This window comes from Pseudomonas sp. HN2-3, assembly GCF_020691745.1.
Lineage (GTDB): Bacteria > Pseudomonadota > Gammaproteobacteria > Pseudomonadales > Pseudomonadaceae > Aquipseudomonas > Aquipseudomonas capeferrum.
Genome location: NZ_CP085704.1, coordinates 1,144,031 through 1,367,388 on the forward strand (window position 1 = coordinate 1,144,031; position 223,358 = coordinate 1,367,388).

Consider the following 223,358-nt stretch of genomic DNA (forward strand, 5'->3'; position numbering starts at 1 on the left):
CTGCCGGCAACGGGAGTGAGCGGCAGCTTGTGGCAGGGGCAGGCGACACAGCTTGGGCCGTTCGGGCCATTGCAGTGGGCCGTGCAGCCTTGGCGTTTGCAGGGCCAAGGGGCATTGGGCTTTCAGGGGAAGGCCTGGCAGGTGCGGGTTGAAGGCTGGCCTTGGCGTTGGCGCCTTGACGTTCAGCCCACAGCGGCGCAGGTGACTGTGCCTGCGGCCTATCGCCTGGTTGGGCAATGGCAGGGTACGCTGCGGGTGCATGGTGCGGGGCGGCGATGCCAGGCTACCGAGGGGCGTATCAGTGTCACGGACCTGGCGCTGAGTGAGCCCTGGTCGTTGGGCTTAGGGCAGGGATGGCTCGAGGTGCAGTGCCGAGGTGGTTGGCATGTGCTGGGGCAGTTGGCGCAGCAGGGGCAGCATCAGTTGCAGGTGGATGCGGACCTGCTGGGGCGACAGGCCCAGGTCACCCTCGCGCTGCAGCCCGATGCAGCCCTGACGCCGCTGCTGCGCGGTGCGCAATGGCTGGGGCCAGAGGCGACAGCGGGGCAGCGGCTGATCAGGTGGTAATCACTTGAGTGAGGTTGCGGCCATTGATAGATCGCTAACTTATTGATTTGTAAGGTTTATCTGTGGGAACGGCCAAGTCACCACGTCATGGGTGGGTTCATGAAAGCGTCGACGGGCAACGGTTACTGCGCCTTGCCTTGCACGCTCGATACCCACTGCTCGCTGCGGTTGTGCCCGCTGGTGCGCAATAGCCCCAGGTCAAGCGCATTCTCCCCGTCTGCAGCGCCCTTGCCCTTGGTGAATTCGGCCACCGCAGTGCCCAGGTCCACCGGCGAGTTGGACGCATCGATCGACACATCGCGGCGGTAGTCGCTGCCATTCAGGGTTTCACGGGTAACGGCATTGGCGTTCAGCTCGACAGCGCCTTTGCCCGATTGCAGCCTGGCGCCCACCAGGCGGGCATCGCCACCGACCTTGAGGTCAAGCCCTTCACTGCCCTTGAGCGTGGCCTGCCTGGTCACGGTGTCGCGCTGTTGGTGTGAGACCTCCAGGCGCAAAGTCGGGGAAAAACCAGGATCGGCTTTGCTCAAGGCAGCGCCGGCTTTTTTGCCGATTTTGTCACTCAGCGGCCCAGCCAGCGCGTTGGCGGCGTTGGTGTAGCCCTGCGGGTTCTTCTCCTGGCTCAGGCGCAGGTCGCCTTTCACGCTCAAGCTGTCGACGCGGTCCTTGCGGCTGGCAACACGCAGGTCGCCGCCAACATCACCGGTAATGCGCCCGGCTTCCAGGCTGGCACCTTCGATGCGCGTGTCGCCACGGCTTTGCCACTGGATTTTTTCGGCGCGCAGTTGGCTGGCATTCCACGTGTGGTTGTCACGCTTGTCCAGCGCTACCTGGGCGCGGCCATGCAGGCCGAGGGTATCGGTAGCGCCCTTGGCCATGTTGAAGCCGGCCCCGGCCGTGATGTCGAGGTTGTCGCGTTGCTCGCGGTCGCTCGAAGCTTCGATCAGCATGCCGCCGCCTGCGGCGTTGAGCTCGATTTGTTCGGCCGAGGCTTGCAGGCCCTCAAGGTGCAAGGCAATGTCCTCCCGGGCACGGGTGCTGAGGGTGAGCTTGCCCGCGCTTTCGAAGCTGGCATTGACGGCCTGGCTGGCGTCTTCGTTCTGCTTGCCATGGTTGAAGTGACCGCCGACAGCGCCACCCTTGGTCGCGCCAGTCTTGACTGCCAGTTCCAGGCCGCCACCCAGGCTGCCGCCCTTGGCCTGCTGGGTATTGCTGGCCGCAGTGATCTGCAAACGGCCACCACTTTCCAGCAAGGTATCGCCGACCTTGGCTTCACGGCTGCCGATACGCGTGCCTTCCAATACAAGGTCTGCCTCACTGCTCAGATGCACAGCGCCCTTGGCATCGATCTGCGCCACCTGCGCCTTGGTCTGCGCGCTGTTCTGCTGGTTGTGATCCAGGTAGCCACGGGTGTCGACGCCGGTGCTGCCGGGGCGGTTGCCGACCTTGGCCCAGGCATTACCGTCAAGCTGCTTTGAGGCCTGGCTGTTACGGTCAGTGGCCTGCGGTAACGACAGCGTGCCGCCGCTACGCATCACCACATCGCCGTCGCCACCGTCGATGCGCGTGCCCTCGTACTTGCCATCGCTGCCCAACTGCACCTGGATACCCTGTTGGCCATAGAGGCTGCCGGGCACGGCGGTACTGGCCAGGTCGTGTTTATCCAGCGAGCCGCCTTTACCGGCAATGCGTACATTGAGATCGTTGCCGGTGCTGGTGTCTACGCGGGCATCGCCGCCATAGGCCAGGCGCTGCACGGTATCGGCCTGGGTGTTTTCGGCGGCGCTCAGGTGGTGCTGCGTGGCATCGATCAAGAGCTTGCCGGCGTTGGCCTTCCACGCGGTGCCCTGGTCATCGATGATATCGGCCTTGACCTCGACTGCAGCCCCCGACAGCTCACTCACCTGGGCAAAGCCGCGGCGTTGGTTTTCCAGGCGCTTGAGGTGGTCTATGGTCATGTCGGCACCGGCGCTTGGCGCCACCATCGCGTCTTCAGGCGAGCCCTGCTGGAAGCGCGCCGCCTCTTCGCCCAGCACCAGCCGTTCGATGGGGCGGGTCAGGTCACGGTATTCGACGCTGGCGCCCAGGCTGCCTGCCCCGTTATTGGTGACGCTTTCACGCGCTAGGGTATTTTGCACGGCACGGTTCTCGATGTGCTTGGCGGTTACGTTCAGTTGCTGGCCGGCTTCGACGCGCGCGGCTTCGGTAAGCAAACGCTCGGCGTCCAGCTTCACGTCCCCACTGGCCTGCAACTCGCTGCGTTGGACGGTGCTGTCGCGTTCGAGCTGGCTTTGGGTGTAGTGATGGCCTGCGAAAGCGCTGCCCAGTCGATCGATACCCCCTGTCACGTTCAAGCTGCCTCCACTCTGGCTGTCGTTGCTGACGGACTCGCGTTCATTGCGGGTTGCGCCAAGGCTGACCTGTTTGGCGGCCACAGTGAGGTCGCCCGCGCTTGCCACGACCTTGGAGCCATTGACCTGCAGGTGGGCATCGCTTTGCAGATCGACCGAAGCGCCTTTCAGTTCGCTGGCGACCTGCGTTGTTTCCTGGACCTTGCCCGTCGTGTTGGCGACCTGGTAGCCCACGCTGGCTTCGTACTGGCGTGATTGCGGTTTGCCGTCCTGTGCCTCCTGGGTCTGCCGGGCGCCGGCACTGAAGCCGCGTTGCTGTTGATCGGTTTGTGTTTCGCTGCGCGACTGCGCGCTGTCGATCGTCAGGTCGCCCTTGGCCTGCACCTGCAGGTGCTTGCCGGCTTCGATTTTTGCCCCGTGGATGCGCAGTTCCTCGGCGCTGGCCAGGCGCAGGTTGCTGCTGGACGAAACGTCGCTGAGCAGTACCTGGTCCTTGCGTGTGGTGTCCTTGCGATCGCTGCCGATCAGGCCGAACAGTTTGCTGTTGCTCTGATGGTCAGTCGACGTGCTGCTGCCGTGGTCGGCCTCGATCGCCAGCAGGCCCTTTTCGCTGTACAGCACCGAATCTTCCTTGCCGTGCACCTTGCTACCTTTGATGGTGACCTGGTCAGCCGTCATGTTCAGCTTGCCGTCTGCCGTCACACTGCTGCCAACCACCGTCTGCCCTTGCGTGTCATTACCCTTGCGATCACCGAAGAAAGTCCCGGAGACCAGGTCGCCGCGGTAGTTGCGCTGTGTGCCGCTGTTCTGCAATGCAGTGGTGCCGATCTCGACTTGCCGCGCCTTGATCTGCATGTCGCTGTTGCTGTGCAGCGTGCTGCCTTGAACCGTGAGGGTATCGGCCGCAGTGAGGGCCATGCGCTCGGCATTCAACGTGCTGCCCTGGGCTGTTTCCCGGGTTTGCTCGGTGTCGCGGTCACCGCGCCACAAGTCTTTGCGGTGACGTACCTGTTCTTTGATGTGCTGGCTGTCGATGCCTGCCACGATGTCCAGTTTGCCGGCACTGTCGACGTTCAATTCGCCGCCCGCCTTCACGTCGGCGGCTACCAGGCGCATGTCAGCGCCCGATTGCAGCGTTACGCTGTCTTGGCCGTGCAACTGCGTGCCGTGCTGCTGGTTTTGGGTGGTGGTGCGCTCGCGGTTGTAGGTTTCGCGGGTGACGAAGAGAAACTTCTTCTTCCAGTTTTCGCGGTCGTGTTCGGTGTTTGCCAGGCTGTCGGCATCCAGGGTGAGTTTCTGGCCGGCCTTGACCACCACCTGTTGCGCCTGCCCTTCGACAGCCCGCAGGGTCAGGTCATGCGCGGCGCTGAGATTCAATGCGCCCCGTTCGCTGTGCAGTTCGCTGGGGTTGTCCGCCTTGCCGCTGACGTGCAGGTCGCCGGCCGAATGGATGTCGATACCGTCGCCGGCATGCACCTTTGCCGGCCCCATGCGCACCCCAGCGCCTTCAGCGGTGCTCAGCACACGGATACGCCCGGCACGCATGGCACCGAACAGCGTGGCATCGACACTGCCCTGTTCGCCGGGCAGGTGTTCGACCACCTGCCCGCTGGTGTGATCGATGCGGTTGCGGCCAACCGTGACGTTCAATTCATTGGCAGCCATGAGCAAGCCTTTGCTGTCTATTCGCGGCGCGATCAGGTCAAGGGCACCGGTGCTGTTGCTCTGGCCGTCGTCGAGTACCTGCAGGGAGCCACTGGCGTTGAGGGTGTCGAGGTATTTGAGTTGCTGGTCCTCGAATTCCGGGGTGCCGACCACGAAGCCTGCGCGGGTGGTGTTGATGAAGCTGCCGCCGTTGAGGGTGATGCCATTGGGGTTGGCCAGGATGTAGTCGGCCGGGCGGCCGAAGATTTCCTGCGGCCCCTCGATCAGCGAAGCGTTGCGGCTGATCACCTCATTGAGGATGGTCGAGGCGGCCTGGCCCTGGAACTGCGGGTTGGCCGCAAGGGCGCCGGCCAGTTGCGACTGGCCCGCCTGCGTGGCGTTGTTCAGCACTACGCCGGGGTTGCCGACGTTGTAATCGAGGAACTGGTTGTGCGACAGGCCGCTAGCGTTGGGTGCAACGATGTCGATGACCGGGACGCCATGGCCGTTGTTGATGAGTGGGGTGCCTGCAGGGCCGCTGGCAGCTTCCAGGCCGCCCGAGGCTTGCGCGGTGCTGGAGCCGAGCAGGGCGAGAAAAATGGCCCAACGCAAGGTATTGGGGTGGGTAGACGTCAGCTGCGAGAGTGTTTGCATGTTCTCGTTCTCTTTGTTGTGGGTGAATCAGATGTTCAGGTGCCACTCCAGTACCCAGAAGCCCGGCTCCAGAAGCGTGCGGGGCCGGTCGCTGGTGTACAGGGCGCGTTGATAATCGAGGCGCAGGCGACTGTCGGGCAGGCTCACTTCGATGCCGGCCGCAGCACCGGCCAGGCGCAGGACGGGGCTGTCGCTGGCGAGCTGGGTCCAGCCAAGGTCGAGGCCGACGTAGGGGCGCACTTGCAACGGTGCCGCCCAGGCGGGGCTCAGCGGGCGGCTCAAGGTGTTGCGCCAGGCCGCGCCAGTGGCGCCGGCGTAGGTGTGCAGGCGGAAGCCGCGTACCGCCGAGTCGTCGGTGGCCAGCAGTTGTTCGACGGCGGGCAGTGGGTCGGGGCTGTACTGCAGCCCGAGTTCGCTTTGCCAGCGCCAGGGCTGAGGCGCTGCGCCTTGGCGAAGGTGCAGGAGGGTGGCGCGGTATTTGACGAAATCGCTGCGCAGCCCGTTGCTGCGCATGGCCGGGTTGTCCTTGGACAGCCCCTCAAGGCCGTGGGCGACCCCCACATACCCGTTCCACAGCCCATTCTCGAGCCAGAGCCACTGCAGGCCGGCCTCGACGCTGGTGAGGGTAGGGCTCTGCAAGTCGACGACAACGCCGCCGGTGCGGTTGACCATCTGCTTGCGGTCCACCCGGGCACTGGCGCTGAGCATGCCCTGCTGATTGCGCCACAGCACACGCTCGGCGCTCACGCCCTGGAAGCGGCTGCGGCCACTGCTGGTCTGTTGCCCGTGCGGGATGGGGGCGTTGTAACGCAGTTGGCTGGCGTTGAAGGCGAATGTCCACGGACCGTAGGGGATGCTGTAGTACACCGTGATGCCCGTGCTGGTGCCCGGCGCATCGAAGACGGTGCTGGCCAGCCACAGGCGCAGGTCGTCGTTTAGGCCCAGCGGGCTGTCCAGGCCGACCCCGAGGTTCAGGCGATGGCGGCCGGTCAGTTCACTGCCGCGGTTGTCCAGGCGGCCGTCCAGATGCCAGCGCGAGGCGACTTTGTGGGGCTGAACGCGCACGCGGGTGCCGCCTTGCAGTTCGCCGGGGAGCAAGTCGGCACTCAAGTCGTAGGCACGCAGGCGGTTCAGCTGGTCGAGCCCTTGCTCCAGGTCCGGGAGGTACAGCGGCTGCCCCAGTACGCCAGGAAAAGCACCGCGCAAGGAAAGGGGCAGGTCGGCGCCCAGCTCGATCGACTCGACAAAACCTTCGCTGATGACGATATCCAGCGGGGCGTCATCTTCGGGGTGCTGGCGCAAGTAGGGGCGGCTGGTCGGGTAGCCGGCCTGGACATAGCGCTGGGTAATGGCCTTGAGCACGCGGTTGATATCGACGATGCCCATGCAAGGTTGCATCAGCGGCACCACGGTCGCCTCCAGTGCTGTCCCCGACACGTGTCGATGGCCGGCCAGGCGTAAGCCGCTCACCGCCCAGCAGTGGCTGTCGGTAGTCTGTGCACTCTGGCTGTGCTGATTACCTTGCGCAGCAGGCTCCCGTTGCCAGCGCTCAAGGCGTTGTTGCTGTTCCAGTTGCCGCAGCGTTTGCTGCTGATCGCGCAACTGTTGGCTGGCCAGGTCGTCGGCCAATGCCTGGGCGCAGGTCATCACCCCGGTCAGGCAGCAGACCAGCAGCCTGCAGGCAATGATGAGAATTCGGTACGGCATTCAAGCACCCCGCAGAGGACGTACGGATGTCGTATTCGTCTGCGTGGATGCTAAGAATTAAGTGATTGGCTTGGATGCAGTACCCTGCCTAAGCGGCTGTCAGGCGGGTTCTCGTTTAGGGTGCGAAAGCTCCTACAGGATGAGTCGGCATGCAGGACGTGTCAGGGACGAATCTCGATCAATGTACCGTCCTTGACCAGCTCCCAGACTTCCTGCATGTCGTGGTTGCGCATGGCGATGCAACCTTCGGTCCAGTCCAGTGTGTGGAAGTACCACTCGGGGTAGTCATCATTGACCGGTGTGCCGTGGATCATGATCATGCTGCCGGCACTCACGCCTTCGCGGGTGGCGCGTGCGGCATCTTTGATGTTGGGGTAGGAGATGTGCATGGCCAGGTTGAAGCGGTCGCTCTGCTTGCGCCAGTCCAGCCAATAGAGGCCCTCGGGAGTCTTGCGGTCACCTTCGCGTTCCTTCGCGCCCTTGGGCTGCTTGCCCAGGGAAATGCGGTAGGTCTTGAGCGGTTCGCCGCGGCTGATCAGTTGCAGGCGGCGCTCGGACTTGATCACCAGCACCTTGTCGATCAGCGGTTGCATGGCCTGCTGCGAGGGTGACGATGTTTGCGCTGCCGGCAGGGGCTTGCGCACGATGGTCTCGGTGAAGGCCGCCTGGGACACCGAGGTAACGCAAAGGCAGAAAAGGGCGAGCAACCAGCGCATGAAACGGTATCCCTGATGACGTTAGGTGGTAGACGTGACATTCATCGGTGGCAGGTACTCATGGCCTATGGGGTAGTGCTGCCCGATGCGGTCGCGATAGTAGCATTCTAGTGTGCGTGTGACGGTGCGGAAAGCCAGCGCGTCCCACGGTATCTCATGCTCCTCGAACAGCCGCACTTCCAGGCTCTCGATACCCACATCGAAGCGTAGGTCGGCCAGTTCGGCGCGGAAAAACACATGCACCTGGTTGATGTGCGGCAGGTCGAACAACTGGTACAGGTTCATGGGCCCGACCTGGGCGCAGGCTTCCTCGACGGTTTCACGACGGGCGGCCTGGTCGAGGGTCTCGCCGTTCTCCATGAACCCGGCCGGTAAGGTCCAGTAGCCACGGCGTGGCTCGATGGCGCGCCGGCACAGCAGCACCTGGCTACCCCAAGTGGGCAGGACCCCCGCCACGATGTTGGGGTTCTGGTAGTGAATGGTCTGGCAATACTCGCAGACATACCGCAGGCGGCTATCGCCCTCGGGTATCCGCTGAATGACCGGCTGGCCGCACGCGCTGCAGAATTTCATGCTTATCTTCCCTTATGACAGGGCTATCTTGGCGTGGCAGCCGGGCGGCCGCAAGCGCACAGGGCTTGGGTGCTTCTCGGCTTTGGTGCATCATGCAAGACAGGCCTTGGATACGAGAGTGCGCAATGCTGGACGAGCTACTTCGCCGAATGAGCAACCATGAACCCGCATCACTGGAAACCGACCGACGGTTTCCCGAAGCGGCGGTACTCTTGCCCATTACCCGCAGCGAAGCGCCCGAACTGGTCTTGACCCTGCGCGCCAAGGGCTTGTCGACCCACGGTGGCGAAGTCGCCTTCCCGGGTGGCCGGCGCGACCCTGAAGACCCGGACCTGGTGTTTACCGCCCTGCGCGAAGCCGAAGAAGAAATCGGCCTGCCCCCTGGGCTGGTGGAAGTGATTGGTCCGCTCAGCCCGCTGATCTCGCTGCACGGCCTGAAAGTGACGCCATTCGTCGGGCTTATTCCCGATTTCGTCGAGTATCGCGCCAACGATGCCGAGATCGCGGCAGTATTCACCGTACCGCTGGAATTCTTCCGCCAGGACCCGCGTGACCATACCCACCGTATCGATTACCAGGGCCGCAGTTGGTATGTGCCCAGTTACCGCTACGGTGAATACAAAATCTGGGGGTTGTCGGCGATCATGATCGTCGAGCTGGTCAACCTGCTGTATGACGCCGGCATCAGCCTGCATCAACCCCCGGAGCGTTACATCGAGATCTGAGCGGGGCCCACCCCGCCGTCTGCTACAAACCGCCGCCGTTTATCCTGAGGAGCGAGCATGAAATATCGCCTGGGCGACCTGCGGGTCGACAGCCACCCCACCAGCTGGATCGCGCCCAACGCCACCGTGATCGGCAATGTGCGCCTGCAGGCCCGTGCCAGCGTGTGGTTTGGCGCTGTATTGCGCGGTGACAACGAGCTGATCGACATCGGCGAGGACAGCAATGTCCAGGACGGCACCGTGATGCATACCGACATGGGTTCGCCGCTGACCCTGGGCAAGGGCGTGACGGTTGGCCATAACGCCATGCTGCATGGCTGCACGGTCGGCGATTACAGCTTGGTCGGCATCAATGCGGTGATCCTCAACGGAGCCCGCATCGGCAAGCACTGCATCATCGGCGCCAATGCGCTCATCCCCGAGGGCAAGGAGATCCCTGACGGTTCGCTGGTGATGGGCTCGCCGGGCAAGGTGGTGCGTGAACTGAGCGAGCAGCAGATGCGCATGATCGAGGCCGGTGCCGCGCACTATGTGCACAATGCCCAACGCTATGCGCGCGAGCTGGTAGCTGACGATGAGTGAGGTCATTGCCGTCGAGCGCCCGGTCGCTTCGCCTTGCGTCAGCATCTGCGCGCTGGACGAGCAGGATATCTGCACCGGCTGCCAGCGTACCGTGGCCGAAATCGGTCGCTGGGGGCGGATGGACAACACCGAGCGTCGCGCCGTACTGAAGCTGTGCCATGAGCGGGCGGTGGCCGCTGGGTTGATCATGGGGCAATGATTCGGCGCTGGCTGCCTCGCAGGTTTACCCGCGAAGCAGCCAGCGGTAATCTGTACGGCTTGCCCACAGATTACCCGCCATGTTCTATCTCATCGCCTATATCAGCAGCGTAGTGCTGATCAACTACGCCTTCTCCAGCGCCCCGCACCTGGACATCATCTGGTCCGCCTGGGGTGGCCTGGTGTTCATCCTGCGCGACATGGTGCAGACCCGCTTCGGGCATGGCGCCCTGGTCGCCATGCTGGTGGCCCTGGTGCTGTCCTACATCACCTCGGAGCCTGCCATCGCCCTGGCCAGCGCCACGGCGTTTTTCGTTTCCGAGCTGATCGACTGGCTGGTGTTCAGCATCACCCGTCGGCCCCTGCGTGACCGCCTGTGGCTGAGCTCGGCGTTGAGCATTCCGGTCGATACCTTCATTTTCTTCGGCATGATCGGCGCGCTGACCCCTGCCGTGATCGGCACGGCCATGGCCTCGAAGTTCGCCGGTGTCACCGCCGTGTGGCTGGCCATGGCATTTCGCGCCCGGCGGGCTGCCGCGGTCGGTTGATGGTGTAGAATACGGGTCCTTTTTCAGCGGGCGGCGCTTAGCCTGGCGCAGCCCCGGACGCCTTCGAGGACCTGAAATGACCCGTATCGGAACCCCATTGTCGCCCACCGCGACCCGTGTACTGCTCTGCGGCTGCGGTGAGCTGGGCAAGGAAGTGGTGATCGAGCTGCAGCGCCTGGGCGTCGAAGTGATCGCCGTGGACCGCTACGCCAACGCGCCGGCCATGCAGGTGGCGCACCGCAGCCATGTGGTCAACATGCTCGATGGCGTCGCCCTGCGCGCGGTGATCGAGGCCGAGAAACCGCACTACATCGTCCCTGAGATCGAAGCCATCGCCACTGCGACCCTGGTCGAACTGGAGAGCGAAGGCTTCACCGTGGTGCCCACCGCCCGTGCCACCCAGCTGACCATGAACCGTGAAGGCATCCGGCGCCTGGCTGCCGAAGAGCTGGACCTGCCGACCTCGCCGTACCACTTTGCCGATACCTACGAAGACTACGCCAAGGCCGTGGCCGATGTCGGCTACCCGTGCGTGGTCAAACCGGTGATGAGCTCATCGGGCAAGGGCCAGAGCCTGCTGCGCAGCGATGCCGACCTGCAGCAGTCCTGGGACTACGCCCAGGAAGGCGGGCGTGCCGGCAAGGGCCGGGTGATCATCGAGGGCTTCATCGACTTCGATTACGAAATTACCCTGCTGACCGTGCGTCATGTCGGCGGCACCACCTTCCTCGAGCCTGTCGGCCATCGTCAGGAGAAAGGTGACTATCAGGAATCGTGGCAGCCCCAAGCCATGAGCCCGAAGGCCCTTGCCGAGTCGCAGCGGGTGGCCAAGGCGGTCACCGATGCACTGGGCGGGCGTGGCCTGTTCGGCGTGGAGCTGTTCGTCAAAGGTGACCAGGTGTGGTTCAGCGAAGTGTCGCCGCGCCCGCACGACACTGGCCTGGTGACCTTGATCTCCCAGGACCTGTCGCAGTTCGCCTTGCACGCCCGCGCCATTCTCGGCCTGCCGATCCCGGTGGTGCGCCAGTTCGGGCCGTCGGCGTCGGCGGTGATTCTGCCGCAGGGGCAATCGCAGCAGACCAGCTTCGCCAACCTTGGTGCTGCGCTGAGCGAGCCGGATACGGCCATTCGCCTGTTCGGCAAGCCGGAAATCAACGGCCAGCGCCGCATGGGCGTGTGCCTGGCGCGTGACGAATCGATCGAAGCGGCGCGGGCCAAGGCGACCCGTGCTTCGCAGGCGGTCAAGGTCGAGTTCTGATCTGACATGGCTGGGGGCGCAAAGCGCCCCCAGCGTCTTCACAGTTCGGTATGCCGGGTCTCTTTAAGGCACAGCACAGCAATCAGACTGATCACCGCCGCCACCGAAACATACCCGCCCACCCAGCTCAAGCCGCCCATGCTCACTAGTTTCTGGGCAAAGAACGGCGCCGCCGAAGCCCCCACGATGCCACCCAGGTTATACGCCGCCGACGCGCCGGTGTAACGCACGTGGGTCGGGAACAGCTCGGGCAGCAGTGCCCCCATTGGCGCGAAGGTCACCCCCATCAGGAACAGCTCGATGGCCAGGAACAGCGCCACACCTGTGGTCGAGCCCGAGGTCAGCAGCGGTTCCATGGTAAAGCCCGAAGCCACCGCCAGCAGGCCACCGACGACCAATACCGGCTTGCGCCCGTAGCGGTCGCTGAGCCAGGCCGACAGCGGCGTGGCCAGGGCCATGAAGACTACCGCAAAGCACAGCAGGCCAAGGAACGTCTCGCGGCTGTAGCCCAGGGTGGTCACGCCATAGCTGAGCGAGAACACCGTCGAGATGTAGAACAGCGCGTAGCACACCACCATCGCCGCAGCACCCAGCAGGGTTGGCACCCAGTGCTTGGCGAACAAGTCGACCACCGGCATCTTCACGCGCTCATGCTGGGCAATGGCTTTGGCGAACACCGGGCTCTCTTCGAGCTTGAGGCGCACATACAGGCCCACCAGTACCAGGGCGGCGCTGAGCAGGAACGGAATGCGCCAGCCCCATTCACGGAATTGCTCGTCACTGAGCACCAGGGCCAGAGTCAGGAACAAGCCGTTGGCAGCCAAAAAGCCGATTGAAGGGCCCAACTGCGGGAACATGCCGAACCAGGCACGCTTGCCCGGTGGTGCGTTTTCGGTCGCCAGCAGCGCCGCGCCGCCCCATTCGCCACCCAGGCCCAGGCCTTGGCCGAAGCGCAGCAGGCAAAGCAGGATCGGCGCCCACACGCCAATGCTGTCATAGCCGGGCAGCACGCCGATGGCGGTGGTGGAGACGCCCATCAACAGCAGCGACGCCACCAGGGTTGATTTGCGGCCGATACGGTCGCCAAAGTGGCCGAACAATGCCGAGCCCAGCGGGCGTGCGAGGAAGGCGATGCCGAAGGTAAGAAAGGCCGCGAGCATCTGCGCGGTGCCCGACCCGGAGGGGAAGAACACCGGGCCGATCACCAGCGCGGCGGCAGTGGCGTAAACGTAGAAGTCGTAGAACTCGATGGCAGTGCCAATGAAGCTGGCGGTGGCCACCCGCGCGGGCGAGTTGACCGGCGCGGCAGGCGCTTGGGCATAGGTGCTGCTGGTGGTCATTAAGTAGGTCCCTAACAGTCTGGTCGTGCGCCACGGGCTTGATCCGCGAGGGTGCGTGCTGCCTCAATGGGCAGGCACCGTTGCACGGACGCCGAAGCGTATTGTTCTTTTGCTCGCTCGACTGACGATAGCCCAGGGGGGGTAGGGGCGGGAGCGGGTACTGTTCGGGGTATTGAAACAGGGCCGCAGGGCGTGTCAGAGGAGCGGACTGGCCGTGGGCCGCCGGGTGCGGGTAGCAGGCGGGACGGCGGGGCTGGGTAAGCGTGACCCGAGTATAGCTAGCGGGTCACGGTCCACACCAGTACCTTGCTGGCGCAATTGTCCTCTGTTTCGAGGATTTCCAGGCGATATCGGCCGATCTTCAGGCAAACCGCACTTTCCGGGATGCTTTCCAGCGCTTCGGTGACCAACCCGTTGAGGGTTTTCGGCCCGCCATCGCAAGGCAGGTGCCAGCCCAGGGTGCGGTTGATCTCGCGCAGCGAGGCGGTGCCTTCGATGACGAAGGTGCCGTCGGCCTGGGGGTGTACATGCGGGTTGTCCAGCCCCTGTTCGTCTTCGAATTCGCCAACGATTTCTTCGAGGATGTCTTCCAGGGTGACGATGCCCAGCACTTCGCCGTATTCGTCCACCACGACGCCCAGGCGGCGTTGCTGCTTGTGAAAGTTCAGCAACTGCATCTGCAGGGGTGTGCTTTCCGGGACGAAGTAGGGTTCGTAGCAGGCGCCGTGCAGCTTCTCCAGGGTCAGCTCTGCCCTGGGCAGCAGGTGGCTGATCAGCTTGGTATTGAGGATCGCTTCAACCTGGTTGATATCGTTGTGATAGACCGGCAGCCGGGTGTGCCGGCTGACGATCAACTGCTCGATGATGCGTTCGATCGGCTCGTCCAGATTGATACCATCGACTTCGTTGCGCGGCACCAGGATGTCGTTGACGGTGACTTTGTCCAGCGACTGCAAACCATCGAGCAGCCCGTGGCGCACTGGCTCGTGCGCTTCGTCTTCGTCGAAGTCGTCATCTTGCTGTGGGTGCAGGGCCACCGCCGTAGGCTGCGCACGGAACGGGCGCAGGATCAGCTTGGCGCAACCATCGAGCAGGCAGGCCAGTGGCTGGAGGATAGCCAAAGGCACCTTCAGCAAGCTGGCACCCAGGCTGACGAACGCCTGTGGGTTACGCCGCGCCAGGCGCCGCGGCAGGAACTCGGCAAACACCAGCAGGGCCAGGGTGGCGCCCAGGCCGGCCAGCCAGAAACCGTGTTCGCCGCTGTAGCGCTGGCCGATCAGGCAGGCCAGGCCCAGTACCAGCAGCTTGCCCAGGCTGGCGCACAGCACCAGCGCCTGAGCGGGCAGGGGGGCTTGCCCGTCGTCGCCATTGCGCAGCGAGCCATTGAGTTGCAGGCGTGCGGCATCCACAGCGCTGAACAGCGCCGACCACAGCAGCGCCAGTGCCAGGGTGCCGAATAGCGGGGCGTACGGCAGGGTGTCCATGGGCGGCCGTCAGATATGCAAGATGAATTCGCGGACCAGCTTGCTGCCGAAATAGGCCAGCATCAGCAGGCAGAAACCGGCCAGCGTCCAGCGGATCGCTTTGTGGCCACGCCAACCCAGGCGGGTGCGGCCCCACAGCAGAACACTGAACACCACCCAGGCGACGCAGGCCAGCAAGGTCTTGTGCACCAGGTGCTGGGCGAACAGGTTGTCGAGGAACAGCCAGCCGGAAATCAGCGACAGCGAGAGCAGACACCAGCCGGCCCAGAGGAAGCCGAACAGCAGGCTTTCCATGGTTTGCAGCGGCGGGAAGTTGCGGATCAGCCCGGACGGGTGCTTGTTTTTCAACTGGCGGTCCTGCAGCAACAGCAGCAGCGACTGGAATACGGCAATGGTGAACAGGCCGTAGGCCAGGATCGACAGCAGGATATGCGCGAGGATGCCGGGCTCTTCGTTGATCAGCGGCACGGTGCCCGGTGGCGCGAACTGGGCCAATAGCGCCGTGACCGCACCCAGCGGGAACAGCAGCACCAGCAGGTTTTCCACCGGGATGCGCAGGCACGCCAGCAGGGTCAGGGTGATGACCGCCACGGCGATCAGGCTGGCGGCGCTGAAGAAGTCGAGGCTCAGGCCCAGCGGGGTGATCAGCTGGAAGAACAGGGCGCCGCTCTGGGCGATCACCGCAAGGGCACCGAGCAAGCCCAGCAGCCGTTTGTCGGACTTGCGGCCCTGGGCCAGGTGCGAACCCTGGTAGAGGGTCGCAGCTATATAAAGGCCGGCGGCGATCAGGTTGGGGATGAGGCTGGGTGAGGAGAACATAAGTCCTGGTTGGCGAGCCTTAAAGAGACGGAGTTTGGCATAGTGAGCTGCAAGCTGGAAGCCGTAAGCTACAAGCAAGGGCTGATGTGCAGGCTGGGCGCTTTTCCTTGTGGCTTGCAGCTTTGAGCTTGCCGCTCGGAAGCCAAGGTGTGCGCCGCCGTTGCACTTCGCTATAATCGCCGCCTTGCTGTGCCCTGGGGGTGTGCATTTCCCCCTCGGCGTCTGACAAACCTCGGCTTTTACTGGGCCAGAAAGGATCACCATGTTCGAAAACCTGACCGACCGCCTGTCACAGACGCTGCGCCATGTCACCGGCAAGGCCAAGCTGACTGAAGACAACATCAAGGACACGCTGCGCGAAGTACGCATGGCGTTGCTCGAGGCCGACGTTGCCTTGCCGGTGGTCAAGGATTTCGTCAACAGCGTCAAGGAGCGTGCGGTCGGTACCGAAGTGTCGCGCAGCCTGACCCCGGGCCAGGCCTTCGTGAAGATTGTCCAGGCCGAGCTGGAAAGCCTGATGGGCGCGGCCAACGAAGACCTCGCGCTGAACGCCGCACCACCGGCCGTGGTGCTGATGGCTGGCTTGCAGGGTGCGGGTAAGACCACCACCGCCGGCAAGCTCGCGCGCTTCCTCAAGGAGCGCAAGAAGAAGAGCGTGATGGTGGTGTCGGCCGACGTCTACCGCCCGGCGGCGATCAAGCAGCTGGAAACCCTGGCCAACGACATCGGCGTGACCTTCTTCCCGTCCGACATCAGCCAGAAGCCTGTCGCCATCGCTGAAGCGGCGATTCGCGAAGCCAAGCTCAAGTTCATCGACGTGGTCATCGTCGACACCGCCGGCCGTCTGCACATCGACGCCGACATGATGGACGAGATCAAGGCGCTGCATGCCGCGGTCAAGCCGGTCGAGACCTTGTTCGTGGTCGACGCCATGACCGGCCAGGACGCCGCCAACACCGCCAAGGCCTTTGGTGAAGCCCTGCCGCTGACCGGCGTGGTGCTGACCAAGGTCGACGGTGATGCCCGTGGCGGTGCCGCACTGTCGGTGCGGGCCATTACCGGCAAGCCGATCAAGTTCATCGGTATGGGTGAGAAGACCGAGGCCCTCGAGCCGTTCCACCCCGACCGCGTCGCGTCGCGCATCCTCGGCATGGGCGATGTACTCAGCCTGATCGAGCAGGCCGAGCAGACCATCGACAAGGCCAAGGCTGACAAGCTGGCCAAGAAGCTGAAGAAGGGCAAGGGCTTCGACCTCGAAGACTTCCGCGACCAGCTGCAGCAGATGAAAAACATGGGCGGCCTGGGCGGCCTGATGGACAAGCTGCCGAGCATTGGCGGGGTCAACCTGTCACAGATGGGCAACGCCCAGGGCGCGGCCGAGAAGCAGTTCAAGCAGATGGAAGCGATCATCAACTCCATGACCCCGGCCGAGCGCCGTGACCCTGAACTGCTCAGCGGTTCGCGCAAGCGCCGCATCGCCATCGGCTCCGGCACCCAGGTGCAGGACGTCGGCCGGCTGATCAAGCAGCACAAGCAGATGCAGAAGATGATGAAGAAATTCTCTGCCAAGGGCGGCATGGCCAAGATGATGCGCGGCTTGGGCGGCATGATGCCTGGTGGCGGCATGCCCAAGCTGTAAAACCGATTCAGGCCAGTGGCGGCAAGCCCGCCGCTGGCCGGAACCCGCTTCGGCGGGAACACTGTCGCCTCATGAGCAGGCGGCTAAATAGCAGATCAGCAGGCTGGCCTTTTTACTTGAAGTAAAAAGGCATTTGCAAATGTCCGGATATTCCTTGAGAATGTGCGGCCTTTCGGGCACCCGTGTGCCCGCTGTGCATCATGATTTGCAGCACCGACTACAGGAACGATGTTCAATGCTTACCATTCGTCTTGCCCGTGGCGGCTCCAAAAAGCGCCCGTTTTACCAACTGACCGTAACCGACTCGCGTAACCCGCGTGACGGCTCCCACATCGAACAGGTTGGCTTCTTCAACCCGATCGCTCGTGGTCAGGAAGTTCGTCTGTCCGTTAAACAAGACCGCGTTGCTCACTGGCTGAGCATCGGCGCACAGCCGTCTGAGCGTGTTGCTCAGCTGCTGAAGGAAGCTGCCAAGGCTGCTGCCTGAACTGTATGAACGCGACGCCAGAAAAGGCTGACGACCTCATCGTCGTTGGCAAGATTTTTTCGGTTCACGGCGTTCGCGGCGAGGTGAAGGTGTATTCCTTTACCGATCCGATTGAAAACCTGTTGGATTACCGTAACTGGACGCTTCGGCGCGAAGGGTCGGTCAAGCAGGTAGAGCTGGTCAGTGGCCGTTCCAATAAAAAGGAGCTGGTCGCCAAGCTCAAAGGGCTCGACGATCGTGACGAAGCGCGTCTTCTGAGCGGTTACGAGATTTGCATCTCGCGCAGCCTTTTGCCCAACCTGACGGACGACGAGTACTACTGGTACCAGTTGGTCGGTCTGAAAGTCATCAACCAGGACGAACAGCTGTTCGGCACGGTTGATCACCTGTTGGAGACCGGCGCGAACGATGTAGTGGTGGTCAAGCCTTGCGCAGGCAGCCTGGATGACCGTGAGCGCTTGTTGCCCTATACGGCGCAATGTGTGCTGGCAGTCGACCTTGAAGCCGGTGTGATGCGGGTCGAATGGGACGCGGATTTCTAACTGATGGGTAACCTTCGCGTAGAAGTCATCACGTTGTTCCCCGAGATGTTCTCGGCCATTACGGAGTACGGCATTACCAGCCGCGCGGTGAAGCAGGGCTTGTTGCAAGTCACTTGCTGGAATCCGCGGGACTACACCAGTGATCGCCACCACACGGTGGATGATCGGCCTTTTGGCGGTGGTCCGGGGATGGTGATGAAGATCAAGCCTCTGGAAGATGCACTGGCCAGTGCCAGGCAAGCGACCGGAGCAGCGGCAAAGGTGATCTACCTTTCGCCACAAGGCCGCAAGCTGGATCAGCAAGCGGTCAAAGGCTTGGCCGAACAGGAATCTCTGATCCTGATCGCCGGCCGTTATGAAGGCATTGACGAGCGTTTTATTGATGCTCATGTCGATGAAGAGTGGTCGATTGGTGACTATGTGCTTTCCGGTGGTGAGCTACCGGCCATGGTACTGATCGATGCGGTTACGCGGCTGCTGCCCGGAGCTTTAGGGCATGTAGGCTCGGCGGAGGAAGATTCCTTCACCGATGGCTTGCTGGATTGCCCGCACTACACCCGACCTGAGGTGTATGCGGATCAGCGTGTACCCGACGTGTTGCTAAGTGGCAACCATGCACATATCCGGCGATGGCGGATGAAGCAGTCCCTTGGTAGGACCTTCGAACGACGCGCCGATCTTCTGGAAAGTCGCTCACTTTCTGGAGAAGAGAAAAAGCTGCTCGAGGAATACCTCCGCGAGCGGAACGATAGTTAACGTATCGATGGTGGATCACGTTTGTCCACCTTAGGAGCACAGCATGACTAACAAAATCATCCAGCAGCTCGAAGCAGAGCAGATGAGCAAGGAAATCCCGACCTTCGCACCAGGCGACACCATTGTCGTCCAGGTTAAAGTGAAGGAAGGTGAGCGTTCCCGTCTGCAGGCGTTCGAAGGCGTTGTTATCGCCAAGCGTAACCGTGGTCTGAACAGCGCCTTCACCGTGCGCAAGATCTCGAGCGGCGTTGGTGTTGAGCGTACCTTCCAGACCTACAGCCCGCAAATCGACAGCCTGGCCGTGAAACGTCGTGGTGACGTGCGTAAAGCCAAGCTGTACTACCTGCGCGACCTGTCCGGCAAAGCCGCTCGCATCAAGGAAAAACTGTCCTGAGTACAGTTTGCCCGGTGGCCATGGCCGCCTAGCGAGAAAAAAAGCAGCCTTCGGGCTGCTTTTTTGCGTTTTGAAACTTAAGAAAGCGATGTGACCAGACATGACTACCCGAGACCAGGAAATCCAGCGCCGCACCGAGCTTTCGGTAACCCGCGTGACCAAGGCGGTATTCCCCAACACTACCAACCATCACAACACCCTGTTTGGCGGCACCGCGCTGGCCTGGATGGACGAAGTGTCGTTCATCGCCGCCACACGCTTCTGCCGCTTGCCATTGGTGACGGTTTCGACCGACCGCATCGACTTCAAGCACCCGATCCCGGCGGGTTCGATCGTCGAGCTGGTGGGCACGGTGATCAAGGTGGGCAACACCAGCTTGCAGGTGCAAGTGGATGTGTTCGTCGAGAACATGTACCTGGATGGCCGCGAACGGGCGATCCATGGTGTGTTCAGCTTTGTCGCCATCGACGAAGACAAGCGGCCGGTGCCGGTGCTGCCCCAGGCCTGACGCTCAACCTGGCGTGGTTGCAGCGTCGGCGACCGGCAGCGGCTCGACCAGGGCGACCAAGGTCCAGCCCGACTGCGGCGTGAGTGGGTTGTCCGGGCTCGCTACATGCACCCAGCCATTGGCGTCACGGGCGAACAGCAGGTGCGCGCGGTCGCCATGCAGTGCCTGATAATTTTCCCAGTCGAAGCCTTCGGTCAGGTGGGTGCTGTACAGCTCGGCGCCGCGGTGCAAGTGATTCGCCAGTTGCTGGTAGGTCATCGCGCTTGAACCGAGCAGGTGGCCGCGGTGCTCCTCGCTGGCCCGGTGCTTGTCACTGCGCTGTTTCTCCAGGCCGCTGGCGAGTACGAACAGGCGGCTGTGGCCGAAGTCATGGCGAAAGCGGGCGCAGGCCAGGGCGTTGATCTCGCCGGCCGGCGACAGCCCCAACAGGTGGCCGAGGCCGACCAGGTCCAAGTGTGCATCGGCATGCTGCGAGGCGGGGTTGCCAAAGTAGGTCGGCAAGCCGTCCATGCGCGCGGCGCGGATGTTTTCCCAGCTCGAATCGGTCAGCAGTACACGGCAACCCAATTGCTGCAGGGATTTGCCGAGGGTGCGCGCAGGCCCGTTGGCGCCGACGATGAGAAAGCCGCTGGGGGCAGGCTCGGCGACCTTGAGCAGGCGCGCCAGCGGCCTTGCCGTGGCGCTCTGCAGCACCACGGTGCCGATGATCACGGCGAAGGTCAGTGGCACCAGCAACAGCGCATCCTGATGGCCGGCCTCGTGCAGGCGGATCGCGAAGATCGCCGATACCGCGGCGGCGACGATGCCGCGCGGGGCGATCCAGGCCAGCAAGGCCCGCTCGCGCCAGTTCAGCGAGGAGCCCAGCGTCGACACGAAGACGTTCAGCGGCCGTGCCAGCAACTGGATCACCAGCAGCAGCGCCAGCACCGCCGGGCCCAGCCCGAGCAAGGCGTGCAGGTCGAGGCGCGCGGCCAGCAAGATGAACAGGCCGGAGATCAGCAGCACGCTGAGGTTCTCCTTGAAGTGCAGGATCTGCCGCACATCCACCCCGCGCATGTTGGCCAGCCACATGCCCATCAGCGTCACCGCCAGCAGCCCTGATTCGTGCACGATCTGGTTGGCGGCGATGAAGATGCCCAGCACCGCTGCCAGCGACGCCAGGTTGTGCAGGTACTCCGGCAGCCACTGTTCGCGCATGACCTGGCCCAGCAACCAGCCGCCGGCAGCGCCCAGTGCAGTGCCGCAGAAGATCACCCCGGCAAAGGTACCCAGGCTCTGGATCAGGCCATTGCCATCGGCACTGGCAATGATGAAGCTGTACACCACCACGGCCAGCAGCGCGCCAATCGGGTCGATGACGATGCCTTCCCAGCGCAGGATATTGGCGATTGTCGCCTTTGGCCGCACTACCCGCAGCATGGGCACGATCACGGTCGGCCCGGTGACCAGGGTCAAGGTGCCGAACAGAATCGCCAACGGCCAGTCGAACCCCAGCAGCCAGTGGGTCGCCAGCGCGATCACCAGCCAGGTCGACAGCGCGCCAACGGTGACCAGGCGGTGCACCACGCTGCCGATATCGCGCCACTGCGACACGTGCAGGGTGAGGCTGCCCTCGAACAGGATCAGCGCCACGGCCAGGGACACCAGCGGCATCAGCAACGGGCCGAACAACGCCTGCGGGTCGAGCCAGCCGAGCAGCGGGCCGACAGTGATGCCGGTCAGCAGCAGAAAGAGGATGGCCGGCAGTTTCAGGCGCCAGGCGAGCCACTGGCAGGCCAGGGCGGCGGCACCGATGCCACCGATGCTGAGAAGGATCTGCTGTTCGTTCATGCGGGCTCCCTATGCTGGCGCTGTTATGAAAGACTAAGCGTCATTTCGTCGTTTGCCACCGAGTTTTCATGCCCGCCCTAGACCACCCCCTGATTGACCAGTTTCTTGATGCCCTGTGGCTGGAAAAAGGCCTGTCGGACAACACCCGGGTCTCCTATCGCAGCGACCTGGCGCTGTTCAACGGCTGGCTCCAGGACCACACCGTGGACTTGCCCGACGCCGGTCGCGAGCTGATCCTCGATCACCTGGCCTGGCGCCTCGACCAAGGCTACAAACCGCGTTCCACCGCACGCTTTCTCTCTGGCCTGCGTGGCTTCTTTCGCTACCTGCTGCGCGAAAAGCTGGTGGCGATCGACCCCACCTTGCAGGTGGAGATGCCGCACTTGGGCCGGCCTTTGCCGAAATCCTTGTCCGAAGCCGACGTAGAAGCACTGCTGCAAGCGCCGGACCTCGGCGAAGCCATCGGCCAGCGCGACCGCGCCATGCTCGAAGTCCTGTATGCCTGCGGCCTGCGGGTTACCGAACTGGTCAGCCTGACCCTCGACCAGGTCAACCTGCGCCAAGGCGTATTGCGGGTAATGGGCAAGGGCAGCAAGGAGCGGCTGGTACCAATGGGTGAAGAGGCAGTGGTGTGGCTGGAGCGCTACCTGCGCGATGGCCGCAGCGAGCTGTTGAACGGCCGTCCCAGTGATGTGCTGTTCCCCAGCCTGCGCGGCGAGCAGATGACCCGCCAGACCTTCTGGCACCGAATCAAGCACCACGCTCGGGTTGCCGGTATCGACAAGGCGTTGTCACCCCACACCTTGCGCCATGCCTTCGCGACCCATCTGCTCAACCACGGTGCCGACCTGCGCGTGGTGCAGATGCTGCTGGGCCATAGCGACCTGTCGACCACGCAGATCTACACCCACGTGGCCAAGGCCCGTTTGCAGCAGCTGCACGCCCAGCATCACCCGCGTGGATGAATGATTTTCATGTTCCGCCGGCCGGTATCCGCAGACCCCTTCAACGGTGGTGTGATGTGGTAGGCTTGAGCGGTTTGCACCAAGGGCCGCACGGTCACCGCGTTTTTTTGCAGGTGACGCCCTCCGGCCCCTGTCCGCCTTCAGGAGTTCCCATGCGTTTGACCCAGATTTTCGCCGCCGCCGCGTTGGCGCTGGCCAGTACCTTTGCCGTTGCCGCGGCAACCGACAGCAATGCCGGTGCCGAGCAGGCCATCCGCAAGTCGTTGCAGAACCTCGAACTGGAAGTGCCCGTAGAAAGCGTTGCCAGCAGCCCGCTCAACGGCCTGTATGAAGTCAAGCTGCAGGGCGGCCGTGTGCTGTACGCCAGCGCTGACGGCCAGTTCGTCATGCAGGGCTACCTGTACCAGATCCAGGACGGCAAGCCGGTCAACCTGACCGAGAAGACCGAGCGTCAAGGTGTCGCCAAGCTCATCAATGGCATTCCAGCCGCCGAGATGGTGGTTTATCCTGCCAAAGGCGAGACCAAGTCGCACATCACCGTGTTCACCGATACCACCTGCCCGTATTGCCACAAGCTGCACGCCGAAGTGCCGGAGCTGAACCGTCGCGGTATCGAAGTGCGCTATGTCGCCTTCCCGCGTCAGGGCCTCGGTTCGCCGGGTGACGAGCAGTTGCAGGCAGTCTGGTGTTCCAGCGACCGCCGCGCGGCGCTGGACAAGATGGTCGATGGCAAGGAAATCAAGGCGGCCAAGTGCGCCAACCCGGTCAGCAAGCAGTTCCAGCTGGGCCAGTCGATCGGCGTCAACGGCACGCCGGCGATCGTCCTTGAAAGCGGCCAGGTGATCCCGGGCTACCAGCCGGCGCCGCAAGTGGCCAAGTTGGCCCTGGCCGGCCAGCAGCAAGCAGCCAAGTAATTTATTCAGTACGCCGTCGTCATGGGGTGACGGCATGTTTCACGGTCGGCGCAGGTGCCGGCCGTTCAATGGGGAGTTCACAGTGAAACCGGTCAAAGTAGGCATCTGTGGGTTGGGGACCGTCGGTGGCGGAACCTTCAATGTACTTCAGCGCAACGCCGAGGAGATTGCCCGCCGTGCCGGGCGCGGTATTGAAGTGGCCCAGATCGCCATGCGCTCGCCGAACCCGAACTGCCAGATTACCGGTACCCCCATTACCGCTGATGTGTTCGACGTTGCGAGCAACCCGGAGATCGACATTGTCATCGAGCTGATCGGTGGCTATACCATCGCCCGTGACCTGGTACTCAAGGCCATCGAAAACGGCAAGCACGTGGTCACCGCCAACAAGGCGCTGATCGCCGTGCACGGCAACGAAATCTTCGCCAAGGCCCGCGAGAAGGGCGTGATCGTCGCCTTCGAAGCGGCGGTTGCCGGCGGCATCCCGGTGATCAAGGCCATCCGTGAAGGCTTGTCGGCCAACCATATCAACTGGCTGGCCGGCATCATCAACGGCACTGGCAACTTCATCCTCACCGAAATGCGCGAGAAGGGCCGTGCCTTCCCGGACGTACTGGCTGAAGCCCAGGCCCTGGGCTATGCCGAAGCCGACCCGACCTTCGACGTCGAAGGCATCGATGCTGCGCACAAGCTGACCATCCTGGCCTCCATTGCCTTTGGTATCCCGCTGCAGTTCGACAAGGCCTACACCGAGGGCATCACCCAGCTGACCACCGCTGACGTGAACTACGCCGAGGCCCTGGGCTATCGCATCAAGCACTTGGGTGTGGCACGCCGCACGGCCGAAGGTATCGAGCTGCGCGTGCACCCGACGCTGATCCCGAGCGACCGCCTGATCGCCAACGTCAATGGCGTGATGAACGCAGTCATGGTCAACGGCGACGCCGCTGGCTCGACCCTGTACTACGGCGCCGGTGCCGGTATGGAGCCGACCGCTTCGTCGGTGGTGGCCGACCTGGTCGACGTGGTCCGCGCCATGACCTCCGACCCGGAAAACCGCGTGCCGCACCTGGCCTTCCAGCCCGATTCGTTGTCGTCGCACCCGATCCTGCCGATCGAGGCCTGCGAAAGTGCCTACTACCTGCGCATCCAGGCCAAGGATCACCCCGGTGTTTTGGCCCAGGTGGCCAGCATCCTGTCGGAGCGTGGCATCAACATCGAATCGATCATGCAGAAGGAAGCCGAAGAGCAGGATGGCCTGGTGCCGATGATCCTGCTGACCCACCGCGTGGTCGAGCAAGGTATCAACGACGCCATCGTCGCTCTGGAAGCCCTGCAGGATGTGGTTGGCAAGGTCGTGCGCATCCGCGTCGAACAGCTTAATTAACGAAGAGTGCCGACGGGCCGCGCCAGCGGCCCCGGCCCCAGTCTCGAAGGTTTGCACCATGCGCTATATCAGCACCCGCGGCCAGGCACCGGCCCTGAACTTTGAAGATGTGCTGCTGGCTGGCCTTGCCAGCGACGGCGGCCTGTACGTCCCTGAAAACCTGCCACGCTTCACCCAGGAAGAGATCGCCTCCTGGGCTGGCCTGCCTTACCACGAACTGGCCTTCCGTGTGATGCGCCCGTTCGTTGCCGGCAGCATCGCTGATGCCGACTTCAAGAAGATCCTCGAAGAAACCTACGGCGCGTTCGCTCACGCGGCCGTGGCGCCGCTGCGCCAGTTGAATTCGAACGAGTGGGTCATGGAGCTGTTCCACGGCCCGACCCTGGCCTTCAAGGACTTTGCCCTGCAGTTGCTCGGCCGCCTGCTCGACCACGTGCTGGTCAAGCGCGGCGAGCGCGTGGTGATCGTTGGCGCCACCAGCGGTGATACCGGTTCTGCCGCCATCGAAGGTTGCCGCCGTTGCGACAACGTCGACATCTTCATCCTGCACCCGCACCAGCGTGTGTCGGAAGTACAGCGTCGGCAGATGACCACGATCTTCGGCGACAACATCCACAACATCGCCATCGAAGGCAACTTCGACGACTGCCAGGAGATGGTAAAGGCCAGCTTCGCCGACCAGTCGTTCCTCAAGGGCACACGCCTGGTGGCAGTCAACTCGATCAACTGGGCGCGGATCATGGCCCAGATCGTCTACTACTTCCACGCAGCCCTGCAGTTGGGCGGGCCAGCCCGCTCGGTGGCGTTCTCGGTGCCTACCGGTAACTTCGGCGACATCTTCGCCGGCTACCTGGCGCGCAACATGGGCCTGCCGATCAGCCAGCTGGTGGTGGCCACCAACCGTAACGACATCCTGCACCGCTTCATGAGCGGCAATCAGTACGTCAAGGAAACCCTGCACGCGACCTTGTCGCCGTCGATGGACATCATGGTGTCGTCCAACTTCGAGCGCCTGCTGTTCGACCTGCATGGCCGCAATGGCGCTGCCATTGCCGAGCTGATGGCGAACTTCAAGCAGGGTGGCGGCTTCAGCGTCGACGAAGACCGCTGGACCGAGGCGCGCAAGCTGTTCGACTCGCTGGCCGTCAGTGACGAGCAAACCTGCGAGACCATCGCCGAGGTGTTCGCCAGCACCGGTGAAGTGCTCGACCCGCATACCGCGATCGGCGTCAAGGCCGCCCGTGAGTGCCGCCGCAGCCTGGACACGCCAATGGTGGTGCTGGGTACTGCGCACCCGGTCAAGTTCCCGGAAGCGGTAGAGAAGGCCGGTGTGGGCAAGGCGCTGGAGTTGCCTGCGCACCTGGTCGACCTGTTCAGCCGCGAAGAGCGCTGCACGGTGCTGGCCAATGACCTGAAGGCCGTTCAGGGCTTTGTCAGCCAGCACGGTAACCGCGGCAAGCCGCTTTAACGCCAGGACCGCCACATAACCCATCGCCGGCAAGCCGGCGATGGGTTGCGCAGCAGCTTCGCTCTGTCGCTGCTTCCTTGCGCTGTTTCAGACTTTTCCTATTTAAACCGCTCGACGTCTTGCCTAGATTTGCGAGTCCTTCCTTCTTCAGGAGCGGCTCATGTCCAGGCCTTACGTGCTGATTCACCAGGCACGCCCTTCCCATCAGATTCTTCTGCATCAGGCCTTCAACGCCCAAGGCATATTCGACGTGCGCATCATCGAGGACGCGGGCGACCTGCGCGCCTGCCTGTCCGCTGGCCGCTGCCCTGACTTGCTGATCCTCGACCACGCGATGCCCACAAAGGCAGGGCATGCCGTATTGAAACGGCTCACCGGCATGCCTGCGTTGCGCGCCTTGATGTTCGTGGGTCAGGCAGCACCCGACCAGCACAATCTTGCCCTGGAGGCCAAGCAACGGGGGCTTTGGGTCATTGCCGAGCTGCCCTGGCCGCTGTCCATGACGCACCTGCAGCGTGCGCTTCAGTGCCTGGGCAGGCGTACTCAAACTGTCACGTCTGCGCCGCATGCTCACTGAAACAGCGCCAGCGTCTCGAACTTTACGCTGCGCTTGTTGGTCAGTTTCTCTATAGCCCACCACGCAGCGAGTGATCCGGATGGAAAGAATCTGCAGACTGCTCAACGAAGCCCTGACCCCTTATCAAACCCACCTGGGCATCGCCGATGCCAATGGCAATCGTCAATTGACCGTGTTTGACAGCCTTGCAGGCATCACCCTGCAGCGCACGGTAAGTCTGCGCCAGTTGCAGGAGCAGCGCCTGCTGATTGACGTGGTGGATGGTCTGCACCGTGATCTGCAGATTGCCGAAGGGCGATTGCAGCCTTGTGTCATTGCTGCGTTGCAACAGCGTCAGCAACCTCAGGGAACCTTTGCCTGACCCGGCTTTCAGACACAGTAAGGGCAGCCAGCCAGCGCTTTGCTCCGGTGTTGGCAGGCTGTTCCGGGAAGTCTCCAAGGACTTTCGATTGGCCCCGGGCGTCCTCCCCAGCGTCCGGGGTTTCTTTTTTTGCGTGATTCACGCCGGCATGGGCAAAGGCCTATTCGCCTTTGAAAAACTGCTTGCTCTGCTCCAGGTAGTCTTCCTGCAACTGCGGGTCCAGCCACCGTGCATACAGCCCCGGCAACGTGTCCCGACGCAGCGTGGGCAGCAGTTGGTCGATGTGCGCAATGGCCTCGCGCCCCAGTGGCGAGTTCGAGCAACCCACATGCAGAAACTGGTAAGGATTCACGCCTTGCACAGGGTGGAAGTGGTAATCCGCCAGTAACCCGCCTTGCTGCTGGATCAGGTAACGCACCTCTGGCCAGTACCCCATCACCATGTGCAGGCGGCCCAGTCGCTGCATCTGCAGTTGGTTGGCGGTGGCATCGTTGCCGTAGTGGCGGCTGAGCGACGCGTCTGGCAGCTGACGCAGAACCTCATCGATCTGCGTGCCATAGCTGCGCTCGGCGACGATACCGAGCTTCAACGAGGTCTGGTTCAACAGCCCGTGCAAATCGACTTCGTGGCCTGTGAGAAACGGCGCAAGCAGTGCCTCGTCTTCCTTGCGGACCACCAGCCCGCCGCTCATTACACCCAGTAACGGCATGGAAAAATGCACGTATCCGGCACGTTCCTGCGTCCACAGCAGGGTCGGGTCGCAGGTGAAGCTGCTGGCGTCCTGAAGCATCTGGATACCCCGCGCGCGGTTGACCCGGACGATGCTGTGATCGTATTCGGGCATCTGCGCGATCAACTGCGGCAGCAGGCGATCAACCACCCCCTGGCCTTTCTCCGGGCCTTCGAAAATGGTGAACGGCGGCAGGTCTCGAACCAGCCACCAGATACGCTCCTTGGCCGCGGCGGGCAGTATGGCCAGTGCGGGCAGTAGCCCGCACAGCAGGAGCAGGGGGCGCAACCAGCGGGCAACTCGCATCGGCGGCGGCAGAGGTCAGACCGCGCCTGCTGCGCGCAGGCCGGCGATGGCGGCTGCGTCGTAGCCCAGGGCAGCGAGCAGTGCTTCGGTGTGTTCGCCCAGCGCCGGCCCGACCCATTCGGTGGAGCCGGGCGTTTCCGAAAGCTTGGGCACGATGCCTGGCATCTTGAAGGGTTTGCCGTCTGGCAGGCGTGCCTGCAGAAACATCTCCCGTGCCAGGTATTGCGGGTCATTGAACATGTCTTCGGCCGAATAGATGCGGCTGGCTGGCACTTCGGCGGTAGTGAGCACCTGCATGAGCTGGTCCAGCGGCTGGCTGTTGGCCCAGCGGTCGATTACCCCGTACAGCTCGTCCCGGCGCAGGTCGCGGCCATCGTTGGTGGCCAGCGTGGGGTCATCGGCCAGGTCGGCGCGGCCGATGGCCTGCATGAAGCGCTTGAAGATCGCATCGCCGTTGGCGCCGATCTGCACATGCTTGCCATCGGCACTGGTATGGATGGAGGAGGGGGTGATGCCCGGCATGATATTGCCGGTGCGCTCACGGATGAAACCAAAGACGTCGAATTCCGGGACCATGCTTTCCATCATGGCGAAGATCGCCTCGTACAGCGCCACGTCCACTACCTGGCCCTGGCCGCCGTTGACTTCCTGGTGACGCAAGGCCATCAACGCGCCGATCACTCCCCACAAGGCGGCAATCGAGTCACCGATGGAAATACCCGTGCGCACCGGCGGGCGGTCATCGAAGCCGGTGATGTAGCGCAGGCCGCCCATGGACTCGCCCACGGCGCCAAAGCCCGGCTGGTCTTTCATCGGCCCGGTCTGGCCGAAACCGGACAGGCGCACCATGACCAGGCGCGGGTTGAGCGCGTGCAGCACGTCCCAGCCCAGGCCGAGTTTTTCCAGCACGCCGGGGCGGAAGTTTTCGATCAGGATGTCGGCGTCGGCCAACAGGCGTTTGAGGATCTCGAGGCCTTCCGGGTGCTTGAGGTTGAGGGTCAGCGACTGTTTGTTGCGCGCCTGCACGAACCACCACAGCGACGTGCCTTCGTACATCTTGCGCCATTTGCGCAGCGGATCGCCGCCATCGGGGGACTCGACCTTGATCACCTCGGCGCCGAACTCGGCACAGATACGCGAGGCGAACGGGCCAGCGATCAGGGTCCCGAGTTCGATGACTTTCAGGCCGGCGAGGGGTTTGCTGGGCGTAGGCATGGGGCATCCGTGGCAACTGGGCAGAGCCGTGGTTTTATCATAGCTCCGAAGCCGCAGATACTGCCGCGGCGCAACGAAGGGCAGGATCGGTTAGACTGTGTCACTTTTCTTTGCGCAAGAAGCCCGTCGACCATGGCCCAGCCGTCCACCACCTACAAATTCGAACTGAATCTGACCGACCTCGATCGCAGCGTGTACGAAAGCGTCAAGCAGACCATTGCTCGTCACCCGTCGGAAACCGAAGAGCGTATGGCGGTGCGTCTGCTGGCTTATGCGCTCTGGTACAACGAGCAGCTGTCGTTTGGTCGCGGCCTGTCGGATGTCGATGAGCCGGCATTGTGGGAAAAGAGCCTGGACGATCGCGTTTTGCACTGGATCGAAGTCGGCCAGCCGGACGCGGACCGCCTGACCTGGTGTTCCCGCCGCACCGAGCGCACCAGCCTGCTGGCCTACGGTAGCCTGCGAGTGTGGGAGACCAAAGTGGTGCCTGCGGTCAAGAACCTGAAGAACCTGAACATTGCCGCTGTGCCGCAAGAGGTGCTGGAGACCCTGGCCACCGACATGCCGCGCAGCATCAAGTGGGACGTAATGATCAGCGAAGGCACAGTGTTCGTCACCGATGACCGTGGCCAGCACGAAGTGCAGCTGCAGTGGCTGCTTGGCGAGCGCGGCTGAGCCGAAGCCCTTATGCGTATCGAACCTCGCCCCCTGCCGTCGACCCTGCCATTTCTGGGTAACCTGCCACCCTTGCTGACCCGCCTGTATGCCGCCCGCGGCGTGCAGAGCGAGGCCGAGCTGGACAAGAGCCTGGCGCGGCTGCTGCCGTACCAGCAGCTCAAAGGCATCGAGGCGGGGGTAGACCTGCTGGTCGAAGCGCTCGACCAGCGCCAGCGCATCCTCATCGTTGGCGACTTCGATGCCGACGGCGCCACCGCCAGTACCGTGGGTGTGCTGGGCCTGCGCTTGCTGGGCGCGGCCCACGTCGACTACCTGGTGCCCAACCGCTTCGAATTCGGCTATGGCCTGACCCCGGAGATCGTTGAGGTCGCGCTGCAGCGCCAACCGCAATTGCTGATCACTGTCGACAACGGTATCTCCAGTGTCGACGGCGTGGCGGCAGCCAAGGCAGCGGGGCTCAAGGTGCTGGTCACCGATCACCACTTGCCGGGCGAGCAGTTGCCCGACGCCGATGCGATCATCAACCCGAACCAGCCGGGCTGCGACTTCCCGAGCAAGTCGTTGGCCGGGGTCGGGGTAATCTTCTATGTGCTCATGGCCTTGCGCGCACGCCTGCGCAGCCTGGGGCGCTACCAGAACCAAGCACAGCCGAACATCGGCGAGCTGCTCGACCTGGTGGCGCTGGGCAGTGTCGCCGACGTGGTGCCGCTGGACGCCAACAACCGCATTCTGGTGCACCAGGGCCTCGAGCGCATTCGTGCCGGCCGCGCACGGCCGGGGCTCAAGGCGATTCTGGAAGTGGCCCGCCGTGACCACCGGCGCATCACTTCGACTGACCTGGGGTTCATCCTTGGCCCGCGTTTGAACGCGGCCGGGCGCCTGGACGACATGAGCCTGGGCATCGAGTGCCTGCTGTGCGAAGACGCGGCCTTGGCCCAGGACATGGCCCAGCAGCTGGACGACCTCAACCAGGACCGCAAGTCCATCGAGCAAGGCATGCAGCGTGAGGCGCTGGCCCAACTGAAGGATTTGCCGGTCGAGTTCATGCCGTATGGCCTGTGCCTGTTCGATGCCGACTGGCACCAGGGCGTGATCGGGATTCTCGCTTCGCGCCTGAAGGAGCGCTATCACCGGCCGACCATCGCCTTTGCCGATGCTGGCGACGGCATGCTCAAGGGTTCGGCGCGCTCGGTACCCGGTTTTCATATTCGCGATGCGCTGGATGCGGTCGCGGCGCGTCATCCGCAACTGATCAGCAAGTTCGGCGGCCATGCCATGGCGGCGGGGTTGTCGCTGCCTGAGGGCAACTTCCCGGCCTTTGCCGAGGCGTTCGACGAAGAAGTGCGGCGCCAGCTGTGCGAAGAGGACCTGACTGGCCGGTTACTGTCAGATGGCAGCCTGGCGGTGGAGGAATTCCACCTCGACCTGGCCAAGGCTTTGCGCCATGCCGGGCCCTGGGGGCAGCACTTCCCGGAGCCCCTGTTCCATGGTGTGTTCCAGCTGGTCGAGCAGCGTGTGGTGGGTGAGCGGCACCTGAAGGTGGTGCTCAAGAGCGAGTGCGGTTCGGTGCGGCTGGATGGCATTGCCTTCGGCGTCGACCGCGAGGTGTGGCCGAACCCGACGGTGCGCTGGGTGGAGCTGGCGTACAAGCTGGATGTGAACGAGTTTCGTGGCAATGAAAGTGTGCAACTGATGATTGCCCACATGGAGCCGCGTTGACGGCAAGGTGCTTGCCCTCCAAAGCCATGCCTCAGTCACCTCACAGCAAATCCCACGGAACCTCCCCCCCACCCAATCTGGTCTAGTCTGAACATAGACCGGACCCGGGCCACGGACGTGTAATTGAGTGCCCGGGCCGGATCACCATTGGAGTCCTTGGGAGGTGCCCTCATGAGCTTGCTGCTCGAGCCTTACACCCTGCGTCAGCTGACGCTGCCCAACCGCATCGCGGTCTCGCCGATGTGCCAGTATTCCGCCGTCGATGGCCTGGCCAACGACTGGCATCTTGTCCACCTGGGCAGCCGCGCCGTCGGTGGCGCCGGCCTGATCATTGCCGAAGCTACAGCGGTTACCCCTGACGGACGTATCACCGCCGAAGACCTCGGCCTGTGGAATGACGAGCAGATTGCCCCGCTGCAGCGCATCACCCGCTTCATCACCGCCCAGGGCGCCGTGCCAGGCCTGCAACTGGCCCACGCCGGGCGCAAGGCCAGCACCCACCGGCCCTGGTTGGGCAAGCATGGCAGCGTAAAGGTCGAAGAGGGCGGCTGGCAGCCGGTCGGGCCGTCGAAGATCGCCTTCGACCCTGAACATGCTGTGCCTCACGAGCTGTCGACAGGGGAGATCGCCGGCATCGTGCAGGCGTTCGCCGACGCCGCCCGGCGCGCCCTGACAGCGGGGTTCAAGGTGGTCGAGGTGCATGCGGCGCATGGCTACCTGCTGCATCAGTTTCTCTCGCCGCTGAGCAACCAGCGGCGTGACGACTATGGCAGTTGCTTTGAAAACCGTATCCGCCTGACCCTCGAAGTCACCCAGGCGGTGAGGGACGTCTGGCCTGCCGAGCTGCCCGTGTTCGTGCGGGTATCAGCGACCGACTGGGTCGAAGACGGCTGGAACCCGGACGAAACCGTAGAGCTGGCCCGTCGTCTGCGGGCGCTGGGGGTGGACCTGATCGATGTCTCCTCCGGCGGCACGTCGGTCAACGCCGAGATCCCCACGGGGCCTGGCTACCAGACCCGCTTTGCCGAGCGTGTGCGCAAGGAGTCGGAGATTGCCACTGGCACGGTGGGCATGATCACCGAACCGGCGCAGGCCGAGCACATCCTGCGCACCGGGCAGGCCGATGTCATCTTCCTGGCGCGCGAATTGTTGCGTGACCCCTATTGGCCGCTGCATGCCGATGATGACCTGGGGGGCAACAAGGCCACCTGGCCGGCGCAGTATCAACGGGCTACCAGCCGGGCCAACCCGATCCATGAGTCGGATTTACGGGACTGATAATGACCCCCGTGGGAGCGGGCTTGCCCCGCGAACACGGGCGAAGCCCGTGCCATCCTTCGCGGTGCTTGCTTCGCGGAGCAAGCCCTCTCCCACAGGCTCCTGCTAACGCCGCAGTGGTCTCAATGCTTGATCATCACATGCCGCACGCAGGTGTAGTCCTCCAGCCCATACACCGACATATCCTTCCCATAACCCGAATGCTTCTGCCCGCCATGGGGCATTTCGCTGACCAGCATGAAATGGGTATTCACCCACGTGCAGCCATACTGCAGCCGCGCCGCCAGGCGATGAGCGCGGCCGGTGTCGCCGGTCCACACCGATGATGCCAGGCCATAGTTGGAGTCATTGGCCCATTCCAGCGCTTGGGCCTCGTCGGTAAAGCGGGTCACCGACACCACTGGGCCGAACACTTCGTTGCGCACGATCTCGTCATCCTGCAGGGCATCGGCCAGTACGGTCGGCTCGAAAAAGAAGCCGTCGCCGTCAATCGCCTTGCCGCCGGTCACCAGGCGGATATGTGGCTGGGCAATGGCACGCTGCACCAGCCCGGCAACCTTGTCGCGGTGTTGCGCGCTGATCAGTGGCCCCAGCTCGGTGTCCTCGGCATCCTGCAAACCGTGCTTGAGGCTTGCGACGGCGTCGCCCAGGCGCTGCACGAACTGCTCGTAGATACCGTCCTGCACATACAGGCGGCAGGCTGCAGTGCAGTCCTGGCCGGCGTTGTAGAAGCCGAACGTGCGGATACCGTCGATGGCGGCGTCGATGTCGGCATCGTCGAACACCAGCACCGGCGCTTTGCCGCCCAGCTCCATGTGCATGCGCTTCACGCTGTCGGCCGTGGCGCTGATGATGTGCGCGCCGGTAGGGATCGAGCCGGTCAGTGACACCATGCGCACTTTCGGGTGGGTAACCAGTGGCGTGCCGACTGTCTGGCCGCGGCCGAAGAGAATGTTGAGCACGCCGGGCGGCAGCAGGCCCTGGGCCAGTTCGCCCAGGCGCAGCGCGGTCAGCGGCGTCAGTTCGGACGGTTTGATCACCACCGTGTTACCGGCGGCCAGTGCCGGTGCGACCTTCCAGGCCAGCATCATCAGCGGGTAGTTCCACGGCGCGATCGAGGCGACCACGCCCAGCGGGTCGCGGCGGATCATCGATGTGTGCCCCGGCAGGTATTCACCGGCCGCCGAGCCGCCCAGGCAGCGCGCTGCGCCGGCAAAAAAACGGAAGACATCGGCGATCGCCGGTATTTCGTCATTCAGTGCCGCGCTGAAAGGCTTGCCGCAATTCTGCGATTCGAGCCGGGCCAGTTCTTCGCCATGCTGCTCGATGGTGTCAGCCAGCGCCAGCAGGGCCAGGGAACGGTCTTTGGGGCTGGCCTGGGACCAGCTGTCGAAGGCCAGGTCGGCGGCACGCACGGCGCTGTCGACCTGGGCCTCGGTGGCCTCGTTGATCTGCGCCAGGGCGCTGCCCAGGGCGGGGTTGAGCACGGTCCAGGCCGGCCCGTCGCCAGCTACCAGGCGACCGTTGATCAGCATGTGCGTTTGCATGAGGGACTCCTCCAGGGTCATTTGCCGCTGCCCGCCACGCTTTCGCCGCTGCGGGTCAGGTAATAGGCGCCAAGTATCGGCAGCATGGTCACCAGCATCACCAGCATGGCGACCACGTTGGTCACCGGCACGTCGCGTGGGCGGCTGAGCTGGTTGAGCAACCAGATCGGCAGCGTGCGTTCGTGCCCGGCGGTGAAGGTGGTAACGATGATTTCGTCGAACGACAACGCGAAGGCCAGCATGCCGCCTGCCAGCAGCGCCGAGCCGAGGTTGGGCAGGATGATGTAGCGGAAGGTTTGCCAGCCGTCTGCGCCAAGGTCCATCGAGGCCTCGATCAAGCTTTGCGAGGTCCGCCGCAGGCGGGCGATGACGTTGTTGTAGACGATCACTACACAGAAGGTGGCGTGGCCGACCACGATGGTGAACAGGCCAGGCTCGATGCCCAGACGCTTGAACGCCGAGAGCAGGGCGATACCGGTGATGATGCCAGGCAGGGCAATCGGCAGGATCAGCATCAGCGAAATACCTTCCTTGCCAAAAAAACTGCGCCGGTACAGCGCTGCCGAGGCCAGGGTGCCGAGCACCAGGGCGATCAACGTGGCCAGGCAGGCGACCTGCAGCGACAGCTTGATGGCTTCGAGCACGTCGGGGCGAGCGAAGGCCACGGTGAACCACTTCAGGGTGAACCCCTTGGGTGGGAAGCTGAACGCTGCGTCTTCGGTGTTGAAGGCGTAGAGGACGATGATCAGGATCGGGAAGTGCAGGAACAGCAACCCGCCCCAGGCCGCCAGGCGCAGACCCATTGATGCATGTTCAGAGTGCATCGAATGCCCCCAGGCGCTTGACGAGGGAGAGGTACAGCGCAATCAGCACGATGGGCACCAGGGTGAACGCGGCGGCCATCGGCATGTTGCCGATCGCCCCTTGCTGGGCGTAGACCATGCTGCCGATGAAGTAGCCGGGCGGGCCGACCAGCTGCGGCACGATGAAGTCGCCCAGGGTCAGCGAGAAGGTGAAGATCGAGCCTGCGGCAATACCGGGGATCGACAGCGGCAGGGTCACCTGCCAGAAGGTTTGCCCGGGCCTTGCCCCCAGGTCTGCCGAGGCCTGCAGCAACGACGGCGGCAGGCGCTCCAGCGAGGCCTGGATCGGCAGGATCATGAACGGCAGCCAGATGTACACGAACACCATGAAACGCCCCAGGTGTGATGTCGACAGGGTGCTGCCGCCAATGCCCGGCACCGTCAACAGCGCCTGCAGCAGGCCATCCAGGTGCAGCAACTGGACGAACCACTGGGCCACGCCGCCCTTGGCCAGCAGCAGGGTCCAGGCATAGGTCTTGACGATGTAGCTGGCCCACATCGGCATCATCACAGCGATGTAGAAGAATGCCTTGGTTTTGCCGCTGGTGTAGCGCGCCATGTAATAGGCAATGGGGAAGGCCAGTACCGCGCTGGCCAGCGACACCGCCACGGCCATGCCCAGGGTGCGCAGGATGATGTCGAAGTTCGACGGGTTGAACAGCGCAGCGAAGTTGCCCAGGGTCAGGTCCGGGGTCACCGCCATGGTGAAGTCGTCGAAGGTATAGAAGCCTTGCCACAGCAGGTTCAGCAACGAGCCCAGGTAGATCGCCCCGAACCAGGTCAACGGCGGGATCAGCAGCAGCGTCAGGTAGAGGTTGGGCCGCCGGTACAGCAGGTTGGCAAAGCGGCGCAACGGGCCTGGGTTGGCAAGGCGCGCGTTCATCTCAGCGGCCCTCGTCGAGCACGGTTTCCAGCAGTGCCGTCATCGCTTCACGGGGCCAGCGCGCCTGCACCCGCTGGCCGGCCTGCCAGGTTTGCGCGTGGGCCTGCCAGCGGTCGTTGGCCTGGCTCACCGTCAACAGCTGGCCGCTGTCCAACTGCAGTTCGAAGCGGGTGGCGCTGCCCTGGTACTGCACATCGTGCAGCAGGCCGCTGACCTGCACCTCATGGCTGTCGGCGGCCTGTTCACCCAGGCGGATATGCTCGGGGCGGATGGAAAACGGCGCAGGGCTGCCGTTGAGCTGCTCGGCCAGCTCGCCACGCACCACATTCGAGGTGCCGACGAATTCGGCGACGAAGGTAGTAGCCGGCTGCATGTACAGGTTGCGCGGGGTGTCGACCTGTTCGATGCGGCCGCGGTTGAACACCGCCACGCGGTCGGACATCGACAGGGCTTCGGTCTGGTCGTGGGTGACGAAGATGAAGGTGATGCCCAGCTGGCGCTGCAGCTTTTTCAGTTCGCCCTGCATCTGTTCGCGCAGCTTCAAGTCCAGCGCCCCCAGCGGTTCGTCGAGCAGCAGCACCCGTGGGCGGTTGACCAGGGCGCGGGCGAGGGCGACGCGCTGGCGCTGGCCGCCGGACAGCTGCGCCGGTTTGCGCGCACCGTAACCGGCCAGCGCCACCATCGCCAGGGCCTCGTCGGCGCGGGCATGCCGTTCGGCCTTGGCCACGCCTTTGACCTTGAGGCCATAGGCGATGTTGTCGCGCACGTTCATGTGCGGGAACAGCGCATAGTCCTGGAACACAGTATTGACGTCGCGTTGGTAGGGCGGCACCCCGGCGGCTTCCACGCCATGGATGCGAATCGAACCGTTGTCGGGTTGCTCGAAGCCTGCGATCAGGCGCAGGCAGGTGGTCTTGCCCGACCCGGAGGGGCCGAGCATGGAGAAGAACTCGCCATCCATGATGTCGATGCTGACCTGATCGACGGCCTTGACCTCGCCGAAGGTGCGGGAAACCTGGGTGAACTGGACTGCTAGGGGCATGGCCGGTACTCAGTTGTTGCTGTGTTGCCTGTACCGGATCTTTCGCGGGGCTGCAGCGCGAATAGGCCGGTACAGGCTCAATCGACCTCAGCGCCCGCCCATGATCGCGATGTAGTCCTGCGTCCAGCGGCTATAAGGCACGAACTTGCCGCCCTGCGCCTGCGGCGTCTTCCAGAAGGCGATCTTGTCGAAGTTGTCGAAACCATTGGTCTTGCAGCCTTCGGCGCCCAGCAGTTCGCTGCCGGTGCAGGCCGCCGGCACCGCTGGCAATGAGCCGAACCAGGCGGCCACATCACCCTGCACCTTCGGTTGCAATGACCAGTCCATCCACTTGTAGGCGCAGTTGGGGTGTTTGGCCTCGCTGTGCAACATGGTGGTGTCGGCCCAGCCCGTGGCGCCCTCCTTGGGTATGGTAGAGGCCACCGGCTGGTTCTCTGCTTTCAGGCCGTTGACCATGTAGCCCCAGGAGCTGGAGGCGGCCACGCCTTCGTTCTTCACATCGCTCATCTGCACCGTGGCGTCATGCCAGTAGCGGTGGATCAGCGGCTGTTGCTGGCGCAACAGTTCGAGCACGGCCTTGTACTGGGTCTCGTTCAGTTCGTAGGGGTCCTGGATACCCAGTTCCGGATTGGCCGACTTCAGGTACAGCGCCGCATCGGCGATGTAGATCGGCCCGTCGTAGGCTTGCACACGGCCTTTGTTCGGCTTGCCATCGGGCAGGTCCTGTGGCTCGAAAACCACCCCCCAGCTGGTTGGCGCCTGCTTGAACACCTGCGTGCTGTACAGCAGCACATTCGGCCCCCACTGGTATGGGGTGCCGTAGGCTTGCTTGTCGACCACGTACCAGCCACCGTTTTGCAGGCGCGGGTCGATGTTCTTCCAGTTGGGGATCAGCGCAGTGTTGATCGGTTGCACCCGCTTGCCGGCGATCAGCCGCAGCGACGCATCGCCCGAGGCCGTGACCAGGTCGTAGCCGCCCTTGGTCATCAGGCTGACCATTTCATCAGAGGTGGCGGCCGTCTTGACGCTGACCTTGCAGCCGGTTTCCTTTTCAAAGCCGGTGACCCAATCGTAGGCCTTGTCGCTTTCACCGCGCTCGATGTAACCGGGCCAGGCGACGATATCCAGGCGCCCCTCGCCGGCCCCCAGCGCCTTGAGCGGTTCGGCGGCCTGCAGGCTGGCGCTGGCCAGCAACGCGCCGGTCAGGGCGCTGAGCAATGCGGTGTTGTGCGCTGACATGGTGTTCCCTCTTATTGGAGATCTTGGTCGGGGCAGTCATCAAGCAAGCCGTGAAACGCTTGTTATAAGCGTAGTGCGATTGTGCGAGGTATTGGCGATATCGAGTCTAGTTGGCTTTTTGCTGGCCAATGCAACATCCGGAAGCAAATCCCCCCGTGGCGATCGCTCGGGCAAGGCTTAATCTGGCTGTCCTTTTGCAACGTCTGGAGGCACTTCAATGAACACCCGCGGACTGCTCGATCAACTGCTCAAGTCTGGCCAGCAACTGCTCGACGGCCAGGCCGGCAAAGCGGGCTCAGGCAAGCCAGGCGCGGGCGCCGGCGGCCTCGGCAGCCTGTTGTCCGGTGTCGGCGGCGGCGCTTTGGGGGCAGGGGCGCTGGGCCTGTTGCTGGGTAACAAGAAGGCCCGCAAATACGGCGGCAAGGCCCTGACGTACGGTGGCCTCGCTGCACTCGGGGTGTTGGCCTACAAGGCCTATGGCAACTGGCAGGCGCGCCAGCAGGGGGCAGGTCAAGCGCCCGAGCCGCAGACCCTCGACCGCCTGCCGCCGGCTCAGGCCGAGCAGCACAGCCAGGCGGTGCTGCGGGCGCTGGTGGCAGCGGCCAAGTCCGATGGCCATATCGACGAGCGCGAGCGGGCCTTGATCGAAGGCGAATTCACCCGCCTGGACACGGACGGTGAACTGCAGCAATGGCTGCACGCCGAGCTGAACAAACCGCTGGACCCGGCCGAGGTGGCGCGTGCCGCGCAAACGCCGGAAATGGCCGCCGAGATGTACCTGGCCAGCGTCATGATGGTCGACCAGGAGCATTTCATGGAACGTGCCTACCTGGACGAACTGGCCCGCCAGTTGCGCCTGGACCCAGCCTTGCGCCAGGAACTGGAGAACCAGGTACGGCTTGGCGCAGGCCAATAGCACACGGCTTGGCTTGTCCATCAGGCAAGGATGCCTGAATACCCCGCATTTCAGCCGCAAAAGCGTAGGATGCCTGGGCTATACTTCGGCGATTTTCCCCGCTCGTTGTGAATTCCTGAGGGCTGAATGTGAAGAACTGGACGTTGCGCCAACGGATCCTGGCAAGTTTCGCCGTGATCATCGCCATCATGCTGCTGATGATCGTCGCCGCCTACTCGCGGTTGGTGGCGATCGAAAGTGCCGAGCAGGCAGTGGGCACCGACAGCATCCCCGGGGTCTACTACAGCTCGATGATTCGCAGTGCCTGGGTCGACAGCTACGTCACCAGCCAGCAGCTGGTGGGTTTGTCCAACCATCGCGAAATCACGTCGGCGGACCTGGAGCTGTTCAAGAGCTTCGAGGATCGCCTCAAGCAACATATGGCCAGCTACCAGGAGACCATTCAGGACCGCGACGACCAGATGCGTTTCGATAGCTTCGTGCAGCTGGAAGAAAACTACATCAAGATCGTCGGCCAGGTGCTGGACACCTACCGCCAGCGCAATTATGTCGAAGCCGAACGGCTGATCAACGAGGTGCTCACCCCGACCTGGGTCGATGGCCGCCAGCACCTGAACGATGTGATCGAGAACAACCGGGCCTCGGCCGAAGCCGCTACCCACGACATCGTCAGCGCCGTAAGCACGGCCAAGGGCAGCATGATGATTTCGCTGCTGCTGGCAATCGTTGCCGCCGGCATCTGCGGGCTGCTGCTGATGCGCGCCATCAGTGCGCCCATGCAGCGCATCGTCCACGCCCTCGACCGGCTGCGCTCGGGTGACCTGAGCATGCGCCTGAGCCTGGACCGCAAGGACGAGTTCGGCGCGATCGAAAGCGGTTTCAACGAAATGGCCGAGGCGCTGGCCAACCTGGTGTCCCAGGCCCAGCGTTCATCGGTGCAGGTGACCACCTCGGTGACCGAGATCGCCGCCACCTCCAAGCAGCAGCAGGCCACCGCGACCGAGACCGCCGCGACCACTACTGAAATCGGCGCCACCTCGCGGGAAATCGCCGCCACCTCGCGTGACCTGGTACGCACCATGACCGAGGTCACCTCTGCCGCCGATCAGGCTTCGAGCCTGGCCGGCTCCGGCCAGCAAGGCTTGGCCCGCATGGAAGAGACCATGCACCAGGTGATGGGCGCCGCCGACCTGGTCAATGCCAAGCTCGGCATCCTCAATGAGAAGGCCAGCAATATCACCCAGATGGTGGTGACCATCGTCAAGGTGGCCGACCAGACCAACCTGTTGTCGCTCAATGCCGCCATCGAGGCTGAAAAAGCCGGCGAGTACGGTCGTGGCTTCGCCGTGGTGGCCACTGAAGTGCGCCGCCTGGCCGACCAGACTGCCGTGGCCACCTACGACATCGAGCAGATGGTGCGCGAGATCCAGTCGGCTGTCTCGGCCGGGGTGATGGGCATGGACAAGTTTTCCGAAGAAGTGCGCCGCGGCATGTTCGAGGTCCAGCAGGTGGGCGAGCAGCTCAGCCAGATCATCCATCAGGTGCAGGCCCTGGCGCCGCGTGTGTTGATGGTCAACGAAGGCATGCAGGCCCAGGCCACCGGCGCCGAGCAGATCAACCAGGCACTGGCCCAGCTCAGCGATGCCAGTACCCAGACGGTCGAGTCGCTGCGCCAGGCCAGTTTTGCCATTGACGAGCTCAGCCAGGTGGCCGCAGGCCTGCGCGGCGGCGTGTCGCGCTTCAAAGTCTGACGGCGATGAACGACTTGCAACCCCACGCTGCTCGGGCGAGCGACGCCAAGGGCACGTTGTACCTGCTGTTTCGTATCGCTGATCAGCGCTTTGCCCTGGACGTGCACGAGGTGGTCGAGGTGCTGCCGCGTCGGCCGCTGAAGCCGATCGCCCAGGCGCCGGCGTGGGTCGCAGGTATTCTCGCGCACCGCGGCGCGCTGGTGCCGGTGGTCGACCTGTCGGCGCTGAGCTTTGGCCAGGCAGCAGCGCAACGTACCAGCACGCGTCTGGTGCTGGTGCGTTACCGGGGCAACCTGCAACTCGGGCTGATCCTTGAGCAGGCGACCGAAACCTTGCGCTGCCGCCGCGAAGAATTCCAGCCGTATGGCCTGGACAATGCCGACGCCCCCTACCTGGGCCCGGTGCGCCAGGACCACCTGGGCCTGTTGCAACTCATCGAAGTCGATGACCTGCTGACGGACGCCGTGCGCGAGCTGGTGTTTGCCGATCACAGCGGTGCACCAGGGCAAGGAGTGCCGACATGACTGAACAGCGTTTCTTCCGCTACCTGCGCGAACGTATCGGCCTGGATGTGGAGTCGGTGGGGGCGTCCATGGTCGAGCGCGCCTTGCGCCAGCGCTGCGTTGCCGTGAACGCGGCAGACCTGGACGATTACTGGCTGCGCCTGCAGCAATCGGCGGACGAGCAACAGGCATTGATCGAGGCGGTCATCGTCCCCGAGACCTGGTTCTTCCGATACCCCGAATCGTTCACGGCCCTGGTCGGGCTTGCCCATAGACGCCTGGCCCAGCTGGCCGGCGCACGCCCGGTGCGGCTGCTCAGTCTGCCGTGCTCGACCGGCGAAGAACCCTATTCACTGGCCATGGCGCTGCTGGATGGCGGCATGAGCCCTGGCTCGTTCATGATCGACGGCATCGATATCAGCCCCATTTCGGTGGCCAAGGGCGAACAGGCGGTTTACGGGCGCAATGCCTTTCGCGGCAGCGACCTGGGTTTTCGCGAGCGCTTTTTCGATGCGCTCGATGACGGCCACCGCTTGCAAGGCCGGGTGCGCCAGCAGGTCAGCCTGCAGGTAGGCAATGTGCTGGATCCGGCACTGGCCAGCCGCGATGGCCTGTACGATTTTGTGTTCTGCCGCAACCTGTTGATCTATTTCGACGTGCCCACGCAGCAGCGCGTGTTCGAGGTGCTCAAGCGCCTGACTCACGCGCAGGGCGTGCTGTTCATCGGGCCTGCCGAAGGCAGCTTGCTGGCGCGGCTGGGGATGCGCCCGTTGGGCATTGCGCAGTCGTTCGCCTACGTGCGCCAGGAGGGCGACAGTGCGCCGGTCGCCACGGCGAGCGCGCCACCCGCCAGGCGCACGCTGCCGCCTTTGGCCATGCCCGTGTACCCGCCGCCGACCCCGTCACTGACGCGGCCGTTGCGGCCCCTTGTGGCCGCTGCCAAGGCGCCACTGCCGCACGACAGCAAGGGCGAGAGCGAGGCCGAACTGCTGGCCAGCATTGCCCGGCATGCCAACGCCGGTGCCAGTGCGCAGGCGCGCGCCGCTTGCCAGCGTTACTTGAGCCAGTTCGCGCCGACCGCGCAGGTTTACTACTGGCTGGGGTTGCTCAGCGATACCGAAGGCGATGCCGGCCAAGCGCTTACCCATTATCGCAAGGCCCTGTACCTCGAACCGCAGCACCCCGAGGCCCTGGTACACCTGGCGGCGTTGCTCGCGGCCCAAGGCGACCTGGCCGGCGCGCAGCGTTTGCAGGCGCGTGCCGCACGGGTCGGTCGGGAGTCTGAACGATGAGGGGGGAATCCGCGATGCAACTGCTTGCCCAGGCCGACGAGCGCATCGACGACTGCTGGAACCGCATCGGCGTGCACGGTGACAAACAGTGCCCGCTGCTGGAGCAGCACATCCATTGCCGCAACTGCGACGTCTATGCCGCTGCCGCCACGCGCCTGCTCGACCGTTACGCCCTGCTGCAGGATGACCAGGCCGTTGCGGCGCAAGCCGCCGAGCAATCTGTCGGCCACTCCCTGCTGTTGTTCAGGCTCGGCGAAGAATGGCTGGCCCTGGCGACCGCCTGCCTGGCAGAGATCGCGCCCTTGCAGGCGGTGCACTCGCTACCGCACCAGCGTTCGCGGGTATTGCAAGGCGTCGCCAACGTGCGGGGCGCGTTGGTGCCGTGCCTTTCGCTGGCTGACCTGCTGGGGGTGCAAGCGACTGCCGGGCAACAGCGCAGCGGCCGCGAGATGCCGCGCATGCTGATCCTGGCCGCCGAAGGTGGGCCGGTGGTGATGGCAGTCGAAGAGATCGACGGCATTCATCGGCTTGACCCGGCGTTGCTGGACAGCGGCCAGGACACCACGCGCTTCACCGCAGCGGTGCTGCAGTGGCGTGGCCGCAGCGTGCGCGTGCTGGACGAACAACAATTACTGTCTGCCGTGCAGCGGAGCCTGTCATGACCCCAGAGCAAATGCGCGACGCATCGTTGCTCGAGCTGTTCAGCCTGGAGGCCGAGGCGCAGACCCAGGTACTCAGCGCCGGCCTGATGGCCCTGGAGCGCAACCCCACCCAGGCCGACCAGCTGGAAGCCTGCATGCGCGCGGCCCACTCCCTGAAGGGGGCCGCGCGCATTGTCGGGGTAGACGCTGGCGTCAGCGTTGCCCATGTAATGGAAGATTGCCTGGTGGCTGCCCAGGAAGGCCGCTTGCGGCTGGGTGCCGAGCATATCGATGCGCTGCTGCAGGGTACCGACCTGTTGATGCGCATCGCCACGCCAGGCGACACCGCCGCGCAAGCGACGCTGCCGGTGTTTCTCGCACAGATGGCCAGCTTGCTGGACCCAGGCGCCGCGCCAGCGCATATGCCAGCGGCCCTGCCGGCAGTGTCTGTACGAGCAACGCCCATCGAGCCCTTGGCGGAGCCCATGGAGGCGGAATTCGAGCTTGAACCCGTGCCACGGCGCAAGGCTGGCAAACGCGCTGGCGAAGGCGCAGAGCGGGTGCTGCGGGTCACCGCCGACCGCCTCAACAGCTTGCTCGACCTGTCCAGCAAGTCGCTGGTGGAAACCCAGCGGCTCAAGCCTTACCTGGCCACCTTGCAGCGCCTCAAGCGCATGCATGGCCAAGGCATGCAGGCCCTCGATGGCTTGCGCATGCAACTGGAAGACAGTGGCCAGAGCAGCGAAGTGCTCGAAGCCCTGGCCCAGACCCAGCGCCTGTTGGCCGAAACCCAGCAGATTTTGCAGCAGCAGGCCGCCGACCTTGACGAATTCGGCTGGCAGGCCAGCCAGCGCGCACAATTGCTCTATGACACCGCCCTGGCCTGCCGGATGCGGCCTTTCGCTGACGTACTGGCCGGGCAGAGCCGCATGGTCCGTGACCTTGGGCGCTCCCTGGGCAAGCCGGTGCGCCTGGTCATCGAAGGCGAAAAGACCCAGGTCGACCGCGATGTGCTGGAAAAACTCGAAGCACCGCTGACCCACCTGCTGCGCAATGCGGTCGACCACGGCATCGAACTGCCCGAGCGGCGCCTGCTGGCAGGCAAGGCGCAGGAGGGCGTGATTCGCCTGCGCGCCTCGCACCAGGCCGGCATGCTCAGCCTAGAGCTGATCGACGATGGCGCCGGTATCGACCTTGAGCGCCTGCGCAGCGCTATCGTCGAGCGTGCCATGTCGCCGGCCGACACGGTGGCCCGGATGAGCGAGGCGGAGCTGATGACGTTCCTGTTCCTGCCCGGTTTCAGCCTGCGCGACACCGTGACCGAGGTGTCGGGGCGCGGGGTTGGCCTGGATGCCGTGCAGCACATGATCCGCGAGCTGCGCGGCTCGATCGAGTTGACGCAATTGGCGGGGCAGGGCTGCCGCTTCCACCTGCAGGTGCCGCTGACCCTGTCGGTGGTGCGCAGCCTGGTGGTGGAGGTGGGCGGCGAAGCGTATGCCTTCCCGCTGGCGCATATCGAACGCACCTTGGAGGTGACCGCCGAACAGATCGTGCAGATCGAAGGGCGTCAGCATTTCTGGCACGAAGGGCGACACATCGGCCTGGTGGCGGCAAGCCAGTTGCTCAACCGCCCGGCAGGGCAGGACGATGAGCGCAGCCTGCGGGTGGTGGTGATCCGCGAGCGCGAGCAACTCTACGGGGTTGCCGTAGAACGCTTGATCGGCGAGCGGGTGCTGGTGGTGATGCCCCTCGACCCGCGCCTGGGCAAGGTCCAGGACATCTCCTCCGGTGCCTTGCTCGACGACGGCTCGGTGGTGTTGATCATCGACGTCGAAGACTTGCTGCGCTCGGTGGAAAAACTGCTCAGTACCGGCAGCCTGGAGCGCATCGAGCGCGGCAGCAGTGGCGCCCGTGGCGCAGCGCGCAAGCGCATTCTGGTGGTCGACGACTCGCTCACCGTGCGCGAGCTGCAGCGCAAGCTGCTGGGCAACCGCGGTTACGACGTGGCGGTGGCGGTAGATGGCATGGACGGCTGGAACGCGTTGCGCGGCGACGACTTCGACTTGTTGATCACCGATATCGACATGCCGCGCATGGATGGCATCGAGCTGGTCACCCTGGTGCGCCGGGACCAGCGCTTGCAATCGCTGCCGGTGATGGTGGTGTCGTACAAGGACCGTGAGGAAGACCGACGGCGTGGCCTGGATGCTGGCGCCGACTACTATTTGGCAAAGGCCAGTTTCCACGACGATGCATTGCTGGATGCTGTGGTGGAGTTGATCGGAGGTGCTCAGGGGTGAAGATCGCCATCGTCAATGACATGCCCATGGCGGTCGAGGTGTTACGCCGGGCGCTGGCCTTCGAGCCTGCGCACCAGGTGATCTGGGTGGCGGGCAACGGCGCCGAGGCGGTGCAGCGCTGCGCCGAGCAGTTGCCTGACCTGATCCTCATGGACCTGATCATGCCGGTGATGGATGGGGTGGAGGCGACGCGGCGGATCATGGGCGAAACCCCCTGTGCCATCGTGATCGTCACGGTCGACCGCAAACAGAACATGCACCGGGTATTCGAGGCCATGGGCCATGGCGCCCTGGATGTGGTCGATACCCCGGCCCTGGGGGCGGGCGATGCCCGAGAGGCGGCGGCGCCGTTGCTGCGCAAGATCCTCAACATCAGTTGGCTGATCGGCCAGCAGCGCAGCCCGGCCGCGCGCCCGGTTGCCACGCCCTTGCGCGAAGCATCACAGCGCCGGGGGCTGGTAGCCATTGGCTCGTCGGCGGGCGGCCCGGCTGCCCTGGAGGTGCTGCTCAAGGGCTTGCCCCCTGCATTTCCGGCGGCCATCGTGCTGGTCCAGCATGTCGACCAGGTGTTTGCCGCCGGCATGGCCGAATGGCTCAGCAGCGCAGCAGGCCTGCCGGTGCGCCTGGCCTGCGAGGGCGAGCCGCCGCAACCGGGGCAGGTGTTGCTGGCGGGCACCAACCACCATATCCGCCTGCTGAAAAACGGCCAGCTGGCCTACACTGCCGAACCGGTCAACGAAATCTACCGGCCCTCGATCGATGTGTTCTTCGAAAGTGTGGCGCGCTACTGGAGCGGCGATGCCGTAGGTGTGCTACTCACGGGCATGGGCCGCGATGGTGCCCAGGGCCTGAAACTGATGCGCCAGCAAGGTTTCCTGACCATCGCCCAGGACCAGGCCAGCAGTGCCGTGTACGGCATGCCCAAGGCCGCCGCAGCGATCGACGCGGCGGTGGAAATCCGCCCGCTGGAGCGAATAGCCGGGCGCTTGATGGAATTCTTTGCAAAATGACGATATGTATTGAATCACGCCGCCTGGCCGGCAGTGATCAGGTGAATAGGGATGAATGATCTACCGATCGAAGGTTTCGCGACCGCCAACGAAAATTCGGCGATGGTCCTGTTGGTCGACGATCAGGCGATGATCGGCGAAGCGGTGCGTCGTGGCCTGGCCCACGAAGACAACATCGACTTCCACTTCTGCGCCGACCCGCACCAGGCCGTGGCACAGGCCATGCGCATCAAGCCGACGGTCATCCTGCAGGACCTGATCATGCCGGGCCTGGATGGGCTGACCCTGGTGCGCGAGTACCGCAACAACCCGGTTACCCAGGATATCCCGATCATCGTGCTGTCGACCAAGGAAGACCCGCTGGTCAAGAGCGCGGCGTTTGCTGCGGGGGCCAACGACTACCTGGTCAAGTTGCCAGACAACATCGAGCTGGTGGCGCGTATTCGCTACCACTCACGCTCCTACCTGACTTTGCTCCAGCGTGACGAAGCCTACCGCGCCCTGCGTGTGAGCCAGCAACAGTTGCTCGATTCCAACCTGATGCTGCAGCGGCTGATGAATTCCGATGGCCTGACCGGGCTTTCCAACCGGCGCCATTTCGACGAGTACCTGGAGCTGGAATGGCGCCGGGCCATGCGCGAGCAGCAGCAGCTGTCGTTGCTGATGATCGACGTCGACTACTTCAAGGCCTACAACGATAACTTCGGCCACCTGGCCGGTGACGAGGCGTTGCGCCAGGTGGCCGAAGCGATTCGCGGCTCGTGTTCGCGGCCGACCGATCTGCCGGCGCGCTATGGGGGCGAGGAGTTTGCCCTGGTGCTGCCCAATACATCCCCGGGTGGCGCGCGGCTGATTGCCGAGAAATTGCGCCAGACCGTGGTGGGGTTGGGTATTGCCCATACGGCGCCAGCGGCTGATGCGCGGTTGACCGTGAGCATTGGCCTGGCGACGCAGACGCCGGCGGTTGGCGGGCATTGCCGGCAGCTGATTTCGGCGGCGGACAAGGGCTTGTACCAGGCCAAGAACAGCGGGCGTAATCAGGTGGGGATTGCCTGATGGCGAGATCGAGCGCCGCCCGCGCGGCGCTCGATCTCCCAGGCGCCGAAAGCCTATAGCCCAACACATCGTAAATCCCCCAAACCTACCGCCCGGCGGGTCTGCCGCCCCGCGTCTGACTCAGTTATACTCGCAGGCTTTTCACCGAATTCGCACGAGAGCCTCCCCCCATGGAAATCCAACCGATCCTGAACACCATCAAGGACCTCACCGAGCGTTCCCAGTCCATTCGGGGGTATCTTTGACTACGATCACAAGCATGACCGCCTGATCGAAGTCAACCGCGAGCTGGAAGACCCCAGCGTCTGGAACAAGCCCGAGTACGCCCAGGAACTGGGCCGTGAGCTTGCGTCGCTGAAAACCATCGTCGGTACACTGGATGAACTCGCCGGTGGCCTGAGCGATTGCCGCGACCTGCTGGACATGGCCGTCGAAGAGAACGACGAAGGCGCCGTCGACGACGTGGTCGCCGAGCTGCAGCGCCTGGAAGAATCCCTCGCTCAGCTGGAATTCCGCCGCATGTTCAGCGGCGAGATGGACATGAACAACGCTTACCTGGACATCCAGGCCGGTTCCGGCGGCACCGAAGCCCAGGACTGGGCCAACATCCTGCTGCGCATGTACCTGCGCTGGGCGGACAAGCGCGGCTTCGATGCCACCATCATGGAACTGTCCGAAGGTGAAGTCGCCGGCATCAAGGGCGCTACCGTGCACATCAAGGGCGAATACGCCTTCGGCTGGCTGCGTACCGAAATCGGCGTACACCGCCTGGTGCGCAAGAGCCCGTTCGACTCCGGCGCTCGTCGCCACACCTCGTTCTCGGCCGTGTTCGTATCGCCTGAAATCGACGACAAGGTCGAGATCGAGATCAACCCGTCCGACCTGCGCATCGACACCTACCGCTCCTCCGGTGCCGGTGGTCAGCACGTCAACACCACTGACTCGGCGGTGCGTATCACCCACGTGCCGACCAACACCGTGGTCAGCTGCCAGAACGAACGCTCCCAGCACGCCAACAAAGACACCGCCATGAAAATGCTGCGGGCCAAGTTGTACGAGCTGGAAATGCAGAAGCGCAGCGCCGCTTCCCAAGCCCTGGAAGACAGCAAGTCGGACATCGGTTGGGGCCACCAGATCCGCTCGTACGTGCTCGACGCGTCGCGGATCAAGGACCTGCGCACCAACGTTGAGCGCAGCGACTGCAACAAGGTGCTCGACGGCGACATCGACGAATACCTCGAAGCCAGCCTGAAACAGGGCCTGTAAGCTTCACTCCTGCTGAGAAGACCCTCGCCTGCGGGCGAGGGCAATGAATTCCCTGATGGAAGATGTGACCACATGAGCGACCTCAATAGCGCACCGCAAGACCTGCAACAGGAAGAAAACGCCCTGATCGCCCTGCGCAAGGAAAAACTTGCCGCAGAGCGCGCCAAGGGCAATGCCTTCCCCAATGACTTCCGTCGCGACAGCTACTGCAACGACCTGCAGAAGCAGTACGCCGACAAGACCAAGGAAGAACTGGAAGCTGCAGCGATTCCGGTCAAGGTTGCCGGGCGCATCATGCTCAACCGTGGCTCGTTCATGGTCATCCAGGACATGACCGGCCGTATCCAGGTCTACGTCAACCGCAAGACCCTGCCAGAAGAAACCCTGGCCGCCGTCAAGACCTGGGACCTGGGCGACATCATCAGCGCCGAAGGCACCCTGGCCCGTTCCGGCAAGGGCGACCTGTACGTCGAGATGACCAACGTGCGCCTGCTGACCAAGTCGCTGCGTCCGCTGCCCGACAAGCACCACGGCCTGACCGACACCGAACAGCGCTACCGTCAGCGTTACGTCGACCTGATGGTCAACGAAGAAACCCGCCACACCTTCCGCGTTCGCTCGCAGGTGATCTCGCACATTCGCAAGTTCCTGATCGAGCGCGACTTCCTCGAAGTCGAAACGCCGATGTTGCAGACCATCCCCGGCGGCGCCGCGGCCAAGCCGTTCGAAACCCACCACAACGCCCTGGACATGGCCATGTTCCTGCGCATCGCGCCGGAGCTGTACCTCAAGCGCCTGGTGGTCGGTGGTTTCGAGAAAGTCTTCGAGATCAATCGCAACTTCCGTAACGAAGGCGTTTCAACCCGGCATAACCCCGAGTTCACCATGCTCGAGTTCTACCAGGCCTACGCCGACTACAACGACAACATGGACCTCACCGAGGAACTGTTCCGCGAGCTGGCGCAGCTGGTGCTGGGCAGCACCGACGTACCGTACGGCGACAAGGTGTTCCACTTTGGCGAGCCGTTCGTGCGCCTGTCGGTGTTCGACTCGATCCTCAAGTACAACCCCGAGCTGACCGCCGCCGACCTGCAGGACGTCGACAAGGCCCGTGACATCGCCAAGAAAGCCGGTGCCAAGGTGCTCGGCCATGAAGGCCTGGGCAAGTTGCAGGTGATGATTTTCGAAGAGCTGGTCGAGCACAAACTGGAGCAGCCGCACTTCATTACCGAATACCCGTTCGAAGTCTCGCCGCTGGCCCGTCGCAACGACGACAACCCGGCCGTGACCGACCGCTTCGAGCTGTTCATCGGTGGCCGCGAGATCGCCAACGCCTACTCCGAGCTCAACGATGCCGAAGACCAGGCCGAGCGCTTCCTGGCCCAGGTGGCCGAGAAAGATGCCGGTGACGACGAAGCCATGCACTACGATGCCGACTTCGTCCGTGCCCTGGAGTACGGCATGCCGCCGACCGCCGGTGAAGGCATCGGCATCGACCGCCTGGTGATGCTGCTGACCAACTCGCCGTCGATTCGCGATGTGATCCTGTTCCCACATATGCGTCCGCAGGCCTGAGTGATCTGAGAAAGCCGCCTCTAGGGGCGGCTTTTTCGTGCCTGAAGCTTTATGTTGTCAGTGCGCGCTTTTTCGCGGGTAAACCTGCGCAAGGGCCGTCGCAGCCAGCACACCGTCCGTGAGGTAACCCCGTGTCCCCCGTAATCGCCCCGCAAGGCGCCGCCGGCATCGCCACCGCCGTCGCCGAAAGCGTGCAATACCAAGGCCGCAAGACTGCCCGCCAAGGCAGCGAGCAGCGCCGCCAACTGATCCTCGACGCCGCCATGCGCATCGTCGTGCGCGATGGTGTACGTGGTGTGCGCCACCGCGCGGTGGCCGCCGAGGCGGGTGTGCCATTGTCGGCCACCACCTATTACTTCAAGGACATCGAGGACCTGCTCACCGATACCTTCGCCCAGTACGTCGAGCGCAGCGCCGCCTACATGGCCAAGCTCTGGGCCAACACTGAGGTAGTGCTGCGCCAGATGCTGGCCCAGGGTGATGGCAGCCCGCAGGCGAGGGCGCGGCTGGCCGACGAAGTGGCGCGCATGACCGCTGACTATGTGTCCCGCCAGTTGCTCAATCGCCGCGACTTCCTCATGGCCGAGCAGGCGTTCCGCCAGGAGGCGCTGCTGTGCCCACGTCTGGCCGAACTGGTGTGCGCCCACGAGCAGATCCTTCTGCACGGTACCCGACAGTTGCTGCAGGTGGTCGGGTCGCGGCAACCGGAACAGGACGCCCAGATGTTGACGGCGATTATCGAGCAGATGGAATATCAGGGCCTGCTCAAGGATGCGAACGCGCAAGCCGATGGGCAGATGCTCGCTATGCTTACCCGTTACCTGCACCTGGTGTTGGCATCGGCCTGAGCACAGACCTGAATTTTCAAGGAGAACCTGATGAAAGCCTGGCGTGTGGTGTTGTTGACTCTGTCATTCCTGCTGCTAGGCGGTTGTCTGGTGACCTTTCACGAGCCGTTGCCGAGCAACCAGGCCGCGCCCAAGGCTCTGCTCGGCAAATGGAGCAGCAAGGACGCCTGGGGCGAGCCGCTGAAACTTGCGATCAGCCGTAGTGGCGGCGATGCCTACAAGGCCGTGGCCACGGCCAAGGGCAAGGCCCCCGAAGCGTATGTGTTCACCGTGTCGCGCCACGGCAATCGCTGGTACCTCTCGGCCGGCGTGCCCAAGCGCCTGGGCGGTAATTTCCTGATTGGCGGTTTCGAAGTCATCGATGGCAAGGAACTGGTGGTGTACAACCTCGATGTCGAGCAGGTGCAGCAGGCTGTCGAGAAGAAAGAACTGACTGGGCGCAGCACCGAGGTGCCGGAAGACAATGGTGAGGGCGTGCTGATCGACAGCCCATCGGCGCGGGTGCTGGCCTATCTGGACGACCCGGCCAACTCCGACCTGTTCGTCGAGGTGGCGCGCTTCCAGCGCAGCGGCAAGTAGTTGCCTGTAGTGCCCTCTAGCAAGGAGTCCTCAGTGGACGAGTACCAACAGACCATCCGTGCACTGTCCGACCGCATCGTCGCGGCGCAGACCCCCATTCGTGTGCTCGATGCAGTGAAGTGGGACGACAACATCCGCCACGGCTTCCTCAAGGCCAAGGGCAAAGAGCCACCTGCCGTAGACCGCGCCTATTACCAGTCGCGCCCGTTGTCGTTCGACTCCAGTGCGGTCAAGGCCGAATTCCAGAGCATCGAGCGCGACATCACCCGCCGGCTGGGCCAGTTCAACCCGGTCGGGCAGATCATGCGGCGCATGTGCAAGGAGTACCGCATGGTGGTGCGCATGCTCGAGGCGCGTGGCACCGAAGACTTCGGGCTGATCTCGCAGGAGCTCTACGGCGCCGCCTCCGACGCCTTCCATGCTGGTGACCCGACCCTGGCCGACCTGGGCCTGATGCTTTCGGACTACCTGAACAATATCGATGGCCGTGGTGACCTCAAGGACGAGCCGAAGAACCTGACCGCCAAGGAGGCCGTGGACATCCTCCAGCGCCGCCTGAACAAGGTGTTCGGCGAGGCCGAAGAAACTATCCGTGTGTTCGAGTCCGACGGCATCGTCGCCGACGCAGCGGCAGGGGCCGACTACATCAAGGTGCGCGCCGACGCCATGTTCAACAGCCGCGACGTGCGTGCGCTGGAGGTGCATGAGGGACTGGTGCATGTCGGCACCACGCTCAACGGCCTCAACCAGCCGATCTGCACCTTCCTGGCCAAAGGGCCACCCTCGTCGACGGTGACCCAGGAAGGGCTGGCGATTCTCATGGAGGTGATTGCCTTCGCCTCTTACCCCAGCCGCCTGCGCAAGCTCACCAACCGCACGCGCGCCATCCACATGGTCGAGGAAGGCGCCGATTTCCTTCAGGTATTCGAGTTTTTCCGCGCCCAGGGCTTTGAAATGGCGCAGAGCTACAGCAACGCCAGCCGGGTGTTCCGCGGCTCGGTGCCCAATGGGCTGCCATTCACCAAGGACTTGTCCTACCTCAAGGGCTTCATCATGGTTTACAACTACATTCAGTTGGCCGTGAAGAAGGGCAAGCTCGAGCAGATCCCGCTGCTGTTCTGTGGCAAGACCACCCTGGAAGACATGCGCACCCTGCGCCAACTGGTCGAGGAAGGGCTGGTGGAACCGCCCAAGTACTTGCCCGAACAGTTCCGTGACCTCAACGCGCTGTCGGCCTGGATGTGCTTCTCCAACTTCCTCAACCACCTGAGCCTGGATCGCATTGAAGCCGACTACGCGAACATTCTCTGAGCGCTGCCGCCTGCTGGTACTCGGTGTGCTCCTGCTGGGCCTGAGCGGGTGCAGCAGCCTGTTGTTCTACCCCGAGCCGGGCCAACCGTTCACGCCGGAAAGGGCCAAGCTGGAATACCGTGACGTTACTCTGACCACCGCCGACGGTTTGCGCCTGCATGGCTGGTGGCTGCCGGCCAAGGCCGGTGTCGAGGTCAAGGGCACGGTGTTGCACCTGCATGGCAACGGCGGCAACCTGGCCGGCCATCTGGGGGGCAGCTACTGGCTGCCGGAGCAGGGTTACCAGGTACTGATGGTCGACTACCGGGGTTATGGGCTGTCTCAGGGCAAACCGGGTTTGCCGGAGGTCTACCAGGACATTGCGGCGGCCATGGGCTGGCTGGACCAGGCGCCCGAGGTCAAGGGCAAGCCGCTGGTGCTACTGGGGCAGAGCCTGGGCGGCGCCATGGCCATCCACTACCTGGCGGCCCACCCCGAACAGCGCCAGCGCTTCAGCGCGCTGGTGTTCGATGGCGTGCCGGCCAGCTACCGTGCGGTCGGGCGGTTTGCCCTGAGTACGTCGTGGATGACCTGGCCGTTGCAGGTGCCGCTGTCGTGGCTGGTGCCCGACAGTGACAGTGCGATCCGTTCGGTCGAGCGCCTGGACGGCCCGCCGAAGCTGTTCTTCCACAGTATCGACGACCACCTGGTGCCGATGGACAACGGCATCCGCCTGTACCAGCACGCGCCACCGCCGCGGGTACTGCAACTGACCCGTGGCGGCCATGTGCAGACCTTCGCCGACCCGGTGTGGCGCCAAGTGATGCTGCGCTTTCTGGACGACCCGAGTCATTTCAACGGCCTGCGGCGGCTTGCCGAAGTGCCCAATTACCCTGACGAGAAGAACAAGCAATGAGTGAAGAACGCAACGCCATCCCGCTGATCCTGACCGGCGTCGGCAGCATCATCGTGACGGTGGGGGCCCTCTGGTACTACGGTTACCTGCATTTCGCCAAGCCTGAAGACGCCCTGTTGCTGCAGGATTTCACCATGTTCAAGACCCTGCCAGGCGAGGATTACAAAGTCTCGCTCGACCCGGCGCCACAGGTGGCCCAGTGCGTGGACGGTGTGCTGGTGCTGTTCGATACCCAACAGAAAGGCCTGACCGGCGTGCTGGTCGACGACCGCAAGCGTGCGGTGCGTTGCATGGGCGAGGACACACCGCAGCAGGTGCAGTGAGCTGCAATCTGCGTTGCTGCACCTGACCTTTCGCGGGCAGACCAATGAAAAACCCCGCCATCAAGGCGGGGTTTTTTCTTTCAACTAGCCAGCCTTACTGCGCCTGGCTCACCGAGCGCGGTGCCACCGGCTGGTTGTCGTTGGAGATGGTCACCTCTACCCGACGGTTCTGTGCACGGCCCGAGTTGCTGCCGTTGTCAGCCACCGGGTACTCCTTGCCGTAGCCCTGAGCGACGATGCGTGCTGGGTCTACGCCTGCACGTACCAGCGCCATGCGCACGGCAGCGGCGCGGCGCTCGGAGAGGGTCTGGTTGTAGTTGGCCGAACCGACGCTGTCGGTGTAGCCCTCTACGATCACCTTGCGCTCCGGGTTTTCCTGAAGGAACTGGGCCAGTTTGGTCACGTTGGGGTAGGCGTTGCTCTTGAGCACGGCCTTGTTGAAGTCGAACAGCACGTCGCCGAAGGTGACCAGCGTACCGCGGTCGGTCTGCTTGGCATTGAGGCTGTCCTGCAGCTTGGCGATCTGCGCATCGCGGGCATCCAGTTTGGCCTGGGCGCGTTGGGCGGAGGCGTTTTTCAGTTCGCCTTCGGCGGTGCGCAGGGCGATGGTCTGCTTGGCGACCTCGACCCGCTGGTTGGTCAGATAGGCGAGTTGGTCGACCTTTTTCTGGTCCTCGCGATCCATGTAGGCCTTGTCGGCCTTGTTCAGCCAGTCCTGGGCATCCTTGGTTTCCAGCGCCGCGACCTTGCTCGACTGCGGGTCGCTCTGCAGCGCGGAGAAGTTGGTGCGGGCCGATTCAAGGTTGGCGTTCGGGTCGTGCGAGCAGGCAGCAAGACCGACGCTCAGGGCCAGCAGGGCGGGAATCATGACGTGTTTGCGCATAGTGTTCATCCTTTGATCGAGTGCGAAGGCTAAGGGAAGTCGGGCAGGGCTCACTGAGCGCTGCGCAGGCCTTCCTCACGTACGTCCTGAACGCCCTGGCGGGCATCCTGCACGGCCTTCTGGGCCTTGGCCGCCTGAGCCTTGCGTTCGGCGAGGCGGGCGTCCCATTCGGCTTGTTCGGCCAGACGCTTGGCGTCGTCGTACTTCTTGTCATGCATGGCGATTTCAGCCTGCTTGAACTTGTCCTGGGCCGCTTTCATTTCAACGGCAGCGAACTCGGTACCGCCGGCGCTGACGGCAGAGTTCACGGCGGACTGGGTAACGGCATACTGCTCGGTGGGCGGGTTGCCCGCACAACCGGCCAGGACCAGGCTACTGCCCAGGGCCAGCGCGGCCAGCTTGAACCCGCGCACATGAGTGGATGAGGGTTTGAAAGTGCGGGTCTTCATGGTGGTCAGCTCCATTGGATCACTCCTGATAACGACGATGTCCGTAGCAGTCCATCGCTTATTCCCTGACAGTTGCCGTGTACTTCAGCTGAACGGTGCACGAGGGCAGTGTGCAGGGTTTTAGCGTGATGGCTATTTGCTCGGACTCGGGCGTTTTTCGAATAGTTCAGAAAAAAGTGCCGTTGACGGATAACTTTTTCTGACTGATTGGTCAGTGAGGTTTGCCCGGAACTTTCAGCGCCATGGGCGGTATTCCGGGCCTTGCAGGCCCGGAACAGGGGGTGGGGTGGTTATGTTTCGCTGTCGTCAGCAGTGCTGCTGAGTTCATGCAGGTGACGGCGAGACAACGACAGAAAACGCGGGGTAGGGCCGATGTCTTCGAACAGTGGGTCACCTTCTTCATCGGTGGCGATAACCTGGCGCCCCTGTACATAAGGGAAGCTGGCTTCCAGTTCCTCAAGGGCTGCCGCCACCAGTTCGCCGAGCAGTTCTTCGGCGGTACGTTTGGGGTACATGTCGATCAGCGCGGCCAGGCGCGCCTCCGACTCCAGGTCCAGATGCAGTACATGGCCGGTACGGCTCAGGGTACCTGCGGCATTCTGTTCCCAGTGCTGGGCGAGTTCACGGATTTTCATGATGACCTCTGTCAACGCCTCGAAAGGCTGCATTGCATCGGAGTGCTCTGCTTGCACTTTAGTTTGCTTTGCCGATCGCGGCTTGGCTGGGGCGCTTGCCATCGACGCTTGGCTGTGGGCACTCTTGGCCCAGTGCTGTTTCCTGAACGAGTGCGCCAAGGCTGCGCCACAGAGAGGGCCAATGACCGATATCGATGTGCGTTTGCGTGAAGATGTCCATGTGTTGGGGGAGTTGCTCGGCGAAACCATTCGTCAGCAGCACGGGGATGCGTTTTTGCAGAAGATCGAAGCCATTCGTCACAGCGCCAAGGCCGACCGCCGGGTGGCTGGCGAGCAATTGAGCTCGACCCTGGCGGACCTGGCCGATGAAGACTTGCTGCCAGTGGCCCGGGCGTTCAACCAGTTTCTCAACCTGGCCAACATGGCCGAGCAGTACCAGTTGATCCGCCGTCGCGATGCCGACCAGTCAGAGCCGTTCGAAGCACGGGTGCTGCCCGAGCTGCTGGCACGCCTGAAGCAGGCCGGGCATGGCAACGACGCCTTGGCCCGGCAGTTGGCCAAGCTGGATATCCAGCTGGTGCTGACGGCCCACCCCACCGAGGTCGCGCGGCGCACCTTGATCCAGAAGTACGATGCCATCGCCGCTCAGTTGGCAGCCCAGGACCATCGCGACCTGACCCCTGGTGAGCGCCAGCAGGTGCGCGAGCGCCTGCGCCGGCTGATCGCCGAAGCCTGGCACACCGAAGAGATCCGCCGTACCCGGCCCACCCCGGTGGACGAGGCCAAGTGGGGCTTCGCGGTGATCGAGCATTCCTTGTGGCAGGCCATCCCCAACCACCTGCGCAAGGTCGACAAGGCGCTGCACGATGCCACCGGCCTGCGCCTGCCGCTGGAGGCCGCACCGATCCGCTTCGCCTCCTGGATGGGCGGCGACCGCGACGGCAACCCCAATGTCACGGCCGCAGTCACCCGCGAAGTGCTGTTGCTGGCGCGCTGGATGGCGGCCGACCTGTTCCTGCGCGATATCGACGCCTTGGCTGCAGAATTGTCCATGCAACACGCCAGCAGCGCGCTGCGTGAGCGGGTCGGCGACAGCGCCGAACCTTACCGCGCCGTGCTCAAGCAATTGCGTGAGCGCCTGCGGGCGACCCGCGCCTGGGCGCATGCCGCCTTGACCAGCAGCCCGCCCGCCGGTGCCGAAGTGCTGGTGGACAACCGCGACCTGATCGCGCCGCTGGAGCTGTGCTATCAATCGCTGCATGAATGCGGCATGGGCGTGATCGCCGAAGGGCCGCTGCTCGACTGCCTGCGCCGTGCCGTGACCTTTGGCCTGTACCTGGGTCGCCTGGACGTGCGCCAGGACGCTGCCCGGCACCGCGATGCCCTGACCGAGATCACCGATTACCTGGGTTTGGGGCGCTACGCCGACTGGGATGAAGAGCAACGTATCGCGTTCCTCCTGGCCGAACTGAAAAACCGCCGGCCGCTGCTGCCGGCGCACTTCCAGCCCCAGGCGGAAACCGCCGAGGTGCTGGCCACCTGCCGGGAAATTGCGGCGGCGCCGGCCGCTTCGTTGGGCTCCTATGTCATCTCCATGGCCGGTGCCGCGTCGGATGTGCTGGCGGTGCAACTGCTGCTCAAGGAAGCCGGGCTGACCCGCCCGATGCGCGTGGTACCGCTGTTCGAGACCTTGGCCGACTTGGACAACGCCGGCCCGGTGATGCAGCGCCTGCTCGGCCTGCCGGGCTATCGCGCCGGCCTGCGCGGCCCGCAGGAAGTGATGATCGGCTATTCCGACTCCGCCAAGGACGCCGGCACCACGGCAGCCGCCTGGGCACAGTACCGGGCCCAGGAAAACCTGGTGCGCATCTGCCGCGAGCATCAAGTCGAGTTGTTGTTGTTCCACGGCCGTGGCGGCACCGTTGGCCGTGGCGGCGGCCCGGCGCACGCGGCGATCCTGTCGCAGCCACCGGGCTCGGTGGCTGGGCGGTTCCGCACCACCGAGCAGGGCGAGATGATCCGCTTCAAGTTCGGTTTGCCCGGCATCGCCGAACAAAACCTCAACCTGTACCTGGCGGCCGTGCTGGAAGCCACCTTGTTACCGCCACCCCCGCCGCAGCCTGCCTGGCGTGAGGTGATGGACCAACTGGCTGCTGACGGGGTGCAGGCGTATCGCAGCGTGGTGCGCGACAACCCCGATTTTGTCGAGTATTTCCGCCAGTCGACGCCGGAGCAGGAGTTGGGGCGCCTGCCTTTGGGCAGCCGCCCGGCCAAGCGCCGCGCAGGCGGCATCGAGAGCCTGCGAGCCATCCCGTGGATCTTCGGCTGGACCCAGACGCGCCTGATGCTGCCAGCCTGGCTGGGCTGGGAAACCGCTTTGAACAATGCCTTGCAACGCGGCCAGGGCGAACTGTTGGCGCAGATGCGCGAACAATGGCCGTTCTTCCGCACCCGCATCGACATGCTGGAGATGGTGCTGGCCAAGGCCGATGCACAAATCGCAGAGGCCTACGACGAACGTCTGGTGCAACCGGAGTTGCTTCCTTTAGGTGTGCGCCTGCGCGACCTATTGTCGCAGTCCTGCCAGGTGGTACTGGGCTTGACCGGGCAGCCGGTGCTACTGGCGCACAGCCCCGAGACCCTGGAATTCATCAGCCTGCGCAACACTTACCTGGACCCGCTGCACCGTCTTCAGGCCGAGCTGCTGGCGCGCTCGCGCAGGCGCGAAGCCGCTCTGGACAGCCCGCTGGAGCAGGCCTTGCTGGTCACCGTGGCGGGCATTGCCGCGGGCCTGCGCAATACCGGCTGAGGCCGCCTCTGGTTTGCCAGGCGCAGGTGTGAGGAGGGAGGCCATCAGGAATGGGGAGGGCGGTTGCGCTGAGCGCAACCGCTTGCCGGGCAGGTCGCAAGTGGCGCATTCCTGCAACTTTGGGACGCTTGTCTGGCTGCCGGGCGCTGTGTATCTTGAGCAGCCTTCTGACCGATTTATGGTCATACCCGATTTTCCGGACTTGGCCCTGGTTGCCGAATCCATTGAATTTCATAAAAAAATTTGAGGAGCACGAGATGCGCGTAATTCTGCTGGGAGCTCCCGGGGCCGGTAAAGGTACTCAGGCAAAGTTCATCACCGAGAAGTTCGGTATTCCACAGATCTCCACCGGTGACATGCTGCGTGCCGCCGTCAAGGCCGGTACCCCGCTGGGCCTGGAACTGAAGAAAGTCATGGATGCCGGCCAACTGGTCTCCGACGATCTGATCATCAGCCTGGTAAAGGAGCGCATCGCCCAGCCGGATTGCGCCAACGGCTGCCTGTTCGACGGCTTCCCACGGACCATTCCGCAGGCTGAAGCCATGGTCGCCGCCGGTGTCGACATCGACGCCGTGGTCGAAATCGCCGTTGACGATGAAGAAATCGTTGGCCGTATGGCCGGTCGCCGTGTGCACCTGGCCTCGGGCCGCACCTACCACATTCAGTACAACCCGCCGAAAGTGGCAGGCAAGGACGACGTGACCGGCGAAGACCTGATCCAGCGCGACGACGACAAGGAAGAAACCGTGCGTCATCGCCTGTCGGTCTACCACACCCAGACCAAGCCGCTGGTCGAGTTCTACCAGAAGCTGTCGGCTGCAAATGCTGGCAAGCCGAAGTACAGCCACATCGAAGGTGTCGGTTCGGTCGACGCCATCACCGCCAAGGTACTGGCAGCCCTGAGCTGATCCATCGCCTTGCATCACAACGGCCCGCTTGCGGGCCGTTGTCGTTTATACTGGCGCTCTTTTCCCTGCACCTGGAAACCCGTTCGATGACCACCCTGCTGGCCCTGGATACCGCCACCGAAGCCTGTTCCGTCGCCTTGTTGCATGACGGCAAGGTAACCAGCCATTACGAGGTGATCCCACGTCAGCACGCGCAGAAGTTGCTGCCGATGATCAAACAGCTGCTGGCTGACTCGGGGGTGGCCTTGAATGCGCTGGATGCCATCGCGTTCGGCCGTGGCCCGGGGGCCTTCACCGGCGTGCGGATCGCCATCGGTGTGGTCCAGGGCCTGGCGTTCGCCCTCGAGCGCCCGGTACTGCCGGTGTCCAACCTGGCCGCGCTGGCGCAAGGTGCGTTGCGCGAGCAGGGTGCGCAGCACGTGGCGGCCGCCATCGATGCGCGCATGGACGAGGTGTACTGGGGCTGCTACCAGGCCAGCGCCGGCGAAATGCGCCTGGTCGGCCAGGAAGCGGTACTGCCGCCCGAGCGCGTGGCGCTGCCCGACGCCAGCACCGCCGAGTGGTTCGGTGCCGGTACCGGTTGGGGCTATGCCGAGCGCCTGGCTGTGCACGTCGCCGCCAGCAATGCGGCGGCGTTGCCCAATGCCCTGGATATCCTCAGCCTGGCCAGCTTTGCCTGGGCGCGCGGCGAGGCGATCGGCGCCGAGCAGGCGCAACCTGTGTACTTGCGCGATAATGTAGCGACACCCAAGAAGCGCTGAGTGTTGTTCGTCGGTTATCGCCGATGACGCTAAAACCTTTCTCGCGAACTGTGGTCCAGTTATCACTCAAGCATTAGCGACGTAACTCTGATGCTGCTAAATTGCCATCATCGGTTCTGAGTGTTCACGCCATGCGTATCGACGGTTTCTCATCGCAGTCCTACCCGATCAAGCGCACACCGCGCAAAGCGTCGGTGCGCGATGAGGCCATCGAAGATGCCGACGTCATCGACAGCGGCGAGCAGGGTGAGCTGGCCCAGGAGGCGGCCATTCGCCGTCGCAGCGGTGGCCTGCCAGCCCGTCAGCAAGACATGATCTTCCCTCGCGCCCGTGACCGGCGTACCGCCACTGCGTTGGCGAGCTACCTGAGCACGGCCGGTTTTACCGATTGGGACATGGAAGTACTGGGGCTCGACCTGTACATTTGAGGGATGATTCCTTCTCTTCTGCCTTATTATCTGGGTTGTCCGTCATGGAGCGAAAACGCCTGGCGCGACTACCTGTACCCCGCCGATGCCCGAGCCGCTGAGTACCTTGGCCTGTACAGCCAGGTGTTCAACGCTGTCGAAGGCAATACCACCTTCTACGCCAGCCCCGCACCCGCCACCGTGGCACGCTGGGCGCAGACGATGCCGGCGCACTTTCGTTTCACCGCCAAATTCCCTCGCGAGGTCAGCCATGGGGGAGACCTGCGCGATCAGCTGGACGCGGCCGCTGCCTTCACCCGTTTGATGGCACCGCTGGGTGAACGGGTATCGCCTTACTGGCTGCAGTTGCCTGCGTTATTCGGGCCTTCGCGCCTGGCAGAGTTGAGCCATTTTCTGGATCAAGTGGGTGTACCGTTGGCCGTCGAAGTGCGCAACGAGGCTTTTTTTGCGCGCGGTGAAGAGGAGCGGCAGCTCAACCGGCTGTTGCTCGAGCGTGGTGTCGAGCGCATCTGCCTCGACCCGCGGGCGTTGTTCAGTTGCACCTCGCGCGAGCCCGCCGTGCTGCATGCCCAGGCCAAGAAACCCAAGGTGCCGCCACGCCCGGCCGCCTTCAGCCAGCATCCGCAGGTACGTTTCATTGGCCATCCGCAGCTTGAAGCCAACGAAGCCTTCCTGACGCCCTGGGTGGCCAAGGTGGCCAGTTGGGTCGAGGAAGGTCGTAGCCCCTACATCTTCCTGCACACCTCGGATAACCGCCTGGCTGCGGCGTTGGCCCAGCGTTTTCATCAACGTCTGATGCAGCGCCTGCCTGGCCTTGCACCTTTGCCGGAATTGCCACGCGCCCCTGAGGTCGAACAACTGGGACTACTCTGACCACTCCTGACTGCCTGAGGTTGAGACCATGGATGTGCAAACCCTGCGAGCCGAAGCCTTCAAGGCACTGCACGAACGCGACAGTGCCTTCGTCATTCCCAACCCGTGGGATGCCGGCTCCGCCAAGCTGCTCGCCAGCCTGGGCTTCGAGGCGCTGGCCACGACCAGCGCGGGCCTGGCGTTCAGCCTGGGCCGAGCGGATGCCGAAGGTGCCTTGAGCCTGGACGAAACCCTGGATAACGCCGGGTCCATTGTCGATGCCACGGCCTTGCCGGTAGCCGCCGACCTGGAGAACGGCTTCGGCGACCTGCCCGAAGACTGCGCACAGACCATCCTGCGGGCCGCCGAGGCGGGTCTTGTAGGGGGTTCCATCGAAGACGCCAGCGGGCGCAGTGAAGCCCCTATCTATGACCATGGCCTGGCTGTGGAACGCGTCCGCGCGGCGGTTCAGGCAGCGCGTAGCCTGCCGTTTCCGTTCACCCTGTGCGCCCGGGCAGAAAACCTGCTGCATGGGCGCCTGGACCTGGATGACACCATCCTGCGCCTGCAAGCATATGCCGAGGCCGGGGCCGATGTGCTCTACGCGCCAGGGCTGCGCACCGTCGAAGAAATTCGCGCGGTGGTGCAGGCGGTGGCGCCCAAGCCGGTCAATGTGCTGATGGGGCTGGCGGGCGTGACCCTGAGCGTCAACCAGTTGCAAGACCTTGGGGTGCGCCGCATCAGTGTCGGCTCGTCGCTGGCCCGTGCGGCGCTGGGGGCTTTCCACCGGGCCGCGTTGGAGATTCGTGACGAGGGCACGTTCGGCTACGGTGAACAGGCGCTGCCCTTTGCCCAGCTCAACGACCTGTTCCGCCGCTGAATCGCCATGCGTGCCTTGCTGGCACTGTTGCTGGGCCTGTCACTGCTGGCAGGCCTGGCCTGGCATTTTGGCTGGCGCCTGCCGGCTGCCTGGAACCCCTGGGCGCCGCTGGACGTGCGCCAGCCGCCGAACCTGCTCACCACCTTCAAGCTGTCGCGCCTGCGCGATGACCCCGCGCTATGCCGTCAGGCACTGGAAACCAGCGATCTGCGGTACCGGGCGCAAGCCGACAGCCCGGCCTCGGCCAATTGCCCGCTGCGCAACGTATGGCGCATCGAGGGCGGTCAGGCGCGGCTCAGCAGCAGCTTCCTGGCCAGTTGCCCGTTGGCGGTGGCTTACGCGTTGTTCGAGCAGCATGGGCTGCAACCGGTGGCGCAGCGGGTATTGGGGCAGCGGGTGACGCAGGTCGACCACCTGGGCAGTTTTGCCTGCCGCAATGTCTATCACCGCAAACAAGGCCGGCTCAGTCAGCACGCCACCGCCAATGCCCTGGACATCAGTGGTTTTCGCTTGCAGGACGGGCAGCGCATCGTACTGGCTCGGGACTGGCAAGCGGGGGGGCAGAAAGCTGATTTCCTACGTCAGGTGCAGCAGGTGGCCTGTGAATGCTTCAGTACCGTGCTGGGGCCAGACTACAACGCCGCGCACCACAATCACTTCCACCTCGATATGGGCCGCTGGCAGATCTGCCGCTGAGCTTGCGCAACCTCAGGCGTGAACGCGAACGTTGTTCAGCACCACCGGGCGCGCCCAGTGGATGTCGAACGCCAGGTCATTCTGCTGCTTGGCCAGCGTGGTTTCGTCGAAGGGTTCGGGGGCCGGGTCCAGCAGGTTCGTCTCGAACTCGGCGATAGGCAGGAACAGCGGGCGCGGGGAGGGGCCTGGGCCGGGCTCGGCAAGCGGGTGACCCTGGCTCATGACCACCGGGCGCAACCAGCTGTTGCTCAGGTCGAGTTCACGCTGCTGTTCGATCAGCTCGATGGCGCTGAACGGCTCGGCGGCGGGCTCCAGCAGGTTGGCTTCCAGTTCGGCCTTGGGCAGGAACAGTGGCTCGGGCGGTGCGATTTCGGTGTCCTGCACCGGCAGCGCTCGCTGGGCATCGATCAGCGCCAGCGCCCTGGCACCGCCGACCGGCTCGCCGCTGTGCTGATCGTACTGGACGAACGACTGGCTGACGCTGTCCGCTTCCTCTGCCTGTTGCTCGGCCATGGCGCGGGCAAAGAAATCCTGCCACAGGTGGCTGACGCCCCCGAGTGTCTGGGTATTCTGTTGACCGTAGTGGCCGACAGGCGACAGGTAGGTCAAACCGATGGGAAGAGTATCTGTCATGGCAGTCGCGCGCGTTGTGCTCTGGCAGAATAGCGGGATATTGCCTGTATCGGCCGTGGTTGCCGATTCATAAGGGCGTGGTTTGATTTTTTAGGTGTGGACGATGGAAGAGCAAGGCACGGGTATCAGGGTCGAAGCGATGTCGGCAGAGTATGCGCAACAGGCTACGGCGTGGGCCGAGCGCCTGGGCCTGCCGCTGCAGGACGATGCCGCGGGTTTCGCCGTGCAGGTGGGCGCTGAAGGCTTGCAGATCCAGCAACTGGGCCCGCAGGCGCCTGGGCCGGTGCGGGTGGACTTCGTCGAAGGCCAGGCCGCGCATCGGCGCCAGTTTGGCGGTGGCAACGGCCAAATGATCGCCAAGGCAGTGGGCATCGCCCAGGGTGTACGACCGCAGGTGCTCGATGCCACGGCAGGGCTGGGCAAGGATGCATTTGTGCTGGCCAGCCTGGGGTGCCAGATGACCCTGATCGAACGCCAGCCGCTGATTGCCGCATTGTTGGAAGACGGCCTGGCGCGGGCGCGGGCGGATGACGAGGTGGGCCCGATCGTTGGGCGCATGTGCCTGCTGACCGGCAACGCCATCGAGCGCATGCGTGCCTGGGAAGGGGAGCCGCCGCAGGTGATCTACCTCGACCCGATGTTCCCGCACCGGGACAAAAGCGCGCTGGTGAAGAAGGAGATGCGCGTATTCCGGCCACTGGTCGGTGATGACCTGGATGCCCCGGCCTTGCTAGAAGCCGCTTTGGCGCTTGCCAGCCACCGGGTGGTGGTGAAACGGCCACGCAAGGCGCCTATCATCGACGGGCCGAAGCCAAGCCACAGCCTGGAGGGCAAGTCGAGCCGGTATGACATTTACCCGAAGAAGGCCCTGAAGGCCTGACCGGAATGCATGCCGATTCGTGTGTTGTCGGCCAATCAGGGGTGGAAGGCGCGTATGAACACCCCCACCACCTCCCGCACATGCGCCTCGGCTTCATCCCCTTCCAGCGGCCCGGCGCAGCCGAGCAGCAACCGATAATCCGGTGCGCCCTTGACCAGGCAGAAGAAGTGCTCCGCCGCGCGCAACGGGTTGTCGATGCGCAGTAACCCGCGCTCATTCGCCCCGTGCAGCAGCGCTTCCATTCCCGCCAGCACGCGCTTGGGCCCAGCTTCGTAGAAGTACTCGCCAAAGCTTGGGTCCAGGCTGCCTTGGGCCATGATCAGGCGGCTGAGCTTAACTGCTTCGTCACTGCTGATCAGCGCCTGGAAGTTACGGGCAATGGTCAGCAGCACCTCGTCCACCGGTGCCCCCTCGGGGTACTCGAACAGCAGGTCCGGTAGCTGGATCTGGCAGGTGGCCATGACCGCCGAGCAGAACAGCGTCTGCTTGTCGGTGAAGTGGCTGTACACCGTGAGTTTTGAAACACCTGCCGCCGCAGCGACCGCATCCATGCTGGTGTTGGCATAGCCAAGGCTGAGGAACAATGTCTTGGCCGCTTCGAGGATCGCCTCGCGTTTGGCCAGGTCCTTGGGCCGGCCTGGTCCGATGGGTGCGTCGTTGGGCATTGGAGTCTGCATCTTGTTGAAGAGTCGCCCATCTTAGCGGGTCGGACGCCTTTCGGTGAAAGTGTCCATGCAATACGTGCTGTCTGTCACTGGACAGTTGTGTTGGGGCGGGAGGTGTTTGGCGGGGGATTTATAGCGCTTTTGAGATCGAGCGCCGCCCGCGCGGCGCTTCGCGGGGCAAGCCCGCTCCCACATCTGTTTTCGGGCCAGTCATACCTGTGACATAGGCGCGCGGCCCTTGGCGGTCGCCTCAATATCGCGTCGTACAAACAAGGGGTCGCGCCAATGCCACAGGCCTCACTGGCCCGAAAACAGATGTGGGAGCGGGCTTGCCCCGCGAAGCGCCGCGCGGGCGGCGCTCGATCTCACAGGCGCCAGAGGCCTCAAGCCCCACCCTGCAAAAACCACCACAGACACCCTTCCCGGCGCCGATTCCCTGATTTAATATACCCGCCAGTATAAATATTCGATGTGCTCTTCGCGAAAGGATTCATCATGTTGCGCCATGCCTTGTCCATCGCTCTGCCCACTGCCGTCGCCCTGCTCCTTGCGGCGTGCGGCCAGGAAGCCGCGCCACCTGCCGCGCCGCGCCCGGCACTGGTGATTCAGCCACAGCCGGCCGAAGCGGCTGCCGACAGCTACCCCGGCGAAGTGCGCGCGCGCTTCGAACCGGAGCTGGCCTTCCGCATTGCCGGCAAAGTCAGCAAACGCCTGGTCGAAGAGGGCCAGCGGGTCAAGGCCGAGCAGCCGCTGGCCGAGCTGGACCCACAGGATGTGCGCCTGCAACTGGAAGCCAATCGTGCCCAGATGGCCGCCGCCGAAGCCAACCTGTCGCTGGTGCGCGCCGAGCGTGATCGCTACCAGAAGCTGCTGGACCGGCAAATGGTCAGCCACTCGCAATACGACAATGCCGAAAACCTGTACCGCGCCGGCATGGCCCGCCTGAAACAAGCCAAGGCCGAGTTCGATGTGGCCGGCAACCAGGCCGAGTACGCAGTGCTGCGTGCGCCGCAGGCCGGTGTCATCGCCAAGCGCCAGGTCGAAGTCGGCCAGGTGGTCGCGGCCGGGCAGACCGTGTTCACCTTGGCCGCAGACGGCGAGCGTGAGGTGGTCATCGGCCTGCCGGAGCAGCAATTTTCCCGTTTTGCCGTGGGCCAAGGCGTCAGCGTGGAGCTGTGGTCGCACCCAGGCGAACGCTTCGACGGGCGTATCCGTGAACTCTCGCCGGCAGCCGACCCACGTTCGCGAACCTTCGCCGCACGCATCGCCTTCACCTCGGCCAAGGCGCCCGCCGAGCTGGGCCAGAGCGCACGTGTTTTCATCGCCCATGAAGGGCTGATCCCACTGTCAGTGCCGTTGTCGGCGGTCACTGCAGAAAACGGCCAGGCCTATGTCTGGCGGGTCGGCCAGGACCGCCGCCTGGAACGCACGGTAGTGCGCCTGGGGCCGTATGGCTCTGACAGTGTACCGGTGCTCGAAGGCTTGAAACCGGGCGACTGGGTGGTCGCCGCCGGGGGCCATGTGTTGCGCGAGGGGCAGGAGGTGCGCCCCGTGGATCGTACCAACCGTGTAGTGAACCTGACGGCCAAGGAGTAAGTCCCGATGGGTTTCAACCTTTCCGCCTGGGCGCTGCGCAATCGCCAGATCGTACTGTTCCTGATGATCCTGCTGGCTGCCATTGGCGCCATGTCCTACACCAAGCTGGGCCAGAGCGAGGACCCGCCGTTCACCTTCAAGGCCATGGTCGTGCGCACCGTGTGGCCCGGCGCCACCGCCGAGGAAGTGTCGCGCCAGGTCACCGAGCGTATCGAGAAGAAGCTGATGGAGACCGGCGAGTACGAGAAGATCGTCTCGTTCTCCCGCCCGGGCGAGTCGCAGGTGACCTTCATGGCCCGCGACTCGCTGCATTCCAAGGATATCCCGGAGCTGTGGTACCAGATCCGCAAGAAAGTCGCGGACATCCGCCACACCTTGCCGCCGGAAATCCAGGGCCCGTTCTTCAATGACGAATTCGGCACCACGTTCGGCAATATCTATGCGCTGACCGGCACGGGCTTCGACTATGCGGTGCTCAAGGACTACGCCGACCGCATCCAGATCCAGCTGCAGCGGGTCAAGGATGTGGGCAAGGTCGAGCTGGTCGGGCTGCAGGACGAGAAAGTCTGGATCGAGCTGTCCAACCTCAAGCTGGCGACCCTCGGCGTGCCACTGGAAGCCGTCCAGCAGGCCCTCCAGGAGCAGAACGCGGTCAGCACGGCGGGCTTCTTCGAGACGCCCAGCGAGCGCCTGCAACTGCGGGTCAGCGGCCGCTTCGACAGTGTCGAGCAGATTCGTCAGTTCCCGATTCGGGTGGGCGATCGCACCTTCCGCATTGGTGACGTAGCCGAGGTGCACCGCGGCTTCAACGACCCGCCCGCGCCGCGCATGCGCTTCATGGGTGAAGACGCCATCGGCCTGGCCGTCTCGATGAAGGACGGCGGCGACATCCTGGTGCTGGGCAAAGCCCTGGAGGGTGAGTTCGAGCGCCTGGCGCGCAACCTGCCGGCCGGTATGGAGCTGCGCAAGGTCTCTGACCAGCCGGCTGCAGTCAAGGCCGGCGTCGGTGAGTTCGTCCAGGTACTGGTCGAGGCGCTGGTCATCGTCCTGCTGGTGAGCTTCTTCTCTTTGGGCTTGCGCACCGGGCTGGTGGTGGCATTGGCCATTCCGTTGGTACTGGCCATGACCTTTGCCGCCATGCACTACTTCGGCATCGGCTTGCACAAGATTTCGCTCGGTGCGCTGGTGTTGGCGCTGGGCTTGCTGGTGGACGACGCGATCATTGCCGTGGAGATGATGGCGATCAAGATGGAGCAGGGCTACGACCGGTTCAAGGCGGCCAGCTACGCCTGGACGAGCACGGCCTTCCCCATGCTGACCGGTACCTTGATTACCGCTGCCGGCTTCTTGCCGATTGCCACGGCGGCGTCGAGCACGGGCGAGTACACCCGTTCGATCTTCCAGGTCGTGACCATCGCGCTGCTGACCTCCTGGGTTGCGGCGGTGGTGTTTGTCCCTTACCTGGGCGAACGCCTGCTGCCGGACCTGGCCAAGCTGCATGCTGCCCGTCATGGCAGCGATGGGCATGCGCCGGACCCTTACGCCACGCCGTTCTATCAGCGCGTACGGCGTGTGGTCGAGTGGTGCGTGCGGCGTCGCAAGACAGTCATTCTGCTGACCCTCGCAGCGTTCGTCGGCAGCATCCTGCTGTTCCGCTTCGTGCCGCAGCAGTTCTTCCCAGCTTCCGGGCGCCCAGAGCTGATGGTCGACCTGAAGCTGGCCGAAGGCGCGTCGTTGTCCAATACCGCCGAGCGGGTCAAACAACTGGAGGTGCTGCTCAAGCAGCAGGATGGCATCGACAACTATGTGGCCTATGTGGGTACCGGGTCGCCGCGCTTTTACCTGCCGCTGGACCAGCAGTTGCCGGCCGCCAGCTTTGCCCAGTTCGTCGTGCTGGCCAAATCGATGGAAGAGCGCGAACGGCTGCGCAGTTGGCTGATCGATACCGTCGACCAGCAGTTCCCCGACTTGCGCGCCCGCGTCACGCGCCTGGAAAACGGCCCACCCGTGGGTTACCCGGTGCAGTTCCGGGTGACCGGCGAGCATATCGAGAAGGTGCGCGCCCTGGCCCGCGAAGTGGCCGACAAGGTGCGCGAGAACCCGCACGTGGTAAACGTGCACCTGGACTGGGAGGAGCCAAGCAAGGCGGTGTTCCTGGCCATCGATCAGGACCGCGCCCGCGCCCTTGGCGTGAGCACCGCGCACCTGTCGAGCTTCTTGCGCAGCTCGCTGACCGGCACCACGGTCAGCCAGTACCGCGAGGACAACGAACTGATCGAGATCCTGCTGCGCGGCACGCAGAAAGAGCGTGGCGACCTGGCTAACCTGGGCAGCCTGGCGCTGCCCACCGACAACGGCCAGAGCGTGGCGCTGTCGCAGGTAGCGACCCTGGAGTACGGCTTCGAAGAAGGCATCATCTGGCACCGCAACCGCCTGCCAACGGTGACCGTGCGTGCCGACATCTACGATAAGGAGCAGCCGGCGACCCTGGTGCGACAGATCGAGCCGACGTTAAGCGACGTCAAGGCCAAACTGCCGGATGGCTACCTGCTCGAGGTGGGCGGTACTGTGGAAGATTCCGAGCGCGGTCAGAAATCGGTGAATGCCGGTATGCCGCTGTTCATCGTGGTGGTGTTGAGCCTGTTGATGATCCAGTTGCGCAGTTTCTCGCGCACGGTGATGGTGTTCCTTACCGCGCCCCTGGGGCTGATTGGCGTGACCTTGTTCCTGCTGGTGTTCCGCCAGCCGTTCGGCTTCGTGGCCATGCTCGGCACCATTGCCCTGGCCGGGATGATCATGCGCAACTCGGTGATCCTGGTGGATCAGATCGAACAGGACATCGCCTCGGGGATGGAGCGTTGGCAGGCGATCATCGAGGCTACGGTACGGCGCTTCCGGCCGATCGTGCTGACGGCACTGGCGGCGGTGCTGGCGATGATCCCGTTGTCGCGTAGCGTGTTCTATGGGCCGATGGCGGTGGCGATCATGGGCGGGTTGATCGTTGCGACGGCGTTGACGTTGCTGTTCTTGCCGGCGTTGTATGCGGCGTGGTTCAGGGTCCGGAAGGGCTGAGGCCGCTGGGAGGGCTTTGCCCTCCTTTCGCGACACAAGGCCGCTCCTGCGCAGGAGCGGCCTTGTCGTCTTGGCATCACAGTGCGCCAAATACCTTTTTGGCCAGGCTGGTAGCGGCCTCGGCCGGGTTCTGGCGAATGCTCTGCTCCTGCTTGGCGATCATTTCAAACAGGCCATCCAGGGCCTTTTCGGTCACGTAGCTCTCGACATTGGCGCTCTTGGCACTGCCCAGCCCCAGGGCTGAAGCTTGACCGGCAAAGTTGTTGTATTGCTGAACCACACCAACCTTGTCGGTCGCTGCCTTGACGATCGGCAGGAACTTGGCGCGGATCTGCTCGCGGCTGCTCTTGTTCAGGTACTGGGTGGCAGAGTCGTCGCCACCGCTGAGGATGCCCTTGGCATCGGTCACGCTCATGTTCTTCACCGCATCCACCAGGATTGCCTGGGCTTGCGGTACCGCCGCCTCTGCGGCCTTGTTCATGCTGTCTTCCAGGGCTGTAACCTGGTCACCCTTGCCGAACATCTTCATGGCCTTGGCGGCCTTGCCGAGGTTGCCCGGCAACTCGATGCGCACGTCCGGGTTGTTGCTGAAGCCGCCGGGGGCACTCAGCTGCTTGACGGCAATCTGCGCGCCCTGGGTCAGGGCGTCTTTCAGGCCACCGCTGGCGTCCTTCTGGGTCAGGTCGCCAAGCGACAGCGCCAGCGCGCTGGCCGACAGCAACAGGCCGGCGCACAGGGCGGTGAAACGCAGGGAGGAGCGAATCATGAAGCTTTCCTTTTGAACAGAAATAGGCGGGTATCAGCGCACGGGGTCGACTTTGACCCGTACTGGCTGCACGTCGCTGCCATCCAGCGTGACGCCGTGATGCTCGGTGTTGATGAACAGCAGCTTGCCGTCCAGTTCGATACGGGCACTCACCGCATAGCGGTGGCCAGGCTTGACCTGGGCCGGGTCGTAGGTGAGATGGAACGGCAGTGGCACGTTGCCTTTGACCGGGCCGGCCTGGCGCGCCAGGGTGACGGCAGGGGCGTCCATCAGCGACACATCCTGCAGCTCCACGCTGAGGGTGGCGGTGGGCGGCAGGGCGATGCGCTGCAGGTAGAAGACTTCACCCTCAAGGCTCGCCTGGGGCGACGGGGTGTGGCTGGAGCAGGCTGCGAGCAGGGATGCACAACACAGCATTACGAGCTTTTTCATGGAATCTCCGTTGTCCGTGGCGTTGGCTTGTGGCCAACGCCAAGGACTTTAACGGATTTGCGCGGTAGATGAAGCCTTAGAGGGCCGAAGTTTCCAGGGCATCGTCGCGATGCAAGGCTACCTGGCGGATCGACAGCCGCAGCTCTGCCGACAGCACACGCTTGGCGACCCCTTCGGCCAGCTCGGCGAGCTTGTCGTGATAGCCCAGCTTGCCTTGCGCGTCCGCTTGCAGCACCCCTTGCTCGATCAACGTCTGGATGAAGTGGCGGAACAGGCTCTTGTCGAAGAACTCCGGGGCATTCAGGCCATGCAGGATCGACAGGCGCTGGGCCATCATCACGCAGAGGTCTTCCAGTGCTTCGGCGCTCAGGCTGTGTTGGCCGCTGTTGAGCAGCAGCGAGGTAGCCATGTAGAAGCGCTGCAGGGTCTGGGTGATGTTGCGGGCCAGCAAGGTCAGCAACACGAACGGGCGCGAGCTGGGGGCCGGGCGCAGGTATACATCGTTTTCCTGGCGCAGCAGCCCTTGCGCGACCAGCGCCGCCAGCCATTGGTCGATCACCTCGTCCAGTTGCTCGGGTGCCCAGCGCAGGAACAGCTCGGCCTGCAGGTATGGGTACAGCGCTTTGACATACTGGCCAAGCAGTTCACGGCTCATCCGCGAGCTGCTGAGGAAGAAGCTCGCCAGCAGCGCCGGCAGGGCGAAGATATGCAGGACGTTGTTGCGGTAATAGGTCATCAGCACCGCATCGGCTTCATCCAGGTACAGGATGCGGCCCAAGGCGTCCTTCTGCTCAGCCAGCAGCTTCATGCCCTTCACGTGTTCGATCAGCGCCATGCCGTCGCCTTCGGGCAAGGTGGTGTGGGGCGAATACGGTACTTGGCGCAACAGCGCCAGGTACAGGTCGAGCACGCGGCACAGGGCGCGTTCGTCGAGGGCGTGACGGCTGGTGGACAGAAGCGCCAGGGCCACCAGGTTGACCGGGTTGATCGCCGCAGCCCCATTGAGGTGGCGGGCTACGGTTTCACCCAGGCGTGTGGTGGTTTCATTCAACCAGGCTGGGCGGAACTGCGGGCCATGCTCTTGCTCGCGCCAGCCGGGTTGCTGTGCATCGAGAAAGCCGGCCAAACGGATCGGCTCGCCAAAGTTGACATAGACCTGGCCAAAACGCTGCTTGAGCGCGCTGAAGACCTTGAAGATGTCGAAGATCGATTCCTTCTTCTTGCTGGCGCCGCGCAACTCGCCCAGGTAGGTGCGGCCTTCGAGCACGCGCTCGTAGCCGATGTACACCGGCACGAAGACGATCGGCGTGCGCGAAGAGCGCAGGAAGCTGCGCAGGGTGATCGCCAGCATGCCGGTGCGCGGCTGCAGCATGCGCCCGGTGCGCGAACGGCCGCCTTCGACGAAGTACTCCACCGGGAAGCCCTTGCTGAACAGCGTGTGCAGGTACTCGTTGAACACAGCGGTATAAAGCGGGTTGCCCTTGAAGGTACGGCGCATGAAAAAGGCCCCGCCACGGCGCAGCAGGCTACCGACCACCGGCATGTTGAGGTTGATGCCGGCCGCCACGTGCGGTGGGGTGAGGCCGTTTTTGAACAGCAGGTAGGACAGCAGCAGGTAGTCGATGTGGCTGCGGTGGCAGGGCACGTAGACGACTTCGTGGCCAGGGGCGATGCCCTGCACCTGCTCGATGTGGTTGACCTTGATGCCGTCGTAGATCTTGTTCCAGAACCAGCTCAGTACCACTTCAAGGAAGCGGATCGCGGTGTAGGTGTAGTCCGAGGCGATCTCGTTGCCATAGCGCAGTGCCTGGGCTTCGGCCTTGGCCAGCGGGATGCCCTCACGCTCGGCCTCATCGCTGATGGCCTGGCGCACCTGCGGGGCATGGACCAGGCCTTTGACCAGGTTGCGTCGGTGCGAGATGTCCGGGCCGATGACTGCCGTCTTGAGGTTGCGAAAGTGCACGCGCATCAGGCGCTGGGCCATGCGCACGGTGCGTTCATGGCCTTTGTTGTGCTGGACCAGTTCGCGCAGGTGGATCGGGGCAGAGAACTGCACGCGGGTCTTGCGCCCCAGTATAAGTACGGTCAGCAGCCGGCGCAGGCGCCCGGTGACCGCCCAGCTGTCGGCGAACAGCAGCTTCCATGGGCTGGACTCACTGGCGGGGGTTTGGCCCCAGAACACGCTCACCGGGATGATCTGCGCATCTTCCTCGGCATGCTGGCTTACCGCTGCGACCAGGCGTTCGAGGGTGGGCGGGGCGCCGCTCTTGTCCTGGCGGCCCAGCCAGTCGGGGTCGGGTGTCAGGTAGAAGAACGCCGCCGGCTCCTGCAACGTGCCCACGGCCACCGGTAGCACCGGGCGTGGCAGCCCCGCTTTGGTGCATTCGCGGTCGAGTACCGCCAGGTCAGTCAGTGAGGGCGAAGGCAGGGCATAGAACACCGGGCGGCTGCGGTCGAGCTTGAGCGTCAGCGACGACTGGTTGATGGTCTCGGAGCGCACCCACAGGTACAACAGGCGACGCAGGGCGCCGAAGATCAGGCGGCGCAGGGGGGAACGGGTCATGGGGTGTGTGCCCTGGGTATGATTTTCAGGTGAGTATCCAGCCATTTAGTCTGCCGTATGTGCGTAAGTTCAGCAAAAATCGGCAAAAAGTGGAGGTGTCATCAATTTTTTTTAATCTGTGTCATATACTCGGCCTGCCACTTGCAGGATATTTCGGCAAGCGGCGTCGGCACGTGGTGATGACTGCGTGCCTACAAGGCGATCTTCACAATAAAAATCCGGAGTAGTTCAGATGTCGTCTCGTGAGACTGGGAATGTAAAGTGGTTCAACGATGCCAAGGGCTATGGCTTCATTCAGCGCGAAGGTGGTGCGGATGTGTTCGTCCACTATCGGGCGATCCGCGGTGAGGGGCATCGTACCCTGGTCGAAGGGCAGCAGGTCGAGTACGCCTGCGTGCAGGGCCAGAAAGGCCTGCAAGCCGAGGACGTAGTAGGGCTCTGAGCCTCAAGCTGTAAGCCTCAAGCTGCAAGTGACCGTGTACTTGCAGCCTGATGCGATCCGTCTTGGCGCTTGCAACTTAAAGCTTGCAGCTCAAGAAGTGCGCCAGGTGATTTCCTCTTCACCGTCGGCGCTGATGCGGACCCAGCGATCGGCATCTTCTTCACCGTCTTCCTCGACCCAGCCACCCGGTGCGCAGCGGACTTCGACGCCGAGTGCGGCGTGCGCCGCGCGGGCGCAGGCGATGTCATCAGCCCACGGGGTCTGGTCGCTTTCCAGGTAGAGGCTGTTCCATTTCCCCACAGCCTTGGGTAACCAGGTGACTGGAATGTTACCGGCCTTGCACTTGAAGGTCTGGCCTTTCTGCTGCCACTCGCTGCACGGGCCCACGGCCTGGGCCAGCCAGTCGGCAATCTGCTTGTGGTCGACGTCGGCGTCCTTCAGGTAAATCTCGATATCAGGTTGGCGCATAAGGGCTCCGGGTGTGCTCAGTCTTGGCGCACGAAATAGTCATAACGCATGGAAACCGTGACCTCGAACGGCTCGGGCTGGTCGATCACCTGTGCCCGTTTTTCGGCGCTGGCGCGCCAGCCGTGCGGGGTCATGGCCAGCAGGTCGGCGCGTGCCTTGGGCGCTGCGAGGCTCAGGCGGAACTCGAGGGTTTCGCTGTGCGCGTGAGCCATGCCCTCCGGCACCAGGGCCAGGTGCTTGTCATCGGCATACGGACGCACTTCATCGTAGAGCACTTCGCGCAGCTCCATCAGGTGGCCGCTGGTCGGGCCGACCCGCATCAAGCCGCCACCGGGGCTGAGCAGGCGTTTGGCTTCGGCCCAGTCCAGCGGGCTGAACACGCTGGCGATGAACTGGCAGCTGGCTTCTGCCAGGGGCACGCGGGCCATGCTGGCGACCATCCAGGTAACCGCTGGATCACGCCGGCAGGCGCGCTTGACCGCCTCGCGCGAGATGTCCAGGGCATAGCCGTCGGCATCGGGCAGGGCGTTGGCGAGCTGCGCGGTGTAATAGCCTTCACCGCAACCGATGTCCAGCCAGGCACCGGGCTGGCGCTCGGCGGCCAGCTCGGCCAGGCGGCTGGCCACCGGGGCATAGTGGCCGGCGTCGAGGAAGTCGCGACGGGCTTCGACCATGGCCTGGTTGTCACCGGGGTCACGGCTGTTCTTGTGCTGCACCGGCAGCAGGTTCAGGTAACCCTGGCGCGCACGGTCGAAGCGGTGGCCCGCAGGGCACACCACGCCGTTGTCGAGCGGTGTCAGGGCTGCCTGGCAGAGGGGGCAGGCGAGCATCAGGCGAGCAACCGGACCAGGGTCTGGTAGTAGATCTCGGTCAGCAAGTCGAGGTCGCTGGCCAGGATCCGCTCATCGACCTGGTGAATGGTGGCGTTGACCGGGCCGAGTTCGACCACCTGGGTGCCCATGGTGGCGATGAACCGGCCGTCCGAGGTGCCGCCACTGGTGGAGGGGTGGGTATCGCGGTCGGTGACGGCCTTGATGCTGGCCGACACTGCATCGAGCAACTCGCCCGGTTCGGTGAGGAACGGCAGGCCAGACAGCGCCCACTCGACGCTCCACTCAAGCTGATGCTTGTCGAGGATCGCCGCTACCCGCTGTTGCAGGCCTTCGACGGTCGACTCGGTGGAGAAGCGGAAGTTGAACAGCGCGGTCAGTTCGCCGGGTACCACGTTGGTGGCGCCAGTGCCGGAGTTGAGGTTGGAGATCTGGAAGCTGGTCGGCGGGAAGAAGGCGTTGCCTTCGTCCCAGTGTTCGGCCGCCAGTTCTGCCAGGGCGGGGGCGGCGAGGTGAATCGGGTTGCGCGCCAGGTGCGGGTAGGCCACATGGCCTTGCTTGCCACGTACGGTCAGCTTCGCGCCCAGCGAGCCGCGGCGGCCGTTCTTGACCACGTCGCCGAGCAGGTTGGTGCTCGAAGGCTCGCCGACGATGCACCAGTCCAGGCGCTCGTTGCGCGCTTTCAGGCGCTCGACCACGGCCTTGGTGCCGTGGTGGGCCGGGCCTTCTTCGTCGCTGGTGATCAGGAAGGCGACCTTGCCGCGGTGGCCCGGGTAGTCACGCACGAAACGCTCGCTGGCCACCACCATCGACGCCAGGCTGCCTTTCATGTCGGCGGCGCCACGGCCGCAGAGCATGCCGTCGGCGTCGATCAGCGCTTCGAACGGCTCATGCTGCCACTGCTGCACCGGGCCGGTCGGCACCACATCGGTGTGGCCGGCGAAGCACAACACCGGACCTTCCTGGTTGCCATGAGTGGCCCAGAAGTTGTCGACGTCCTCGATGCGCATGGGTTCGAGGGTGAAGCCCACGGCGCCCAGGCGATTCATCATTTGTGCCTGGCAGTCGGCATCGACGGGGGTGACCGAGGGGCGACGGATCAGGTCGCAGGCCAGTTGAAGGGTAGGCGAGAGCTCGGCAGGGGCCGTCATGGGGAACTCCGGGGCAAGGCAAGGCGGAAAAACGAGGGGCGTTATCTTATATCAAACAAGCGGGCCGATGGGGCGCAAAGCGCCCCCGGATTTTCAGGCCTGCTGTGGCTGTGCAACCTTGTCCGCAGGCTTTGGCAGCGAAGACAGCAACGCCATCACCAACGCCGCCAGATACGGCAACGACTGCACCAGCAACATCGCCACCCAGAAGCGCATGTCCGAGCTTGGCAGCCCTTGCACCAGGAAGATGCCCAGTGCCGCGCCCCAAAGCAGCAACATGATGAACAGCTCTTCACGTGCTTCGGAGAGGGCCACCAGCACCCCGTGGCTGTCGGCGTTCTTCGGCGTGCGGAAGAACGGCATGCTGCTGGTGAAGAACCCGTACAACACCGCCTTGGCGATGGTGTGCGACAACGCCAGCCCCGCCAGCGCCGCGGCGAAGGCATCCTTGAGGTTGACCCCGACCGCCCGGCGGTACAGGAAGATGATCTTGCCGACCTTGAAGAAGAACAGCGCCAGGGGCGGGATGGCGAAAATCATCAGCGGCGGGTCGACCCGGTGCGGGACGATGATCATCGCCGCCGACCACAGCAATGCGCCGACGGTGAAGAAGATGTTCATGCCGTCGGCCACCCACGGCAGCCAGCCGGCCAGGAAGTGGTAGCGCTGGCCACGAGTCAGCTCGCTGCCCTTGCCGCGCAGCAGGGCGCCGGCGTGGTGCTTGATGATCTGGATGGCGCCATAGGCCCAGCGGAAGCGCTGCTTCTTGAAGTCGATGAAGGTGTCGGGCATCAGGCCCTTGCCGTAGCTGTTGTGGGCGTAGGCGGCCGACAGGCCTTTCTCGAATACCCGCAGGCCCAGTTCGGCATCCTCGCAGATGCACCATTCGGCCCAGCCGAGTTCTTCCAGGACTGTGCGGCGGGTCATGGTCATGGTGCCGTGCTGGATGATCGCGTCACGGTCGTTGCGGGTCACCATGCCGATGTGGAAAAAGCCCTTGTATTCGCTGTAGCACAGCTTCTTGAAGGCACTTTCGTGCTGGTCGCGGTAGTCCTGCGGCGACTGCACCACGGCGATCTTCGGGTCGGCGAAATGCGGCACCATGTGCTTGAGCCAGTTGCGGTCGACGCAGTAGTCCGAGTCGATCACCGCGATCACTTCGGCGTCCTTGGCGGTGTGCGGCAGCAGGTAGTTGAGTGCGCCGCCCTTGAAACCGGCCAACGGCGCGACGTGGAAGAACTTGAAGCGCTCGCCAAGCTTCTCGCAGTGCGCCTTGAGCGGCTCCCACACGGCCGGGTCCTTGGTGTTGTTGTCGATCACCAGCACTTCATAGTCGGGGTAATCCAGCGCGGCCAGGGCGTCGAGGGTCTGCTTGACCATCTCGGGCGGCTCGTTGTAACACGGTACATGCACCGATACCTTGGGCCGGTAGGCGCTGTCGGCCTGCACCGGCAGGAACTCGCGCCGTCGCTTGTGAATCCATACCGCTTCCGCCAGTTCGTGGGCCTCGGTCATCAGCACGATGAACACGCCCAATGCCCCCAGCGCCAGCAGCACGCCGACGGTCAGGCTGAACCAGGTGCTGTATTGCTGGCTGTAGTCGTAGGCGATCCACACCAGCACCGACCCACACAGGAAGGTGATGAAAGTCAGGAAGGTGCGGCCACGCTGGCGCAAGGCCGAACCATCGATCAGCAGCACGGCCAGGGCAATCATCGCCAGTACCACCGACGCCACGGCCAGGGCCCGCCACTGCGGGATGGCGACCACGGGGCCATCGAAGTTGAACTTCTGCTGGCGTTCGGCGTTGAACACGCCCCAGTAGGCGCCAACCGAACCTTCGTCGCTGGCCTTCCAAGGCTGGTCGTAGGCCTCGATGACAAAGTAGTTGTAGCCGCGGCGGTTGAGGGTGTTGACCAAGGTGCGCAGGTAGATGGCCTGGTCGGCCTGGGTGGCATCGGCACCGCCGCGCATACGGCCGTTGCTCGGCCAGCCGACTTCCGACAGCAGCAGTGGCTTGCGTGGGAACTGCTGCTTGAGCTCGCGGGCGCGGTCGAGCACGAATTCCACCGAGTCTTTCATCGGCACAAATTCCCAGTAAGGCAGGATGTGCGCGGCGATCAGGTCGACGTGCTTGGCCAGCTCCGGGTTTTCCTTCCAGATATGCCATTGCTCACTGGTGGTGACCGGCACCTTGACCGCCGCGCGTACCCGGTCCAGGTACTGGATCAAGGCTTGCGGGGTGACTTCTTCGCGGAACAGCGCCTCGTTGCCCACCACTACCCGCACCACACTGCGCGAGGTGTTGGCCAGTTCGATGGCGCTGGCGATTTCACGCTCGTTGCGCTCAAGGTCCGGGCTGATCCAGATGCCCAAGGTCACCCGCAGGCCGAATTCTTCGGCCAGGCGCGGGATATCGGCCTGGGTGCCCTCTACGGTGTAGATGCGGATGCTGTCGGTCAGCTTGCTCATCTGCTCCAGGTCCTGGCGCATCTCGTCGTCGTTGGGGTATTGGCCCTTTTGCGGGCTTTCGCCCAGACGGAACGGCGAATACGAGAAGCCGGAGATCTGTTCCGGCCAGGCAGGCGCGGACACCGGGCGGTTGATCAGCGCCCAGAACCCGGTAAATAGCGCAGCGATGGCCAGGACCACGACCAGGTTGAGGCCGAATTTGCGTGATGACATTGTCGTCCAAGTCTGTCGAATTGAGTGAATATTAAAGCAGGATTGGTAGGCACTTTCCTAACGATGGAGGCTACGGGTGCCATTGGCATATAATGCGCGCCGTTTTTTGGGGTATGAGCTTCGGGGTAGCAAGATGAGCACAGAAGATCCACGCTTTGCCGGCGTTGCCCGGTTGTACGGCGACGATGGCCTGCAACGGCTGAAGTTCGCCCATGTGGCGGTCGTCGGTATCGGCGGGGTCGGCTCCTGGGCGGCCGAGGCATTGGCCCGCAGTGGCGTGGGCGAAATTACCCTGTTCGACCTCGACGATGTCTGCGTGAGCAATACCAACCGCCAGGCCCATGCCCTGGAAGGGCAGGTGGGCAGGCCCAAGGTCGAAGTCATGGCCGAGCGCCTGCGGGCGATCAACCCGGCGTGTACGGTGCATGCGGTAGCTGACTTCGTGACCCGCGAAACCATGGCCGAGTACATCACCGAAGGGCTCGACTGTGTCATCGACTGTATCGACAGTGTCATGGCCAAGGCCGCACTGATCGCCTGGTGCAAGCGCCGCAAGATCGCCATCGTCACCACCGGTGGCGCAGGTGGGCAGATCGACCCGACGCAGATCCAGGTCGGTGACCTCAACAAGACCTTCAACGACCCGCTGGCCTCGCGGGTACGCTCGACCTTGCGCCGCGACTACAACTTCTCGCGCAATGTCAGCCGCAACTACGGTGTGCCGTGTGTGTTTTCCAGCGAGCAGCTGCGCTACCCCAAGGGGGATGGCAGCGTTTGCCTGCAGAAGAGCTTCGTCGGTGAAGGCGTGCGCTTGGACTGCTCGGGCGGGTTTGGCGCGGTGATGATGGTGACTGCGACCTTTGCCATGGTGGCGGCGAGCAAGGCCGTGGAAAAGCTGGTGGCAGGTGCCCGGCGGCCTTCGGAGCGGGTCAAGCCCGAGTAAGGCGCACGATCTGTGCAGCATTTTTCGCGGGGCAAGCCCACTCCCACAGTAGCCCGTTAACTCATTGATGAGCGGGTTCTTGTGGGAGCGGGCTTGCCCCGCGAAGCATCCAACGCCGATTCAACTGACAGAAACCAGCTCGGCCATGCGCTGCAACACCGCATGCAGCCCATTGCTGCGCGAGGGTGACAGCTGCCGTTCTAGCCCTAGCTGGTGGAACCAGGCCCGCAGATCCAGTTCAGCCAGCTCGCTGCTGGCCAAGCCCTGCACCCGCACCAGCAGCAACGCCAGCAGCCCGCGCAACAACCGTGCATCGCTGCTGGCCTTGAACTGCCACTGGCCGTCGTGCTGCTCAGCCACCAGCCATACCAGGCTTTCACAGCCATGCACGCGGTTGCGCTCGCATTTGTCCGCATCGCTCAGCGGCTCAAGCCGATCACCCCACTGCATCAGCAGCCGTGCACGTTGTTCCCAGCCACGGGCCTGTTCAAACTGTTCCAGTGCTTCGCGGGCAGGTGTCGGCACATTCATCGCAACAACTCCAGCCCTTGATCCAGCGCCTCGAAGAAGCGCTGCAGGTCATCGCTGTCGTTATACAGCCCCAGCGACACTCGAATCGCCCCCTCCAGCCCCAGCCCCTTGAGCAGCGGCATAGCGCAATGATGACCGGCACGTACGGCGATGCCTTGTTCGGTCAGCAGGTGGGCGATGTCTGCGTTATGCACCCCCTCGATGACGAAGCTGGCCAACGCCGCCTGCGGTGCACCGAGCACCCGGATGCCATCGCGGTCGGCCAGGCCACGCAGCAAGTGCTGGTGCAAGCTGGACTCATGCCGTTCGACCGCATGGGCATCGAGGCTGGCCAGGTAATCGAGTGTCGCACCCAGGCCGATAACACCTGCGATGGGCGGGGTTCCGGCTTCAAACCCCAGTGGCGCGGGGCGGAAGCTGGCGCTCTGGTACTCGGCCAGTTGCACCATTTCACCGCCAAATTGCCAGTGACGTAGCAACGCCAGCGCCTGGCTGCGGCCGTAGAGCACGCCGACACCTTCCGGGCCGTACAGCTTGTGGCTGGAAAACACGTAGTAATCGCAGGCCAACTGCTGCACATCATGACGGCCGTGCACCACGCCTTGGGCGCCATCGACCACGGTCAGCGCGCCTTGCGCCCGGGCGTGGGCCAGCAAGGCTGGCAGCGGTTGCCAGGTGCCGAGCACGTTGGACAGCTGGCTGACCGCCAGTACCCGCGTGCGTGGCCCGATCAGTTGCAGTGCCTGGTCGAGGTCGATACGTCCCTGCACGTCCAGCGGCAGAATCACCAGGCGCAGGTTGCGTCGCCGGGCCAGCTGTTGCCAGGGTAGCAGGTTGGCATGGTGCTCCAGGGCGCTGACGGCGATTTCGTCGCCGGCTTCGAAGCGGTGTTCCAGGCCGTAGGCCAGCAGGTTCAAGGCCGAGGTGGCGCCGTGGGTGAAGATGATCTGCTGCGAGTCGGCGGCATTGAGCCAGGCGGCAACCTTGTCGCGGCTGGTTTCGAACGCCTGGGTCGCCAGTGCGCCGGGCAAGTGCTGGGCACGGTGCACGTTGGCCGCGCCATGGCCGTAGTAATAGCTCAGGGCATCGAGCAGGGCTTGCGGTTTCTGGCTGGTGGCGGCGCTGTCCAGGTAGGTCTGGTGCTGCCGTTGCAGGGCGTCGATGGCGGGGAAATCGGCACGCCAGGGGGAGGGCTGGAACATGTTCGCGGGGCCTGGAATGAAAAACGGGTCTGGCATTACGCCAGACCCGATCTTATCACTTCAAACCGTGGAAGGTTCTCAGTTATGGGCGTGCAGCGCCTCGTTCAGCTCGATGGCCGACTTGTGGGTCTTGCACTCCACAGCGCCGTTCAGCGAGTTGCGGCGGAACAGCAGGTCGGTCTGGCCGGCCAGGTCGCGGGCCTTGACCACTTTGACCAGCTCGTTGTGCTCGTCCAGCAGGTTCACCTTGGTGCCGGCAGTGATGTACAGGCCGGCTTCGACGGTGTTGCGGTCGCCCAGCGGGATGCCGATACCGGCGTTGGCGCCGATCAGGCAGCCTTCGCCAACTTTGATGACGATGTTGCCGCCGCCGGACAGGGTGCCCATGGTCGAGCAGCCGCCGCCCAGGTCCGAACCCTTGCCGACGAACACGCCTGCCGACACGCGGCCTTCGATCATGCCCGGGCCTTCGGTGCCGGCGTTAAAGTTGACGAAGCCTTCGTGCATGATGGTGGTGCCTTCGCCGATGTAGGCGCCCAGGCGCACACGGGCGGTGTCGGCGATGCGCACGCCGGCCGGGACCACGTAGTCGGTCATTTTCGGGAACTTGTCTACCGAGAACACTTCCAGCAGCTCGCCCTTCAGGCGCGCTTCCAGTTGCAGTTGGGCCAGCTCGGCCAGGTCGACGGCGCCCAGGTTGGTCCAGGCAACGTTCGGCAGCAGCGGGAAGATGCCGGCCAGGCTCACGCCGTGCGGCTTGACCAGGCGGTGCGACAGCAGGTGCAGCTTGAGGTAGGCCTCTGGGGTCGAGGTCAGCGCTGCGTCTTCGGCCAGCAAGGTGGCGACCAGCGGCTTGTGGCTTTCGGCCAGGCGGGTCAGCAGGGCGGCCTGGGTGGCATCGACACCTTTCACGGCTTCGGCCAGTTGCGCTGCTTGCCCGTTGCTGAACGCAATGGCCTGGTTACCGCCTTCGTAGCCCAGGATCGGGGCAACGGCGGCGATCAGGTCGGCGCTTGGGTTGACCAGAGGTTGGGCGTAGAAGACTTCCAGCCAGGTACCCTGGCGGTTCTGGGAGCCGACACCGAAGGCCAGGCTGAACAGAGTATTGGACATGTGATTACCTCGTGCGAAATAGGGTATTGAGCGGTGATGGGCTCAGGCCAGTGCGGCGGCGTACAGGTCCGGCTTGAAGCCGACCAATGTGCGCGTGCCAAGGTCGAGTACCGGACGCTTGATCATCGACGGCTGGGCCAGCATCAGTTCGACGGCCTTGGCTTGGTCGATGTCGGCCTTGCTGGCGTCGTCGAGCTTGCGGAAGGTGGTGCCGGCACGGTTGAGGATGACTTCCCAGCCGTGTTCGTCGCACCAGCGGTTCAGGCTGTCACGGTCGATGCCTTGGGTCTTGTAGTCGTGGAATTCGTAGCCGATGGCTTTGTCTTCGAGCCAGGTGCGCGCCTTTTTCATGGTGTCGCAGGCTTTGATGCCGTAGAGCGTGTAGGTCATTGTGTACATTGAGGCCACAGGCTGCCCCAATCTCTCCATTTTCGAATGTCAGTCGCGGGATTATGCGTGAACGATGTGGTGAGCGCCACGGGGTGTGGGCGAATGGGGGGTATAGGGTAAGGTTCGGGTTTTTTGGCGCCTATGAAATCGAGCGCCGCCCGCGCGGCGCTCGATCTCACAGGCGCCAGAGCTCTGCCGCCATGCCCCCATCGCGCAAACACACGCAGCATTGTGTTACATATTCATGTGCCACTTGCGACTATGGTGCAGCGGTCCAGAATCCCCACTCGCCGCTAACATATTGTTTCAATGGCGATGTTTCACCCCGCTGTAGTTATTGATTCATAAAGGAAGCTTTCACCGATGCAGTCAGCCTATACCGTCCTCATCCTGCTGACGCTGGTAAGCGTGTCAAAACTGGTCGGCCGAATCATTCCGCTGCCGCTGCCCTTGGTGCAGATCGCCGCCGGTGCCTTGTTAGCCTGGCCGACCCTGGGCCTGCACGTGGCCCTTGACCCTGAACTGTTCCTTTTCCTGTTCCTGCCACCGCTGCTGTTTGCCGACGGCTGGCGCATTCCCAAGCGCGAGCTGTGGCGCATTCGTGGCCCAGTGGTGGCGCTGGCCGTGGGCCTGGTGCTGTTCACCGTGGTGGGCGCTGGTTACTTCATTCACTGGCTGCTGCCCAGCATCCCGCTGGCAGTCGCCTTCGCCCTGGCGGCCGTGCTGTCGCCGACCGATGCCGTGGCGGTCTCGGCCATCGCCCAGGACCGCTTGCCGACACCGCTGATGCACATGCTGCAGGGCGAAGCGTTGATGAACGATGCCTCGGGCCTGGTGACGTTCAAGTTTGCCCTGGCCGCAGCGATTACCGGGGTGTTCTCGTTGGCCGATGCCAGCTTCAGTTTCGTCCTGGTTGCCCTCGGCGGCCTGGCGGTCGGCGTTGCGCTGAGCTGGCTGATCGGCCGGCTGCGCATCTGGATGATCGCGCGGGGCTGGGACGACCCGGCTACGCACGTGGTGTTCATGCTGCTGCTGCCCTTTGCCGCTTACGTACTGGCCGAGCGCCTGGGTGTGTCCGGCATCCTCTCGGCGGTAGCTGCCGGCATGATGCAGAGCTGGCTCGACCTGCTGCCACGCCAGACCAGCACCCGCCTGCTCAACCGCAGCGTGTGGTCGTTGCTGGAGTTTGCCTTTAATGGCTTGATCTTCCTGCTGCTCGGCTTGCAGTTGCCGGACATCATCAAGGCCGTGGTGAGCCACGAGCCCACCGTGTGGCCGACCCTGGCCTGGCGCTGCCTGGATGTGCTGGCGATCTTTGCCGCGTTGATCCTGCTGCGGTTCATCTGGGTGCAGAGCATCTGGCGGGCCATCGGGGTGGTGCGCCGTTGGCGCGGCAAGCCGGCGTTGGTGCTGATGCCAACGGCGCGTTCCTGCTGGTTGCTGACCCTTGGTGGCGTACGCGGTGCGGTCACCTTGGCCGGTGTGATGTCGGTGCCGCTGCTGATGGGGGCGGGCAAGGCCTTCCCCGAGCGTGACCTGCTGATTTTCATTGCGGCCGGGGTGATCCTGTTGTCGCTGATCAGTGCCTGTATCGCCTTGCCGATCCTGCTGCGCGGTGTGACCAAAAGCCCCGACGAGCGCCTGCATCAGGAAGTACTGGAAGCCTGGCGACGTACCGCGGAGGCTGCGATTCATGCGCTGGAGGCGGAGGAGGTAATCGACGCCAATGCACCGCAGGATGCGGCCCAGGCGACCTTGGCAACCGAGCTCAAGGCGCGGCTGATGGCGGAGTACCGCGACGAGCTGAACAGTTACAACGACACGGCCGAGGCGCGGGCCCTGGCTGAGCAGATGGACTTGCTTGAGCGGCGTTTGCGCTTGCGTGCGCTGCGGGCGCAGCGTCTGGAATTGTACAACCTGCATCGCCAGCACCTGGTGGGCGATGAGGTGGTGCGGCAGGTGCTGGGGGAGTTGGATATGAGCGAGGCGAACCTGGGGGCCATCAGGTAGGTAGCGAAAGGGGCGCCAAGCGCCCCCTTCAGCTCAATCAGCGATTCTGCAGGAACGCGCGAATTCGCTCAGCCGCCTCGATGCATTCGGCCAACGGCGCAACCAGCGCCATGCGCACCCGGCCAGCGCCTGGGTTGACGCCATCCACTTCACGCGACAGGTACGACCCGGGTACCACGGTCACATGCTCGGCTTCGAACAGGTCGCGGGTGAACGCAGCATCGCAGCCCGGTACCTTGGCCCACAGGTAGAAGCTGCCATCGGGCCGCTGCACATCCATCACCGGCTGCAGGATATCCAGCACGGCAGCGTACTTGGCCCGGTACTGGTCACGGTTGTCGCGCACATGCGCCTCATCCTGCCAGGCCGCGATGCTGGCCAGCTGGGTTTGCACGGGCATGGCGCAGCCGTGGTAGGTGCGGTACAGCAGGAAGGGTTTGATGATTTCGGCATCACCTGCCACGAAGCCCGAGCGCAGGCCAGGCAGGTTGGAACGCTTGGACAGGCTGTGGAACACCACGCAACGCTTGAAGTCGCTGCGACCAAGCTCGGCGCAGGCGCTGAGCAGGCCCGGGGGTGGCGCGTCTTCGTCGAAGTACAGCTCGCTGTAGCACTCGTCGGCGGCAATCACGAAATCGTGCTCGTCGGCCAAAGCGATCAGTTTCTTCAGGGTATCCATCGGCACCAGCGCGCCAGTGGGGTTGCCCGGCGAGCACAGGAACAGGATCTGGCAACGCTGCCAGACATCCGCTGGCACGGCATCGAAGTCCGGGTTGAAACCGTTGTTTTCAAGGCACGGCAGGTAATGCGGGGTGGCACCTGCCAGCAGGGCCGCGCCTTCGTAGATCTGGTAGAACGGGTTCGGGCTGACCACCAGGCCATCATCGGCGCGGTTCACCACGGCCTGGGTGAAGGCGAACAGCGCTTCACGGGTGCCGTTGACCGGCAGGATGTGGCGGTCGGCATCCAGCCAGCCGGCCGGCACGCCGAAACGACGTTCGCACCACTGGCCGATGGCCTGGCGCAAGGCTGGCAGGCCAAGGGTGCTGGGGTACACCGCCAGCTTGTCGAGGTTGTCGGTCATGGCCTGGGCGACGAACGCCGGCGAGGCGTGCTTGGGCTCGCCGATCGACAGGGCGATGGCGCGTTTGTCCGCCGCAGGCTTTACGCTGCCCAGCAGGGCACGGAGTTTCTCGAACGGGTAGGGCTGAAGCTGGGTCAGGGCATGGTTCATCGGCGCAAGGTCTCGTCAATCGTTAAAAGGTCACGCGGGTAGGGCTGGCATCGCTCGCCTGGCCGGCCTGCAGCTGCTGCACGATGGCCTCCTGCAGGCGGCTGCACAGCTGCGGGTCGGACAGCGGCTGGTTGTCGGCGTCGGTGATGAAGAACACGTCTTCCACGCGCTCGCCAAGGGTGGCGATCTTGGCGTTCTGCAGCGACAGATCAAACTCCAGGAAGATGCGCCCGATCCTGGCCAGCAGGCCCGGGCGGTCGGGGGCGGTGATCTCGAGGATGGTCACCGGCCGCTGGGCATCGTTGAGGATGGTGACCTGCGGCGGGAAGTTGAAGTGCTTGAGCTGGCGCGGCACCCGGCGCTGAATGATCGTCGGATAGTCCTCGGGGTTGCGTAGCGCTTCGGTCAGGCCGTCGCGAATCTGTTTGACCCGCTGCGGGTTGTCGCCGATCGAGCCACCGTCGTTGTCGAGCACGATATAGGTGTCGAGGGTGAACTGGCTGCTCGAGGTGATGATCCGCGCGTCATGGATGTTCAGGTTGAGCTGCGACATGGCCGCCACGGTCACGGCGAAGAAGTCGTGTTGGTCGGGGGCATAGATGAAGATCTGCGTGCCGCCCTCGAACTCGCGCGAGGTGGTTTCCTTGATCAGCACCAGTGGCCCACCGTCAGCGGGCTGCTGGAGGATGGCGTCACTGTGCCAGGCCACGTCGGCGGCGGTGTGCTTGAGGAAGTAGTCGTCACCCAGCTGCGACCAGAGTTGCTCCACGTCGTCCGGGTCGGTGCCCTCGCGGATCAGGATGTCCAGTGCCGCGCTCTGGGTCTGGCGAATCTGCTCTTCACGGTCCAGCGGGTTTTCCAACCCACGGCGCAGCGCGCGCTTGGTTTCGGTGTAGAGCTGGCGCAGCAGGCTGGCACGCCAGGAGTTCCACAGGCTCGGGTTGGTGGCGTTGATGTCGGCCACGGTCAGCACGTAGAGGTAGTCCAGGCGGGTTTCGTCACCCACGTGCAAGGCGAAATCGTTGATCACCTGCGGGTCGGACAGGTCCTTGCGCTGGGCGGTGGTGGACATCACCAGGTGGTTCAGCACCAGCCAGACGATCAGGCGGCTGTCCCAGGCGGGCAACTGGTGGCGCTCGCAGAACGCTTGCGCGTCCACCGCGCCCAGCTCCGAATGGTCACCCTGGCGGCCCTTGCCGATGTCGTGGTAAAGCCCGGCCAGGTAGATAAGCTCGGGTTTGGGCAGGCGGCCCATGAGCTTGCTGGCCAGCGGGAATTTTTCGGAAACCGGCGTGTACTGCAGTTTGCGCAGGTGCTTGATAAGGTTGAGCGTGTGCGCATCGACCGTATAAATGTGGAACAGGTCATGCTGCATCTGCCCGACGATCAGGCCGAACTCCGGCAGGTAGCGGCCAAGAATGCCGTAGCGGTTCATCCGCCGCAGGTTGCGGTGGATGCCGATCTCGCACTTGAACAGCTCGATGAACAGGCTGGTGTTGCGGATATCGTGGCGGAACGTTTCGTCGATCAGGTGGCGGTGTTCGCGCAGCAGGCGCACGGTGTCGGCACGTACCCCTTTGATCTCCGGGTGCTGGGCCATCAGCACGAAAATTTCCAGCATGGCGAACGGCGTGCGCTTGAACACGTTCGGCTTGGTCGCTTCTATATAGCCGTCGTGCAGGCGGAAGCGCGCATTCAGCGGCTGAGTAGTGCCACTGTCCTCGTCGGCGAGGATGACTTCCTCGAAGTGCTGGATGATCAGGTCGCACAACTGGCTGATGCTCATCACCACCCGGTAGTACTGCTGCATGAACTGTTCGATCGCGCGCTTGGGGTTTTCGTCGCTGTAGCCCAGCAGCGCGGCGATGCTGCGCTGGTGATCGAACAGCAAGCGGTCTTCGGCGCGCCCGGCCAGCATGTGCAGGGCGTAGCGCACCTTCCACAGGAAGTCCTGGGAGGAGGCCAGCAGTTCGTTCTCGCTTTCCAGCAAGAAGCCTTCGCCTGCCAGTGCGTGCAGGTTCAGGGTGCCGTATTGGCGGCGGGCCACCCACAGCACGGTCTGGATGTCGCGCAGGCCACCGGGTGAACCCTTGACGTTGGGCTCAAGGTTGTACTCGGTGTCGTTGTACTTGTGGTGGCGGGCCTTGAGCTCGGCACGCTTGGCCAGGAAGAACTCCTTGCTCGGCCACATGTGCTCGGTGCTGGTGACTTCGAGCATGCGCTGGCGCAAGGCTTCGGGGCCGGCAATCGTGCGGCTTTCCATCATGTTGGTGATGACCGTGAGGTCCGCACGCGCCTGTTCGGCACATTCGTCGACGGTGCGCACGCTCTGGCCCACTTCCAGGCCGATGTCCCACAGCAGGGTAAGGAAGCGCTCGATGGCCTCGCGGTACTGCTCGTGCTCGGCGGCGCCCAACAGGATCAGCAGGTCGATGTCCGAGTGCGGGTGCAGTTCACCGCGCCCGTAGCCGCCCACTGCGACCAGGGCGATACCGTGCTGGTCGCCCCAGTCGAACTGGTTCCAGGCCTGCTGCAGGATGTTGTCGACGAGCCAGGCGCGGTCCTCGATCAGCCGGCGGATCTCGCGGCCATCGCGAAAACGCTTGTCGAGCACCTCGCCAGCCTGGCGGATGGCTTTCTTGAAGGCGGTGATAGGGCTCGCCTTGAGGGCCAGTTCCGCCTGGAACTGGCCGCGGTCGAACAGCTCGGGATCCACCTGGGGCATTGCGTCGCGTTCCTGTCGTGGGGTGCCTGGCGCGGACTCAGGCCGAGGTGCGCGCGATGGTGTCGTCCTTGCGCAGGGTAAAGATCTCGTAGCCGGTAGCGGTCACCACCAGGGTGTGCTCCCACTGGGCCGAGAGCTTGCGGTCCTTGGTGATGGCGGTCCAGCCGTCGCCCAGCACCTTGGTGTCGGCCTTGCCCTGGTTGATCATGGGCTCGATGGTGAAGGTCATGCCTTCTTTGAGTTCCATGCCGGTGCCGGCGCGGCCGTAGTGAAGAATTTGCGGTTCTTCGTGGAACACCTTGCCGATGCCATGGCCGCAGAATTCGCGCACCACCGAGAAGCCGTTCTTTTCAGCGTGCTTCTGGATCACTTCGCCGATGTCGCCCAGGCGGCAACCAGGCTTGACCAGTTCGATGGCCTTGTACATGCATTCCTGGGTGACCTGGGACAGGCGCTCGGCCCACACGGGTACCTTGCCGACGTGGAACATGCGGCTGGTGTCGCCGTGATAGCCGTCCTTGATCACGGTGACGTCGATGTTCAGCGTGTCACCGTCCTTTAGTGGCTTGTCGTTGGGGATGCCGTGGCAGACCACATGGTTGATCGAGGTGCAGATCGACTTGGGGTAGCCCTTGTAGTTGAGCGGCGCCGGGATGGCCTGCTGGACGTTGACGATGTAGTCGTGGCACAGGCGGTCCAGTTCTTCGGTGGTGACACCGGGTTTGACGTGCGCTTCGATCATTTCCAGCACGTCGGCGGCCAGGCGGCCGGCGATGCGCATCTTCTCGATGTCTTCTGCGGTCTTGATGGTGACGGTCATTACAGGCTCTCTACGGCGCCGTGCACGGCGCGAACAAACGGGAAAGGCCGGATTCTAGCAGAGCAGGGCGGCAATCGGTCGGGATAAAGGCGGCCAAGCTGCTGTCTATAGAGGGCATTCTGGCCTGAAAGCCTGGGTGCTGCAAAAGCCGCTGACGGACGCAACAGTATTCGGGTTCCGTTCGCTCGCGGTCTGTGGTATAAAATGCGCCGCTTTCGGGGTAGACCCCGTTAGCCTTAAACCCACACACGTGTCGACACGATGACCTGGGTGCCCCGAATTGCAGAATTTGCGGGTTGGTCATTGGGATGCGTGGAGGCCCAACCCGACTTACCAAGGAACTATCATGTCCCAAGTCAACATGCGCGATATGCTGAAGGCCGGTGTGCACTTCGGTCACCAGACCCGTTACTGGAACCCGAAAATGGGCAAGTACATTTTCGGCGCGCGTAACAAGATCCACATCATCAACCTGGAAAAAACCCTGCCGATGTTCAACGAGGCTCTGGCCTTCGTAGAGCGCCTGGCCCAGGGCAAGAACAAGATCATGTTCGTCGGCACCAAGCGTTCCGCCGGCAAGATCGTCGCCGAGCAAGCTGCTCGTGCCGGTTCGCCATACGTTGACCACCGCTGGTTGGGCGGCATGCTGACCAACTACAAAACCATCCGTGCTTCGATCAAGCGTCTGCGCGACCTGGAAACTCAGGCCGAAGATGGCACCTTTGCCAAGCTGACCAAGAAAGAAGCCCTGATGCGTTCGCGCGATCTGGAAAAGCTGGACCGCAGCCTGGGTGGTATCAAGGACATGGGCGGCCTGCCTGATGCCCTGTTCGTGATCGACGTTGACCACGAGCGCATTGCTATCACCGAAGCCAACAAGCTGGGCATCCCGGTCATCGGCGTTGTCGATACCAACAGCAGCCCGGAAGGTGTTGACTACATCATCCCAGGTAACGATGACGCCATTCGCGCTATCGAGCTGTACATGACTTCGATGGCTGACGCCATCATCCGCGGCCGCAACAACGTTGCTGGCGGCACCGAAGTCTACGCTGAAGAAGCGGCTGCACCTGCTGCTGAGTAATTGACGCCTGGCGTCTACTTGGCACGCAAAAAGGGGGCTCTGCCCCCTTTTTGCCACCTTGAAATCCTGCTGTCAGCAACGGCCCCGCACTATGGGCCTGCTGAGACGAAAACAGCGGATTTGCAGAATTGAACGCCCGTGACGAGCGGGTGGAATGGTTGAAAAACTTTCCAAGAGGATTTTGAAATGGCAGAGATTACTGCGGCGCTGGTCAAAGAACTGCGCGAGCGTACCGGCGAAGGCATGATGGATTGCAAGAAGGCGCTGACCAAGGCCGGCGGCGACATCGAAAAAGCCATTGACGACATGCGTGCCTCCGGCGCCATCAAGGCTGCCAAAAAGGCTGGCAACGTTGCTGCTGAAGGCGCTATCGCCATCAAGGCCGACGAAAAGTCCGCCGTTCTGCTGGAAGTGAACTCGCAGACCGACTTCCTGGCCCTGCAAGACGACTTCAAGAACTTCGTTGCTGAAAGCGTCGAGCAAGCCTTCGCCGAGAAGCTGACCGATGCCGCTCCGCTGATCGCTTCCCGTGAAGCGGCTCGCGAAGCCCTGGTTGCCAAGGTTGGCGAGAACGTCAACATCCGTCGCCTGGTGCGCGTTGAAGGTGACGTTGTCGGTACCTACCTGCACGGCAACAAGATCGGTGTTGCTGTTGTGCTGAAGGGCGGCGACGTTCAACTGGCCAAAGAAATCGCCATGCACGTGGCTGCCAGCAACCCAGAGTTCCTGCTGCCATCGGAAGTCTCGGCTGAGGCTATCGAGCGTGAGAAGGCGGTCTTCCTGCAACTGAACGAAGACAAGATCAAAGGCAAGCCTGAGAACATCGTCGAGAACATGATCAAAGGCCGTATTTCCAAGTTCCTGGCCGAAGCCAGCCTGGTTGAGCAGGCCTTCGTCATGAACCCGGAAATCAAAGTCGGCGAACTGGCCAAGAAAGCCGGCGCTGAAATCGTTTCCTTCACCTACTTCAAAGTAGGCGAAGGCATCGAGAAGCCGGTCGACAACTTCGCTGAAGAAGTTGCTGCTCAGCTGGCTGCTGCCAAGCAGTAAGACAGACCCGTCTGTCGCCCCAAAGAGGCTGCCCGCTCACGCGCGCAGCCTCTTTGTCAAAGCGGGAGTGGTTTTCAGAACCGTTCCTCGCTGACGCAGTCGCTGCGTCACGTTAGAGTTACACGCAGGCTCAAACAGCCCGCAGAATTTTACAAACGCCGCAGGAGAGATTCGCAATGGCTCAGCAGGGCAGTGGTTATCAGGCTCGCTATAAACGCATTCTACTCAAACTTAGCGGCGAGGCCCTGATGGGCTCGGAAGAGTTCGGGATCGACCCCAAGGTCCTGGATCGCATGGCGCTGGAGGTCGGCCAGCTGGTCGGCATCGGTGTTCAGGTAGGTCTGGTAATCGGCGGTGGCAACCTGTTCCGTGGTGCGGCGCTCAGTGCAGCCGGCATGGACCGCGTCACCGGTGACCACATGGGCATGCTGGCGACCGTGATGAACGCCCTGGCCATGCGCGACGCGCTGGAGCGGGCAAACATTACCGCCATCGTCATGTCGGCCATTTCCATGGTTGGCGTAACCGATCACTATGATCGCCGCAAAGCCATGCGCCACCTCAATGCCAAAGAGGTCGTGATCTTCGCTGCCGGTACCGGCAACCCGTTCTTTACCACCGACTCCGCCGCTTGCCTGCGCGCCATCGAAATCGATGCCGACGTGGTATTGAAGGCAACCAAGGTCGATGGTGTATACACTGCAGATCCATTCAAGGACCCGCATGCCGAGAAGTTCGATCATCTGACCTACGATGAAGTGCTGGATCGCAAGCTGGGTGTGATGGATCTGACGGCAATCTGTCTGTGCCGCGACCACAAGATGCCGTTGCGCGTCTTCAACATGAACAAACCCGGCGCCTTGCTGAACATCGTGCATGGCGGCGCGGAAGGAACTCTGATCGAGGAAGTTCAAAAATGATCAACGCTATCAAGAAAGACGCCCAGGACCGCATGGGCAAGTCCATCGAGGCGCTGGGTCGCCACCTGGCAGCTATCCGCACCGGTCGCGCCCACCCAAGCATCCTGGACAGCGTCAAGGTGACTGCCTGGGGTAGCGAGATGCCGCTGAACCAGGTGGCTGCGATTTCCGTCGAAGACGCCCGCACCCTGAAAATTGTCGCCCACGACAAGAACCTCAGCGCAGCCATTGAAAAAGCCATCCTGACTTCCGACCTGGGCCTGAACCCGTCCAGCGCCGGTACCACCATCCGCGTACCGATGCCGGCCCTGACCGAGGAAACCCGCAAGGGTTACACCAAGCAGGCCAGCGGCGTTGCCGAAGATGCCAAGGTTGCCGTGCGTAACGTGCGCCGCGATGCCCTCGCCGACCTGAAGAAGCTGACCAAGGACAAGGAAATCAGCGAAGACGAAGAACGTCGCGCTGCTGACGAGATCCAGAAGCTCACCGACAAGTTCGTTGCTGACATCGACGCGGCGTTCAAAGCCAAGGAAAAGGACCTGTTGGCCGTTTAAGGCCGAGGTTTTTTAATGGAAAAGACCAAGCCAGCGGCGCCGTCCTCGGTGCCGCGACACGTCGCGATCATCATGGATGGCAACAACCGTTGGGCGAAGAAGCGCCTGTTGCCCGGTGTTGCCGGGCACAAGGCTGGCGTCGATGCCGTTCGCGCGGTCATCGAAGTCTGTGCCGAATCGGGGGTCGAGGTCCTGACCCTGTTCGCCTTCTCCAGCGAGAACTGGCAACGCCCCGCCGAAGAAGTCGGTGCGCTGATGGAGCTGTTCTTCTCGGCCTTGCGCCGTGAGGCTCGCCGCCTCAACGAGAACAACATCTGCTTGCGCATCATCGGCGATCGCTCACGCTTCCATCCCGAGCTGCAGGCTGCCATGCGTGAGGCCGAAGCGCTGACCGCCGGCAACAACCGCTTCATACTGCAGATCGCGGCCAACTACGGTGGCCAGTGGGACATCGCCCAGGCTGCCCAGCGCCTGGCGCGGGAAGTACAGGCCGGCCATCTGCGCCCGGACGACATTACGCCGGGTCTGCTGCAAACCTGCCTGTCCACGGGCGAGTTGCCGCTGCCCGACTTGTGTATCCGTACCGGTGGCGAGCGGCGCATCAGCAATTTCCTGCTGTGGCAGCTGGCCTATGCCGAGCTGTATTTCTCCGACCTGTACTGGCCGGACTTCAAACACGAGGCCATGCGCAATGCCCTGGCCGATTTCGCTTCGCGCCAGCGCCGCTTCGGTAAGACCAGCGAGCAGGTCGAGGCTGGAGCTCGTGCTTAATGCTTAAACAACGCATCATTACCGCGCTGATCCTGTTGCCGGTCGCGCTGGGTGGCTTCTTCCTGCTCAATGGTGGGGATTTCGCCCTGTTCATCGGCTTCGTGGTCACCCTCGGGGCCTGGGAGTGGGCGCGCCTGGCCGGTTTGATGGCCCAGCCGCTGCGCATTGCCTATGCCGCCGTCGTCGGCGGTGCGCTGATGCTGCTGCACCTGATGCCTGACCTGGCGCCCTGGGTGCTCGGTGCGTCGGTGATCTGGTGGGCACTGGCTACCTGGCTGGTGCTGACCTACCCGCGCAGCAGCGAACTGTGGGCCAGTGCGGCCTGTCGCCTGCTGATCGGCCTGCTGGTATTGCTACCGGCGTGGCAGGGCCTGGTGCTGCTCAAGCACTGGCCGCTGGGCAACTGGCTGATCCTGTCGGTGATGGTGCTGGTATGGGCCGCCGACATCGGTGCCTATTTCTCTGGGCGAGCCTTCGGCAAGCGCAAGCTGGCGCCGCAGGTCAGCCCGGGCAAGAGTTGGGAAGGCGTCTATGGCGGCCTGGTCGTCAGCCTGGTCATCACCCTGGCAGTCGGTATCAGCCGCGACTGGGGCATCGGCCAGATTTTGCTGGGCCTGCTGGGCGCGGCGCTGGTGGTCATGGCCTCGGTGATCGGTGACCTGACCGAAAGCATGTTCAAGCGCCGTTCCGGCATCAAGGACAGCAGTAACCTGCTGCCCGGCCATGGTGGCGTACTTGACCGCATCGACAGCCTGACCGCAGCCATCCCGCTGTTTGCGGTGCTGCTGTGGGCTGCCGAATGGGGTGTGATGTGAGTGCGGTGCAACGCATCACCGTGCTTGGCGCCACAGGCTCCATTGGCCTGAGCACGCTGGATGTGATCGCGCGTCATCCCGAGCGTTACTCGGTTTTCGCATTGAGCGGTTACTCGCGCATCGATGAGCTGCTGGCGTTGTGCGTGCGCCATCGTCCCGAGTTTGCGGTGGTGCCAAGTGCCGAGGGGGCTGCACGTTTACGTGACGGCCTGGCGGCAGCAGGTTGTGCCACGCAGGTGCTAGAAGGCGAGGCGGGGCTGTGCCAGGTGGCCGCGGCTGCGGAAGTGGATGCGGTCATGGCGGCCATCGTAGGCGCGGCCGGGCTGCGACCGACCTTGGCGGCCGTCGAGGCGGGCAAGAAGGTGCTGCTGGCCAACAAGGAGGCGCTGGTGATGTCTGGCGCGCTGTTCATGGAGGCGGTGCGGCGCAGTGGTGCCGTGCTGTTGCCGATCGACAGCGAGCACAATGCGATCTTCCAGTGCCTGCCGGGTGACTATGCCCGTGGCCTGAGCCAGGTGGGTGTGCGCCGCATCCTGCTCACCGCGTCGGGCGGCCCGTTCCGCGAAACACCGCATGCGGCGCTCGCCGATGTCACCCCGGAACAGGCCTGCGCCCATCCCAACTGGTCCATGGGGCGCAAGATTTCCGTGGATTCGGCCAGTATGATGAACAAGGGCCTGGAGTTGATCGAGGCGTGCTGGTTGTTCGATGCCTCGCCCGCCAAGGTCGAGGTGGTGGTGCACCCGCAGAGCGTGATCCACTCGCTGGTGGATTACGTGGACGGTTCGGTCCTCGCCCAGTTGGGTAACCCCGACATGCGCACGCCTATCGCCAACGCGCTGGCCTGGCCAGAGCGTATTGATTCCGGGGTTGCCCCGCTGGACTTGTTCGCCATCGCGCGTCTGGATTTCCAGGCCCCTGACGAACAGCGCTTCCCTTGCCTGCGCCTGGCGCGGCAGGCTGCCGAGGCCGGCAACAGCGCGCCCGCAGTGCTCAACGCGGCCAATGAAGTGGCGGTCGAGGCATTTCTGCAGCGGCGTATCCGCTTCCCGGAGATCGCGGGTATGATCGAACAGGTGCTCGATCAGGAGCCCGTAGTGCCACTGGCATCGTTGGACGCGGTATTTGCCGCCGACCAGCGTGCCCGGGAGTTGTCCCGCGAGTGGTTGAGGCGTCACGGTCACTGATGCAGGCCTGCCAGGGCTTGTGCGAAACGTCGTTCTGCTGAACGTCATCTGGAGAAAGATATGACTGCGCTCTACATGATTGTCGGCACCCTGGTGGCGTTGGGTGTTCTGGTCACGTTTCACGAATTCGGCCACTTCTGGGTGGCCCGACGCTGCGGCGTCAAGGTGCTGCGTTTTTCGGTAGGCTTCGGCACGCCGCTGCTGCGCTGGCATGATCGGCAGGGTACCGAGTTCGTGGTGGCAGCGATCCCGCTGGGTGGCTACGTCAAGATGCTCGACGAGCGCGAAGGCGATGTACCGCCTGCGCTGGCCGACCAGTCGTTCAATCGCAAATCCGTGCGTCAGCGCATTGCCATCGTCGCAGCAGGGCCGATTGCCAATTTCCTCTTGGCCATCGTGTTCTTCTGGCTGCTGGCCATGCTCGGCACCCAGCAGATCCGCCCGGTCATCGGTGGGGTCGAGGTAGGCAGCCTGGCAGCCTCGGCAGGCCTGGCCGCTGGTCAGGAAATCGTATCCATCGATGGCAAACCGACCAGCGGTTGGTCAGCGGTCAACCTGCAACTGGTGCGCCGCTTGGGCGAGAGCGGCACCCTGCAGGTGGGCGTGCGCGATGAAGGCGCCAGCGCCGAGCGTCAACTGCAGATCAAGCTGGACCACTGGCTGAAAGGCGCTGACGAACCGGACCCTATCCAGTCCCTGGGCTTGCGCCCCTGGCGCCCGGTGATCGTGCCGGTGCTGGCCGAAATCGAATCGAAAGGGCCGGCCGCAGCGGCGGGCTTGAAGACGGGCGACAAGTTGCTGGCCATCGACGGTGTGGTCGTCACCGAATGGCAGCAGGTGGTCGATGCCGTGCGCGCCCGCCCGCATGCCAAGGTGGTGGTACGTGTGGAGCGCGACGGCGCTGCCCTGGATGTGCCGGTAACCCTGGCGCAGCGGGGCGAGGGTAAGGCCTCGGGCGGCTACCTGGGGGCAGGGGTAAAAGGTGGCGAATGGCCTGCCAACATGCTTCGCGAAGTCAGCTATGGCCCGCTGGAAGCGGTGGGCGAGGGCTTGTCGCGCACCTGGAACATGAGTGTCCTGACCCTCGAGTCGCTGAAGAAAATGCTGTTCGGAGAGCTCTCGGTAAAAAACTTGAGCGGACCGATAACCATTGCTAAAGTGGCGGGCGCTTCAGCCCAGTCCGGCGTGGGGGATTTCCTGAATTTCCTGGCCTACCTGAGCATAAGCCTGGGGGTTCTTAACCTGCTGCCCATTCCAGTACTGGATGGGGGGCATTTGCTGTTTTACCTGGTTGAGTGGGCGCGCGGTCGTCCGCTGTCGGACCGGGTACAAGGTTGGGGGGTCCAGATCGGTATCAGTTTGGTCATAGGGGTGATGTTGCTCGCCCTGATCAACGATCTGGGTCGACTTTAAAAGCTTCGCTCAATTGCGAACCCGCCGTCTATTCGCGGCGGGTTGTTTATTGCCAGTTGGAATAAAAGGACTTCATGAAACGTCTGCTGCTAACTGCGGTCCTCTCCGCACTGATGATCGCTGAAGTTCACGCCGAGTCCTTCACCATCTCCGATATTCGTGTCAACGGCCTGCAGCGGGTATCCGCCGGCAGCGTCTTCGGTGCCTTGCCCCTGAACGTGGGCGACCAGGCCGACGATCGGCGTCTCGTGGACTCGACCCGTTCCCTGTTCAAGACCGGTTTCTTCCAGGACATCCAGCTGAACCGCGATGGCAATGTCCTGATCATCAACGTGGTCGAGCGCCCGTCGGTGTCGAGCATCGAGATCGAAGGCAACAAGGCGATCAGCACCGAAGACCTGATGAAGGGCCTGAAGCAGTCGGGCCTGGCCGAAGGTGAAATCTTCCAGCGCGCCACCCTCGAAGGTGTGCGTAACGAGCTGCAGCGCCAGTACGTGGCCCAGGGCCGCTACTCGGCCGAGGTCGACGCCGAAGTCGTGCCGCAGCCGCGCAACCGCGTCGCGCTGAAAATCAAGATCAACGAAGGCACCGTCGCCGCCATCCAGCACATCAACGTGGTGGGCAACAACGTCTTCGACGACGAAGAGCTGTCGCAGCTGTTCGAGCTGAAAACCACCAACTGGCTGTCGTTCTTCAAGAACGACGACAAGTACGCCCGTGAAAAACTGTCCGGTGACCTGGAGCGTCTGCGTTCCTACTACCTGGACCGCGGCTACATCAACATGGATATCGCCTCTACCCAGGTGTCCATCACGCCAGACAAGAAGCACGTCTACATCACCGTCAACATCAACGAAGGCGAGAAGTACACCGTCCGTGACGTGAAGCTCTCCGGTGACCTCAAGGTCCCTGAAGACCAGGTCAAGTCGCTGCTGCTGGTGCAGCCGGGCCAGGTATTCTCGCGCAAGGTGATGACCACCACGTCCGAGCTGATCACCCGTCGCCTGGGTAACGAAGGCTATACCTTCGCCAACGTCAACGGCGTGCCGCAGCCCAACGATGAAGACCACACCGTCGATATCATGTTCGTGGTCGACCCGGGCAAGCGTGCCTACGTCAACCGCATCAACTATCGCGGCAACACCAAGACCGAAGACGAAGTGCTACGTCGCGAGATGCGCCAGATGGAAGGCGGCTGGGCTTCGACCTACCTGATCGACCAGTCCAAGACCCGTCTTGAGCGTCTGGGCTTCTTCAAGGAAGTCAACGTCGAAACGCCACCGGTGCCTGGCACCGATGACCAGGTCGACGTCAACTACAGCGTCGAAGAACAAGCCTCCGGCTCGATCACCGCCAGCGTCGGTTTTGCCCAGAGCGCCGGCCTGATCCTCGGCGGCTCGATCAGCCAGAGCAACTTCCTGGGTACCGGTAACAAGGTGTCCGTCGGCCTGACCCGTTCCGAGTACCAGACCCGATACAACTTCGGCTTCGTCGACCCCTACTTCACTGCCGACGGCGTCAGCCTGGGCTACAACGCCTTCTACCGCAGCACCGACTACGACGACCTCGATGTCGACGTTGCCAGCTATGCGGTCGACAGCCTTGGCGCCGGCGTCAGCCTGGGTTACCCGATCAGCGAGACCTCGCGCCTGACCTACGGCCTGAGCGTGCAGCAGGACAAGATCAAGACCGGCAAATACACCGTTGACGAGATCTTCAATTTCCTCGAAGAAGAGGGCGATAGCTTCCTCAACTTCAAAGCGTCGATCGGCTGGTCCGAGTCGACCTTGAACAAAGGCGTGTTGGCTACCCGTGGTCACTCCCAAAGTTTGACCCTGGAATCCACCATCCCGGGCAGCGACCTGTCGTTCTACAAGCTCGACTACCGTGGCCAGTTGTTCAAGCCGATCAATAACGACTACACCCTGCGCCTGCACACTGAACTGGGCTATGGTGATGGTTTCGGTGGCACTTCCGGCCTGCCGTTCTACGAGAACTACTACGCGGGTGGCTTCAACTCCGTCCGTGGCTTCAAGGACAGCAGCCTGGGCCCCCGCAGCACGCCGAGTAAGGGTACCAACCCGGGCACTATCGAAGACCCGGATCAGGATCCGCTGCCGTTCGGTGGCAACGTGCTGGTCCAGGGTGGTGTAGAACTGCTGTTCCCGCTGCCGTTCGTCAAAGACCAGCGTTCGCTGCGCACTTCCGTGTTCTGGGACGTGGGTAACGTGTTCGACACCAATTGCGGTTCCAAGCCTGATTGCGCCAAGGTCGGTTTCTCGGACATGGCCAGCTCCGTGGGCCTGGGTGTGACCTGGATTACTGCGCTGGGCCCGTTGAGCTTCAGCCTGGCGATGCCGATCAAGAAACCGGACGACGCCGATACCCAGGTGTTCCAATTCTCTCTGGGCCAGACCTTCTAAGGTCGGCCCTTGCATAACGACAACGGTTTATCCAGGAGTGCATCGTGCGTAAGTTGACTCAACTGGCCATCTTGGCCGCGGCGCTGGTCGCCACCCCGGCTTTCGCCGAAATGAAGGTTGCCGTCCTGAACTATCAGATGGCCCTGCTTGAATCGGATGCCGCCAAGAAGTACGCGGTCGATGCCGAGAAAAAATTCGGCCCGCAACTGACCAAGCTCAAGAGCCTGGAAAGCAGCGCCAAGGGCATCCAGGACCGCCTGATCAAAGGCGGCGACAAGATGCAGCAGCAGGAGCGTGAGCGCCTGGAGCTCGAGTTCAAGCAAAAGGCCCGCGACTTCCAGTTCCAGTCCAAGGAACTGAACGAAGCCAAGGCCGTTGCTGATCGCGACATGCTCAAGCAGCTCAAGCCCAAGCTGGACGGCGCTGTCGAGGAAGTGATCAAGAAGGGCGGTTTCGACCTGGTCCTCGAGCGTGGCGCGGTCATCGATGTCAAACCTCAGTACGACATCACCCGCCAAGTCATCGAGCGCATGAACCAAGCCCGTTGATATGACCTTGACCATGACGCTTGGCCAGCTGGCCGAAGCCCTCGGGGCCACCCTCAAGGGGCCCGAGGCGCTGCAGATTACCGGGCTGGCCACCTTGCAGGAGGCCGGGCCCGGTCAATTGAGCTTCCTCGCCAACCCGCAGTACCGCAAATTCCTGGATAACAGCCAGGCGGCAGCGGTACTGCTAAAGGCTGCGGATGCTGAAGGCTTTGCCGGCAACGCACTGATCGTCGCTGATCCGTACCTGGCCTATGCACGCATTTCCCATCTGTTCGATCCCAAGCCCAAGGCTGTGGCGGGAGTTCATCCCAGCGCCGTGGTAGCAGAAGATGCGCAGGTGGATGCCAGTGCCAGCATCGGCCCGTTCGCGGTCGTCGAGAGCGGTGCGCGGATTGCGGCCAATGTCAGCATCGGTGCTCATTGCGTGGTCGGTGCCCGCTGCGTCATCGGCGAGGGTGGTTGGCTGGCGCCACGGGTCACCCTGTACCATGACGTGACCATCGGCAAGCGTGTCGTCATCCAGTCGGGTGCGGTGATCGGTGGCGAAGGCTTCGGCTTCGCCAACGAGAAGGGCGTGTGGCGCAAGATTGCCCAGATTGGCGGCGTGACCATCGGCGATGATGTGGAAATCGGCGTCAATACGGCCATTGACCGTGGTGCGCTGTCTGACACGCGCATTGCCGACGGGGTCAAACTCGACAACCAGATCCAGATCGCCCATAACGTCCAGATCGGCGAGCACACGGCCATGGCTGCCTGTGTTGGCATTTCCGGCAGCACGCGCATCGGTAAGCACTGCACCATTGCGGGCGGTGTCGGCATGGTGGGCCATATTGACGTCTGTGATAACGTTTTCGTGTCCGGCATGACCATGGTGACCCGATCGATCACCGAACCGGGTGCCTATTCTTCCGGCACTGCCATGCAGCCATTGGCTGACTGGCGCAAGAGCGCCGCGCGTATCCGCCACCTGGACGACATGGCCAAGCGTCTCCAGCAGGTGGAAAAGCGCATCGATACCGTGACCTCAGGTGGCCAGCCGGCATCAGAAGGCTGATACCATTCCCTGAGCAAGAGTGAACAGACGCTAGCTGGCTCCTCTTTGGACTGCAAAAGGAGCGCGTGGTCAGCACCTGCGCTCCCTATTCTTATTACAGGCTTCCCCCCGAAATGATGGACATCAACGAGATTCGCGAATACCTGCCTCACCGTTACCCGTTCCTGCTGGTGGACCGCGTGACGGATCTGGACTTCGAGGCCCAGAGCATTCGTGCCTACAAGAATGTCAGCATCAACGAGCCGTTCTTCAATGGCCATTTCCCGGCCCACCCGATCATGCCGGGCGTTCTGATCATCGAGGCCATGGCCCAGGCGGCCGGTATTCTCGGTTTCAAGATGCTTGATGCCAAGCCGGCTGATGGCACCCTGTACTACTTTGTCGGTTCCGACAAACTGCGTTTCCGTCAGCCGGTATTGCCGGGTGACCAGCTTGTGCTGGAAGCCAAGTTCCTCAGCCGCAAGAGCATGATCTGGAAATTCGAATGCCGCGCCCTGGTGGACGGCAAGCCTGTATGCTCGGCACAGATCACCTGCGCGGAACGCTCCCTATGAATTCGATTGATCCACGGGCCATCATCGACCCATCGGCCAAGCTGGCCGATGGTGTCGAGGTGGGCCCGTGGTCGATCGTAGGCCCCGATGTCGAAATCGGGGAGGGCACCATCATTGGCCCGCATGTGGTGCTCAAAGGGCCGACCCGTATCGGCAAGCACAACCGTATCTACCAGTTTTCCTCGATCGGCGAAGACACCCCTGACCTCAAGTACAAGGGTGAGCCGACCCGTCTGGTGATTGGCGATCACAATGTGATCCGCGAGGGCGTGACCATTCACCGCGGTACCGTTCAGGACCGTGCCGAAACCACCCTGGGCGATCACAACCTGATCATGGCCTATGCGCACATCGGTCACGACAGTGTCATCGGTAATCATTGCATTCTGGTGAACAACACCGCGTTGGCCGGGCATGTGCACGTCGGCGACTGGGCGATTCTGTCCGGGTACACCCTGGTGCACCAGTACTGCCATATCGGTGCTCATGCGTTTTCTGGCATGGGTACGGCGATCGGCAAGGATGTGCCGGCCTTCGTCACGGTGTTCGGCAGCCCGGCCGAAGCCCGAAGCATGAACTTCGAAGGCATGCGCCGCCGGGGTTTCAGCGACGAGGTCATTCATACCCTGCGGCGTTGCTACAAGATTGTCTATCGCCAGGGCCTGACCGTCGAAGATGCAATCAAGGCGCTGGACGAGCCGGCAGCCCAGCACCCCGAGGTCGAGCTGTTCCGTCAGTCGATCCTGAATTCCGCACGCGGCATCACGCGCTGACATGGCCCAGCTTTGCGTAGCCCTGGTCGCGGGTGAGGCCAGCGGCGATATTCTCGGTTCCGGCTTGATGCGCGCCCTCAAGGCCCGCCATCCCGACGTACGGTTCATCGGCGTTGGCGGCCCCTTGATGGAAGCCGAAGGCCTGCAGTCCTACTTCCCCATGGAACGCCTGGCCGTGATGGGCCTGGTCGAAGTGCTGGGGCGCCTGCGCGAGCTGCTCAAGCGCCGTAAACTGCTGATCCAGACGCTGATCGCCGAAAAGCCCGATGTGTTTATCGGTATCGACGCCCCGGATTTCACCCTCAATATCGAATTGAAATTGCGTCAGGCCGGCATCAAGACCGTGCACTACGTCAGCCCTTCCGTGTGGGCCTGGCGGCAGAAGCGCGTGCTGAAGATCCGTGAAGGCTGCGACCTGATGCTGACACTGCTGCCGTTTGAGGCGCGGTTCTACGAAGAGCAGGGTGTGCCGGTGCGCTTTGTCGGCCACCCGCTGGCCGACACCATCCCCCTCGAAGCGGATCGGCAGGCGGCGCGCAGTGAGCTTGGCCTGGGCCATGGCCCGGTGGTTGCATTGATGCCAGGCAGCCGTGGCGGTGAGGTCGGGCGCCTGGGGGCGCTGTTCCTCGATGCGGCCGAGCGCTTGCGCGAGCGGGTGCCAGGTGTGCGCTTCGTGCTGCCGTGTGCCAATGCCGCGCGGCGTGCCCAGGTCGAGCAGATGCTCGAAGGGCGCGAGCTGCCGCTGACCCTGCTCGACGGCCAGTCGCACCAGGCCTTGGCGGCCTGTGATGCGGTGCTGATTGCGTCAGGTACCGCCACCCTGGAGGCCCTGCTGTACAAGCGGCCCATGGTGGTGGCCTACCGCCTGGCGCCGCTGACCTACTGGATTCTCAAGCGCCTGGTGAAAAGCCCCTACGTGTCGTTGCCCAACCTGCTGGCCCAGCGTGCGCTTGTGCCTGAGCTGCTGCAGGATGACGCCACCAGCGAAGCCCTGGCGCAGACCTTGGCCCCCTTGGTGGCCGACGGCAGCCAGCAGACCGAACGTTTCGACGAGATTCACCGCACCCTGCGCCGGGACGCCTCCAACCAGGCGGCCGAGGCGGTGCTGGCTTTGCTCAAGGACCGCTGACATGCAAATAGGACTGGATTTCAACCTGGTCGAAGACCTGGTCGCCGGTGTCGATGAAGTCGGCCGTGGCCCGCTGTGCGGGGCGGTGGTCACCGCTGCCGTGATCCTCGATCCGGCACGGCCGATTCTGGGCCTGAATGATTCGAAGAAGCTCACCGAAGCCAAGCGCGAAGCGTTGTTCGACGAAATCTGCGAAAAGGCACTGAGCTTTTGCATTGCCCGCGCCGAGGTCGACGAAATCGACCGCCTGAACATCCTTCAGGCCACCATGCTGGCGATGCAGCGCGCGGTCGAGGGCCTGCACGTTACGCCCAAGCTGGCACTGATCGACGGCAACCGCTGCCCGAAACTCGCAGTGCCTGCGGCGCCGGTGATCAAGGGCGATAGCCAGGTGCCGGCGATCGCGGCGGCGTCGATCCTGGCCAAGGTGACACGTGACCGGGAGATGAGCGCGTTCGAGCTGATCTACCCCGGTTATGGCATCGGTGGGCACAAGGGCTACCCGACGCCGGTACACCTTGAGGCCCTGGCGCGGCTTGGGCCGACGCCCATTCATCGGCGTTCCTTCGCGCCTGTGCGGGCGGCCTGGGAAGCGCGTGAAGGCGTTGTCGATTCCTTGATTTAGCCTGTCAGTGCCGCTGCGCGGCCCTTCGCGGGGCTGCACAGTAGCCCCAAAATACCCTCGCTTTTACGCTACAATCCCGCCCTTGTCGTTCTGCTACAGGATCATCCATGTCGGTTCCCTTCGTTCACCTTCGCGTGCACTCCGAATTCTCGCTGGTCGACGGTCTGGTGCGGATCAAGCCGCTGGCAAAGGCGCTGGCGGGGATGAACATGCCGGCGGTGGCGATCACCGACCAGAGCAACATGTGCTCGCTGGTGAAGTTCTACAAGACCGCCATGGGCGCCGGGATCAAGCCGATCTGTGGTGCCGACCTGTGGCTGGCCGGGGCCGACCCGGAAGCACCGTTGTCGCGCATCTGCTTCCTGGCGATGAACCCCACGGGCTACCGCAACCTCACCGAGCTGATTTCGCGGGGCTGGGTCGAAGGCCAGCGCAATGGCCTGGTGATTCTGCAGCGTGAATGGATCGCCCCCGCCAGCGAGGGCCTGATCGCTTTGTCCGCCGGCAAGGAAGGTGACATCGGCGCGGCGCTGCTGGGTGGCAGGGTTGAAGAGGCCGAAGCGCTGCTGCGCGATTGGCTGGGCATGTTCCCCGAGCGCTTCTACGTCGAAGTGCAGCGCACCAACCGCGCGCGCGACGAAGAATACGTGCACGCCGCCGTGGCTCTGGCCGACAAGGTTGGCGCACCGCTGGTGGCGACCAACGATGTGCGCTTCATCAAGCAGGCCGACTACGATGCCCACGAAACCCGTGTATGCATCGGTGAGGGCTGGACCCTGGACGACCCGCGTCGCCCGCGTAACTACAGCGACCAGCAGTACCTCAAGAGCTCGGACGAAATGGCCGAGCTGTTCAGCGACCTGCCCGACGCCATCGCCAACACCGTCGAAATCGCCAAGCGTTGCAACATCCAGGTGCAGTTGGGCAAGCACTTCCTGCCCGACTTCCCCACGCCCAACGGCATGGGCATCGACGATTATCTGCGCCATGTCTCCCATGAAGGCCTGGAGGAGCGCCTGGCGGTGCTCTGGCCCAAGGAGACCACGCCAGACTATGAAGAAAAGCGCCAGGTCTACCTGGACCGCCTGAAGTTCGAGCTGGATATCATCATCCAGATGGGCTTCCCGGGCTACTTCCTGATCGTTATGGACTTCATCAAGTGGGCCAAGAACAACGGTGTGCCGGTGGGCCCGGGCCGGGGTTCGGGTGCCGGTTCGCTGGTCGCCTACGTGCTGAAGATCACCGACCTCGACCCGCTGGCCTACGACCTGCTGTTCGAGCGCTTCCTCAACCCTGAACGTGTATCCATGCCCGACTTCGACGTCGACTTCTGCATGGATGGCCGCGACCGGGTCATTGAATATGTGGCCGATGCCTACGGGCGTAACGCGGTCAGCCAGATCATCACCTTCGGTACCATGGCCGCCAAGGCGGTGGTGCGCGACGTGGCGCGGGTGCAGGGCAAGTCCTACGGCCTGGCCGACCGCCTGTCGAAGATGATCCCCTTCGAAGTCGGCATGACCCTGGAGAAGGCCTACGAGCAGGAAGAAATCCTGCGTGACTTCCTCAAGGGCGACGAAGATGCCCGCGAGATCTGGGACATGGCCCTCAAGCTCGAGGGCGTCACCCGTGGTACCGGCAAACACGCCGGTGGCGTGGTAATCGCCCCGACCAAACTCACCGACTTCTCGCCGATCGCCTGTGACGAAGAAGGCGGCGGCCTGGTGACCCAGTTCGACAAGGACGATGTCGAGGCCGCCGGGCTGGTCAAGTTCGACTTCCTCGGCCTGCGCACACTGACCATCATCAAGTGGGCGATGGAGACGATCAACCGTGAGCAGGCCAAGCAGGGCCTGCCGGACCTGAACATCGACTTCATTCCGCTGGATGACCGCAAGACCTACGAGCTGCTGCAAAAAGCCGAGACCACGGCGGTGTTCCAGCTCGAATCGCGCGGCATGAAGGAGCTGATCAAGAAGCTCAAGCCGGACTGCCTGGAAGACCTTATCGCACTGGTGGCGCTGTTCCGCCCGGGCCCGCTGCAGTCGGGCATGGTGGACGACTTCATCAACCGCAAGCACGGCCGCGCCGAGCTGGCCTACCCGCACCCGGATTACCAGTATGACGGCCTGCAGCCGGTACTGGCGCCCACCTACGGCATCATCCTGTATCAAGAGCAGGTGATGCAGATTGCCCAGGTCATGGCCGGCTATACCCTGGGCGGTGCCGACATGCTGCGTCGTGCCATGGGTAAGAAAAAGCCCGAGGAAATGGCCAAGCAGCGCGGCGGTTTCATCGAAGGTTGCGCCAATAACGGTATTGATGGTGACCTGGCAGGTAACATCTTCGACCTGGTAGAGAAGTTCGCCGGTTACGGTTTCAACAAATCTCACTCTGCCGCCTATGGCCTGGTGTCGTACCAGACCGCCTGGCTCAAGACCCACTACCCGGCGCCGTTCATGGCGGCGGTGTTGTCGGCGGATATGCACAACACCGACAAGGTGGTGGTGCTGATCGAGGAAGTGCGCAGCATGAAGCTGCGCCTCGACGCGCCTGATGTGAACACCTCCGACTTCAAGTTCACCGTCAACGACGATGGCCGTATCGTCTATGGCTTGGGCGCGATCAAGGGTGTGGGCGAGGGGCCGGTCGAAGCCATCGTCGAAGTGCGTGCGCAGGGCGGGCCGTTCAAGGACCTGTTCGATTTCTGTGAGCGCGTCGACCTCAAGCGCGTCAACAAGCGCACCCTCGATGCGCTGATCCGCAGTGGTGCACTGGACCGCCTCGGCCCGTACTTCCATGACGAAATCAAGGCCTACCAGGCCAACATCGACCGCAACCGCGCAACCTTGCTGGCGGCGCTGGAAGAGGCGGTCAAGTCTGCCGAGCAGACCGCACGTACCGCCGACAGTGGCCATGTCGATCTGTTCGGCGGGTTGTTCGTGGAGGCCGATTCGGACGTCTATGCCAACCACCGCAAGGTCCGCGAACTCACCCTCAAAGAGCGCCTCAAAGGCGAGAAGGACACGCTTGGCCTGTACCTCACCGGCCACCCGATTGATGAGTACGAAAGCGAGATTCGCCGTTTCGCCCGCCAGCGCATCATCGATCTGAAGCCGTCCCGTGAGTCGCAGACGATCGCCGGCATGATCATTGCCCTGCGGGTAATGAAGAACAAGAAGGGTGACAAGATGGGTTTCGTCACGCTTGATGACCGCTCTGGGCGTATCGAGGCGTCGCTGTTTGCCGACTCCTTCATGGCTGCCCAGTCACTGTTGCAGAACGATGCCATGGTCGTGGTCGAAGGCGAGGTCAGCAACGATGACTTCTCCGGTGGCCTGCGCCTGCGGGTCAAGCAGGTGATGACCATGGAAGATGCCCGCACGCGTCTGGCCGAAAGCCTGCGCCTGAAAGTCGCCCATGACGCCCTCAAGGGCGACCGCCTGAACTGGCTGGGTGAGCTGATCACCCGGCACCGCGGCGGCTGCCCGATCACCCTGGAGTACACCGGCAGTGACGCCAAGGCCATGCTGCAGTTCGCCGATGAATGGTCGATCGACCCGGCCGACGGCCTGATTCAGGCACTGCGTGACCAGTTCGGGCGTGAGAACGTCTTCCTGCAATATCGTTGAATCGACGAATTTTAATCTCGACCTGAATGCGCCCGATCCCTTAAGGTAGGGCGCCAAACGGATCAACCGGCCGGCCGCCTGGCCGTAGACCCAAGACGGATGCCTATGAACCCGAATTTCCTCGATTTCGAACAGCCGATTGCCGACCTGCAAGCCAAGATCGAAGGGCTGCGCCTGGTGGGTAACGACAACTCGCTGAACATCAGCGATGAAATTGCCCGTCTGCAAGACAAGAGCAATACCCTGACCGAAAGCATCTTCGGCAACCTGACCAGCTGGCAGATCGCCCGCCTGGCCCGTCACCCGCGTCGTCCATACACCCTGGACTACCTGCAGCACATCTTCACCGAATTCGAAGAGCTGCACGGTGACCGCCACTTCTCCGACGACGCCGCGATCGTGGGCGGTACCGCGCGCCTGGATGGCCAGGCGGTGATGGTCATCGGCCACCAGAAGGGCCGTGAAGTGCGCGAGAAAGTGCGCCGCAACTTCGGCATGCCACGCCCAGAGGGCTACCGCAAGGCGTGCCGCCTGATGGAAATGGCCGAGCGCTTCAAGATGCCGATCCTGACCTTCATCGACACACCGGGCGCCTACCCGGGCATCGACGCCGAAGAGCGCAACCAGAGCGAAGCGATCGCTTGGAACCTGCGCGTCATGGCACGCCTGAAGACGCCAATCATCGCCACCGTGATCGGTGAGGGTGGTTCTGGCGGTGCGCTGGCCATTGGTGTGTGCGATCAGCTGAACATGCTGCAGTACTCCACCTACTCGGTGATCTCGCCAGAAGGTTGCGCTTCGATCCTGTGGAAGACCGCCGACAAGGCTGCCGATGCCGCCGAGGCCATGGGCATCACGGCCGAGCGCCTGAAGAGCCTGAACATCGTCGACAAGGTGATTCAGGAGCCGCTGGGCGGCGCCCACCGTGACCCGGCGCAGATGGCGGAAAGCATTCGTGCCGACCTTGTGCAGCAGCTGGACATGCTTGGCAAGCTTGATAATGACGCGCTGTTGGCTCGTCGCTACGAGCGTCTGATGAGCTACGGCCTCTGATGCATATTGCTGGGGCCGCTTTGCGGCCCCAGCGATTCCAAGCCGTGTGAGGCCCTCATGCTCAACCTCACCCCCTGGCTTCAAGCCCCCGCCTGGCACATCGCTTTCTCCGGCGGCCTCGACTCCACCGTCCTCCTGCACCTGCTGGCCGATTACGCCCGTACTCACCCAGCGCCTCCTCTGCACGCCATCCATATCCATCATGGCCTACAGCCTGCGGCTGACGCCTGGCCGGCGCACTGCACGCATGTCTGCGCCACGCTAGGCATCCCGCTCAGCGTGATACACGTCCAGGTCGCACCCGGTGCCAGCCTCGAGCAGGCTGCCCGCGATGCCCGTTACGCGGCATTCAAGCAACGGCTCGGCCCCGGTGAAGTGCTATTCACCGGGCAACATCGCGAAGACCAGGCAGAAACCTTGCTCTTTCGTCTGTTGCGCGGCAGCGGCCTGCGCGGTTTGGCCGCGATGCCGGCCCAGCGGGCGCTGGGGCAGGGCACCCTGGCCAGGCCATTGCTGGGGATTGCGCGCCAACAGTTGCAGGCGTATGCCCAAATCCAGGGGTTAAGCTGGATTGAAGACCCCTCTAACAGCGACACCGCCTTTGCCCGCAACTATTTGCGCGGCAAAGTGTTCCCCGTGCTGCAGCAGCGTTGGCCGCAGGCCAGCCAGAACCTGGCCCGTTGCGCCGAGCACCTGGGTGAAGCGCTGGGGCTGCTGGATGAAGTGGCCCAGGCCGATCTGGCCAAGGCCGGGGAGGGCGCTGCTGCGCCCTGGGCGCGGCTGGATTCCCTCGACCTTGCAGTGCTCACGGCGCTGACGCCCGCTCGTCAGCGCAATGCCCTGCAATACTGGCTCAGCGTTCGCACCCGGTTGCCCGACGCGCGTCACTGGGCTGGCTGGGCCGATCTGCGTGATGCCGCAGCCGACGCCCGGCCGGTCTGGCGCCTGGCCGACGGCCGGTTGCTGCGCAGCAACGGCCGTATCTGGTGGTTGAGCGGTGACTGGCTGCAGGCACCGCAAGGCGAGTTCGCCTGGCCCGAGCCCTCTGTGGTGCTGACATTGCCAGGCAACGGCAGTGTGCGGTTGACCGCGCCCCAGCCCCTGGCCGGGCTGTGTATCCGCTATCGCCAGGGCGGTGAAGTGCTTGAACTTGCAGGGCGCGGCCGGCGCGACCTGAAGCGTTTGCTCAACGCGCTGCAGGTGCCGTATTTCGTGCGTGCGCGCCTGCCGTTGCTCTATCAGGGCGAGCGCTTGCTGGCAGTGGCCAATCTGCCCGAACTCGGTCAGGCGGATTGCCAGCTGCATTGGCTGCCTCCGACGAACGCGCAAGGTTTGAGCTGAAGGGTACATTCCGGTAGACTACCCTCCCTTCTTGATACAACTTCTGTGCGTTCCTCGAAAACACAGCAGTTGCCGATTACCACGCAGTTTTTTGCTGGGCTGATTCTGGAAATGACGAGCGAGCTCCATGCCGGGGATACCCTGGTTTGTACAGACGCGGCAGTTTTTCGAGATGCACTGTGATTGACGCAGGTGATCGGGGGCTTCGGCCTTCCTTCGCTTTCTCCGGCGGCGCTGGCCGCCTTAACGCAGACTTCTAGGGTTTTTCATGACGCGCTACATATTCGTCACGGGCGGTGTTGTTTCTTCATTGGGGAAAGGCATTGCCTCGGCTTCCCTGGCGGCCATCCTGGAAGCGCGGGGGCTCAAGGTCACCATGCTCAAGCTGGATCCGTACATCAACGTCGATCCTGGCACCATGAGTCCGTTCCAGCACGGTGAAGTCTTCGTCACCCATGATGGCGCCGAGACTGACCTTGACCTGGGCCACTACGAGCGGTTCATCCGCACGACCATGACCCAGAACAACAACTTCACCACTGGCCGCATCTACGAGCACGTGCTGCGCAAAGAGCGTCGTGGTGACTACCTGGGCGCGACCATCCAGGTCATCCCGCACATCACTGACGAGATCAAGCGTCGCATCATCAAGGGTGCCGGCGATGCCGACGTGGCCCTGGTGGAAATCGGCGGTACCGTCGGCGACATCGAGTCGCAGCCGTTCCTCGAGGCCATCCGCCAGTTGCGTTTCGAAGTCGGCGCCAAGCGCGCGATGCTGATGCACCTGACGCTGGTTCCGTACATCGCCACTGCTGGCGAGACCAAGACCAAGCCTACCCAGCACTCGGTCAAGGAGCTGCGCTCCATCGGCCTGCAGCCTGACGTGCTGGTATGCCGCTCCGATCACCCGATCGACAGCTCGTCGCGTCGCAAGATCGCCCAGTTCACCAACGTTGAAGAGCGTGCGGTGATTGCGCTGGAAGACGCCGATACCATCTACAAGATCCCAGGCATCCTGCATGCTCAGGGCCTGGATGATTTCGTCACCGAGCGCTTCGGCCTGCAGTGCAACAGCGCCGACCTGTCCGAGTGGGACAAAGTGGTCGACGCCAAGCTCAACCCAGAGCACGAAGTGACCATCGCCATGGTCGGCAAGTACATGGAGCTGCTGGATGCGTACAAGTCGCTGATCGAAGCGATGAGCCACGCCGGCATCACCAACCGCACCAAGGTCAACCTGCGCTACATCGACTCCGAAGACATCGAGAACCAGGGCACCAGCCTGCTCGAAGGCGCCGATGCCATCCTGGTACCGGGCGGTTTCGGCCTGCGCGGCGTCGAAGGCAAGATCACTGCGGTGCAATACGCCCGTGAGAACAAGGTGCCGTACCTGGGTATCTGCCTGGGCATGCAGGTTGCCGTGATCGAGTTCGCCCGTAACGTGATGGGCTGGAAAGACGCCAACTCCACCGAGTTCGACCGCAACAGCGGCCACCCGGTCGTCGGCCTGATCACCGAGTGGGCCGATGCCACCGGTGCCGTCGAGACCCGCACCGAAGCGTCCGACCTGGGCGGCACCATGCGCCTGGGCGCACAGGATTGCCAGATCGTCTCGGGTTCCAAGGTTCACGACTGCTACGGCAAGGACGTGATTACCGAGCGTCACCGTCACCGCTACGAAGTGAACAACAACCTGCTGCCACAGCTGCTCGACGCTGGCCTGGTGGTCTCCGGTCGTTCCGAAGACGGCGCGCTGGTGGAAGTGGTCGAGTCCAAGGACCACCCATGGTTCGTCGCCTGCCAGTTCCACCCGGAGTTCACCTCGACCCCGCGTGACGGCCACCCGCTGTTCAGTGGCTTCGTCAAGGCAGCCCTGGCTCAGAAGAACAAGGCCTGATCAATGACCCAGAAGATCATTCGCGTCGGTAACATCGAGATCGCCAACGACAAGCCGTTCGTCCTGTTCGGCGGCATGAACGTTCTGGAGTCCCGTGACCTGGCCCTGAAGGTCTGCGAAGAGTACGTACGGGTGACCGAGAAGCTCGGTATTCCGTACGTGTTCAAGGCCAGCTTCGACAAGGCCAACCGTTCGTCTGTGGCGTCCTACCGTGGCCCGGGCATGGAAGAGGGGCTGAAGATCTTCGAAGAGATCAAACGCACCTTCAACGTGCCGGTAATCACCGACGTGCACGAGCCCTACCAGGCCGAGCCGGTGGCCAAGGTCTGCGACATCATCCAGTTGCCGGCCTTCCTGTCGCGCCAAACCGACCTGGTGGTGGCCATGGCCAAGACCGGCGCGGTGATCAACATCAAGAAGGCCCAGTTTCTCGCACCCCAGGAGATGAAACACATCCTGGCCAAGTGCGAAGAGGCCGGTAACGATCAGTTGATCCTCTGCGAGCGGGGTTCGAGCTTCGGCTACAACAACCTGGTAGTGGACATGCTCGGCTTCGGTGTCATGAAGCAGTTCGAGTACCCGGTATTCTTCGATGTGACCCACGCCCTGCAAATGCCGGGCGGCCGCTCGGACTCTGCCGGTGGCCGCCGCGCCCAGGTCACCGACCTGGCCAAGGCCGGCATGAGCCAGGGCCTGGCTGGTCTGTTCCTCGAGGCCCACCCCGATCCGGACAACGCCAAGTGCGATGGTCCATGCGCCCTGCGCCTGGACAAGCTGGAGCCGTTCCTGGCCCAGCTCAAGCAATTGGACGACCTGGTGAAAAGTTTTCCGACGGTAGAAACCGCGTAAAGCTCATTTCTCGGGTAAAGTACCGCCCGTTCTCTCCCTGACCGTTTGGTCAGGGAGTGCTTTTATCAGGCCTGCCTGCTGCATACCCCGCCTGGTGAAGTGCAAGGATTTCCTAAGCTGCGTTGTTTTCGTCAATTCTGGAGTGCTTACAACAATGGCAAAAATCGTCGACATCAAAGGTCGTGAAGTTCTCGATTCGCGTGGCAACCCCACCGTGGAAGCCGATGTACTGCTCGACAACGGCATCATCGGTAGCGCTTGCGCGCCGTCCGGTGCTTCCACCGGCTCGCGCGAAGCGCTGGAGCTGCGTGATGGCGACAAGAGCCGTTACCTGGGCAAGGGCGTGCTGAAGGCCGTCGCCAACATCAACGGCCCGATCCGCGACCTGCTGCTGGGCAAGGACCCTTCCGACCAGAAGGCTCTGGACCGCGCCATGATCGACCTGGACGGTACCGAGAACAAAGCCAAGCTGGGCGCCAACGCCATCTTGGCTGTTTCCCTGGCTGCCGCCAAGGCCGCTGCCCAGGACCAGGACCTGCCGCTGTACGCGCACATCGCCAACCTGAACGGCACCCCGGGCCAGTACTCGATGCCGGTTCCGATGATGAACATCATCAATGGCGGCGAGCACGCCGACAACAACGTCGATATCCAGGAGTTCATGGTGCAGCCGGTTGGCGCCAAGACCTTCTCCGACGGCCTGCGCATGGGCACCGAAATCTTCCATCACCTCAAGGCGGTACTGAAGGCTCGCGGCCTGAACACTGCCGTTGGTGACGAAGGCGGCTTCGCGCCGAACCTGGCTTCCAACGAAGACGCCCTGGCCGCCATCGCTGAAGCCGTGGAAAAAGCAGGCTACAAGCTGGGCACCGACGTGACCCTGGCCCTGGACTGCGCGGCTTCCGAATTCTACGAAGACGGCAAGTACAACCTGTCCGGCGAAGGCAAGTCGTTCGACGCCGAAGGCTTTGCCGACTACCTGAAAGGCCTGACCGAGCGCTTCCCGATCATCTCGATCGAAGACGGCCTGGACGAGTCCGACTGGGCTGGCTGGAAGATCCTCACCGACAAGATCGGCGAGAAGGTGCAACTGGTCGGTGACGACCTGTTCGTGACCAACACCAAGATCCTCAAGGAAGGCATCGAAAAGGGCATCGGTAACTCGATCCTGATCAAGTTCAACCAGATCGGTTCGCTGACCGAAACCCTGGAAGCCATCCAGATGGCCAAGGCTGCCGGCTACACCGCGGTGATCTCGCACCGTTCCGGTGAAACCGAAGACTCGACCATCGCCGACCTGGCCGTGGGTACTGCTGCTGGCCAGATCAAGACCGGTTCGCTGTGCCGTTCCGACCGCGTTTCGAAGTACAACCAACTGCTGCGCATCGAAGAGCAACTGGGTGCCAAGGCGGTTTACCGTGGTCGTACCGAGTTTCGCGGTTAAGCAAGAGATGGTAAAAAGACAGCAGCCGGAGCTGTAGGAACATTCGTACTGAATGTTCCTACACTTCCAACGGGTTTCTGTCGACGAAGCCTGGCCTCGGCCAGGCTTCGTGCTATTCGAGGCCCCGAAGTGAACAGTACGCGGCGGTCTTTTTAACCTGGATACCTTGATGCGCAGTCCCTATTGGTTGTTCCTCGTTCTGCTTCTGCTGTTGGGTGGCCTGCAGTACCGCCTTTGGGTGGGCAACGGCAGCCTGGCGCAAGTGACCGAGCTCAAGCAGCAGATCGCCGAGCAGCATGCCGAAAACGAGCGTCTGCTTGAACGTAACCGCGTGCTTGACGCAGAAGTCCTGGAGTTGAAGAAAGGTATGGAGACCGTGGAAGAACGGGCTCGTCATGAATTGGGGATGGTCAAAGAGGGCGAAACCCTCTTCCAGTTGCCGCAAAAATGACTGATACATTACCGGCCTTCTGGGCCGTGATTCCTGCTGCGGGCGTTGGTGCCCGCATGGCTGCCGACCGCCCCAAGCAGTACCTGGAGCTGGCCGGGCAGACTATTCTCGAGCACAGCCTCGACTGTTTTCTTGGCCACCCCACGCTCAAGGGCGTAGTAGTCAGCATTGCCGAAGATGACCCGTACTGGCCAGGCCTGCGCTGCGCCAGCGATCCGCGCATCCAGCGCGCGGCGGGTGGCCGCGAGCGCGCCGACTCGGTGCTCAACGCCTTGCTGCTGCTGCATGCGCAAGGGGCTTCGGACAACGACTGGGTGCTGGTGCACGATGCTGCGCGGCCGAACCTTGCGCGTACCGACCTGGACAAACTGTTGTCAGCGTTGGCCAATGACCCTGTTGGCGGCCTGTTGGCAGTACCGGCGCGCGATACATTGAAGCGTGCCGATGCTACGGGCCGGGTCACGGCCACCGTAGACCGCAGCACCATCTGGCAGGCCTATACACCGCAGATGTTCCGCCTCGGCGCCTTGCACCGAGCGCTGGCCGAGTGCCTGGTTTCCGATGTGGTGGTCACTGACGAGGCGTCAGCCATCGAATGGTCCGGCCAGGCGCCGCGGCTGATAGAGGGCCGCAGCGACAACATCAAGGTGACCCGGCCGGAAGATTTGGAGTGGTTGCGCCAGCGCTGGGCTGGGCGGCGCTGAAGTCAGCCCAGTCGGTACTCCGGCAACCCCGCCAGCCCTTCTTTCAGGTAATCCACCAATCGCCGAACCTTCGGCGACAGATGCCGTTGCTGTGGGTACAGCGCCCACACTGCCGTATTCGGTGGCTGATGCGCCTCCAGCAGGGATACCAGCGCACCACTGTTGAGGTGCTCCAGCACGTAATAGTCCGGCAACTGGCACAGGCCCATCCCCAGCAAAGCCGCGTCCAGCACGGCTTGCCCGCTGTTGCAGCGCCAGTTGCCCTGCACCCGCTGGCTGATCTCGCGGCCGTCCTGCAGCAGCGCCCACAGGTCCGAACTGCCAATCAGGCAGTTGTGCCGGGCCAGTTCCGACAGGCTGTGCGGCCGACCGTAGCGCTCCAGATAAGCCGGCGAGGCACACAGGAACATGCGCCGCGGTGCCAGGCGGGCGGCAACCAGCCTGGAGTCGGCCAGCCGGCCGAGGCGAATGGCCAGGTCCATGCCTTCATGCAGCAGGTCCAGCGTGCGGTTGCTCAGTTCCACGTCAACCCGCAGTTGCGGGTACTGCGCCATGAAGCGCGTCACCAGTGGCACGATGAAACGCTCGCCATAGGCCACTGCACAGGTCATGCGCAGCAAGCCCTTGGGTTCGCTGGCCAGGTCGCCCATCGCGCGCAGGGCTTCATCACGGCCATCCTGCAGGCGTTGGCAGTGCTGCAGGAACGTCTGCCCGGCTTCGCTCAAGGTGACGCGTCGGGTGCTGCGGTACAGCAGGCGCGTCTGCAGGCGCTCCTCCAGCCGCGCGATCTGACGGCTGATATGCGAGGACGACACACCCAGTCGCTCAGCTGCGGCGGTGAACTGGCCAGACTCGGCCACCGCAACGAATTCGTCGATGCCTTCCCAGCGGCTGCTCATTGATTATCCCTGCATGGCAATAATGTTTTGTCTTTGCCTGGATTATTCATCAAAAAAGCATGAATTACACTGCGAGACTGAACTGACCTTCTGTCTGGAGACCTTTGATGATCAAGTCCCGTGCTGCCGTAGCCTTCGAAGCCAAGAAACCCCTGGAAATCGTCGAAGTGGACGTGGCCATGCCCAAGGCTGGCGAAGTGCTGCTGCGCGTGGTTGCCAGCGGTGTCTGCCACACCGACGCCTACACCCTGTCCGGTGCTGACCCTGAAGGGATCTTCCCCTCGATCCTTGGCCACGAAGGTGGCGCGATCGTCGAGGCGGTGGGCGAGGGCGTGACCTCGGTGGCCGTGGGCGATCATGTCATTCCGCTCTACACCCCGGAGTGCGGCCAGTGCAAATTCTGCCGTTCGGGCAAGACCAACCTGTGCCAAGCCATTCGCGCCACCCAGGGCAAGGGCCTGATGCCTGACGGCACCACGCGCTTCTCCTACAAAGGCCAGCAGCTGTTCCACTACATGGGCACGTCGACCTTCTCCGAGTACACCGTGCTGCCGGAAATTTCCGTGGCCAAGATCCAGAAGGAAGCCCCGCTGGCGAAGGTCTGCCTGCTCGGTTGCGGCGTCACCACCGGTATCGGTGCCGTGCTCAACACCGCCAAGGTCAAGCCCGGTGATACCGTGGCCATCTTCGGCCTTGGCGGCATCGGCCTGTCGGCGATCATTGGCGCAGTCAAGGCCAAGGCCTCGCGCATCATCGCCATCGACATCAACCCGGCCAAGTTCGAAATCGCCCGCCAGTTGGGTGCCACCGACTGCATCAACCCGAAAGAGTACGACCGCCCGATCCAGGAAGTGATCGTCGACCTCACCGACGGCGGCGTGGACTTCTCCTTCGAGTGCATCGGTAATGTGCAACTGATGCGCGCGGCCCTGGAGTGCTGCCACAAGGGCTGGGGCGAGTCGGTCATTATCGGTGTTGCCGGTGCCGGCCAGGAAATCGCCACCCGTCCGTTCCAACTGGTGACCGGTCGCGTCTGGCGCGGTTCGGCGTTCGGTGGCGTGCGCGGGCGCAGCGAGCTGCCAAGCTACGTCGACATGGCCGAGAAGGGCGAGATCCCGCTGGATACGTTCATCACCCACACCATGGGCCTGGAAGACATCAACAAGGCCTTCGACCTGATGCATGAAGGCAAGAGCATCCGTAGCGTGATCCACTTCTGAGGTCTGCCATGAGCCTGGACAACATCTCTTGCCAGAAGAGCTTCGGCGGCTGGCACAAGCGGTACCGTCATCACTCCAAGGTGCTCGGCTGCGACATGGTGTTTGCCGTGTACCTGCCGCCACAGGCCGAACAGAGCGCGAAGCTGCCGGTGCTGTACTGGCTCAGCGGCCTGACCTGCACCGACGAGAACTTCATGCAGAAGGCCGGCGCCCAGCGCCTGGCTGCAGAGCTTGGGCTGATCATCGTCGCACCCGACACCAGCCCGCGCGGCGAGCAGGTGCCCGGCGACCCCGACGGCGCGTGGGACTTTGGCCTGGGGGCCGGCTTCTACCTCAATGCCACCCAGCAACCCTGGGCGCAGCATTACCGCATGCATGACTACGTGGTGGAGGAGCTGCCAGCCCTGATCGAGGCGCACTTCCCGGCGTCCGACCAGCGCAGCATCAGTGGCCACTCGATGGGGGGGCATGGCGCATTGGTGTGTGCCTTGCGCAACCCGGGGCGCTACCGCTCGGTATCGGCGTTTTCGCCGATCAGCAACCCGATGGATTGCCCGTGGGGCGAAAAGGCCTTCAGCCGCTTCCTGGGTGACGATCGTGCACGCTGGCGCGAGTGGGATGCCAGTGTGCTGCTGGCGGAAACGCCTGCAGGCAGCTGCCCACCGTTGCTGGTGGATCAGGGCGACCGTGACGACTTCCTCGAGAAGCAGCTCAAGCCCGAGGCGCTGGAGCAAGCGGCGCGCAAAGGTGGGCATGAGCTGACCCTGCGTCTGCAGCCTGGCTATGACCACAGCTACTACTTCATCGCCAGCTTCATCGACACGCACTTGCGCCATCACGCGGCGGCACTGGGGCGGGTATAAGCGCAGCCCCAATACGGCACAAAGCAGGTAGAATCACGCCCTGACTCAATCAGGGCGTTTTTCTATGCGTATTGGCCATGGCTACGATGTGCACCGTTTCTGTGACGGTGATTTCATTACCCTGGGCGGGGTCCGTATCCCCCACAAACATGGCCTTCTGGCCCACTCCGACGGTGACGTGCTGCTGCACGCCCTCAGCGATGCCTTGCTCGGTGCCGCTGCGTTGGGTGACATTGGCAAGCACTTCCCCGATACCGACCCACAGTTCAAGGGCGCCGACAGCCGTGCGTTGTTGCGCCATGTGGTCGGCATCGTCCAGGGCAAGGGCTGGAAGGTGGGCAACGTCGACGCCACCATCGTCGCCCAGGCACCGAAAATGGCGCCGCACATCGAGACCATGCGCCAGTTGATCGCCGAGGACCTGCAGGTGGAACTCGACCAAGTCAACGTCAAGGCCACCACCACCGAGAAGCTGGGGTTCACCGGCCGTGAGGAGGGTATCGCCGTGCACGCGGTGGCCCTGCTGCTGCCAGCATGACCGAACTGGAACTGCTGGGCCCGCGCGCATCGGGCGAACCCCTGGGGACTGCGGTACTCAAGGCCGTGGCTGAAGACTTCCAGGTCGACGAGGTGCTGGACATTCCGTTGTCCGGCCAAGGTGAGCACCTGTGGCTGTGGGTTGAAAAACGCGACCTCAACACCGAAGAAGCCGCCCGCCGACTGGCTCGCGCCGCTGGCGTGCCGGCCCGTTCGATCAGCTATGCCGGGCTCAAGGACCGCCAGGCCCTGACCCGCCAGTGGTTCAGCCTGCACCTGCCCGGCAAGGCCGACCCCGACCTGTCGCGTGCCGAGGATGCCAGCCTGCGCGTGCTCAAACAGGTACGCCACCAGCGCAAGCTGCAGCGTGGCGCGCATTCGGCCAACGGCTTCACCCTCCGCCTGACCGGCCTTGCCGCCGATCATCAGGCGCTGGACGCGCGCCTGGAAGCGCTCAAGCAGCACGGTGTGCCGAACTACTTCGGCAGCCAGCGCTTCGGCCATGCTGGTGGCAATGTCCACGACGCGCTCGACTGGGCCGCACGCAAAGCCCTGCCCGAGCAGCGCAACGTGCGTTCGCGCCTGCTCTCGGCGGGGCGCAGCTACCTGTTCAACCAGATCCTCGCCGCCCGTGTTGCCGACGGTAGCTGGGCACGTGCGCAGGTCGGTGACCTCCTGGCATTCACCACTAGCCGTAGTTTCTTTCCTGCTACAGAGCAGGAATGTTCAGATCCGCGGCTGGATATTCTCGATCTGCATCCCACCGGTGCGTTGTGGGGCGAGGGCGAAACGCCCGCCGGGGGTGCCACTGGCGAGTTGGAAGCGGCAATTGCGGCACGGCAGCCGGCACTTTGCCATTGGCTGGCCCAAGCGGGCATGGATCACGAACGGCGCATTCTGCGGCTCCCTATTGGCGGCCTGACGTGGCATTATCCGGAGCCTGATATCCTGCAACTGGAATTCGTCCTTCCGGCCGGATGCTTCGCCACCGTAGTAGTGCGCGAAGTCGTGGATCTGGTGCCGGCAGGGCAGACGGACAGCCCATGCGTATTCTGATTTCGAACGACGACGGTGTTACCGCACCAGGCCTCGCCGCGCTGCATGCTGCGCTGGTGGATTACGCCGAGTGCGTGGTAATTGCCCCGGATCAAGACAAGAGCGGCGCCAGCAGTTCGCTGACGCTGGACCGGCCGCTGCATCCGCAGACCCTGGCCAACGGCTTCATCAGCCTCAACGGCACGCCGACCGACTGCGTGCACCTGGGGCTCAACGGGCTGTTGGCGCAGACGCCGGACATGGTGGTGTCGGGGATCAACCTGGGGGCCAACCTGGGCGACGACGTGCTGTATTCGGGCACGGTCGCCGCCGCGCTGGAAGGCCGCTTCCTGGGCAACACGTCGCTGGCGTTTTCGTTGCTGTCGCGCCAGCCCGACAACCTGCCCACCGCAGCCTACATCGCCCGGCGCCTGGTGGAGGCGCAGTCGCGCCTGCAGTTGCCGCCGCGTACCGTGCTCAACGTCAACATTCCCAACCTGCCGCTGGAGCATATCCGTGGCATCCAGCTCACCCGCCTCGGTCACCGGGCGCGGGCGGCGGCACCGACCAAGGTGGTCAACCCGCGCGGCAAGGAAGGTTACTGGATTGCCGTGGCTGGTGATGCGGAGGACGGTGGCCCTGGCACGGACTTCCACGCGGTGATGCAAGGCTACGTATCGATCACCCCGCTGCAACTCGACCGCACCTTCAACGATGCTTTCGAACAGCTCGACGGTTGGCTGGAGGGCCTGCTCTGATGCGCGAGGACGATATGCTGCGCCGGGGTATCGGCATGACCTCCCAGCGCACCCGGGAGCGGCTGATACAGCGCCTGTGCGAAGAGGGCGTGGCGAACACCAAGGTGCTCGACGCGATCCGCCGTACCCCGCGCCACCTGTTCGTCGACGAGGCATTGGCGCATCGCGCCTACGAAGACACCGCACTGCCTATCGGCCACAACCAGACCATCTCGCAGCCGTTCATGGTGGCGCACATGAGCGAGCTGCTGCTTGAAGCAGGGCCGCTGGACAAGGTGCTGGAGATCGGCACTGGCTCGGGTTACCAGACGGCGATACTTGCCCAACTGGTCGAGCGGGTGTTCTCGGTGGAGCGCATCAAGGTGCTGCAGGATCGCGCCAAGGAGCGCCTGGTGGAGCTGAACCTGCGTAACGTGGTGTTCCGCTGGGGGGATGGTTGCGAGGGCTGGCAGGCGCTGGCACCCTACAATGGCATCATCGTCACCGCAGTGGCGCCCGAAGTGCCACAAGCACTGCTCGACCAGTTGGCGCCAGGCGGGCGCATGGTGATTCCGGTGGGCCCGGCAGGCGAGGCGCAGCAGTTGATGCTGATCGTGCGCGAGGAACACGGGTTCTCCCGGCGTGTCCTCGGGGCCGTGCGCTTCGTGCCGTTGCTCAATGGCCCGCTGGCCTGAACCACGGAATATTTACGGCAGCGACGAATTCTTGCGCCATCGCCCTGTCTATCTGGCGGGGTGATCCGCTATGGCGCTGCCGGTAGCGGGCTTTTGCAGCCGCCCACCTAATGCAGGTGGGCTCGGTTATAATTGCAACAATATTGCATTTCTTATCGTTATTTCGGTATTCGGCACCATGAGGGGAGCGCGGGTGGGGCACACAGGCATTCGGCAGCGCAAGGATTGGGCGGGTTTCAAGCTTCTGGTGCTTGCACTGGCCATGGGCACCTTGCTGGCGGGTTGCTCCAGCACCAGCTCGACGAGTGCGCGGGTGGTCGACCGTAACAATGCAGCGCCCAAGCGGCCGACGGTGACCTCCGGGCAATACATCGTCAAGCCGGGCGATACGCTGTTCTCCATCGCCTTCCGTTACGGCTGGGACTACAAGGAGTTGGCTGCCCGTAACGGCATCCCGGCGCCTTATACCATTCGCCCCGGCCAGCCGATTCGATTCAGCAGCGGTTCCACGGGCAGCACCACGGTGGTGTCCAGCCCGTCGTCCTCGAGCAAGACCACGGTCATCCGTCGGCCTGTTGGCAGCGCCGGCAGCGCACCTGCCAGTACCACCAAGCCGGCAACCACGGCCCCGACAACCCCTGCGCCGGTGGTGGCAACCGTGCCGGCTGCAGAGCGTGCGGTAGGGGGCTGGACCTGGCCGGCCAACGGGGTGCTGATTGGAAAATTTGCTTCAAACGGTAGTTTGAATAAAGGCATTGATATCGCCGGTGATTTGGGACAGCCTGTTTTTGCTGCGTCTGGTGGTGCAGTGGTCTACGCCGGGAGTGGCTTGCGGGGCTACGGCGAGCTGATCATCATCAAGCACAGCGATACCTACGTCAGTGCCTACGGTCACAACCGCAGGCTTTTGGTTCGGGAGGGGCAGCAGGTCAAGGCTGGGCAGTCGATTGCTGAAATGGGGTCCACGGGCACTGATCGGGTGAAGCTGCATTTCGAGATTCGCCGCCAGGGCAAACCCGTCGATCCACTCCAGTTCCTGCCACGCCGTTGATTGTTGTACCCGGCCTGTTCCTGTGATGTAGAGGGGACAGGCTCCAGCGCTGCCAGGGATACAGGTGCCGCTCGAGTCTGAGTTCGAACTCAGCAAAGGACTATAACAATGGCTCTCAATAAAGAAGCGCCGGAGTTTGACATCGACGATGACGTCCTCCTAATGGAGACGGGCATCGTTTTGGAAACGGATGTGGTGTCAGACGAACCTGCTGTACCTTCGGTTCGGACCAGGGCCAAGTCCGGCTCTTCGCTCAAGCAGCACAAGTACATCGATTACACTCGGGCACTTGATGCTACCCAGTTGTACCTCAACGAAATCGGCTTCTCGCCTCTGCTGTCGCCGGAGGAGGAAGTGCATTTTGCGCGCCTGTCGCAAAAAGGCGACCCCGCCGGCCGCAAGCGCATGATCGAAAGCAACCTGCGCCTGGTTGTCAAAATTGCCCGTCGTTACGTGAATCGCGGCCTGTCGTTGCTCGACCTGATCGAGGAAGGCAACCTGGGGCTGATCCGCGCGGTCGAGAAGTTCGACCCGGAGCGTGGTTTCCGTTTCTCGACCTATGCGACCTGGTGGATTCGCCAGACCATCGAGCGGGCGATCATGAACCAGACCCGCACCATTCGCCTGCCGATCCATGTGGTCAAGGAACTCAACGTTTACCTGCGTGCCGCGCGGGAGCTGACCCAGAAGCTCGACCACGAGCCCTCGCCAGAAGAAATCGCCACCTTGCTGGAGAAGCCTGTCGCTGAGGTCAAGCGCATGCTGGGGCTCAATGAGCGGGTTTCTTCGGTGGACGTTTCCCTTGGCCCAGACTCGGACAAGACGCTGCTCGATACCCTCACCGATGACCGCCCGACCGACCCGTGTGAGCTGCTGCAGGATGACGACCTGTCGCAGAGCATCGATCAGTGGTTGGGAGAGCTGACCGACAAGCAGCGCGAGGTGGTAGTGCGTCGCTTTGGTCTGCGCGGGCACGAGAGCAGCACCTTGGAGGATGTTGGCCTGGAGATCGGCCTGACCCGTGAGCGTGTACGGCAGATCCAGGTAGAGGGGCTCAAGCGTCTGCGCGAGATCCTCGAGAAGAACGGTCTGTCCAGCGAGTCGTTGTTCCAGTAATACGCTGTTCGCAAGCACAAGACGCCCCGATAGTTCGGGGCGTTTTTGTATGCGCGTAACAGCACTGCTGCACCGTAGCTGCCAGCCGGCATTGTGTAATGCGCCACCCCAGTAACATTGCGTGTAAGCGATTGCTTACTTGTTGTGTAAGCAATCTATGCAACCATCAGTAAATCATTGTCGTTTTCAGATCCGGTTTAATCCCAACTCATTGAAAAACATGATTTATTTGGATGCGAGGAAATGTGTCCACGGCAATATCCTGTGAGGTTCTGCGGTTGTCTGCCCCCCTGAAATCGCTAGTATTCGAACTGTGCACACGGACATGCACAGGCTTTCAGGGAGAAGGCCAAGGACATCGCAAGAAGCGATTTCATCAGGACGATGTTTGGGACAATCAGGGACTACGGAAAAAAATGTGGGCGGGTCAAACCGCCCCTTTTTTGTGCCTGCTGAAAATGAAAAAAGGCCCGCATGGGCCTTTTTCGTTTCCGGGCGCTATCAGCGCTCCAGGTCTGCAATCTTGCCAGTCTTGCCATCCCACTCTTCAGCGTCGGGCAGGGCGTCCTTACGCTCGGTGATGTTTGGCCAGATTTCCGCCAGTTCGGCGTTCAGCTCGATGAAGTTCTCCATGCCCGATGGCACTTCGTCTTCCGAGAAGATGGCTTGCGCTGGGCATTCCGGCTCGCACAGTGCGCAGTCGATGCACTCGTCCGGGTGGATGACCAGGAAGTTCGGGCCTTCGTAGAAGCAGTCCACCGGACAGACTTCCACGCAGTCGGTGTATTTGCATTTGATGCAGTTGTCGGTGACGACGAAGGTCATTTCTAGTTCTCTCCTCAGGCGACGGCGGCGGCCCTTCCTCTCAGGGCCGCGCGGTTTACGGGTATGTGGCTGCAGGCCAGGCTAATAACCTGCAGCACCAGCAAACCGCGGCGGATTCTACCAGCTTGTAGTGGGCGCCGTTATAACAGGTTCTTTAGTTGATATAGCATTTCGATAGCTTGGCGCGGGGTCATGTCGTCCAGGTCCAGCTTGCCCAGCTTCTCGATGGCCGGGTGTGGCAGGCTGGCGAACAGATCGCTCTGATGCGGGACGTGTAGCGCGTCCTTGGCCTTTGTGCTGTGCGGCTGCTCGTGCGGCAGGCTCGCCGTTTCCAGGCGGCCCAGGTGCTCGCGGGCACGCTGGATCACGGCAGTGGGCACCCCGGCCAGTTGGGCCACGGCCAGGCCATAGCTTTGGCTGGCAGGGCCTGGCAGTACGTGGTGCAGGAAGACGATTCGCTCGTTGTGCTCGGTGGCATTCAAGTGCACGTTGGCCACCAGCGGTTCGCTCTCCGGTAGTACCGTGAGTTCGAAGTAGTGCGTGGCGAACAGCGTGTAGGCGCGCAGCTGGGCCAGACGCTCGGCGGCGGCCCAGGCCAGCGACAGGCCGTCGAAGGTGCTGGTGCCGCGGCCTACTTCGTCCATCAGCACCAGGCTGCGGTCGGTGGCGTTGTGCAGAATATTGGCGGTTTCACTCATCTCGACCATGAAGGTCGAGCGCCCGCCGGCCAGGTCATCACTGGAGCCGATACGGGTGAAGATACGGTCCACCAGCGACAGCTCGCACTGGGCTGCCGGTACGAAGCTTCCGATGTGCGCCATCAGCACGATCAGTGCGGTCTGGCGCATGTAGGTGGACTTACCGCCCATGTTCGGGCCGGTGATGATCAGCATGCGGGTGCTATTGTCCAGGCCCAGGTCGTTGGCCACGAACGGCGTGGTCAACACTTGCTCGACCACCGGATGCCGGCCCTGTTCGATGCGCAGGCACGGCTCGTCGACGAAGCGGGGGCAATTCAGGTCGAGGTTCAGTGCGCGCTCGGCGAGGTTGCTCAGCACGTCCAGCTCGGCCAGGGCGGCGGCGCTGTCCTGCAGCGGTGCCAGGTGGCTGATCAGGGTTTCGAGCAAGGCATCGTAGAGCATCTTCTCGCGGGCCAGGGCGCGGCTCTTGGCCGACAGTGCCTTGTCCTCGAACGCCTTGAGCTCCGGCGTGATGAAGCGCTCTGCGCCCTTGAGGGTCTGGCGGCGAATGTAGTCGCCCGGGGCCTGTTCGGCCTGCTTGGTCGGCAGTTCGATGAAGTAGCCGTGCACGCGGTTGTAGCCGACCTTTAGGTTGGCAAGGCCGGTACGGGCCTTCTCGCGGGCTTCCAGGTCGATCAGGAACTGGCCAGCGTTCTCGCTGATCGCCAGCAGCTCGTCCAGCTCATTGTCGTAGCCGGCCTTGAGCACGCCGCCGTCACGGATCACCGCCGGCGGGTTGTCGACCACTGCCCGCTCCAGCAGGCTGGCCAGCTCCGGGTAGGTGCCGGTGATGGCCGCCAGGCGCGCCAGGTGCGGGGCTTCCAGTTCGGCCATGGCGTTCTGCAGCTCGGGCAGGGCGCCGAGGGCATCACGCAGGCGGGCGAGGTCGCGTGGGCGGGCATTGCGCAGGCCGATACGGGCGAGGATCCGCTCGATATCGCCGATTTCCTTGAGCTGCGGCTGCAGCTTTTCGAAGCGGTAGCCGTCGAGCAGGCAGCGGATAGAGTCCTGGCGCGCCTGCAGCACCTTGAGGTCACGCAGTGGGCGGTTCAGCCAGCGGCTCAGCAAGCGGCTGGCCATGGCGGTTTGGCAGCGGTCGATCACCGACTGCAGGGTGTTGTCGCGTCCGCCCGCCAGGTTGATGTCCAGCTCCAGGTTGCGGCGGCTGGCGCCGTCGAGGATCACCGTGTCGTCCAGGCGTTCGTGGCGCAGGCTGCGCAGGTGCGGCAGGGCAGTACGCTGGGTTTCCTTGGCGTAGGTCAGCAGGCAGCCGGCAGCGCCAATGGCCAGGGTCAGCTTGTCGCAGCCAAAGCCCTTGAGGTCTTTGGTTGCGAACTGCTGGCACAGCGCCTTGCGTGCCGAGTCGCGGTCGAAGTCCCAAGGCGCACGGCGGCGCGCGCCGGGGCGCTTCTCGGCGGGCAGGTCGCGCGGCCAGTCGTCGGGGATCAGCAGCTCGACCGGGTTGATGCGTTCGAGCTCGGCCAGCAGGTTTTCCCAGCCCTTGATCTCCTGCACGCTGAAGTTGCCACTGGTGATATCCAGCACCGCCAGGCCAAACAGGCGCTCATCGCCCAGCAGGGCGGCGATCAGGTTGTCGCGGCGCTCGTCGAGCAGCGCTTCGTCGCTGACCGTGCCGGGGGTGATGATGCGCACCACCTGGCGTTCCACCGGGCCCTTGCTGGTGGCAGGGTCGCCAATCTGCTCGCAGATCACCACCGATTCGCCGAGCTTGACCAGTTTGGCCAGGTAACCTTCGAGCGAATGGAAGGGAATGCCGCACATGGGGATGGACTGGCCCGCCGACTGACCGCGCGCGGTCAGCGTGATATCCAGCAGTTTCGCGGCTTTCTTCGCATCTTCGTAGAAGATCTCGTAAAAGTCGCCCATGCGGTAGAACATCAGCTGGTCCGGGTGCTGGTGCTTCAGCTTCCAGTACTGCTGCATCATCGGGGTGTGTGCGGAGAGATCAGACATTCAGGGCCTTACAGCGGGTGATCTGGTTGGCGATGGTAAACCGGCAATGGTACAGGCTTTTTCATCCAGATGCAGGCGGCTGCGGTAGGGCATGTGCGCGCAGTTCGGCGGGCAGTGATGGAGCTTCGCCGATTACTCCACTAGAATGCTCGGCCTTTTTGCCTGCCCCAGCCGTGACGTAGATGAACCTGTCCAGCAGTGTCCCTTATGTAAAGCAACAGCTGATCTACCTCCTTTATGGTGAGCGCCGGATTTATCAGCTGGAGGCCAAGTTCAGCATCCTCACAGCCCTGGCTCGCTGCAAGCCGGCCGAGCTGCCGGTGATCCGTGTGCTGACCGACCAGCCGCAGGCCTTCGCAGGGTGGCCCGTCGAGGTGATCGCGCTGGATGAGCAGACGCTGCACGCCTGGACCGGGGACGGTGGCTACACGCATCGGCGCAAGGCCTGCGCCATTGCCTATGCCGGGCAATGGGCGGACAAGACGGTGTTCATCGATACCGACACGGTCTTCCTGCAAACGCCGCAGAAGCTGTTCAGCCAAGTAGATGTCGGGCAGTACCTGGTGGACGAAATCGAGATGAGCTGGGCCGAGGCGTCACGCAGTGACTACTACCGGGGCTTCACCACAGGGCTTGCCCGTGATGGCGCTGCGCCGGCCGCCGAGCTGCAGCTGTGCAACAGCGGCGTCATGGGCTTTACCCGTGACAACGCCGGTATCGCCGAGCGTGCGATCCAGCGTATCGATGCATGGACGCCCTACGCGCAAGCGTTGCACACCATCGAGCAGATCGCTTTCTCGTTCGAGTTGCACGGGGCGCAGATCAACCAGGCGCGTGGCGTGATCAGCCACTACTTTGCAATGAAGCAATACATCCACGCCATCCTCGAGATCTTCTTCGCCCGTCACGGTGAACACTTTGCTGCCAAGATGCCTGGCCTGGCCTTGAAGGTGCCGGCGCATCGCCCGGTGCCGTCCTGGCTCAACCGGCTATCGGTCAAGTGGAGCCTCAAGCGCGTGCCACCAGAGCTGCGCGGTATCGGCCGCAAGCTTCTTTATGGCAGTGTCATCGGCAGTGACGATTACCAGCGTGCTTGCAAGGTGATCTGGTGGCGTTCGGCGATCGAGGACATGCGCAAGCTGGGCGGCCTGGATTGGACCCAGGAGTGGCCAGCCGGGCTGCCTCGTCTTGGGCCGCGCGACGAGCTTGCGTTCAGTGCGATTGCCCGGGACAGCCTGAAGGTTTCCTGAGGCTGTACTGGTCATGGGGTGGTAGGGTAGTGCCCAGTCTTCAAGGAGCCTGACATGGACCCGATCACCACGCTTGCCGCCCGCCTGGGCGAACACCTGCGCCGCTTCAACGCCCAGGTGACCACCGCCGAATCCTGCACCGGCGGCGGCATCGCCGAGGCCATCACCCGCATTCCCGGCAGTTCGGCCTGGTTCGAAGCCGGCTACGTGACCTACTCCAATGCCCAGAAAACCCGCCAGCTGCGGGTGCCCGAGGCGCTGTTCGGCCAGGTGGGTGCGGTCAGCCAGGAAGTGGTCGAAGCCATGGCCCGGGGGGCGCAAGCTGCCAGCGGCGCACGGTTTGCGGTGGCGGTGAGCGGGGTGGCTGGGCCAGACGGTGGCTCGCCGGCCAAACCGGTGGGCACCGTGTGGCTGGCCTGGGCCGATGGCAGCCATGTCTTCAGCGAACGCCGCCAGTTTGACGGCGACCGCGATGCGGTGCGCCGACAAACGGTGATCGCCGCGCTAGACGGCTTGTTACAGCTTGGTGCCGAGTAAATCGACGACAGGGGTTTGCTCGCGCGCTTCGCTGTGGAATAATACTGGCTACTTATACAGGTATTCCGGCCATCAGGGCCAAGTCGAACACGTGAGGATTTCAATGGACGACAACAAGAAACGCGCCTTGGCTGCGGCCCTGGGTCAGATCGAACGCCAATTCGGCAAGGGCGCGGTCATGCGCATGGGCGACCACGAGCGCACTGGCATCCCGGCCATCTCCACCGGTTCCCTGGGCCTGGACATCGCCCTCGGTATCGGCGGCCTGCCAAAAGGCCGTATCGTCGAAATCTACGGCCCGGAGTCCTCGGGTAAAACCACCCTGACCCTGTCGGTCATTGCCGAAGCCCAGAAGAACGGCGCCACCTGCGCCTTCGTCGACGCCGAGCACGCCCTCGACCCGGAATACGCCGGCAAGCTGGGTGTCAACGTCGACGACCTGCTGGTTTCGCAGCCGGACACCGGCGAGCAGGCCCTGGAAATCACCGACATGCTGGTGCGTTCCAACGCGGTTGACGTGATCATCGTCGACTCCGTGGCTGCTCTGGTCCCCAAGGCCGAGATCGAAGGCGAGATGGGTGACATGCACGTGGGTCTGCAGGCCCGTCTGATGTCGCAGGCGCTGCGCAAGATCACCGGTAACATCAAGAACGCCAACTGCCTGGTCATCTTCATCAACCAGATCCGTATGAAGATCGGCGTGATGTTCGGCAGCCCGGAAACCACCACCGGTGGTAACGCCCTGAAGTTCTACGCCTCCGTGCGCCTGGACATCCGCCGTACCGGCGCGGTCAAGGAAGGCGACGAAGTGGTCGGCAGCGAAACCCGCGTCAAGATCGTCAAGAACAAGGTCTCGCCGCCGTTCCGTCAGGCCGAGTTCCAGATCCTCTACGGCAAGGGCATCTACCGCAACGGCGAGATCATCGACCTGGGTGTTTCTCAGGGGCTGGTGGAGAAATCCGGTGCCTGGTACGCCTACCAGGGCAACAAGATCGGCCAAGGTAAAGCCAACGCCGCCAAGTACCTGGCTGAGAACCCGGCCATTGGCGCCGAGATCGAGAAGCAGATCCGCGAGAAGCTGCTCAAGGCTGGTGCTGCCGCCGAAGCAGGCAAGGCTGCCGCAGTCGAGGCCAAGGCCGACGACGTGGCTGATGCCGAAGCCGGTTATTGATAGCGGTTGTAGATAGCCGATTATGTCCGCCGTACTCGACACCCCCGTCGCCATTCGGCGGACAGCCATGGACCTGCTCGCGCGACGTGAGCATGGTCGCGTCGAGCTGACGCGCAAGTTGCGTCAGCGCGGCGCTTCGGATGAGTTGATCGAGCCTGAGCTCGACCGGCTCGCCGAAGAAGGGCTGCTCAGCGAAGCCCGCTACCTCGAAAGCTTCATCCGGTATCGCTCCAATTCCGGCTATGGCCCTGCGCGTATACGCGAAGAGCTTGGCCAGCGCGGCCTGGCGCGTGGCGATATCGATCAGGCATTGCGTGAAAGCGGTGTGGACTGGGCGCAGCGGCTGATGGATGTCTGGCAGCGCAAGTTTGACGGCCAGCGCCCCCATGACCCCCGCAGCCGTGGCCAGCAGACCCGCTTTCTGGCCTACCGTGGTTTCTCCATGGAGATGATCAGCCGGTTGCTTAGTGGTCGCGACCTCGACGATTACTGAAACCTCGCGGTTCCTTGTAGGAGCGGCCTTGCGTCGCGAAAGGGGCGCGTAGCGGCCCCAGGTTCTGTGTCGTTGCAGAGGGGCCGCTGCGCAGCCCTTTCGCGACGCAAGGCCGCTCCTACAGAGGCCGCGATATTCGCAGAGGCCGATTTACCCCCACCCGGCAGTGGGTGGTTCAATTGACCTTCAACGCCTCCCTGGCCCGCTGGGTCGTGTGCATGGGCTGCGGCTTGGCCCAGTTCTCCGGCAGGTTGATGAAGTCCACCAGTTCGCGCAGCCGGCCCTGGTCGCGGCCGTTGAAGGCGAACGACAGCCGGGTCAGGTGGCTGAAGTTACCTACCTCATGCTCCGCGCCACTGTCGGCGTGCTGGTGGTACTTGCCACTCAGGCGCAAATCGGCGAAACCTTCCTGAATGTCGTACAGCGCAGCCTCGCTGAGCGGGTGATGCATGCGGATCACGAACTGGTTCTTCAGCCAGCGGCTGGAGTGGTAGTTGCTGTAGAACTGGTTGATTTCCTCCACCGCCTCATCGGCGCTGTGCACCAGGCGCACCAGCTTGAGGTCGCTGGGCAGGATGTAGCGGTTCTCTTCGAGCTGGCGGCTGATGAAGGCCAGGCAATCGCGCCAGAAGCTGCCACCGGGTGAGTCGAGCAACACCACCGGCACCAAAGGGCTCTTGCCGGTCTGGATCAGGGTGAGCACTTCGAGTGCTTCATCCAGCGTGCCGAACCCGCCCGGGCAGAGGACCAGGCCATCGGCTTCCTTGACGAAAAACAGCTTGCGAATGAAGAAGAAGTGGAAGGGCAACAGCTTGTCGGTGCCGTCCACCGTGGGGTTGGCATGCTGCTCGAAGGGCAGGGTGATGTTGAAGCCCAGGCTGTGTTCGCTGCCGGCCCCTTCGTGGGCTGCAGCCATGATGCCACCACCGGCGCCAGTAATGACCATCAGGTCGGAGCGGGCCAGGGTGGCGCCCAGCTCGCGGGCCAGGGCGTACATCGGGTGTTCCAGTGGCGTTCGGGCCGAGCCGAATACCGTCACCTTGCGTCGGCCCTTGTAGCGTTCCAGGGCGCGGAACGAGTGGTCCAGCTCGCGCAGCGCCTGCAGGGTGATCTTGGCACTCCAGCGATCAGTGTCGTCGTGGGCCATGCGCAGGATGGTCAGCATCATGTCGCGGTACAGGGGCAGGTTGGGGCTGTTCGGTGCAACCAGTTGCAGTTGTTCGTCGATCTTGCTCAGGTCGATGTTGTTGTCCCTGAAATGATTGAACAACAGCTCATTGGGTTGGTAAGGCATTCAACGTCTCCTTCTGCAGCAAAACCTCTGACCGGGTCGATGGGGTGTCCCGGCCGCGACACTGCATGCGTCGCTGGCTGCTGATGCTCGAGTGTGCAGTTCGAGCGTTGCAGTAGGCCTTCAAGGCCAGGGTGCAGTAGCAATCAATCCATCTCGTCGATTCGGGTGTACTCGATATCAATCTAGACCCTCGCGCCTGATCGTGCCGCAGTCATTGCAGCCGCCGCTGGTCGGCGCGCACCCAATGGCGCTGAGGGTTTGGTTAACTGGGGAAGCGAAACGTATCGATGCAGGAGGTGGCGGTATGCATCGCTTGATCATCGAGGTGGACCAGCAGCTCTATCAGCAGCTGGAAAATGCGGCGCAGGTGCACCACCTGAGCCTTGAGGCAGAGTGTCGTCGCAGGCTTTCGGAGCTGGAGTGCCAGTCACGCTACCTACAGGCGCTTCTGGCAGAATTGCGCGCCGATGCCGAAGAAGAGCAGTGGCGCGCGCCTGATGACCAGCGGGTGGTCTAGGTCATCGGTTTACTTCTTTTTGTTGCCCGCAACGCAGCTGGCGGCATCGAATGCCTGGTCCATGACTGGTTGGTTGGTCTTGTACACCGTGAAGCGATAGACCATCACAGCGCCCTTGGACATCAGGTTACGGTAACCGCTGTTACGGCAAACGCTGTCTCCCAGCTGGCTGCGGACTTGTTCCGGGTTGCCCTGCATGCGCTCGGCATGGCTGTGGCGCACGCTCAGGTGGTTGACCAGGGCCTTGCCTTCGACGGTGTAGCCTTGGTCGAGGATGTCTTCGTTGACGGCGCGGGGCGTGCCGACGCTGCTCTCTTTGGCGACCTTCTGCAGCATCTTGTTCAGATCGTAGTCCTGCTTGGACGCCGCCTGGGCCGCCAGGGGCAGGGTGAGCAAAAGGCTCAAGGTCGGGACGATAAGGCGCAGCATGTATCTCTCCTGGTTCATTGACTGGCGGTTTGACATGCGCCGGCAGGTGGCGTTCCCTGAGGGGCGCTTGACGGCTGGTCGGGTACGCCAAAGTGTCGATTATAAGGGCCCGGGCAGTCCCGCTGCACGGCAAATGACGCCCGCTCTGGTAGACTTGCGTTTTGAGTTTCCGAGCCCTCGCAGTGTCCCTCTTCAACCTTTCCAAAGGCCTGCCAGCATGAGCCACGCGGTAGCGCGCCTGCGCGCCGAACGCCTGGCCCGCAGCAACAAGCCGTTCATTGCCCGGGGTTCTCGGGCCGTCCGTTGCCCGCAGTGCCGGGTCATTGCCAGCCATTGCCTGTGTGCCTGGAGGCCCCGGGTGCCGGCGGAGTCGGGTGTGTGCCTGCTGATGCACGACACCGAGCCACTCAAGCCGACCAACACCGGTTGGCTGATTGCCGACCTGGTCGAGGACACCTCGGCCTTCGGCTGGCAGCGCACTGCAGTCGATGACAACCTGCTGGCGCTGCTCGAACAGCCTCAATGGCAGCCCTATATCGTCTTCCCCGGCGAGTTCGTTGCCCAAGAGCGGGTAGTCAACCAGGTGGTGCGCGAGCCCGGTAAACGGCCGTTGTTCATACTGCTCGACGCCACTTGGACCGAGGCGCGCAAGATGTTTCGCAAGAGCCCGTACCTGGACCGTTTCCCGGTGCTGAGCCTTGAAGCCGAACAGATGTCGCGCTACCGCTTGCGCCGTTCCAAGCGTGACGACCACTTCTGCACGGCGGAAGTGGCCGCCATGTGCCTGGAGCTGGCTGGCGATCAGCGTGCCTCGCAGGCCCTGGACGCCTACCTGGACGTGTTCAGCCTGCACTACCTGAGCGCCAAGCGGCATTTGCCGCTGGACGAGCAGGACGATGCGCATCAGCGTTTGCATACCTTCCTATAGTCCAAGGGGCAGTGACGCCGGATTGGTTCATAATGACGGGGCTGGCAGCCAGGGTGGGCGAGGACGGCAGGGCAATTGTCTTGACCACCCCGACCGTGCTCGGCATCCTTGGCGCCGATTCGGGCACGCCGAAAATGCTGTTACCCCGGACTTTGCCGTGCCTTTCCGCCAAGCGCCCTGACTACCCCGCACGCGCCTGGCACAGAACAGGATCCTTAGATCGATGGCCACTTACGAAATCCTGATTGCCGATGACCACCCGCTGTTTCGTGGCGCCCTGCGCCAGGCTGTTACCCTGGGCCTTGGCGCCGATGTACGCCTGGTTGAAGTTGCGAGCATTGCCGAACTGGAAACCCGCCTGAGCGAGAAAGCCGACTGGGATTTGGTGCTGTTGGACCTCAACATGCCGGGCGCCTATGGCTTCTCCGGGCTGGTCCTGTTGCGTGGGCAATACCCGCAGATCCCCGTGGTGATGGTATCGGCGCAGGAAGAAGCAGCGGTTGTGGTCAAGTCGCGCGAATTTGGCGCCAGTGGCTTCATCCCCAAGTCCAGCCCGCTGGAAGTGATTCAGGACGCCGTGCGCAAGGTGCTGGACGGCGAGGTCTGGTGGCCACCGCAGGCGTTCGAGAAAGTCGACGTTTCGGCCGAGGCCAAGGCTGCCAGCGAAGGGCTGGCCAGCCTCACGCCGCAGCAGTTCCGCGTACTGACCATGGTTTGTGAAGGTTTGCTGAACAAGCAGATCGCCTACGAGCTCAGCGTCTCGGAGGCCACCATCAAGGCCCACGTGACGGCGATCTTCCGCAAGCTGGGCGTGCGTACTCGCACCCAGGCGGCCTTGTTGCTGCAACAACTTGAATCGGTTGCCAGCCACTAACTGGCTGCTTCTTCACGCTTTTTTGACCCACGCTGGATTAGTCTGCCGGCCTTTTATCGGTGAAGTGACGCACATGTCGCCATTCAAAGGCCAGACCGGCCTCAAACGCATCTTCAACGCCGCCGGCTATTCGCTGGACGGCTTGCGCGCCGCCTTCAAGGGCGAGGCCGCATTCCGCCAGCTGGTCCTGCTCAACGTACTGCTGATCCCGACGGCCTTCTGGCTGCCGGTCAGCCGCGCAGAGCGGGCGATCATGATCGCGGTGTGCCTGCTGGGCCTGATCGTCGAGCTGTTCAACTCGGCGGTGGAAGCCGCCATCGACCGTATTTCGCTTGAGCGCCACCCCTTGTCGAAAAACGCCAAGGACATGGGCAGCGCCGCGCAACTGGTGGCGCTGACCATGGTTGCCCTGGTCTGGGGTGTGATTCTGCTCTAGGCGATTGGTGGCAGCACGATCTCGTCACTGCGGGTAAAGCCCGCGGTGAAGTTGCGGCACAACTCAAGAAACTCGCGCATGGCCGACGTCTGGTACTTCTGCTTGTGCCAGATGAAATAGAACTGGCGCATCAAGTCCAGCTCCGGCGTTTCCACCGGTACCAGGCTGCCGCGGCGGAACGCATCGCGCAGGGCCAGGCGCGAGATGCAGCCGATGCCCAGGCCTGATTCCACCGCGCGCTTGATGGCCTCGGTATGTTCCAGCTCCAGGCGGATGTTGAGGTTGGCGCGATGATGGCGCATGGCCTGGTCAAAGGTCAGGCGTGTACCGGAGCCTTGCTCGCGAAGAATCCAGGCTTCCTGGGACAATGTCTGGATATCCGCGTGGCCTAGCGTCGCCAAGGGGTGTTGTGGCGCGCAGAACACTACCAGCTCGTCCTCGACCCAAGGCTGAACTTCAAGGTCAGGGTGGTTGCAATCGCCTTCGATCAGACCCAGATCAATTTCGTAGTGGGCGACCTGGTGCACGATATGCGCAGTGTTCTGCACGTGCAGCTTGACCTGGCTTTCCGGGTGCACCTGCATGAAGCTGCCGATCAGCAGGGTCGCCAGGTAGTTGCCGATGGTCAGTGTGGCGCCGACCGCCAGCGAACCGAAGGCGGACTTGCCATTGAGCAGGTCTTCGATTTCCTTGGCCTGGTCGAGCAGGGCCACGGCCTGCGGCAGCAGTTGATGGCCCAGGGCGTTGAGGCTCAGGCGTTTGCCGGCGCGATCGAACAGCTGACAGCTGGATTGGCGCTCAAGCTCGGTGATGGAGGTACTGGCAGCCGACTGCGACAGCGACAGCAGGCCGGCGGCTCGAGAGACGCTTTGATGCTGGGCCACGGCGACGAAGACTTGAAGCTGACGGAGTGTGAATCGCATATCTATATAACCGATAACACATATCTTGATAATTCAGTTAACAGATATTGTCGCTGCCCCTAAACTATCGCGCAACTGCGCGTTTTGCGCGCGCTGCGTCTTTCTTCAGGAGCCCCATCGATGAGCAACATGAACCACGAACGTGTCCTCAGTGTGCACCACTGGAACGACACTCTGTTCAGCTTCAAGTGCACCCGTGACCCGGGCCTGCGCTTCGAGAACGGTCAGTTCGTGATGATCGGCCTGCAGCAGGAAACCGGTCGCCCGCTCATGCGCGCCTATTCCATCGCCTCGCCGAACTGGGAAGAGCACCTGGAGTTCTTCAGCATCAAGGTGCCGGACGGCCCGCTGACTTCCCAGTTGCAGCACTTGAAGGAAGGCGACGAGATCATCATCAGCAAGAAGCCTACCGGTACCTTGGTCCTCGACGACCTGAACCCGGGCAAGCACCTCTACCTGCTGAGCACCGGCACTGGCCTGGCCCCTTTCATGAGCGTCATCCAGGACCCGGAAACCTACGAGCGCTTCGAGAAGGTGATCCTGGTTCACGGCGTGCGTTACGTGAACGAGGTGGCCTACCGCGAGTTCATCACCGAGCACCTGCCGCAGAACGAGTTCTTCGGTGAGTCGGTACGCGACAAGCTGATCTACTACCCGACCGTGACCCGCGAGCCGTTCGAGAACCAGGGCCGCCTGACCGACCTGATGCGCAGCGGCAAACTGTTCAGCGACATCGGCCTGCCGCCGATCAACCCGCAGGACGACCGCGCGATGATCTGCGGCAGCCCAAGCATGCTGGATGAGACCAGCGAAGTGCTGGACAGCTTCGGCCTGAAAGTCTCCGCCCGCATGCGCGAGCCGGGTGACTACCTGATCGAGCGTGCCTTCGTCGAGAAGTAAGGCGCAGGCTGGTACGAAAAAGGCGACCCTCGGGTCGCCTTTTTTATTGCTGCTGAGGGATGTGCTGTTTGTGGGGGGGAAGGTCGCTGTGGCTATTCGACGCGCGTCTCGCCGCTGTACACCAGAGTCTCCCGGCACCGCTTGCACAGGTACCGTCGCCCCTGGCGCACCAGCTTGTGCCGCTGTGCGGTAAACGGGAAATCACCTTGCGGGCACGGGCAGCGATAGATGTAGCGGGTTACCACGCGCCGTTGCACTTCATAGTTGTGGCAACGGTTGGGTGGCAGCTCATACACCCCACGCATGATCAGTTGCCACTCTTCGCCATGGGCCTGGATGCGCTCGCCAAACAGCTGGTGAGCCACAAGGTGCGCCACCTCGTGGGCAACAGTCTGGCGCAGGAAGTCTTCGTGGTTTTCGCGGTACAGCTGCAGGTTGAAGCGCAGCAGGTTCTCGTGCAGGTGGGCAACGCCGGCCTTCTGGCCGCGCAGTTTGAAGCTGACTTCCGGGCGCGGGAAGGGGCGTTTGAAGAAGGTTTCGGCTTGCTGGTAACAGGTTTCGACGCGTTGTCTGAGCAGCTCTGGCATGGCGGGGTAATTCTCCTTGCCCGGCATTATGCCGCAAGCCTTGGCGGCTTGCCGAGCCACCGGTCAGCGCACAGCCAGAGGCCGCCTTGCGGCGGCCTCTGGTTGATGCCCCAGTGTTGGTTGGATCTCGTTGGGTTGCTCTAGTTGGTGTAGACGGGCCCCACGCCCAGTCCCCAGATGATCACGGTCGCGGCCATGATCGCCACCAGTACCACAAGGCCTACCGCCAGCACCGAGCTGGAAAACAGGAAGCCTTCATCGGATGGAATGTTCATGAACGTCGGCAAGCCGACATACAACAGGTACACGGTGTAGCAGATGGCTGCAGTGCCGAGCAGCATGCCCAGCCACAGGTGCGGGTAGAGCGCCGCCAGGCCGCCGAGGAACAACGGCGTGGCGGTGTAGGTGGCGAAGGCAATGCACTGCGCCATGGACGGGTTGGCATCGTAGGTGCGCGCCATCCAGTGGATGAACGCGCCCATTACCGCCACCCCGGCGAGCATCGCCAGGTAGGACATGATGCTCATCCAGATGGCGCTTTCCATGGTCAGCATCACTGCCGGCCGGTCGCCAATCACCCAGCCGACCTGGGTGGTACCGATGAATGCGGAAACGGCAGGGATCGCCGCCAGGATCAAGGTGTGCGTCAGGTACATGTGGCTGATGGATTCTTCTTCGCCACGAATTTCCCGCCATTCCTGATCGGGATGGGTAAACAGCCCCACAACGTGATGAATCATGCCGATCACTCCTCTCAATGTTGCCAAACGCCCCCCAGATGGAGCGCAAGCGGCCCGAGGCCCGAACACCAATGCAAGCGGTAATGTGGCCTTATGTCGCAGTATAGGAAGCCGTTACCTGCACAAACCGCGCTTTTTAGAGCAAATTGCGCTGTAAGACCGCCTGCTGATTACCTTGAAGTCTTTATCGGAATGCCTACAGCGCCGCGCGGTTTGTGCGTAAAATAGCCGGCTTTTGTCACACCTCGCGGATCCAAGCGCTATGGGCACCCTCTCGGTCAACCAGAACAAACTGCAAAAACGCCTGCGTCGTCTCGCTGGCGAAGCCATCACCGACTACAACATGATCGAGGATGGCGACAAGGTCATGGTCTGCCTGTCCGGCGGCAAGGACAGCTACACCATGCTCGACGTTCTGTTGCACCTGCAAAAGGTGGCGCCGATCTCGTTCGAGATCGTGGCGGTGAACATGGACCAGAAGCAGCCCGGCTTCCCCGAGCATGTGCTGCCGGCCTACCTCAAGACCCTGGGCGTCGAGTACCACATCGTCGAGAAAGACACCTACTCGGTGGTCAAGGAACTGATCCCCGAAGGCAAGACCACCTGCTCGCTGTGCTCGCGCCTGCGCCGTGGCACCTTGTACACCTTCGCCGACGAAATCGGCGCGACCAAGATGGCGCTGGGGCACCACCGCGACGACATGGTCGAGACGTTCTTCCTCAACATGTTCTTCAATGGCTCGCTCAAGGGCATGCCACCCAAGCTGCGTGCCGACGATGGCCGTAACGTGGTGATCCGCCCGCTGGCCTACTGCAGCGAGAAGGACATCCAGGCCTACTCGGACATGCGCGAATTCCCGATCATCCCGTGCAACCTGTGCGGCTCGCAGGAAAATCTGCAACGCCAAGTGGTCAAGGACATGCTGGTGGAGTGGGAGCGTAAGCACCCGGGCCGTACCGAGAGCATCTTCCGCGCCATGCAGAACGTCGCGCCGTCGCAGTTGGCGGACCGCAATCTGTTCGACTTCACCAGCCTGAAGATCGACGAAAGCGCCACGCCGCGTTTTCTCGACGTGCTGAACATCTGACCCCATGCGCGATTACCAGTGGCTGCATGAGTACTGCCTGAACCGCTTCGGCTCGGCCCAGGCCCTTGAGGCCTTTCTGCCGCAGCCACGCACGCCTGCGCAACTGCGTGACATCAGTGACGATCGCTACCTGTCGACCTTGGCCCTGCGCGTGTTCCGCGCCGGGCTCAAGCACAGCCTCGTAGATGCCAAGTGGCCGGCATTCGAGCAAGTGTTCTTTGGCTTCGATCCGCACAAGGTGGTGCTGATGGGCGCCGAGCACCTGGAGCGGTTGATGCAGGACGAGCGCATCATCCGCCACCTGGGCAAGCTCAAGAGCGTGCCGCGCAATGCGCAGATGGTGCTTGATGTGGCAAAGGAGAAGGGCAGTTTCGGCGCGTTCATCGCCGACTGGCCGGTGACCGACATCGTCGGCTTGTGGAAGTACCTGGCCAAGCAGGGCAACCAGTTGGGCGGCTTGTCGGCACCGCGGTTCTTGCGCATGGTCGGCAAGGATACGTTTATCCCGACCGACGACATGGCCGCCGCGCTGATTGCGCAGAAGGTGATTGACAAGCAACCGACCAGCCAGCGAGACCTGGTCTTGGTGCAGCAGGCGTTCAACCAGTGGCACGAAGAGAGCGGGCGGCCGTTGTGCCAGTTGTCGGTGATGCTGGCGCATACCGTCAACCATTGAGATTAGCGTTGCCCCGCGAATGGGCTGCAAAGCAGCCCTGAACTCAAGCCCCTTCGCCCGCCAGGCGCCGCTCATGCTGGAACTTCCAGCGCACGAACAGCAGCGCGCTGACGAACAGCCCCAGGCTCACGATCACCTCAATCCAGCCAAACACCGCCCGCGCCGGGTCGAACGCCGCCAGCACCCCCTTGATGAAGTAGATGTTCACCACAAAGCAGGTCCAGGCATGCGCCCGGGCACTGCCCGTGAGCATACCCGGCAGCAGCAACAGCAGCGGCACCAGCTCGACGGCCAGAATCACCTCGACCCGTGCCCCGTGCAAGTTGGCGAACCACAGGTTGTTCGCCACCAGCAACGCCATCAGCCCAAAAAAGCAGGCCAGGCTCAACGTTCGCGTCAGGCGTAGGCGCGGTGCCAGCCAGTCCAGCGGCGGCAACACCTTGGGCTTTCTAGCCACGCGCGGCCTCCAGGGCCTTGGCCGTGGTTGCCAGGCGTTGGCCGAGGGCGCGGCACAGGGTGATTTCGTGCTGATCGAGCTCACGCTTGCCGTCGGCACCGGCATGGTGGCTGGCGCCGTACGGTGTACCGCCGCCACGCGTCTCGAGCAATGCCGACTCGCTGTAGGGCAGGCCCATCACCAGCATGCCGTGGTGCATCAGCGGCAGCATCATCGACAGCAAGGTGGTTTCCTGGCCACCGTGCAGGCTGGCGGTGGAGGTGAACACCCCAGCCGGCTTGCCGACTAGCTCACCGCCCAGCCACAGGCTGCTGGTGCCGTCGAGGAAGTACTTCAGCGGCGCGGCCATGTTGCCGAAGCGGGTCGGGCTGCCCAGCACCAGGCCGGCGCAATGGCGCAGGTCGTCGAGGGTGGCGTACAGCGCGCCGCTGGCCGGGATGTCCGGGGCCACGGCTTCGCATTCGGTAGAAATCGCCGGCACCGTGCGCAGGCGTGCCTCCATACCGGCCATTTCGATACCGCGGGCGATGTGCCGGGCCATCTCGCTGGTGGAACCATGGCGGCTGTAATACAACACCAGGATGAAGGGCTGGCTCACGGCAGGATCTCCAGCACCTTCTCCGGCGGGCGGCCGATCACGGCGCGGTCGCCGGCCACCAGGATCGGCCGCTCGATCAGCTTGGGGTGCTGGGCCATGGCGTCGATCAGTTGCGCGTCGGTCAGGGCCGGGTTGGCCAGGTTCAGGTCCTTGTATTCGTCTTCGCCAGTGCGCAGCAGCTGGCGCGGGGCGATCCCCAGCTTGCCGAGCAGGGCCGCCAGGGTGGCGGTGTCCGGCGGTGTCTCGAGGTAGCGCACGATGGTTGGCGTCAGGCCACGGGCTTCGAGCAGTTCCAGCGCGCCGCGGGATTTAGAGCAGCGCGGGTTATGATAGAGCGTCAGGTCAGTCATGTCGGGTCGCATCCAGCTGGGTGTGGCGGCTATTCTAACCGCAGCGACTGAACCATTTGCTTGAAACTTCGAGAAGGATTGACCCATGGCAAGGCGTTTGGCAGCAGTACTGGCCATCACCGCGAGCCTATTGCTCGGTGGTTGCGGTGCCGACTACGGCGTGGACCAACACGGCAACACGGTAAAGGCCGAGCAGATCGAGGGGCACTGGCTGGTGCTCAACTACTGGGCCGAATGGTGCGGCCCGTGCCGTACCGAAATCCCTGAACTGAACGCGGCGGCCAAGCAATGGGCAGCGGACGGTATCAAGGTGGTTGGGGTGAACTTCGATGGCTTGCAGGGCCAAGACCTGAAGCAGGCTGCCGACACCTTGGGCATCGGCTTTACCGTGCTGGCGCAGGACCCGGCCGAGCGTTATGAACTGCCACGCAGCGAGGCGCTGCCGGTGACCTACATCATCGACGACAAGGGCAAGGTGCGTGAGCAACTGATGGGTGAGCAGACCCTGGAAGGGCTGCAGGCCAAGATCAAGGCGCTGAAGGGCGCTTGATGTAAATGGGGCTGCACAGCAGCCCCATTACCTTCAGCCTTCCTCAGGCCAGAACCGCAATGGCTTGCCCTCGGCCGGCCAGAAGCGCATCTGCTCCACAGGCGACACATCCCAGCGCTGTACGGTCTCCAGCGCCTGCAGGAAGCGTTTTTCCTGCTCCATCAGCGCCGGTGCGCACAGTTTGCGGGTTTTGCCGACCTTGCCGAAGCTCAGCTGCTCGCCGTCCAGCGTATAAGGTGCAAACCAGTGGTTGCAGCCACCATTGCCATACGCGCGACCATCACTGGCCAGGGTCAGGGTGAGGTGGCTGTAGTCGATCAGCGGGCGCTCGCCGATCCACTCCAGCACATAGCTGCGCTCCTGCTGCAGCTTCGACGGTTGCGCGGCGCAGCCGAGCAGGCCGGTGGCAATCAGCACGCCGGTCAGCAGATTTTTCACGCAGCGCTCTCCTGGCAACGCGGGCACAGGTGCTTTTCGCCACGGCTGGCCCAGCCCAGCTCAGCGATACGTGCGCTGGCAGCCGGTTGGCGGGCTTTCTTGCCCAGCTTGGCGTCCACCGCGAACTCGAAATCCAGCAGTGCGTCGCACTGGTCGCACGCGACCTGCCAGTTGAGGATTTCCAGTTCGTTGAACACCGGGCCGCTGGCCACGGCGACCCACTGGCCGCGCGGGTTGATCAGGTGTCGCACGCTTTCCACGGACAGGCGCATGGACAAGTCCTTGCTGCCCTTGAGGGTGACCAGCAAAGTGTCGCCCTTGTGCATCGAACCGCCGTTGCCGGTCACCTGATAGCGGCCGGGTACCAGGGCGCGGCACTCGATCAGGGTGTGTTGCGGGTTGAATAGGGTGTAGCGGAAATCGTGCTCGACCATGGGTCCTCCAGAAATGCCGCGTATCCTAGCATTAACCCAATACCAGATTCTGTGGATTGCCTGCCATCCAGCAGTTGATGTTGTCCAGCGTGGTGGTGGCGATGGCGTCCAGGGCTTCGCGGGTCAGGAAGGCCTGGTGGGCGGTGACGATCACGTTGGGGAAGGTCAGCAGCCGGGCCAGCACGTCGTCTTGCAGTGGCAGGTCGGAGCGGTCTTCGAAAAACAGCTGGGCCTCTTCCTCGTACACATCCAGGCCAAGGTAGCCGAGCTGGCCGCGCTTGAGCGCGTCGATCAGGGCCGGGGTGTCGACCAGGGCTCCTCGGCCGGTGTTGATCAGCATTGCCCCGGGTTGCAACTGCGCGAGGCTCTGCGCGTTGATCAGGTGCCGGGTGTGCTCGGTCAGCGGGCAATGCAGGCTGATGATGCGCGCTTCGCGCAGCAACTCGGGCAGTGCCAGGTAGCGGGCGCCGAGGGCCAGCAGCTCCGGGTTGGGGTAGGGGTCGTAGGCCAGCAACTGGCAGCCGAAGCCGGCCATGATGCGGGCGAAGGCAGCGCCGATCTGGCCGGTGCCGACCACCCCGACGGTCTTGCCGTGCAGGTCGAAGCCGGTCAGGCCGTGCAAGGTGAAGTCGCCTTCGCGGGTGCGGTTGTAGGCCCGGTGCAGCCGCCGGTTGAGGGCGAGGATCAGGGCCACGGCGTGCTCGGCCACGGCGTGTGGCGAGTAGGCCGGTACCCGCACCACGGCCAGACCCAGGCGTTGGGCGGCGTTCAGGTCGACATGGTTGTAGCCCGCCGAGCGCAGGGCGATCAGGCGCGTGCCGCCCGCAGCCAGGCGCGCCAGCACCTGGGCGTCGAGTTCATCGTTGATGAAGGCGCAGACCACCTCGTAGCCATCGGCGAGGGGCGCGGTGTCCAGGGTCAGGCGGGCAGGCTGGAAGTGCAGGTCCAATAAAGTGCCGGCGGCGGCCTGGGTAAAACTCTCCTGGTCGTAGTGCTGGCTGCTGAACAACAGGGCGCGCATGGTCGGGCTTCCTTTACGAGGGGCTGGGTATTTTAGCCGCCTGGCCTGTCAGGCATTCAGGTGAGCCTGACAGGCCAGCCGGTTGATCGCGCTGTCCAGCTCATCCAGTGCCTGCTGTGCAAGCGGATGCTCCTGTTTGAGCAAGGTCTCGCTGCGCTGGCATGCCGCCCGTAGTTGCGGCACGCCGCAATAACGCGAAGCGCCGTTGAGGCGGTGTACCTGCTCGATCAGCGTGGTGTGATCGTGCGCTTCACGCGCAGCGCGTATCGCCTCGCGATCGGATTCCAGCGACGCCAGCAGCATGGCCAGCATGTCGGCCGCCAAGTCGGGCTTGCCGGCTGCCAGGCGCAAGCCCTCCTCGGGGTCCAGCACCTTCAGTTCGTCACTGTTGGCCAGTTGTTCTGCCAGGCGTTCCTGCTGTGGCATGCCAAGGCTCAGGCCGGTCCACTTCATCACCACCTGGGCCAGCTGCCGCTCGCTGATCGGCTTGGTCAGGTAGTCATCCATGCCAGCATGCAGCAGGGCGCGTTTCTCGTTGGCCATGGCATGCGCGGTGAGGGCGACGATCGGCAGCGGGCTGCCGTTCTGGGCGTTTTCCCACAGGCGGATCTGCTCGGTACAGGCGCGGCCATCCATGCCGGGCATCTGCACGTCCATCAGCACCAGGTCGAACGGCTCGTCCTGTACTGCCTGCACCGCCGCGTAGCCATTGTCCACCGCCAGTACCTCGGCACCGAGGTCTTCGAGCAGGGTCTGCACCAGCAGCAAGTTGGCCGCATTGTCATCAACGCAGAGGATCTTCGGCTGACGCTGGCCGCTGTGGACGTTTGGCTCGCCGAGCGGGCGACGTGGCTGCACCAGCTCCAGCAACAGCCGACGCAGCTTGCGCGTACAGGTCGGTTTGGACAGCAACTGGCCATGCCCATTGGGCAGGTAGGGGTGATACAGCGCCTGCTCGGTGGTCGGGCACAACACCACGCATTGGCATTGGTAGCGCTCAAGGTGCAGGTGATATTCCCCGAGCTGCTCTGGTGTGAGGTTGCCCAGGTTGGCGCCGAGCACCGCGAAGTCGAACGGGTGGCCAGCCTGGTGGGCGGCCTGCACGGCATGCAGCAACTGATCGAAAGAAGCGAACAGGCTGACGCTCAGGCCGCAGTCCTCAAGCTGATGCTCCAGTGCCTGGCGCGCCAGCTCATGGCTGTCGACGATGGCCGCGCGCCGCCCCAGCAGCGGTTGCAGCGGCAGGTCTTCGGCATCGTCGTGGGCCTTGGGCAGGTTGAGGCTGATCCAGAACTGCGAGCCTTCACCCGGCGTGCTGTCGACGCCGATCTCGCCGCCCATCTGCTCGATCAGGCGCTTGGAAATCACCAGGCCCAGGCCGGTGCCACCGGGCTGGCGAGCCAGCGAGTTGTCGGCCTGGCTGAAGGCCTGGAACAGGGTGCGCACATCCTGCGGAGACAAGCCGATACCGGTGTCCTGCACGCTGATGCGAAGCTGTGCGCTGTCTTCGCGTTCGTCCTCGAGCATGGCGCGCACGACGATCGTGCCTTCGCGGGTGAACTTGATGGCGTTGCTCACCAGGTTGGTGAGGATCTGCTTGAGGCGCAGTGGGTCGCCGACCAGTGAAGACGGGGTGTCACGGTAGATCAGGCTGAGCAGTTCGAGCTGCTTGGCGTGGGCGGCAGGGGCGAGGATGGTGAGGGTGTCCTGGACCAGGTCGCGCAGGTTGAACGGAATGCTGTCGAGCACCAGCTTGCCGGCCTCGATCTTGGAGAAGTCGAGGATCTCGTTGATGATCCCCAGCAGGTTGTCGGCGGACTTCTCGATGGTGCTCAGGTAATCCAGCTGGCGCGGCGTCAGTTCGCTTTTCTGCAGCAGGTGGGTGAAACCGAGGATGCCGTTGAGCGGGGTGCGGATCTCGTGGCTCATGTTGGCCAGGAACTCCGACTTGATCCGGCTGGCCTCCAGGGCTTCCTTGCGGGCCATGTCCAGCTCGATGTTCTGGATCTCGATGGTTTCCAGGTTCTGGCGCACGTCCTCGGTGGCCTGGTCAATGCTGTGCTGCAACTCTTCATGGGCGCTGTGCAGGGTCTCGGCCATGCGGTTGATGCCGCGGGCCAGCTCGTCCAGCTCATGGCTGCCCATGGCCGGCAGGCGTTCGTCGAGGTGGCCGTCCTTGAGCTGATTGACCGTGTGCTTGATGCGTTTGATCGGGTCGTTGATGGTGCGGCTCATGCGCAGGGCCAGCAGGCCGCTGAGGGCCAGGCAGGCGAGGATCAGCAACAGGCTGGTGAACAGGTTGCGGTAGCCCCGCAGCAGGGTGCCGTCATGCGACAGTTCGATTTCGACCCAGCCCAGCAGGCGTTCGGCCTCGGCTGGCACCGCATCGGTGGCCAGGTCGCGGTGGTGGCCGAAGACCGGCATCAGGTAGCGGGTGGCATCATTGCCGGTGCGTTGCAGCAACTGGGTGCCGGTGCCGCCGCTTGGCGGCTGGTTGAGCATGCTCGGGCCGGCATGGGCCAGGCGCGTGCGGTCCGGGGCAAGGAAGGCAACGGCGCGCACATCGGCTTGCTCCAGGGTCTGTGCGGCAATCCGCTCCAGTTGCGCGGGCGCCAGGCGGGCCATGGCGGGCGCAGCCAGTGGCGCCAGTTGCTCGGCGATCATCTTGCCGCGTTGCAGCAGCTGGGTGCGCAAATCGCTTTGCTGCAACCAGGTGAAATAACTGCCCAGTACCAGCGCCATCAGGCCGGCAGGCAGCAGGGCCAACAACAGGACCCGGCTTCTGATTCCCAAACGATCGAGCACACTTGCCTCCTGTCATGTGCCTGGACGCCGTCAACCGCGTGACGGACCAAGCCGGGAAGTTACTCCGCCTGTTCCGGTATTGCACTCATTTGTCTGTCTTTTCGTGGCCTTGGCAAGGCATTGGTCGCAGGGCGGTTGCTTACAGCCGAGCGGATGCTCAATAATTGCGCAATTGAGAATGCATGGCAGTTGCTAATGAATCCCGTAGCTATTCACGCCTCCAACATCCTCGCGATCGAGGATGACCCGGTACTGGGCGCCTATCTGCACGAAGAGCTGCAGCGGGGCGGTTTCCAGGTGACCTGGTGCCGCAATGGTCTCGAAGGACTTGAAACGGCAGGCCGTCAGGCCTTCGATGTGGTGCTCATGGACATCCTGCTGCCCGGGCTCAACGGCCTGGATGCACTGGCCCAGTTGCGCCTGCGCAGCGCCACGCCGGTAATTCTGATGTCGGCGCTGGGCGCCGAGGCCGATCGTATCAGCGGTTTTCAGCGGGGCGCCGACGACTACCTGCCCAAGCCCTTCAGCATGGCCGAACTGCAGGTGCGCATCGAGGCGATCCTGCGGCGTGTGGCCCTGGAGCGGCGTCATCAGCCGCAGCAGGAAGCCGTTTCAGGCGGTTTGCAGTTTGACGAAGTGCTCAGCGATGTACGGCTCGAAGGGCGCCTGGCCGGCCTCACCCCGAGCGAATACCGGCTGCTCGAGATCCTCAACCGCAACCTGGATGAGGTGCTGAGCAAACCCTTCCTTTATCAGCAGGTTCTGCAGCGTGGTTACTCGCGGCATGATCGCAGCCTCGACATGCACGTCAGCCAGATCCGCCGCAAGCTCAAGGGCATCGGCTACCAGGAGCGGCAGATCCGCACCGTCTGGGGCAAGGGCTACGTGCTCAGCGCCAGCGAAATGGAGTAAGCCATGCTCGACCGCCATTCACTGTTCTGGAAGCTGGCCATTCTGTTGGTGGGCTTCTGCCTGCTGATGATCGGCCTGAGCTACACCTGGGGCCGGCACATGGAAACCCAGAACGCCTTCCTTTCCGAGCCGGCGCGGCAGTTGCTGCGCGGCTACGCGGCCGAGGCCGAACGGGCCTGGCGCAGCGGCGGGCGAGCAGGGCTGGACCAGTGGGTGGGCGAGATGCACCAGCGCGAGCGCGGCTGGGTCGGCGTGCTCGACAGCAACCTGCGGCCGCTCGACAGCGCCACCCTGCGCCCCGATATCATGCAAAGGCTGACGCGCCTGCGCAGCGTCGACTGGCCCATGAGCCGGCGCAGTGTCGACCAACCTTGGCTGCGCATTCCATTCCCGGGGGCGCCGGAGCAGGGCATGCTGGTGATCGAGCTGCCTGAGCGCCTCAACCCCGGCCAGTACCGTGTGCTGTGGCGGGTGGTGACCAACGGCATCATCCCTGGTCTGTTCACCCTGCTGCTGTGCGTGGGCCTGTACCGCATGCTGATCGTGCCACTCAACCAGTTGCGTGAGCAGGCCAATGCCTGGCGCGCCGACCAACTGTCGGCGCGCCTCGACCCGCGCACCATTGCCCGGCATGACGAGCTTGGCGAACTGGCCCGGGCGTTCGACCAGATGGCCGACCGGCTGCAGGGCACGGTGGCCCTGCAGCAGCAGATGTTGCGCGACCTGTCCCACGAAATGCGCACGCCGCTTAGCCGGCTGCGTGTGGCCTGTGATGGCGAAACCGACCTGCAGGGCCTGCGCGAGCGGCTGGCGCGTGAGGTGGACTGCATGCAGCAATTGGTCGAGGGCACCTTGCAACTGGCCTGGCAAGACGCCGAGCGCGCGCCGATGAACCTGGAGCCGATCCAGGTCCAGGCGCTGTGGGAGCTGCTCGCCGAAGATGCCAGTTACGAAAGCGGCTGGTCACCCGCGCGGCTGCGCTGTGAACTGCCCGCCAGTTGCTGGGTGCAGGGCAATCTCAATTACCTGGCCCAGGCGCTGGAAAACCTGCTGCGCAATGCCATCCGTCACTCGCCGGCCGACGGCCTGGTACGCCTCGGCGGGCAGCGCGAGGGCAACCACTGGTGGCTGTGGCTGGAGGATGAAGGCCGGGGCGTGGCCGAGGAGGACCTGGAACGGATCTTCGCGCCGTTTTCCCGGCTGGATGGTTCGCGCCCCGGCGACGGCGGGTTCGGCTTGGGCTTGAGCATTGCCCGCAGCGCCATCCAGCGCCAGGGCGGGACCTTGTGGGCGGAGAATGGCAAGCGGGGCCTGCGCTTGTGGATGCGCCTGCCCGTGCATGAACCCGCAGCCCGCGAACAGGGCGACAAGCGGCCGCAGCGCCCCGCTTATAGCGTGTAGCTATATGCATCGCAGATTGCGTGATATGGCCGGGAAAGGTTTGCCGGTATGATAGGCGCCCCTGCCGTCCGGATTGTGAAATACGCCATGACCTTGCAGTACCCAACCATCGCCGATTGCGTCGGCAATACGCCCCTGGTTCGCCTGCAGCGCATTGCCGGAGAGACCAGCAACACGCTTCTGCTCAAGCTCGAAGGCAACAATCCCGCCGGCTCGGTCAAGGACCGCCCGGCGCTGTCGATGATCACCCGCGCCGAACTGCGCGGCCAGATCAAACCTGGCGACACGCTGATCGAGGCCACCTCGGGCAACACCGGCATCGCCCTGGCGATGGCGGCAGCGATCAAGGGTTACAAGATGATCCTGATCATGCCGGACAACTCCACCGCCGAACGCAAGGCCGCCATGACGGCCTACGGCGCCGAGTTGATCCTGGTGACCAAGGAGGAGGGCATGGAAGGTGCCCGTGACCTCGCCGAGAAGCTGCAGGCCGAAGGCCGCGGCCTGGTGCTCGACCAGTTCGCCAATGGCGACAACCCGATCGCCCACTACAACAGCACCGGCCCGGAGATCTGGCAGCAGACCCAGGGCAACATCACCCATTTCGTCAGTTCCATGGGTACCACCGGCACCATCATGGGCTGCTCGCAGTACCTCAAGGAGCAGAACCCGGCGGTGCAGATCATCGGCCTGCAGCCGATGGAAGGCTCGGCTATCCCGGGCATCCGTCGGTGGCCGGAGCAATACCTGCCGAAAATCTTCGACGCCAGCCGCGTGGACCGCGTGGTCGACATGTCGCAGCAGGAAGCCGAAGACATCACCCGCCGCCTTGCCCGTGAAGAGGGCATTTTCTGCGGCGTGTCTTCCGGCGGTGCGGTCGCGGCGATGCTGCGCCTGTCTCGCGAGGTGGAAAACGCGGTAATGGTCGCAATCATCTGCGACCGTGGTGACCGATACCTGTCCACTGGCCTGTTTGACCCGAGCTAAATGTCCAAGAAGAAAAGCAACAGCGGCCTGCGCTTCCAGCCAGCCGGTGGCAACCGTAGCCCTCAGGTTCCCGTGGGCAAGAAACAGCGCCTGGATATCGAGCGCCTGGCCGGTGACGGCCGTGGCATCGCCTTCCATGAAGGGCGTACCTGGTTCGTCAGCGGCGCGTTGGCCGGTGAGGCCGTCGAGGCCCGCGTGCTCAATGCCCGCGGCAAGGTGGTGGAGGCGCGCCTGGAACGCGTGCTGCAGGCCAGCCCCGAACGGCGCGAGGCGCCGTGCCGGCACTATGCGCGCTGTGGTGGCTGCAACCTGCAGCATTTGCCCCACGAAGGGCAACTGGCGCTCAAGCAGCGCACGCTGGCCGAGCAACTGCAGCGGGTTGCCGGCATACAACCCGACGCATGGGCCGCCCCGCTGAGCGGGCCGGAATTCGGCTACCGACGCCGGGCGCGGGTAGCCGTGCGCTGGGACATCAAGGCGCGTCAGCTGGAAGTCGGCTTCCGTGCCGAAGCCAGTCAGGAGATCATTTCCATCGACGAATGCGCGGTGCTGGTACAGCCCTTGCAGTCGATTCTGCGTCACTTGCCGACCGCCTTGCGTGCGTTGAGCAAACCGCAGGTAATCGGCCATGTCGAGCTGTTCAGCGGCACTGCCGAAGCCGTGCTGGTACGCCATGTCGCGCCGCTGGCGGAAGATGACCTGGCACGCCTGCAGGCATTTTGCAGCGAGGCCGGGGCGCAGCTCTGGCTGCAGGGTGAAGGTGAGCCGGCGCCCGTGGATACGGCCGCGAAACTGGGCTTTGCCCTTGAGCCCTGGCAGTTGGAACTGGCCTGGCGCCCCGGCGACTTCGTGCAGGTCAACGCGCAGGTCAACACGGCGATGATCGAGCAGGCCCTGGCCTGGCTCGCACCCACGGCCGACGAGCGTGTGCTGGACCTGTTCTGCGGCCTGGGCAACTTTGCCCTGCCGCTGGCCCGCCAGGCCCGTGAAGTGGTGGCGGTGGAAGGTGTACAGGCCATGGTCGATCGGGCTGCGGCCAATGCCCGAAACAACAATGTGCATAACGCACGGTTTTTTCAGGCCGATTTATCGCAGCCTTTGGCAGGTGCCGAATGGGCCGCCGAAGGCTTTTCTGCGGTACTCTTGGATCCACCGCGCGACGGTGCTTTCGAGGTGGTGCGAGATATCGCCCGCCTCAAGGCCAAGCGGCTGGTCTACGTATCGTGCAACCCGGCCACGCTGGCGCGAGACGCCCAGGTGCTGGTCGGTCAGGGGTACCGGTTAAAAAGGGCCGGGATTCTCGACATGTTTCCTCAGACGGCGCATGTCGAGGCCATGGCGTTATTCGAGGCGGGCTAGCAGACTGGCCCGTTGGTGGGGTTGCCAGGGAATGGCGGCCACACAGTGGAAGCCTGCGTACCCGCGTGGTGCGCTGTATGGAAAGGTAAAACAAAGATGGTACAGGTGAGAGTGCACCAGCCGGTCAACACCGACGGCAGTATCAATCTCGAAGCATGGCTGGATCATGTGGTAAGCGTCGATTCGGCCCTGAATCGCGCGGAACTCAAAGAAGCCTGCGAGTTCGCTCACGAAGTCGAGAGAAAGGGTAACCCTGCCAAGCATTCCTGGGCCGACGGTACGTCCAGCTTCCAGGCGGGCCTGGAGATCGCCGAAATTCTCGCCGACCTCAAGCTCGACCAGGATTCGCTGGTAGCGGCCGTCATCTACCGCTCGGTGCGCGAAGGCAAAGTGACCTTGGCCGAAGTCAGTCAGCGCTTTGGGCCGGTGGTGTCCAAATTGATCGACGGCGTGCTGCGCATGGCGGCCATCAGTGCCAGTCTCAGCCCGCGCCAATCGTTGGTGCTGGGCTCCCAGGCGCAGGTCGAGAACCTGCGCAAGATGCTCGTGGCCATGGTCGACGATGTGCGCGTGGCGCTGATCAAGCTGGCCGAGCGCACCTGTGCAATCCGCGCGGTCAAGGCTGCCGACGACGATAAACGCCTGCGTGTCGCGCGCGAAGTGTTCGACATCTATGCACCACTGGCTCACCGCCTGGGTATCGGTCACATCAAGTGGGAGCTGGAAGACCTGTCTTTCCGTTACCTCGAACCCGACCAGTACAAACAGATCGCCAAGCTCCTGCACGAGCGCCGGCTGGACCGCGAGCGCTTCATCAGCGACGTGATGAACCAGTTGCAGAACGAACTGCTGGCCACCGGCGTGAATGCCGATATCAGTGGCCGGGCAAAACACATCTATTCGATCTGGCGCAAGATGCAGCGCAAAGGCCTGGAATTCAGCCAGATCTACGATGTGCGCGCAGTGCGCGTGCTGGTGCCGGAGATCCGCGACTGCTACACCGCATTGGGCATCGTTCATACGCTGTGGCGGCACATCCCCAAGGAGTTCGACGACTACATCGCCAACCCCAAGGAGAACGGCTACCGCTCGTTGCACACGGCGGTGATCGGCCCCGAGGGCAAGGTGCTGGAGGTGCAGATCCGTACCCATGGCATGCACGAGGAAGCCGAACTGGGCGTGTGCGCGCACTGGCGCTACAAGGGTACCGACGTCAAGCCCAGCTCCAATCATTACGAAGAGAAGATTTCCTGGCTGCGCCAGGTGCTCGAGTGGCATGAAGAGCTGGGTGACATCGGCGGCCTGGCCGAACAGCTGCGGGTCGACATCGAGCCTGACCGGGTCTATGTGTTCACCCCCGACGGCCATGCCATCGACCTGCCCAAGGGCGCTACACCGCTGGACTTCGCCTACCGCGTGCACACCGAAATCGGTCACAACTGCCGCGGCGCCAAGATCAACGGGCGTATCGTGCCGCTCAACTACAGCCTGCAGACGGGCGAGCAGGTCGAGATCATCACCAGCAAACACGGCAACCCCAGCCGTGACTGGTTGAACTCCAACTTGGGTTACGTCACCACCTCGCGGGCACGGGCGAAGATTGTCCATTGGTTCAAGCTGCAGGCACGCGACCAGAACGTGGCGGCCGGCAAGACCTTGCTCGAACGTGAACTCAGCCGCCTGGGCCTGCCCCAGGTGGACTTCGAGCGCCTGGCCGAGAAGACCAACGTCAAGACCGCCGAAGACATGTTCGCCTCGCTGGGTGCGGGTGATCTGCGCCTGGCGCACCTGGTCAACGCCGCCCAGCAATTGCTCGAGCCCGAGCGCATCGAGCAGATCGAGCTGGTGCAACGCAAGCCCACCGGGCCGCGTACCGGCAAGCGCGGCGATATCCAGATCCAGGGTGTCGGCAACCTGCTGACGCAGATGGCCGGCTGCTGCCAGCCGCTGCCAGGCGATGCCATCGTCGGCTATATCACCCAGGGCCGGGGTGTGAGCATCCACCGCCAGGACTGCGCTTCGGTGCTGCAACTGGCAGGCAAGGAGCCAGAGCGGATGATCCAGGTCAGTTGGGGGCCGATCCCGGTGCAGACCTACCCGGTCGACATCGTCATCCGTGCCTACGACCGCCCAGGCTTGCTGCGTGACGTGTCGCAGGTACTGCTCAACGAGAAGATCAACGTGCTGGCGGTCAACACCCGCTCGAACAAGGAAGACAACACGGCGTTGATGTCGCTGACCATCGAGATTCCAGGCCTGGATGCGCTTGGGCGCTTGCTGGGGCGGATCTCGCAGTTGCCGAACATCATCGAGACGCGGCGTAATCGTACGCCTTGAGACTGGGGTGGCAGCTTCGCGGGTTCACCCGCGAGCAGCCACCACCGGAGGACCTTGCTTAATGACCTACACCCTCGAAGACCTGCTGCACCTCATGGCCCGCCTGCGTGACCCGCAACATGGCTGCCCGTGGGATTTGCAGCAGGACTACGCCAGCATCGTCCCGCACACCCTCGAAGAAGCCTACGAGGTCGCCGACACCATCGAGCGCGGCGATTTCGAGCACTTGCAGGGCGAGCTCGGCGACCTGTTGTTCCAGGTGGTCTACTACAGCCAACTGGCCCGGGAAGAGGGGCGTTTCGCCTTTGACGGGGTGGTCGACAGCATCACCCGCAAGCTGATCCGCCGCCACCCGCACGTATTCCCCACCGGCGAGCTGTACGCACCGGTGGGCACGCCCAGCCTGAGCGAGGCCGAGGTCAAGTTGCGCTGGGAACAGATCAAGGCCGAAGAGCGCGCCGAAAAGAGCGAGCCTGAACAGCTGTCGCTGCTCGATGATGTGCCTGCGGCATTGCCGGCGCTGTCGCGGGCAGCCAAACTGCAGAAGCGTGCGGCCACGGTCGGTTTCGACTGGCCTGACGCATTGCCGGTGCTGGACAAGGTCCGCGAGGAGCTGGATGAAGTCCTGCAGGCCATGGCCGACGGTGATGCCGATGCCCTACAAGACGAGGTCGGCGATCTGCTGTTCGCCACCGTCAACCTGGCCCGCCACCTCAAGCAAGACCCGGAGCATGCCCTGCGCCGCGCCAACCGCAAGTTCGAGCGACGTTTCCGCTTTATCGAACAGGCATTGCGCGACAGCGGTCGGCCCATCGAAGATTGTAGCCTTGACGCGCTGGATGCCCTTTGGGGTGAAGCCAAACGTCAGGAAAAGAACCTGCCCAGCTGCGGCTGAGCTGTTGCATAAGTGAGTGAATTCATGAGCCTTTCCCTTCGCGACCAATTGCTCAAAGCCGGTCTGGTCAACCAGAAACAGGTCTCGCAGACCAACAAAGCCGAAAAGAAACAAAAGCGCCTGGAGCACAAAGGCCAGGTCGAGGTGGATGACACCCAGCAGCGCCTCGCCAAGGAAGCCATGGCTGACAAGGCCAAGCGTGACCAGGAGCTTAACCGCCAGCAGCAGGAAAAGGCCGAGCAAAAGGCCCGTGCCGCGCAGGTCAAGCAGTTGATCGAAGCGACTCGCCTGCCCAAGCTCAACAGCGAGGACTACTACAACTTCGTCGACGACAAGAAGGTCAAGCGCATTGCCGTCAATGCCCTGATGCGCAGCAAGCTGAGCAATGGCTCGCTGGCGGTGGTCTCTTTCGCTGGCGGCTACGAGGTGATTCCGCGTGAGGCGGCGGTGAAGATCCAGGAGCGCGACCCGCATCGCGTGCTGCTGCTCAACACCCACGTCGAAGAGGCCAACGAGGATGACCCTTATGCGGCTTACAAGATCCCTGACGACCTGATGTGGTAAGCATGAAAAACCCCGCCTAGGCGGGGTTTTCTTTTGAAGGCGGTGTCATTGCGTGGCGCGCAGGTTTTCCAGGTCTTCGAGCTCTACCCGATACTGGTGGGCTTCATGTTCGTTGTGAAACATTCCGACCAGTTGGCCCTGCTGGTGCACATCCCAGATCCGCACGCCAGCGGCCAGGCCTTCGTGGGACATTTTCGATTCGTCGCGTTCGGTTACTTGGACTGTCATCGGTAAACTCCACTTTTCAGTTGGCTGCGGCACTGTGTCGCAGGTCTTCTTTATAGAGTTTGTTAGCAGCCTAAGTAAATAAAACGGGCATGAAACAAGTTTCATGTAAGGGCGGCCAGGCAAAAAGAAGCCCCGCACAAGGCGGGGCTGCAGGTGCTTCAGGCTGCGGTTGATCAGTTACCCTTCACCGCCTTGCCATCGACCGTGCCATCCTGCAGCACGATCACATACTCCTTGCCATCGGTTTCGACCTGGCGCAGTTGCACCAGCAGGTAGTCCCAGTTCTTGGCGAACCACAGCTCGGTGATGCGCTTGCTTTGGCTCGGGTCGCGCACGCGCTCGACCTTGACCGCATCGACCTGGCCGGTCTTGGTGGTGACCTTCTCGGTGCCCAGTACGCGGAAGTCGTAGGTGTCGATCTCGTCACCGTCGACCACCTGGTAGGTCATGCTCTTCTTGCCGGCGGCCACGTCATGCTGCAGCGCCAGCTGGTAGGACGACTTGTCGAGCACGCCGCGGTTGAGCGGCAGGCTGACGGCATCGCCGCGGTCGCTACCGGTGACTTTCTTGCTGTTCCAGTCGAAGTTCAGGTCGACCTTCTTCGCCTTGCCCAGGCCGCCACGTTCGAAGTGATACTTCTGCGGCAGCAGGGTGTCGTTTTCCAGGCGCAGGGTGCTTTGCTCGGTCAGGCTGGCGATCATCATGGAAGCCCGGAAATTGAGGTCCCAGGTACCATTGGCATTCTTGACCAGGCTGCGTTCGGCGGTGCCGCTCATGGGCAGCTGCTTCCAGTCGGCGGTGTAACTGGCCGAGAAAGGCTTCAGATCAGCTGCCTGGAGGGGCAGGGCGAGCACGGCGAGAGCCAAAAGCAGGGCGCGACGCATATATTCTCCTAGGGTCGAATCAAGTGACCGCTGGCCGCCAGAGGCTGGCCATCCAGTAACGCACCGTGTTCACCCAGACGCAAGCGTCCTTCGGCGAACCAGTGCACCGCCAGCGGGTAGATCTGGTGTTCCTGGTGGTGAACCCGCTGGGCCAGGCTTTCAGCGGTGTCGTCCGACGTCACCGGTACCACAGCCTGTACGACCAGTGGGCCGCCATCGAGTTCCTCGGTGACGAAGTGTACGCTGCAGCCATGCTCGGCGTCGCCTGCCTCCAGAGCCCGGCGATGGGTATGCAAGCCCTTGTACTTGGGCAGCAGCGACGGGTGGATATTGAGCAGGCGGCCCTGATAGTGGCGCACGAAACCGCCACTGAGGATGCGCATGAAACCGGCCAGCACCACCAGGTCGGGCGCAAAGCCGTCGATGCGTGCCATCAGCGCCGCATCGAAAGCTTCGCGGCCGTCGAAGCCGGTGTGGTCCAGCACGGCGGTATCGATGCCAGCGGCTGCAGCGCGCTGCAGGCCGTAGGCATCGGCGCGGTTGGAAACCACCGCACGGATGCGCACCGGGCTGTCTTCACTGCTGCAGCTGTCGATCAGGGCTTGCAGGTTGCTGCCGGAACCCGACAGCAGTACCACTACATTGCAGGTCTTGCTCGGCATCAGTGTGCCTTGAGGTTCTGCAGCTCGACCTGGGCGGCGCCTTCTGCGGCCTGCTCGATGCGGCCGATGACCCAAGGCTGTTCGCCTTCTGCACGCAGCACGTTCAGGGCGTTTTCGACCTGGTCCTGGGCCACGCAGATGACCATGCCAACGCCGCAGTTCAGTACGCGGTGCATTTCATGCTCGTCAACGTTGCCTTGTGCCTGCAGGAAGTCGAATACCGCCGGGCGCTGCCAGCTGGCCACGTCGACCACGGCCTGGGCGTTCTTTGGCAGTACGCGCGGGATGTTGTCCAGCAGGCCGCCACCGGTGATGTGGGCCATGGCCTTGACTGCGCCGGTCTGCTTGATCAATTGCAGCAGCGGTTTGACGTAGATGCGGGTCGGCGCCATCAGCAGGTCGGTCAGTGGCTGGCCGTCGAGCTGGGTGTTTTCGATGTCCGTGCCGGACACTTCGAGGATCTTGCGGATCAGCGAGTAGCCGTTGGAGTGCGGACCGGAAGACGGCAGGGCGATCAGCGCGTCACCGGTGGCAACCTTGGAGCCGTCGATGATCTCGGCCTTTTCCACGACGCCGACGCAGAAGCCGGCCAGGTCGTAGTCTTCGCCTTCGTACATGCCTGGCATCTCGGCGGTTTCGCCACCGACCAGCGAGCAACCGGCCAGTTCACAGCCGGCACCGATGCCGGTGACTACGGTGGCGGCGACGTCGACGTTGAGCTTGCCAGTGGCGTAGTAGTCGAGGAAGAACAGCGGCTCGGCACCGCATACCACCAGGTCGTTGACGCACATGGCGACCAGGTCCTGGCCGATGCTGTCGTGCTTGTTCAGGTTCAGGGCAAGGCGCAGCTTGGTGCCGACGCCGTCGGTGCCGGAGACCAGAACCGGCTGCTTGTAGCCGGCCGGGATCTCGCAGAGGGCGCCGAAGCCGCCCAGGCCACCCATGACTTCAGGGCGTGCGGTGCGTTTTGCCACGCCCTTGATGCGTTCGACCAGTGCTTCGCCGGCGTCGATGTCTACACCGGCGTCCTTGTAGCTCAGGGAGGGTTGCTTGCTCATTGATCCAGGCCTTTAGGAGGGAGGGATTCTTAAAAACGACCATGACGGCCAAGGCCGGCTGTGTAAGCGGCGGCTGCCTGAAACGTCAGAGGTCTGCGAAGGCGCGCGATTTTATCAGGGTTGCCGTGCAGCGGCCATCCTCAGGCCGACGGGCAGGGGTCGAAAGCGTTAAAAAGGTGATGGGGGGAGGGGGCTTGCTTGGGTTTTTTGGGGAGGTGGGCGAATTGAGGCGTGAAGCGGATGGTTTGAAAGTTGTGTCGCCTATGAGATCGAGCGCAGCCATTGGCGCGCGCCCCTTTGGCGCTACCATCAATATCGCGTCGTACAAACAAGGCGGTCGCGCGCAAATGGTACAGGCCTCACTGGCCCGAAACAAATGTGGGAGCGAGCTTGCTCGCGATGCGCCGCGCGGGCGGCGCTCGATGTCAGCCCCACCGCCTGACTCAAGACAAACCCCAAAGAAAACCATCCTTTCACTGTCTGCGACTGGTTGCCGCGCGAAGCGCTGTATAAGGTATAGACAGGACGATCATGCGAAAGGCCCCGCGCGCAGGAGCATTTGTCATTCCACCGCGGTCACAGTCTGCACGTTAACGGCCCGTTTCACCTAGTTTCTGGACAGGAATCCTTCATGCATCTTCTCAAAAATCTGGCAGCGGGATGCCTTGCCCTGGTGGCTGTCGCCGCCCAGGCCGAAACCGTCTCCGGGCTCTACCAAGTGCGTGAGCCGCTTGCAGGGCAGGGCGCCGAAGCCCGTACCCAGGCAACCGGCAAGGCCCTCGATACCTTGATTCTGCGCCTGACCGGCGACCCGAAAGCGGCGCAAAACCCGGCTTTGGCGGAGTTGCGCAAGGACCCGCAGCAAATCATCAACCAGGTCGGTACCGAAGCCGGCCCGCCCGAATCGGTGCTGGTCGAGTTCGACCCCGGCAGTACCGAACGTGCCTTGCGCAAGGCCGGCCTGGCCCTGTGGGGCAGCAACCGGCCGTCGATCATCGGCTGGTGGCTTAACGACAGCGTCGAAGGTAGCAACCTGGTCGGCGACGGCCAGGCCACTGCCCAGCCACTGCGCCGTGCGGCACAGCACCGAGGCTTGCCATTGCGCTTGCCGCTGGCCGACCTGCAGGAGCAACTGGTGGCCAACGCCAAGCAAATCGAGGCCAGTGACCCAGCGCCGCTGCGCGAAGCGTCCGAGCGCTACGCGGCCGATGCACTGCTGGCGGTCCACGCCCATGAAGCGGATGGCAAATGGCAAGGCAGATGGCAGTTGTGGGTGGGTGACCAGCGCGAGCAGGGTAATGCCGAGGGCGCCGACCAGGCGGCCTTGGCCGACGCGGTGATGCTGGCGGTGAGCAGCCGCCTGGCGCCGCGCTATGTGACCCGCCCTGGTGCCAGCAGCCAGCTGCAGCTCCAGGTGCAGGGGATGAACCTGCAGCGCTACGCCGAATTGAGCCGGGTGCTCGAACCGTACGGCGCGCGACTGAAGATGGCCGAAGGCAGCACGCTGACCTACGGTGTCACCGCCAACCGCGAACAATTGCGTGCCCAACTGGGGCTGGCCAAGCTGCAGGAAGTGCCGGCCGAGCAGGTCCCCGCTGCACCCGTGGTCCCCGCGCCTGCACCTGGCGCTGCCGCAGAGCAGCCCGCAGTGCCCAAGCCGTTCGACGGCCTGCGTTTTCGCTGGTAAGGAGTACCGACCGTGACCGATATGCGCCGCTGGATCTGGCTGGGTGCGGCACTGCTGTTCGCCGTGCTGCTATATAGCTTGCACAACATTCTTGCCCCCTTTCTGATCGGTATTCTGCTGGCTTATCTGGCAGACCCTCTGGTTGACCGCCTGGAGCGCCTGGGGCTGTCACGCACCTGGGGCGTGGTGGTGGTGTTCAGTCTCTTCACCCTGCTGTTCATGGCCCTGCTGCTGGTGCTGGTGCCGATGCTGGCCAAGCAGCTGCTGCGCCTGTACGAGCTGGCGCCGCAGATGCTCGACTGGTTGCAGCATCAGGCGTTGCCTTGGGTGCAACACCGCCTTGGCCTGGCCGATGGCTTCTGGAAGTTCGACAAGATCAAGGCAGCCATTGGCGAGCACATGGGCCAGACCACCGACATCGTCGGCATCGTGCTGTCCCAGGCGACGGCTTCGAGCCTGGCCTTGATGGCCTGGCTGGCCAACCTGGTGCTGATCCCGGTGGTGGGGTTCTACCTGCTGCGTGACTGGGACCTGATGATGGCCAAGTTGCGCAGCCTGCTGCCGCGCCAGCGCGAGTCGCAAATAGTGGGGTTGGCGCAAGAGTGCCATGAAGTCCTGGGCGCGTTCGTCCGCGGCCAATTGATGGTGATGCTCGCGCTGGGCGTCATCTACTCGGCAGGGCTGATGCTGGTGGGGCTCGAACTCGGCCTGTTGATCGGCATGCTGGCGGGGTTGGCAGCCATCGTGCCGTACATGGGCTTCATCATCGGTATTGGTGCGGCGTTGGTCGCCGGCCTGTTCCAGTTCGGTGGCGACCTGTATCCGATGCTGGGCATCGTTGCGGTGTTCATGGTCGGCCAGGCGCTGGAAGGCATGGTGCTGACGCCGTTGCTGGTGGGCGACCGTATCGGCTTGCACCCGGTGGCAGTGATCTTCGCCATTCTTGCCGGTGGCGAGTTGTTCGGCTTCACCGGTGTGCTGCTGGCGCTGCCGGTGGCGGCAGTGATCATGGTGCTGCTACGTCATGTGCATGATCTGTACAAAGAGTCGGACATGTATGACGCCGATGTCGATCCGCAGTTGTAAATTACCCAGTCAGACCGAGCAGGGCAGGTCGCAAGCCTTTGATTTTGCTTGTGCTCTTCTGCTCCCTGATTGTGCCGTCCGCGTTGCGGGTATAGACTTTGCACACTGTCCACCAAAGGCCCCCTGTGGTCCCAGCGACCGCCCGCGAGCATGAAACCACCGATCCAGTTGCCCCTGGGTGTGCGCCTGCGCGATGACGCCACCTTCATCAACTACTATCCGGGCGCCAATGCTGCGGCATTGGGCTACGTCGAGCGCCTATGCGAAGCCGACGCCGGCTGGACCGAGAGCCTCATCTACCTGTGGGGCAAGCAGGGTGTCGGCCGCACCCACCTGTTGCAGGCCGCCACCCACCGCTTCCAGCAGTTGGGCGAACCCGCCGTTTACTTGCCGTTGGCGCAACTGCTCGAGCGGGGTGTCGAATTGCTCGATCACCTCGAACAGTACGAGCTGGTGTGCATTGACGACCTGCATGTAATTGCTGGCAAGGCCGACTGGGAAGAGGCCATGTTCCACCTGTTCAATCGCCTGCGTGACAGTGGCCGTCGTTTGCTGCTGGCGGCCTCCAGCTCGCCGCGCGAGCTGCCCATCAAGCTCGCCGACCTCAAGTCGCGGCTGACCCTGGCACTGATCTTCCAGATGCGTGGCATGTCCGATGAAGACAAGCTGCGTGCCTTGCAGTTGCGTGCCTCGCGCCGTGGCCTGCACCTCACCGATGAGGTCGGGCATTTCATCCTTACCCGCGGTACCCGCAGCATGAGCGCACTGTTCGATCTGCTCGAACGCCTCGACCAGGCATCGCTGCAGGCGCAGCGCAAGCTGACCATCCCTTTCCTGAAAGAAACCCTGGGCTGGTAAGCCCCTGAAAATCCTGGGCTAGAGCGGAAAAACGAAAAAGTCACATCTTTTTCGATAAAATTTGCAAATGGCCATGATAGAGGGCATAGTTTCCCCCTTCTAAAGGATTACAGACACGGTCGTGCCCATGCTAAAGCGCTTCGCACCCCTCGTGCCCCTCGCACTCGTGACCCTGCTTTTCGGCTGCGCGGCCCAAGGCCCGGTATCCCAGCCCCAGGATCACACCCCGATCGACGCCCAATCGGCGTTCAAGGCCAAAGCCTCGCCTTCGTCCGTATTCGGCGAACCGGAAGAGCTGGCCACCGAAGATGATCTGGCGGCCTTCTCCAGCAACAGCAAGCCTTATCAGCTGCCGGTTCTGGCTGACAGCATTCTCGAGCGCGGCATGGCGTTGATCGGCACCCGCTACCGCTTCGGTGGTACCTCGGAGAAGTCAGGCTTCGATTGCAGCGGCTTCATCGGTTACCTGTTCCGCGAAGAAGCCGGCATGACCTTGCCGCGTTCGACGCGTGAAATGATCAACGTCGATGCCCCGAAAGTGGCCCGTAACAAGCTCAAGCCAGGCGACCTGCTGTTCTTCAGCACCAATGGCCGCGGCCGGGTCAGCCATGCCGGCATCTACTTGGGTGACAACCAGTTCATCCACTCCAGCAGCCGCCGCAGCGGTGGTGTGCGCATCGACAGCCTCGGTGATCGCTACTGGAGCAAGACCTTCATCGAAGCCAAGCGAGCCTTGGCGATGGCGCCGACCAACATCGCGCGCAACTGATACCCAGATGATGTACCGTGCCACGGCGGCGATGCTTTAAAAAAGCTCGCCGCCGTGCGCATTTACAGAAAGCGTCTAATCTAAATTCTCAACACTTTTCGGCTGCGGTCCAGCGGTCTCAGACAGGATGTTCTGGCCATGGTAATGATGGCGCGCTTCGCATTCCTCTCCCTGGTGGCATTGCTTGCTGCCTGCTCCAGCCGCGCGCCTGCGCCGGCCCCTGTGGTCAAGCCGCAGGTCTCCTACAGCCAACTGCCTGATGCTTCGCCGATTGCCGACGACGTGTTGATCCGCGCGATCGGGCTGGTGGGCACGCCTTACCGATGGGGTGGCAATACGCCTGACTCCGGGTTCGATTGCAGTGGCCTGATCAAGTATGTCTATCGGGATGCCGCTGGCATCAGCTTGCCGCGCTCGACGCGGGAGATGATCGTCATGCGTGCGCCGACCGTGGATGCGAAGGCGCTGCAGTCAGGTGACCTGGTGTTCTTTGCCACCAGCGGCGGGTCGCAGGTCAGCCATGCCGGCATCTACGTGGGGGAGGGGCGTTTCGTGCACGCACCGTCCACCGGTGGCACGGTGCGTCTGGACTACCTGTCCAACAGTTACTGGGCCAAGGCTTACCTGCAGGCCAAGCGGGTGATTCCCCAGGGGCATCTGGCGCAAAACCCCTGATCGCCTGAAGGCGGCCCGGCAAGGCCGCCTTGACTCACCGTTACCGCGCAGCGCTCACCCGCCAGATCATATTGCCCACGTCATCCGCCACCAGCACCCCACCGCGCTGATCGTTGATCACGCCCACCGGCCGGCCCATGGCCTTGCCATTGCCATCCAGAAACCCGGTGAGCAGGTCGACGGGCTTGCCGACAGGCTTGCCGGCACTGTCGAACGGCACGAAAATCACCTTGTAGCCACTGTGTGGCTTGCGATTCCATGACCCGTGCTGGCCCACGAATGCGCCTTGCCCGAAAGGCGCTGGCAGCACACCTGGCTTGGCGAACGTCAGCCCCAGTGAAGCCGTGTGCGGGCCGACGGCATAGTCCGGCACCAGTGCCTGGGCGACCTTTTGCGGCGCCTGTGGCTGGACCCGCTGGTCTACGTGCTGGCCGTAGTAGCTGTAGGGCCAACCATAGAAGCCGCCGTCCTTGACCGAGGTAATGTAGTCCGGCACCAGGTCGCTACCGATTTCGTCACGCTCGTTGACTGCCGTCCACAGTGCGCCGCTGTGTGGCTCCCAGGCCAGGCCATTGGGGTTGCGCAGGCCGCTGGCGTACAAACGCTGCTGGCCGCTGGCCGGGTCCACCTCCCAGATCGCCGCCCGCCCTTGTTCCTTGTCCAGGCCGTTTTCCCCCACATTGCTGTTGGAGCCAACCGTCACGTAGAGTTTCTTGCCATCTGGGCTGGCGATCACGTTCTTGGTCCAGTGATGGTTGAGCGGCCCGCCCGGTAGCTCGACCACCTGCTGGCCCTTGTCGCGTATCTGCATGGCCCCGGGCTCGTAGTGAAAACGCAGCAGCTTGTCGGTGTCGGCCACATAGAAGTCCTTGCCCACCAACGCCATCCCGAATGGGGAATTCAGGCCTTCCAGGAAGGTACTGCGAATTTCTGCGACGCCATCATGATCGGCATCGCGCAGCAGGGTGATGCGGTTGGCGCTGGGTACAGCGGCGCCGGCACGTTTCATCGCCTTGCCCATGGCCCAGCCACGCAGGCCTTTGCCGTCCTCGGGTTTTGGCGGCGCGTTGGTTTCGGCTACCAGCACGTCACCGTTGGGCAGTACATAGAGCCAGCGAGGGTGGTCGAGTTTGTCGGCGAAGGCCGCTACCTGCGTGCCCGTTGCAGCCTTGGGCTTGCCGCCGTCCGGCCAGCCGATGGCAGGGGCGATGTTGATGGTCGGAATCAGCGTTGCATGGGGTTCTGGCAACTGCGGCGAGGGGCCACTGCCTTCGCTGACGTTCAACAGTGCTGTGTCGCCGCAGCCCACCAGGCAGGCACTGATCGCCCAGGGTAAGACGTAGCCGATGTGGCGCATGTTCAATGCCCTCAGGAGATGATCTTTCATTATTCATAGCACGGCGCAACATGACTGGTTCAGCCCGGGGCGAATAACACCCGGCTGCGCAAGGCCATGCTCAGTGGTTATCTTCGTTCCTGCGCCCCGTTCGATTGACGCTCCCGCCCCAACCCTCTAACCTTCGCGGCGTGTTTCAGGTGCCCTGCCAGCCTCGTCTGAGCAGGGTGAAACTGGGAAGCCGGTGGGCGCCAGCAAAGGCGCGATTCCGGCGCTGCCCCCGCAACGGTAGGTGAGTCAAAGGTCGCGCACAGCCACTGGATGCCAGCATCCGGGAAGGCGCGCAGGCCCGGGCCAAGGCCCGCTCGCAAGCCCGGAGACCGGCCTGATACAGCCAACGGCATCACGGAGGGTGATGCGCGGTGCACCGTGGCCTACGGCCACTGCTCCTGCGCGCTCTGTGTCTGCCTGCCTATCGACCTGTCGCCGCCTTTCGCGTGGCGTCAGCCTGCGGAGACCCCTGATGAGCGAACCCACCGAACGCGACGAACGCCACTTGGCGCGCATGCAGCGCAAAAAGGCGATCATCGACGAGCGTATCGCCAATTCCCCCAACGAATGCGGCCTGCTGCTGGTGCTGACGGGCAATGGCAAGGGCAAGAGCAGCTCAGCTTTCGGCATGCTCGCCCGTGCCCTGGGCCATGGCATGCAGTGCGGCGTGGTGCAGTTCATCAAAGGCCGCAACAGCACTGGCGAAGAGCTGTTCTTCCGGCGTTTTCCCGAGCAGGTGCGTTATCATGTGATGGGCGAAGGCTTTACCTGGGAGACCCAGGACCGCCAGCGTGACATCGCCGCCGCTGAGGCCGCTTGGGCGGTGTCGCGCCAGCTGCTGCAGGACCCGACCGTGCAGTTCGTGGTGCTCGATGAACTCAATATCGCCCTCAAGCATGGTTACCTCGACCTCGACCAGGTGCTGTCCGACATCCAGGCCCGCCCGCCGATGCAGCACGTGATCGTCACCGGTCGCGCGGCCAAGCCTGAAATGATCGAGCTGGCCGACACCGTCACCGAGATGGGCATGCTCAAGCACGCCTTCCAGGCGGGTATCCGTGCGCAGAAAGGCGTCGAACTGTGACTCAGATGCGACACTGCCCGGCGGTATTGATTGCAGCGCCGGCTTCCGGCCAGGGCAAGACCACCGTCACCGCCGCCTTGGCCCGCCTGCACCGCAACCTTGGGCGCAAGGTTCGGGTGTTCAAATGCGGGCCCGACTTTCTCGACCCGATGATCCTCGAACGTGCCAGCGGCGCGCCGGTCTACCAGCTCGACCTGTGGATGATCGGCGCCCAGGAAAGCCGCCGCCTGCTGTGGGACGCAGCCGGGGAGGCCGACCTGATCCTGATCGAAGGGGTCATGGGGCTGTTCGACGGTACGCCGTCGAGCGCGGACCTGGCGCGCCACTTCGGCGTGCCGGTGCTGGCGGTAATCGACGGCACGGCCATGGCCCAGACCTTTGGCGCCCTGGCCCTGGGGCTGGCGCGTTACCAGACCGACCTGCCGTTTGCCGGTGTGCTGGCCAACCGGGTCGGCAGCCTGCGCCATGCGCAGCTGCTCGAAGGCAGCCTGACCGAGGGGTTGCGCTGGTATGGCGGCCTGTCGCGTGAACGCGGTATCGAACTGCCCAGCCGTCACTTGGGGTTGGTCCAGGCCAGCGAACTGAACGACCTGGATGCCCGCCTGGATGCTGCGGCCGAGGCGCTGGGTGCCAGTTGCGATGCTGCTTTACCCCCGCCGGTGGCGTTTGCCGAGCCCGAGCCACAGCCGGCCGCCGTGTCATTGGCCGGTGTGCGCATTGGCGTGGCCCGGGACGAGGCGTTTGCGTTCACCTATGGTGCCAACCTCGACCTGCTGCGCAACCTGGGCGCGAAACTGGTGTTTTTCTCGCCACTGCATGACCGTGAACTGCCAACCGTGGACAGCCTTTACCTGCCGGGCGGCTACCCCGAACTGCACCACCACGCGTTGGCGGCCAATACCGCCATGTGCGCGGCGATCCGTGACCATCACGGGCAGGGCAAGCCCTTGTTGGCCGAATGCGGCGGCATGCTCTACCTGCTCGACGCACTGACCGATGTGGCGGGGGAGCGTGCCGAACTGCTCGGTTTGCTGGCGGGCGAGGCGACCATGCAGAAACGCCTTGCAGCCCTGGCCTTGCAGGCCGTGGAGCTGCCGGAAGGTACCCTGCGTGGGCATACCTACCACCACTCCCTGACCAGCACCGAGCTGACACCGATCGCCCGTGGCCTGAGCCCCAACGGCGGGCGTGGCAACGAGGCGGTGTATCGCCTGGGACGTCTGACGGCATCCTACGTGCACTTCTACTTCCCCTCCAACCCTGACGCGGCGGCGGCGCTGCTGCGACCATGAGTCAACACGCTTTCAGCGACGCCGAGCGCGCCGCCGTGTACCGGGCCATCGGCGAGCGCCGCGACATGCGTCATTTTGCCGGTGGCGAGGTGGCCCCGGCGCTGCTTGGTCGCCTGTTGGCCGCGGCGCATCAGGCCCCCAGCGTCGGGCTGATGCAGCCCTGGCGGTTCATCCGTATCACCCAGCGTGGCCTGCGCGAGCGCATCCAGGCGCTGGTCGAGGAGGAGCGGGTACGCACCGCCGATGCCCTGGGTGAACGGTCCGATGCGTTCATGGCCCTCAAGGTCGAAGGCATCAACGATTGTGCTGAGCTGCTGGTGGCCGCCTTGATGGACCAGCGCGAGCCGCACATCTTCGGCCGTCGCACCTTGCCGGAAATGGACCTCGCCTCGCTGGCCTGCGCCATCCAGAACCTGTGGCTGGCGGCGCGAGCCGAAGGCCTGGGGATGGGCTGGGTGTCGTTGTTCGACCCGCTGGCCCTGGCCGAGCTGCTGGGCATGCCTGCCGGCGCCAAGCCGGTGGCCGTGCTGTGCCTGGGGCCTGTGACCGAATTCTATCCGGCGCCAATGCTGGTGCAGGAAAACTGGGCCGAACAACGCCCCTTGAGTGACATGCTGTATCACAACCAATGGGGAGAGCGGCCATGAGCGTTGCCTTGCTGACCGTGGCCGGGGTGGCCCTGGATGCCTTGCTGGGCGAGCCGCAACGGCGCCATCCACTGGTGGCGTTCGGCAACATGGCCGCCAACCTGGAGCGCCGCCTGAACGCTGGCGGGCGCGGTTGGCGCAGCCACGGGGTGAGCGCCTGGTTCATTGCCGTGGTGCCGCTGACCCTGGTCGCATTGATCCTGTCCTGGCTGCCGTACATCGGCTGGCTGGTGGACGTGCTGGCGCTGTATTGCGCCCTGGGGCTGCGCAGCCTTGGCGAGCATGTGTTGCCGGTGGCCAACGCGTTGCGCCAAGGCGACCTGGAAGAGGCACGGCGGCGGGTCGGCTACCTGGTCAGCCGCGAAACCCGCGAGCTGGACGAGCCCGCCGTGGCCCGGGCAGCCACCGAGTCGGTGCTGGAGAACGGCAGCGATGCCGTTTTTGCCGCGCTGTTCTGGTTTGTGCTGGCTGGCGCGCCCGGTGTGGTGTTGTACCGGCTGAGCAATACCCTGGATGCCATGTGGGGCTATCGCAACGAGCGTTTCGAGCGGTTTGGCTGGTGCGCGGCGCGTATCGACGATGTGCTCAACTATATTCCCGCAAGGCTGGTGGCGCTGACCTACGCGCTGCTCGGCAAGACTCGCCTGGCCCTGGCCTGCTGGCGCAACCAGGGGCCACTGTGGGACAGCCCCAACGCAGGCCCGGTGATGGCAGCCGGTGCCGGCGCGCTGGCGGTCGAACTTGGCGGCCCGGCGGTGTACCACGGTGAGCTGCACGAGCGGCCGCGCCTGGGCGAAGGGCCGATGGCCGATGCCGACGCCATCGAGCGCGGCTGGAGCCTGGTGCAGCGGGGTGTGTGGCTGTGGGTACTGGTGATTTGCCTGGGGGCTTACTGGAATGCTTGAACACGGTGGTCGTCTGCTGCGTGCGGTGCATCAATACGGCATCGCGCGTGAACATTGGCTCGACCTGTCCAGCGGCATCGCCCCTTGGTCTTACCCGATCCCGCCGATTCCCCTCGACGCCTGGGCGCGCCTGCCGGAAACCGAAGACGGCCTGGAAGAGGCCGCGCGGCAGTATTACGGCACTCGCCAGCTACTGCCGGTAGCCGGCTCGCAGGCCGCGATCCAGGCCTTGCCGTTGTTGCGCCCGGCTGGCCGGGTTGGCGTGCTGACCCCTTGCTACGCCGAGCATCCGCACGCCTGGCAGCGGGCAGGGCATCAGTTGCTGGAGCTGGATGAAGCCGAGGTCGAGGGCGCGCTCGACAGCCTCGATGTGCTGGTGCTGGTCAACCCCAACAACCCGACCGGCCGCCAGGTCAGCCGCGAGCGCCTGCTCGACTGGCATGGCCGCCTGGCAGCCCGCGGAGGCTGGCTTGTGGTCGACGAAGCGTTCATGGACAACACCCCCGCTCATAGCGTGGTCGACTGCGCCGAGCGGCCAGGCCTGATCGTGCTGCGTTCGTTTGGCAAGTTCTTTGGCCTGGCCGGTGTCCGGCTGGGCTTCGTGGCGGCTCAAGCAAGCCTGCTGCAGCGCCTGGCAGAGCTGCTTGGCCCTTGGACTGTCAGTGGCCCGACGCGGGTGCTGGCTCAGGCCTGTTTTGCCGACCACACCGCCCACCTGTTGCAGATCGACCGCTGCGCCGCCAGCAGCCAGCGGCTCGCGGCCTTGTTGCGCAGCACCGGCCTGGCCCCGAGCGGTGGCTGCGACCTGTTCCAGTACGTGCGCAGCGAACGTGCCGCGCACCTGCATGACTTTCTCGCCCGGCACGGCATCCTGGTTCGCCTGTTCGCGCTGCCGGCCGCCGTGCGCCTGGGCTTGCCTGCCTGCGCTGCGGACGAACAACGCCTGGCCCGGGCCCTGGCCGACTATCAAAAGGAAACGGCATGACCACGCTCATGGTGCAAGGCACCACCTCCGATGCCGGCAAGAGCACGCTGGTGACCGCGTTGTGCCGCTGGCTGCTGCGCCAGGGCGTCGGCGTGGTGCCGTTCAAGCCGCAGAACATGGCGCTCAACAGCGCGGTGACCGCCGACGGTGGCGAAATTGGCCGGGCCCAGGCCGTGCAGGCCCAGGCTTGCCGGCTGGCGCCGCACACTGACATGAACCCGGTGCTGCTCAAGCCCAACAGCGACACCGGCGCCCAGGTGATCATCCACGGGCGCGCGGTCACCAGCATGAATGCAGTGGCCTATCACGACTACAAGGCCACCGCCATGCAGGCCGTGCTGGCCTCGCACCAGCGCCTGAGCGCTGCGTACCCGGTGGTCATGGTCGAAGGTGCAGGCTCGCCTGCGGAGATCAACCTGCGTGCCGGCGACATCGCCAACATGGGCTTTGCCGAAGCGGTGGACTGCCCAGTGATTCTGGTGGCCGATATCAATCGGGGCGGGGTCTTCGCGCACCTTGTTGGCACTCTAGAATTGCTGTCGCCGAGTGAGCAGGCACGGGTCAAGGGCTTTGTCATCAACCGCTTTCGCGGTGATATCGCCCTGCTTCAGCCGGGCCTGGACTGGCTGGAAGCGCGCACCGGCAAGCCGGTGCTGGGCGTGTTGCCGTATGTCACCGACCTGCACTTGGAGGCCGAGGACGGCATAGATGTACGCCAGGCAGCCAAGCATGAGCGTGTATTGAAGGTGATCGTGCCGGTGTTGCCGCGCATCAGCAACCACACCGACTTCGACCCGCTGCGCCTGCACCCACAGGTCGACCTGCAATTCATCGGGCCAGGCCAACCGATACCGCCTGCGGACCTGATCATCCTGCCCGGCTCGAAAAGCGTGCGTGGCGACCTGGCGCAACTGCGCGAGCGCGGCTGGGATACCGCCATTGCCCGCCACTTGCGCTACGGCGGCAAGCTGATTGGTATCTGCGGCGGTTTGCAGATGCTCGGGACGCAGGTGCACGACCCGCTGGGGCTGGAAGGGCCGGCGGGCTCCAGCCCAGGGCTGGGGCTGCTCGAATACGCCACGGTGCTGGAGGCCGACAAGCAACTGCGCAACGTCACCGGTACCTTGAACCTGGAACAGGCGCCGGTGTCCGGCTACGAAATCCATGCCGGCGTTACCCAAGGCGCGGCCTTGGAACAGCCTGCCGTGCAGCTTGATGAGGGGCGCTGCGACGGTGCCATCAGTGCCGACGGGCAGGTCCTCGCCACGTACCTGCATGGCCTGTTCGAAGGCAGCGAGTCGTGCGCCGCGCTGTTGCGCTGGGCCGGGCTGGCGGACGCACAGACCATCGACTACCAGGCCCTGCGCGAACGTGATATCGAGCGCCTGGCGGACCTGGTGGAAAAGCACCTGGACACCGCGCACCTGCGCACACTGTGTGGAGTCGCCTGAAATGCGCAACCTGATCCTTGGTGGCGCGCGCTCCGGCAAGAGCCGCCTGGCCGAACAGTTGGCCAGCGACAGCGGCCTGCCGGTGACCTACATCGCCACCAGCGAGCCGCAGGACGGCGAAATGAACGAACGCGTGCGCCTGCATCGCCAGCGCCGGCCTGCCGACTGGGGGCTGATTGAAGAGCCCCTGGCGCTGGCTGCCGTGCTGCGCCGCGAAGCAGCCGCAGGGCGTTGCCTGCTGGTGGATTGCCTGACCCTGTGGCTGACCAACCTGCTGATGCTCGACGACGACCAGCGCCTGGCCGAGGAGCGTGATGCGCTGCTCGACTGCCTTGAGCAGTTGCCGGGTACCCTCATTCTGGTCAGCAACGAAACCGGCCTGGGTGTGGTGCCCATGGGCGAACTGACCCGGCGCTATGTCGACCAGGCCGGCTGGTTGCACCAGGCCGTTGCCGAGCGCTGTCAGCGCGTGGTACTGACCGTGGCTGGCCTGCCCCTTATGCTCAAAGGACCTGCACTATGACTCAAGCCTGGTGGCGTGACGCCTGCCAACCCCTCGACAACGCCGCCATGGACCAGGCCCGCGCCCGTCAGCAGCAGCTGACCAAACCTGCCGGTTCGCTCGGCCAGCTGGAAGGCCTGGCTGTGCACCTGGCGGGCCTGCAAGGCCGTGAGCGGCCCGCACTGGACCAGCTGGCCATCACCATTTTCGCCGGTGACCACGGCGTGGTCGAGGAAGGCATTTCAGCCTACCCGCAAGCGGTGACCGGGCAGATGCTGCGCAACTTCGTCGGCGGTGGCGCGGCGATCAGCGTGCTGGCCCGCCAGCTGCACGCCAGCCTGGACGTGGTCGACCTCGGTACCATCGACCCTACGCTGGAGCTGCCCGGCGTGAGGCATTTGCGCCTGGGCGCCGGCACCGCCAACTTCGCCCGCCAGCCCGCGATGACCGAGCGCCAGTTGCAGGCCGCGCTTGAGGCGGGCCGTGACAGCGCCCTGCGGGCGGCCGAACAGGGTGCGCAGTTGTTCATCGGCGGCGAAATGGGCATCGGCAACACCACCGCCGCCGCCGCCCTGGCCAGCAACCTGCTGGGTTGCCCGGCCCGTGAGCTGAGCGGCCCAGGCACTGGCTTGGACACCGCCGGTGTGCGGCACAAGGCCGAAGTCATCGAGCGTGCGCTGATCCTGCATGGTCTGCGCGCTGACGACCCGCTGCAGGCGCTGGCATGCGTTGGCGGTTTCGAGATCGCCGCCTTGGCCGGCGCCTACATCGCCTGCGCGCAAGAGGGTATCGCGGTGCTGGTGGACGGCTTCATCTGCAGTGTCGCCGCATTGGTGGCGGTGCGCCTCAACCCGCAGTGCCGGGCATGGCTGCTGTTTGCCCACCAAGGCGCGGAGCCAGGGCACAAGGCCCTGCTCGAAGCACTGCAGGCCGAACCGCTGCTGGCGCTGGGCCTGCGCCTGGGTGAGGGCAGCGGTGCCGCCCTGGCGGTGCCTTTGTTGCGCCTGGCCTGCGCACTGCACGGGCAGATGGCGACGTTTGCCGAGGCCGCCGTGGCGGACCGCCCGGCATGATCCTCGACCTGCTGCGCCACGGCGAAACGGAGCAAGGTGGCCTGCGTGGCAGCCTTGACGATGCCCTGACCGAAAAGGGCTGGGCGCAGATGCGTGACGCCGTCGCCGAGGCTGGCCCATGGCAAGTGCTGGTCAGCTCGCCCTTGCAGCGTTGTGCACGGTTTGCCGACGAGTTGGGGGCACGGCTACACCTGCCGGTACAGCGCGAGGCGGGTCTGCAGGAGCTGCATTTCGGTGATTGGGAAGGGCGCAGCGCGGCGCAGATCATGGAAGACCAGGCCGACGCCCTGGGGCGTTTCTGGGCGGATCCTTACGCGTGTACGCCGCCCAACGGTGAGCCGGTCGAGGCGTTTGCCGAGCGCGTTCTGGCTGGCGTCGAGCGCCTGGGCCAGCAGCATGCCGGCAAGCGTGTGCTGCTGGTCACCCACGGCGGCGTGATGCGCCTTTTGCTGGCCCGGGCGCGTGGCATGCCCAGGGAGCACTTGCTGCAGGTGGAGGTTGCCCACGGCGCATTGGTCCGCCTGGTGCTGCGTGACGACGGCCAATGGGCCGAGGCGCACTGACATGCTGGCGTTCTGGATTGCCTTGCAGTTCCTCAGCAGCCTGCCGGTGCGCTTGCCCGGTATGCCCGAGCCACGCCAGGTGGGCCGCTCGCTGTTGTGCTACCCCCTGGTAGGGTTGCTGTTCGGCCTGCTGCTGTGGCTGGCCAGCGATCTTCTGCACGGCGCGCCCACGGCCCTGCATGCAGCGCTGCTGCTGACGCTCTGGGTGTTGCTCAGTGGCGCACTGCACCTGGACGGCTTGGCCGACAGCGCCGATGCCTGGCTCGGTGGTTTCGGTGACCGTGAACGCACGCTGCAGATCATGAAGGACCCCCGCAGCGGACCGATTGCCGTGGTGACCCTGGTGCTGGTGCTGCTGTTGAAATTCTGCGCCTTGTGGGCATTGGTCGAGCATGGGGTGGGGGTGGACCTGATCCTGGCGCCGGTGGTTGGCCGGGCGGCGATGCTTGGCTTGTTCCTCTGCACGCCTTACGTAAGGCCCGGGGGGTTGGGGCAGGCGCTGGCCGAGCATTTGCCACGTGCTGCTGCCGGGTGGGTCTTGTTGGGTAGCGCCGTCTTGTGCCTTGCCGTTGGTGGTTGGCCCGTGATCTGGGTACTGGTGGCGGTGCTGGGCGTGTTCGCCTGGCTGCGGCACGTCATGTGCCGGCGTCTGGGTGGCACGACCGGCGATACCGCCGGGGCGATGCTGGAGTTGCTGGAGCTGACCGTGGTGGTGGGGCTGGCACTCGCTCTCTGAGCGACTGCAGCAGGGCGAAGAAACTTCCAGCAACGTAACCGCAGCCACGCCCATCATGGACTTGGGCTTATCATCGGCCTCCCATTCACGCGGCCAGGGAGGCCCCTTATGCGCCACTGGATCTTTGCCAGCCTGTTTGCTTTTCTCGCCTTGCCCGTCACCGCTGCTGATCTGATCAGCTTCTGGAATACGCCCCGCCACGGCGGCAACAGTTTCAATCGGCTGGCTCCCGACCAAGCCTACTTCAATGCCTTGCGTGCCTATGGCGCTACCTGGGTTCGGCTGTCTTATGACAAGTGGCAGCCGGCGCAGCGCGACTTCCTGCTGGGTAGCGCTGATGACTATCAAGGCCTGGCCGCAACCGATCTGGTGCAGCTGCGGGCTGTGCTCGACCGTGCTCATCGGGCCGGGCTCAAGGTCGTCATTGCCCCCCTTTCCCTGCCTGGCATGCGTTGGTCGCAGAACAACCAGGGCCAGTTCGACGACCGCCTCTGGCAAGACAAACGCTACTGGTCGCAGGCCGCTGCGTTCTGGCGGGACCTGGCGCGTGAATTGAAGGACCATCCCGCCATCGCGGCCTACAACCTGATCAATGAACCTGCGCCTGAAAAACAGGGCGGTCTGGCCGAACATGCTGCCCCTGAGCAGATGAAGCGCTGGTATGCACAAGCGCAGGGTAGCGCCCGCGACTTGCCAGCGCTGTATGAGCAATTGGTGGCGGCCATCCGTGAGCAGGACCCAGACACACCGATCATGGTCGATGCAGGCTGGTATGCCGCCGCCGATGCTTTTGGTTACTGGCCCGCGCCGCTGACAGACAGCCGGGTGCTGTACAGCGTACACATGTACGAACCCTATTCCGCCACCAGTGCGCCGAACATGACGCGCAAGCAACCCTTTGCCTACCCCGGCCCTGTACCGTTCGCCGGGCTGACGCAGCAGTGGGATGGCCAGCGTGTGCAGCAATACCTGCAACAACCGCTGGCCTGGAGCGAAGCGATGCACGTGCCACGCTCACGCCTGGTGGTGGGGGAGTTCGGTTGCATGCGCCGGTTGCCAGGCTGCCAGCGCTACCTGGAAGACGTGCTCACGGTGCTGGATAGCAACAAGTTGCATTGGGCGTTCTACAGCTTCCGTGAAGACAGTTGGGATGGCATGGACTACGAGCTGGGCAGTGCCAAGGTGCCGTGGCGCTACTGGCAAGCCATTGATCAGGGCGCGCCGGACCCTCTGGCACGCAAGGCTACGGCGGAATTCGAGCCGATCAGCAAACGCCTGAAGCCTGAATGACCTTTCGCTGATAGTTGAAATTTCTTGCAACACTCATGACGCGGGTATATACACGTATCCATGTTGACCAGTGAATGCATCTGCACCCATTTACGTCGAGCCGCCCGTGGGGTGAGCCGGCATTATGACGAGGCCCTTGCCGGCTTCGGCGTCAATGTCGCCCAGTTTTCCCTGTTGCGCCACTTGCAGCGCCTCGACCGCCCCAGCATTACCAGCTTGGCCGAGGCCATGGGCCTTGAGCGCAGCACCTTGGGGCGCAACCTGCGCGTGCTGGAAGCCGATGGCCTGGTGGCCTTGGCAGGCGGCGACGACCAGCGCAACCGTGTGGTGCTGCTGACCGAGCCAGGCAAGGCGCTGTTGCAGGCGGCTTACCCGGCCTGGGAGCAGGCTCAGGAGCTGCTGGTCGAGCGCCTGGGTGTTGGGCAGCGCGATGAGTTGGTACGTTTGCTGGAACAGCTGGCCTGAAGTGATACGACTATAAACGGGTATATACCCGTAAACCTTGCGATGTGCTGGAGATAACGACAATGACTTCGGTGTGGCGAACCAGCGGGTGGGTACTGATGGGGGCAGCGCTGATTCTGGCGCTGTCCTTGGGTGTGCGACACGGTTTTGGCCTGTTTCTGGGGCCGATGAGCGCCGACTTTGGCTGGGGGCGTGGGGTGTTCGCCTTCGCCATCGCCTTGCAGAACCTGGTGTGGGGGTTGGCGCAGCCGTTCGCCGGTGCCTTGGCCGACCGCCTGGGTGCGGCGCGGGTGGTGATCATCGGCGGCATCCTGTACGCCGTCGGGTTGATCCTGATGGGCATGGCCGATTCGCCCTGGTCGTTGTCGTTGAGTGCCGGGCTGCTGATCGGCATCGGCCTTTCCGGCACCTCATTCTCGGTCATCCTGGGTGTGGTCGGGCGCGCCGTGCCTGCCGAGAAACGCAGCATGGCGATGGGGATTGCCAGTGCTGCCGGTTCATTCGGCCAGTTCGCCATGTTGCCAGGCACGCTTGGCCTGATTGAGTGGCTGGGCTGGTCCACTGCGCTGCTGGTGTTGGGCCTGCTGGTGGCATTGATCGTGCCGCTGGTCGGCATGTTGCGCGACCGCCCGTTGCCTAGCCATGGCGCTGAGCAGACCCTGGGCCAGGCCTTGCGTGAGGCCTGCTCGCATTCGGGGTTCTGGTTGCTGGCGCTGGGTTTCTTCGTTTGCGGCTTCCAGGTGGTGTTCATCGGGGTGCACCTGCCGGCCTACCTGGTCGATCAGCACCTGGCAGCCACCACGGGCACAACGGTGCTGGCACTGGTTGGCTTGTTCAACATCGTGGGCACCTTCACCGCCGGCTGGCTGGGTGGGCGCATGTCCAAGCCGCGCTTGCTCACTGGGTTGTATCTGCTGCGCGCGGTGGTGATCGTGTTGTTCCTCTGGGCGCCCGTGACCCAGGTCAGTGCCTACCTGTTCGGCATCGCCATGGGCTTGCTCTGGTTGTCTACCGTACCGCTGACCAATGGCACGGTGGCGACGTTGTTCGGCGTGCGCAACCTGTCGATGCTGGGCGGTATCGTGTTCCTGTTCCACCAGTTGGGCGCCTTCCTGGGTGGCTGGCTGGGCGGGGTGGTGTATGACCGCACGGGCAACTACGACCTGGTCTGGCAGATTTCGGTACTGCTCAGCCTGCTGGCTGCGGCGCTCAGCTGGCCAGTACGTGAGCGCCCGGTCGCCCGCCTGCAGGCCCAGGCCGCATGAACCGCTACCTGGCCCAGGGGCTGCTGGCCGCTGCCGCTGTCGCTCTGCTGGCGCTGGTAGGGTGGGGCTGGCACAAGGGTGGGCTGGCGTTGATGCAACTGGGCATGAGCGTTTGTTAAGCGCTACCCTGCAAGTTCATGGATTGTCTTGCCGGAGAAACGAACGATGCGTGCACATTGGTTGATGGTGCCTGTGCTGGGCCTGCTTGCCGCCACGTCGAGCTGGGCTGCGGATTGCCCCGCCTTGTTGCAGGGCAGCCTGCCGGAGTTGCGTGGCAAGGGGCAGGTCGACCTGTGTCAGCGCTTTGCCGGCAAGCCGCTGGTGGTGGTCAATACGGCCAGCTATTGCGGGTTCGCGCCGCAGTTCGAGGGGTTGGAGGCAACGTACAAGGCGTACCACGAGCAGGGGCTGGAGATGCTCGGTGTACCCTCCAACGACTTCAAGCAGGAAGACCCCGATAGCGAAAAAATTGCCAACGTCTGCTACGCCAATTATGGCGTGACCTTCACCATGACCAAGGCCCAGGCGGTACGCGGCAAGGATGCGATACCGCTGTTCAGCGAGCTGGCAAACCAGAGCAGTGCGCCGAAGTGGAACTTCTACAAGTATGTGGTGGACCGCAAGGGCAAGGTGATCGGCAATTTTTCCAGCCTGACCAAGCCGGATGACCCCGCCTTCAGGGCTGCGATCGAGAAGGCCATCGCATCGCAGCCGTAGTGCTTTTCCTTCGATTCAATGAGGGTGAACAGTGATCGCCACCAGCCGCACCACCAGCGGCCTGACCATCAACACGCAGACAAACGCCACCGGCATGGCCAGTTGGTAAGCCTTCAGCACATTGCCCAGGTACTGCGGATTCACCCCAGCATTGGCGGCCGTGATCACAAAGCACATCAACAGCGCCATGATCGATGACATGTAGAACGCGAAAACGTAGGGTGTGGCGCTGGGGCGCAGTTTGCGCCGGCTGCGTGTCGGGGGCAGGTCGTTCATGCGAACTCCAGAACAGTAAGTGAGGGCGCAGGTTAGCAATCACCTCTGCAGGGCTTGTAGACCACCGTGGTTGAGTTCTTTATAAAGAGATTCTTACGAATCCAAAGGGCGCAACATGGACCTGCTCAATGCCATTCGCAGCTTCATCAAGGTGGTCGAAGCCGGTAGCATCGCTGCAGGTGCACGCAACCTGGGGCTAAGCCCGGCGGCAGTGAGCCAGAACCTGGCACGGCTTGAAGCGCATCTGCAGGTACGCTTGCTCAGCCGTACCACGCGCAGCATGGCGCTGACGCCGGCGGGTACGCTCTATTACGAGCGGGTCAGGCAGGTAGAGCGTGATCTGGCCCAGGCCGAGCTGGCCGTCACCACGCCCGACAGTGAGCCCCAGGGCCGGCTGTGCATTGCGTCGACCTCGGCCTTCGGTCGCCATGTGCTGGCGCCGTTGATCCCAGCATTCAGTGCCCGTTATCCGCAGCTTTCGATAGAGTTGGTAACGACTGATCGGCGGGTCAACCATGCGCGCGAAGATGTGGATGTCAGCCTGCGCATCGCCCCGCAATTGGAAGACCAACTGCTGGCCAGGCACATCGCGCGTATCCCCTTCATTTGCTGCGCCTCGCCCGGTTACTTGGCCAGCGCCGGTGTACCTGCCACGCCCGAAGCCCTGCGCGAGCACCGCTGCCTGGTGTTCCGTTACCCGGTGGATGGCCGCTTCCTGCGGTGGGGCTTCATGCGCGACGGCATGCGTTTCGAGGCGGAGTTTGGCACCGTGCTGATCAGCGACGATATCGATGCCCTGACCCAGATGGCGCTTCACGACGGCGGGATCACCCGGCTGGCAGCCTTCATCGTTCAGCCTTACCTGGCCACGGGCGAACTGGTGCCTTTGTTCGAATACAGCGACAGCGGCCAGGCCTATGCCCAGACCGAGCCGATGGATATCTACCTGTGCCTGGCTGATCGTTTCGCCATGACCGCCAAGGTACGTGCCTTCACGGACTACCTGCGCGAATGCCTGGGTGACAGCTGGCAGGTCCAGGCATGAAAAAACCGCCACAAGGGCGGTTTCTCCATGCGCGGGATGACTCAGAAGCGGTAGGTAAGGGAGGCACCGACGCCGTGAGCGCTGTTCTCGTACTTGGCCTGGTAGCTGCCTTTGGTCGCGCTGACCTGGTTGACCTTGGTGTCTTCCTCCCACAGGTAGGAGTAGGCCACGTCGATGGTCATGTCTTCGTTCGGGCTCCAACCCGCACCCAGGCTGAACACCTTGCGATCGCCAGTCGGGATGCGCGGTGAGCGGTCGTGGTTGTTGGTTGGCGACTGGTCGACGGTGAAGCCGGTACGCAGCACCCACTCCTTGTTGACCTTGTAGGACGCGCCGATGGCGTGTGCCCAGGTGTCGTGCCAGTTCTGCTCTTCGGTGATGGTCTGGAACGCGGAACCGGCCAGCGGCGCTGGCACATCGTTTTGCACGGTGATGTCTTTCAGGCGGCTCCAGCGGGTCCAGGTGCTGCCTGCGTACAGGGTCCACTGGTCGTCGAGTTCGTGGGTGACCGAAAGGTCGACGGACTCTGGCGTCTTGATCTTCAGGGTGGCGTCGAACTTGTTACCGTTGAACGGCCCGATCAGCGGGGTGCTGACGCGGGTCTTGCCTTCGAGCTTGTAGTCGACCATCGAGTGGTAGGTCAGGCCGATGCGGGTGCTGTCGGTGGCCTGGACCAGGATACCGATGTTGTAACCCACGGCGGTGTCGTCGCCCTTGATCTTCACTTCGCCATCGTTGCGGCCAGGGGTGAACGGGTTGATCAGGCTCGAACCCAGTTCACCCTTGATGCGGTTGATGGTTGGGCCGAAACCGATCGAGACCTTGTCGTTGAAGGCGTAGCTGATGGTTGGCTGGAAGGTCACGACCTCGACGTGGCTCTTTTTGCCCCAGTAGCGGGCGGCATCGTCGCTGCCGTAGTCGGTCACCAGGCCGAAGGGCACGTACACGCCGAAACCGACGCTCCAGTGATCATCGATCGGCTTGACGTAGTACCCCATCGGTACGCCGACCAGCGGCACCATGTCACCGTCGGTTTCCCCCCCGAGGTTACTGCCACGGCCCGAGATATCGGACTTGGCGATGACGGCGGCGCCGCCCACGGTGATCTGTTCGCGTTTGAGGCGGGACATGCCGGCCGGGTTGCCAAACACGGTGCTGGCATCATCGGCAGAAGAAGAACGTCCCGCGAAACCTGTCCCCATGCTGCTGATGCTCTGTTCGTTCAGGGCGAAGCCGCTGGCGAGCAGTTGGCTAGAAGCAAGCGCAACGGCTACGCCGAGGGAGGTTTTGAGCATTACTTTTTTCATTATTAGAAACTCCTTGGGATCTCCGGGGCGAAAAGCTACCAACAAATCGCGCGCCGCGCTATAGCCTCAATCACAGGAGATAGAGCGGTTTTGTAGGACAATCCGACCAAAATTCCATTTTTTCCAGTAATGCTGTAGGGCGTTTCCTAAGATGCCTGAGGCAATCTCTGATCTATGCAGGTGTGCCAGGCTTGAGTGAAGTCGCGCAGGCGACCCTGGGGGTGGAAAACCTGCCGCCAGATACGCGCCAGGCCCAGCAGGTCGTCAGCCGCCGGCAGCGCCGTGGCTTGGGCTTCGACAAGCATCCAGGCAATGGCGGTGGAGTAGCGCAGGTTTACCGTGAGTTCCAGGTGGGGGCCGCCGAGAAAGGCGTGTTGGCTGGCCAGGCCACGGACCAGGCTGGCGAGGTCCGGATCGCGGGCGAGATACTCGTCCCAGAGCGCCTGGTGGCGGGTTTCGCCGATGCGGTAGAGGCCATGGCCACGTCGGTCGTGCAAGGCTGAGCCGAGTGCCGACTGGCTGGCGGCAATGCCCAGTAACAACGCTTCGGCGCTAGGGCAGTGACGGTTCAGGTAGACCAGGGTTGGCCGGATCACATACAGACACAATTCATTCGCAGCGATACCCATAATGCCCTCGAGCAAGTAAGGGCCGGACGGGCGCTGGAGCTTGGCAGCTGGTGAATGATCAGGCCCGCCGGAAGCGGTTAGCACCGCTCGAGTTGAAGTGTAGTGTGATAATCGTGGTGTAAAGAGCTGTTTTTAAATCGATTGCTGCCTGACGTCCTTGGCTATATGCCGTGCGGCAATTACGCCAAGAACGATCGGGCAGGGTGTCGAAACAGCGATTCAGCGCTTGAATACCGAGGTATTCGCCGCTCACGCAGTGAGCGACTGACGCGTCCGGGCGATTACCGCCTGCAGGGGTTCCTTGCGGCTGTACTGATCGGCGTACAGGCGTTCGGTGTGGCAGGCGACGCCGTGTTCGTCCACCAGGGTAAAGCTGAAGCTGCCCTTGCGAGGGGCAACGATAAGGCACTTCAACGGCGAGAAGGCCTGGGAGAGGGTGCCAATGGCAGCCTGAATGTGAGGATGAGTTTGCATATTATTGGAGGTTCCTGCTTTAAACACGGAGGATATGATCCGTGCATGATAGAAACGTTCCAGTGACGCCTTTATTAAGGGACGAACGAACCTGACTGGAACAAAGCAGCCAGAGGGAGCGCAATCAAATAGTGGGCGCTTGGGCTGACTGGTAGGTACTTCAGAGGGCAGGCAGCACACCGGGGCCAAGGTTCTAGGCCATCGGGGTGGGATCCTGATCAATCTGCTAGGTGATTCGAGCTTGGGCAGCGTATGGCTGGCGAAGGAATCATCGAGTGGGCCGGTCCTGGTTTCAGCAGGCTTCGCTGTTGGGGGAGCGATTCTGCAAGGACGCTTAAGGCCAATTGACTTTCAGCTTGGTACTAACGAGGCACACCTTACCGAGAATAGAACGGTTTGGCAAATGTTTCTGCAAGGGTGCAGGCTAGCCGAGCAGTATGGCGCTTCTTTCGCAGGCTGGGAAGAGGGGCAAATGGCTGGCATTGCCGTGGATGTACTCATTTTGTGCACTCGAATGAGGGCTTGTGGTGCACTTGTGCACATTTGGCGCGCAAGCTGTAACACGGCGGCAACAGGCGCCGAGAGCCTCGCCAATGACTTGACTGGGGGGCTAAGTCAATGAAAAAAAACACTAATTTTTGCTGGTGAAAAAATCGTCAGTTTGACTGGAGCCCCCAATTCACGGGGGTTTTGGGGCCACCGAAGGGGGTTGTCCACCGAGTTATCCACAGGAACTGTGGATTGTCCCGAGCGCTTGCTCTAGGACGGGCGTGCCAGCAAACCAGGGAACTGTCTGACAATCTTCGGGCGCCCGTAGACCGGTTGGTCATCCACTTGAAAACGTCAAGAAAAGATCATCGAAATTATTTTTCAATCCTCCATAAATCGACAGGCCACGCCAGGAAAAATGGAGTAGAGTGGCGCGCCTTTCGAGTTACCTTTCCTGTTGCTCATGAAGTTTCGCAGTAAACACCTCGCCAACCCGGCTGATGCGTCGTCAGTGCCCCCACCCAAACGCTTTTCCCTGAAAGTGGCCCTGTGGCTGCTCGACAGCCCGCGCCTGGGTGACAAGCCTCAGGTCAAGCACCTGGCTGGTCGCCTGCTGAAACAGCCGGCCCGCCAAGGCGTGGTGGTGGCCCAGAGCCGATTGGGGCAGATGCTGTGCCGTGATTGTGGCAACGCCCGGGACCGGCGCATCGGCCACGAACTGCTGCGCCAGGCTGCCCGTGCCGGTGATCGGCGGGCGCAGCTGGAGTATGCAAGGTTATGCCAGGCCAACGCGCCTGAGCAGGCCCGCTACTGGCTGGAACTGGCGGCCGCGCAGGGCTCGCAGGAAGCGCGGCGGCTGCTGGGGCAGTGGTTTTCAGGCTGAGCGCTGCTTGGCTACTAGCGGCCCTTATGCGGGCGCAGGCAACCTGCCTCCCAGGCTGATAAGCTGCGCAGCATTCATCAAGGTTCGATCGGGGTAACCATGACAGTGGATCTGGCCAGCATTCTGCTGGGCTTGGTGGTAGGTGCAGTGCCCTGCCTGGGTTGGCTCATGCAGGTGCAGCGTCGCCAGGGGGCCCGGCAGGGTGAACAGGCCCTGCTCGAAGAGCGCCTCAACGCCGCCCAACTGTCCCTGGCCGGGCTGCAGGCGCAACTGGAGGCCGGTCGCGACGAGATCAGCGACCTCAGCGAAGCCAACACCGTCAAGCAAGCCCAGCTGGCAGCCCAGGGCCGTGAACTGGAACTGTTGCAGATCGACCGCGACAACGCCCGCGATGCCGCCCACGCCTGGAGCCTTGAACGCGCCAACCGTGAAGCCGAGCTACGGCGCCTGGAAGCCCAGACCGCACGGCTGGACGCCGAACTGCGCGAGCAGCAGGAGAGCCACCAACAGCGTCTCGAAGACCTGCAAGAGGCCCGCGACACCCTGCGCGCGCAGTTCTCCGACCTGGCCACGAAAATCTTCGACGAGCGCGAGCAACGCTTTGCCCAGACCAGCCAGCAGCACCTGGGGCAAATGCTCGACCCGCTCAAGGAGCGTATCCAGGCCTTTGAGAAGCGCGTCGAGGAAAGCTACCAGCAGGAAGCACGCGAGCGTTTCTCGCTGGGCAAAGAGTTGGAGCGCTTGCAGCAGCTCAACCAGCGCCTGTCCGATGAAGCCACCAACCTCACCCAGGCCCTGAAAGGCCAGAAAACCCAGGGCAACTGGGGCGAGATGATCCTTGAGCGGGTACTGGAGCACGCCGGCCTTGAGAAGGGCCGCGAATACCAGACCCAGGTCAGCCTCAAGAGCGCCGATGGCGAACGTTTCCAGCCCGATGTGCTGATCATGTTGCCTGGCGACAAGCAGGTGGTGGTGGACGCCAAGGTCAGCCTCACGGCGTACCAGCAGTTCGTCGGCAGCAATGACGAGGCCGCGCTCAAGCAGCACGTGCAGTCGTTGCGCAGCCACGTCAAAGGCCTTTCGAGCAAGGACTATAGCCGCCTCGAAGGCTTGCACAGCCTGGATTTCGTGCTGCTGTTCGTGCCCATTGAGGCCGCCTTCTCGGCAGCCCTGCAGGCCGAGCCCAACCTGTTCCAGGAAGCCTTCGACCGGCACATCGTGATTGTCAGCCCGACCACGCTGCTTGCCACCCTGCGGGTGATCGACAGCCTGTGGAAGCAGGAACGCCAAGGCCAGAACGCCCGCGAGATTGCCGAGCGCGCCGGTTGGCTGTACGACAAGTTCGTGCTGTTCATCCAGGACCTGGACGAACTGGGCAGCCGCTTGCAGCAGGTAGACAAGGCCTATGCCGCAGCGCGCAACAAACTGTGCGAGGGGCGTGGCAACCTGGTCAGCCGCTCCGAGCAGCTGAAGTTGCTTGGCGCCCGTGCCAGCAAGAGCCTGCCGGCAGACCTGCTGGAACGGGCGCTGTCTGATGAAACCCCGGCGGGCGAAGCGCTTACTGAACCAGGCTCAGATGCCGATTGAGCAGGGCGCGCAAGGCGGCCGGCTTGACCGGCTTGGCCAGGTAATCCAGGCCTGACGCGTGCACCAGGGCGATGGTCTCTTTACTGCCGTCGGCGCTGATCACCACCCCAGGCACCGGCTCGCCCAGCCGTGCGCGTAGCCAGCCCATCAGTTCGGTGCCGGTCTCGCCGTCGTCCAGGTGGTAGTCCACCAGGGCCAGGTGCGGGCGCATGCCCTTGGTCAGCAAAGCCTCGCATTCGGCGCGGTTGCGCGCGGTCCAGACCTGGCAGCCCCAACGGCTGAGCAGGCTGTTCATGCCGATCAGGATGCTGTCTTCATTGTCGATGCACAGCACGTTCAGCCCGGCCAGCGGCTGGCCAGACTGTTCCACCGGCGCACTCGGTGCGGGTGCAGCCTGGCGGGCAATCGGCACGCTGACGCGGAACACCGTGCCTTTGCCGGGCCACGAGCGCACTTCGAGCGAATGGCCGAGCACCCGGCACAGGCCATCGGCGATCGCCAGGCCCAGGCCCAGGCCTTTCTCGGCGCGGGTCTGGTGGCTGTCCAGGCGTTTGAATTCCTGGAAAATCTCCTGCAGCTTGTTGTCGGCGATGCCGGGGCCACGATCCCAGACTTCCAGCCACAGGCGCTCACCCTGGCGACGGGCACCGAGCAGAATCGGGCTTTTGCCATAGCGCAGGGCGTTGGTCAGGAAGTTCTGCAGCACCCGGCGCAGCAGTTTGATGTCGCTGTCGACCCGCAGGCGGCTGCCGCGCAGGCGGAACTCCAACCCTTTTTCGGCGGCCAGTACCTTGAACTCGGCGCCCAGGGTGTCGAACAGCTCATTGAGGGCGAACGGCTTGGCGTCCGGGGTGATCTTGCCGTTCTCCAGGCGCGAGATGTCCAGCAGGTCACTGATCAGTTCTTCGGCCGAGCGTAGCGAGCTGTCCATGTGCTGCACCAGTTGCTGGGCCTCGTCATTCATGCCTTCGGCCTGCTGCGACAGGGCGGCCGAGAACAGCCGCGCGGCGTTCAGCGGTTGCATCAGGTCGTGGCTGACCGCGGCCAGGAAGCGGGTCTTGGACTTGCTCACGGCTTCGGCCTGGCTCTTGGCTTCGGACAACGCCTGGTTGAGCTGCGACAGCTCATGGGTGCGTTCCGCCACCCGTTGCTCCAGGCCCTCGTTGGCATCGCGAAGCGCCTGTTCGGCTTCGCGGAACGGGGTGATGTCGGTGAAGCTCATGACAAAGCCGCCGCCGGGCATCGGGTTGCCGATCAGTTCGATGACCCGGCCGTTGGGGAACAACCGTTCGGAAGAATGCGCGCGACCCTGGCGCATCCAGTGCAGGCGCCGGGCCACGTGCACCTGCGCCTCGCCTGGGCCGCACAGGCCGCGCTCGGCGTTGTAGCGGATGATGTCGGCAATCGGCCGGCCCACGCTGATCAGCCCGTCAGGGTAGTTGAAGAGTTCCAGGTAACGGCGGTTCCAGGCCACCAAGTGCAGGTTCTGGTCGACCACGCTGATGCCCTGGTTGATGTTTTCGATAGCGCCTTGCAGCAGCGCGCGGTTGAACTGCAGCACCTCGCTGGCTTCGTCGGCGATGCGCACCACGTCTTCGAGCTGCATGTCGCGGCCTTCGATGGCGGCCTTGACCACGGCGCGGGTCGACGAGGTGCCAAGCACGCCGGCGAGCAGGCGTTCGGTGTGTTCGATCCAGTCGCCGTCGGCGTTCTGGTTGGGGTTGAAGCCTTTGCCCTGGCGGTAGGCGAAGCGGATGAAGCTCTGCCGGGCACGTTCTTCGCCGACGAAGCGCGAGGCCAGGGTCAGCAAGTCGTCGATCTGCACGGCCAGCAGCGGTTTGCTGCTGGGCCGGGCGCTGGTCTGCTGGCCGATGAAGCGCCCGGCCTGCCAGTGTTCCGACACCCGCGTGCGCGACAGCACCGAAACCCAGGCGAACAGCGTGAAGTTACCCGCCAGCGACAGCACCACGCCCTGGGTCAGCGGGCTGATCGGCAGGTTCAGCGGGTTGCCATGCAGCCACGCCAGGCCCGGGAACAGCGCCAGCGACCAGCCCACGCTGTGGGCGGCAATGGGCAGCACCAGGGTGTAGAACCACAGGAAGATGCCGGCGGCCAGGCCTGCGAACACGCCGCGCCGGTTGGCCTGCTTCCAGTACAGCGCGCCGAGCATGGCCGGGGTGAGCTGGGTCACCGCGGCGAAGGCGATCTGGCCGATGGTCGCCAGGCTTGCGGTGGAGCCCAGCAGGCGGTAGCTGACATACGCCAGCAGCAGGATGACCACGATGGTCACCCGGCGTACCGAGAGCATCCAGTGGCGGAAGGCTTCGAATGGCCGCTCGGCATTATTGCGGCGCAGCAGCCAGGGCAGCAGCATGTCGTTGGAAACCATGGTCGACAGGGCCACGGCCTCGACGATGACCATGCCGGTGGCGGCCGAGGCACCGCCGATGAAGGCCAGCAGGGCCAGGCTCGGGTGGGCTTCGGCCAGGGGCAGGCTGATCACGAACGAGTCGGACATCACCGTACCGGGCAACAGCATCTGCCCGGCCAGGGCGATCGGCACCACGAACAGCGCGGCCAGGGCCAGGTACATCGGGAACACCCAGCGGGCCAGGCGCATGTCCTGCGGTTCGATGTTCTCCACCACGGTGACATGGAACTGCCGCGGCAGGCAGATGATCGCCATCATGGCCACTGCGGTCTGCACCACCATCGAGGGCCAGTTGATGGTCTCCTGCCAATAGCTTTCCAGCTGGATCGACTGGCGTGCCTGGCTGAACAGGTCGTCGAAGCCGTCGTACAGGTTGAACACCACGAAGATGCCCACGGCGAGAAAGGCCAGCAGCTTGATCAGCGACTCGAAGGCGATCGCCAGCACCATGCCGCGGTGGTGCTCGGTCACATCCAGGCTGCGCGTGCCGAACACGATGGCGAACAGCGCCAGCACCAGCGACACCACCAGTGCGGTGTCTTGCACCCGGGTGCCTGTGGCATCGGCATTGGCACCGATCAGCAGGTTGACGCCCAGCACGATGCCTTTGAGCTGCAAGGCGATATAGGGCAGCACGCCGACCAGGCAGATCAGCGCCACCACCACCGCCAGGGTCTGCGATTTGCCGTAGCGCGCGGCGATGAAGTCGGCGATCGAGGTGATGTTCTGCTGCTTGCTGATCAGCACCATCTTCTGCAGTACCCAGGGTGCGAAGATCATCAGCAGCACTGGGCCCAGGTAGATCGGCAGAAATGCCCAAAGCTGTTCGGCGGCCTGGCCGACCGCGCCAAAGAAGGTCCAGCTGGTGCAGTACACGGCCAGCGACAGGCTGTACACCCAGGCACGCAGCTTCGGCGGCAACGGTGTGCTGCGGCGGTCGCCGTAAAAGGCGATGGCGAACATGATGGCCATATAGGCCAGGGCGACCACGGCGATCAGCCCGCTGGACAACGACATGAAAACTCCGGAGCAAAAAAGATAACGCGGTCCCGATCAACCAGTCTGGCACGCAGGCGGCGGTTCGTCAGCGCAGACGATGGTCGCAGTGGCGAGTCGTCGCAGGGCGTTGCTCAAGCGGCAGCGCCAACATCAATGCCTGCGGGTGCCCATCCAGTAGAACACTGCCGCCAGTATCACGGCGTACGGCCGCTGGGTAGTGCTTGACGGCGGCGAGCATTGCCATCTCCTTGTCGTGCGGGTTTGCCGGGTATCAGCATAAGGCAGCAGAGGGCTTGCCAGCAGCAGCTTTTACCCTGCAGATTTGTGGCTTTCCGCGCCCGGCGCGCCTCCAACGCTAAAAGCCCCTCAGGAACAAGGACGATGAGTCTTCCCTCGCAATTCACCTTGCTCGGCAAGCGGCGCTTCTTGCCGTTTTTCATCACCCAGTCGCTGGGTGCGTTCAACGACAACCTGTTCAAGCAGTCGCTGATCCTGGCGATCCTGTTCAAGCTCAGCCTGGGCGACGGTGACCGTTCGATCTGGGTCAACCTGTGCGCCTTGCTGTTCATCCTGCCGTTCTTTCTGTTCTCGGCACTGGGTGGGCAGTTTGGCGAGAAGTTCGCCAAGGACGCGCTGATCCGTGCGATCAAGCTGGCCGAGATCGGCATCATGGCCATTGGCGCGCTGGGTTTTATCACCAACCACCTGGCGCTGATGCTGGTAGCCCTGTTTGGCATGGGCACCCATTCGGCGCTGTTCGGGCCGGTGAAGTACTCGATCTTGCCCCAGGCCCTGCGTGAAGAAGAGCTGGTGGGCGGTAACGGGCTGGTGGAGATGGGCACCTTCCTGGCCATCCTGGCCGGCACCATCGGCGCGGGTGTGATGATGTCGTCGGGCAGCTATGCCACGGTGGTGGCGGGTGGCGTGGTCGGCACGGCCGTGCTGGGCTACCTGGCCAGCCGCTGGATCCCACGGGCCGCCGCCGTGTCGCCGCAGATGCAACTGGACTGGAACATCTTCAAGCAGTCTTGGGTGATCCTGCGCATGGGCCTGGGGCAGACGCCTGCGGTGTCGCGCTCGATCGTCGGCAACTCCTGGTTCTGGTTCGTCGGCGCCATCTACCTGACCCAGATCCCGGCGTACGCCAAGGACTGGCTGCACGGCGACGGCACGGTGGTCACTCTGGTGCTGACCCTGTTCTCGGTGGGCATTGCTCTGGGTTCGCTGCTGTGCGAGCGGCTGAGCGGGCGCAAGGTGGAGATCGGCCTGGTGCCGTTCGGCTCGTTTGGCCTGACCCTGTTCGGCCTGCTCTGGTGGTGGCATTCCGGCGATGTGCCGGCTGCGCCTGTGCCGCACGACTGGCTGGCGCTGCTGGGCATGAGCCAGGCCTGGTGGATTCTGTTGTCGATCGTGGGGCTCGGGGTGTTCGGCGGCTTCTACATCGTGCCGCTGTATGCGCTGATCCAGGCGCGCACGGCCGAGGACCAGCGGGCCCGGGTAATCGCTGCCAACAACATCCTCAATGCCTTGTTCATGGTGGTGTCGGCGGTGCTCACCATCGTGCTGCTGGGGCTGGCCGAGCTGAGCATCCCGCAGCTGTTCCTGGTGGTGTCGTTGCTCAATATCGCGGTCAACGCCTACATCTTCAGCATCGTGCCCGAGTTCACCATGCGCTTTTTGATCTGGCTGCTCAGCCACTCGATGTACCGCGTGGAGCACCGCGACCTCGAACGCATCCCCGACGAAGGTGCGGCGCTGCTGGTGTGCAACCATGTCTCGTTCGTCGACGCCCTGCTGCTCGGCGGCGCGATCCGCCGGCCGATCCGCTTCGTCATGTACTACAAAATCTACAACCTGCCGGTGCTCAACTTCGTGTTTCGCACCGCAGGCGCCATCCCGATTGCCGGGCGCAGCGAGGATGAGGGCACGTACGAGCGCGCCTTTGCGCGCATCGCCGAATACCTGGCGGCGGGTGAGCTGGTGTGCATCTTCCCGGAGGGCAAGTTGACCGGCGACGGCGAGATCGATGCGTTCAAGGGTGGGGTCAGCCGGATTCTCGGTGAAACCCCGGTGCCGGTGATTCCCCTGGCGTTGCAGGGGCTGTGGGGCAGCTTTTTCAGCCGTGATCCGGGCAAGGGGTTTTTCAAGCGCTTGTGGTCGCGGGTGACCATCGTGGCCGGCGCCGCAGTCCCGGTGGAAGCAGCGCAGCCTGAGTTGTTGCGCGAGCAGGTCAGCCGCTTGCGCGGCGACCTGCGTTAAACGGGCGTGGTCAGCTGGCGCTGACTTTCAGGCCGATCAGGCCACAGATGATCAGCGCCACACTGACCAGCCGTACCAGGGCCATGGACTCGCCGAACAGGATGATCCCGGCGATCACCGTGCCCACGGCGCCAACGCCGGTCCAGATGGCGTAGGCGGTACCCAGCGGCAGTTCTTTCATGGCCAGGCCCAGCAAGCCCAGGCTGATGACCATGGCGCCGACGGTAAGCACGGTGGGGAGCGGGCGGCTGAAGCCGTCGGTGTACTTCAGGCCTACCGCCCAGCCGACTTCGAACAGGCCGGCGAAAAACAGGATGATCCAGGACATAGGTGCCTCCATTGTTGCCAACGATGGGGCCGTCCCCGGAATGGTCACGCGGTGCGTCGTGAGGCCGTCCCCACAGTGGGCAATAGGGTGCACATTTTCTGATGGCTGGGCAAGTCAGTGCCTGGCAGGTTCGCCACGTTCATCTACCGGCAAAGGCGCTTCCATACGGCGGAACCAGGTCGACAGCAGCGCCCCCGAAATATTGTGCCAAACGCTGAACAGCGCGCTCGGCACCGCCGCCAATGGCGAGAAATGCGCCGCCGCCAAGGCTGCCCCCAACCCTGAGTTCTGCATGCCCACCTCCAGTGCCAGCGACTTGCGCTGGGCCAGTGGCAGTTTGCAGAGCTTGCCGGTGAGGTAACCCAGCAGGTAGCCGAAGCTGTTGTGCAGCATCACCACGGCCATGATCAGCAGGCCCGACTCGGCGATTTTCGCCTGGCTGGCCGCCACCACCGCACAGACGATCATGACGATGCTCACCACCGACACCAGTGGCAACACCTGCACCGCCGCCTGCACCCGCGCGCCCAGCAGGCGCTGGGCCAGCACGCCGAGCACGATCGGCAGCATGACCAGCTGCAGGATCGACCAGAACATGTCCATGAACGAGACCGGCAGCCAGGCCGAGGCCAGGAACCAGATCAACGCCGGGGTCAGCAGCGGGGCGAGCAGGGTGGTGACGGCGGCAATCGCCACCGCCAGCGCCAGGTCGCCCTTGGACAGCCAGACCATCACGTTCGAAGCCGTGCCGCTAGGGCAGCAGCCGACCAGGATCACGCCCACGGCAATCTCGGGCGGCAGGTGGAACAGCTGGCACAGTAGCCAGGCCATGCCTGGCATGATCACGAAGTGCGCCACCACCCCCAGCATCACCCGCCAGGGCTGGCGGGCGAGGGCGGCGAAGTCATCGAGCTTGAGGGTCAGGCCCATGCCGAACATCACCAGGCCCAGCAACGGTACGATGGCCACTTTCAGGGCGATGAACCATTGCGGTTGCAGGAAGGCCAGCACGGCGAATACCAGCACCCAGAGGGCAAAGGTATTGCCGACGAAGCGGCTGAGGGCGGCGAGGGCACGCATGGGCAGGTCCTTGTACTTATAGAGATGCAGTTTTCGAGGGCCTCTTCGCGGGGCGAGCCCGCTCCCACAGGTACCCCGATGAGCTTGAGATCAAGCGGGGTACCTGTGGGAGCGGGCTCGCCCCGCGAAGAGGCCGGTACTGGCTGAGAATACGTCCCAGCCCAGCCCCGACATTTCATGCCACTCAGACCCCTTGCGGAATCTCCTCCCCACCCAATGCCTCGAACAGCACCGGCAGGAATTCGGTAAAGGTCATCATCATCAGCAGGAAGCTGGCATCGAACTGCTGCTGGGCTTCATCGCCGCCATCCTGTTCTGCCTGCTCTTGCAGCAGCTCCTCGAACTTCAGGCGCTTGATGACCATCTTGTCGTCCAGCACGAACGACAGTTTGTCCTGCCAGGCCAGGGCCAGCTGGGTGACCACCTTGCCGGTGCTCAGGTGCAGCTGGATTTCTTCGCTGGTCAGGTCCTGGCGCTTGCAGCGCACGATGCCACCATCTTCGGCAGTGTCGCGCAGCTCACACTCGTCCAGTACATAGAAGCCTTCGGCGGCTTGCTGCGACTTGACCCAGTCGGTCATGGTGGCGACGGGTGCGATCTTCACGGTTGCCGGGCGTACCGGCAGCGAGCCCATCACTTCACGCAGGGTCGACAGCAGGTCTTCGGCACGCTTGGCGCTGGCCGAGTTGACCAGGATCATGCCCAGGCGCGGCGCGATGGCGGCGAAGATCATCGAGCGCCGAATGAAGGCACGCGGCAGGAAGGCCTGGATGATCTCGTCCTTGATCTGGTCGCGTTCCTTCTTGTAGACCTTGCGCATCTGCTCGGTCTCGATCTCTTCGACCTTTTCCTTGACGGCGTCATTGACCACGCTGCTTGGAAGGATACGTTCTTCCTTGCGCGCGGCGATCAGCAGGAACTCGCCGCTGACGTGCACCAGGGGAGCGTCTTCGCCCTTGCCGAACGGCGCGACGAAGCCATAGGTGTTCAGCTCCTGGCTGGCGCAGGGACGGGCCGGCTTGCTGGCCAGGGCGGTTTCCAGCGCTTCGGCGTCGAATGGAACATCCTGGGTCAGGCGGTAGGTCAGCAGGTTCTTGAACCACATGAGGGGCAATCTCTCCTTAATGCATAAGGCGGGCATTATTCTCCGAGCAGTGGTTCCCGTCCAACCCTGTCAGAGGGCCAGCACCTATATATAGAAGAAGAAAAGACCAGCGTTGCTAGGTCTTTGAAAGGCTTCGAAAAATTTTTTAAAAAAGTCGAAAAAAGTGCTTGCCAGGGTGGGGGCTCATCCGTAGAATGCGCGCCACACCGAGACGAAAGGGTGATTAGCTCAGCCGGGAGAGCATCTGCCTTACAAGCAGAGGGTCGGCGGTTCGATCCCGTCATCACCCACCACTCGATGTATAGCGCAGCGGTAGTTCAGTCGGTTAGAATACCGGCCTGTCACGCCGGGGGTCGCGGGTTCGAGTCCCGTCCGCTGCGCCATATTCAACTTCCAGGGCCCACTGAACACCCGGAAGTTACAGGAAAAGCGACCTTAGGGTCGCTTTTTTTGTTTCTGCTTTTTGAGGTGTTCTGCGGTTCAGCACGGCCCCTGTGGTAGCGGGCCGGCGTTGGCGGTGCAAGGCCGCATCAACGCATGCGTTCTTCCTTGCGCAACGTCAGCACTTCAACCCCTGCTTCGGTCACCGCCACCGTATGTTCCCACTGCGCCGACAGCGCATGGTCGCGGGTAATCACCGTCCAGCCATCCTTCAAGGTCCGAGTGCCACGCCCGCCCTGGTTGATCATCGGTTCGATGGTAAACACCATCCCGGGCTTGAGCTTCATGCCCATGCCGCGCTGGCCAAAATGCAGCACCTCGGGCCCTTCGTGCATCTGCTGGCCAATGCCATGGCCGCAATACTCGCGCACCACGCTAAAGCCGGCTGCCTCGGCATGTACCTGGATGGCATGGCCAATGTCGCCAAGCGTCGCCCCGGGGCGCACTTGCTCGATGCCTTTCCATAGCGCGTCGTAGGTCGTTTCGACCAGCCGACGTGCCTCGTCGTTGATCGGGCCAATGCAGTACATTTTCGACGAATCGGCGATGTAGCCGCCTTGTTCAAGGGTGATGTCGACATTGATGATCGACCCCTCGTTGAGCACCTCATCCGCCTTCGGCATGCCGTGACACACCACGTGGTCCACCGAGGTATTCAGGGCGTAAGGGAAACCGTACTGGCCCTTGCTTGCCGGCCGAGCCTTGAGCGTTTCGACGATATAGCGCTCGGCGTGGTCGTTGATCTGCATCGTGGTCACGCCGGGGCGTATGAAACCATCGAGTTCAGCGAACACTTGGGCCAGCAACCGGCCGGCGTTGCGCATCAGGTCGAGTTGGGCGGGGGTTTTGAGGATCACCTGGGACATGGGGAGAAGGCAGTAACTCTGGCAAAAATGTGCCCCAGCATAGCGCCATGGGCCTTCGCGGTGCCACCGCATGGTGCGGCAAACCGGCCCCGCACGGGCGCGCGGGCCGCCAGCGAAGAGGCCCGCACAGCTGGCCCGCTAATTGCTGACTGACCCCTACCCAGGGCAATCAATGCCGATTGCCCGCACCTCTTCACGACAAAGGCGCCGTGTTGCCCCGCTTGCCATGCAAGCGGGGGCAGCCGGCGCCTTTTGCGTTTCCCAAGGAGACCGGCCCATGAGCAGCAGCGAAGTACGCAGTGTCTGCCCGTATTGCGGCGTCGGCTGTGGCATCGTCATGCGCGTTGCCGATGGCAAGGTCAGCAAGATCAGCGGCGACAAGCAGCACCCCAGCAACTTTGGCCGCTTGTGCACCAAGGGCCTGACCGCGCACGTGCCGCTGACCGCCGCCGGGCGCATGGAGGATGCCTACCTGCGTCAGCAGCGCAGCCAGCCGCCGGTGCGCGCCAGCATGGATCAGGCCATTGCGGCCACCGCCGCACGCCTGCGCGGCATCGTTGACCAGCACGGCCCGGATGCCGTGGCGCTGTATGTGTCCGGGCAGATGTCGCTGGAGGCCCAGTACCTGGCCAACAAACTGGCCAAGGGCTTTATCCGCACCCGCCATATCGAGTCCAACTCGCGCCTGTGCATGGCCAGCGCCGGCAGTGGCTACAAACTGTCGCTCGGTGCCGATGGCCCACCTGGCAGTTACCAGGACTTCGAGCATGCCGACGTATTCCTGGTAATCGGCGCCAACATGGCCGACTGCCACCCGATTTTGTTCCTGCGTCTGCTGGACCGGGTCAAGGCCGGCGCCAAGCTGATCGTCGTCGACCCGCGGCGCAGCGCCACCGCCGACAAGGCCGACCTGTTCCTGCAGGTACGCCCCGGCAGCGACATGGCCTTGCTCAACGGCCTGTTGCATCTGCTGCACCGCAACGGCCACACCCACCCCGACTTCATCGCTCGCCACACCGACGGCTGGGACGAACTGCCAGCCTTTCTCGACGACTACAGCCCCGAGCGCGTGGCCGCCATCACCGGGCTGGCCGAGGCCGACATCATCAAGGCCGCCGAATGGATCGGCCGTGCCAACAACTGGATGAGCTGCTGGACCATGGGCCTGAACCAGAGCATCCACGGTACTTGGCACTGTAACGCCCTGTGCAACCTGCACCTGGCCACCGGCGCTATCTGCCGCCCCGGTAGCGGGCCTTTCTCGCTGACCGGCCAACCCAACGCCATGGGCGGCCGCGAGATGGGCTACATGGGGCCCGGCCTGCCAGGCCAGCGCTCGGCGCTGGTGGAAGGCGACCGCGCGTTCGTCGAACAGCAGTGGCAACTGCCACCAGGTACCCTGCGCAGCGAAGGCGGCGAGGGTACGGTGGCGCTGTTCGAACAGCTGAAAGCAGGGGACGTGAAAGCCTGCTGGATCATCTGCAGCAACCCGGTGGCCAGCGTCGCCAACCGCCAGCAGGTGATCGACGGCCTGCGCCGGGCCGAGCTGGTGATCTCCCAGGATGCGTTTCTCGACACCGAGACCAACCGCTATGGCGATATCCTCCTGCCTGCGGCACTGTGGGCCGAAGGTGAGGGCGTGATGATCAACAGCGAGCGCAACCTCACCTTGATGCCACGCGCCGTGGCGCCTCCTGGCCAGAGCCTGCCGGACTGGCAGATCATCGCCCGGGTGGCCTGCGCGATGGGCTATGCCGATGCGTTCGATTACGCTGATGCCGAAGCGGTGTACGACGAGATTCGCCGCTTCCATAACCCCGCTACCGGCTACGACCTGCGCGGCATCGGCTACACCGACCTGCGTGCGCAGCCGCGCCAGTGGCCATGCGCACCAGGGCGTGACAGCGACCGCAGCCCATTGCGCTACCTGAACGATGGCAGCAGCCAGACGCTGCTGCACGACGCCCAGGGCCAGCGCCCGGCGCTGGCGTTCCCCACCGCCAGCGGCAAGGCCCGCTTTTTCGCTCGGCCCTGGTTGCCGGCAGCGGAGTTGCCGGATGACGCCTACCCCCTGGTGCTCAACACAGGCCGCGTGCAGCACCAGTGGCACACCCTGACCAAGACCGGCAAGGTGCCGGCGCTGAACAAGCTGGAGCCTGGCCCTTTCATCGAAATCCATCCCGAGGACGCCGCACGGCTTGGCATCGCCGAAAAGGACCAGGTGGCCATTCGCTCTCGCCGTGGTCAGGCCGTGCTGCCGGCGCGCATCAGCGACCGGGTCATGCCAGGTAACTGCTTCGCGCCGTTTCACTGGAACGACCTGATCGGCGAGCAGTTGGCCATCAATGCCGTCACCTGTGATGCGGTCGACCCACTGTCGCTGCAGCCCGCCTTCAAACACTGCGCCGTGGCCCTTGAGCGGGTTGCCGGCGAACGTATCGACGCCCTCGACCTGAGCGGCGCCACTGCCCACCCGGAGTCTGCCCACATGCCGACCGCCACCCTGTTTCGTCTGCTTGGCCTGGACAACCTGCCGGCCCCGGCGCTGGCCGAGCAAGAGCGCCATTACCTGCAGGGCTTCTTGCTTGGCCTGGAGCAGGCCCGCGCCGAGGGTGTGCCAAGCCTGCCGGCTAGCGCGCCACTGGCCGCTAACCGACGGTGGTTCGTTGATGGCCTGCTGGCGGGCGTGTTCGCGCAGCCTTCGGCGCTGCCCAGCCGGGTGCTGGAGGCGCCGCAGCACCAGGTGCTGTGGGCCTCGCAGACCGGTAACGGCGAGGCGCTGGCCGAGCGCTGTGCCGAGCGCCTGCGTGACGCCGGCTTGGCGGTGCGCCTGAATTGCATGGATACACTCAGCCCGCAGCAGTTGCGCGGTGCTGCCAGTGTGGTGCTGATCGCCAGTACCTTCGGCGATGGCGACGCGCCCGACAGTGCGGCGCTGTTCTGGCAGGCACTGCAAGGCGAGGAGGGCGGCCACTGCGCCGATGTGCCCTATGCCGTATTGGCCCTGGGCGATTCCAGTTACGGCCAGTTCTGCGGGTTTGGCCGCAAGCTCGATCAGCGCCTGGCCGAGCTGGGTGGGCGGCGACTGCTGCAACGGGTGGATTGCGAGCCGGATTACGATGAGGCATTCGCCACCTGGCTCGACGCCTTGTTGGCGCGGTTGGCTGACGCCGCCGCGCCCCACGCCAGTGACGCGCCTTCGCCTGCGCAGGCCTGCAGCAAGCAGCAGCCATGGTCGGCCACCTTGCTGGAGAACCGCGTGCTCAATGCCCCGGGTGCCAGCAAGGAGACGCGCCAGTTGGTGTTCGACCTGGCTGGCAGCACCTTCAGCTACCAGGCGGGCGACGCCCTGGGCGTATGGCCGCGCAACTGCCCGGCGCTGGTCGAAGAGCTGCTGGCGCTGATGCGGCTCGATGGCCAGACCCTGGTCGAGGTCAAAGGCCAGGCCTCACTGCCGCTGGCCGATGCCATGGAGGCGCACCTGGAAATCGCCAAGGTCACCCCGGCGCAGTTGCAGGTGTTCAGCCAGAGCGCCGAGGCCCTGCGCCGGTTGCTCCAGCCCGAGCACAAGGCCGAGCTGCAAAACTGGTTGTGGGGGCGGCAGTTGGCGGATGTGCTGCGCGAGTTCCCCCAGGACCTGCCCTTGGCCACCTGGCTCGACCTGTTAAAACCCTTGCAGCCACGCCTGTACTCGATCAGCTCCAGCCCGTTGGCGCACCCTGGCCAAGTTCACCTGACCGTCTCGACCGTGCGTTACGGGCAGCGCAAGGGCGCTTGCTCGACCTTCCTCGCCGACCGCGCGCACGGCATCAAGGTGGCGATCTTCCCGCAGGCCTCGAAGCATTTTCGCCTGCCCGAGGACGATAACGTGCCGGTGATCATGGTTGGGCCGGGCACCGGCATCGCGCCGTTTCGGGCGTTTCTCGAAGAACGAGAAGCGCGTGGGGCACGCGGGGGCAATTGGCTGTTTTTCGGCGAGCAGTATGCGGCCAGCGACTTCTATTACCAGGCACAGTTGCAGGCATGGCAAGCGACAGGCCACTTGCGTCTGGATACCGCGTTCTCCCGCGACCAGGTCGAGAAAATCTATGTGCAGCAGCGCCTGCACGAGCAAGGCGCCGACCTTTGGCGCTGGCTGGAGGCGGGTGCCTACTTTTATGTGTGCGGTGATGCCCAGCGCATGGCCAAGGATGTGGACAGCGCGCTGCGCAGGGTCGTCGCCGAGCACGGTGGCATGAGCGAGGCCGCGGCGGATGCGTATGTTGAAGGGTTAAGCAAGGCCAAGCGTTATCGGCGCGATGTGTATTGAGTGCACCGGGATGGGGATGGGTGCACCTTGGCTGTGCGGTTTTTTCTGGAATGTCCGATGACTTTTCTGGCCCTGTCGCGTTTGAACAGGCGATACAGCATTTGGCACATTCCCTGCTTTATCACGTTCACAACACGCCCCACTGATCAACGGCGATCAACCAGGGGCACACCCTGATGAGTACAGGCAAAGGCGCCTGGAGCTTCCGCTCCAGGCGTTTTTTTTTGATCGAGGATCGGCTATGACGGCAACAGCGAACGGCAGGCAACGAGAGCAACTGGTGATTGTCGGCAACGGCATGGTCGGCCACCACTGCGTCGAGCAATTGATCGAGCGTGGCGCCTTGCAGCATTTCGAGGTGCGGGTGTTCGGTGAAGAGCGCCAGCGTGCCTACGACCGTGTGCACCTCTCCGAATACTTCGGCGGCAGCTGCGCCGAGACCCTGGCGATGTGCGAGCAGGGTTTCTACCCCAGCCAAGGCGTGCACCTGCACCTGGGCGAAGCGGTGGTGGAGATCGACCGCACGCGCCGCGAGGTGGTTACCACCCAAGGCCGCTACGCGTACGACCAGTTGATACTGGCCACCGGCTCCTACCCGTTCGTCCCGCCGATCGAAGGGTCCAGCGGCAACGCCCGCCTGGTCTACCGCACCCTCGACGACCTCGATGCAATCCGCGCCGCCGCCAGCAATGCCCAGCGTGGTGTGGTGGTGGGTGGCGGCCTGCTGGGCCTGGAGGCGGCCAATGCACTCAAGTCCCTGGGCCTGGAAGCGCATGTGGTGGAGTTCGCCCCACGCTTGATGCCCGTGCAGCTGGACAGCGAGGGCGGTGCGGCGCTCAAGGCACAGATCGAGGCCCTGGGCGTGGGCGTGCACCTGTCCCGCGCCACCCAGTCGATCAGTGCCGGTGAGGGCTATCGCTACCGCATGAACTTCGACGGCGGCGAACACCTGGAAACCGACCTGATCGTGTTCTCCGCCGGTATCCGCCCGCAGGACGCCTTGGCCCGCGCATGCGGGTTGGACATAGCCGCGCGAGGCGGGGTGGTGGTCGACAACCACTGTCGCACCTGCGATGCGCGCATCTTCGCCATCGGCGAGTGCGCGTCGTGGAACGGCAGCGTGTTCGGCCTGGTTGCGCCGGGCTACAGCATGGCCCGTAACCTGGCGGCGCTGCTGGTGGGGGATGCTGCGGTCGCCTTCACCGGTGCCGACATGTCGACCAAGCTCAAGCTGCTGGGCGTGGATGTCGGCTCGATCGGCGATGCCCATGGCGCCACGCCGGGCTCGCGCAGCTACCGCTTCATCGACGAAGCCAACGCCGCCTACCGCCGGCTGGTGGTGGATGCCAGCGGCAAGCATGTGCTGGGCGCGGTGCTGGTGGGTGACAACAGCTACTACGACACCCTGTTGCAGTACGCGCAGAACGGTATAGCCCTGCCTGCCGACCCGGCCGCGTTGATCCTGCCACAAACGGGCGGCGCGCCGGCCCTGGGTGCCGATGCCCTGCCCGACAGCGCGACCATCTGCTCGTGCCACAACGTCAGCAAGGGCGCGGTCTGCGCCGCCATCGACAGCGGCTGCAGCGACCTTGCCTCGGTCAAGGGCTGCACCAAGGCGGCCAGCGGTTGCGGCGGCTGCGCGGCCTTGCTCAAGCAGGTGTTCGAGCACGAACTCACGGCCCGCGGCGTGACGGTCGACAAGAGCCTGTGCGAACACTTTGCCTACACCCGCCAGGAGCTTTACGGGCTGGTACGGGTTGGCGGTATCCGCACTTTCCATGACCTGCTCGTGCGCCATGGCAAAGGCCATGTCGGCTGCGCTATCTGCAAGCCGGCGGTGGGCAATATCCTTGCTTCGTGCTGGAACCAGCCGATCATGGACCCGGCGCTGGTACCGCTGCAGGACACCAACGACACGTTCATGGCCAACATGCAGAAAAACGGCACTTACTCGGTGGTGCCGCGCATACCGGGCGGTGAAATTACCCCCGACAAGCTCATCGTCATTGGCCAGGTGGCCAAGAAGTACGACTTGTACACCAAGATCACCGGCGGCCAGCGCATCGACCTGTTTGGGGCCCAGTTGCACGAACTGCCGCTGATCTGGGGCGAGTTGATCGAGGCCGGCTTCGAGACGGGCCATGCCTACGGCAAGTCGACCCGCACGGTGAAGTCATGCGTGGGCAGCACCTGGTGCCGTTATGGCGTGCAGGACAGCGTGGCCATGGCCCTGCGCCTGGAGGACCGCTACAAGGGCCTGCGCAGCCCGCACAAGCTCAAGTTCGCGGTATCCGGCTGCACCCGCGAATGCGCCGAAGCGCAGAGCAAGGACATCGGCGTGATCGCCACCGACAAGGGCTGGAATCTCTACGTCTGCGGCAACGGCGGCATGCGCCCGCGCCACGCCGAGCTGTTCGCCACCGACCTGGACGACGACACCTTGGTACGCCTGATCGACCGCGTGCTGATGTTCTACATCCGCACCGCCGACAAGCTGCAACGCACCTCGGTATGGCGTGAAAACCTGGAGGGGGGGTTGGCCTACCTCAAGCAGGTGATCCTCAACGACAGCCTGGGCCTGGCAACCGAGCTGGAAGCACAGATGCAGCATGTGGTCGATCACTATGAATGCGAATGGGCCAACGCCCTCAACGACCCGGAAAAGCTCAAGCGCTTCCGCACCTTCGTCAACGACCACCGCGCCGACCCGGACGTGCACTTCGTCCGCGAGCGCGAACAACGCCGCCCTGCTGCAGCGTTGCACCTGATTCCCACTGTCGAGGAGGCTGTCTGATGAACCTGTCAAATACTGCTGTAGCGCACCAACCCAACTGGCAAACGGTCTGCCAGGCCCGCGACCTGGTTGCCGATTCCGGCGTGGTGGTGTGGCACGAGGGGGCCCAGGTGGCGCTGTTCTATCTGCCAGGGCAGGAGCAGGCGTTGTATGCGTTGGACAACCGTGACCCGCGCTCGGGGGCCAACATCATCGGCCGTGGGCTGGTGGGGAGTGTGCAGGGCCAGCTGGTGGTGGCGGCGCCGCTCTACAAGCAGCATTTCAGCCTGCACAGCGGGCATTGCCTGGAGGATGCCGCGCAGCGGCTGCGGGTGTGGCCGGTGCGCTTGAATGGTGAGGCGGTCGAGTTGGCGGGGGGCTGATGAATTGTTGAACCCCCGGACGCTGTTCGCCGTAGGATTTTCGCCGTATGGGAGATCGAGCGCCGCCCGCGCGGCGCTTCGCGGGGCAAGTCGGATCGCCGCACCGCCGCTCCCACATCTGTTTCGGGCCAGTTATGCCTGATGCATTGGCGCGCGGCCCTTTGGTGCCCGCCACAATATCGCGTCGTACAAACAAGGCGGTCGCGCGCAAATGGCACAGGCCTCACTGGCCCGAAACAGATGTGGGAGCGGCGGTGCGGCGATCCGACTTGCCCCGCGAAGCGCCGCGCGGGCGGCGCTCGATCTCCCAGGCGACAAAAACGCTGCGGCGAGCACTATAAAAGCTGCCCACTCCCCCCAATGCGGTAAGCTTCAGGCCATGAACCTCGACACCCGCATCAAGTACCGCCACCTGCTGTGCTTCCTGGAAATCGCCCGGCAGGGCAGCCTGGCCAGGGCTGCCGATAGCCTCGCCATCAGCCAGCCAGCGATTTCCAAGACCCTCAAGGAACTCGAAGAGCTGCTGGAAGCACGCCTGTTCGAACGCAGCCGGCACGGCGTCGAACTGACCCCGGCCGGCACCCGCTTCATGCGCTACGCCGGGCCCAGCGTACAGGCCCTGCGCGATGGCGTGAGCAGCCTGCGCGGCGAAGCACGGGCGCCGTCGCAAGTGCGCATTGGCGTGCTCTCTACCGTCGAGGGCTTGTTGATGCCCGAAGTGCTGTGCCGCCTGCATCAGCGTCATGAGGCGTTGCTGATCAGCGTGGTGACGGGGGCCAGTGCGCAGTTGCTCGGGCAGTTGCGCCTGGGTGAGCTGGAGCTGGTGGTCGGGCGCATGACCGATAGCCCGCAGATTCAAGGCCTGTCGTTCGAGCACCTGTACAGCGAGTCGATGAGCCTGGTCGTGCGGCCGGGGCACCCGCTGCTGGCCACCACGCCAGTGGAACGGGCGCAGGTGGGGCGCTATCCGCTGGTCTTGCCACCCCCTGGCACCACCATTCGCCAGCACGCCGACAGCCTGTTCGTTCAATGTGGTGTGCAGCTGCCGGCGCAGCGCTTGGAGACCTTGTCGTTGGCCTTGAGCCGCCGCTATCTGCTGGGCAGTGATGCCGTGTGGGTGGCACCGCGCGACGCCGTGCTGATCGACCTTGGCCGTGGCGAACTGGTCGAACTCGACCTGGGCGTGCGCGAGCCGGGCGGCTCGGTCGGCATCTGTCGCAATGCCGCCTTGCCGCAGAGCCTGCCGGGGCAGTGGGTGTGCGAGGTGCTGCGCGAGGTGGCGGGGCAGTACCGCGAGGGTAGCTACCCCTGAACCCGTGCTGTCAGCAGGGCACTGAGCGCCTTGAGGTTGTCATCGCTCAGGCTGCCGCTGGCCGCCATCAGGCGTAGCTGCGCCTGCAAGATGGCATAGCGCTGGCGGGCCAGTTGCAGGCGGGTGCGGGTTAGCTGCTGCTCGGCATCCAGCACGTCGCTGCTGATGCGCGCGCCTGCCTCGAAGGCGTGCGTGGTGATCCGCAGGTCACTCTGGCTGGAGCGCATGGCCTGTTGCAGGGCCTGGTACTGACTGATGCCGCCCGTCAGGTTGAGGTAGGCCTGGCGCGCCATGAAATCAGCTTCGCGCCGTGCATCTTCCAGCTCATCTTCGGCCGCGCCCTGCAGGGCACGCGCCTCGCGGGTACGGCTCTGAGTACCGCCACCGGCATACAGCGGCACGCTCAGTTGCACGCCAACCACCGTCTGGGTGTATTTCTCCTCGGGTACGGTGACGTCGTAAAGGCTGCCACCGACCGAGGCAAAACGGCCATGCGCGGCCACCAGGTCGAGGGTTGGCAGGTGGCCGGCTCGTTGTTTTTCCACTTCCTGCTCGGCGATCAGTTGGCGCACCTCGGCGGCCTGCACCTTCAGGTTGTGCTGGCGTGCCTGGTCGGTCCAGGCATCCAGCCGGGCCGGTTGCGGGCCACTGAACGCCACCTCGTCATCGAGCCTGGCCAACTCGCCCGGCGTGCTGCCGGTCAGCCTCGCCAATGCCTGCTGGTTGAGGCGCAAGGCATTGCCGGCGGCAATCTGTTCGGCCTGCGCCAGGTCGTAGCGGGCCTGGATGCGCTGCACTTCGTTTTCGGTCCCCGAGCCCTCGCGCCGAAAGCGCTGTGCCTTGTCCAGCTGCTGGCCAAGGGTCTGCATTTGCTGGCGGCTGGTGCCCAGTTGGTCTTCGGCAAGCAACAGCTCGAAGTAGGCGTCGGCCACGCGCAGTATCAGGTCCTGGCGCGCGGCCAGCAGGTCGATTTCGCCCGCCGTTGCCAGGGCCTTGCCCTGTTCATGGCCGATGACGTTCTGCCAGCGCAGCAGGGGCTGGATCAATACCAGCGCGTAGGCATTGGAGTTGTCGCGGTTGCGGCTGGCCGCCCCGCTGTGCTCGCGGTCGACCCAGGCTGCGCCGCTTTCCAGGGACAGGTGCGGCAGCAACGTGGCGAGCCCCTGCGGGGCCTTTTGCGCGGCCGCCAGCTGGCGTTGCTGGGCGGCGGCATAGGCCATGTCATGCCCCAGGGCCTGCTGGTAGGTCTGGTACAGGTCGCGGGCCTGTACGGGGCTGGCGCAGACCAGCGCCAGTATCAGCACCGCTAGGCGGATTCGTGTGCATTGTCCGAGCACGTCGCGGACTCCTTTGCAAGTGAGGGCTTGTGTTGGCGGGGGTTGCGCATCAGTAGCACCATCGGGACGCCGATCAGCATCACCGCACCGAGCAGGCCGAAGAGCATGCTGAAACCGAGCATCTGCGCCTGCTCCCGGGCCTGGACGAAGGCCAGCAGGGCGTTGGCCTGGTCAGCGCCGAGCAGCTCGGTGGAGAGCCGCCGCGGGTCGAGGCTGGCCAGGTCCCAGCCGCTGGTGACCAGGCGGTTTTCGTCGACATGCTCGGCGAGCTGCCGGTAGCGCGCCCAGGAAAAACGCGTGAGCAGGGTGGCGGCGATGGCGATACCGACGCTGCCTCCGAGCTGGCGCATCAGGTTGAGCACGCCCGAACCTACCGAGATCAGCTGTACCGGCAGTTGGCGCATGGCCAGGTTGGTCAGCGGCACGAAGATCATGCCCAGGCCGAACCCCCGGATGATCAGCGGCCAGTACAGTGTGTCAGGGTTGCTCTGCAGGGTGAACTGGGTATGCAGGTACATGGCGTAGCCGTAGACCAGGATGCCCACGCAGATGAAGTAGCGCTCATCGATGCGGTTTTCCTGCGACAGCTTGCCGATCACCAAGGTGCTGACCGCGCTGGCCAGGGCCCCAGGGAAGATCACCAGGCCGCTCTGGTAGGCACTTTGTTCGAGCAGCGTCTGTAGCAGCAGGGGCACCATGAACAGCGTGCTGTACAGGCCGAAACCGACGCAGAAGGCGCACACCGAACCCAGCAGGAACTCGCGGTTGTTGAACAGCGCCAGGTTGACGATCGGGTTGCTCACCCGCCGCTCCCAGTAGCAGAAGCCCACCAGGCCAAGCAGCGCCAGGGCCAGGCACAGCAGGCTGAGGTCCGACTCCAGCCAGTCCCAGTGCTCGCCGCGCTCCAGCAGGATCTGCAAGCTGCCGACACCGACGGCAAGCAACAGGAAGCCCAGGTAGTCGATGCTCTGCGGGCGCCGCTCGTTGGGCGAGTCGCCCACGCACAGCCAGGCCAGCAGCAGGGCCAGCGCACCAATGGGCAGGTTGATCAGGAAGATCCAGTGCCAGGAGAACTCATCGATCAGGTAGCCCCCCACCGACGGGCCGAGGGTCGGCCCCATCATCACCCCGACGCCATACAAGGCCATGCCTGAGCTGACCTTCTCCTTGGGGAACACGTCATAGATGATCGCCTGCGAGATGCCTAGCAGGCCGCCCCCGGCCAGGCCTTGTATCACGCGCCACAGCACCAGCTGCCAGAGCTCCTGGGACACGGCGCAACCGAGTGACGCCAGCACGAACAGCGCCGATGACACCAGGTAGTAGCGGCGCCGGCCAAACCAGGCAGACAGCCAGCCGCTGGCTGGCAGGATCACCACATTGGCCACGATGTAACCGGTAGAGATCCAGGAGATTTCGTCCACCGACGCGCCAAAGCTGCCCATCAGGCTTGGAATGGCGACGTTGACGATGGTCACGTCGAGCAGCTCCATCATCGAGATCAAGGTAACCGTCACGGCCACCAGCCAGGGCGACTTCATAGTGCCTGCCCGCTGTCGCGGGTATCGACCTCGACGAACACGCTCATGCCTTGGCTAAGTGCCTGTTGCATGGCCGTGGGCAGTTGCCGGAACTCGATCCGTGCCTGGATGCGCTGCACCACCTTGGTGAAGTTGCCGGTGGCGTTCTCCTGCGGCAGCAGCGAGAACCGCGCACCGGTGGCCGGTACCAGGCTGTGCACCACACCCTCGAACTGCTGCCCGGGAAAGGCGTCGACGCTGATGCGTGCCGGTTGGCCGACCCGTACTCGGCCGATCTGGGTTTCCTTGAAGTTGGCCACCACCCACATGCGCTCGGTGCTGACCAGGCTCAGCAGCTTTTGCCCGGCCACTACGAATTGCCCAGGCTGCACATCCTTGTGCACGATGACCCCGGCCCGTGGCGAGGCCTGCCGGGTATCCTGCAGCTCGATACGGGCCAGGGCCAAGGCCGATTCGGCTGCCTTGATCCGGTACTCTTCCACCTTCAGTGCCGCCTGGTTGGCCAAGGTGCCTTCACGGGCGGCAGTGGAGTTGTCCCGAGCAGCCTGCAATTGATGGTTCAGGGCATCGAAGCGCGCGCGCGCGGCTTCCAGGTCCTGGGTGCTGACCACACCCTGCTCGGCCAGCCGTTGCGTGCGCCGATAGTCGCTGCGGGCCTGCTCGGCGTTGGCCACCAGTTGTCCGATGGTGGCCTGTGCTGCCTGGCTGCGTGCGGCGGCACTGCGCACCTGGCTGTCCATCAGGCCAGGCATGCCGCCCTGGCCTGTGGCGACCAGCGCGCCCAGATAATTGGCTCGGGCCTGTTCGAGCCGCTGCTGGTATTCGTCCTCACGCACCTGGAACAGCAGGTCTCCCTGGTTCACCCGGGTGTTCTCGTGCACTGGCACTTGTACCACCACGCCGCTCAGCCTGGCCCGAATAGGGATGATCACGCCTTCCACTTCGGCGTTGTCGGTGCTGACGTACTGCTTTGCGTATTGCCAGCGTTGCAGCCCCAGTACGGCCAGGCCTGCGATGACCAGCACCGATACTGCCAACTTGGTGTACTTGCCTTTCACCATGTCACACGCTCTCGTCCTTGTCGTTTAAGGCCATTGCCCCTTGCCTGCGGTGCGCGCAGGCAAGGGGCAATGCTCAGCTGGCTGCCGCCACGCAAGTGGCTTGCGCAGTCGCGGTGGCGCGCTGGTCGAGCAGTTCGAACACGCCGTCCCACAGCACGGTACGGGCCACCAGCGCATCGGCTGCACTCTTGGCCAGCGCCTGTTGCTGTGCGGGTTCGCTGACGATCTCGGCGATGATGCGTTTGGCCGCCGGGCCGTGATCGTCACCGTCCATCTCGATGTGGCGCTTGAGGTAGTAGGTCAGCATCGGCACGCTGGCTTCCTCGATCGCCCAGCGCTGCAGCAGGCCGCCGAACATGTCGGGGATGATGTCCTCGCGGCCGAAGAAGAAGTACGCCAGTACCTGCTCGGTCGAGCCGTGCAGGGCAACGTCGAGGGTCTTGCTGACGAACACCTTGGCCGGCAGCGGGATGTCGACGTTGGTCAACGCCTGGGCCAGTGGCACGCCTGCTTGCAGCAGGGCCTGGAATTGACGGAACGGGCCAGTGTCGGCGCCAATCTCGTCCATGGCGCTGAGGTACAGGTCCAGGTGGCTGATGAAGCCGCCGCCAGGGTGCTCGTCGGTTTCTTCGCCGGTGACGATCTCGTTGATCAGCCGCGCGGCAATGATGTGCCGCGGCGGCAGCCAGGGCAGGCTGACGCAGGTCAGGTCGCGCTGGATACGCTTGAGCAGCGTCATGAAATCCCACACGGCGAACACGTGGTTCTCCATCAGCAGGCGCACGTCATCCAGCGAGCTGATCCTGGCGAACAGGGGGTGTGCCAGCAGGGTGCGGCGTTCATTCTCGATCATTGCATCTACATCAAAAGACATACTCGGCTCCTTGAGTGTGGGGGCGGTGTACCGGGCGCAAATTACTGCCCGGGGCGGCCTGGCGGTGGCATTGCTTGCCAGGCGCCGGCATAGGGGAAACGTGCCTTGCAGTAGCGCAAGGCGCCGAAGAAACGCGGTTCGAGCAGCGCCTGGCGGCCTTCGTACCAACCGCTGGCGAGCAGTTGGCGGTGCAGCCGTGGCAGGCGCCAGCACGGCACCCGCGGGTACAGGTGGTGCTCCAGGTGATAGTTGGAACCCAGGTGCAGCAGGGTGCTCAGCCAGGCGGTGCGCGAGCGTGCCACCGGCCGGTCGACGCAGGCCTCGAAGGCATGCTCCTGATAGGCGTTGAGCGCGGAAATCAACAAGGCCAGCAACAGGCACCCAGCCATCGCCGGCAGTAGCACCGGCCACTGCGTCGCCAGCGCCAGCCACAGCGCCGGCCACAGCAGTTGGCAGGCCAGATTGACCCTGGCCAGCAAGCGGATCTGCTTGTCCGGAAGCGGCAGCGTGCCTTCGACCTTGGCGCCGGGCAGGGCCAGGCGCACGGTCTGCAGCAGGTACCAGGCGGTGGCATGCAGGCGTGACACCAGCAGCCGGGTCACGGCCAGGCGATAGCGCCGCAGCAGGCGCCAGTCCGGGTCCTTGGGGCTGCCGTTATGGCGATGGTGCTGCCAGTGGTCGACGAAGTAGCCGGTGACGCAGAAGCCGGTCAGCATCGAGCTCAGCAACACCGCCAGCATGCAGCTGTACAGGCGGTTTTCGCTAAGGTTGAAGTGGAAGCCCTCGTGACCCAGGATGCCCTGCAGAAACAGGCCGTAACCCGCCGGCAGCAGCAGTGGAAGGGCCAGCGGCCATGCCTGCGGCAGCTGGCTGAGGGTCTCCACCAGTACTGCCAACGGGACGGCGAACAGCAGCAACGCATAGCCGACCACCCAGGTGGTTTCCAGCGCCGACGGCTTGAGCAGGCTGCGGTCCGGGCGTAGCGTGGGCTTGTCCAGTGCCAGTTGCGTCATCGGCCTGCCCTCAGTCGATCAGTTCGGGCTTGAGCGACAGCTGCCCGGCGTTGCTCAGGCGGCGCAGGCGCAGGCTGATGAACGCGTCGACCACGCTCGGCAGCCAGCGGGCGGTGTACATGGCCACGCTGCCGAGGAAGGTCAGGCCACGGTTGCGCAGGCCACGCTGGGTGCAGGCACGTACCAGGCCATTGCTGGCGTCATCGAGTTTTTCTTCCAGCGACAGCAGCACGCGCTCGCCGCGCTTGAAGCTGACCAGGCGCTTGACCGACAGGCCGACCCGTTCGGCCGGGTCGTGAATGGCCGTGTCGATGAACCCAGGGAACACCGTTACCACGTCCAGTTGCCCGGGGTACTGCATACGCAGTACATCCGAATAGGCACTCATGGCCCGTTTGCTGGTGGCATAGGCGGCGACGTAGGGCGCGTTCACCAGGGCAAACAGCGAAGACACGTTGACCACCTTGCCCTGCGTGCGCAGCAGCGCCGGCAAGAACCGCGAGGTCAACTGCCAGGGGGCCAGCAGGTTGATTTCCAGGGCGCGGCGCACGTCGTCGTTAACCCCCGTCTCGCCGCGCTCCAAGGTCAGCACCCCGGCATTGTTGACCAGGATGTCGATGTCGCCGAAGCGCTCCAGGATCGAGGCGGCGGCTTCGTCCAGGCGCTCGCGGTCGCACAGGTCGAGCAGGTAGTAGGCATCGAAGTTGAGGGCCGTGTGCGGTTCGAGCCGGTCGATGCCGATCACGGTTGCACCTTGCTGCTTGAGCTTGCGCGCGGTTTCCAGGCCTAGGCCGCGTGCCGCGCCGGTGATGACGACGATCTTGTTGAGCAGTTTCACAGGGTGACTCCATTGGCAATGCTGAAGGTGGCGCCATGCAGGTAGCGGTCGAGGTTGGCCGTCATGCTGAAACGCCCGGGAGGGTGGAACTGCAGGCCACGGGTGCTGGCCAGCCAGTCGCAACTCAGGTTCGAGCGGATGAAGGCCAGGCCACCGAGCATCTGGTGGGCCAGGTCGGAGGCGCTGGCCAGTTGCTGCTCGATGCCGTAGCGGGTCAGCAGCAGGCGCGCGAGCAAGTCATCGGCGTCGCCTTGCAGCTGATCGACCTCATGCGCCAAGCCCTCCAGGGCGCTCAGGCACAATTGCAGTTGGCAGGCCAGTTGCACCCGTTGCTGGTCGCTCCAGCGGCGCTCGTCGATCGCCCGCTCCACCAGGCCCATGCAGGCCCCCAGGTAACTGGCGCTGATCAGCAGCTCGAACCAGATGAAACCGATGGTCTGTACATCGCCCAGCTGCGACTTCAACCCGGCGGAGAAGATCATCTTCTCGCTGACGTACACATCCTCCAGGCGCAGTTCCAGGCTCTGTGCACCGGCCAGGGCGCTGTTGCCCCAGAACGGGTGGTGGCTGATGCCCGGTGCGGACGCGGGGATGAGGGCGATCATCAGCTCTTCGCCGTGCTCGCTGGCCCGGCTGAAGCTGGCAGTCAGCAGGTCCATCGAGCGGGTCAGGCTGCACGGTTGCTTGCTGCCGCTCAGGCGTACGCCGTCGGCCAGTTGCAAGGCTTCCATGCCGGCATCGAGGATGCCGCCACCGGGCACGCCCTCAGCGAAGCCGGACGCCAGCAGCAGGCGCTGCCGGGCGATGGCTGACAACAGCAGGCCTTCGGCGCCTGTGCCCTTGGCGGCAACCGCGACCAGGCTGGCCACGGAAAACTGATGCATGGTGCTGGCCACAGCCAGCGAGGGCGACAAGGCGCCGAGGGCAAGCTGCACATGCAGCGCTTCGCGCGCGCTGGCCCCCAGGCCACCGCCAGCCCCGGGCACCAGCAAGGCAACCGGCCCGTTCTGCTTGAACCAGTCCACCACCGGGCTGCCTGCCGCCTCGCGCTGCTCGAATGGCAGTTCTGTCAGCAGGTCGGCGAAGCCTGGGGCAAAGCGGTTCAGGGTTTGCCTGGCGTTTTGCAGGAGTGGCAACGGCATGGCATCAATCCTTAATCTGGCTGTTCGGGAACAGGCCACTGATGATGGCGCTGATGTTGTCGTGGATGGCTTGCCGCGCTACCGGGTCGAGCATGTCGGCAAGCATCGGCAGGCCCAGGTCGAAGCACGAGCGGAAGGCAATGCTGGCGCCCTCGGCGGTTTCGCTGACTTGCCAGGAGCCGGAGAAGTGGTCGATGTCGCCTGCGGTCTGGCGGAAGTGGATATGCAGGTTGTCGGGGTCGAAGACATCGCGTTCCTGCCACTTGAGAATGCCGCTGTGGAAGTTCACCTCCCAGTTGCTCAGCACCTCGTGCTCATGGATCGATTCGATCTCGATGTTGCGCACCGATTCGCACAGCTGGGGGTAGAGGCTGAAGTTGCTGATGGCGGCGTAGACCTGTTCGGCACTCTGGCTGGGAACATGGGCGGTCAGGCTGACTTCTTTCATTTCGGTGTCCTATTCGAAGGTGCGGGCAAGGGCGCGGGCGAAACCGCCAAGCAGCCATTCAACGTCGCTGTCGCTGTACAGGGCTGGCGGTGTCAGGCGGATTACCCGGTGATCGTTGAGCGAATGGTTGACCACGATGCGTTGGTCGATCAGGTGCATGACCATGTTTGCCGCCAGCCCGGCGTCGACGAACTCGAGGCCGAGCAGCAGGCCGGCGCAACGCAACTGCACCTGTGCGCCGCGCGGGTGTTGCCGCAGCACGCTCTGCAGGCCCAGCTGCAGGCGTTGGCCCAGGGCTGCGGCGCGCTCCACCAGCTGTTCGCGCTGCATCACGTCGAGGGTCGCCATCACTGCGGCCATGGCCAGCGGGTTGGCGCCGAAGGTGGAGGTGTGCATCAACGGGTTGCGATTGAGCGGCGCCTGCATGTCGGCGTTGCAGACCATGGCGCTGACCGGCACGCAGCCACCGGACAGGCTCTTGCCGACCAGCAGGATGTCGGGCACCACTGCCTCGTGGTCGCAGGCCCACCAGCGACCGGTGCGGCCCAGGCCAGACTGGATTTCATCGGCAATCAGGATTGCGCCGTACTGGTCGCACAGTTTGCGCACCTGCTGCAGGTAGCCGGCCGCAGGCACGATCACCCCGGCTTCGGCCTGTACCGGCTCAAGGATCACGCAGGTGCGTTCGGGTTGTGCCTGCAATTGCAGGCGTAGCGCCTCGGCATCGCCAAAGGGCACGAAATGGCTGTCGCCCAGGCGGTCGGCGAACGGTGTGCGATACAGAGCCCTGCCGGTGACCGCCAGTGCGCCAAGGGTCTTGCCGTGGTAACCACCCTGGGTAGAGATCACGTGCTGGCAGCCATTGAGCCAGGCCAGCTTGAGCGCCGCCTCGGTGGCTTCGGTGCCGGAGTTGCAGAAGTACACATACTGCAGCGGGTCTGGGCATACCGCAGCCAGGGCCGCAGCGGCCTGGGCCTGGAACGGGTTGAGCATCAGCTTGCTGGCCATCGGGTGGCTGTGCAGCTGGCGGCTGACCTGCTCGACGACCTGCGGGTGCGAATGCCCGAGCAGGAACACGCCATAGCCACCGGCATCCAGGTAGCGATTGCCGTCCATGTCGTACAGATAGACGCCTTCGGCACCCACCTCGATGGGCAGGTTCATCATCGAGGCCAGGCGGGCATAACCCGCATTGACATGGTCACGGTACTGCGCGCGCACGCGCTCGGCATCAAGCCCTTCGGGCAGGGGGGTGAAGCTGTTCATCGTTCAGGCCTCCATGGCCAGTTCGCCACGGCGCTCGCCCGCTGCCGGAATCTTCAGCATGCGTTGCATGGCCGAAAGCTTGGGCGCCAGGCATGCCAAGGTAAGCGCCAACTCCTGGCGCGGTGAGCGCTGGGCCAGGCGCTGGGCCGGCAACAGTTGCTCCAGGGAGCTGGGCAGCGGCTGCAGCAGGCTGGCGTAGCGGCACAGTTGGGTCGCCCGGCCGAGGGCTGCGCGGATGTTCTCTTCGAGGGCCGGCAGGAACACCGGGCGTACCAGGCGTTCGTAGATGTCCGGGTTCATGCAGCGCGGGCGCTGGAAGGGTGTGCTCTGGTCTTGCATTTGTTCGCACATGAGGTCGAGCAGGGTGCGGATATCCAGCGCCTGTGGGCCGTTGGTGAGGAAGTAGTCGTCACCGATCAGGCGCTGATCCAGCGCACTGGCGATGCCGGCAGCTGCCACGTCGCGGGCGATGACATCGACACGGCCGCCCTCAGGGCAGGGGATGATCGGCAGGTAGCCCGACATCATCAGCCCCATGGTCAGGTGAAAGCCCTGCAGCATGGGCATGTGGCCGCTGTGGCTGTCGCCGATGATGATCGACGGGCGAAAGATCGAAACCGGTACGCCGGCCTCACGCACCAGGGTCTCGGCTTGGCGCTTGACCACTTCGTACGGGGTCGAGGGCATCACCCCTGGGTGGTAGTCACAGGGGTGGGTGAAGGCAGTGCTGATGTGGTACAGCGGTACGTCGGCATCGCGGACAAACTGCAGCACCTGCTCGGTGCCTTGGTAATTGACCGAGAACACTGCTTCGGCATGGCCATCCAGGCGGGTAATAGCCGCGCAGTGGATGACCCAGTCGACCCGTTTGGTCAGCGCCAGGTAGTCCGCGTGGGACAGGCCCATGTGCGGTTGGCAGATGTCACCGCGCAGGGTTTCGACCCCAGGGTGGCGAATGCTGCTGCGCCGGGTCAGGCAGACCAGGTGATAGCGCTCGGCCAGTTGGTCGATCAGGGTATCGCCCAGTACACCGGCTCCGCCGGTAAGGAAAACGGTCAGCCGCGTTTGTCCAGACATGGACTAGCACTCCTTGCTCGCTAGGTTGATGAAGTGGCCCGTCTGCCTGGCAGCCGCAAGGGGGCCAAGGAACCGGAGCGATTAAAAAAGCCGACCTGTGTGCCTGTGTTTCAGTGGCAACGGCCGGCAAGCGGCCCTGCGCCTGGGTGGAGACCCCGATCGGCGCGGGCTGGAGGGGATGATGGCGATTTAGAACTGCTGATTCTTGAACGAATCGCTTGTATTGCGCAGTACCACGGCGACGCGGCTGGGCGACATGCCGACCATGCGCCGCATCATGCGGGTGAGGTGGGCTTGGTCGGCGAAGCCGCCGGCGATGGCGGCATCGCTGAGGCTGGCGTCGTGGGCGAGGGCATGGCAGGCACGTTCGAGCTTGCGCCAGATGATCCATTGCGACAGTGGCACGCCCATCTGGTGCGTGGCGAAAAAGCGCAGGCGTGGGCTGGACAGGCCTACCGCGCTGGCCGCGCGCGACACCGCGCCGATGCCCGCCCAGTCCTGGCGCAGCAGGTGCAGGGCATTGGACAGGCGTGGGTCGAAGCTGTCGGGGGGCACCAGCTTGAGTTCCAGGGCTGCGACTACCTCATCGAAGTTGGCCGCCTGGCGCACGCAATCGACGATGTCAGGGCTGACCGCTGCCTTGCCGCTCTCGTCGAGCAGGGCTTTCAATGCGCGGCCAAGCGGCGCGTCCGGGTAGAAGTAAAGGAAGGCAACGCGGTCGGCGTTGGGCAACGAGCGATGGTCGACGGAGGGCCCGATCAGTACCCCCGGTGCACTGAGGGTATGGTTACCGAACTCCACGGTGATGTCGTAGCGCAGGCCGATGCACAGCTGGATGGCGACGTGGGCGTGGGCTGCGGTTTGGTCGGTCTTGCCGGTGTAGCCCAGCCAGTAATCACCGAAAGTTACTGCTCCGTCCCATCTCATTGTGCATCCCTGAAGCCCGTTCTAGACAGCCTGGCCGCGCCCGGGCCAGCATCCTGAAAGCGGCAGATGATAGCGTTATGGTATATCTTGGTCGATACAAAGCGTAACGAATGATCTTTTGCACTAATTAAGGCTTTTCTGATGCATGCAAGGCTGTTGAACTAATCAGTGTTTACCCGCTCCTATGCCGGTAGCCATTGGTCACGGCCGCCTGCTAAGCTCGCGGCTTTACCCTGATTGCCCTTATGGCGCATGAACAAGGAAATAGCATGAAACAGCATCGTTTGGCGGCTGCGGTTGCCCTGGTAGGCCTCGTATTGGCTGGCTGCGACCAACAGGCCAGCAGCCCCGAGCTGAAGACTCCGGCACAGAAAGCCTCCTACGGTATCGGCCTGAACATGGGCAAAAGCCTGGCTCAGGAAGGCATGGAAGACCTTGACTCCAAAGCGGTCGCGCTGGGCATCGAAGACGCGGTCAGCAAGAAAGAGCAGCGCATCAAGGACGAAGAGCTGGTAGAGGCCTTCACCTCGCTGCAGAAGCGCGCCGAAGAGCGTCTGGCCAAGGCCAGCGAAGAAGCCGCTTCCGCTGGCAAGAAGTTCCTCGAAGACAACGCCAAGAAGCCAGGCGTGGTCACCACCACTTCGGGCCTGCAGTATGAAGTGATCAAGAAGGCCGACGGCCCGCAGCCCAAGCCGACTGACGTGGTCACCGTTCATTACGAAGGCAAGTTGACCGATGGCAAGGTGTTCGACAGCTCCGTCGAACGCGGCAGCCCGATCGACCTGCCGGTCAGCGGCGTCATCCCAGGTTGGGTCGAAGGCCTGCAACTGATGCACGTCGGCGAGAAGTACAAGCTGTTCATCCCGGCCGAACTGGCTTACGGCGCCCAGAGCCCGAGCCCGCTGATCCCAGCCAACTCGGTACTGGTATTCGACCTTGAGCTGATCGCCATCAAGGACCCGGCACAACTGCAAGGTGCAGAGCCGGAAGCCGAAGCACCGGCGCAAGCGCCTGCCGAAGCACCAGCAGAAGAACCGGCCAAGTAATACTGGCTGCTTTTGCAGAAAACGCCCCGTCTTGACGGGGCGTTTTCGTTTCGGCGGTAGGCGCTTGGAAGAACCTCTGTCGGCTGATACTGTCCGAGCAATAGCAGCGTGATGAAGTAGGATGCTTCTGACGCAAATCGTTTGCGCAACTGAAACGACTGTGTAAAAAACGCCCGATCTGACCGGGACCCTTGCCTAGTGGGCACCTGACGTCAGAAACTTCGCCCTGTTCACAAGGTTATCCACAATAAATGTGGATAACCTCCCTCTCGGAGGCTCCATGAGCGCACCCTGGAATTTCGCCCGTTTCCTGCCGCTGGCCGAGCGCCTGCTCAGCCGCGGGCGGTTACCGGCCCTGCTGTTCGCCGTGGCCCGCAAAGGCCCACGGATCGGTCAGCTGCGCGAGGATGTAAAGCTGCTGCAGTCACTGTGCCTGGCCTGGTGGCGGGGTGAGTACCGCGCCATCAGCCCCAAGGCATTGGTGACCATCGTTGCCGGCCTGCTGTACTTCGTCAGCCCTATCGATGCCATCCCCGACTGGTTGCTGGGGGTCGGGTTCCTCGACGATATTGCCGTGCTGGGCTGGGTGCTGAAAACCGTCGCGGATGAGCTGGGGCGTTTCAAAGCCTGGCGCGACAGCCAGGCGCCAGAGCGGTTGCGGGTGGTCGAGCGCTTGCCGAACTCCCCCGAAGCCTTGCGCCTGGAACGTAATACGCAGTGAAATCAGCCTGAGCTGCACACACTCCCGTACTTGGTAATATAATTGGCATAAGGATTATGCCTATGGATTACATGCCGTAATCCCACGTAAGGGGGTTGTAATGGGTATTCAGGTTATTAGCCGGGACGGTCAGCCCGAGTACGCAGTCGTTCCCTGGGAGCAGTACCAGGCACTGTTGAAGGCAGCAGGGCAGGCGCCTGCCGAGGCAAGCGCCAGTGAAACGCCGGTCAGTGCCGCCAGTGCGCCCTTGCCGGCTTTCAGCGAGGTGGCGCAGATACGTGAGGCAAAGGGCATTGCCCCTGAGCTACTGGCGCGCAACGTCGGTGTCAGCCCGGCCTATCTGGCCATGATCGAATCAGGCGAGCGACAGCCGGACGCCGCCATCCGCCGCGCCCTGGCCTGGCACCTGGGCGTGGCGGGTTGGAGTGAGCCATCATGAGCCAGGTCAGGATCAGCCGCCAGCACTGGCAGAACCTGCTGGACGAGCTTGACCTGGCCCGTCGTCAACGTCATTTGCTGACGTATCGCGCGCTCATCGAGCGCTTGCAACTGCCCAGCCCGGCCATGCAGACGCTGACTGCCGCGTTGGAGTACCTGGCCGTGATCGATGCGCGCGCCGAGCAGCCGTTGCGCAGTTCGCTGGTTATCAGCCAGGGCGCCAGCCGCCTGCCGCGTACCGGGTTTTTCGAATGCGTCGAGCGGCTGGGCCGCTTTGCCGGGCCGGTTGATGGCATGGAGGCGGCGTCGTGGCATGCCTCGGAAGTCGTCAGGGTATTTGAGTACCCCTATCCGGAAACCGCCTGACAGCCACCGCTCCTACAAAAAGGGCCGGGTGTTTTCACACCCGGCCCTTTTGTTAAACAGCGCAGCACATCAGTGCTTGGCCACCTGCGAGCTGGCGCTCAGGTAGTCGAGCAGTATGCGCCCCGTTTCGGACAGGTAGGCGTCGTCTTCCGGCTTGGTGGTTTCATCCTCGGCCGGCAGCGCGTCCTCGTCTTCCTTCTTCAGCTCCTTGAGCGGCTCTTCGCCCTTGGCCTTGCGGCGGATGTTCTCCAGGGCCAGTTGCTTGCCCTCGATCTCATCGTGGCGGGCACGGCGGTCCTGTTCGTTGAGGCTGACGGTTTTCTCGCTCATCAGCTTCTGAGCCAGGGCCAAGCGGTCGCGGATGTAGGTGAACTCGGCATCCTTGACGCTGCGCGCTTCATGCTGCGCCTTGAGCTGGGCCAGGTACGGCTTGAACGGGTCGGCCGCAGGCTTGACCACCGGGCGGATGGTGTCCCACGGCATGGCCTCAGGCAGGGCGCTCTCGCCGATTTCCTTGGTGTCGATGATCGACGGGTAGTCGATGTCCGGCAGTACGCCCTGGTGCTGGGTGCTCTGCCCGGAAACCCGGTAGAACTTGGCCAGGGTCAGTTTCAGTTCACCATGGTTGAGTGGCTGAATGGTCTGCACGGTGCCTTTGCCGAAGGTCTGGCCACCGATGATCAGTGCGCGGTGGTAGTCCTGCATGGCGCCGGCGAAGATCTCCGAGGCCGAAGCCGAGAGGCGGTTGACCAGCAGTGCCAGCGGGCCTTTGTAGAAGGCGCCCGGGTTTTCGTCCTCGAGCACGTCGACGCGGCCGTCGCTGTTGCGAACCAGCACCGTCGGGCCCTTGTCGATGAACAGGCTGGTCAGCTCGGTGGCTTCCTGCAGGGAGCCGCCGCCGTTGTTGCGCAGGTCGATGACCACGCCGTCGACTTTCTCTTTCTGCAGTTCGGTGAGCAGTTTCTTCACGTCGCGCGTGGTGCTCTTGTACTCCGGATCCCCGGCACGGTAGGCCTTGAAGTCAAGGTAGAAGGCCGGGATCTCGATAATGCCCAGCTTGTAGTCACGGCCATCCTGCTTGAGCTTGAGCACCGACTTTTTCGCCGCCTGCTCTTCAAGCTTGACCGCCTCGCGGGTGATCGAAACGATCTTGCTGGTCTGGTCGCTCGGGGCATTGCTTGCCGGGATAACCTCCAGGCGTACCACCGAGCCCTTCGGGCCGCGGATCAGCTTGACCACTTCGTCCAGGCGCCAGCCGACCACGTCGACCATTTCCTTGTTGCCCTGGGCCACGCCGATGATCTTGTCGGCCGGGGCTACCTGCTTGGTCTTGGCCGCAGGGCCTGCTGGCACCAGGCGCACGATCTTGACCTGGTCGTTGTCGCTTTGCAGCACCGCGCCGATGCCTTCGAGCGACAGGCTCATGTTGATGTCGAAGTTTTCCGCGTTGTCTGGCGACAGGTAATTGGTGTGCGGGTCGTAGGACTGGGCGAAGGTGTTGATGTAAGCCTGGAAGATGTCTTCGGCACGGGTCTGGTCCAGGCGCGCAAGCTGGTTCTTGTAGCGCTTGGTCAGGGTTTCCTGGATCTGCTTGGGCTCTTTGCCGGCGATCTTCTGGCGCAGTACTTCGTCTTTCACGCGTTTGCGCCACAGGTCGTCAAGCTCGACCTGGTTCTTCATCCACGGGGCGTCCTTGCGGTCGATCAGCAAGGTTTCCTTGGCGGTGAAGTCAATCTTGTCGACGCCCTTGTTCAGCTCGGCCAGGGCAAAGTCCAGGCGCTGCTTGACGCGGTCGAGGTAGCGTTTGTAGATGGTGAAGCCAGGGTCGAGGTTGCCGCTTTTGAGGAAGTCGTCGAACTGCGTCTTCCACTTGTCGAATTCGGCGATGTCGGCTGCGGTGAAGTAGCTGCGCGCCGGGTCCAGCAGCTTGATGTAGCTGTCGTAGATGATCACCGAGCGGGCGTCATCGAGCGGTGGCTTGCTGTAGTGATGGCGCTTGAGCAGCTCAACCACGTTGAGGCTGGCGACGATTTCGTCGCGGTCCGGCTGCAGGCTGTCCCACTTGTTGGCGGCCGCCGCATTGCCGCCGAGCGTGAGGCTGCCCAGGCCGATCATCAGGGCCAGGGCGGTGCTGGGTAGGAAATGCTTCATGCTGATTCGACGTGGAGGCAATTGATCACGCATAGTAGGCCGTCTTTTCCGTTGCCGGTTCCATGGAGCCGGGCAAATACTGCAAAAAGCCTGGGGTAAGCGTCCCCAGGCCCAGTCATGATTCAACTATGGAGGCACTGTGAAGGCATTGCAAGGCGTTGACGGACATGTGGAGTGGGTCGAGGCCGAACGCCCGGCCCTTGACGCCGGCCAAGTACGCATTCGCGTGGCGGCTGCGGGGCTTAACCGCGCCGACCTGTTGCAGATTAAGGGCCTGTACCCGCCACCGCCTGGCGCCAGCCCGTACATGGGCCTGGAGTGCGCCGGGGTGATCGAGGAAGTGGGCCCGGGCGCCGACTGGCGCATAGGCGACCGGGTGTGTGCGCTGCTGGCCAGCGGCGCGATGGCCGAGGAAGTGGTGGTGGATGCCCGCCATGTGCTGCCGGTGCCCGAAGGCCTGAGCCTGCAGGAAGCGGCGGCGCTGCCCGAGGTGTACGCCACGGCATGGTTGAACATCTTCCAGTTGGGCGCCGTCAAGGCGGGCGAGAAGGTGCTGGTGCACGCCGGTGCCAGTGGCGTTGGCTCGGCTGCTATCCAGCTGTGCAAGGCGTTTGGCAACCCGGTGTATGTCAGCGTTGGCTCGCAGGACCGCTTGGCCTATTGCCAGGCCCTGGGCGCTGCCGGCGGTGTGGTGCGTAACGAGAACCTCGAAGCGCTGGAAGGTCTGGGGCCATTCGACGTGATTCTCGACCCGGTCGGCGCCAGTTACGGGCCGCTCAACCTCAAGTTGCTGGCGCGTGACGGGCGCTGGGTGATCATCGGCCTGATGGGCGGGCGCACGTTCGACCTCGACCTGGCGCTGGTGCTGGGCAAGCGCCTGGAGATCACCGGGTCGACGCTGCGTAACCGTGATGATGGCTTCAAGGCCGAGTTGCTGCGCGAGTTGCTGCAGCAGGTGTGGCCGTTGTTCGCCGAAGGGCGTTTGTCGCCGCAGTTGGTGGACACCTACCCGGTGGAATTTGCCCAGGCGGCCTATGCCGAACTTGAGAGCAACCAGGTGTCGGGCAAGCTGGTGATGGTGATCGATCCCAGTTTGGTTTGAGATTGCTGGGGGCTGCCAAGCAGCCCCCATGATCCTCAAGCCCAGCTCAAGATGGGCCACCCATTGATCTGGGCATGTTCGCGCAACACCGCATCCGGGTTCACCACATGTGGGTGGTCCACCTTCAACAACAGCGGCAAATCGTTGCGCGAATCAGAATAGAAACTCGCCCCCTCCAGGTTCTCCTGTTCCTGATCCAGCCATTCCAGCAAGCGGGTGATCTTGCCCTCACGGTAGGTCAGCACGCCGTGGGTCTTGCCGGTGTACACCCCGTTCACCGCCTCCAGCTCGATCGCCAGGTACTCGTCCACCCCCAGCCGCGCCGCAATCGGCCCAACCAGGTGCGTGCCCGAGGCGGAGATGATCAGGACACGGTCGCCACGCCTGCGATGCTCGGCAATGCAGCGGCAGGCGTCGCCGAAAATGATCGGTTCGATGACGTCTTCCACCCACGGCTGCACCAGGTGTTCAACCTCTTCCAGGGTGCGCCCGGCAATGGGCTCCAGGCTGAAGGCCATGTAGTCCTCCATCTGCAGGTGGCCCTTGCCATAGGCCTCCATCAGCTCATGGTCGCGACGCAGGAATGCCTTGCCGTCGACCCAGCCCAAGCGGGCCATCTGCTCGCTCCACAGCGAGGCGCAGTCACCGTGGATCAAGGTTTCATCCAGATCGAAAATTGCCAGTGCCATTGTTGCTGTCTCCTAGGCCACTTCACGTAGCGCCGTGGGGTCGATCGACAAGGATACCCGCTGGCCGTCCGCATGCAGGTCGGCGGACGAGCGGTTGAGCACGTCGACCACCAGTTCCACGTCGCGCACCCGCACGCGGTAACGGATGACGTTGCCCAGCAGGCTATGGCTGCGCACTTCACCGTCCAGCTCGCCATTCAGGCCCAACGTGATGGATTCCGGGCGGATGGCCAGGCGGTTGGCCACCGGGCGTTGCAGCAGGCGGCTGGCGCTGTCTGGGTCGAGCAGGTTGTAGTTGCCGATAAAACCCGCGGCGAACAGGTCCACGGGCGCGGTATAGAGGGTTTCGGCATCGCCGCTCTGAACGATGCGGCCCTGGTTCATCAGGAAGATGCGGTCAGACATGGTCAGCGCTTCTTCCTGGTCATGGGTGACGAAAATGGTGGTCAGCCCCAGTTCACGCTGGATGGCGCGGATTTGTTCGCGTAGGTGCTTGCGGATGCGCGCATCCAGCGCTGACAGCGGCTCGTCGAGCAGCAGCAGGCGCGGGCGGGTCACCAGCGAACGGGCCAGCGCCACGCGCTGGCACTGGCCACCGGACAACTGGTGCGGGTAGCGCCCGGCGAAGCTGCCCAGCTCCACCAGATCCAGCACCTCACGCACCCGGGCAAGGCTTTCGTCAGCCTTGACCTTTTGCATGCGCAGGCCAAAGGCGACGTTCTGCTCCACGGTCATGTTGGGGAACAGCGCGTAGCTCTGGAAGACCATGCCGATGCCGCGCTTTTGCGGGCTCAGGGGCACGATGTCCTGGCCATCGAGCAGTATGCGCCCGCTGTCCACCGGGGTCAGCCCGGCGATGCAGCGCAGCAGGGTGGATTTGCCGCACCCGGAGGGGCCGAGCAGGGTGACGAATTCGCCGCGTTCGATCTGGCAGTCGATATTCTCGAA

210 protein-coding genes, 2 tRNA genes and 1 riboswitch (2 of these 213 running past the window's edge) are annotated in these 223,358 nt (G+C 63.6%); of the genes, 134 read left to right on the top strand and 78 right to left on the bottom strand.

What is annotated here, in order from left to right; all coding sequences use genetic code 11:
* On the top strand, window positions 1-567 hold the 3' portion of the coding sequence (locus LJX93_RS05180; protein ID WP_227696810.1) for a type II secretion system protein N. Its footprint begins 93 nt before the window's first position; the window shows 567 of its 660 coding nt (coding positions 94-660); its start codon lies off the left edge, out of view; its stop codon occupies window positions 565-567.
* Between the two features lie 122 nt (window positions 568-689).
* On the opposite strand, the gene LJX93_RS05185 is transcribed toward LJX93_RS05180, so the two are convergent.
* The 4 genes from LJX93_RS05185 to LJX93_RS05200 form a co-directional block, all read right to left on the bottom strand.
* A complete protein-coding gene (locus LJX93_RS05185; protein ID WP_227696811.1) occupies window positions 690-5,216 on the bottom strand; it encodes a hemagglutinin repeat-containing protein in 4,527 nt (1,508 codons plus the stop codon).
* A gap of 27 nt (window positions 5,217-5,243) precedes the next feature.
* Window positions 5,244-6,923, bottom strand: coding sequence for a ShlB/FhaC/HecB family hemolysin secretion/activation protein (locus LJX93_RS05190; protein WP_227696812.1), 1,680 nt, complete (start codon window positions 6,921-6,923; stop codon window positions 5,244-5,246).
* A gap of 161 nt (window positions 6,924-7,084) precedes the next feature.
* Window positions 7,085-7,639: a L,D-transpeptidase family protein gene (locus LJX93_RS05195; protein ID WP_033700971.1), complete on the bottom strand. Its 555-nt coding sequence runs from the start codon at window positions 7,637-7,639 to the stop codon at window positions 7,085-7,087.
* A gap of 21 nt (window positions 7,640-7,660) precedes the next feature.
* The gene (locus LJX93_RS05200; RefSeq protein WP_033700970.1) at window positions 7,661-8,212 is read right to left on the bottom strand and encodes an NUDIX hydrolase; all 552 of its coding nucleotides are present in this window, start codon (window positions 8,210-8,212) and stop codon (window positions 7,661-7,663) included.
* A gap of 125 nt (window positions 8,213-8,337) precedes the next feature.
* Here LJX93_RS05200 and LJX93_RS05205 point away from each other — a divergent pair, with 125 nt between their 5' ends.
* The 5 genes from LJX93_RS05205 (at window position 8,338) to purT (ending at window position 11,523) form a co-directional block, all read left to right on the top strand.
* Entirely contained in the window at window positions 8,338-8,937 is a 600-nt protein-coding gene (locus LJX93_RS05205; RefSeq protein ID WP_033700969.1) for a CoA pyrophosphatase, read from the top strand.
* A 57-nt stretch (window positions 8,938-8,994) separates the two neighbouring features.
* Window positions 8,995-9,519: a gamma carbonic anhydrase family protein gene (locus LJX93_RS05210; RefSeq protein ID WP_033700968.1), complete on the top strand. Its 525-nt coding sequence runs from the start codon at window positions 8,995-8,997 to the stop codon at window positions 9,517-9,519.
* On the top strand, window positions 9,512-9,718 hold the full coding sequence (locus LJX93_RS05215; protein ID WP_033700967.1) for a DUF1289 domain-containing protein: 207 nt from the start codon (window positions 9,512-9,514) through the stop codon (window positions 9,716-9,718). Before LJX93_RS05210 ends, LJX93_RS05215 begins: the two co-directional genes overlap by 8 nt.
* Window positions 9,719-9,797: 79 nt before the next feature.
* Window positions 9,798-10,265 (top strand): VUT family protein, encoded by a 468-nt coding sequence (locus LJX93_RS05220; protein WP_033700966.1) that lies wholly within the window; start codon window positions 9,798-9,800, stop codon window positions 10,263-10,265.
* A 76-nt stretch (window positions 10,266-10,341) separates the two neighbouring features.
* A complete protein-coding gene (gene purT, locus LJX93_RS05225) occupies window positions 10,342-11,523 on the top strand; it encodes a formate-dependent phosphoribosylglycinamide formyltransferase (protein ID WP_047581517.1) in 1,182 nt (393 codons plus the stop codon).
* 38 nt (window positions 11,524-11,561) lie between these two features.
* On the opposite strand, the gene LJX93_RS05230 is transcribed toward purT, so the two are convergent.
* The 3 genes from LJX93_RS05230 to LJX93_RS05240 form a co-directional block, all read right to left on the bottom strand.
* The gene (locus tag LJX93_RS05230) at window positions 11,562-12,863 is read right to left on the bottom strand and encodes an MFS transporter (protein WP_033700964.1); all 1,302 of its coding nucleotides are present in this window, start codon (window positions 12,861-12,863) and stop codon (window positions 11,562-11,564) included.
* Window positions 12,864-13,141: 278 nt separating this feature from the next.
* Window positions 13,142-14,347, bottom strand: a complete 1,206-nt coding sequence (locus tag LJX93_RS05235; RefSeq protein WP_033700963.1) for a transporter associated domain-containing protein — start codon at window positions 14,345-14,347, stop codon at window positions 13,142-13,144.
* Window positions 14,348-14,356: 9 nt separating this feature from the next.
* Window positions 14,357-15,166, bottom strand: coding sequence for an inner membrane protein YpjD (locus LJX93_RS05240; RefSeq protein WP_033700961.1), 810 nt, complete (start codon window positions 15,164-15,166; stop codon window positions 14,357-14,359).
* A gap of 262 nt (window positions 15,167-15,428) precedes the next feature.
* Between LJX93_RS05240 and ffh the strand changes: the two genes are divergently transcribed.
* From ffh to LJX93_RS05270, 6 genes are all read left to right on the top strand, one after another.
* Window positions 15,429-16,805: a signal recognition particle protein gene (ffh, locus tag LJX93_RS05245; RefSeq protein WP_033700960.1), complete on the top strand. Its 1,377-nt coding sequence runs from the start codon at window positions 15,429-15,431 to the stop codon at window positions 16,803-16,805.
* A gap of 235 nt (window positions 16,806-17,040) precedes the next feature.
* Window positions 17,041-17,292, top strand: coding sequence for a 30S ribosomal protein S16 (gene rpsP, locus LJX93_RS05250; RefSeq protein WP_016501232.1), 252 nt, complete (start codon window positions 17,041-17,043; stop codon window positions 17,290-17,292).
* A 5-nt stretch (window positions 17,293-17,297) separates the two neighbouring features.
* On the top strand, window positions 17,298-17,834 hold the full coding sequence (gene rimM / locus LJX93_RS05255; protein ID WP_033700959.1) for a ribosome maturation factor RimM: 537 nt from the start codon (window positions 17,298-17,300) through the stop codon (window positions 17,832-17,834).
* Between the two features lie 3 nt (window positions 17,835-17,837).
* Complete coding sequence (gene trmD, locus LJX93_RS05260; RefSeq protein WP_033700958.1) at window positions 17,838-18,590, top strand: tRNA (guanosine(37)-N1)-methyltransferase TrmD; 753 nt, start codon at window positions 17,838-17,840, stop codon at window positions 18,588-18,590.
* Between the two features lie 43 nt (window positions 18,591-18,633).
* Window positions 18,634-18,984, top strand: coding sequence for a 50S ribosomal protein L19 (gene rplS, locus LJX93_RS05265; protein ID WP_008094487.1), 351 nt, complete (start codon window positions 18,634-18,636; stop codon window positions 18,982-18,984).
* Window positions 18,985-19,084: 100 nt separating this feature from the next.
* Complete coding sequence (locus tag LJX93_RS05270) at window positions 19,085-19,492, top strand: acyl-CoA thioesterase (protein ID WP_009683444.1); 408 nt, start codon at window positions 19,085-19,087, stop codon at window positions 19,490-19,492.
* Between the two features lie 3 nt (window positions 19,493-19,495).
* Here the strand turns inward: LJX93_RS05270 and LJX93_RS05275 are convergent, their stop codons facing one another.
* A complete protein-coding gene (locus LJX93_RS05275) occupies window positions 19,496-21,322 on the bottom strand; it encodes a cation:proton antiporter (protein ID WP_156310635.1) in 1,827 nt (608 codons plus the stop codon).
* A 68-nt stretch (window positions 21,323-21,390) separates the two neighbouring features.
* On the opposite strand from LJX93_RS05275, the gene xerD reads away from it, so the two are divergent.
* The 6 genes from xerD to LJX93_RS05305 all read left to right on the top strand — a co-directional run bounded on the left by xerD (window position 21,391) and on the right by LJX93_RS05305 (window position 26,994).
* Window positions 21,391-22,287: a site-specific tyrosine recombinase XerD gene (xerD, locus tag LJX93_RS05280; RefSeq protein ID WP_227696813.1), complete on the top strand. Its 897-nt coding sequence runs from the start codon at window positions 21,391-21,393 to the stop codon at window positions 22,285-22,287.
* 152 nt (window positions 22,288-22,439) lie between these two features.
* Window positions 22,440-23,201, top strand: coding sequence for a thioredoxin fold domain-containing protein (locus tag LJX93_RS05285; RefSeq protein ID WP_033700954.1), 762 nt, complete (start codon window positions 22,440-22,442; stop codon window positions 23,199-23,201).
* 82 nt (window positions 23,202-23,283) lie between these two features.
* Window positions 23,284-24,588 carry a homoserine dehydrogenase gene (locus tag LJX93_RS05290; protein ID WP_033700953.1) on the top strand — a complete coding sequence of 435 codons (1,305 nt, stop codon included), beginning with the start codon at window positions 23,284-23,286 and terminating at the stop codon, window positions 24,586-24,588.
* Window positions 24,589-24,646: 58 nt separating this feature from the next.
* Window positions 24,647-26,056, top strand: coding sequence for a threonine synthase (thrC, locus tag LJX93_RS05295; protein WP_033700952.1), 1,410 nt, complete (start codon window positions 24,647-24,649; stop codon window positions 26,054-26,056).
* A gap of 160 nt (window positions 26,057-26,216) precedes the next feature.
* Window positions 26,217-26,633, top strand: coding sequence for a response regulator (locus tag LJX93_RS05300; RefSeq protein WP_033700951.1), 417 nt, complete (start codon window positions 26,217-26,219; stop codon window positions 26,631-26,633).
* Between the two features lie 79 nt (window positions 26,634-26,712).
* Window positions 26,713-26,994, top strand: coding sequence for a DUF3509 domain-containing protein (locus tag LJX93_RS05305; RefSeq protein WP_033700949.1), 282 nt, complete (start codon window positions 26,713-26,715; stop codon window positions 26,992-26,994).
* A 160-nt stretch (window positions 26,995-27,154) separates the two neighbouring features.
* Here LJX93_RS05305 and LJX93_RS05310 read toward each other — a convergent pair whose 3' ends face one another.
* Window positions 27,155-28,030 (bottom strand): TIGR02285 family protein, encoded by an 876-nt coding sequence (locus LJX93_RS05310; protein WP_047581526.1) that lies wholly within the window; start codon window positions 28,028-28,030, stop codon window positions 27,155-27,157.
* Window positions 28,031-28,045: 15 nt separating this feature from the next.
* Window positions 28,046-29,245, bottom strand: coding sequence for a CaiB/BaiF CoA transferase family protein (locus tag LJX93_RS05315; RefSeq protein ID WP_033700947.1), 1,200 nt, complete (start codon window positions 29,243-29,245; stop codon window positions 28,046-28,048).
* Window positions 29,246-29,377: 132 nt separating this feature from the next.
* Here LJX93_RS05315 and LJX93_RS05320 point away from each other — a divergent pair, with 132 nt between their 5' ends.
* The 3 genes from LJX93_RS05320 (at window position 29,378) to LJX93_RS05330 (ending at window position 32,920) form a co-directional block, all read left to right on the top strand.
* Window positions 29,378-29,920, top strand: coding sequence for a YaeQ family protein (locus LJX93_RS05320; RefSeq protein ID WP_033700946.1), 543 nt, complete (start codon window positions 29,378-29,380; stop codon window positions 29,918-29,920).
* Window positions 29,921-29,932: 12 nt separating this feature from the next.
* A complete protein-coding gene (recJ, locus tag LJX93_RS05325; protein ID WP_227696814.1) occupies window positions 29,933-31,642 on the top strand; it encodes a single-stranded-DNA-specific exonuclease RecJ in 1,710 nt (569 codons plus the stop codon).
* Window positions 31,643-31,813: 171 nt separating this feature from the next.
* Entirely contained in the window at window positions 31,814-32,920 is a 1,107-nt protein-coding gene (locus LJX93_RS05330; protein ID WP_047581537.1) for an NADH:flavin oxidoreductase/NADH oxidase, read from the top strand.
* Window positions 32,921-33,042: 122 nt separating this feature from the next.
* Here LJX93_RS05330 and LJX93_RS05335 read toward each other — a convergent pair whose 3' ends face one another.
* From LJX93_RS05335 to ydcS, 5 genes are all read right to left on the bottom strand, one after another.
* Entirely contained in the window at window positions 33,043-34,467 is a 1,425-nt protein-coding gene (locus LJX93_RS05335) for a gamma-aminobutyraldehyde dehydrogenase (protein ID WP_047581539.1), read from the bottom strand.
* A gap of 17 nt (window positions 34,468-34,484) precedes the next feature.
* Window positions 34,485-35,291 carry an ABC transporter permease gene (locus LJX93_RS05340; RefSeq protein ID WP_227696815.1) on the bottom strand — a complete coding sequence of 269 codons (807 nt, stop codon included), beginning with the start codon at window positions 35,289-35,291 and terminating at the stop codon, window positions 34,485-34,487.
* Window positions 35,281-36,213 carry an ABC transporter permease gene (locus tag LJX93_RS05345; protein ID WP_047581542.1) on the bottom strand — a complete coding sequence of 311 codons (933 nt, stop codon included), beginning with the start codon at window positions 36,211-36,213 and terminating at the stop codon, window positions 35,281-35,283. Before LJX93_RS05345 ends, LJX93_RS05340 begins: the two co-directional genes overlap by 11 nt.
* Before the next feature lies 1 nt (window position 36,214).
* The gene (locus LJX93_RS05350; RefSeq protein WP_033700938.1) at window positions 36,215-37,255 is read right to left on the bottom strand and encodes an ABC transporter ATP-binding protein; all 1,041 of its coding nucleotides are present in this window, start codon (window positions 37,253-37,255) and stop codon (window positions 36,215-36,217) included.
* A gap of 87 nt (window positions 37,256-37,342) precedes the next feature.
* The gene (ydcS, locus tag LJX93_RS05355; protein ID WP_227696816.1) at window positions 37,343-38,494 is read right to left on the bottom strand and encodes a putative ABC transporter substrate-binding protein YdcS; all 1,152 of its coding nucleotides are present in this window, start codon (window positions 38,492-38,494) and stop codon (window positions 37,343-37,345) included.
* A gap of 217 nt (window positions 38,495-38,711) precedes the next feature.
* Here ydcS and LJX93_RS05360 point away from each other — a divergent pair, with 217 nt between their 5' ends.
* From LJX93_RS05360 to LJX93_RS05430, 15 genes are all read left to right on the top strand, one after another.
* Complete coding sequence (locus LJX93_RS05360; RefSeq protein ID WP_033700936.1) at window positions 38,712-39,410, top strand: tellurite resistance TerB family protein; 699 nt, start codon at window positions 38,712-38,714, stop codon at window positions 39,408-39,410.
* Between the two features lie 128 nt (window positions 39,411-39,538).
* A complete protein-coding gene (locus LJX93_RS05365; RefSeq protein ID WP_033700935.1) occupies window positions 39,539-41,161 on the top strand; it encodes a methyl-accepting chemotaxis protein in 1,623 nt (540 codons plus the stop codon).
* Window positions 41,162-41,166: 5 nt separating this feature from the next.
* Complete coding sequence (locus LJX93_RS05370) at window positions 41,167-41,685, top strand: chemotaxis protein CheW (RefSeq protein ID WP_047581546.1); 519 nt, start codon at window positions 41,167-41,169, stop codon at window positions 41,683-41,685.
* Entirely contained in the window at window positions 41,682-42,956 is a 1,275-nt protein-coding gene (locus tag LJX93_RS05375) for a CheR family methyltransferase (RefSeq protein WP_033700933.1), read from the top strand. Before LJX93_RS05370 ends, LJX93_RS05375 begins: the two co-directional genes overlap by 4 nt.
* Window positions 42,953-43,618 (top strand): chemotaxis protein CheW, encoded by a 666-nt coding sequence (locus LJX93_RS05380; RefSeq protein WP_033700932.1) that lies wholly within the window; start codon window positions 42,953-42,955, stop codon window positions 43,616-43,618. Before LJX93_RS05375 ends, LJX93_RS05380 begins: the two co-directional genes overlap by 4 nt.
* Entirely contained in the window at window positions 43,615-45,897 is a 2,283-nt protein-coding gene (locus LJX93_RS05385) for a hybrid sensor histidine kinase/response regulator (RefSeq protein WP_047581551.1), read from the top strand. The genes LJX93_RS05380 and LJX93_RS05385 overlap by 4 nt, the downstream gene beginning before the upstream one ends.
* Window positions 45,894-46,907 (top strand): Wsp signal transduction system protein-glutamate methylesterase WspF, encoded by a 1,014-nt coding sequence (wspF, locus tag LJX93_RS05390; RefSeq protein ID WP_227696817.1) that lies wholly within the window; start codon window positions 45,894-45,896, stop codon window positions 46,905-46,907. Before LJX93_RS05385 ends, wspF begins: the two co-directional genes overlap by 4 nt.
* 51 nt (window positions 46,908-46,958) lie before the next feature.
* On the top strand, window positions 46,959-47,963 hold the full coding sequence (gene wspR, locus LJX93_RS05395) for a Wsp signal transduction system regulator diguanylate cyclase WspR (RefSeq protein WP_033700928.1): 1,005 nt from the start codon (window positions 46,959-46,961) through the stop codon (window positions 47,961-47,963).
* 170 nt (window positions 47,964-48,133) lie between these two features.
* A protein-coding gene (gene prfB / locus LJX93_RS05400; RefSeq protein WP_143500723.1) for a peptide chain release factor 2 occupies window positions 48,134-49,229 on the top strand; the annotation gives its coding sequence in 2 pieces (ribosomal slippage) (window positions 48,134-48,205 and window positions 48,207-49,229; 1,095 coding nt in all).
* A gap of 72 nt (window positions 49,230-49,301) precedes the next feature.
* Entirely contained in the window at window positions 49,302-50,804 is a 1,503-nt protein-coding gene (lysS, locus tag LJX93_RS05405; protein ID WP_033700926.1) for a lysine--tRNA ligase, read from the top strand.
* A gap of 143 nt (window positions 50,805-50,947) precedes the next feature.
* Complete coding sequence (locus LJX93_RS05410; RefSeq protein ID WP_095064155.1) at window positions 50,948-51,652, top strand: TetR/AcrR family transcriptional regulator; 705 nt, start codon at window positions 50,948-50,950, stop codon at window positions 51,650-51,652.
* Window positions 51,653-51,682: 30 nt separating this feature from the next.
* Entirely contained in the window at window positions 51,683-52,231 is a 549-nt protein-coding gene (locus LJX93_RS05415) for a lipoprotein (protein WP_033700924.1), read from the top strand.
* A gap of 33 nt (window positions 52,232-52,264) precedes the next feature.
* On the top strand, window positions 52,265-53,542 hold the full coding sequence (locus LJX93_RS05420) for a flavohemoglobin expression-modulating QEGLA motif protein (protein ID WP_033700922.1): 1,278 nt from the start codon (window positions 52,265-52,267) through the stop codon (window positions 53,540-53,542).
* Window positions 53,514-54,437: an alpha/beta hydrolase gene (locus LJX93_RS05425; protein ID WP_047581562.1), complete on the top strand. Its 924-nt coding sequence runs from the start codon at window positions 53,514-53,516 to the stop codon at window positions 54,435-54,437. Before LJX93_RS05420 ends, LJX93_RS05425 begins: the two co-directional genes overlap by 29 nt.
* A complete protein-coding gene (locus LJX93_RS05430; protein ID WP_227696818.1) occupies window positions 54,434-54,760 on the top strand; it encodes a hypothetical protein in 327 nt (108 codons plus the stop codon). The genes LJX93_RS05425 and LJX93_RS05430 overlap by 4 nt, the downstream gene beginning before the upstream one ends.
* A 94-nt stretch (window positions 54,761-54,854) precedes the next feature.
* Here the strand turns inward: LJX93_RS05430 and LJX93_RS05435 are convergent, their stop codons facing one another.
* The 3 genes from LJX93_RS05435 to LJX93_RS05445 all read right to left on the bottom strand — a co-directional run bounded on the left by LJX93_RS05435 (window position 54,855) and on the right by LJX93_RS05445 (window position 56,727).
* Entirely contained in the window at window positions 54,855-55,643 is a 789-nt protein-coding gene (locus LJX93_RS05435) for an OmpA family protein (RefSeq protein WP_033700919.1), read from the bottom strand.
* A 50-nt stretch (window positions 55,644-55,693) separates the two neighbouring features.
* The gene (locus LJX93_RS05440) at window positions 55,694-56,107 is read right to left on the bottom strand and encodes a DUF4398 domain-containing protein (protein WP_027595759.1); all 414 of its coding nucleotides are present in this window, start codon (window positions 56,105-56,107) and stop codon (window positions 55,694-55,696) included.
* A gap of 275 nt (window positions 56,108-56,382) precedes the next feature.
* Window positions 56,383-56,727, bottom strand: a complete 345-nt coding sequence (locus LJX93_RS05445) for a pilin assembly protein (RefSeq protein ID WP_033701512.1) — start codon at window positions 56,725-56,727, stop codon at window positions 56,383-56,385.
* A 181-nt stretch (window positions 56,728-56,908) separates the two neighbouring features.
* Here LJX93_RS05445 and ppc point away from each other — a divergent pair, with 181 nt between their 5' ends.
* From ppc to LJX93_RS05480, 7 genes are all read left to right on the top strand, one after another.
* Window positions 56,909-59,536 (top strand): phosphoenolpyruvate carboxylase, encoded by a 2,628-nt coding sequence (gene ppc, locus LJX93_RS05450; protein ID WP_227696819.1) that lies wholly within the window; start codon window positions 56,909-56,911, stop codon window positions 59,534-59,536.
* 257 nt (window positions 59,537-59,793) lie between these two features.
* Entirely contained in the window at window positions 59,794-60,444 is a 651-nt protein-coding gene (gene adk, locus LJX93_RS05455; protein WP_033700916.1) for an adenylate kinase, read from the top strand.
* A gap of 86 nt (window positions 60,445-60,530) precedes the next feature.
* Window positions 60,531-61,205, top strand: coding sequence for a tRNA (adenosine(37)-N6)-threonylcarbamoyltransferase complex dimerization subunit type 1 TsaB (gene tsaB / locus LJX93_RS05460; protein ID WP_033700915.1), 675 nt, complete (start codon window positions 60,531-60,533; stop codon window positions 61,203-61,205).
* Window positions 61,206-61,336: 131 nt separating this feature from the next.
* Window positions 61,337-61,633: a hypothetical protein gene (locus tag LJX93_RS05465; protein ID WP_033700914.1), complete on the top strand. Its 297-nt coding sequence runs from the start codon at window positions 61,337-61,339 to the stop codon at window positions 61,631-61,633.
* Window positions 61,634-61,636: 3 nt separating this feature from the next.
* Entirely contained in the window at window positions 61,637-62,506 is an 870-nt protein-coding gene (locus LJX93_RS05470; RefSeq protein WP_227696820.1) for a DUF72 domain-containing protein, read from the top strand.
* Between the two features lie 28 nt (window positions 62,507-62,534).
* Complete coding sequence (locus tag LJX93_RS05475) at window positions 62,535-63,365, top strand: isocitrate lyase/PEP mutase family protein (protein ID WP_156310647.1); 831 nt, start codon at window positions 62,535-62,537, stop codon at window positions 63,363-63,365.
* Window positions 63,366-63,371: 6 nt separating this feature from the next.
* On the top strand, window positions 63,372-64,061 hold the full coding sequence (locus LJX93_RS05480) for an extensin family protein (protein WP_227696821.1): 690 nt from the start codon (window positions 63,372-63,374) through the stop codon (window positions 64,059-64,061).
* 12 nt (window positions 64,062-64,073) lie between these two features.
* Here LJX93_RS05480 and LJX93_RS05485 read toward each other — a convergent pair whose 3' ends face one another.
* Entirely contained in the window at window positions 64,074-64,694 is a 621-nt protein-coding gene (locus LJX93_RS05485) for an energy transducer TonB (protein WP_227696822.1), read from the bottom strand.
* A 103-nt stretch (window positions 64,695-64,797) separates the two neighbouring features.
* On the opposite strand from LJX93_RS05485, the gene LJX93_RS05490 reads away from it, so the two are divergent.
* The gene (locus tag LJX93_RS05490) at window positions 64,798-65,574 is read left to right on the top strand and encodes a class I SAM-dependent methyltransferase (protein ID WP_033700908.1); all 777 of its coding nucleotides are present in this window, start codon (window positions 64,798-64,800) and stop codon (window positions 65,572-65,574) included.
* A 35-nt stretch (window positions 65,575-65,609) separates the two neighbouring features.
* Here the strand turns inward: LJX93_RS05490 and LJX93_RS05495 are convergent, their stop codons facing one another.
* The gene (locus LJX93_RS05495) at window positions 65,610-66,251 is read right to left on the bottom strand and encodes a TetR/AcrR family transcriptional regulator (RefSeq protein ID WP_227696823.1); all 642 of its coding nucleotides are present in this window, start codon (window positions 66,249-66,251) and stop codon (window positions 65,610-65,612) included.
* Window positions 66,252-66,734: 483 nt separating this feature from the next.
* Here LJX93_RS05495 and LJX93_RS05500 point away from each other — a divergent pair, with 483 nt between their 5' ends.
* Together LJX93_RS05500 and LJX93_RS05505 are read left to right on the top strand one after the other, a co-directional pair.
* A complete protein-coding gene (locus LJX93_RS05500; protein WP_047581590.1) occupies window positions 66,735-67,835 on the top strand; it encodes an efflux RND transporter periplasmic adaptor subunit in 1,101 nt (366 codons plus the stop codon).
* Window positions 67,836-67,841: 6 nt separating this feature from the next.
* The gene (locus tag LJX93_RS05505) at window positions 67,842-70,907 is read left to right on the top strand and encodes an efflux RND transporter permease subunit (protein ID WP_033700905.1); all 3,066 of its coding nucleotides are present in this window, start codon (window positions 67,842-67,844) and stop codon (window positions 70,905-70,907) included.
* Window positions 70,908-70,983: 76 nt separating this feature from the next.
* On the opposite strand, the gene LJX93_RS05510 is transcribed toward LJX93_RS05505, so the two are convergent.
* The 3 genes from LJX93_RS05510 to plsB all read right to left on the bottom strand — a co-directional run bounded on the left by LJX93_RS05510 (window position 70,984) and on the right by plsB (window position 74,668).
* Window positions 70,984-71,673: a DUF4197 domain-containing protein gene (locus LJX93_RS05510; RefSeq protein WP_033700903.1), complete on the bottom strand. Its 690-nt coding sequence runs from the start codon at window positions 71,671-71,673 to the stop codon at window positions 70,984-70,986.
* A 33-nt stretch (window positions 71,674-71,706) separates the two neighbouring features.
* Window positions 71,707-72,105, bottom strand: coding sequence for a YbaY family lipoprotein (locus LJX93_RS05515; RefSeq protein WP_033700902.1), 399 nt, complete (start codon window positions 72,103-72,105; stop codon window positions 71,707-71,709).
* Between the two features lie 76 nt (window positions 72,106-72,181).
* Window positions 72,182-74,668: a glycerol-3-phosphate 1-O-acyltransferase PlsB gene (plsB, locus tag LJX93_RS05520; protein ID WP_033700901.1), complete on the bottom strand. Its 2,487-nt coding sequence runs from the start codon at window positions 74,666-74,668 to the stop codon at window positions 72,182-72,184.
* Between the two features lie 232 nt (window positions 74,669-74,900).
* Here plsB and LJX93_RS05525 point away from each other — a divergent pair, with 232 nt between their 5' ends.
* Window positions 74,901-75,110 (top strand): cold-shock protein, encoded by a 210-nt coding sequence (locus tag LJX93_RS05525; RefSeq protein WP_027595776.1) that lies wholly within the window; start codon window positions 74,901-74,903, stop codon window positions 75,108-75,110.
* A gap of 90 nt (window positions 75,111-75,200) precedes the next feature.
* On the opposite strand, the gene LJX93_RS05530 is transcribed toward LJX93_RS05525, so the two are convergent.
* The 4 genes from LJX93_RS05530 to LJX93_RS05545 all read right to left on the bottom strand — a co-directional run bounded on the left by LJX93_RS05530 (window position 75,201) and on the right by LJX93_RS05545 (window position 80,244).
* Window positions 75,201-75,578 (bottom strand): hypothetical protein, encoded by a 378-nt coding sequence (locus LJX93_RS05530; protein WP_033700900.1) that lies wholly within the window; start codon window positions 75,576-75,578, stop codon window positions 75,201-75,203.
* A 17-nt stretch (window positions 75,579-75,595) separates the two neighbouring features.
* A complete protein-coding gene (locus LJX93_RS05535; RefSeq protein ID WP_227696824.1) occupies window positions 75,596-76,408 on the bottom strand; it encodes a putative RNA methyltransferase in 813 nt (270 codons plus the stop codon).
* Window positions 76,408-77,559: a succinyl-diaminopimelate desuccinylase gene (gene dapE / locus LJX93_RS05540; RefSeq protein WP_033700897.1), complete on the bottom strand. Its 1,152-nt coding sequence runs from the start codon at window positions 77,557-77,559 to the stop codon at window positions 76,408-76,410. Before dapE ends, LJX93_RS05535 begins: the two co-directional genes overlap by 1 nt.
* Before the next feature lie 93 nt (window positions 77,560-77,652).
* Window positions 77,653-80,244 (bottom strand): glycosyltransferase, encoded by a 2,592-nt coding sequence (locus LJX93_RS05545; protein ID WP_033700895.1) that lies wholly within the window; start codon window positions 80,242-80,244, stop codon window positions 77,653-77,655.
* 133 nt (window positions 80,245-80,377) lie between these two features.
* Here LJX93_RS05545 and tcdA point away from each other — a divergent pair, with 133 nt between their 5' ends.
* Window positions 80,378-81,187 carry a tRNA cyclic N6-threonylcarbamoyladenosine(37) synthase TcdA gene (gene tcdA / locus LJX93_RS05550; RefSeq protein ID WP_033700894.1) on the top strand — a complete coding sequence of 270 codons (810 nt, stop codon included), beginning with the start codon at window positions 80,378-80,380 and terminating at the stop codon, window positions 81,185-81,187.
* A gap of 120 nt (window positions 81,188-81,307) precedes the next feature.
* On the opposite strand, the gene LJX93_RS05555 is transcribed toward tcdA, so the two are convergent.
* From LJX93_RS05555 to LJX93_RS05570, 4 genes are all read right to left on the bottom strand, one after another.
* On the bottom strand, window positions 81,308-81,718 hold the full coding sequence (locus tag LJX93_RS05555) for a SufE family protein (protein ID WP_033700893.1): 411 nt from the start codon (window positions 81,716-81,718) through the stop codon (window positions 81,308-81,310).
* Window positions 81,715-82,920: a cysteine desulfurase gene (locus tag LJX93_RS05560; RefSeq protein ID WP_033700892.1), complete on the bottom strand. Its 1,206-nt coding sequence runs from the start codon at window positions 82,918-82,920 to the stop codon at window positions 81,715-81,717. Before LJX93_RS05560 ends, LJX93_RS05555 begins: the two co-directional genes overlap by 4 nt.
* Window positions 82,921-82,998: 78 nt before the next feature.
* On the bottom strand, window positions 82,999-84,033 hold the full coding sequence (gene dapD / locus LJX93_RS05565) for a 2,3,4,5-tetrahydropyridine-2,6-dicarboxylate N-succinyltransferase (RefSeq protein WP_033700891.1): 1,035 nt from the start codon (window positions 84,031-84,033) through the stop codon (window positions 82,999-83,001).
* A gap of 42 nt (window positions 84,034-84,075) precedes the next feature.
* Entirely contained in the window at window positions 84,076-84,423 is a 348-nt protein-coding gene (locus tag LJX93_RS05570; RefSeq protein ID WP_077068598.1) for an ArsC family reductase, read from the bottom strand.
* A gap of 363 nt (window positions 84,424-84,786) precedes the next feature.
* Here LJX93_RS05570 and LJX93_RS05575 point away from each other — a divergent pair, with 363 nt between their 5' ends.
* Window positions 84,787-86,433 (top strand): Na+/H+ antiporter, encoded by a 1,647-nt coding sequence (locus LJX93_RS05575; RefSeq protein ID WP_047581606.1) that lies wholly within the window; start codon window positions 84,787-84,789, stop codon window positions 86,431-86,433.
* Window positions 86,434-86,470: 37 nt separating this feature from the next.
* Here the strand turns inward: LJX93_RS05575 and dapC are convergent, their stop codons facing one another.
* The 3 genes from dapC to map (LJX93_RS05590) are packed head-to-tail and all read right to left on the bottom strand — an operon-like array spanning window position 86,471 to window position 91,212.
* On the bottom strand, window positions 86,471-87,667 hold the full coding sequence (gene dapC / locus LJX93_RS05580; RefSeq protein ID WP_033700888.1) for a succinyldiaminopimelate transaminase: 1,197 nt from the start codon (window positions 87,665-87,667) through the stop codon (window positions 86,471-86,473).
* A gap of 22 nt (window positions 87,668-87,689) precedes the next feature.
* Complete coding sequence (locus tag LJX93_RS05585; RefSeq protein WP_033700887.1) at window positions 87,690-90,392, bottom strand: [protein-PII] uridylyltransferase; 2,703 nt, start codon at window positions 90,390-90,392, stop codon at window positions 87,690-87,692.
* A 37-nt stretch (window positions 90,393-90,429) separates the two neighbouring features.
* Entirely contained in the window at window positions 90,430-91,212 is a 783-nt protein-coding gene (gene map / locus LJX93_RS05590; RefSeq protein ID WP_033700886.1) for a type I methionyl aminopeptidase, read from the bottom strand.
* 346 nt (window positions 91,213-91,558) lie between these two features.
* Between map (LJX93_RS05590) and rpsB the strand changes: the two genes are divergently transcribed.
* The 23 genes from rpsB to ispD all read left to right on the top strand — a co-directional run bounded on the left by rpsB (window position 91,559) and on the right by ispD (window position 117,486).
* Window positions 91,559-92,296 (top strand): 30S ribosomal protein S2, encoded by a 738-nt coding sequence (gene rpsB, locus LJX93_RS05595; RefSeq protein ID WP_027595792.1) that lies wholly within the window; start codon window positions 91,559-91,561, stop codon window positions 92,294-92,296.
* 186 nt (window positions 92,297-92,482) lie between these two features.
* Window positions 92,483-93,346, top strand: coding sequence for a translation elongation factor Ts (gene tsf / locus LJX93_RS05600; protein ID WP_033700885.1), 864 nt, complete (start codon window positions 92,483-92,485; stop codon window positions 93,344-93,346).
* A 176-nt stretch (window positions 93,347-93,522) separates the two neighbouring features.
* Window positions 93,523-94,266 (top strand): UMP kinase, encoded by a 744-nt coding sequence (gene pyrH, locus LJX93_RS05605; RefSeq protein ID WP_016392310.1) that lies wholly within the window; start codon window positions 93,523-93,525, stop codon window positions 94,264-94,266.
* Window positions 94,263-94,820: a ribosome recycling factor gene (frr, locus tag LJX93_RS05610; RefSeq protein ID WP_186654479.1), complete on the top strand. Its 558-nt coding sequence runs from the start codon at window positions 94,263-94,265 to the stop codon at window positions 94,818-94,820. Before pyrH ends, frr begins: the two co-directional genes overlap by 4 nt.
* A gap of 15 nt (window positions 94,821-94,835) precedes the next feature.
* Complete coding sequence (gene uppS / locus LJX93_RS05615) at window positions 94,836-95,591, top strand: polyprenyl diphosphate synthase (protein WP_033700882.1); 756 nt, start codon at window positions 94,836-94,838, stop codon at window positions 95,589-95,591.
* On the top strand, window positions 95,591-96,406 hold the full coding sequence (locus LJX93_RS05620; RefSeq protein ID WP_033700881.1) for a phosphatidate cytidylyltransferase: 816 nt from the start codon (window positions 95,591-95,593) through the stop codon (window positions 96,404-96,406). The genes uppS and LJX93_RS05620 overlap by 1 nt, the downstream gene beginning before the upstream one ends.
* Window positions 96,403-97,593 (top strand): 1-deoxy-D-xylulose-5-phosphate reductoisomerase, encoded by a 1,191-nt coding sequence (gene ispC, locus LJX93_RS05625; RefSeq protein WP_033700880.1) that lies wholly within the window; start codon window positions 96,403-96,405, stop codon window positions 97,591-97,593. The genes LJX93_RS05620 and ispC overlap by 4 nt, the downstream gene beginning before the upstream one ends.
* A 60-nt stretch (window positions 97,594-97,653) precedes the next feature.
* Window positions 97,654-99,006, top strand: coding sequence for an RIP metalloprotease RseP (rseP, locus tag LJX93_RS05630; protein ID WP_095064086.1), 1,353 nt, complete (start codon window positions 97,654-97,656; stop codon window positions 99,004-99,006).
* A gap of 74 nt (window positions 99,007-99,080) precedes the next feature.
* Entirely contained in the window at window positions 99,081-101,429 is a 2,349-nt protein-coding gene (gene bamA, locus LJX93_RS05635) for an outer membrane protein assembly factor BamA (protein ID WP_033700878.1), read from the top strand.
* A 44-nt stretch (window positions 101,430-101,473) separates the two neighbouring features.
* Window positions 101,474-101,977 (top strand): OmpH family outer membrane protein, encoded by a 504-nt coding sequence (locus LJX93_RS05640; protein ID WP_027595800.1) that lies wholly within the window; start codon window positions 101,474-101,476, stop codon window positions 101,975-101,977.
* Window position 101,978: 1 nt separating this feature from the next.
* Window positions 101,979-103,034 (top strand): UDP-3-O-(3-hydroxymyristoyl)glucosamine N-acyltransferase, encoded by a 1,056-nt coding sequence (gene lpxD / locus LJX93_RS05645; RefSeq protein ID WP_033700876.1) that lies wholly within the window; start codon window positions 101,979-101,981, stop codon window positions 103,032-103,034.
* A gap of 113 nt (window positions 103,035-103,147) precedes the next feature.
* Window positions 103,148-103,588, top strand: a complete 441-nt coding sequence (gene fabZ, locus LJX93_RS05650; protein ID WP_008094893.1) for a 3-hydroxyacyl-ACP dehydratase FabZ — start codon at window positions 103,148-103,150, stop codon at window positions 103,586-103,588.
* Window positions 103,585-104,361: an acyl-ACP--UDP-N-acetylglucosamine O-acyltransferase gene (lpxA, locus tag LJX93_RS05655; RefSeq protein WP_033700874.1), complete on the top strand. Its 777-nt coding sequence runs from the start codon at window positions 103,585-103,587 to the stop codon at window positions 104,359-104,361. Before fabZ ends, lpxA begins: the two co-directional genes overlap by 4 nt.
* A 1-nt stretch (window position 104,362) precedes the next feature.
* Window positions 104,363-105,490, top strand: coding sequence for a lipid-A-disaccharide synthase (lpxB, locus tag LJX93_RS05660; RefSeq protein ID WP_047581622.1), 1,128 nt, complete (start codon window positions 104,363-104,365; stop codon window positions 105,488-105,490).
* Window position 105,491: 1 nt separating this feature from the next.
* Window positions 105,492-106,115, top strand: coding sequence for a ribonuclease HII (rnhB, locus tag LJX93_RS05665; RefSeq protein WP_033700872.1), 624 nt, complete (start codon window positions 105,492-105,494; stop codon window positions 106,113-106,115).
* 107 nt (window positions 106,116-106,222) lie between these two features.
* Window positions 106,223-109,747 (top strand): DNA polymerase III subunit alpha, encoded by a 3,525-nt coding sequence (gene dnaE, locus LJX93_RS05670; RefSeq protein ID WP_033700870.1) that lies wholly within the window; start codon window positions 106,223-106,225, stop codon window positions 109,745-109,747.
* Window positions 109,748-109,852: 105 nt separating this feature from the next.
* Window positions 109,853-110,800, top strand: coding sequence for an acetyl-CoA carboxylase carboxyltransferase subunit alpha (locus LJX93_RS05675; protein WP_033700869.1), 948 nt, complete (start codon window positions 109,853-109,855; stop codon window positions 110,798-110,800).
* A 57-nt stretch (window positions 110,801-110,857) separates the two neighbouring features.
* Complete coding sequence (gene tilS / locus LJX93_RS05680) at window positions 110,858-112,141, top strand: tRNA lysidine(34) synthetase TilS (RefSeq protein WP_227696825.1); 1,284 nt, start codon at window positions 110,858-110,860, stop codon at window positions 112,139-112,141.
* Between the two features lie 268 nt (window positions 112,142-112,409).
* Window positions 112,410-114,038: a CTP synthase gene (locus LJX93_RS05685; protein WP_033700866.1), complete on the top strand. Its 1,629-nt coding sequence runs from the start codon at window positions 112,410-112,412 to the stop codon at window positions 114,036-114,038.
* Between the two features lie 3 nt (window positions 114,039-114,041).
* Window positions 114,042-114,887, top strand: a complete 846-nt coding sequence (gene kdsA, locus LJX93_RS05690; protein ID WP_033700864.1) for a 3-deoxy-8-phosphooctulonate synthase — start codon at window positions 114,042-114,044, stop codon at window positions 114,885-114,887.
* Window positions 114,888-115,041: 154 nt separating this feature from the next.
* Entirely contained in the window at window positions 115,042-116,331 is a 1,290-nt protein-coding gene (gene eno, locus LJX93_RS05695) for a phosphopyruvate hydratase (RefSeq protein WP_033700863.1), read from the top strand.
* 169 nt (window positions 116,332-116,500) lie between these two features.
* Window positions 116,501-116,782 carry a cell division protein FtsB gene (gene ftsB / locus LJX93_RS05700; RefSeq protein ID WP_004375443.1) on the top strand — a complete coding sequence of 94 codons (282 nt, stop codon included), beginning with the start codon at window positions 116,501-116,503 and terminating at the stop codon, window positions 116,780-116,782.
* Window positions 116,779-117,486 (top strand): 2-C-methyl-D-erythritol 4-phosphate cytidylyltransferase, encoded by a 708-nt coding sequence (gene ispD, locus LJX93_RS05705; protein ID WP_047581638.1) that lies wholly within the window; start codon window positions 116,779-116,781, stop codon window positions 117,484-117,486. Before ftsB ends, ispD begins: the two co-directional genes overlap by 4 nt.
* A gap of 2 nt (window positions 117,487-117,488) precedes the next feature.
* Here the strand turns inward: ispD and LJX93_RS05710 are convergent, their stop codons facing one another.
* Window positions 117,489-118,385: a LysR substrate-binding domain-containing protein gene (locus LJX93_RS05710; RefSeq protein ID WP_047581641.1), complete on the bottom strand. Its 897-nt coding sequence runs from the start codon at window positions 118,383-118,385 to the stop codon at window positions 117,489-117,491.
* Between the two features lie 107 nt (window positions 118,386-118,492).
* On the opposite strand from LJX93_RS05710, the gene LJX93_RS05715 reads away from it, so the two are divergent.
* From LJX93_RS05715 to rpoS, 8 genes are all read left to right on the top strand, one after another.
* The gene (locus LJX93_RS05715; protein ID WP_227696826.1) at window positions 118,493-119,605 is read left to right on the top strand and encodes an S-(hydroxymethyl)glutathione dehydrogenase/class III alcohol dehydrogenase; all 1,113 of its coding nucleotides are present in this window, start codon (window positions 118,493-118,495) and stop codon (window positions 119,603-119,605) included.
* A gap of 8 nt (window positions 119,606-119,613) precedes the next feature.
* Window positions 119,614-120,468, top strand: a complete 855-nt coding sequence (gene fghA / locus LJX93_RS05720; protein WP_227696827.1) for an S-formylglutathione hydrolase — start codon at window positions 119,614-119,616, stop codon at window positions 120,466-120,468.
* A gap of 64 nt (window positions 120,469-120,532) precedes the next feature.
* Window positions 120,533-121,006, top strand: coding sequence for a 2-C-methyl-D-erythritol 2,4-cyclodiphosphate synthase (gene ispF / locus LJX93_RS05725; protein WP_033700858.1), 474 nt, complete (start codon window positions 120,533-120,535; stop codon window positions 121,004-121,006).
* Window positions 121,003-122,061, top strand: coding sequence for a tRNA pseudouridine(13) synthase TruD (truD, locus tag LJX93_RS05730; protein WP_033700857.1), 1,059 nt, complete (start codon window positions 121,003-121,005; stop codon window positions 122,059-122,061). Before ispF ends, truD begins: the two co-directional genes overlap by 4 nt.
* On the top strand, window positions 122,049-122,798 hold the full coding sequence (surE, locus tag LJX93_RS05735; protein ID WP_033700856.1) for a 5'/3'-nucleotidase SurE: 750 nt from the start codon (window positions 122,049-122,051) through the stop codon (window positions 122,796-122,798). The genes truD and surE overlap by 13 nt, the downstream gene beginning before the upstream one ends.
* Before the next feature lie 35 nt (window positions 122,799-122,833).
* On the top strand, window positions 122,834-123,472 hold the full coding sequence (locus LJX93_RS05740; RefSeq protein ID WP_162181156.1) for a protein-L-isoaspartate(D-aspartate) O-methyltransferase: 639 nt from the start codon (window positions 122,834-122,836) through the stop codon (window positions 123,470-123,472).
* A 193-nt stretch (window positions 123,473-123,665) separates the two neighbouring features.
* Complete coding sequence (locus tag LJX93_RS05745) at window positions 123,666-124,523, top strand: peptidoglycan DD-metalloendopeptidase family protein (RefSeq protein WP_047581647.1); 858 nt, start codon at window positions 123,666-123,668, stop codon at window positions 124,521-124,523.
* A gap of 108 nt (window positions 124,524-124,631) precedes the next feature.
* Window positions 124,632-125,639, top strand: coding sequence for an RNA polymerase sigma factor RpoS (gene rpoS / locus LJX93_RS05750; RefSeq protein ID WP_033700853.1), 1,008 nt, complete (start codon window positions 124,632-124,634; stop codon window positions 125,637-125,639).
* 501 nt (window positions 125,640-126,140) lie between these two features.
* On the opposite strand, the gene fdxA is transcribed toward rpoS, so the two are convergent.
* Entirely contained in the window at window positions 126,141-126,464 is a 324-nt protein-coding gene (gene fdxA / locus LJX93_RS05755) for a ferredoxin FdxA (RefSeq protein WP_027595821.1), read from the bottom strand.
* A gap of 140 nt (window positions 126,465-126,604) precedes the next feature.
* On the bottom strand, window positions 126,605-129,178 hold the full coding sequence (gene mutS, locus LJX93_RS05760; protein ID WP_033700852.1) for a DNA mismatch repair protein MutS: 2,574 nt from the start codon (window positions 129,176-129,178) through the stop codon (window positions 126,605-126,607).
* Between the two features lie 182 nt (window positions 129,179-129,360).
* Here mutS and LJX93_RS05765 point away from each other — a divergent pair, with 182 nt between their 5' ends.
* From LJX93_RS05765 to recX, 4 genes are all read left to right on the top strand, one after another.
* Window positions 129,361-130,428, top strand: coding sequence for a hypothetical protein (locus LJX93_RS05765; RefSeq protein WP_033700851.1), 1,068 nt, complete (start codon window positions 129,361-129,363; stop codon window positions 130,426-130,428).
* A gap of 54 nt (window positions 130,429-130,482) precedes the next feature.
* Window positions 130,483-130,965 carry a CinA family protein gene (locus LJX93_RS05770; protein ID WP_033700850.1) on the top strand — a complete coding sequence of 161 codons (483 nt, stop codon included), beginning with the start codon at window positions 130,483-130,485 and terminating at the stop codon, window positions 130,963-130,965.
* Window positions 130,966-131,068: 103 nt separating this feature from the next.
* The gene (gene recA / locus LJX93_RS05775) at window positions 131,069-132,136 is read left to right on the top strand and encodes a recombinase RecA (protein WP_033700849.1); all 1,068 of its coding nucleotides are present in this window, start codon (window positions 131,069-131,071) and stop codon (window positions 132,134-132,136) included.
* A 22-nt stretch (window positions 132,137-132,158) separates the two neighbouring features.
* Window positions 132,159-132,629 carry a recombination regulator RecX gene (gene recX / locus LJX93_RS05780; protein ID WP_227696828.1) on the top strand — a complete coding sequence of 157 codons (471 nt, stop codon included), beginning with the start codon at window positions 132,159-132,161 and terminating at the stop codon, window positions 132,627-132,629.
* 175 nt (window positions 132,630-132,804) lie between these two features.
* Here recX and LJX93_RS05785 read toward each other — a convergent pair whose 3' ends face one another.
* Window positions 132,805-133,923: an LOG family protein gene (locus LJX93_RS05785; protein WP_033700846.1), complete on the bottom strand. Its 1,119-nt coding sequence runs from the start codon at window positions 133,921-133,923 to the stop codon at window positions 132,805-132,807.
* 304 nt (window positions 133,924-134,227) lie between these two features.
* On the opposite strand from LJX93_RS05785, the gene LJX93_RS05790 reads away from it, so the two are divergent.
* Window positions 134,228-134,440, top strand: coding sequence for a hypothetical protein (locus LJX93_RS05790; protein ID WP_033700845.1), 213 nt, complete (start codon window positions 134,228-134,230; stop codon window positions 134,438-134,440).
* Between the two features lie 9 nt (window positions 134,441-134,449).
* Here LJX93_RS05790 and LJX93_RS05795 read toward each other — a convergent pair whose 3' ends face one another.
* Complete coding sequence (locus LJX93_RS05795) at window positions 134,450-134,869, bottom strand: quorum-sensing-regulated virulence factor family protein (RefSeq protein WP_227696830.1); 420 nt, start codon at window positions 134,867-134,869, stop codon at window positions 134,450-134,452.
* Between the two features lie 217 nt (window positions 134,870-135,086).
* Between LJX93_RS05795 and LJX93_RS05800 the strand changes: the two genes are divergently transcribed.
* The 3 genes from LJX93_RS05800 to LJX93_RS05810 all read left to right on the top strand — a co-directional run bounded on the left by LJX93_RS05800 (window position 135,087) and on the right by LJX93_RS05810 (window position 137,107).
* Complete coding sequence (locus LJX93_RS05800; RefSeq protein WP_047581651.1) at window positions 135,087-135,797, top strand: tRNA-uridine aminocarboxypropyltransferase; 711 nt, start codon at window positions 135,087-135,089, stop codon at window positions 135,795-135,797.
* 223 nt (window positions 135,798-136,020) lie between these two features.
* Window positions 136,021-136,671 carry a response regulator transcription factor ErdR gene (gene erdR, locus LJX93_RS05805; RefSeq protein WP_027595831.1) on the top strand — a complete coding sequence of 217 codons (651 nt, stop codon included), beginning with the start codon at window positions 136,021-136,023 and terminating at the stop codon, window positions 136,669-136,671.
* 73 nt (window positions 136,672-136,744) lie between these two features.
* Window positions 136,745-137,107 (top strand): diacylglycerol kinase, encoded by a 363-nt coding sequence (locus LJX93_RS05810; protein ID WP_027595832.1) that lies wholly within the window; start codon window positions 136,745-136,747, stop codon window positions 137,105-137,107.
* Here the strand turns inward: LJX93_RS05810 and finR are convergent.
* Window positions 137,104-138,030 (bottom strand): LysR family transcriptional regulator FinR, encoded by a 927-nt coding sequence (gene finR, locus LJX93_RS05815; RefSeq protein WP_033700841.1) that lies wholly within the window; start codon window positions 138,028-138,030, stop codon window positions 137,104-137,106. The genes LJX93_RS05810 and finR overlap by 4 nt on opposite strands.
* Window positions 138,031-138,150: 120 nt before the next feature.
* On the opposite strand from finR, the gene fpr reads away from it, so the two are divergent.
* Window positions 138,151-138,930 carry a ferredoxin-NADP reductase gene (gene fpr / locus LJX93_RS05820; protein ID WP_033700840.1) on the top strand — a complete coding sequence of 260 codons (780 nt, stop codon included), beginning with the start codon at window positions 138,151-138,153 and terminating at the stop codon, window positions 138,928-138,930.
* Window positions 138,931-139,022: 92 nt separating this feature from the next.
* Here the strand turns inward: fpr and LJX93_RS05825 are convergent, their stop codons facing one another.
* A complete protein-coding gene (locus LJX93_RS05825) occupies window positions 139,023-139,517 on the bottom strand; it encodes a SprT family zinc-dependent metalloprotease (RefSeq protein WP_033700839.1) in 495 nt (164 codons plus the stop codon).
* Between the two features lie 140 nt (window positions 139,518-139,657).
* A complete protein-coding gene (locus tag LJX93_RS05830; protein WP_033700838.1) occupies window positions 139,658-140,257 on the bottom strand; it encodes a Yip1 family protein in 600 nt (199 codons plus the stop codon).
* A gap of 262 nt (window positions 140,258-140,519) precedes the next feature.
* Here LJX93_RS05830 and ttcA point away from each other — a divergent pair, with 262 nt between their 5' ends.
* Together ttcA and LJX93_RS05840 are read left to right on the top strand one after the other, a co-directional pair.
* Window positions 140,520-141,344 carry a tRNA 2-thiocytidine(32) synthetase TtcA gene (gene ttcA, locus LJX93_RS05835; protein ID WP_033700837.1) on the top strand — a complete coding sequence of 275 codons (825 nt, stop codon included), beginning with the start codon at window positions 140,520-140,522 and terminating at the stop codon, window positions 141,342-141,344.
* Between the two features lie 4 nt (window positions 141,345-141,348).
* Entirely contained in the window at window positions 141,349-142,020 is a 672-nt protein-coding gene (locus tag LJX93_RS05840) for a DNA-3-methyladenine glycosylase I (RefSeq protein ID WP_227696831.1), read from the top strand.
* A gap of 43 nt (window positions 142,021-142,063) precedes the next feature.
* On the opposite strand, the gene LJX93_RS05845 is transcribed toward LJX93_RS05840, so the two are convergent.
* Genes LJX93_RS05845 through arsC form a run of 3 tightly spaced genes read right to left on the bottom strand, consistent with a single transcriptional unit; the run spans window position 142,064 to window position 143,425 of the window.
* Window positions 142,064-142,477, bottom strand: a complete 414-nt coding sequence (locus tag LJX93_RS05845) for a DUF2069 domain-containing protein (protein WP_033700835.1) — start codon at window positions 142,475-142,477, stop codon at window positions 142,064-142,066.
* The gene (gene wrbA, locus LJX93_RS05850; RefSeq protein WP_033700833.1) at window positions 142,470-143,075 is read right to left on the bottom strand and encodes an NAD(P)H:quinone oxidoreductase; all 606 of its coding nucleotides are present in this window, start codon (window positions 143,073-143,075) and stop codon (window positions 142,470-142,472) included. Before wrbA ends, LJX93_RS05845 begins: the two co-directional genes overlap by 8 nt.
* Window positions 143,072-143,425 carry an arsenate reductase (glutaredoxin) gene (gene arsC, locus LJX93_RS05855; RefSeq protein WP_033700832.1) on the bottom strand — a complete coding sequence of 118 codons (354 nt, stop codon included), beginning with the start codon at window positions 143,423-143,425 and terminating at the stop codon, window positions 143,072-143,074. Before arsC ends, wrbA begins: the two co-directional genes overlap by 4 nt.
* An 85-nt stretch (window positions 143,426-143,510) precedes the next feature.
* On the opposite strand from arsC, the gene LJX93_RS05860 reads away from it, so the two are divergent.
* Window positions 143,511-143,975, top strand: a complete 465-nt coding sequence (locus LJX93_RS05860; protein ID WP_033700831.1) for a TlpA disulfide reductase family protein — start codon at window positions 143,511-143,513, stop codon at window positions 143,973-143,975.
* Between the two features lie 33 nt (window positions 143,976-144,008).
* On the opposite strand, the gene LJX93_RS05865 is transcribed toward LJX93_RS05860, so the two are convergent.
* Genes LJX93_RS05865 through LJX93_RS05880 form a run of 4 tightly spaced genes read right to left on the bottom strand, consistent with a single transcriptional unit; the run spans window position 144,009 to window position 148,673 of the window.
* Entirely contained in the window at window positions 144,009-144,413 is a 405-nt protein-coding gene (locus LJX93_RS05865; RefSeq protein WP_033700829.1) for an META domain-containing protein, read from the bottom strand.
* Window positions 144,410-144,847, bottom strand: a complete 438-nt coding sequence (locus LJX93_RS05870) for a hypothetical protein (RefSeq protein WP_033700828.1) — start codon at window positions 144,845-144,847, stop codon at window positions 144,410-144,412. The genes LJX93_RS05865 and LJX93_RS05870 overlap by 4 nt, the downstream gene beginning before the upstream one ends.
* 31 nt (window positions 144,848-144,878) lie before the next feature.
* Entirely contained in the window at window positions 144,879-145,868 is a 990-nt protein-coding gene (locus LJX93_RS05875; RefSeq protein ID WP_095064091.1) for a 2-hydroxyacid dehydrogenase, read from the bottom strand.
* 48 nt (window positions 145,869-145,916) lie between these two features.
* Window positions 145,917-148,673 carry a response regulator gene (locus tag LJX93_RS05880; RefSeq protein ID WP_033700825.1) on the bottom strand — a complete coding sequence of 919 codons (2,757 nt, stop codon included), beginning with the start codon at window positions 148,671-148,673 and terminating at the stop codon, window positions 145,917-145,919.
* A 195-nt stretch (window positions 148,674-148,868) separates the two neighbouring features.
* Between LJX93_RS05880 and LJX93_RS05885 the strand changes: the two genes are divergently transcribed.
* From LJX93_RS05885 to LJX93_RS05915, 7 genes are all read left to right on the top strand, one after another.
* Window positions 148,869-149,585, top strand: a complete 717-nt coding sequence (locus LJX93_RS05885; RefSeq protein ID WP_033700824.1) for a response regulator transcription factor — start codon at window positions 148,869-148,871, stop codon at window positions 149,583-149,585.
* 3 nt (window positions 149,586-149,588) lie between these two features.
* Entirely contained in the window at window positions 149,589-150,986 is a 1,398-nt protein-coding gene (locus LJX93_RS05890; RefSeq protein ID WP_033700823.1) for a sensor histidine kinase, read from the top strand.
* Window positions 150,987-151,073: 87 nt separating this feature from the next.
* Window positions 151,074-151,973, top strand: coding sequence for a cysteine synthase CysM (gene cysM / locus LJX93_RS05895; protein ID WP_156311322.1), 900 nt, complete (start codon window positions 151,074-151,076; stop codon window positions 151,971-151,973).
* Window positions 151,974-153,332 carry a 23S rRNA (uracil(1939)-C(5))-methyltransferase RlmD gene (gene rlmD, locus LJX93_RS05900; protein WP_033700820.1) on the top strand — a complete coding sequence of 453 codons (1,359 nt, stop codon included), beginning with the start codon at window positions 151,974-151,976 and terminating at the stop codon, window positions 153,330-153,332.
* Window positions 153,333-153,428: 96 nt separating this feature from the next.
* Window positions 153,429-155,669 (top strand): GTP diphosphokinase, encoded by a 2,241-nt coding sequence (relA, locus tag LJX93_RS05905; protein WP_033700819.1) that lies wholly within the window; start codon window positions 153,429-153,431, stop codon window positions 155,667-155,669.
* A 61-nt stretch (window positions 155,670-155,730) separates the two neighbouring features.
* The gene (gene mazG, locus LJX93_RS05910) at window positions 155,731-156,564 is read left to right on the top strand and encodes a nucleoside triphosphate pyrophosphohydrolase (protein WP_095064094.1); all 834 of its coding nucleotides are present in this window, start codon (window positions 155,731-155,733) and stop codon (window positions 156,562-156,564) included.
* Between the two features lie 24 nt (window positions 156,565-156,588).
* On the top strand, window positions 156,589-157,128 hold the full coding sequence (locus LJX93_RS05915; RefSeq protein WP_033700817.1) for a DUF2058 domain-containing protein: 540 nt from the start codon (window positions 156,589-156,591) through the stop codon (window positions 157,126-157,128).
* 45 nt (window positions 157,129-157,173) lie between these two features.
* Here LJX93_RS05915 and LJX93_RS05920 read toward each other — a convergent pair whose 3' ends face one another.
* The 4 genes from LJX93_RS05920 to purM all read right to left on the bottom strand — a co-directional run bounded on the left by LJX93_RS05920 (window position 157,174) and on the right by purM (window position 159,960).
* The gene (locus LJX93_RS05920) at window positions 157,174-157,356 is read right to left on the bottom strand and encodes a hypothetical protein (RefSeq protein ID WP_033700816.1); all 183 of its coding nucleotides are present in this window, start codon (window positions 157,354-157,356) and stop codon (window positions 157,174-157,176) included.
* A 173-nt stretch (window positions 157,357-157,529) separates the two neighbouring features.
* Entirely contained in the window at window positions 157,530-158,240 is a 711-nt protein-coding gene (locus tag LJX93_RS05925) for a DUF3108 domain-containing protein (RefSeq protein ID WP_033700814.1), read from the bottom strand.
* A gap of 8 nt (window positions 158,241-158,248) precedes the next feature.
* The gene (purN, locus tag LJX93_RS05930; RefSeq protein WP_047581673.1) at window positions 158,249-158,902 is read right to left on the bottom strand and encodes a phosphoribosylglycinamide formyltransferase; all 654 of its coding nucleotides are present in this window, start codon (window positions 158,900-158,902) and stop codon (window positions 158,249-158,251) included.
* Window positions 158,902-159,960: a phosphoribosylformylglycinamidine cyclo-ligase gene (gene purM / locus LJX93_RS05935; protein WP_033700811.1), complete on the bottom strand. Its 1,059-nt coding sequence runs from the start codon at window positions 159,958-159,960 to the stop codon at window positions 158,902-158,904. The genes purN and purM overlap by 1 nt, the downstream gene beginning before the upstream one ends.
* Window positions 159,961-160,591: 631 nt before the next feature.
* Between purM and LJX93_RS05940 the strand changes: the two genes are divergently transcribed.
* From LJX93_RS05940 to LJX93_RS05960, 5 genes are all read left to right on the top strand, one after another.
* On the top strand, window positions 160,592-161,647 hold the full coding sequence (locus tag LJX93_RS05940) for a DUF2066 domain-containing protein (protein WP_033700810.1): 1,056 nt from the start codon (window positions 160,592-160,594) through the stop codon (window positions 161,645-161,647).
* A gap of 12 nt (window positions 161,648-161,659) precedes the next feature.
* Window positions 161,660-162,733, top strand: a complete 1,074-nt coding sequence (locus tag LJX93_RS05945) for an AI-2E family transporter (protein ID WP_033700808.1) — start codon at window positions 161,660-161,662, stop codon at window positions 162,731-162,733.
* Window positions 162,734-162,883: 150 nt separating this feature from the next.
* Complete coding sequence (gene hda / locus LJX93_RS05950) at window positions 162,884-163,591, top strand: DnaA regulatory inactivator Hda (protein WP_027595859.1); 708 nt, start codon at window positions 162,884-162,886, stop codon at window positions 163,589-163,591.
* A 127-nt stretch (window positions 163,592-163,718) separates the two neighbouring features.
* On the top strand, window positions 163,719-164,360 hold the full coding sequence (locus LJX93_RS05955) for a C40 family peptidase (protein ID WP_033700807.1): 642 nt from the start codon (window positions 163,719-163,721) through the stop codon (window positions 164,358-164,360).
* A 138-nt stretch (window positions 164,361-164,498) separates the two neighbouring features.
* The gene (locus LJX93_RS05960; RefSeq protein ID WP_033700806.1) at window positions 164,499-165,035 is read left to right on the top strand and encodes an NlpC/P60 family protein; all 537 of its coding nucleotides are present in this window, start codon (window positions 164,499-164,501) and stop codon (window positions 165,033-165,035) included.
* Between the two features lie 40 nt (window positions 165,036-165,075).
* Here the strand turns inward: LJX93_RS05960 and LJX93_RS05965 are convergent, their stop codons facing one another.
* Window positions 165,076-166,392 (bottom strand): PQQ-dependent sugar dehydrogenase, encoded by a 1,317-nt coding sequence (locus tag LJX93_RS05965; protein WP_227697293.1) that lies wholly within the window; start codon window positions 166,390-166,392, stop codon window positions 165,076-165,078.
* A gap of 160 nt (window positions 166,393-166,552) precedes the next feature.
* Window positions 166,553-166,775, top strand: a riboswitch (cobalamin riboswitch).
* A gap of 119 nt (window positions 166,776-166,894) precedes the next feature.
* Here LJX93_RS05965 and cobO point away from each other — a divergent pair.
* The 15 genes from cobO to LJX93_RS06035 all read left to right on the top strand — a co-directional run bounded on the left by cobO (window position 166,895) and on the right by LJX93_RS06035 (window position 179,397).
* Complete coding sequence (gene cobO, locus LJX93_RS05970; RefSeq protein ID WP_095064096.1) at window positions 166,895-167,506, top strand: cob(I)yrinic acid a,c-diamide adenosyltransferase; 612 nt, start codon at window positions 166,895-166,897, stop codon at window positions 167,504-167,506.
* Entirely contained in the window at window positions 167,503-168,798 is a 1,296-nt protein-coding gene (locus tag LJX93_RS05975) for a cobyrinate a,c-diamide synthase (RefSeq protein ID WP_227696832.1), read from the top strand. The genes cobO and LJX93_RS05975 overlap by 4 nt, the downstream gene beginning before the upstream one ends.
* Window positions 168,795-169,445, top strand: coding sequence for a 5,6-dimethylbenzimidazole synthase (bluB, locus tag LJX93_RS05980; protein ID WP_033700801.1), 651 nt, complete (start codon window positions 168,795-168,797; stop codon window positions 169,443-169,445). Before LJX93_RS05975 ends, bluB begins: the two co-directional genes overlap by 4 nt.
* A complete protein-coding gene (gene cbiB, locus LJX93_RS05985; protein ID WP_033700800.1) occupies window positions 169,442-170,350 on the top strand; it encodes an adenosylcobinamide-phosphate synthase CbiB in 909 nt (302 codons plus the stop codon). The genes bluB and cbiB overlap by 4 nt, the downstream gene beginning before the upstream one ends.
* Window positions 170,343-171,335, top strand: a complete 993-nt coding sequence (gene cobD, locus LJX93_RS05990) for a threonine-phosphate decarboxylase CobD (RefSeq protein ID WP_047581683.1) — start codon at window positions 170,343-170,345, stop codon at window positions 171,333-171,335. The genes cbiB and cobD overlap by 8 nt, the downstream gene beginning before the upstream one ends.
* A complete protein-coding gene (locus LJX93_RS05995) occupies window positions 171,332-172,786 on the top strand; it encodes a cobyric acid synthase (RefSeq protein ID WP_227696833.1) in 1,455 nt (484 codons plus the stop codon). The genes cobD and LJX93_RS05995 overlap by 4 nt, the downstream gene beginning before the upstream one ends.
* 1 nt (window position 172,787) lies before the next feature.
* Window positions 172,788-173,309, top strand: a complete 522-nt coding sequence (gene cobU / locus LJX93_RS06000) for a bifunctional adenosylcobinamide kinase/adenosylcobinamide-phosphate guanylyltransferase (RefSeq protein ID WP_227696834.1) — start codon at window positions 172,788-172,790, stop codon at window positions 173,307-173,309.
* On the top strand, window positions 173,306-174,361 hold the full coding sequence (gene cobT, locus LJX93_RS06005) for a nicotinate-nucleotide--dimethylbenzimidazole phosphoribosyltransferase (protein ID WP_047581687.1): 1,056 nt from the start codon (window positions 173,306-173,308) through the stop codon (window positions 174,359-174,361). The genes cobU and cobT overlap by 4 nt, the downstream gene beginning before the upstream one ends.
* A complete protein-coding gene (locus LJX93_RS06010; protein WP_227696835.1) occupies window positions 174,358-174,924 on the top strand; it encodes a histidine phosphatase family protein in 567 nt (188 codons plus the stop codon). Before cobT ends, LJX93_RS06010 begins: the two co-directional genes overlap by 4 nt.
* A gap of 1 nt (window position 174,925) precedes the next feature.
* Window positions 174,926-175,660: an adenosylcobinamide-GDP ribazoletransferase gene (locus LJX93_RS06015; protein ID WP_156311325.1), complete on the top strand. Its 735-nt coding sequence runs from the start codon at window positions 174,926-174,928 to the stop codon at window positions 175,658-175,660.
* A gap of 108 nt (window positions 175,661-175,768) precedes the next feature.
* Window positions 175,769-176,950: a glycoside hydrolase family 5 protein gene (locus LJX93_RS06020; RefSeq protein WP_400613090.1), complete on the top strand. Its 1,182-nt coding sequence runs from the start codon at window positions 175,769-175,771 to the stop codon at window positions 176,948-176,950.
* A 60-nt stretch (window positions 176,951-177,010) separates the two neighbouring features.
* Window positions 177,011-177,415: a MarR family winged helix-turn-helix transcriptional regulator gene (locus tag LJX93_RS06025; RefSeq protein ID WP_047581691.1), complete on the top strand. Its 405-nt coding sequence runs from the start codon at window positions 177,011-177,013 to the stop codon at window positions 177,413-177,415.
* Between the two features lie 62 nt (window positions 177,416-177,477).
* A complete protein-coding gene (locus LJX93_RS06030; protein ID WP_033700791.1) occupies window positions 177,478-178,680 on the top strand; it encodes an MFS transporter in 1,203 nt (400 codons plus the stop codon).
* Window positions 178,677-178,799, top strand: a complete 123-nt coding sequence (locus LJX93_RS27265) for a hypothetical protein (protein ID WP_077068591.1) — start codon at window positions 178,677-178,679, stop codon at window positions 178,797-178,799. The genes LJX93_RS06030 and LJX93_RS27265 overlap by 4 nt, the downstream gene beginning before the upstream one ends.
* Window positions 178,800-178,845: 46 nt before the next feature.
* Complete coding sequence (locus LJX93_RS06035) at window positions 178,846-179,397, top strand: glutathione peroxidase (protein WP_033700789.1); 552 nt, start codon at window positions 178,846-178,848, stop codon at window positions 179,395-179,397.
* A gap of 15 nt (window positions 179,398-179,412) precedes the next feature.
* Here LJX93_RS06035 and LJX93_RS06040 read toward each other — a convergent pair whose 3' ends face one another.
* Window positions 179,413-179,673 carry a DUF2798 domain-containing protein gene (locus LJX93_RS06040; RefSeq protein WP_227696837.1) on the bottom strand — a complete coding sequence of 87 codons (261 nt, stop codon included), beginning with the start codon at window positions 179,671-179,673 and terminating at the stop codon, window positions 179,413-179,415.
* Between the two features lie 115 nt (window positions 179,674-179,788).
* On the opposite strand from LJX93_RS06040, the gene LJX93_RS06045 reads away from it, so the two are divergent.
* Window positions 179,789-180,718 carry a LysR family transcriptional regulator gene (locus LJX93_RS06045; RefSeq protein ID WP_033700787.1) on the top strand — a complete coding sequence of 310 codons (930 nt, stop codon included), beginning with the start codon at window positions 179,789-179,791 and terminating at the stop codon, window positions 180,716-180,718.
* A 41-nt stretch (window positions 180,719-180,759) separates the two neighbouring features.
* On the opposite strand, the gene LJX93_RS06050 is transcribed toward LJX93_RS06045, so the two are convergent.
* The 3 genes from LJX93_RS06050 to LJX93_RS06060 form a co-directional block, all read right to left on the bottom strand.
* Window positions 180,760-182,025, bottom strand: a complete 1,266-nt coding sequence (locus LJX93_RS06050) for an OmpP1/FadL family transporter (protein WP_033700786.1) — start codon at window positions 182,023-182,025, stop codon at window positions 180,760-180,762.
* 146 nt (window positions 182,026-182,171) lie between these two features.
* Entirely contained in the window at window positions 182,172-182,654 is a 483-nt protein-coding gene (locus LJX93_RS06055) for a hypothetical protein (RefSeq protein WP_047581696.1), read from the bottom strand.
* A gap of 249 nt (window positions 182,655-182,903) precedes the next feature.
* Window positions 182,904-183,128: a hypothetical protein gene (locus tag LJX93_RS06060; RefSeq protein ID WP_033700783.1), complete on the bottom strand. Its 225-nt coding sequence runs from the start codon at window positions 183,126-183,128 to the stop codon at window positions 182,904-182,906.
* A 952-nt stretch (window positions 183,129-184,080) separates the two neighbouring features.
* On the opposite strand from LJX93_RS06060, the gene LJX93_RS06065 reads away from it, so the two are divergent.
* Window positions 184,081-184,500, top strand: coding sequence for a tetratricopeptide repeat protein (locus LJX93_RS06065; protein ID WP_033701508.1), 420 nt, complete (start codon window positions 184,081-184,083; stop codon window positions 184,498-184,500).
* Window positions 184,501-184,713: 213 nt separating this feature from the next.
* Complete coding sequence (gene rmuC, locus LJX93_RS06070; RefSeq protein ID WP_162181154.1) at window positions 184,714-186,087, top strand: DNA recombination protein RmuC; 1,374 nt, start codon at window positions 184,714-184,716, stop codon at window positions 186,085-186,087.
* On the opposite strand, the gene LJX93_RS06075 is transcribed toward rmuC, so the two are convergent.
* Together LJX93_RS06075 and LJX93_RS06080 are read right to left on the bottom strand one after the other, a co-directional pair.
* Window positions 186,059-189,535: a hybrid sensor histidine kinase/response regulator gene (locus LJX93_RS06075; protein ID WP_033700781.1), complete on the bottom strand. Its 3,477-nt coding sequence runs from the start codon at window positions 189,533-189,535 to the stop codon at window positions 186,059-186,061. The two genes, rmuC and LJX93_RS06075, sit on opposite strands and share 29 nt — an antisense overlap.
* Window positions 189,536-189,602: 67 nt before the next feature.
* Complete coding sequence (locus LJX93_RS06080) at window positions 189,603-189,755, bottom strand: hypothetical protein (RefSeq protein ID WP_156056792.1); 153 nt, start codon at window positions 189,753-189,755, stop codon at window positions 189,603-189,605.
* 143 nt (window positions 189,756-189,898) lie between these two features.
* On the opposite strand from LJX93_RS06080, the gene LJX93_RS06085 reads away from it, so the two are divergent.
* Window positions 189,899-191,776, top strand: a complete 1,878-nt coding sequence (locus LJX93_RS06085; RefSeq protein WP_227696838.1) for an MFS transporter — start codon at window positions 189,899-189,901, stop codon at window positions 191,774-191,776.
* A 10-nt stretch (window positions 191,777-191,786) separates the two neighbouring features.
* Here the strand turns inward: LJX93_RS06085 and sugE are convergent, their stop codons facing one another.
* From sugE to rdgC, 3 genes are all read right to left on the bottom strand, one after another.
* Window positions 191,787-192,104, bottom strand: coding sequence for a quaternary ammonium compound efflux SMR transporter SugE (sugE, locus tag LJX93_RS06090; RefSeq protein ID WP_033700779.1), 318 nt, complete (start codon window positions 192,102-192,104; stop codon window positions 191,787-191,789).
* Between the two features lie 114 nt (window positions 192,105-192,218).
* Window positions 192,219-193,184 (bottom strand): bile acid:sodium symporter family protein, encoded by a 966-nt coding sequence (locus tag LJX93_RS06095; RefSeq protein WP_033700778.1) that lies wholly within the window; start codon window positions 193,182-193,184, stop codon window positions 192,219-192,221.
* A 184-nt stretch (window positions 193,185-193,368) separates the two neighbouring features.
* Window positions 193,369-194,289 carry a recombination-associated protein RdgC gene (gene rdgC, locus LJX93_RS06100; RefSeq protein ID WP_033700777.1) on the bottom strand — a complete coding sequence of 307 codons (921 nt, stop codon included), beginning with the start codon at window positions 194,287-194,289 and terminating at the stop codon, window positions 193,369-193,371.
* Window positions 194,290-194,506: 217 nt separating this feature from the next.
* Between rdgC and LJX93_RS06105 the strand changes: the two genes are divergently transcribed.
* Together LJX93_RS06105 and LJX93_RS06110 are read left to right on the top strand one after the other, a co-directional pair.
* Window positions 194,507-194,582: transfer RNA gene (locus LJX93_RS06105), tRNA-Val, on the top strand.
* Between the two features lie 13 nt (window positions 194,583-194,595).
* Window positions 194,596-194,672: transfer RNA gene (locus LJX93_RS06110), tRNA-Asp, on the top strand.
* Window positions 194,673-194,819: 147 nt separating this feature from the next.
* On the opposite strand, the gene map (LJX93_RS06115) is transcribed toward LJX93_RS06110, so the two are convergent.
* Window positions 194,820-195,596, bottom strand: coding sequence for a type I methionyl aminopeptidase (gene map / locus LJX93_RS06115; RefSeq protein ID WP_033700776.1), 777 nt, complete (start codon window positions 195,594-195,596; stop codon window positions 194,820-194,822).
* Between the two features lie 277 nt (window positions 195,597-195,873).
* Here map (LJX93_RS06115) and LJX93_RS06120 point away from each other — a divergent pair, with 277 nt between their 5' ends.
* The 4 genes from LJX93_RS06120 (at window position 195,874) to pcaQ (ending at window position 204,373) form a co-directional block, all read left to right on the top strand.
* The gene (locus LJX93_RS06120) at window positions 195,874-199,905 is read left to right on the top strand and encodes a bifunctional nitrate reductase/sulfite reductase flavoprotein subunit alpha (RefSeq protein WP_227696839.1); all 4,032 of its coding nucleotides are present in this window, start codon (window positions 195,874-195,876) and stop codon (window positions 199,903-199,905) included.
* A gap of 241 nt (window positions 199,906-200,146) precedes the next feature.
* Complete coding sequence (nirB, locus tag LJX93_RS06125; RefSeq protein ID WP_227696840.1) at window positions 200,147-202,699, top strand: nitrite reductase large subunit NirB; 2,553 nt, start codon at window positions 200,147-200,149, stop codon at window positions 202,697-202,699.
* Window positions 202,699-203,061 (top strand): nitrite reductase small subunit NirD, encoded by a 363-nt coding sequence (gene nirD, locus LJX93_RS06130; protein WP_047581705.1) that lies wholly within the window; start codon window positions 202,699-202,701, stop codon window positions 203,059-203,061. Before nirB ends, nirD begins: the two co-directional genes overlap by 1 nt.
* Before the next feature lie 379 nt (window positions 203,062-203,440).
* On the top strand, window positions 203,441-204,373 hold the full coding sequence (pcaQ, locus tag LJX93_RS06135; protein WP_033700770.1) for a pca operon transcription factor PcaQ: 933 nt from the start codon (window positions 203,441-203,443) through the stop codon (window positions 204,371-204,373).
* Here the strand turns inward: pcaQ and LJX93_RS06140 are convergent.
* From LJX93_RS06140 to LJX93_RS06190, 11 genes are all read right to left on the bottom strand, one after another.
* Window positions 204,364-205,710, bottom strand: coding sequence for a TolC family outer membrane protein (locus LJX93_RS06140; protein ID WP_033700769.1), 1,347 nt, complete (start codon window positions 205,708-205,710; stop codon window positions 204,364-204,366). The genes pcaQ and LJX93_RS06140 overlap by 10 nt on opposite strands.
* Window positions 205,680-207,251, bottom strand: coding sequence for a DHA2 family efflux MFS transporter permease subunit (locus LJX93_RS06145; RefSeq protein ID WP_033700768.1), 1,572 nt, complete (start codon window positions 207,249-207,251; stop codon window positions 205,680-205,682). Before LJX93_RS06145 ends, LJX93_RS06140 begins: the two co-directional genes overlap by 31 nt.
* Window positions 207,248-208,312: an HlyD family secretion protein gene (locus tag LJX93_RS06150; protein WP_047581707.1), complete on the bottom strand. Its 1,065-nt coding sequence runs from the start codon at window positions 208,310-208,312 to the stop codon at window positions 207,248-207,250. Before LJX93_RS06150 ends, LJX93_RS06145 begins: the two co-directional genes overlap by 4 nt.
* A gap of 73 nt (window positions 208,313-208,385) precedes the next feature.
* Window positions 208,386-209,186, bottom strand: coding sequence for a DUF3050 domain-containing protein (locus LJX93_RS06155; protein WP_227696841.1), 801 nt, complete (start codon window positions 209,184-209,186; stop codon window positions 208,386-208,388).
* 41 nt (window positions 209,187-209,227) lie between these two features.
* Window positions 209,228-210,199 (bottom strand): fatty acid desaturase, encoded by a 972-nt coding sequence (locus tag LJX93_RS06160; protein ID WP_227696842.1) that lies wholly within the window; start codon window positions 210,197-210,199, stop codon window positions 209,228-209,230.
* A gap of 10 nt (window positions 210,200-210,209) precedes the next feature.
* Window positions 210,210-211,037, bottom strand: coding sequence for an SDR family NAD(P)-dependent oxidoreductase (locus LJX93_RS06165; protein WP_033700762.1), 828 nt, complete (start codon window positions 211,035-211,037; stop codon window positions 210,210-210,212).
* On the bottom strand, window positions 211,034-212,179 hold the full coding sequence (locus tag LJX93_RS06170; protein ID WP_047581711.1) for an isobutylamine N-hydroxylase: 1,146 nt from the start codon (window positions 212,177-212,179) through the stop codon (window positions 211,034-211,036). The genes LJX93_RS06165 and LJX93_RS06170 overlap by 4 nt, the downstream gene beginning before the upstream one ends.
* Before the next feature lie 4 nt (window positions 212,180-212,183).
* The gene (locus LJX93_RS06175) at window positions 212,184-212,627 is read right to left on the bottom strand and encodes a type II toxin-antitoxin system RatA family toxin (RefSeq protein WP_047581713.1); all 444 of its coding nucleotides are present in this window, start codon (window positions 212,625-212,627) and stop codon (window positions 212,184-212,186) included.
* A 9-nt stretch (window positions 212,628-212,636) separates the two neighbouring features.
* Window positions 212,637-213,893: an aspartate aminotransferase family protein gene (locus LJX93_RS06180; protein WP_033700758.1), complete on the bottom strand. Its 1,257-nt coding sequence runs from the start codon at window positions 213,891-213,893 to the stop codon at window positions 212,637-212,639.
* Between the two features lie 3 nt (window positions 213,894-213,896).
* Window positions 213,897-214,970, bottom strand: coding sequence for an SDR family oxidoreductase (locus LJX93_RS06185; RefSeq protein WP_033700757.1), 1,074 nt, complete (start codon window positions 214,968-214,970; stop codon window positions 213,897-213,899).
* Window positions 214,971-215,159: 189 nt separating this feature from the next.
* Window positions 215,160-215,897: an AraC family transcriptional regulator gene (locus LJX93_RS06190; protein ID WP_033700755.1), complete on the bottom strand. Its 738-nt coding sequence runs from the start codon at window positions 215,895-215,897 to the stop codon at window positions 215,160-215,162.
* Between the two features lie 269 nt (window positions 215,898-216,166).
* On the opposite strand from LJX93_RS06190, the gene LJX93_RS06195 reads away from it, so the two are divergent.
* The 4 genes from LJX93_RS06195 to LJX93_RS06210 all read left to right on the top strand — a co-directional run bounded on the left by LJX93_RS06195 (window position 216,167) and on the right by LJX93_RS06210 (window position 218,468).
* Complete coding sequence (locus LJX93_RS06195) at window positions 216,167-216,943, top strand: FKBP-type peptidyl-prolyl cis-trans isomerase (protein ID WP_033700754.1); 777 nt, start codon at window positions 216,167-216,169, stop codon at window positions 216,941-216,943.
* Window positions 216,944-217,223: 280 nt separating this feature from the next.
* Window positions 217,224-217,664: a YkvA family protein gene (locus LJX93_RS06200; RefSeq protein ID WP_033700753.1), complete on the top strand. Its 441-nt coding sequence runs from the start codon at window positions 217,224-217,226 to the stop codon at window positions 217,662-217,664.
* A gap of 100 nt (window positions 217,665-217,764) precedes the next feature.
* On the top strand, window positions 217,765-218,103 hold the full coding sequence (locus LJX93_RS06205; RefSeq protein ID WP_033700751.1) for a helix-turn-helix domain-containing protein: 339 nt from the start codon (window positions 217,765-217,767) through the stop codon (window positions 218,101-218,103).
* Window positions 218,100-218,468: a hypothetical protein gene (locus LJX93_RS06210; protein ID WP_033700749.1), complete on the top strand. Its 369-nt coding sequence runs from the start codon at window positions 218,100-218,102 to the stop codon at window positions 218,466-218,468. Before LJX93_RS06205 ends, LJX93_RS06210 begins: the two co-directional genes overlap by 4 nt.
* A gap of 69 nt (window positions 218,469-218,537) precedes the next feature.
* On the opposite strand, the gene LJX93_RS06215 is transcribed toward LJX93_RS06210, so the two are convergent.
* Window positions 218,538-220,619: a carboxy terminal-processing peptidase gene (locus tag LJX93_RS06215; protein WP_162181152.1), complete on the bottom strand. Its 2,082-nt coding sequence runs from the start codon at window positions 220,617-220,619 to the stop codon at window positions 218,538-218,540.
* A gap of 139 nt (window positions 220,620-220,758) precedes the next feature.
* Between LJX93_RS06215 and LJX93_RS06220 the strand changes: the two genes are divergently transcribed.
* Window positions 220,759-221,721, top strand: coding sequence for an NAD(P)H-quinone oxidoreductase (locus tag LJX93_RS06220; protein WP_227696843.1), 963 nt, complete (start codon window positions 220,759-220,761; stop codon window positions 221,719-221,721).
* 35 nt (window positions 221,722-221,756) lie between these two features.
* Here the strand turns inward: LJX93_RS06220 and LJX93_RS06225 are convergent, their stop codons facing one another.
* Window positions 221,757-222,410, bottom strand: a complete 654-nt coding sequence (locus LJX93_RS06225) for an HAD family hydrolase (RefSeq protein WP_033700745.1) — start codon at window positions 222,408-222,410, stop codon at window positions 221,757-221,759.
* A gap of 12 nt (window positions 222,411-222,422) precedes the next feature.
* A protein-coding gene (locus tag LJX93_RS06230; RefSeq protein ID WP_033700744.1) for an ABC transporter ATP-binding protein crosses the window boundary here: on the bottom strand, window positions 222,423-223,358 show its 3' portion. 54 nt of this gene lie beyond the right edge of the window; the window shows 936 of its 990 coding nt (coding positions 55-990); its start codon lies off the right edge, out of view — the gene reads right to left on this strand; the stop codon is at window positions 222,423-222,425.

What these genes read in the sequence shown, in the direction of transcription:
- LJX93_RS05185 (WP_227696811.1), bottom strand. Translation starts at nt 5,216, where the DNA reads ATGCAAACACTCTCGCAGCTGACGTCTACCCACCCCAATACCTTGCGT.
- LJX93_RS05190 (WP_227696812.1), bottom strand. Translation starts at nt 6,923, where the DNA reads ATGCCGTACCGAATTCTCATCATTGCCTGCAGGCTGCTGGTCTGCTGC.
- LJX93_RS05195 (WP_033700971.1), bottom strand. Translation starts at nt 7,639, where the DNA reads ATGCGCTGGTTGCTCGCCCTTTTCTGCCTTTGCGTTACCTCGGTGTCC.
- LJX93_RS05200 (WP_033700970.1), bottom strand. Translation starts at nt 8,212, where the DNA reads ATGAAATTCTGCAGCGCGTGCGGCCAGCCGGTCATTCAGCGGATACCC.
- LJX93_RS05205 (WP_033700969.1), top strand. Translation starts at nt 8,338, where the DNA reads ATGCTGGACGAGCTACTTCGCCGAATGAGCAACCATGAACCCGCATCA.
- LJX93_RS05210 (WP_033700968.1), top strand. Translation starts at nt 8,995, where the DNA reads ATGAAATATCGCCTGGGCGACCTGCGGGTCGACAGCCACCCCACCAGC.
- LJX93_RS05215 (WP_033700967.1), top strand. Translation starts at nt 9,512, where the DNA reads ATGAGTGAGGTCATTGCCGTCGAGCGCCCGGTCGCTTCGCCTTGCGTC.
- LJX93_RS05220 (WP_033700966.1), top strand. Translation starts at nt 9,798, where the DNA reads ATGTTCTATCTCATCGCCTATATCAGCAGCGTAGTGCTGATCAACTAC.
- purT (WP_047581517.1), top strand. Translation starts at nt 10,342, where the DNA reads ATGACCCGTATCGGAACCCCATTGTCGCCCACCGCGACCCGTGTACTG.
- LJX93_RS05230 (WP_033700964.1), bottom strand. Translation starts at nt 12,863, where the DNA reads ATGACCACCAGCAGCACCTATGCCCAAGCGCCTGCCGCGCCGGTCAAC.
- LJX93_RS05235 (WP_033700963.1), bottom strand. Translation starts at nt 14,347, where the DNA reads ATGGACACCCTGCCGTACGCCCCGCTATTCGGCACCCTGGCACTGGCG.
- LJX93_RS05240 (WP_033700961.1), bottom strand. Translation starts at nt 15,166, where the DNA reads ATGTTCTCCTCACCCAGCCTCATCCCCAACCTGATCGCCGCCGGCCTT.
- ffh (WP_033700960.1), top strand. Translation starts at nt 15,429, where the DNA reads ATGTTCGAAAACCTGACCGACCGCCTGTCACAGACGCTGCGCCATGTC.
- rpsP (WP_016501232.1), top strand. Translation starts at nt 17,041, where the DNA reads ATGCTTACCATTCGTCTTGCCCGTGGCGGCTCCAAAAAGCGCCCGTTT.
- rimM (WP_033700959.1), top strand. Translation starts at nt 17,298, where the DNA reads ATGAACGCGACGCCAGAAAAGGCTGACGACCTCATCGTCGTTGGCAAG.
- trmD (WP_033700958.1), top strand. Translation starts at nt 17,838, where the DNA reads ATGGGTAACCTTCGCGTAGAAGTCATCACGTTGTTCCCCGAGATGTTC.
- rplS (WP_008094487.1), top strand. Translation starts at nt 18,634, where the DNA reads ATGACTAACAAAATCATCCAGCAGCTCGAAGCAGAGCAGATGAGCAAG.
- LJX93_RS05270 (WP_009683444.1), top strand. Translation starts at nt 19,085, where the DNA reads ATGACTACCCGAGACCAGGAAATCCAGCGCCGCACCGAGCTTTCGGTA.
- LJX93_RS05275 (WP_156310635.1), bottom strand. Translation starts at nt 21,322, where the DNA reads ATGAACGAACAGCAGATCCTTCTCAGCATCGGTGGCATCGGTGCCGCC.
- xerD (WP_227696813.1), top strand. Translation starts at nt 21,391, where the DNA reads ATGCCCGCCCTAGACCACCCCCTGATTGACCAGTTTCTTGATGCCCTG.
- LJX93_RS05285 (WP_033700954.1), top strand. Translation starts at nt 22,440, where the DNA reads ATGCGTTTGACCCAGATTTTCGCCGCCGCCGCGTTGGCGCTGGCCAGT.
- thrC (WP_033700952.1), top strand. Translation starts at nt 24,647, where the DNA reads ATGCGCTATATCAGCACCCGCGGCCAGGCACCGGCCCTGAACTTTGAA.
- LJX93_RS05300 (WP_033700951.1), top strand. Translation starts at nt 26,217, where the DNA reads ATGTCCAGGCCTTACGTGCTGATTCACCAGGCACGCCCTTCCCATCAG.
- LJX93_RS05305 (WP_033700949.1), top strand. Translation starts at nt 26,713, where the DNA reads ATGGAAAGAATCTGCAGACTGCTCAACGAAGCCCTGACCCCTTATCAA.
- LJX93_RS05310 (WP_047581526.1), bottom strand. Translation starts at nt 28,030, where the DNA reads ATGCGAGTTGCCCGCTGGTTGCGCCCCCTGCTCCTGCTGTGCGGGCTA.
- LJX93_RS05315 (WP_033700947.1), bottom strand. Translation starts at nt 29,245, where the DNA reads ATGCCTACGCCCAGCAAACCCCTCGCCGGCCTGAAAGTCATCGAACTC.
- LJX93_RS05320 (WP_033700946.1), top strand. Translation starts at nt 29,378, where the DNA reads ATGGCCCAGCCGTCCACCACCTACAAATTCGAACTGAATCTGACCGAC.
- recJ (WP_227696814.1), top strand. Translation starts at nt 29,933, where the DNA reads ATGCGTATCGAACCTCGCCCCCTGCCGTCGACCCTGCCATTTCTGGGT.
- LJX93_RS05330 (WP_047581537.1), top strand. Translation starts at nt 31,814, where the DNA reads ATGAGCTTGCTGCTCGAGCCTTACACCCTGCGTCAGCTGACGCTGCCC.
- LJX93_RS05335 (WP_047581539.1), bottom strand. Translation starts at nt 34,467, where the DNA reads ATGCAAACGCACATGCTGATCAACGGTCGCCTGGTAGCTGGCGACGGG.
- LJX93_RS05340 (WP_227696815.1), bottom strand. Translation starts at nt 35,291, where the DNA reads ATGCACTCTGAACATGCATCAATGGGTCTGCGCCTGGCGGCCTGGGGC.
- LJX93_RS05345 (WP_047581542.1), bottom strand. Translation starts at nt 36,213, where the DNA reads ATGAACGCGCGCCTTGCCAACCCAGGCCCGTTGCGCCGCTTTGCCAAC.
- LJX93_RS05350 (WP_033700938.1), bottom strand. Translation starts at nt 37,255, where the DNA reads ATGCCCCTAGCAGTCCAGTTCACCCAGGTTTCCCGCACCTTCGGCGAG.
- ydcS (WP_227696816.1), bottom strand. Translation starts at nt 38,494, where the DNA reads ATGTCAGCGCACAACACCGCATTGCTCAGCGCCCTGACCGGCGCGTTG.
- LJX93_RS05360 (WP_033700936.1), top strand. Translation starts at nt 38,712, where the DNA reads ATGAACACCCGCGGACTGCTCGATCAACTGCTCAAGTCTGGCCAGCAA.
- LJX93_RS05370 (WP_047581546.1), top strand. Translation starts at nt 41,167, where the DNA reads ATGAACGACTTGCAACCCCACGCTGCTCGGGCGAGCGACGCCAAGGGC.
- LJX93_RS05375 (WP_033700933.1), top strand. Translation starts at nt 41,682, where the DNA reads ATGACTGAACAGCGTTTCTTCCGCTACCTGCGCGAACGTATCGGCCTG.
- LJX93_RS05380 (WP_033700932.1), top strand. Translation starts at nt 42,953, where the DNA reads ATGAGGGGGGAATCCGCGATGCAACTGCTTGCCCAGGCCGACGAGCGC.
- LJX93_RS05385 (WP_047581551.1), top strand. Translation starts at nt 43,615, where the DNA reads ATGACCCCAGAGCAAATGCGCGACGCATCGTTGCTCGAGCTGTTCAGC.
- wspR (WP_033700928.1), top strand. Translation starts at nt 46,959, where the DNA reads ATGAATGATCTACCGATCGAAGGTTTCGCGACCGCCAACGAAAATTCG.
- lysS (WP_033700926.1), top strand. Translation starts at nt 49,302, where the DNA reads ATGAGCGACCTCAATAGCGCACCGCAAGACCTGCAACAGGAAGAAAAC.
- LJX93_RS05415 (WP_033700924.1), top strand. Translation starts at nt 51,683, where the DNA reads ATGAAAGCCTGGCGTGTGGTGTTGTTGACTCTGTCATTCCTGCTGCTA.
- LJX93_RS05430 (WP_227696818.1), top strand. Translation starts at nt 54,434, where the DNA reads ATGAGTGAAGAACGCAACGCCATCCCGCTGATCCTGACCGGCGTCGGC.
- LJX93_RS05435 (WP_033700919.1), bottom strand. Translation starts at nt 55,643, where the DNA reads ATGCGCAAACACGTCATGATTCCCGCCCTGCTGGCCCTGAGCGTCGGT.
- LJX93_RS05440 (WP_027595759.1), bottom strand. Translation starts at nt 56,107, where the DNA reads ATGGAGCTGACCACCATGAAGACCCGCACTTTCAAACCCTCATCCACT.
- LJX93_RS05445 (WP_033701512.1), bottom strand. Translation starts at nt 56,727, where the DNA reads ATGAAAATCCGTGAACTCGCCCAGCACTGGGAACAGAATGCCGCAGGT.
- ppc (WP_227696819.1), top strand. Translation starts at nt 56,909, where the DNA reads ATGACCGATATCGATGTGCGTTTGCGTGAAGATGTCCATGTGTTGGGG.
- adk (WP_033700916.1), top strand. Translation starts at nt 59,794, where the DNA reads ATGCGCGTAATTCTGCTGGGAGCTCCCGGGGCCGGTAAAGGTACTCAG.
- tsaB (WP_033700915.1), top strand. Translation starts at nt 60,531, where the DNA reads ATGACCACCCTGCTGGCCCTGGATACCGCCACCGAAGCCTGTTCCGTC.
- LJX93_RS05465 (WP_033700914.1), top strand. Translation starts at nt 61,337, where the DNA reads ATGCGTATCGACGGTTTCTCATCGCAGTCCTACCCGATCAAGCGCACA.
- LJX93_RS05470 (WP_227696820.1), top strand. Translation starts at nt 61,637, where the DNA reads ATGATTCCTTCTCTTCTGCCTTATTATCTGGGTTGTCCGTCATGGAGC.
- LJX93_RS05475 (WP_156310647.1), top strand. Translation starts at nt 62,535, where the DNA reads ATGGATGTGCAAACCCTGCGAGCCGAAGCCTTCAAGGCACTGCACGAA.
- LJX93_RS05480 (WP_227696821.1), top strand. Translation starts at nt 63,372, where the DNA reads ATGCGTGCCTTGCTGGCACTGTTGCTGGGCCTGTCACTGCTGGCAGGC.
- LJX93_RS05485 (WP_227696822.1), bottom strand. Translation starts at nt 64,694, where the DNA reads ATGACAGATACTCTTCCCATCGGTTTGACCTACCTGTCGCCTGTCGGC.
- LJX93_RS05490 (WP_033700908.1), top strand. Translation starts at nt 64,798, where the DNA reads ATGGAAGAGCAAGGCACGGGTATCAGGGTCGAAGCGATGTCGGCAGAG.
- LJX93_RS05495 (WP_227696823.1), bottom strand. Translation starts at nt 66,251, where the DNA reads ATGCAGACTCCAATGCCCAACGACGCACCCATCGGACCAGGCCGGCCC.
- LJX93_RS05500 (WP_047581590.1), top strand. Translation starts at nt 66,735, where the DNA reads ATGTTGCGCCATGCCTTGTCCATCGCTCTGCCCACTGCCGTCGCCCTG.
- LJX93_RS05505 (WP_033700905.1), top strand. Translation starts at nt 67,842, where the DNA reads ATGGGTTTCAACCTTTCCGCCTGGGCGCTGCGCAATCGCCAGATCGTA.
- LJX93_RS05510 (WP_033700903.1), bottom strand. Translation starts at nt 71,673, where the DNA reads ATGATTCGCTCCTCCCTGCGTTTCACCGCCCTGTGCGCCGGCCTGTTG.
- LJX93_RS05515 (WP_033700902.1), bottom strand. Translation starts at nt 72,105, where the DNA reads ATGAAAAAGCTCGTAATGCTGTGTTGTGCATCCCTGCTCGCAGCCTGC.
- plsB (WP_033700901.1), bottom strand. Translation starts at nt 74,668, where the DNA reads ATGACCCGTTCCCCCCTGCGCCGCCTGATCTTCGGCGCCCTGCGTCGC.
- LJX93_RS05525 (WP_027595776.1), top strand. Translation starts at nt 74,901, where the DNA reads ATGTCGTCTCGTGAGACTGGGAATGTAAAGTGGTTCAACGATGCCAAG.
- LJX93_RS05530 (WP_033700900.1), bottom strand. Translation starts at nt 75,578, where the DNA reads ATGCGCCAACCTGATATCGAGATTTACCTGAAGGACGCCGACGTCGAC.
- LJX93_RS05535 (WP_227696824.1), bottom strand. Translation starts at nt 76,408, where the DNA reads ATGCTCGCCTGCCCCCTCTGCCAGGCAGCCCTGACACCGCTCGACAAC.
- dapE (WP_033700897.1), bottom strand. Translation starts at nt 77,559, where the DNA reads ATGACGGCCCCTGCCGAGCTCTCGCCTACCCTTCAACTGGCCTGCGAC.
- LJX93_RS05545 (WP_033700895.1), bottom strand. Translation starts at nt 80,244, where the DNA reads ATGTCATCACGCAAATTCGGCCTCAACCTGGTCGTGGTCCTGGCCATC.
- tcdA (WP_033700894.1), top strand. Translation starts at nt 80,378, where the DNA reads ATGAGCACAGAAGATCCACGCTTTGCCGGCGTTGCCCGGTTGTACGGC.
- LJX93_RS05555 (WP_033700893.1), bottom strand. Translation starts at nt 81,718, where the DNA reads ATGAATGTGCCGACACCTGCCCGCGAAGCACTGGAACAGTTTGAACAG.
- LJX93_RS05560 (WP_033700892.1), bottom strand. Translation starts at nt 82,920, where the DNA reads ATGTTCCAGCCCTCCCCCTGGCGTGCCGATTTCCCCGCCATCGACGCC.
- dapD (WP_033700891.1), bottom strand. Translation starts at nt 84,033, where the DNA reads ATGTCCAATACTCTGTTCAGCCTGGCCTTCGGTGTCGGCTCCCAGAAC.
- LJX93_RS05570 (WP_077068598.1), bottom strand. Translation starts at nt 84,423, where the DNA reads ATGACCTACACGCTCTACGGCATCAAAGCCTGCGACACCATGAAAAAG.
- LJX93_RS05575 (WP_047581606.1), top strand. Translation starts at nt 84,787, where the DNA reads ATGCAGTCAGCCTATACCGTCCTCATCCTGCTGACGCTGGTAAGCGTG.
- dapC (WP_033700888.1), bottom strand. Translation starts at nt 87,667, where the DNA reads ATGAACCATGCCCTGACCCAGCTTCAGCCCTACCCGTTCGAGAAACTC.
- LJX93_RS05585 (WP_033700887.1), bottom strand. Translation starts at nt 90,392, where the DNA reads ATGCCCCAGGTGGATCCCGAGCTGTTCGACCGCGGCCAGTTCCAGGCG.
- map (WP_033700886.1), bottom strand. Translation starts at nt 91,212, where the DNA reads ATGACCGTCACCATCAAGACCGCAGAAGACATCGAGAAGATGCGCATC.
- rpsB (WP_027595792.1), top strand. Translation starts at nt 91,559, where the DNA reads ATGTCCCAAGTCAACATGCGCGATATGCTGAAGGCCGGTGTGCACTTC.
- tsf (WP_033700885.1), top strand. Translation starts at nt 92,483, where the DNA reads ATGGCAGAGATTACTGCGGCGCTGGTCAAAGAACTGCGCGAGCGTACC.
- pyrH (WP_016392310.1), top strand. Translation starts at nt 93,523, where the DNA reads ATGGCTCAGCAGGGCAGTGGTTATCAGGCTCGCTATAAACGCATTCTA.
- frr (WP_186654479.1), top strand. Translation starts at nt 94,263, where the DNA reads ATGATCAACGCTATCAAGAAAGACGCCCAGGACCGCATGGGCAAGTCC.
- uppS (WP_033700882.1), top strand. Translation starts at nt 94,836, where the DNA reads ATGGAAAAGACCAAGCCAGCGGCGCCGTCCTCGGTGCCGCGACACGTC.
- LJX93_RS05620 (WP_033700881.1), top strand. Translation starts at nt 95,591, where the DNA reads ATGCTTAAACAACGCATCATTACCGCGCTGATCCTGTTGCCGGTCGCG.
- rseP (WP_095064086.1), top strand. Translation starts at nt 97,654, where the DNA reads ATGACTGCGCTCTACATGATTGTCGGCACCCTGGTGGCGTTGGGTGTT.
- bamA (WP_033700878.1), top strand. Translation starts at nt 99,081, where the DNA reads ATGAAACGTCTGCTGCTAACTGCGGTCCTCTCCGCACTGATGATCGCT.
- lpxD (WP_033700876.1), top strand. Translation starts at nt 101,979, where the DNA reads ATGACCTTGACCATGACGCTTGGCCAGCTGGCCGAAGCCCTCGGGGCC.
- fabZ (WP_008094893.1), top strand. Translation starts at nt 103,148, where the DNA reads ATGATGGACATCAACGAGATTCGCGAATACCTGCCTCACCGTTACCCG.
- lpxA (WP_033700874.1), top strand. Translation starts at nt 103,585, where the DNA reads ATGAATTCGATTGATCCACGGGCCATCATCGACCCATCGGCCAAGCTG.
- lpxB (WP_047581622.1), top strand. Translation starts at nt 104,363, where the DNA reads ATGGCCCAGCTTTGCGTAGCCCTGGTCGCGGGTGAGGCCAGCGGCGAT.
- rnhB (WP_033700872.1), top strand. Translation starts at nt 105,492, where the DNA reads ATGCAAATAGGACTGGATTTCAACCTGGTCGAAGACCTGGTCGCCGGT.
- dnaE (WP_033700870.1), top strand. Translation starts at nt 106,223, where the DNA reads ATGTCGGTTCCCTTCGTTCACCTTCGCGTGCACTCCGAATTCTCGCTG.
- LJX93_RS05675 (WP_033700869.1), top strand. Translation starts at nt 109,853, where the DNA reads ATGAACCCGAATTTCCTCGATTTCGAACAGCCGATTGCCGACCTGCAA.
- tilS (WP_227696825.1), top strand. Translation starts at nt 110,858, where the DNA reads ATGCTCAACCTCACCCCCTGGCTTCAAGCCCCCGCCTGGCACATCGCT.
- LJX93_RS05685 (WP_033700866.1), top strand. Translation starts at nt 112,410, where the DNA reads ATGACGCGCTACATATTCGTCACGGGCGGTGTTGTTTCTTCATTGGGG.
- kdsA (WP_033700864.1), top strand. Translation starts at nt 114,042, where the DNA reads ATGACCCAGAAGATCATTCGCGTCGGTAACATCGAGATCGCCAACGAC.
- eno (WP_033700863.1), top strand. Translation starts at nt 115,042, where the DNA reads ATGGCAAAAATCGTCGACATCAAAGGTCGTGAAGTTCTCGATTCGCGT.
- ftsB (WP_004375443.1), top strand. Translation starts at nt 116,501, where the DNA reads ATGCGCAGTCCCTATTGGTTGTTCCTCGTTCTGCTTCTGCTGTTGGGT.
- ispD (WP_047581638.1), top strand. Translation starts at nt 116,779, where the DNA reads ATGACTGATACATTACCGGCCTTCTGGGCCGTGATTCCTGCTGCGGGC.
- LJX93_RS05710 (WP_047581641.1), bottom strand. Translation starts at nt 118,385, where the DNA reads ATGAGCAGCCGCTGGGAAGGCATCGACGAATTCGTTGCGGTGGCCGAG.
- LJX93_RS05715 (WP_227696826.1), top strand. Translation starts at nt 118,493, where the DNA reads ATGATCAAGTCCCGTGCTGCCGTAGCCTTCGAAGCCAAGAAACCCCTG.
- fghA (WP_227696827.1), top strand. Translation starts at nt 119,614, where the DNA reads ATGAGCCTGGACAACATCTCTTGCCAGAAGAGCTTCGGCGGCTGGCAC.
- ispF (WP_033700858.1), top strand. Translation starts at nt 120,533, where the DNA reads ATGCGTATTGGCCATGGCTACGATGTGCACCGTTTCTGTGACGGTGAT.
- truD (WP_033700857.1), top strand. Translation starts at nt 121,003, where the DNA reads ATGACCGAACTGGAACTGCTGGGCCCGCGCGCATCGGGCGAACCCCTG.
- surE (WP_033700856.1), top strand. Translation starts at nt 122,049, where the DNA reads ATGCGTATTCTGATTTCGAACGACGACGGTGTTACCGCACCAGGCCTC.
- LJX93_RS05740 (WP_162181156.1), top strand. Translation starts at nt 122,834, where the DNA reads ATGACCTCCCAGCGCACCCGGGAGCGGCTGATACAGCGCCTGTGCGAA.
- rpoS (WP_033700853.1), top strand. Translation starts at nt 124,632, where the DNA reads ATGGCTCTCAATAAAGAAGCGCCGGAGTTTGACATCGACGATGACGTC.
- fdxA (WP_027595821.1), bottom strand. Translation starts at nt 126,464, where the DNA reads ATGACCTTCGTCGTCACCGACAACTGCATCAAATGCAAATACACCGAC.
- mutS (WP_033700852.1), bottom strand. Translation starts at nt 129,178, where the DNA reads ATGTCTGATCTCTCCGCACACACCCCGATGATGCAGCAGTACTGGAAG.
- LJX93_RS05765 (WP_033700851.1), top strand. Translation starts at nt 129,361, where the DNA reads ATGAACCTGTCCAGCAGTGTCCCTTATGTAAAGCAACAGCTGATCTAC.
- LJX93_RS05770 (WP_033700850.1), top strand. Translation starts at nt 130,483, where the DNA reads ATGGACCCGATCACCACGCTTGCCGCCCGCCTGGGCGAACACCTGCGC.
- recA (WP_033700849.1), top strand. Translation starts at nt 131,069, where the DNA reads ATGGACGACAACAAGAAACGCGCCTTGGCTGCGGCCCTGGGTCAGATC.
- recX (WP_227696828.1), top strand. Translation starts at nt 132,159, where the DNA reads ATGTCCGCCGTACTCGACACCCCCGTCGCCATTCGGCGGACAGCCATG.
- LJX93_RS05785 (WP_033700846.1), bottom strand. Translation starts at nt 133,923, where the DNA reads ATGCCTTACCAACCCAATGAGCTGTTGTTCAATCATTTCAGGGACAAC.
- LJX93_RS05790 (WP_033700845.1), top strand. Translation starts at nt 134,228, where the DNA reads ATGCATCGCTTGATCATCGAGGTGGACCAGCAGCTCTATCAGCAGCTG.
- LJX93_RS05795 (WP_227696830.1), bottom strand. Translation starts at nt 134,869, where the DNA reads ATGCTGCGCCTTATCGTCCCGACCTTGAGCCTTTTGCTCACCCTGCCC.
- LJX93_RS05800 (WP_047581651.1), top strand. Translation starts at nt 135,087, where the DNA reads ATGAGCCACGCGGTAGCGCGCCTGCGCGCCGAACGCCTGGCCCGCAGC.
- erdR (WP_027595831.1), top strand. Translation starts at nt 136,021, where the DNA reads ATGGCCACTTACGAAATCCTGATTGCCGATGACCACCCGCTGTTTCGT.
- LJX93_RS05810 (WP_027595832.1), top strand. Translation starts at nt 136,745, where the DNA reads ATGTCGCCATTCAAAGGCCAGACCGGCCTCAAACGCATCTTCAACGCC.
- finR (WP_033700841.1), bottom strand. Translation starts at nt 138,030, where the DNA reads ATGCGATTCACACTCCGTCAGCTTCAAGTCTTCGTCGCCGTGGCCCAG.
- fpr (WP_033700840.1), top strand. Translation starts at nt 138,151, where the DNA reads ATGAGCAACATGAACCACGAACGTGTCCTCAGTGTGCACCACTGGAAC.
- LJX93_RS05825 (WP_033700839.1), bottom strand. Translation starts at nt 139,517, where the DNA reads ATGCCAGAGCTGCTCAGACAACGCGTCGAAACCTGTTACCAGCAAGCC.
- LJX93_RS05830 (WP_033700838.1), bottom strand. Translation starts at nt 140,257, where the DNA reads ATGATTCATCACGTTGTGGGGCTGTTTACCCATCCCGATCAGGAATGG.
- ttcA (WP_033700837.1), top strand. Translation starts at nt 140,520, where the DNA reads ATGGGCACCCTCTCGGTCAACCAGAACAAACTGCAAAAACGCCTGCGT.
- LJX93_RS05840 (WP_227696831.1), top strand. Translation starts at nt 141,349, where the DNA reads ATGCGCGATTACCAGTGGCTGCATGAGTACTGCCTGAACCGCTTCGGC.
- arsC (WP_033700832.1), bottom strand. Translation starts at nt 143,425, where the DNA reads ATGACTGACCTGACGCTCTATCATAACCCGCGCTGCTCTAAATCCCGC.
- LJX93_RS05860 (WP_033700831.1), top strand. Translation starts at nt 143,511, where the DNA reads ATGGCAAGGCGTTTGGCAGCAGTACTGGCCATCACCGCGAGCCTATTG.
- LJX93_RS05870 (WP_033700828.1), bottom strand. Translation starts at nt 144,847, where the DNA reads ATGGTCGAGCACGATTTCCGCTACACCCTATTCAACCCGCAACACACC.
- LJX93_RS05875 (WP_095064091.1), bottom strand. Translation starts at nt 145,868, where the DNA reads ATGCGCGCCCTGTTGTTCAGCAGCCAGCACTACGACCAGGAGAGTTTT.
- LJX93_RS05885 (WP_033700824.1), top strand. Translation starts at nt 148,869, where the DNA reads ATGAATCCCGTAGCTATTCACGCCTCCAACATCCTCGCGATCGAGGAT.
- LJX93_RS05890 (WP_033700823.1), top strand. Translation starts at nt 149,589, where the DNA reads ATGCTCGACCGCCATTCACTGTTCTGGAAGCTGGCCATTCTGTTGGTG.
- cysM (WP_156311322.1), top strand. Translation starts at nt 151,074, where the DNA reads ATGACCTTGCAGTACCCAACCATCGCCGATTGCGTCGGCAATACGCCC.
- rlmD (WP_033700820.1), top strand. Translation starts at nt 151,974, where the DNA reads ATGTCCAAGAAGAAAAGCAACAGCGGCCTGCGCTTCCAGCCAGCCGGT.
- relA (WP_033700819.1), top strand. Translation starts at nt 153,429, where the DNA reads ATGGTACAGGTGAGAGTGCACCAGCCGGTCAACACCGACGGCAGTATC.
- mazG (WP_095064094.1), top strand. Translation starts at nt 155,731, where the DNA reads ATGACCTACACCCTCGAAGACCTGCTGCACCTCATGGCCCGCCTGCGT.
- LJX93_RS05915 (WP_033700817.1), top strand. Translation starts at nt 156,589, where the DNA reads ATGAGCCTTTCCCTTCGCGACCAATTGCTCAAAGCCGGTCTGGTCAAC.
- LJX93_RS05920 (WP_033700816.1), bottom strand. Translation starts at nt 157,356, where the DNA reads ATGACAGTCCAAGTAACCGAACGCGACGAATCGAAAATGTCCCACGAA.
- LJX93_RS05925 (WP_033700814.1), bottom strand. Translation starts at nt 158,240, where the DNA reads ATGCGTCGCGCCCTGCTTTTGGCTCTCGCCGTGCTCGCCCTGCCCCTC.
- purN (WP_047581673.1), bottom strand. Translation starts at nt 158,902, where the DNA reads ATGCCGAGCAAGACCTGCAATGTAGTGGTACTGCTGTCGGGTTCCGGC.
- purM (WP_033700811.1), bottom strand. Translation starts at nt 159,960, where the DNA reads ATGAGCAAGCAACCCTCCCTGAGCTACAAGGACGCCGGTGTAGACATC.
- LJX93_RS05940 (WP_033700810.1), top strand. Translation starts at nt 160,592, where the DNA reads ATGCATCTTCTCAAAAATCTGGCAGCGGGATGCCTTGCCCTGGTGGCT.
- hda (WP_027595859.1), top strand. Translation starts at nt 162,884, where the DNA reads ATGAAACCACCGATCCAGTTGCCCCTGGGTGTGCGCCTGCGCGATGAC.
- LJX93_RS05955 (WP_033700807.1), top strand. Translation starts at nt 163,719, where the DNA reads ATGCTAAAGCGCTTCGCACCCCTCGTGCCCCTCGCACTCGTGACCCTG.
- LJX93_RS05960 (WP_033700806.1), top strand. Translation starts at nt 164,499, where the DNA reads ATGGTAATGATGGCGCGCTTCGCATTCCTCTCCCTGGTGGCATTGCTT.
- LJX93_RS05965 (WP_227697293.1), bottom strand. Translation starts at nt 166,392, where the DNA reads ATGCGCCACATCGGCTACGTCTTACCCTGGGCGATCAGTGCCTGCCTG.
- cobO (WP_095064096.1), top strand. Translation starts at nt 166,895, where the DNA reads ATGAGCGAACCCACCGAACGCGACGAACGCCACTTGGCGCGCATGCAG.
- bluB (WP_033700801.1), top strand. Translation starts at nt 168,795, where the DNA reads ATGAGTCAACACGCTTTCAGCGACGCCGAGCGCGCCGCCGTGTACCGG.
- cbiB (WP_033700800.1), top strand. Translation starts at nt 169,442, where the DNA reads ATGAGCGTTGCCTTGCTGACCGTGGCCGGGGTGGCCCTGGATGCCTTG.
- cobD (WP_047581683.1), top strand. Translation starts at nt 170,343, where the DNA reads ATGCTTGAACACGGTGGTCGTCTGCTGCGTGCGGTGCATCAATACGGC.
- LJX93_RS05995 (WP_227696833.1), top strand. Translation starts at nt 171,332, where the DNA reads ATGACCACGCTCATGGTGCAAGGCACCACCTCCGATGCCGGCAAGAGC.
- cobU (WP_227696834.1), top strand. Translation starts at nt 172,788, where the DNA reads ATGCGCAACCTGATCCTTGGTGGCGCGCGCTCCGGCAAGAGCCGCCTG.
- cobT (WP_047581687.1), top strand. Translation starts at nt 173,306, where the DNA reads ATGACTCAAGCCTGGTGGCGTGACGCCTGCCAACCCCTCGACAACGCC.
- LJX93_RS06010 (WP_227696835.1), top strand. Translation starts at nt 174,358, where the DNA reads ATGATCCTCGACCTGCTGCGCCACGGCGAAACGGAGCAAGGTGGCCTG.
- LJX93_RS06015 (WP_156311325.1), top strand. Translation starts at nt 174,926, where the DNA reads ATGCTGGCGTTCTGGATTGCCTTGCAGTTCCTCAGCAGCCTGCCGGTG.
- LJX93_RS06020 (WP_400613090.1), top strand. Translation starts at nt 175,769, where the DNA reads ATGCGCCACTGGATCTTTGCCAGCCTGTTTGCTTTTCTCGCCTTGCCC.
- LJX93_RS06025 (WP_047581691.1), top strand. Translation starts at nt 177,011, where the DNA reads ATGTTGACCAGTGAATGCATCTGCACCCATTTACGTCGAGCCGCCCGT.
- LJX93_RS06030 (WP_033700791.1), top strand. Translation starts at nt 177,478, where the DNA reads ATGACTTCGGTGTGGCGAACCAGCGGGTGGGTACTGATGGGGGCAGCG.
- LJX93_RS27265 (WP_077068591.1), top strand. Translation starts at nt 178,677, where the DNA reads ATGAACCGCTACCTGGCCCAGGGGCTGCTGGCCGCTGCCGCTGTCGCT.
- LJX93_RS06035 (WP_033700789.1), top strand. Translation starts at nt 178,846, where the DNA reads ATGCGTGCACATTGGTTGATGGTGCCTGTGCTGGGCCTGCTTGCCGCC.
- LJX93_RS06040 (WP_227696837.1), bottom strand. Translation starts at nt 179,673, where the DNA reads ATGAACGACCTGCCCCCGACACGCAGCCGGCGCAAACTGCGCCCCAGC.
- LJX93_RS06045 (WP_033700787.1), top strand. Translation starts at nt 179,789, where the DNA reads ATGGACCTGCTCAATGCCATTCGCAGCTTCATCAAGGTGGTCGAAGCC.
- LJX93_RS06050 (WP_033700786.1), bottom strand. Translation starts at nt 182,025, where the DNA reads ATGAAAAAAGTAATGCTCAAAACCTCCCTCGGCGTAGCCGTTGCGCTT.
- LJX93_RS06055 (WP_047581696.1), bottom strand. Translation starts at nt 182,654, where the DNA reads ATGGGTATCGCTGCGAATGAATTGTGTCTGTATGTGATCCGGCCAACC.
- LJX93_RS06060 (WP_033700783.1), bottom strand. Translation starts at nt 183,128, where the DNA reads ATGCAAACTCATCCTCACATTCAGGCTGCCATTGGCACCCTCTCCCAG.
- LJX93_RS06065 (WP_033701508.1), top strand. Translation starts at nt 184,081, where the DNA reads ATGAAGTTTCGCAGTAAACACCTCGCCAACCCGGCTGATGCGTCGTCA.
- LJX93_RS06075 (WP_033700781.1), bottom strand. Translation starts at nt 189,535, where the DNA reads ATGTCGTTGTCCAGCGGGCTGATCGCCGTGGTCGCCCTGGCCTATATG.
- LJX93_RS06080 (WP_156056792.1), bottom strand. Translation starts at nt 189,755, where the DNA reads ATGCTCGCCGCCGTCAAGCACTACCCAGCGGCCGTACGCCGTGATACT.
- LJX93_RS06085 (WP_227696838.1), top strand. Translation starts at nt 189,899, where the DNA reads ATGAGTCTTCCCTCGCAATTCACCTTGCTCGGCAAGCGGCGCTTCTTG.
- sugE (WP_033700779.1), bottom strand. Translation starts at nt 192,104, where the DNA reads ATGTCCTGGATCATCCTGTTTTTCGCCGGCCTGTTCGAAGTCGGCTGG.
- LJX93_RS06095 (WP_033700778.1), bottom strand. Translation starts at nt 193,184, where the DNA reads ATGCGTGCCCTCGCCGCCCTCAGCCGCTTCGTCGGCAATACCTTTGCC.
- rdgC (WP_033700777.1), bottom strand. Translation starts at nt 194,289, where the DNA reads ATGTGGTTCAAGAACCTGCTGACCTACCGCCTGACCCAGGATGTTCCA.
- map (WP_033700776.1), bottom strand. Translation starts at nt 195,596, where the DNA reads ATGTCCCAGGTGATCCTCAAAACCCCCGCCCAACTCGACCTGATGCGC.
- LJX93_RS06120 (WP_227696839.1), top strand. Translation starts at nt 195,874, where the DNA reads ATGAGCAGCAGCGAAGTACGCAGTGTCTGCCCGTATTGCGGCGTCGGC.
- nirB (WP_227696840.1), top strand. Translation starts at nt 200,147, where the DNA reads ATGACGGCAACAGCGAACGGCAGGCAACGAGAGCAACTGGTGATTGTC.
- nirD (WP_047581705.1), top strand. Translation starts at nt 202,699, where the DNA reads ATGAACCTGTCAAATACTGCTGTAGCGCACCAACCCAACTGGCAAACG.
- pcaQ (WP_033700770.1), top strand. Translation starts at nt 203,441, where the DNA reads ATGAACCTCGACACCCGCATCAAGTACCGCCACCTGCTGTGCTTCCTG.
- LJX93_RS06145 (WP_033700768.1), bottom strand. Translation starts at nt 207,251, where the DNA reads ATGAAGTCGCCCTGGCTGGTGGCCGTGACGGTTACCTTGATCTCGATG.
- LJX93_RS06150 (WP_047581707.1), bottom strand. Translation starts at nt 208,312, where the DNA reads ATGGTGAAAGGCAAGTACACCAAGTTGGCAGTATCGGTGCTGGTCATC.
- LJX93_RS06155 (WP_227696841.1), bottom strand. Translation starts at nt 209,186, where the DNA reads ATGTCTTTTGATGTAGATGCAATGATCGAGAATGAACGCCGCACCCTG.
- LJX93_RS06160 (WP_227696842.1), bottom strand. Translation starts at nt 210,199, where the DNA reads ATGACGCAACTGGCACTGGACAAGCCCACGCTACGCCCGGACCGCAGC.
- LJX93_RS06170 (WP_047581711.1), bottom strand. Translation starts at nt 212,179, where the DNA reads ATGCCGTTGCCACTCCTGCAAAACGCCAGGCAAACCCTGAACCGCTTT.
- LJX93_RS06175 (WP_047581713.1), bottom strand. Translation starts at nt 212,627, where the DNA reads ATGAAAGAAGTCAGCCTGACCGCCCATGTTCCCAGCCAGAGTGCCGAA.
- LJX93_RS06180 (WP_033700758.1), bottom strand. Translation starts at nt 213,893, where the DNA reads ATGAACAGCTTCACCCCCCTGCCCGAAGGGCTTGATGCCGAGCGCGTG.
- LJX93_RS06185 (WP_033700757.1), bottom strand. Translation starts at nt 214,970, where the DNA reads ATGTCTGGACAAACGCGGCTGACCGTTTTCCTTACCGGCGGAGCCGGT.
- LJX93_RS06190 (WP_033700755.1), bottom strand. Translation starts at nt 215,897, where the DNA reads ATGAGATGGGACGGAGCAGTAACTTTCGGTGATTACTGGCTGGGCTAC.
- LJX93_RS06195 (WP_033700754.1), top strand. Translation starts at nt 216,167, where the DNA reads ATGAAACAGCATCGTTTGGCGGCTGCGGTTGCCCTGGTAGGCCTCGTA.
- LJX93_RS06200 (WP_033700753.1), top strand. Translation starts at nt 217,224, where the DNA reads ATGAGCGCACCCTGGAATTTCGCCCGTTTCCTGCCGCTGGCCGAGCGC.
- LJX93_RS06205 (WP_033700751.1), top strand. Translation starts at nt 217,765, where the DNA reads ATGGGTATTCAGGTTATTAGCCGGGACGGTCAGCCCGAGTACGCAGTC.
- LJX93_RS06210 (WP_033700749.1), top strand. Translation starts at nt 218,100, where the DNA reads ATGAGCCAGGTCAGGATCAGCCGCCAGCACTGGCAGAACCTGCTGGAC.
- LJX93_RS06215 (WP_162181152.1), bottom strand. Translation starts at nt 220,619, where the DNA reads ATGAAGCATTTCCTACCCAGCACCGCCCTGGCCCTGATGATCGGCCTG.
- LJX93_RS06225 (WP_033700745.1), bottom strand. Translation starts at nt 222,410, where the DNA reads ATGGCACTGGCAATTTTCGATCTGGATGAAACCTTGATCCACGGTGAC.